The sequence below is a fragment of the Marinobacter shengliensis genome, assembly GCF_003007715.1.
Taxonomy (GTDB): Bacteria; Pseudomonadota; Gammaproteobacteria; order Pseudomonadales; family Oleiphilaceae; genus Marinobacter; species Marinobacter shengliensis.
On sequence record NZ_PXNO01000007.1, the window covers coordinates 56,152 to 286,837 of the forward strand.

206 protein-coding genes and 3 tRNA genes (2 of these 209 running past the window's edge) are annotated in these 230,686 nt (G+C 58.1%); 130 read left to right on the top strand and 79 right to left on the bottom strand.

The genetic code is table 11. From position 1 onward, the window contains the following. On the bottom strand, window positions 1-275 hold the 5' portion of the coding sequence (locus C7H10_RS01485; RefSeq protein WP_061333031.1) for a hypothetical protein. Its footprint begins 76 nt before the window's first position; only the first 275 of its 351 coding nucleotides appear in the window; it begins with the start codon at window positions 273-275; the stop codon falls past the left edge of the window. A gap of 137 nt (window positions 276-412) precedes the next feature. Here C7H10_RS01485 and C7H10_RS01490 point away from each other — a divergent pair, with 137 nt between their 5' ends. Continuing rightward, window positions 413-1,504, top strand: coding sequence for an AI-2E family transporter (locus tag C7H10_RS01490; RefSeq protein WP_061333032.1), 1,092 nt, complete (start codon window positions 413-415; stop codon window positions 1,502-1,504). A gap of 102 nt (window positions 1,505-1,606) precedes the next feature. Next, entirely contained in the window at window positions 1,607-2,005 is a 399-nt protein-coding gene (locus C7H10_RS01495; RefSeq protein WP_061333033.1) for a peptidoglycan-binding domain-containing protein, read from the top strand. Between the two features lie 69 nt (window positions 2,006-2,074). Here C7H10_RS01495 and ilvD read toward each other — a convergent pair whose 3' ends face one another. Next, entirely contained in the window at window positions 2,075-3,910 is a 1,836-nt protein-coding gene (gene ilvD, locus C7H10_RS01500; RefSeq protein WP_106693393.1) for a dihydroxy-acid dehydratase, read from the bottom strand. A 151-nt stretch (window positions 3,911-4,061) separates the two neighbouring features. Between ilvD and C7H10_RS01505 the strand changes: the two genes are divergently transcribed. Both C7H10_RS01505 and C7H10_RS01510 read left to right on the top strand, forming a co-directional pair. Then, complete coding sequence (locus C7H10_RS01505; RefSeq protein WP_106693395.1) at window positions 4,062-5,315, top strand: HDOD domain-containing protein; 1,254 nt, start codon at window positions 4,062-4,064, stop codon at window positions 5,313-5,315. Between the two features lie 45 nt (window positions 5,316-5,360). Further along, window positions 5,361-5,939, top strand: coding sequence for an LON peptidase substrate-binding domain-containing protein (locus C7H10_RS01510; RefSeq protein ID WP_072678278.1), 579 nt, complete (start codon window positions 5,361-5,363; stop codon window positions 5,937-5,939). Here the strand turns inward: C7H10_RS01510 and C7H10_RS01515 are convergent. Genes C7H10_RS01515 through C7H10_RS01525 form a run of 3 tightly spaced genes read right to left on the bottom strand, consistent with a single transcriptional unit; the run spans window position 5,936 to window position 9,401 of the window. Then, a complete protein-coding gene (locus tag C7H10_RS01515) occupies window positions 5,936-7,393 on the bottom strand; it encodes a bifunctional DedA family/phosphatase PAP2 family protein (RefSeq protein WP_106693396.1) in 1,458 nt (485 codons plus the stop codon). The two genes, C7H10_RS01510 and C7H10_RS01515, sit on opposite strands and share 4 nt — an antisense overlap. Next, on the bottom strand, window positions 7,390-8,388 hold the full coding sequence (locus tag C7H10_RS01520) for a GGDEF domain-containing protein (RefSeq protein ID WP_106693397.1): 999 nt from the start codon (window positions 8,386-8,388) through the stop codon (window positions 7,390-7,392). The genes C7H10_RS01515 and C7H10_RS01520 overlap by 4 nt, the downstream gene beginning before the upstream one ends. Next, window positions 8,385-9,401, bottom strand: a complete 1,017-nt coding sequence (locus tag C7H10_RS01525; RefSeq protein WP_106693399.1) for a GGDEF domain-containing protein — start codon at window positions 9,399-9,401, stop codon at window positions 8,385-8,387. Before C7H10_RS01525 ends, C7H10_RS01520 begins: the two co-directional genes overlap by 4 nt. 137 nt (window positions 9,402-9,538) lie before the next feature. Between C7H10_RS01525 and C7H10_RS01530 the strand changes: the two genes are divergently transcribed. The 10 genes from C7H10_RS01530 to lipB all read left to right on the top strand — a co-directional run bounded on the left by C7H10_RS01530 (window position 9,539) and on the right by lipB (window position 18,582). Next, the gene (locus C7H10_RS01530) at window positions 9,539-10,795 is read left to right on the top strand and encodes a glutamate-5-semialdehyde dehydrogenase (RefSeq protein WP_106693400.1); all 1,257 of its coding nucleotides are present in this window, start codon (window positions 9,539-9,541) and stop codon (window positions 10,793-10,795) included. Between the two features lie 4 nt (window positions 10,796-10,799). After that, a complete protein-coding gene (nadD, locus tag C7H10_RS01535; RefSeq protein ID WP_106693401.1) occupies window positions 10,800-11,450 on the top strand; it encodes a nicotinate-nucleotide adenylyltransferase in 651 nt (216 codons plus the stop codon). A 70-nt stretch (window positions 11,451-11,520) separates the two neighbouring features. Then, window positions 11,521-11,871 (top strand): ribosome silencing factor, encoded by a 351-nt coding sequence (gene rsfS / locus C7H10_RS01540; RefSeq protein ID WP_058090972.1) that lies wholly within the window; start codon window positions 11,521-11,523, stop codon window positions 11,869-11,871. 2 nt (window positions 11,872-11,873) lie between these two features. Next, window positions 11,874-12,344: a 23S rRNA (pseudouridine(1915)-N(3))-methyltransferase RlmH gene (rlmH, locus tag C7H10_RS01545; RefSeq protein WP_106693402.1), complete on the top strand. Its 471-nt coding sequence runs from the start codon at window positions 11,874-11,876 to the stop codon at window positions 12,342-12,344. Between the two features lie 8 nt (window positions 12,345-12,352). Then, on the top strand, window positions 12,353-14,248 hold the full coding sequence (mrdA, locus tag C7H10_RS01550) for a penicillin-binding protein 2 (RefSeq protein ID WP_106693404.1): 1,896 nt from the start codon (window positions 12,353-12,355) through the stop codon (window positions 14,246-14,248). After that, window positions 14,248-15,390: a rod shape-determining protein RodA gene (rodA, locus tag C7H10_RS01555; RefSeq protein WP_106693405.1), complete on the top strand. Its 1,143-nt coding sequence runs from the start codon at window positions 14,248-14,250 to the stop codon at window positions 15,388-15,390. The genes mrdA and rodA overlap by 1 nt, the downstream gene beginning before the upstream one ends. Before the next feature lie 115 nt (window positions 15,391-15,505). Further along, window positions 15,506-16,408, top strand: a complete 903-nt coding sequence (locus C7H10_RS01560; protein ID WP_106693406.1) for a septal ring lytic transglycosylase RlpA family protein — start codon at window positions 15,506-15,508, stop codon at window positions 16,406-16,408. 49 nt (window positions 16,409-16,457) lie between these two features. Next, entirely contained in the window at window positions 16,458-17,624 is a 1,167-nt protein-coding gene (locus tag C7H10_RS01565) for a D-alanyl-D-alanine carboxypeptidase family protein (RefSeq protein ID WP_106693408.1), read from the top strand. Between the two features lie 42 nt (window positions 17,625-17,666). Then, window positions 17,667-17,936 carry an HP0495 family protein gene (locus C7H10_RS01570; protein WP_058090966.1) on the top strand — a complete coding sequence of 90 codons (270 nt, stop codon included), beginning with the start codon at window positions 17,667-17,669 and terminating at the stop codon, window positions 17,934-17,936. Window positions 17,937-17,940: 4 nt separating this feature from the next. Beyond that, window positions 17,941-18,582: a lipoyl(octanoyl) transferase LipB gene (gene lipB / locus C7H10_RS01575; protein ID WP_058090965.1), complete on the top strand. Its 642-nt coding sequence runs from the start codon at window positions 17,941-17,943 to the stop codon at window positions 18,580-18,582. 3 nt (window positions 18,583-18,585) lie between these two features. On the opposite strand, the gene C7H10_RS01580 is transcribed toward lipB, so the two are convergent. Further along, window positions 18,586-19,671: a GGDEF domain-containing protein gene (locus C7H10_RS01580; RefSeq protein WP_106693644.1), complete on the bottom strand. Its 1,086-nt coding sequence runs from the start codon at window positions 19,669-19,671 to the stop codon at window positions 18,586-18,588. Window positions 19,672-19,946: 275 nt separating this feature from the next. Here C7H10_RS01580 and C7H10_RS01585 point away from each other — a divergent pair, with 275 nt between their 5' ends. Continuing rightward, on the top strand, window positions 19,947-21,398 hold the full coding sequence (locus C7H10_RS01585) for an ABC1 kinase family protein (RefSeq protein ID WP_106693409.1): 1,452 nt from the start codon (window positions 19,947-19,949) through the stop codon (window positions 21,396-21,398). Here C7H10_RS01585 and C7H10_RS01590 read toward each other — a convergent pair. Beyond that, window positions 21,332-21,781 carry a YqaA family protein gene (locus C7H10_RS01590; protein WP_058090963.1) on the bottom strand — a complete coding sequence of 150 codons (450 nt, stop codon included), beginning with the start codon at window positions 21,779-21,781 and terminating at the stop codon, window positions 21,332-21,334. The two genes, C7H10_RS01585 and C7H10_RS01590, sit on opposite strands and share 67 nt — an antisense overlap. A gap of 59 nt (window positions 21,782-21,840) precedes the next feature. On the opposite strand from C7H10_RS01590, the gene C7H10_RS01595 reads away from it, so the two are divergent. Together C7H10_RS01595 and C7H10_RS01600 are read left to right on the top strand one after the other, a co-directional pair. Continuing rightward, complete coding sequence (locus tag C7H10_RS01595; RefSeq protein WP_106693410.1) at window positions 21,841-23,967, top strand: methyl-accepting chemotaxis protein; 2,127 nt, start codon at window positions 21,841-21,843, stop codon at window positions 23,965-23,967. A gap of 148 nt (window positions 23,968-24,115) precedes the next feature. Further along, window positions 24,116-24,370 carry a GrxA family glutaredoxin gene (locus tag C7H10_RS01600; protein ID WP_072678027.1) on the top strand — a complete coding sequence of 85 codons (255 nt, stop codon included), beginning with the start codon at window positions 24,116-24,118 and terminating at the stop codon, window positions 24,368-24,370. Window positions 24,371-24,442: 72 nt separating this feature from the next. On the opposite strand, the gene C7H10_RS01605 is transcribed toward C7H10_RS01600, so the two are convergent. Further along, complete coding sequence (locus C7H10_RS01605; RefSeq protein WP_061333038.1) at window positions 24,443-25,705, bottom strand: 6-phosphofructokinase; 1,263 nt, start codon at window positions 25,703-25,705, stop codon at window positions 24,443-24,445. A gap of 144 nt (window positions 25,706-25,849) precedes the next feature. Between C7H10_RS01605 and mpl the strand changes: the two genes are divergently transcribed. The 4 genes from mpl to C7H10_RS01625 all read left to right on the top strand — a co-directional run bounded on the left by mpl (window position 25,850) and on the right by C7H10_RS01625 (window position 31,204). Beyond that, a complete protein-coding gene (gene mpl / locus C7H10_RS01610; protein ID WP_106693412.1) occupies window positions 25,850-27,244 on the top strand; it encodes a UDP-N-acetylmuramate:L-alanyl-gamma-D-glutamyl-meso-diaminopimelate ligase in 1,395 nt (464 codons plus the stop codon). Next, complete coding sequence (locus C7H10_RS01615) at window positions 27,237-27,857, top strand: flavin prenyltransferase UbiX (RefSeq protein WP_106693414.1); 621 nt, start codon at window positions 27,237-27,239, stop codon at window positions 27,855-27,857. Before mpl ends, C7H10_RS01615 begins: the two co-directional genes overlap by 8 nt. Before the next feature lie 129 nt (window positions 27,858-27,986). Further along, window positions 27,987-29,126: an acyl-CoA dehydrogenase family protein gene (locus C7H10_RS01620; protein WP_106693416.1), complete on the top strand. Its 1,140-nt coding sequence runs from the start codon at window positions 27,987-27,989 to the stop codon at window positions 29,124-29,126. 140 nt (window positions 29,127-29,266) lie between these two features. Further along, window positions 29,267-31,204 carry a hypothetical protein gene (locus C7H10_RS01625; protein WP_106693417.1) on the top strand — a complete coding sequence of 646 codons (1,938 nt, stop codon included), beginning with the start codon at window positions 29,267-29,269 and terminating at the stop codon, window positions 31,202-31,204. Between the two features lie 50 nt (window positions 31,205-31,254). Here the strand turns inward: C7H10_RS01625 and C7H10_RS01630 are convergent, their stop codons facing one another. Together C7H10_RS01630 and C7H10_RS01635 are read right to left on the bottom strand one after the other, a co-directional pair. Further along, a complete protein-coding gene (locus tag C7H10_RS01630) occupies window positions 31,255-32,019 on the bottom strand; it encodes an ion transporter (RefSeq protein WP_106693419.1) in 765 nt (254 codons plus the stop codon). Window positions 32,020-32,320: 301 nt separating this feature from the next. Next, window positions 32,321-32,407: transfer RNA gene (locus C7H10_RS01635), tRNA-Leu, on the bottom strand. A 251-nt stretch (window positions 32,408-32,658) separates the two neighbouring features. On the opposite strand from C7H10_RS01635, the gene rnr reads away from it, so the two are divergent. The 8 genes from rnr to alr all read left to right on the top strand — a co-directional run bounded on the left by rnr (window position 32,659) and on the right by alr (window position 40,779). Continuing rightward, a complete protein-coding gene (gene rnr, locus C7H10_RS01640; RefSeq protein WP_106693420.1) occupies window positions 32,659-35,118 on the top strand; it encodes a ribonuclease R in 2,460 nt (819 codons plus the stop codon). A 25-nt stretch (window positions 35,119-35,143) separates the two neighbouring features. Further along, complete coding sequence (rlmB, locus tag C7H10_RS01645) at window positions 35,144-35,881, top strand: 23S rRNA (guanosine(2251)-2'-O)-methyltransferase RlmB (RefSeq protein WP_058092239.1); 738 nt, start codon at window positions 35,144-35,146, stop codon at window positions 35,879-35,881. 243 nt (window positions 35,882-36,124) lie between these two features. Next, window positions 36,125-36,538, top strand: coding sequence for a 30S ribosomal protein S6 (gene rpsF / locus C7H10_RS01650; RefSeq protein ID WP_061333280.1), 414 nt, complete (start codon window positions 36,125-36,127; stop codon window positions 36,536-36,538). A 24-nt stretch (window positions 36,539-36,562) separates the two neighbouring features. Beyond that, window positions 36,563-36,793, top strand: coding sequence for a 30S ribosomal protein S18 (gene rpsR, locus C7H10_RS01655; RefSeq protein WP_008937282.1), 231 nt, complete (start codon window positions 36,563-36,565; stop codon window positions 36,791-36,793). Between the two features lie 25 nt (window positions 36,794-36,818). Next, window positions 36,819-37,685, top strand: coding sequence for a hypothetical protein (locus C7H10_RS01660; protein ID WP_106693421.1), 867 nt, complete (start codon window positions 36,819-36,821; stop codon window positions 37,683-37,685). 20 nt (window positions 37,686-37,705) lie between these two features. Beyond that, window positions 37,706-38,152, top strand: coding sequence for a 50S ribosomal protein L9 (gene rplI, locus C7H10_RS01665; RefSeq protein WP_058092236.1), 447 nt, complete (start codon window positions 37,706-37,708; stop codon window positions 38,150-38,152). A gap of 147 nt (window positions 38,153-38,299) precedes the next feature. Next, window positions 38,300-39,706, top strand: a complete 1,407-nt coding sequence (gene dnaB / locus C7H10_RS01670; RefSeq protein WP_058092235.1) for a replicative DNA helicase — start codon at window positions 38,300-38,302, stop codon at window positions 39,704-39,706. Then, window positions 39,706-40,779 (top strand): alanine racemase, encoded by a 1,074-nt coding sequence (gene alr / locus C7H10_RS01675; protein WP_106693423.1) that lies wholly within the window; start codon window positions 39,706-39,708, stop codon window positions 40,777-40,779. The genes dnaB and alr overlap by 1 nt, the downstream gene beginning before the upstream one ends. 29 nt (window positions 40,780-40,808) lie before the next feature. On the opposite strand, the gene C7H10_RS01680 is transcribed toward alr, so the two are convergent. Continuing rightward, complete coding sequence (locus C7H10_RS01680) at window positions 40,809-41,165, bottom strand: hypothetical protein (protein ID WP_106693425.1); 357 nt, start codon at window positions 41,163-41,165, stop codon at window positions 40,809-40,811. A 156-nt stretch (window positions 41,166-41,321) separates the two neighbouring features. On the opposite strand from C7H10_RS01680, the gene C7H10_RS01685 reads away from it, so the two are divergent. Continuing rightward, window positions 41,322-42,203, top strand: coding sequence for a sugar nucleotide-binding protein (locus C7H10_RS01685; RefSeq protein ID WP_106693426.1), 882 nt, complete (start codon window positions 41,322-41,324; stop codon window positions 42,201-42,203). A 27-nt stretch (window positions 42,204-42,230) separates the two neighbouring features. Here C7H10_RS01685 and fnr read toward each other — a convergent pair whose 3' ends face one another. Then, the gene (gene fnr / locus C7H10_RS01690) at window positions 42,231-42,983 is read right to left on the bottom strand and encodes a fumarate/nitrate reduction transcriptional regulator Fnr (protein WP_058092256.1); all 753 of its coding nucleotides are present in this window, start codon (window positions 42,981-42,983) and stop codon (window positions 42,231-42,233) included. Window positions 42,984-43,258: 275 nt separating this feature from the next. Beyond that, window positions 43,259-44,182, bottom strand: a complete 924-nt coding sequence (ylqF, locus tag C7H10_RS01695; RefSeq protein ID WP_106693428.1) for a ribosome biogenesis GTPase YlqF — start codon at window positions 44,180-44,182, stop codon at window positions 43,259-43,261. A 239-nt stretch (window positions 44,183-44,421) separates the two neighbouring features. Here ylqF and C7H10_RS01700 point away from each other — a divergent pair, with 239 nt between their 5' ends. After that, window positions 44,422-44,865: a Spy/CpxP family protein refolding chaperone gene (locus C7H10_RS01700; RefSeq protein ID WP_106693646.1), complete on the top strand. Its 444-nt coding sequence runs from the start codon at window positions 44,422-44,424 to the stop codon at window positions 44,863-44,865. Window positions 44,866-44,915: 50 nt separating this feature from the next. Here C7H10_RS01700 and C7H10_RS01705 read toward each other — a convergent pair whose 3' ends face one another. The 14 genes from C7H10_RS01705 to C7H10_RS01770 all read right to left on the bottom strand — a co-directional run bounded on the left by C7H10_RS01705 (window position 44,916) and on the right by C7H10_RS01770 (window position 59,643). Further along, on the bottom strand, window positions 44,916-47,393 hold the full coding sequence (locus C7H10_RS01705; protein WP_106693429.1) for an efflux RND transporter permease subunit: 2,478 nt from the start codon (window positions 47,391-47,393) through the stop codon (window positions 44,916-44,918). 48 nt (window positions 47,394-47,441) lie between these two features. Beyond that, window positions 47,442-48,662: a methyl-accepting chemotaxis protein gene (locus tag C7H10_RS01710; RefSeq protein ID WP_106693430.1), complete on the bottom strand. Its 1,221-nt coding sequence runs from the start codon at window positions 48,660-48,662 to the stop codon at window positions 47,442-47,444. 7 nt (window positions 48,663-48,669) lie between these two features. After that, complete coding sequence (lipA, locus tag C7H10_RS01715; protein ID WP_106693432.1) at window positions 48,670-49,716, bottom strand: lipoyl synthase; 1,047 nt, start codon at window positions 49,714-49,716, stop codon at window positions 48,670-48,672. A 132-nt stretch (window positions 49,717-49,848) separates the two neighbouring features. Further along, the gene (locus tag C7H10_RS01720) at window positions 49,849-51,126 is read right to left on the bottom strand and encodes an O-acetylhomoserine aminocarboxypropyltransferase/cysteine synthase family protein (protein WP_106693433.1); all 1,278 of its coding nucleotides are present in this window, start codon (window positions 51,124-51,126) and stop codon (window positions 49,849-49,851) included. Window positions 51,127-51,227: 101 nt separating this feature from the next. After that, the gene (locus tag C7H10_RS01725; protein WP_106693434.1) at window positions 51,228-52,439 is read right to left on the bottom strand and encodes a serine hydrolase domain-containing protein; all 1,212 of its coding nucleotides are present in this window, start codon (window positions 52,437-52,439) and stop codon (window positions 51,228-51,230) included. Between the two features lie 100 nt (window positions 52,440-52,539). Further along, a tRNA-Met gene (locus C7H10_RS01730) sits at window positions 52,540-52,616 on the bottom strand. Between the two features lie 90 nt (window positions 52,617-52,706). Then, complete coding sequence (ychF, locus tag C7H10_RS01735) at window positions 52,707-53,798, bottom strand: redox-regulated ATPase YchF (RefSeq protein WP_061333290.1); 1,092 nt, start codon at window positions 53,796-53,798, stop codon at window positions 52,707-52,709. Window positions 53,799-53,881: 83 nt separating this feature from the next. Beyond that, the gene (gene pth / locus C7H10_RS01740) at window positions 53,882-54,472 is read right to left on the bottom strand and encodes an aminoacyl-tRNA hydrolase (protein ID WP_106693435.1); all 591 of its coding nucleotides are present in this window, start codon (window positions 54,470-54,472) and stop codon (window positions 53,882-53,884) included. 21 nt (window positions 54,473-54,493) lie between these two features. Further along, window positions 54,494-55,132, bottom strand: coding sequence for a 50S ribosomal protein L25/general stress protein Ctc (locus tag C7H10_RS01745; RefSeq protein ID WP_061333314.1), 639 nt, complete (start codon window positions 55,130-55,132; stop codon window positions 54,494-54,496). Between the two features lie 165 nt (window positions 55,133-55,297). Further along, the gene (locus C7H10_RS01750) at window positions 55,298-56,248 is read right to left on the bottom strand and encodes a ribose-phosphate diphosphokinase (protein WP_061333292.1); all 951 of its coding nucleotides are present in this window, start codon (window positions 56,246-56,248) and stop codon (window positions 55,298-55,300) included. Between the two features lie 52 nt (window positions 56,249-56,300). Next, window positions 56,301-56,375, bottom strand: a tRNA-Gln gene (locus C7H10_RS01755). 22 nt (window positions 56,376-56,397) lie between these two features. Beyond that, the gene (gene ispE / locus C7H10_RS01760) at window positions 56,398-57,261 is read right to left on the bottom strand and encodes a 4-(cytidine 5'-diphospho)-2-C-methyl-D-erythritol kinase (RefSeq protein ID WP_106693437.1); all 864 of its coding nucleotides are present in this window, start codon (window positions 57,259-57,261) and stop codon (window positions 56,398-56,400) included. Window positions 57,262-57,265: 4 nt separating this feature from the next. Then, window positions 57,266-57,892: a lipoprotein insertase outer membrane protein LolB gene (gene lolB / locus C7H10_RS01765; protein ID WP_106693438.1), complete on the bottom strand. Its 627-nt coding sequence runs from the start codon at window positions 57,890-57,892 to the stop codon at window positions 57,266-57,268. Then, window positions 57,892-59,643, bottom strand: coding sequence for a tetratricopeptide repeat protein (locus tag C7H10_RS01770; RefSeq protein WP_106693440.1), 1,752 nt, complete (start codon window positions 59,641-59,643; stop codon window positions 57,892-57,894). Before C7H10_RS01770 ends, lolB begins: the two co-directional genes overlap by 1 nt. A gap of 234 nt (window positions 59,644-59,877) precedes the next feature. On the opposite strand from C7H10_RS01770, the gene hemA reads away from it, so the two are divergent. Genes hemA through C7H10_RS01790 form a run of 4 tightly spaced genes read left to right on the top strand, consistent with a single transcriptional unit; the run spans window position 59,878 to window position 63,854 of the window. Continuing rightward, window positions 59,878-61,167, top strand: coding sequence for a glutamyl-tRNA reductase (hemA, locus tag C7H10_RS01775; protein WP_061333296.1), 1,290 nt, complete (start codon window positions 59,878-59,880; stop codon window positions 61,165-61,167). Beyond that, window positions 61,164-62,252, top strand: a complete 1,089-nt coding sequence (prfA, locus tag C7H10_RS01780; protein ID WP_106693441.1) for a peptide chain release factor 1 — start codon at window positions 61,164-61,166, stop codon at window positions 62,250-62,252. The genes hemA and prfA overlap by 4 nt, the downstream gene beginning before the upstream one ends. Continuing rightward, window positions 62,242-63,096 carry a peptide chain release factor N(5)-glutamine methyltransferase gene (gene prmC, locus C7H10_RS01785; RefSeq protein WP_106693443.1) on the top strand — a complete coding sequence of 285 codons (855 nt, stop codon included), beginning with the start codon at window positions 62,242-62,244 and terminating at the stop codon, window positions 63,094-63,096. The genes prfA and prmC overlap by 11 nt, the downstream gene beginning before the upstream one ends. 11 nt (window positions 63,097-63,107) lie before the next feature. Then, window positions 63,108-63,854, top strand: a complete 747-nt coding sequence (locus tag C7H10_RS01790) for a HesA/MoeB/ThiF family protein (RefSeq protein WP_106693444.1) — start codon at window positions 63,108-63,110, stop codon at window positions 63,852-63,854. Window positions 63,855-63,990: 136 nt separating this feature from the next. On the opposite strand, the gene phrB is transcribed toward C7H10_RS01790, so the two are convergent. Further along, window positions 63,991-65,382, bottom strand: coding sequence for a deoxyribodipyrimidine photo-lyase (phrB, locus tag C7H10_RS01795; protein ID WP_106693446.1), 1,392 nt, complete (start codon window positions 65,380-65,382; stop codon window positions 63,991-63,993). A gap of 139 nt (window positions 65,383-65,521) precedes the next feature. On the opposite strand from phrB, the gene C7H10_RS01800 reads away from it, so the two are divergent. The 11 genes from C7H10_RS01800 (at window position 65,522) to C7H10_RS01850 (ending at window position 78,749) form a co-directional block, all read left to right on the top strand. Then, on the top strand, window positions 65,522-66,334 hold the full coding sequence (locus C7H10_RS01800) for a hypothetical protein (RefSeq protein ID WP_106693447.1): 813 nt from the start codon (window positions 65,522-65,524) through the stop codon (window positions 66,332-66,334). Between the two features lie 22 nt (window positions 66,335-66,356). Further along, entirely contained in the window at window positions 66,357-67,244 is an 888-nt protein-coding gene (locus tag C7H10_RS01805) for a mechanosensitive ion channel family protein (protein ID WP_106693448.1), read from the top strand. Beyond that, a complete protein-coding gene (locus C7H10_RS01810; protein WP_106693449.1) occupies window positions 67,225-67,716 on the top strand; it encodes an ATP-dependent zinc protease family protein in 492 nt (163 codons plus the stop codon). Before C7H10_RS01805 ends, C7H10_RS01810 begins: the two co-directional genes overlap by 20 nt. Window positions 67,717-67,718: 2 nt before the next feature. After that, window positions 67,719-68,624 carry a 30S ribosomal protein S6--L-glutamate ligase gene (rimK, locus tag C7H10_RS01815; RefSeq protein ID WP_058091875.1) on the top strand — a complete coding sequence of 302 codons (906 nt, stop codon included), beginning with the start codon at window positions 67,719-67,721 and terminating at the stop codon, window positions 68,622-68,624. A gap of 6 nt (window positions 68,625-68,630) precedes the next feature. Further along, window positions 68,631-69,698, top strand: a complete 1,068-nt coding sequence (locus tag C7H10_RS01820) for a succinylglutamate desuccinylase/aspartoacylase family protein (protein ID WP_106693451.1) — start codon at window positions 68,631-68,633, stop codon at window positions 69,696-69,698. A gap of 14 nt (window positions 69,699-69,712) precedes the next feature. After that, window positions 69,713-70,138 carry a secondary thiamine-phosphate synthase enzyme YjbQ gene (locus C7H10_RS01825; RefSeq protein ID WP_058091873.1) on the top strand — a complete coding sequence of 142 codons (426 nt, stop codon included), beginning with the start codon at window positions 69,713-69,715 and terminating at the stop codon, window positions 70,136-70,138. A gap of 240 nt (window positions 70,139-70,378) precedes the next feature. Beyond that, complete coding sequence (locus C7H10_RS01830; RefSeq protein ID WP_106693452.1) at window positions 70,379-71,356, top strand: TAXI family TRAP transporter solute-binding subunit; 978 nt, start codon at window positions 70,379-70,381, stop codon at window positions 71,354-71,356. Window positions 71,357-71,440: 84 nt separating this feature from the next. Next, on the top strand, window positions 71,441-73,636 hold the full coding sequence (locus tag C7H10_RS01835) for a TRAP transporter permease (protein ID WP_106693453.1): 2,196 nt from the start codon (window positions 71,441-71,443) through the stop codon (window positions 73,634-73,636). A 107-nt stretch (window positions 73,637-73,743) separates the two neighbouring features. Then, the gene (locus tag C7H10_RS01840; protein WP_106693455.1) at window positions 73,744-75,558 is read left to right on the top strand and encodes a sensor histidine kinase; all 1,815 of its coding nucleotides are present in this window, start codon (window positions 73,744-73,746) and stop codon (window positions 75,556-75,558) included. Then, a complete protein-coding gene (locus C7H10_RS01845; RefSeq protein ID WP_106693456.1) occupies window positions 75,555-76,907 on the top strand; it encodes a sigma-54-dependent transcriptional regulator in 1,353 nt (450 codons plus the stop codon). Before C7H10_RS01840 ends, C7H10_RS01845 begins: the two co-directional genes overlap by 4 nt. Window positions 76,908-77,054: 147 nt before the next feature. Beyond that, window positions 77,055-78,749, top strand: coding sequence for a methyl-accepting chemotaxis protein (locus tag C7H10_RS01850; protein WP_106693457.1), 1,695 nt, complete (start codon window positions 77,055-77,057; stop codon window positions 78,747-78,749). Window positions 78,750-78,824: 75 nt separating this feature from the next. On the opposite strand, the gene C7H10_RS01855 is transcribed toward C7H10_RS01850, so the two are convergent. Genes C7H10_RS01855 through C7H10_RS01865 form a run of 3 tightly spaced genes read right to left on the bottom strand, consistent with a single transcriptional unit; the run spans window position 78,825 to window position 83,285 of the window. Further along, complete coding sequence (locus C7H10_RS01855; RefSeq protein WP_106693459.1) at window positions 78,825-80,483, bottom strand: acetolactate synthase large subunit; 1,659 nt, start codon at window positions 80,481-80,483, stop codon at window positions 78,825-78,827. Further along, a complete protein-coding gene (locus C7H10_RS01860) occupies window positions 80,480-81,667 on the bottom strand; it encodes an L-lactate dehydrogenase (protein WP_106693460.1) in 1,188 nt (395 codons plus the stop codon). Before C7H10_RS01860 ends, C7H10_RS01855 begins: the two co-directional genes overlap by 4 nt. A gap of 4 nt (window positions 81,668-81,671) precedes the next feature. Next, entirely contained in the window at window positions 81,672-83,285 is a 1,614-nt protein-coding gene (locus C7H10_RS01865; protein WP_106693461.1) for an FAD-binding dehydrogenase, read from the bottom strand. A gap of 90 nt (window positions 83,286-83,375) precedes the next feature. Here C7H10_RS01865 and C7H10_RS01870 point away from each other — a divergent pair, with 90 nt between their 5' ends. After that, window positions 83,376-84,380: an AraC family transcriptional regulator gene (locus tag C7H10_RS01870; protein WP_106693464.1), complete on the top strand. Its 1,005-nt coding sequence runs from the start codon at window positions 83,376-83,378 to the stop codon at window positions 84,378-84,380. A 2-nt stretch (window positions 84,381-84,382) separates the two neighbouring features. On the opposite strand, the gene C7H10_RS01875 is transcribed toward C7H10_RS01870, so the two are convergent. The 4 genes from C7H10_RS01875 to C7H10_RS01890 all read right to left on the bottom strand — a co-directional run bounded on the left by C7H10_RS01875 (window position 84,383) and on the right by C7H10_RS01890 (window position 89,232). Further along, a complete protein-coding gene (locus tag C7H10_RS01875) occupies window positions 84,383-86,317 on the bottom strand; it encodes an alpha/beta hydrolase (RefSeq protein ID WP_106693465.1) in 1,935 nt (644 codons plus the stop codon). Window positions 86,318-86,494: 177 nt separating this feature from the next. Further along, window positions 86,495-87,880, bottom strand: a complete 1,386-nt coding sequence (locus C7H10_RS01880; RefSeq protein WP_058091755.1) for a PhoH family protein — start codon at window positions 87,878-87,880, stop codon at window positions 86,495-86,497. Between the two features lie 24 nt (window positions 87,881-87,904). Further along, on the bottom strand, window positions 87,905-88,396 hold the full coding sequence (locus C7H10_RS01885) for a CBS domain-containing protein (RefSeq protein ID WP_072677927.1): 492 nt from the start codon (window positions 88,394-88,396) through the stop codon (window positions 87,905-87,907). Window positions 88,397-88,500: 104 nt separating this feature from the next. After that, on the bottom strand, window positions 88,501-89,232 hold the full coding sequence (locus tag C7H10_RS01890) for an START domain-containing protein (protein ID WP_106693467.1): 732 nt from the start codon (window positions 89,230-89,232) through the stop codon (window positions 88,501-88,503). Window positions 89,233-89,369: 137 nt separating this feature from the next. Here C7H10_RS01890 and C7H10_RS01895 point away from each other — a divergent pair, with 137 nt between their 5' ends. After that, window positions 89,370-90,377 (top strand): DUF2804 domain-containing protein, encoded by a 1,008-nt coding sequence (locus C7H10_RS01895; protein WP_106693469.1) that lies wholly within the window; start codon window positions 89,370-89,372, stop codon window positions 90,375-90,377. Window positions 90,378-90,391: 14 nt separating this feature from the next. On the opposite strand, the gene minE is transcribed toward C7H10_RS01895, so the two are convergent. The 5 genes from minE to C7H10_RS01920 form a co-directional block, all read right to left on the bottom strand. After that, complete coding sequence (gene minE, locus C7H10_RS01900; protein ID WP_061332319.1) at window positions 90,392-90,643, bottom strand: cell division topological specificity factor MinE; 252 nt, start codon at window positions 90,641-90,643, stop codon at window positions 90,392-90,394. Between the two features lie 3 nt (window positions 90,644-90,646). Beyond that, window positions 90,647-91,459 carry a septum site-determining protein MinD gene (minD, locus tag C7H10_RS01905; RefSeq protein ID WP_061332318.1) on the bottom strand — a complete coding sequence of 271 codons (813 nt, stop codon included), beginning with the start codon at window positions 91,457-91,459 and terminating at the stop codon, window positions 90,647-90,649. Window positions 91,460-91,523: 64 nt separating this feature from the next. Then, window positions 91,524-92,288 carry a septum site-determining protein MinC gene (gene minC / locus C7H10_RS01910; RefSeq protein ID WP_106693471.1) on the bottom strand — a complete coding sequence of 255 codons (765 nt, stop codon included), beginning with the start codon at window positions 92,286-92,288 and terminating at the stop codon, window positions 91,524-91,526. 23 nt (window positions 92,289-92,311) lie between these two features. Further along, window positions 92,312-92,674: a HopJ type III effector protein gene (locus C7H10_RS01915; protein ID WP_072677923.1), complete on the bottom strand. Its 363-nt coding sequence runs from the start codon at window positions 92,672-92,674 to the stop codon at window positions 92,312-92,314. Beyond that, complete coding sequence (locus C7H10_RS01920; protein WP_058091762.1) at window positions 92,674-92,952, bottom strand: DUF1244 domain-containing protein; 279 nt, start codon at window positions 92,950-92,952, stop codon at window positions 92,674-92,676. The genes C7H10_RS01915 and C7H10_RS01920 overlap by 1 nt, the downstream gene beginning before the upstream one ends. A 115-nt stretch (window positions 92,953-93,067) precedes the next feature. Here C7H10_RS01920 and dinB point away from each other — a divergent pair, with 115 nt between their 5' ends. Continuing rightward, a complete protein-coding gene (dinB, locus tag C7H10_RS01925) occupies window positions 93,068-94,132 on the top strand; it encodes a DNA polymerase IV (RefSeq protein WP_106693472.1) in 1,065 nt (354 codons plus the stop codon). Window positions 94,133-94,296: 164 nt separating this feature from the next. Then, a complete protein-coding gene (locus C7H10_RS01930; protein ID WP_061332314.1) occupies window positions 94,297-95,709 on the top strand; it encodes a pectin acetylesterase-family hydrolase in 1,413 nt (470 codons plus the stop codon). Here the strand turns inward: C7H10_RS01930 and C7H10_RS01935 are convergent. The 3 genes from C7H10_RS01935 to C7H10_RS01945 are packed head-to-tail and all read right to left on the bottom strand — an operon-like array spanning window position 95,706 to window position 98,191. Beyond that, complete coding sequence (locus tag C7H10_RS01935) at window positions 95,706-96,359, bottom strand: hypothetical protein (RefSeq protein ID WP_106693475.1); 654 nt, start codon at window positions 96,357-96,359, stop codon at window positions 95,706-95,708. The genes C7H10_RS01930 and C7H10_RS01935 overlap by 4 nt on opposite strands. Window positions 96,360-96,414: 55 nt before the next feature. Then, window positions 96,415-96,978: a phosphatase PAP2 family protein gene (locus C7H10_RS01940; RefSeq protein ID WP_106693477.1), complete on the bottom strand. Its 564-nt coding sequence runs from the start codon at window positions 96,976-96,978 to the stop codon at window positions 96,415-96,417. After that, a complete protein-coding gene (locus C7H10_RS01945; protein ID WP_061332311.1) occupies window positions 96,944-98,191 on the bottom strand; it encodes a glycosyltransferase family 4 protein in 1,248 nt (415 codons plus the stop codon). The genes C7H10_RS01940 and C7H10_RS01945 overlap by 35 nt, the downstream gene beginning before the upstream one ends. Before the next feature lie 86 nt (window positions 98,192-98,277). Here C7H10_RS01945 and C7H10_RS01950 point away from each other — a divergent pair, with 86 nt between their 5' ends. The 4 genes from C7H10_RS01950 (at window position 98,278) to C7H10_RS01965 (ending at window position 102,708) form a co-directional block, all read left to right on the top strand. Continuing rightward, window positions 98,278-99,315, top strand: a complete 1,038-nt coding sequence (locus C7H10_RS01950) for an NADP(H)-dependent aldo-keto reductase (protein WP_106693479.1) — start codon at window positions 98,278-98,280, stop codon at window positions 99,313-99,315. 223 nt (window positions 99,316-99,538) lie between these two features. Further along, window positions 99,539-99,874 carry a hypothetical protein gene (locus tag C7H10_RS01955; RefSeq protein WP_106693480.1) on the top strand — a complete coding sequence of 112 codons (336 nt, stop codon included), beginning with the start codon at window positions 99,539-99,541 and terminating at the stop codon, window positions 99,872-99,874. Window positions 99,875-100,019: 145 nt separating this feature from the next. Next, window positions 100,020-102,245 (top strand): acetyl-CoA hydrolase/transferase C-terminal domain-containing protein, encoded by a 2,226-nt coding sequence (locus C7H10_RS01960; protein ID WP_106693483.1) that lies wholly within the window; start codon window positions 100,020-100,022, stop codon window positions 102,243-102,245. Next, window positions 102,232-102,708, top strand: coding sequence for an FKBP-type peptidyl-prolyl cis-trans isomerase (locus tag C7H10_RS01965; protein ID WP_058091769.1), 477 nt, complete (start codon window positions 102,232-102,234; stop codon window positions 102,706-102,708). Before C7H10_RS01960 ends, C7H10_RS01965 begins: the two co-directional genes overlap by 14 nt. Here C7H10_RS01965 and C7H10_RS01970 read toward each other — a convergent pair. Further along, window positions 102,668-103,483 carry a lysophospholipid acyltransferase family protein gene (locus tag C7H10_RS01970; protein ID WP_061332307.1) on the bottom strand — a complete coding sequence of 272 codons (816 nt, stop codon included), beginning with the start codon at window positions 103,481-103,483 and terminating at the stop codon, window positions 102,668-102,670. The genes C7H10_RS01965 and C7H10_RS01970 overlap by 41 nt on opposite strands. Window positions 103,484-103,500: 17 nt before the next feature. Beyond that, a complete protein-coding gene (locus C7H10_RS01975; protein ID WP_061332336.1) occupies window positions 103,501-104,262 on the bottom strand; it encodes a GNAT family N-acetyltransferase in 762 nt (253 codons plus the stop codon). 241 nt (window positions 104,263-104,503) lie between these two features. On the opposite strand from C7H10_RS01975, the gene C7H10_RS01980 reads away from it, so the two are divergent. The 3 genes from C7H10_RS01980 (at window position 104,504) to glpK (ending at window position 108,611) form a co-directional block, all read left to right on the top strand. Continuing rightward, entirely contained in the window at window positions 104,504-105,238 is a 735-nt protein-coding gene (locus tag C7H10_RS01980) for a response regulator (RefSeq protein WP_106693485.1), read from the top strand. Between the two features lie 58 nt (window positions 105,239-105,296). Next, window positions 105,297-106,871: an ATP-binding protein gene (locus C7H10_RS01985; RefSeq protein ID WP_106693487.1), complete on the top strand. Its 1,575-nt coding sequence runs from the start codon at window positions 105,297-105,299 to the stop codon at window positions 106,869-106,871. A gap of 258 nt (window positions 106,872-107,129) precedes the next feature. Beyond that, window positions 107,130-108,611: a glycerol kinase GlpK gene (gene glpK / locus C7H10_RS01990; RefSeq protein ID WP_061332305.1), complete on the top strand. Its 1,482-nt coding sequence runs from the start codon at window positions 107,130-107,132 to the stop codon at window positions 108,609-108,611. Between the two features lie 9 nt (window positions 108,612-108,620). Here the strand turns inward: glpK and C7H10_RS01995 are convergent, their stop codons facing one another. Then, on the bottom strand, window positions 108,621-109,694 hold the full coding sequence (locus C7H10_RS01995; protein WP_106693489.1) for an ABC transporter ATP-binding protein: 1,074 nt from the start codon (window positions 109,692-109,694) through the stop codon (window positions 108,621-108,623). Between the two features lie 3 nt (window positions 109,695-109,697). Then, the gene (gene argF / locus C7H10_RS02000; protein WP_106693490.1) at window positions 109,698-110,612 is read right to left on the bottom strand and encodes an ornithine carbamoyltransferase; all 915 of its coding nucleotides are present in this window, start codon (window positions 110,610-110,612) and stop codon (window positions 109,698-109,700) included. A gap of 210 nt (window positions 110,613-110,822) precedes the next feature. Between argF and grxD the strand changes: the two genes are divergently transcribed. Then, on the top strand, window positions 110,823-111,149 hold the full coding sequence (gene grxD / locus C7H10_RS02005) for a Grx4 family monothiol glutaredoxin (RefSeq protein ID WP_061332302.1): 327 nt from the start codon (window positions 110,823-110,825) through the stop codon (window positions 111,147-111,149). 5 nt (window positions 111,150-111,154) lie between these two features. Here grxD and C7H10_RS02010 read toward each other — a convergent pair whose 3' ends face one another. The 4 genes from C7H10_RS02010 to C7H10_RS02025 all read right to left on the bottom strand — a co-directional run bounded on the left by C7H10_RS02010 (window position 111,155) and on the right by C7H10_RS02025 (window position 116,477). Beyond that, window positions 111,155-111,847: a TonB family protein gene (locus tag C7H10_RS02010; protein ID WP_167392864.1), complete on the bottom strand. Its 693-nt coding sequence runs from the start codon at window positions 111,845-111,847 to the stop codon at window positions 111,155-111,157. A 71-nt stretch (window positions 111,848-111,918) separates the two neighbouring features. Next, window positions 111,919-114,132, bottom strand: coding sequence for a DUF1631 domain-containing protein (locus C7H10_RS02015; RefSeq protein WP_106693494.1), 2,214 nt, complete (start codon window positions 114,130-114,132; stop codon window positions 111,919-111,921). A 161-nt stretch (window positions 114,133-114,293) separates the two neighbouring features. Continuing rightward, window positions 114,294-115,595, bottom strand: a complete 1,302-nt coding sequence (locus C7H10_RS02020) for an HlyC/CorC family transporter (protein ID WP_106693496.1) — start codon at window positions 115,593-115,595, stop codon at window positions 114,294-114,296. 75 nt (window positions 115,596-115,670) lie between these two features. Beyond that, window positions 115,671-116,477, bottom strand: coding sequence for a cytochrome C assembly family protein (locus C7H10_RS02025; protein WP_072677909.1), 807 nt, complete (start codon window positions 116,475-116,477; stop codon window positions 115,671-115,673). Between the two features lie 159 nt (window positions 116,478-116,636). Between C7H10_RS02025 and ffh the strand changes: the two genes are divergently transcribed. The 13 genes from ffh (at window position 116,637) to ung (ending at window position 130,324) form a co-directional block, all read left to right on the top strand. Continuing rightward, entirely contained in the window at window positions 116,637-118,025 is a 1,389-nt protein-coding gene (gene ffh / locus C7H10_RS02030; RefSeq protein WP_106693498.1) for a signal recognition particle protein, read from the top strand. A gap of 165 nt (window positions 118,026-118,190) precedes the next feature. Next, complete coding sequence (gene rpsP / locus C7H10_RS02035; RefSeq protein ID WP_058091782.1) at window positions 118,191-118,430, top strand: 30S ribosomal protein S16; 240 nt, start codon at window positions 118,191-118,193, stop codon at window positions 118,428-118,430. A gap of 29 nt (window positions 118,431-118,459) precedes the next feature. Then, window positions 118,460-118,987, top strand: coding sequence for a ribosome maturation factor RimM (rimM, locus tag C7H10_RS02040; RefSeq protein WP_106693500.1), 528 nt, complete (start codon window positions 118,460-118,462; stop codon window positions 118,985-118,987). 3 nt (window positions 118,988-118,990) lie between these two features. Then, a complete protein-coding gene (gene trmD, locus C7H10_RS02045; protein WP_061332295.1) occupies window positions 118,991-119,749 on the top strand; it encodes a tRNA (guanosine(37)-N1)-methyltransferase TrmD in 759 nt (252 codons plus the stop codon). Between the two features lie 25 nt (window positions 119,750-119,774). Beyond that, window positions 119,775-120,131, top strand: coding sequence for a 50S ribosomal protein L19 (rplS, locus tag C7H10_RS02050; protein WP_022988899.1), 357 nt, complete (start codon window positions 119,775-119,777; stop codon window positions 120,129-120,131). A 98-nt stretch (window positions 120,132-120,229) separates the two neighbouring features. After that, entirely contained in the window at window positions 120,230-121,135 is a 906-nt protein-coding gene (xerD, locus tag C7H10_RS02055; protein WP_106693502.1) for a site-specific tyrosine recombinase XerD, read from the top strand. A 90-nt stretch (window positions 121,136-121,225) separates the two neighbouring features. Next, entirely contained in the window at window positions 121,226-121,960 is a 735-nt protein-coding gene (locus C7H10_RS02060) for a thioredoxin fold domain-containing protein (RefSeq protein WP_106693504.1), read from the top strand. Window positions 121,961-122,103: 143 nt separating this feature from the next. Beyond that, window positions 122,104-123,405 carry a homoserine dehydrogenase gene (locus C7H10_RS02065; RefSeq protein WP_106693506.1) on the top strand — a complete coding sequence of 434 codons (1,302 nt, stop codon included), beginning with the start codon at window positions 122,104-122,106 and terminating at the stop codon, window positions 123,403-123,405. A gap of 11 nt (window positions 123,406-123,416) precedes the next feature. Then, complete coding sequence (gene thrC, locus C7H10_RS02070) at window positions 123,417-124,817, top strand: threonine synthase (RefSeq protein ID WP_106693507.1); 1,401 nt, start codon at window positions 123,417-123,419, stop codon at window positions 124,815-124,817. Window positions 124,818-124,823: 6 nt separating this feature from the next. Then, window positions 124,824-126,557, top strand: a complete 1,734-nt coding sequence (gene recJ / locus C7H10_RS02075) for a single-stranded-DNA-specific exonuclease RecJ (RefSeq protein WP_106693508.1) — start codon at window positions 124,824-124,826, stop codon at window positions 126,555-126,557. Window positions 126,558-126,902: 345 nt separating this feature from the next. Next, window positions 126,903-127,998, top strand: a protein-coding gene (gene prfB / locus C7H10_RS02080) for a peptide chain release factor 2 (RefSeq protein ID WP_106693510.1) whose coding sequence is annotated in 2 segments (ribosomal slippage) — window positions 126,903-126,974 and window positions 126,976-127,998 — 1,095 coding nt in all. Because the reading frame shifts where the segments join, the coding sequence is not laid out codon by codon here. Between the two features lie 51 nt (window positions 127,999-128,049). Continuing rightward, on the top strand, window positions 128,050-129,585 hold the full coding sequence (gene lysS / locus C7H10_RS02085) for a lysine--tRNA ligase (protein ID WP_106693511.1): 1,536 nt from the start codon (window positions 128,050-128,052) through the stop codon (window positions 129,583-129,585). Window positions 129,586-129,589: 4 nt separating this feature from the next. After that, entirely contained in the window at window positions 129,590-130,324 is a 735-nt protein-coding gene (gene ung / locus C7H10_RS02090; protein WP_106693512.1) for a uracil-DNA glycosylase, read from the top strand. 168 nt (window positions 130,325-130,492) lie between these two features. On the opposite strand, the gene C7H10_RS02095 is transcribed toward ung, so the two are convergent. The 5 genes from C7H10_RS02095 to nadB all read right to left on the bottom strand — a co-directional run bounded on the left by C7H10_RS02095 (window position 130,493) and on the right by nadB (window position 134,809). Next, entirely contained in the window at window positions 130,493-131,326 is an 834-nt protein-coding gene (locus C7H10_RS02095) for an HDOD domain-containing protein (RefSeq protein ID WP_058091731.1), read from the bottom strand. A 102-nt stretch (window positions 131,327-131,428) separates the two neighbouring features. Continuing rightward, on the bottom strand, window positions 131,429-132,412 hold the full coding sequence (gene ygfZ / locus C7H10_RS02100) for a CAF17-like 4Fe-4S cluster assembly/insertion protein YgfZ (RefSeq protein ID WP_208622789.1): 984 nt from the start codon (window positions 132,410-132,412) through the stop codon (window positions 131,429-131,431). Between the two features lie 28 nt (window positions 132,413-132,440). After that, a complete protein-coding gene (locus C7H10_RS02105) occupies window positions 132,441-132,902 on the bottom strand; it encodes a hypothetical protein (protein ID WP_106693515.1) in 462 nt (153 codons plus the stop codon). Next, window positions 132,886-133,158, bottom strand: coding sequence for an FAD assembly factor SdhE (locus tag C7H10_RS02110; RefSeq protein ID WP_061332284.1), 273 nt, complete (start codon window positions 133,156-133,158; stop codon window positions 132,886-132,888). Before C7H10_RS02110 ends, C7H10_RS02105 begins: the two co-directional genes overlap by 17 nt. Before the next feature lie 43 nt (window positions 133,159-133,201). Then, window positions 133,202-134,809 carry an L-aspartate oxidase gene (gene nadB / locus C7H10_RS02115; protein ID WP_178338774.1) on the bottom strand — a complete coding sequence of 536 codons (1,608 nt, stop codon included), beginning with the start codon at window positions 134,807-134,809 and terminating at the stop codon, window positions 133,202-133,204. 139 nt (window positions 134,810-134,948) lie between these two features. On the opposite strand from nadB, the gene rpoE reads away from it, so the two are divergent. The 13 genes from rpoE to pdxJ all read left to right on the top strand — a co-directional run bounded on the left by rpoE (window position 134,949) and on the right by pdxJ (window position 148,339). Further along, complete coding sequence (gene rpoE / locus C7H10_RS02120) at window positions 134,949-135,638, top strand: RNA polymerase sigma factor RpoE (RefSeq protein ID WP_061332282.1); 690 nt, start codon at window positions 134,949-134,951, stop codon at window positions 135,636-135,638. Window positions 135,639-135,653: 15 nt separating this feature from the next. Then, window positions 135,654-136,217, top strand: coding sequence for a sigma-E factor negative regulatory protein (locus tag C7H10_RS02125; RefSeq protein WP_061332281.1), 564 nt, complete (start codon window positions 135,654-135,656; stop codon window positions 136,215-136,217). Between the two features lie 16 nt (window positions 136,218-136,233). Further along, window positions 136,234-137,286: a MucB/RseB C-terminal domain-containing protein gene (locus tag C7H10_RS02130; RefSeq protein WP_106693517.1), complete on the top strand. Its 1,053-nt coding sequence runs from the start codon at window positions 136,234-136,236 to the stop codon at window positions 137,284-137,286. Then, window positions 137,283-137,732, top strand: coding sequence for a SoxR reducing system RseC family protein (locus C7H10_RS02135; protein ID WP_106693519.1), 450 nt, complete (start codon window positions 137,283-137,285; stop codon window positions 137,730-137,732). Before C7H10_RS02130 ends, C7H10_RS02135 begins: the two co-directional genes overlap by 4 nt. An 81-nt stretch (window positions 137,733-137,813) precedes the next feature. Continuing rightward, a complete protein-coding gene (locus tag C7H10_RS02140; RefSeq protein WP_106693520.1) occupies window positions 137,814-139,292 on the top strand; it encodes a DegQ family serine endoprotease in 1,479 nt (492 codons plus the stop codon). A gap of 116 nt (window positions 139,293-139,408) precedes the next feature. After that, the gene (locus C7H10_RS02145; RefSeq protein ID WP_106693521.1) at window positions 139,409-142,135 is read left to right on the top strand and encodes a bifunctional diguanylate cyclase/phosphodiesterase; all 2,727 of its coding nucleotides are present in this window, start codon (window positions 139,409-139,411) and stop codon (window positions 142,133-142,135) included. Between the two features lie 103 nt (window positions 142,136-142,238). Further along, window positions 142,239-144,041 (top strand): translation elongation factor 4, encoded by a 1,803-nt coding sequence (lepA, locus tag C7H10_RS02150; protein WP_061332334.1) that lies wholly within the window; start codon window positions 142,239-142,241, stop codon window positions 144,039-144,041. A gap of 15 nt (window positions 144,042-144,056) precedes the next feature. Beyond that, complete coding sequence (lepB, locus tag C7H10_RS02155) at window positions 144,057-144,845, top strand: signal peptidase I (protein ID WP_061332277.1); 789 nt, start codon at window positions 144,057-144,059, stop codon at window positions 144,843-144,845. 25 nt (window positions 144,846-144,870) lie between these two features. Then, window positions 144,871-145,257 carry a DUF4845 domain-containing protein gene (locus C7H10_RS02160; protein WP_106693647.1) on the top strand — a complete coding sequence of 129 codons (387 nt, stop codon included), beginning with the start codon at window positions 144,871-144,873 and terminating at the stop codon, window positions 145,255-145,257. After that, on the top strand, window positions 145,254-145,943 hold the full coding sequence (rnc, locus tag C7H10_RS02165; protein WP_061332276.1) for a ribonuclease III: 690 nt from the start codon (window positions 145,254-145,256) through the stop codon (window positions 145,941-145,943). Before C7H10_RS02160 ends, rnc begins: the two co-directional genes overlap by 4 nt. Then, entirely contained in the window at window positions 145,943-146,860 is a 918-nt protein-coding gene (era, locus tag C7H10_RS02170; RefSeq protein WP_106693523.1) for a GTPase Era, read from the top strand. The genes rnc and era overlap by 1 nt, the downstream gene beginning before the upstream one ends. A gap of 7 nt (window positions 146,861-146,867) precedes the next feature. Then, on the top strand, window positions 146,868-147,608 hold the full coding sequence (gene recO / locus C7H10_RS02175) for a DNA repair protein RecO (RefSeq protein ID WP_106693524.1): 741 nt from the start codon (window positions 146,868-146,870) through the stop codon (window positions 147,606-147,608). Continuing rightward, on the top strand, window positions 147,605-148,339 hold the full coding sequence (pdxJ, locus tag C7H10_RS02180) for a pyridoxine 5'-phosphate synthase (protein ID WP_106693525.1): 735 nt from the start codon (window positions 147,605-147,607) through the stop codon (window positions 148,337-148,339). Before recO ends, pdxJ begins: the two co-directional genes overlap by 4 nt. A gap of 7 nt (window positions 148,340-148,346) precedes the next feature. On the opposite strand, the gene C7H10_RS02185 is transcribed toward pdxJ, so the two are convergent. Beyond that, window positions 148,347-151,217 (bottom strand): ATP-binding protein, encoded by a 2,871-nt coding sequence (locus C7H10_RS02185; protein WP_106693526.1) that lies wholly within the window; start codon window positions 151,215-151,217, stop codon window positions 148,347-148,349. A 226-nt stretch (window positions 151,218-151,443) separates the two neighbouring features. Here C7H10_RS02185 and cysM point away from each other — a divergent pair, with 226 nt between their 5' ends. The 5 genes from cysM to C7H10_RS02210 all read left to right on the top strand — a co-directional run bounded on the left by cysM (window position 151,444) and on the right by C7H10_RS02210 (window position 157,374). Further along, window positions 151,444-152,337, top strand: a complete 894-nt coding sequence (gene cysM, locus C7H10_RS02190; protein ID WP_058091714.1) for a cysteine synthase CysM — start codon at window positions 151,444-151,446, stop codon at window positions 152,335-152,337. Between the two features lie 41 nt (window positions 152,338-152,378). Beyond that, entirely contained in the window at window positions 152,379-153,722 is a 1,344-nt protein-coding gene (gene rlmD / locus C7H10_RS02195; protein WP_106693528.1) for a 23S rRNA (uracil(1939)-C(5))-methyltransferase RlmD, read from the top strand. Between the two features lie 85 nt (window positions 153,723-153,807). Then, on the top strand, window positions 153,808-156,045 hold the full coding sequence (relA, locus tag C7H10_RS02200; protein ID WP_106693529.1) for a GTP diphosphokinase: 2,238 nt from the start codon (window positions 153,808-153,810) through the stop codon (window positions 156,043-156,045). Continuing rightward, window positions 156,042-156,881: a nucleoside triphosphate pyrophosphohydrolase gene (gene mazG, locus C7H10_RS02205; RefSeq protein ID WP_106693530.1), complete on the top strand. Its 840-nt coding sequence runs from the start codon at window positions 156,042-156,044 to the stop codon at window positions 156,879-156,881. Before relA ends, mazG begins: the two co-directional genes overlap by 4 nt. 148 nt (window positions 156,882-157,029) lie before the next feature. After that, window positions 157,030-157,374 carry a hypothetical protein gene (locus C7H10_RS02210; RefSeq protein WP_061332269.1) on the top strand — a complete coding sequence of 115 codons (345 nt, stop codon included), beginning with the start codon at window positions 157,030-157,032 and terminating at the stop codon, window positions 157,372-157,374. An 80-nt stretch (window positions 157,375-157,454) separates the two neighbouring features. Here C7H10_RS02210 and C7H10_RS02215 read toward each other — a convergent pair whose 3' ends face one another. Then, on the bottom strand, window positions 157,455-157,688 hold the full coding sequence (locus C7H10_RS02215) for a hypothetical protein (protein WP_106693532.1): 234 nt from the start codon (window positions 157,686-157,688) through the stop codon (window positions 157,455-157,457). Window positions 157,689-157,792: 104 nt separating this feature from the next. On the opposite strand from C7H10_RS02215, the gene ppc reads away from it, so the two are divergent. From ppc to C7H10_RS02245, 6 genes are all read left to right on the top strand, one after another. Further along, the gene (ppc, locus tag C7H10_RS02220) at window positions 157,793-160,438 is read left to right on the top strand and encodes a phosphoenolpyruvate carboxylase (RefSeq protein ID WP_106693533.1); all 2,646 of its coding nucleotides are present in this window, start codon (window positions 157,793-157,795) and stop codon (window positions 160,436-160,438) included. 57 nt (window positions 160,439-160,495) lie between these two features. Then, entirely contained in the window at window positions 160,496-161,866 is a 1,371-nt protein-coding gene (locus tag C7H10_RS02225) for an HDOD domain-containing protein (protein ID WP_058091708.1), read from the top strand. Between the two features lie 228 nt (window positions 161,867-162,094). Further along, window positions 162,095-162,748 carry an adenylate kinase gene (gene adk, locus C7H10_RS02230; protein WP_061332267.1) on the top strand — a complete coding sequence of 218 codons (654 nt, stop codon included), beginning with the start codon at window positions 162,095-162,097 and terminating at the stop codon, window positions 162,746-162,748. A gap of 33 nt (window positions 162,749-162,781) precedes the next feature. Beyond that, window positions 162,782-163,486 carry a tRNA (adenosine(37)-N6)-threonylcarbamoyltransferase complex dimerization subunit type 1 TsaB gene (gene tsaB / locus C7H10_RS02235; protein ID WP_106693534.1) on the top strand — a complete coding sequence of 235 codons (705 nt, stop codon included), beginning with the start codon at window positions 162,782-162,784 and terminating at the stop codon, window positions 163,484-163,486. Between the two features lie 103 nt (window positions 163,487-163,589). After that, entirely contained in the window at window positions 163,590-163,964 is a 375-nt protein-coding gene (locus tag C7H10_RS02240) for a hypothetical protein (RefSeq protein WP_061332265.1), read from the top strand. Beyond that, entirely contained in the window at window positions 163,964-164,788 is an 825-nt protein-coding gene (locus tag C7H10_RS02245; RefSeq protein ID WP_106693536.1) for a class I SAM-dependent methyltransferase, read from the top strand. The genes C7H10_RS02240 and C7H10_RS02245 overlap by 1 nt, the downstream gene beginning before the upstream one ends. 29 nt (window positions 164,789-164,817) lie before the next feature. Here C7H10_RS02245 and plsB read toward each other — a convergent pair whose 3' ends face one another. Further along, window positions 164,818-167,289: a glycerol-3-phosphate 1-O-acyltransferase PlsB gene (gene plsB, locus C7H10_RS02250; RefSeq protein ID WP_106693537.1), complete on the bottom strand. Its 2,472-nt coding sequence runs from the start codon at window positions 167,287-167,289 to the stop codon at window positions 164,818-164,820. Window positions 167,290-167,429: 140 nt separating this feature from the next. Between plsB and nudC the strand changes: the two genes are divergently transcribed. Then, window positions 167,430-168,260 carry an NAD(+) diphosphatase gene (gene nudC, locus C7H10_RS02255; RefSeq protein WP_061332262.1) on the top strand — a complete coding sequence of 277 codons (831 nt, stop codon included), beginning with the start codon at window positions 167,430-167,432 and terminating at the stop codon, window positions 168,258-168,260. After that, entirely contained in the window at window positions 168,260-169,105 is an 846-nt protein-coding gene (gene murI / locus C7H10_RS02260) for a glutamate racemase (RefSeq protein ID WP_425269107.1), read from the top strand. The genes nudC and murI overlap by 1 nt, the downstream gene beginning before the upstream one ends. Here murI and C7H10_RS02265 read toward each other — a convergent pair. The 4 genes from C7H10_RS02265 to C7H10_RS02280 all read right to left on the bottom strand — a co-directional run bounded on the left by C7H10_RS02265 (window position 169,083) and on the right by C7H10_RS02280 (window position 175,199). After that, entirely contained in the window at window positions 169,083-170,090 is a 1,008-nt protein-coding gene (locus C7H10_RS02265; RefSeq protein ID WP_061332260.1) for a DUF2156 domain-containing protein, read from the bottom strand. The two genes, murI and C7H10_RS02265, sit on opposite strands and share 23 nt — an antisense overlap. Window positions 170,091-170,135: 45 nt before the next feature. Further along, window positions 170,136-170,789: a class I SAM-dependent methyltransferase gene (locus tag C7H10_RS02270; protein WP_061332259.1), complete on the bottom strand. Its 654-nt coding sequence runs from the start codon at window positions 170,787-170,789 to the stop codon at window positions 170,136-170,138. 234 nt (window positions 170,790-171,023) lie between these two features. Then, on the bottom strand, window positions 171,024-173,201 hold the full coding sequence (locus tag C7H10_RS02275) for an EAL domain-containing protein (protein WP_106693540.1): 2,178 nt from the start codon (window positions 173,199-173,201) through the stop codon (window positions 171,024-171,026). Window positions 173,202-173,222: 21 nt separating this feature from the next. Further along, window positions 173,223-175,199, bottom strand: coding sequence for an HDOD domain-containing protein (locus C7H10_RS02280; RefSeq protein WP_244178158.1), 1,977 nt, complete (start codon window positions 175,197-175,199; stop codon window positions 173,223-173,225). Between the two features lie 227 nt (window positions 175,200-175,426). Here C7H10_RS02280 and C7H10_RS02285 point away from each other — a divergent pair, with 227 nt between their 5' ends. The 9 genes from C7H10_RS02285 (at window position 175,427) to C7H10_RS02325 (ending at window position 192,326) form a co-directional block, all read left to right on the top strand. After that, window positions 175,427-176,743 carry a MinD/ParA family ATP-binding protein gene (locus tag C7H10_RS02285; RefSeq protein ID WP_106693542.1) on the top strand — a complete coding sequence of 439 codons (1,317 nt, stop codon included), beginning with the start codon at window positions 175,427-175,429 and terminating at the stop codon, window positions 176,741-176,743. Between the two features lie 254 nt (window positions 176,744-176,997). Next, window positions 176,998-178,536: a fatty acyl-CoA reductase gene (locus tag C7H10_RS02290; RefSeq protein WP_106693544.1), complete on the top strand. Its 1,539-nt coding sequence runs from the start codon at window positions 176,998-177,000 to the stop codon at window positions 178,534-178,536. Window positions 178,537-178,835: 299 nt separating this feature from the next. Continuing rightward, window positions 178,836-180,785, top strand: coding sequence for an acetate--CoA ligase (gene acs, locus C7H10_RS02295; protein WP_106693545.1), 1,950 nt, complete (start codon window positions 178,836-178,838; stop codon window positions 180,783-180,785). A 41-nt stretch (window positions 180,786-180,826) separates the two neighbouring features. Next, window positions 180,827-181,492 (top strand): LuxR C-terminal-related transcriptional regulator, encoded by a 666-nt coding sequence (locus C7H10_RS02300; RefSeq protein WP_058090659.1) that lies wholly within the window; start codon window positions 180,827-180,829, stop codon window positions 181,490-181,492. Window positions 181,493-181,848: 356 nt separating this feature from the next. Continuing rightward, the gene (locus C7H10_RS02305) at window positions 181,849-182,940 is read left to right on the top strand and encodes a fatty acid desaturase family protein (protein WP_106693546.1); all 1,092 of its coding nucleotides are present in this window, start codon (window positions 181,849-181,851) and stop codon (window positions 182,938-182,940) included. A gap of 141 nt (window positions 182,941-183,081) precedes the next feature. Beyond that, the gene (locus C7H10_RS02310) at window positions 183,082-185,931 is read left to right on the top strand and encodes an SNF2-related protein (RefSeq protein WP_167392865.1); all 2,850 of its coding nucleotides are present in this window, start codon (window positions 183,082-183,084) and stop codon (window positions 185,929-185,931) included. 19 nt (window positions 185,932-185,950) lie between these two features. After that, entirely contained in the window at window positions 185,951-187,201 is a 1,251-nt protein-coding gene (locus C7H10_RS02315; RefSeq protein ID WP_106693549.1) for an ATP-binding protein, read from the top strand. A 62-nt stretch (window positions 187,202-187,263) separates the two neighbouring features. After that, entirely contained in the window at window positions 187,264-189,351 is a 2,088-nt protein-coding gene (locus C7H10_RS02320) for a site-specific DNA-methyltransferase (RefSeq protein ID WP_106693550.1), read from the top strand. 11 nt (window positions 189,352-189,362) lie between these two features. After that, window positions 189,363-192,326 carry a restriction endonuclease gene (locus C7H10_RS02325; RefSeq protein ID WP_106693551.1) on the top strand — a complete coding sequence of 988 codons (2,964 nt, stop codon included), beginning with the start codon at window positions 189,363-189,365 and terminating at the stop codon, window positions 192,324-192,326. Window positions 192,327-192,392: 66 nt separating this feature from the next. Here the strand turns inward: C7H10_RS02325 and C7H10_RS02330 are convergent, their stop codons facing one another. From C7H10_RS02330 to C7H10_RS02340, 3 genes are all read right to left on the bottom strand, one after another. After that, window positions 192,393-192,713, bottom strand: coding sequence for a hypothetical protein (locus C7H10_RS02330; protein ID WP_106693553.1), 321 nt, complete (start codon window positions 192,711-192,713; stop codon window positions 192,393-192,395). A 2-nt stretch (window positions 192,714-192,715) separates the two neighbouring features. After that, on the bottom strand, window positions 192,716-193,216 hold the full coding sequence (locus tag C7H10_RS02335; RefSeq protein WP_106693554.1) for a hypothetical protein: 501 nt from the start codon (window positions 193,214-193,216) through the stop codon (window positions 192,716-192,718). A gap of 141 nt (window positions 193,217-193,357) precedes the next feature. After that, window positions 193,358-194,338 (bottom strand): D-2-hydroxyacid dehydrogenase, encoded by a 981-nt coding sequence (locus tag C7H10_RS02340; protein WP_106693556.1) that lies wholly within the window; start codon window positions 194,336-194,338, stop codon window positions 193,358-193,360. A 204-nt stretch (window positions 194,339-194,542) separates the two neighbouring features. Here C7H10_RS02340 and C7H10_RS02345 point away from each other — a divergent pair, with 204 nt between their 5' ends. The 3 genes from C7H10_RS02345 to C7H10_RS02355 all read left to right on the top strand — a co-directional run bounded on the left by C7H10_RS02345 (window position 194,543) and on the right by C7H10_RS02355 (window position 196,625). Further along, window positions 194,543-195,769, top strand: a complete 1,227-nt coding sequence (locus tag C7H10_RS02345; RefSeq protein WP_058090650.1) for a pyridoxal phosphate-dependent aminotransferase — start codon at window positions 194,543-194,545, stop codon at window positions 195,767-195,769. A 6-nt stretch (window positions 195,770-195,775) separates the two neighbouring features. Continuing rightward, on the top strand, window positions 195,776-195,967 hold the full coding sequence (locus C7H10_RS02350) for a CPXCG motif-containing cysteine-rich protein (RefSeq protein ID WP_058090649.1): 192 nt from the start codon (window positions 195,776-195,778) through the stop codon (window positions 195,965-195,967). A gap of 85 nt (window positions 195,968-196,052) precedes the next feature. Further along, window positions 196,053-196,625 carry a YceB family lipoprotein gene (locus C7H10_RS02355; protein ID WP_058090648.1) on the top strand — a complete coding sequence of 191 codons (573 nt, stop codon included), beginning with the start codon at window positions 196,053-196,055 and terminating at the stop codon, window positions 196,623-196,625. An 83-nt stretch (window positions 196,626-196,708) separates the two neighbouring features. Here C7H10_RS02355 and C7H10_RS02360 read toward each other — a convergent pair whose 3' ends face one another. Together C7H10_RS02360 and C7H10_RS02365 are read right to left on the bottom strand one after the other, a co-directional pair. Continuing rightward, complete coding sequence (locus C7H10_RS02360; protein ID WP_058090647.1) at window positions 196,709-197,968, bottom strand: aspartate aminotransferase family protein; 1,260 nt, start codon at window positions 197,966-197,968, stop codon at window positions 196,709-196,711. Between the two features lie 43 nt (window positions 197,969-198,011). After that, complete coding sequence (locus C7H10_RS02365) at window positions 198,012-199,166, bottom strand: isocitrate/isopropylmalate dehydrogenase family protein (RefSeq protein ID WP_106693557.1); 1,155 nt, start codon at window positions 199,164-199,166, stop codon at window positions 198,012-198,014. Window positions 199,167-199,365: 199 nt separating this feature from the next. Between C7H10_RS02365 and C7H10_RS02370 the strand changes: the two genes are divergently transcribed. Next, window positions 199,366-200,130: an EAL domain-containing protein gene (locus C7H10_RS02370; RefSeq protein WP_208622790.1), complete on the top strand. Its 765-nt coding sequence runs from the start codon at window positions 199,366-199,368 to the stop codon at window positions 200,128-200,130. Between the two features lie 25 nt (window positions 200,131-200,155). After that, the gene (locus tag C7H10_RS02375; RefSeq protein WP_072677863.1) at window positions 200,156-200,512 is read left to right on the top strand and encodes a hypothetical protein; all 357 of its coding nucleotides are present in this window, start codon (window positions 200,156-200,158) and stop codon (window positions 200,510-200,512) included. Here C7H10_RS02375 and C7H10_RS02380 read toward each other — a convergent pair. Next, window positions 200,506-201,408, bottom strand: a complete 903-nt coding sequence (locus C7H10_RS02380; RefSeq protein WP_106693559.1) for a LysR family transcriptional regulator — start codon at window positions 201,406-201,408, stop codon at window positions 200,506-200,508. The genes C7H10_RS02375 and C7H10_RS02380 overlap by 7 nt on opposite strands. A gap of 147 nt (window positions 201,409-201,555) precedes the next feature. Here C7H10_RS02380 and C7H10_RS02385 point away from each other — a divergent pair, with 147 nt between their 5' ends. From C7H10_RS02385 to C7H10_RS02405, 5 genes are all read left to right on the top strand, one after another. Beyond that, window positions 201,556-202,767: an acyl-CoA dehydrogenase family protein gene (locus tag C7H10_RS02385; RefSeq protein WP_106693561.1), complete on the top strand. Its 1,212-nt coding sequence runs from the start codon at window positions 201,556-201,558 to the stop codon at window positions 202,765-202,767. Between the two features lie 261 nt (window positions 202,768-203,028). Further along, window positions 203,029-203,850 (top strand): SDR family oxidoreductase, encoded by an 822-nt coding sequence (locus C7H10_RS02390; protein ID WP_106693563.1) that lies wholly within the window; start codon window positions 203,029-203,031, stop codon window positions 203,848-203,850. 21 nt (window positions 203,851-203,871) lie between these two features. Further along, window positions 203,872-204,936 carry a phosphotransferase family protein gene (locus tag C7H10_RS02395; RefSeq protein ID WP_106693564.1) on the top strand — a complete coding sequence of 355 codons (1,065 nt, stop codon included), beginning with the start codon at window positions 203,872-203,874 and terminating at the stop codon, window positions 204,934-204,936. Next, window positions 204,936-205,625 carry a histidine phosphatase family protein gene (locus C7H10_RS02400; protein WP_106693566.1) on the top strand — a complete coding sequence of 230 codons (690 nt, stop codon included), beginning with the start codon at window positions 204,936-204,938 and terminating at the stop codon, window positions 205,623-205,625. The genes C7H10_RS02395 and C7H10_RS02400 overlap by 1 nt, the downstream gene beginning before the upstream one ends. Window positions 205,626-205,639: 14 nt before the next feature. After that, window positions 205,640-206,410: an SDR family oxidoreductase gene (locus C7H10_RS02405; RefSeq protein ID WP_106693567.1), complete on the top strand. Its 771-nt coding sequence runs from the start codon at window positions 205,640-205,642 to the stop codon at window positions 206,408-206,410. A 77-nt stretch (window positions 206,411-206,487) separates the two neighbouring features. Here C7H10_RS02405 and C7H10_RS02410 read toward each other — a convergent pair whose 3' ends face one another. Next, complete coding sequence (locus tag C7H10_RS02410; RefSeq protein ID WP_106693569.1) at window positions 206,488-207,330, bottom strand: DUF6279 family lipoprotein; 843 nt, start codon at window positions 207,328-207,330, stop codon at window positions 206,488-206,490. Between the two features lie 302 nt (window positions 207,331-207,632). Here C7H10_RS02410 and C7H10_RS02415 point away from each other — a divergent pair, with 302 nt between their 5' ends. The 7 genes from C7H10_RS02415 (at window position 207,633) to C7H10_RS02445 (ending at window position 213,530) form a co-directional block, all read left to right on the top strand. Next, entirely contained in the window at window positions 207,633-208,667 is a 1,035-nt protein-coding gene (locus C7H10_RS02415) for a fasciclin domain-containing protein (RefSeq protein ID WP_106693571.1), read from the top strand. Between the two features lie 296 nt (window positions 208,668-208,963). Beyond that, a complete protein-coding gene (locus C7H10_RS02420; protein WP_072677854.1) occupies window positions 208,964-209,140 on the top strand; it encodes a periplasmic nitrate reductase, NapE protein in 177 nt (58 codons plus the stop codon). Window positions 209,141-209,148: 8 nt separating this feature from the next. Then, a complete protein-coding gene (gene napF / locus C7H10_RS02425) occupies window positions 209,149-209,646 on the top strand; it encodes a ferredoxin-type protein NapF (protein WP_106693572.1) in 498 nt (165 codons plus the stop codon). Beyond that, window positions 209,639-209,962 carry a chaperone NapD gene (locus C7H10_RS02430; protein WP_167392866.1) on the top strand — a complete coding sequence of 108 codons (324 nt, stop codon included), beginning with the start codon at window positions 209,639-209,641 and terminating at the stop codon, window positions 209,960-209,962. Before napF ends, C7H10_RS02430 begins: the two co-directional genes overlap by 8 nt. Next, window positions 209,959-212,463, top strand: a complete 2,505-nt coding sequence (napA, locus tag C7H10_RS02435) for a nitrate reductase catalytic subunit NapA (protein WP_106693576.1) — start codon at window positions 209,959-209,961, stop codon at window positions 212,461-212,463. The genes C7H10_RS02430 and napA overlap by 4 nt, the downstream gene beginning before the upstream one ends. A 12-nt stretch (window positions 212,464-212,475) precedes the next feature. Further along, window positions 212,476-212,946, top strand: a complete 471-nt coding sequence (locus C7H10_RS02440; protein WP_106693578.1) for a nitrate reductase cytochrome c-type subunit — start codon at window positions 212,476-212,478, stop codon at window positions 212,944-212,946. After that, a complete protein-coding gene (locus C7H10_RS02445; RefSeq protein ID WP_106693580.1) occupies window positions 212,946-213,530 on the top strand; it encodes a NapC/NirT family cytochrome c in 585 nt (194 codons plus the stop codon). Before C7H10_RS02440 ends, C7H10_RS02445 begins: the two co-directional genes overlap by 1 nt. A 34-nt stretch (window positions 213,531-213,564) precedes the next feature. On the opposite strand, the gene dacB is transcribed toward C7H10_RS02445, so the two are convergent. Continuing rightward, the gene (gene dacB, locus C7H10_RS02450) at window positions 213,565-215,139 is read right to left on the bottom strand and encodes a D-alanyl-D-alanine carboxypeptidase/D-alanyl-D-alanine endopeptidase (RefSeq protein ID WP_106693582.1); all 1,575 of its coding nucleotides are present in this window, start codon (window positions 215,137-215,139) and stop codon (window positions 213,565-213,567) included. Between the two features lie 267 nt (window positions 215,140-215,406). On the opposite strand from dacB, the gene C7H10_RS02455 reads away from it, so the two are divergent. Continuing rightward, window positions 215,407-216,177 (top strand): glutathione S-transferase N-terminal domain-containing protein, encoded by a 771-nt coding sequence (locus tag C7H10_RS02455; protein ID WP_106693583.1) that lies wholly within the window; start codon window positions 215,407-215,409, stop codon window positions 216,175-216,177. Between the two features lie 92 nt (window positions 216,178-216,269). Next, window positions 216,270-216,683 (top strand): GFA family protein, encoded by a 414-nt coding sequence (locus C7H10_RS02460; RefSeq protein WP_061333361.1) that lies wholly within the window; start codon window positions 216,270-216,272, stop codon window positions 216,681-216,683. On the opposite strand, the gene C7H10_RS02465 is transcribed toward C7H10_RS02460, so the two are convergent. The 8 genes from C7H10_RS02465 to C7H10_RS02500 all read right to left on the bottom strand — a co-directional run bounded on the left by C7H10_RS02465 (window position 216,684) and on the right by C7H10_RS02500 (window position 227,189). Beyond that, a complete protein-coding gene (locus C7H10_RS02465) occupies window positions 216,684-217,805 on the bottom strand; it encodes a PQQ-dependent sugar dehydrogenase (RefSeq protein WP_106693585.1) in 1,122 nt (373 codons plus the stop codon). It lies immediately after the preceding gene. 134 nt (window positions 217,806-217,939) lie between these two features. After that, window positions 217,940-220,078 (bottom strand): TonB-dependent siderophore receptor, encoded by a 2,139-nt coding sequence (locus C7H10_RS02470; RefSeq protein ID WP_106693587.1) that lies wholly within the window; start codon window positions 220,076-220,078, stop codon window positions 217,940-217,942. Window positions 220,079-220,275: 197 nt separating this feature from the next. Beyond that, the gene (locus C7H10_RS02475) at window positions 220,276-221,079 is read right to left on the bottom strand and encodes a (2Fe-2S)-binding protein (RefSeq protein ID WP_106693588.1); all 804 of its coding nucleotides are present in this window, start codon (window positions 221,077-221,079) and stop codon (window positions 220,276-220,278) included. After that, window positions 221,066-223,096, bottom strand: coding sequence for a Fe(3+)-hydroxamate ABC transporter permease FhuB (fhuB, locus tag C7H10_RS02480; RefSeq protein WP_106693590.1), 2,031 nt, complete (start codon window positions 223,094-223,096; stop codon window positions 221,066-221,068). The genes C7H10_RS02475 and fhuB overlap by 14 nt, the downstream gene beginning before the upstream one ends. After that, a complete protein-coding gene (locus C7H10_RS02485; protein WP_106693591.1) occupies window positions 223,086-224,024 on the bottom strand; it encodes an iron-siderophore ABC transporter substrate-binding protein in 939 nt (312 codons plus the stop codon). Before C7H10_RS02485 ends, fhuB begins: the two co-directional genes overlap by 11 nt. After that, complete coding sequence (locus C7H10_RS02490) at window positions 224,014-224,787, bottom strand: ABC transporter ATP-binding protein (protein ID WP_106693593.1); 774 nt, start codon at window positions 224,785-224,787, stop codon at window positions 224,014-224,016. Before C7H10_RS02490 ends, C7H10_RS02485 begins: the two co-directional genes overlap by 11 nt. A gap of 62 nt (window positions 224,788-224,849) precedes the next feature. Further along, on the bottom strand, window positions 224,850-226,652 hold the full coding sequence (locus C7H10_RS02495) for an ABC transporter ATP-binding protein (RefSeq protein ID WP_061333354.1): 1,803 nt from the start codon (window positions 226,650-226,652) through the stop codon (window positions 224,850-224,852). 84 nt (window positions 226,653-226,736) lie between these two features. After that, a complete protein-coding gene (locus C7H10_RS02500; protein ID WP_106693594.1) occupies window positions 226,737-227,189 on the bottom strand; it encodes a YaiI/YqxD family protein in 453 nt (150 codons plus the stop codon). A gap of 300 nt (window positions 227,190-227,489) precedes the next feature. Here C7H10_RS02500 and C7H10_RS02505 point away from each other — a divergent pair, with 300 nt between their 5' ends. The 5 genes from C7H10_RS02505 to C7H10_RS02525 form a co-directional block, all read left to right on the top strand. After that, the gene (locus C7H10_RS02505; protein ID WP_244178163.1) at window positions 227,490-228,029 is read left to right on the top strand and encodes a histidine phosphatase family protein; all 540 of its coding nucleotides are present in this window, start codon (window positions 227,490-227,492) and stop codon (window positions 228,027-228,029) included. Window positions 228,030-228,069: 40 nt separating this feature from the next. Then, window positions 228,070-228,408: a zinc ribbon domain-containing protein YjdM gene (locus tag C7H10_RS02510; protein WP_106693597.1), complete on the top strand. Its 339-nt coding sequence runs from the start codon at window positions 228,070-228,072 to the stop codon at window positions 228,406-228,408. A 34-nt stretch (window positions 228,409-228,442) separates the two neighbouring features. Next, window positions 228,443-228,952, top strand: coding sequence for a phosphate-starvation-inducible PsiE family protein (locus C7H10_RS02515; RefSeq protein WP_106693599.1), 510 nt, complete (start codon window positions 228,443-228,445; stop codon window positions 228,950-228,952). Between the two features lie 213 nt (window positions 228,953-229,165). Further along, on the top strand, window positions 229,166-230,245 hold the full coding sequence (gene pdhA / locus C7H10_RS02520) for a pyruvate dehydrogenase (acetyl-transferring) E1 component subunit alpha (protein ID WP_106693600.1): 1,080 nt from the start codon (window positions 229,166-229,168) through the stop codon (window positions 230,243-230,245). Further along, a protein-coding gene (locus C7H10_RS02525; RefSeq protein ID WP_058090619.1) for an alpha-ketoacid dehydrogenase subunit beta crosses the window boundary here: on the top strand, window positions 230,242-230,686 show its beginning. It continues 560 nt past the right edge of the window; only the first 445 of its 1,005 coding nucleotides appear in the window; its start codon is at window positions 230,242-230,244; its stop codon lies beyond the right edge, outside the window. Before pdhA ends, C7H10_RS02525 begins: the two co-directional genes overlap by 4 nt.

A 230,686-nucleotide genomic window follows, 5' to 3' on the forward strand; every position in this document is an offset into this window, starting at 1 on the left:
CCGAGTTTGTCCATGACCCGGTGCCGGGTATACTCGGACAGGGTTGGCCACAGTTCCTGGAAGTCTTCCAGCCCTCTGTCCCGTTGCCTCTGCTGTTTGCTCTGCAAGCGGTTGATGATGCGCGGAAGATGTAGGGCTTCACCGAGTTGACCAGGCACCAGAACTTCCTGCCCCATCACCTTACGGCGGTGCATACGCGAAGCCAGAACCTTCTGGAGTTCTGTCGCGGCCTCAAGGGCTGTTTCAACGGTAAAAGCGTCTGAATCCAACAACATGACCTGTTAATTGGCTGATCGATAACCTGATACTATATCGTGAAGGTGGCTATAGTGGCCACGCTATCGTGTTAGTCTGTTTTTTCGTGAAACGTTCCATCCGGTATGGGCACCGTTCGCTTCAGGGTATAGGGATTATGTACGCAAAACTTGAGACACGGACTTTTCTGGCGATGCTGGTGGGCGTTTCCATCGCCTTCGCGTTGTTGATGAAACCATTTTTCGGGCCAATATTCTGGGCCATCGCCATTGCCCTGATCTTTTACCCGGTCAACCAGTGGCTGACCCGCCGGCTGGGCCACCGGCCTAACATCAATGCGATAATTACCCTGCTGGTTTGTATTGTTATCGTGGTGATTCCGGTTCTGGGGCTGGGCGCGGCCCTGATTACCGAAGGCATGGGGCTATACCAGAAGATCCAGAGCGGTGAGATCCGTCCTGGTGAATACATTGACCAGGTCAACCGGTCGTTCCCTGCCATTCAGGCGTTTCTGGGCCAGTTTGATATCAGTTTCGGTGAATTGCGGGATCGCGTGGTCAGTGCGTTTGTTGGTGGCAGCCAGTTCCTTGCCAAGCAGGCGCTGGGCATCGGCCAGAACACTTTCCAGTTTTTCCTCGGCCTGGCGCTTATGGTGTATCTGGCGTTTTTCCTGATTCGGGATGGCCAGCAACTGGTAGAGCTGCTGATCAAGGCATTGCCCCTGGGTGATGAGCGGGAGCGCCTGCTGTTTGCCAAGTTTGCCGAAGTTACCCGGGCAACGGTCAAGGGCAATTTGCTGATTGCCATCATTCAGGGTGCCCTGGGTGGCGTGATTTTCTGGATTCTGGGGATCTCCGGTGCGCTCCTGTGGGGGGTGGTGATGGCCATTTTCTCCCTGCTACCGGCCGTTGGCGCTGCCATTGTGTGGATTCCGGCGGCGGTCTACCTGGCTGCCATCGGTGACGTGGTGCCAGCGGTCATTCTGACGGTCTACGGTATGGTGGTAATTGGCCTGGCCGATAACCTGTTACGGCCAATCCTGGTGGGGCGGGATACCAAGATGCCCGACTACCTGGTTTTGTTGTCGACCTTGGGCGGGCTTGTCATGTTCGGCATTAACGGGTTTGTGATGGGCCCGCTGGTGGCGGCTCTGTTCATGGCGTTCTGGGGTATCTTTATCCGGGAATTTGGCAACGAAAGCACCGGGAATATGCCGAAACGTGCGACAGGTTCGGCAGAGGACGACTGATCTGTGTTAGGGTCTGTGGGTCGCCCGGGCTTGTGGAGATGGGCGCCACATAATAATAAATAGACCGATATCCCTGAGGTATCAGGAGCAGATCAGGTGTCAATGACGAATCCTTTCAGCCATCGCATACGAATGGCGGCTATGGCCGCCGGAACTATCGCCTTCCTGGGATTAACATCCCCGGCCTATGCCAACGACGTAGTCGCCCTCAAGCATGCTTTGTACGGTGCCGGTTACGATATAGAAAACGTTAACCCGGAACTGGACAGTAATACCCGAGCCGAACTGGAAAAGTTCCAGCGTGACCAGGGGCTTGAGGTAACCGGTTCGCTGGATGAGGCAACCGAGCGCGCCCTGGGCATGACCGCTGTGCAGCCGGTGGCCAGCGCCGCGGGCCAGGCCGGAGCTGGAGCTGCGCCGGCGGCAGAGGAGAGTGCCGCTGCCGCGACTGAGCCGGAGCCCGAAGAGGAAGAAGAGAAGAGCGGCTGGTCACTGTGGTGACCGGACGATAGCCACAAAAAAGCCCGCCAGGCATCCGTCAGGCGGGCTTTTTTGTTAGTGCGTGGGGGCCTAGTCCAGTTTGGACAGGTCCCGCACAGCACCTTTGTCGGCACTGGTCGCCAGCAGCGCGTAAGCCTTGAGTGCCGCAGAGACTTTGCGGTCGCGGGCGAGTTCGGGCTTCCAGCCTCTAGCGTCACGGTCTTTGCGACGTTTGTCCAGTTCTTCGTTGCTGACCTGCAGATTGATGCTGCGCTCCGGGATGTTGATCAGGATGGTGTCACCATTCTCGATCAGGCCGATGGCACCACCGGCGGCGGCTTCTGGTGACGCGTGCCCGATGGACAATCCGGAAGTGCCACCTGAGAAGCGGCCGTCCGTCAGCAGGGCGCATTCCTTGCCGAGGCCCTTGGATTTCAGGTAACTGGTGGGGTACAGCATTTCCTGCATGCCTGGGCCACCACGGGGGCCTTCGTACCGGATAATGACGACCTCGCCGGGTTTGACTTCGTCGCTCAGAATGCCGGCAACTGCCGCATCCTGACTTTCAAATACCCTGGCTTTACCCTCGAACACGTAGATGCTTTCATCCACCCCGGCTGTTTTTACCACGCAGCCGTCCTGGGCAATATTGCCGAACAGAACCGCCAGGCCACCCTCGGAAGAGTAGGCGTTTTCAACGGACCGGATGCAGCCGTTTTCACGGTCGCCGTCCAGGCTGGGCCAGCGGGTGCTCTGGCTGAAGGCGGTCTGGGTGGGAATGCCAGCGGGGCCGGCCTTGTAGAACTCAACCACTTCCGCGGTGGGAGAACGCATGATGTCCCATACTTCCAGGGCATCTCTCATGGTTTTACTGTGTACTGTTGGCAAATCGACGTTGATCAGCCCGCCACGTTCCAGTTCACCCATGATGCCCATGATGCCGCCGGCCCGGTGTACATCTTCCATATGGTATTTCGGGGAGTTGGGGGCCACCTTGCACAGCTGGGGGACTTTCCGCGACAGCTGGTCAATTTCGGCCAGCGTAAACTCAACACCGCCCTCCTGGGCCGCTGCCAGCAGGTGCAGAATCGTGTTGGTGGAGCCGCCCATGGCAATGTCCATGACCATCGCATTCTCGAATGCGGAGAAAGACGCAATGCTGCGTGGCAGCACGCTGGCATCGTTCTGCTCGTAATAGCGCTTGGCATTCTCCACAATTTGACGACCGGCGTTCAGGAACAGCTGTTCACGGTCGGCGTGGGTGGCCAGCATGGAACCGTTGCCGGGCAGCGCCAGGCCAATGGCTTCGGTAAGGCAGTTCATGGAGTTGGCAGTGAACATGCCGGAGCAGGAACCGCAGGTAGGACAGGCGCTGCGCTCGTATTCTTCGACCATTTCATCGGTGGCCGTCGGGTCCGCTGCGATCACCATGGCATCCACCAGGTCCAGTTTGTGCTCGGACAACTTGGTTTTGCCGGCCTCCATCGGGCCACCGGAGACGAAGATTGTCGGAATGTTCAGGCGCATGGCGGCCATCAGCATGCCAGGGGTGATCTTGTCGCAGTTGGAAATGCAAACCAGCGCGTCGGCACAGTGGGCGTTAACCATGTACTCGACGGAATCGGCAATTATTTCCCGGGAGGGCAGGGAGTAAAGCATGCCGTCGTGGCCCATGGCGATGCCATCATCCACCGCGATGGTGTTGAACTCTTTGGCAACGCCGCCAGCCGCTTCGATCTCACGGCAGACCAGTTGTCCGAGGTCTTTCAAGTGAACGTGGCCAGGCACAAACTGGGTGAAGGAGTTGGCAACGGCGATGATGGGTTTGCCAAAGTCTTCATTTTTCATGCCGGTGGCGCGCCAGAGCGCCCGGGCACCGGCCATGTTGCGGCCAGCGGTTGATGTATGGGAACGGTACTGGGGCATGGTGTGCTGCTGTCTCCCTGATTATCTGGTTGTACTTGAGCACAAAGGATACCAGATTAAACGCTGGTCGCATGGCTGTTTTGCCAGTGCGTGTTTACAATACGTAACAAGTAACGGGATATTTTGACCAGAATTGCGAGGGAGTCTGTCTATGGGTGGCCAGGAAAGCCTGCAGCTGCGTCGTCTCAAGGATTTCCAGCCATTGGGGCGGTTGACGGACGACCAATTGGTGTTGTTAGCCAGCCGGGCTGAACGCCGGACCCATGGGCCCGGCCAACGGGTGATAGAGCGGGGCGTTCGCGACGGCCTGGACTTTTTCCTGATATCCGGGAAGGTAGAGCTCGAGTCTGTGGACGGGCGCAAAACGGTGATTGAGGCTGAAACGGAAAAGGCACTCAACCCCATTGCCCGGTTGCAGCCCAGGATGTACGACGTTACTGCGGTCAAACCCTGCGAGTTTCTGGTCATTGAGCAGGAGATTCTGAACCAGATGCTGAGATCGGCGCCGGTCGCCCAGGTGGAAATGGATTCCGGGGATGGCGGCGCCGATGAAAGTGAAGAACATCATCTGTTGATGGAGTTTTACGCCGAACTCCGCTCCAATCAGCTCAAGTTGCCCAGTGTGCCGGATGTGGCCTGGAAAGTGCGCCGGGTGGTGGACCGCGAAGACTCGACGGCGCTCGATGTATCCAAGGCGGTCTCAGCCGACCCCGCCATGGCGGCAAAGCTGGTGCGGTCCTGCAACAGTCCGTTGTACCGGGGGTTCAGTGATGTCCGGAACGTGCGGGAGGCGGTGGTTCGTTTGGGTATGCGAACCACCCGGCAGTTGGTGACGGTATTTGCCATGCGTGAGGTGTTCAAGACTCGTCGGGCCTCGCTGCAGAAGGAAATGGAACAGCTTTGGCGGCATTCCCGGGAGGTGGCGGCCTTGTGCTGGGTGCTGGCGGATCATGCCACCCGGATTGATCCGGAAGAGGCCTTGCTGGCGGGCTTGCTGCACGATATTGGTATCGTTCCGGTCCTGGTGCAGGCCGAGCACCATGTGAACCTGTTTGCCGATGAAAAGAACCTTCAGCATGCCATGTCGGAGTTGCGGGCCGATGTAGGGTGTGCGGTTCTGGAGAACTGGCAGTTTCCGAAAGCATTTATCGAGTCCGCCCGCCACGCGGAAGACTGGCGCTATGAGTGTCGGGAGTCTGCGCCCCAACTGGTTGATGTTGTGATTGTTGCGCAGTTGCATTCCTTGATCGGATCCAGTCAGAATGCCGGCTTGCCCGCTTTTGACCAGGTGCCAGCCTGGCGCCGCCTGGGGGAACTGGACCTCAATGCCTCCCGGAGCCTGCAACTTTTGAGTGAGGCACGTGAACGGGTAGACGAGGTGCAGAAGCTCCTGTCCATCCGATAACCAATGCCTGATGACGGAGTCTGCCCGGCAGTGAATGACACCATTATGAATGTTCCCCTGTTTCCGTTGAATTCAATTGTTTTGCCCAAGGGGCGCATTCCCCTCCAGCTGTTTGAGCCGCGTTACATCGATATGCTCTCCCGGTGTATGAAAGAAGACCGTGGGTTTGTGGTGGTCTTGCTCCGTGAGGGCGGTGAAACCGCCCGACAGGCGGCATTCTACGACATCGGAACCTACGTGAGGATTATCGATTTCCAGCAATTGGACAGCGGGCTGCTCGGGATTACCGTGGAAGGTGAGTTGAAAGTGTCTGTTGTTCGCAGCTGGCAGCAGGAAGACGGCTTGAACCTGGGGGACGTGGAGTGTCTGATCGCAGAGGCCGAAAGTGAGGTCCCTGAGCGTTACCATGAATTGCCTTCCGTGCTGAGGGCGTTGTTCCGGCACCCGGTTGTCAAGGATCTGGGTATGGACGTGGACTACGAGGATGCCCGGGACGTAGGCTGGCGGCTAACGGAACTGCTGCCCCTGGACAAGCAGGAAAAACAGCGGCTGGCAGAATTGCAGGATCCCCTGGAGCGGCTGCAGCGACTTCAGGAGTTGCTCGAGGCGCTGGAGCAGAATTAGTTCGGTGGCAAGGGCGAATAGGCGAGACTGGCAGCGTCCCACTGGGTGATGAGGTAACCTGCGGCGAACGCCAGCCAGAGCATCACCGCCGCCCAGGTCAGGGCATCCGGCCAGACCGGTACCCGGTCATAGCGGCTGTAGCTGGCGCGAATGGCGCCGGTAATGGCCATTCCCAATAGTACTCCCCCCAGTACGTCGGTAAACCAATGTACCCCCAGGTAGAGTCTGCTCAGGGCAATGGGCACCAGAGGCAAGGACAGCAATACATAGGTTTGCCAGCGCTGGCGCACCCTGTTTTCGCCAGCGATGAAGCTGGCGGCCATGGTGACCAGCACCGTTGCCCCTGCGGCATGGCCGCTGGGAAAGGCGCCTGAGGCCGGTGGTCTGAGCACCTGATCCGGGCGATCTACCATCAGGCCGGTTTTGACCAGCCATACGCAGGCAAAGCAGAGAATGGCCGCCAGGGCAATGTGCAGGGCAGCGGCGTAATATCCCCTGAACGACAGAACGGCCACCGCCAGTATGGCCGCACTGATCAGCACCGGCGGGTCGCCCATGAGCGTGGCGGCGATCACCGGAATATCCAGCAGCGGTTGTCGCAGCACTTCAAACCAGGCAACGACCAGTTGATTCAGCTCGTTAATCCGCCGGCTGTAAGTGACCAGTTGTGTCAGGATCACAAACATTGCCAGCGACCCCGTAGCCAGAACAATCGATGGCAGTGGAAATTCGCCTTTGCGGGCAGGCCGTTCGTTGGTGTAAAGCCGCCAGAACCGATGCGTGGTGTCGTAACGGGCCATGAATGACTCCAGCCAGCGGTAGGGCCTGCTGCCCTCGCCAACTCCAAGCCGGAACTGAAGAACCACAACATACAAAGTCACCAGCACCGCTGCGCTGATGCCAATAACCGGGTAGAAATGAGGGGGTGGCTCTATTTCGCTGGCGAGGGCGCTGCCGACGGCATAGCCCGGCAGCACATAGACCAGGGCCCAGCCGACGGCGGAAATCAGGTTGAGGGTAAGAAACCGGCGCCATGGCATGTGCAGCGCACCGGCAATCAGCGGGATGACCGGGCGGATAGGGCCGATAAAACGCCCGGCAATCACACTTTTGCCGCCGTGGGCATTAAAAAAAGACTCACCCCGGGTAATCAGCCCCGGGTAACGGCTGAAGGGCCAGACCGAATGCAGACGCCCCTTGAAGAAACGGCCCACGGTAAAACTGATGAGGTCACCGATAACCGCTCCCATGCCGGCCCAGGCCAGGGCTTCGGACAGGGGCATGCCGGATTTTCCTGCCAGTGCGGCAAAACCAAACAGCATGGCAACGCCGGGCACGACAATGCCGGCAATCGCCAATGACTCCACCATGGCGGTTGCAAAGAGTGCCAGTATCAGCCAGCCGGGGTTGTCTGCCACCCAGGCCGCCGCTTCAGCCAGCCAGCTGTCAATCATATGTCGACGGACTCTCCCGGGCTGAACCAGGCCGAATCCATACCCCGTTTACGTGCCTGATGCATCGCCTGATTGGCCCGGTTACGCAGTGAGACCGTACTGGTATCGCCGTTGCCTCGAGTGGTGCAGCCCAGGCTGACAGACAACCGACCAATACCGCTCCACTCCCGTTCGCCGATGGTCCTGCGAATCCGCTCGGCAATGACGCGCACGCCTTCCTCCGGAGTAAAGGGAAGGATCAGGAAAAACTCGGAATCGTTCAGGGTGTACAGGCTGTCGCCCGCCCGGATAACGCCAAACAGGTGCTCAGTGACCGATTTAAACAGGTTCTGCAGCCCGGCTTTGCCATGCAGGTCTCTAATTTCGTCGGTGTAATCAAAACTCAGGTTGATCACTGACAGGGGGTGGCCAGTGGCAATCGCTCTGCTGATTTCCTTTTGCAGGGTTTCGTCAAGAAACCGTGAGTTGTGGGCGCCGGTGACCGGGTCGGTAATGGCAAGATCCTCCGCAGATTGGGCGATGTGGTCGTAGTGCCAGATGTACAGCGCACCCACTGCAAGTGTCAGGATCAGGCCCGCGGAGGTCATCAGTGCGTAGGCGGCGGAATTGCCGAACCACACAGCGCCAATCACCGGTACCAGGAGCAATGCCGACAGGCTCAATCCCTGGCGAAGCGGCAGAACCAGAAGATTCAGGATCAGGAGCGGCATCGCCCAGTGAGTTACCCCAGGGCTGTCCAGAACCAGAATGGCGGCCACCAGCCCTGCGTTGAGGCCGGCCAGAATCAGCAGGTGCCCGGGGGCCGATAGCTGCTGGCGGCGACAAACGAAGGTATAGATCAGCCCGGCCAGCAACAGGCAAGTCATCGCCAGGGCGAGATAGAATAACTCGTAAAAGCCGTAGCGCAGGTTTTGCAATGCCAGTGAGAAAATGAACAGGGCTGCCAGTCCGTAGCCGAAGCTGTGAGTCCAGGTTCTGAGTCTTGTTTCTGTCATCGCGCGTCACCTTGGGTGCCGGTGGAGCTCTGGACATCCGGGTGCAGCCAGTTGCTGTAGGCCTGGGTGCGGTTGCCCCCCTGTTGCTGCGCCCGGCGTAGCGCGTTGGCGGCACTGTGTTGCAGACTGTCGGCGTCGTCGCCGATGTTCAGGCCGGCAATGCCGGTGCTGACGGTCAGTTTCATGCCATGGGATGCCAGCAGCTTGCACAGGCCATTGCGGATTTTTTCGGCGCTGGCTGCTGCCCCTGCGGTATTAATGCCGGGCAGGATTACCAGAAACTGCAGGTCGGCTACCCGGTAGTAAGTGTCAAAATCCCGAAGCTGGGAATGCAGGTAGCGGCCAATTCTGGGCAGGATGGCGCGAATGTCTTCGTCCGGATCATTGTCGCTCAGGTGGGTGTCCAGTCCGATCATCATCACAGACATGTCGGTACCCTCACGCTCGCTGCGCTGGATTTCCTTGTGCAGGTCGGCAGACAGGTACTCCCGGCTGGCGGCCTGGGTGAGTTCGTCGGTTCGCCTCAGCGGTGCCAGCTGCCGGGCCTTGTATTCTCGCAAGAAGATCAGCAGCGTGGAGAGCAGCGTTGTCAGCACAAAGGCGCTGATCATCTGGTGGCGGTCGGGAAGAATCACGGCCCATTGGGTGGAAACCAGTATGGCAAAGGTCAGGAGTGCAGTGATCAGGGCTGCAATATAAGTTGGCGTCAGGGCAAAAGTCACCAGCGGTAGTGCATAGAGCCAGTGGCTGAGCGCCCAGGGCCCCTGCCAGAGTGCGACCAGCAACAGGATTGCCAGGATTGAATAGCTGGCTGTTTTGACGTGTTTCCAGAGCCGGGCATGGTGGCTGGTGAAACGTGGGTTGCTGGCCAGGCTGATGCCCGCCGCCGTGGCAGCGCAAGCTGCCAGCAGGAATTCGCCCAGCATTATGCCGGCTGCGCTGGTGAGCGCAAGGGCAACAAAACCGGCTCTTGAGAGCCGGCCTGGCAGGAACTTTTCAGCCGACTGGGGCATGTTATCTATCCTTTGCTGGCGCATCCATTTGAATCTGTGCAGCGCTATAATAGTCGTTTGGGATGCGGACTTGAAACGGGAAAGGTAAAGTAGCGTTCCAGTTCCGGAATCAGTATGCAAAATATAAAGGTAATCCGATGGATGTAGCAGCCTACATGGCAGAACTTGGTCAACAGGCTCGGGCCGCCGCTCGGGAAGTGGCCCGCTCAACCACCGCCGTTCGCAATCAGGCACTGCTGGCAACCGCCAGGGCGTTGAGCGCTGCCCGTGCCGAGCTGGTGCGGGCCAACCAGAAGGATCTTGAAAATGGCCGGGCGAATGGACTGGATGATGCCATGCTCGACCGCCTGGAGCTTACCGAGGCCCGCATTGACACCATGATTGAAGGGCTGCAACAGGTGGCAGGCTTGCCAGATCCTGTGGGTGAAATTACCGACATGACCTACCGGCCATCCGGCATTCAGGTTGGCAAGATGCGGGTGCCTCTGGGGGTGATTGGTATTATCTACGAATCCCGCCCCAACGTGACGGTTGAAGCAGCCAGCCTGTGCCTGAAGTCGGGTAATGCTACCATTCTGCGCGGCGGTTCTGAGGCTATTCATTCCAACCAGGCCATCGCTGCCTGCCTGGCGACCGGGCTGGCTGAAGCCGGTTTGCCTGAAACGGCAGTACAGGTGGTGGCGACGACCGACCGGGCCGCCGTGGGTGAACTCATTACCATGCCCCAGTATGTGGATGTGATTGTGCCGCGGGGCGGCAAGGGCCTGATAGAACGAATCAGCCGCGACGCCCGGGTGCCGGTCATCAAACACCTGGACGGTGTATGCCATGTTTACGTAGACAGCCACGCGGACCCTGAAAAGGCGCTGAAGGTCGCGGTCAATGCAAAGACCCACCGTTACGGGACCTGCAACACCATGGAAACCCTGCTGGTGGATGAGGAAATTGCCGACGACCTCTTGCCTCTGCTGGCTCAGGAGTTTGTCGCCAAAGGGGTTGAGCTGCGTGGCTGTGAACGCACCCGGGCGGTACTGCCCGATGTGATCGCGGCCACGGAAGAAGATTGGCACGCGGAGTACCTTGCGCCGATTCTTGCGGTGCGGGTTGTTGCCGGGCTGGATGCCGCCATAGATCACATCAACCGCTACAGTTCCCAGCACACCGAGAGCATTATTACCGAAAACTACACCCGTGCTCGCCGGTTCCTGACCGAGGTCGATTCCAGTTCGGTGATGGTGAATGCTTCTACCCGGTTCGCTGACGGATTCGAATATGGTCTGGGTGCGGAGATCGGTATCTCGACCGACAAGCTCCATGCCCGTGGACCGGTAGGTCTGGAAGGGTTGACGTCACAGAAATACGTGGTGTTTGGCGACGGCCACATCCGGACATGATGTCATGCACGTGATCTACGGCGGCACCTTTGACCCGATCCATCACGGCCACCTGCGCCTTGCGCTGGAGATAGCCGATGCCCTGGCGGTGACAAAGGTGCATCTGGTGCCCTGCCATATTCCCCCGCATCGTGGCAGCACCGGTGCCAGCTCCGAACAGCGGCTGGAACTTATCCAGCTGGCCATCGAGGGCGAGCCGGGGCTGCGGGTGGATGACCGCGAACTGCGCCGGGCTGGCGCCTCCTATACGGCCGACACCCTGCGTCAGTTGCGACAGGAGCTGGGGCCGGATGAACCTCTGGTGATGGTGGTGGGCACCGACGCCTTTGCCGCTTTTGATCGCTGGCGTGAATGGGCCGACATTCCAGGTCTGGCGCACATTGTGGTTGTTAAGCGCCCTGGTTCGGATTTGCCCGTTGGCAGTGAGGCGGCTCGCCTGGTGCGTGAACGCCGGGCAGACGGCCCCGAGGCTTTAAACTCAGCGCCTTGCGGGGCGTTGCTGGAGCTGGACCCGCCCCTGCTGGATATATCTGCAACGGGAATCCGGCAACGCATCGCAGACGGGCGCTCTCCCCGGTATCTGACCCCGGATTCTGTCTGGCAGAGAATCCAGGCGCTCGGCCTGTACGGTGCGTGCCCCGCAGGGAACTTTTAATGGTACAATTTCGTCTGAATATCATTTATCGGGCGGTCATCCTGGCCGGAGCCCGGAAAACAGGGTAATTATGCAGGCAGAACAACTGAAAGATCTGGTCGTAACCGCACTTGAAGATATCAAGGCACAGGACGTCAGTGTGATTGATGTCCGTGATCGAACCAGTGTTACCGACTTTATGGTTCTTGCATCCGGCACCTCAAGCCGCCACGTAAAATCCCTGGCAGACTCCGTCGTATCTGAAGCCAAAGATCAGGGTGTAAGGGCAAACAACGTTGAAGGCGAAGGTGGCAGCGACTGGATTCTGGTGGATCTGGGAGACGTGGTCGTGCATGTCATGATGCCTGCAACTCGCGAATTCTACGACCTGGAACGCTTCTGGCGTGACGCGCCGGACCTGGGTGCGGCAGGTCACGAGTAACCATGAAACTGCGTCTGATCTGTGTGGGGCAGAAGATGCCCGACTGGGTCAGTGCGGGGTATAACGATTATGCTCGCCGGATGCCGCCGGAGCTGCCCCTGGAACTGACCGAAATTGCCATGGCTCACCGGGGTAAGAACCCGGATATTCCGCGGCTGATGCAGCGTGAAAGCGATGCCATCCTGGCGTCGGTCGCCCCCCGTGACCGGGTCATCGCTCTGGAAGTGGGCGGCAGACCCTGGTCCACGGAAAAACTGGCCAGCCAGCTGGAGAGCTGGCAACAAGACGGTCAGGATGTCTGTTTTCTGGTTGGCGGCCCCGATGGTCTGGCCGATGCCTGCCGGCAGCGAGCTGACCAGCAGTGGTCTCTGTCGCCGCTTACCTTGCCCCACCCCCTGGTGCGTATTGTGCTCGCCGAGCAGCTCTATCGCGCCTGGTCGATCACCCGTAACCACCCATATCACCGGGCCTAGGAGTTTCCATGGCCTGGGGCGAATTCAAGGATACCGCAGCCGAGCGCCGGCTGTTCCAGCGCCGTGCCGTGGTCATGCTGGTGTTGGTCCTGTTAATGATGATCGGCCTGCTGGCGCGGATGTACCAGCTACAGATTGTCGAACATGAGATCTACACCACGCTGTCAGACAAAAATCGGGTTCAGGTCCAGTCTGTGCCACCGCCCCGGGGCCTGGTTTACGACCGGAACAATCTGCTGCTGGCAGAGAATCGCCCGGTGTTCAGCCTTACGCTGGTGCCAGAGCGCGTGGCGGGTATGGAGGCCACCCTGGCCCGGTTGTCCGAGATTCTGGATATCGCCGAGGAGGACATAGAACGGTTTAAGAGGCGGCTCCGTGAACCTCGCCGGCCCTTCCAGGAAATACCTCTGAGCTACGATCTGGGTGAAGAGGAAATTGCCCGAATGGCGGTGCACCGGCATGAGTTCCCCGGCGTGGAAGTTCGCGCTGAACTGGTTCGATATTACCCCCACAGTGAACTGACGGCTCATGCCCTGGGCTTTGTTGGCCGAATCAATCGGGAAGAGTTGCAGCGGATTGACCCGGTGAACTACGCCGGAACCAACTACATCGGAAAATCCGGTATTGAGCGATTCTACGAGCAGGTGTTGCATGGTACCGTGGGTTATCAGCATGTCGAAACCAATGCTCGGGGCCGTATTCTGCGGGTGCTAGAGCGGGTAAACCCGGTGCCCGGTGAGGATCTTCAGTTGCACCTTGACCTGCGCCTGCAACGCAAGGCCTACCAACTGCTCGAAGGGCGTCGTGGCGCTATTGTGGCTATCGAACCGGAGACTGGAGGTATCCTGGCGCTGGCCAGCGTGCCAGGCTTTGATGCCAACAAGTTTGTCACCGGTATCAGTGTTGAGGACTACCGCAATCTCAGTACCGATATTGACAAACCCCTGTTCAACCGGGCCCTGCGTGGCCAGTATCCGCCAGGTTCCACGATCAAGCCGATGATGGCGATTGCCGCCCTGGACAGCGGCGTGACCAATCGGGAAAGGCGAATCTGGGACCCCGGATACTTTCAGTTGCGCGAGGGGGGGCGGCGTTTCCGGAACTGGAACAGATCCGGCGACGGCTGGGTTGATCTCAAGTATTCCATGGCCCGATCCAACGACGTTTACTTCTATGAGGTAGGCGTTGAAATGGGTGTCAGCGTGATGTCCGAATACCTGGCACATTTCGGCTTTGGCGAAGATGCCACCCTGGATGTGTCGGGGGCGCTGAGCGGTCTGTTGCCCACCGCAGACTGGAAACGGGCCGCCCGTAATGAGCCCTGGTATCCGGGGGATTCTGTGAACATGAGTATCGGTCAGGGGTTCATGCTGGCGACGCCCCTGCAGCTGGCAACGGCAACCACGCTGATTGCCAATCGTGGCGTATGGGTTGAGCCCAGGCTGCTTAAGGACATTCGCGGTGACCGTTCGGTGGATGAGTTTCTTCCTTCAGAAACCCATGAGCCGCTGATACTGAAGAACCCGGACGATTGGGAATACGTAGTGGACACAATGGAAGAGGTGATGCATGGCGCCCGAGGCACGGCGCGTTCTTCGGGGCAGGGGGCCAGTTACCGGATGGCTGGAAAAACCGGAACCGCACAGGTGTTCAGTCTCGCAGAAGATGAAGAGTATGATGAAGAGCAGGTGCGCGAGCGCCTGAGGGATCACGCTCTTTTCGTTGGCTTTGCACCCTCTGATAACCCCAAGATCGCTGTTGCTGTCATCGTTGAGAATGGTGGTGGCGGCAGCTCCACGGCCGCACCGGTTGCCCGTGCCCTGTTTGATGCCTGGCTTGAGGAGTTGCCGGCGACGGAACAGTCGTCGGTGATCAGTCAGGTTAACCCGGAGGAGGGGCGCTGATGGCATTGGGGAGCTTGCTCAATAACCCGGCGAATCACCATCTTGGCCGTTCGCGGGGGTTCTGGTCGGCCATCCATCTGGATCCTTTGCTGCTTTTGATGCTGTTGTTGCTCATGGGCGGTGGCCTTTTCGTGCTTTACAGTGGCGCTGACCGTAACATCGAAGTGGTCAAGGCTCAGGGCATCCGGTTTGGTGTGGCGCTGGTGGTGATGTTTGTTTTTGCCCAACTGGACCCGGCGGTATTCCGGCGTTGGGCTCCGTGGTTATATGCGGCTGGCATGGTAGGGCTTGTGGCCGTGCTGTTGGTGGGCGTGGGGGCTAAAGGGGCTCAGCGCTGGCTGGCGATTCCCGGGCTGCCCAGGTTTCAGCCCTCGGAATTCATGAAACTGGTTGTTCCGATGATGGCTGCCTGGTATCTGTCGCGGCATTTTCTGCCGCCGCGCCTGTCCCACGTCGCGGTTGGGTTGATCCTGGTACTGGTGCCCATGGCCCTGATTGTTCAGCAGCCCGACCTTGGTACTTCACTGCTGGTGGGTATGGCCGGGATATTTGTGGTGTTCTTTGCTGGCATGAGCTGGAAGCTGATTTCAGCGTTCTTTGCGCTGGTATCGGTATCTGCGCCGATGATGTGGTTCTTCGTCATGAGGGACTACCAGAAACAGCGAGTGCTGACATTGCTCGACCCCCAGAGTGACCCTCTGGGAGCCGGCTGGAACATCATCCAGTCCAAAACCGCCATTGGTTCCGGTGGCATGGATGGCAAAGGATGGTTGCAGGGTACCCAGTCCCATCTGGAGTTCCTTCCCGAAAGTCACACGGATTTTATCGTGGCAGTGCTGGCCGAGGAATTCGGTTTTATTGGCATGTTGCTGCTGATGACCCTGTATTTCTTGATCATTCTTCGTTGCCTGTATATTGCGGTCACCGCTCAGGATTCATTCAGTCGTCTGCTGGCCGGTGCCTTGACCATGACCTTCTTTATCTACGTTTTTGTGAACGTTGGCATGGTCAGTGGATTGCTGCCCGTGGTGGGTGTGCCCCTGCCACTGGTCAGCTATGGTGGCACGTCCGGGGTAACGTTGATGGCAGCGTTCGGGGTGCTGATGTCGATTCATACCCATCGCCGTATGATCTCTGCGTAGAGGGTGTAAGCGATGATGGCTTGCCGGTAATGGTGAATACTGCCGGGAACCCGTTACAATATTACAGGTCACTAAGGCTGGGTGCCGGATGAAGATGCATGGGTTGCCGAACATAATGATCAGGGAACAAAGAACAATGTGGTTGGGGGTGCTGGTAAGCCTGATCCTTGCGGGTTGCTCCAGTACGCCCAAGTCGACATCTTCAGAGCCGGATCACTCATCACGCTATACGATCAAACAGGATAGAGCGCCTTCCGGGAGTTTCGATGTTTCGGGCCTGCAAGATGCGGTTCCCCGTTACGAGCAGCCCCGGAATGCCGGCAATATGGCACAGTACAAGGTGTGGGGGAAAACCTACCGGGTTATGGACAGTAACGACGGCTACGTCGCCCGGGGAATCGCCAGCTGGTACGGCGAGAAGTTCCATGGTCACAAAACGTCCAATGGCGAGATATTCGACATGTATTCGATGTCTGCCGCCCACAAGTCCCTGCGCATACCGAGTTATGCCCGGGTGACGAACCTTGAAAACGGCCAGTCTGTGATTGTTCGGGTGAACGATCGCGGGCCGTTTCACGATGACCGGCTGATTGATCTGTCGTACGCGGCGGCCAAGAAACTTGGCTACAAATCCAAGGGCACCGCAAGGGTTGAGGTGGCAGCGATCACCGTTCGCGAAGACGGCTCCATGACGCTGGCCGGCAAACCGTTCAAGCCGGGTGTCGGGGCACCTGCTGTCGCCGCTGCTCCGGTGCCTGGCCAATCGGTGGGCGGGAACAGTGGGCTGTTTGTTCAGCTCGGCTCGTTCAGCCAGCGCGACCCCGCGGAGGCCTTGCTGGCAAAGGCGCGGGGCGTCATCGAAACCCCGATGCGAGTGCGCGAAGTGACAACAGGCTCTGGCCGCTTTCACCGGGCCCAGATAGGGCCATTCAGTGATGAGTCCGAGGCCCGTCATGCACAGAATTTACTGGAATCCCGGGGCTTTGGTCAGTCTATTGTGCTGACCGACAGCCACTGATTCCTGAAACCCCAGAAGAAAATACACCTTACGACGAATGAACCTACCCATGGCTTTTAATTCAGTGATTCGCAGCTTTGTTTTTGTCTTGTCCCTGGCCACCCTGCTGGTGGGACAGGCGGTTGCCCAGTCGGCTTTGATTCCGTCTCCGCCCCAGATCGCAGGCAGTTCCTGGGTGCTGAAGGACCCTCTCAGTGGTCGTATCATCATGGAGCATAACAGCCAGGAACGAGTGCCGCCTGCCAGCCTGACCAAGATGATGACGGCCTACATCGTTGAGCGCGAGCTGGATGAAGGCCGAATTGCCATGACGGACATGGTGCCGATCAGCGTTAAGGCCTGGCGAACCGGCGGCTCCCGGACCTTTGTTCGGGAGGGTACACAGGTATCCGTGGAAGACCTTCTTAAGGGCGTGATTATTCAATCCGGCAACGACGCCTCCGTCGCGTTGGCGGAGTTTGTGGCCGGTAGTGAAGATGCCTTCGTGGATATCATGAACCAGCAGGCGCGCCAGCTGGGTATGAACAATACCAATTTTGAGAATGCCACCGGGTTGCCACATCCTAATCAGTATTCCACCGCTTATGACCTGGCCCTGCTGGCCAAGGCCATTATTGAGGACTACCCGGAGAACTACCCGTTGTATGCGGTGAAAAGCTTTACCTACAACAACATTCGTCAACCGAACCGGAACAGTCTGTTGTGGCGGGATGAAAGTGTGGATGGCCTGAAAACCGGCCATACTGAAGAAGCCGGTTACTGCCTGGTGGCCTCTGCCAAGCGGGACAACACGCGGCTAATTGCTGCCGTGATGGGAACCAGCAGTGCCGAGGTGCGGGCCCGCGAAGTTCAGAAGATGCTGAACTATGGCTTCCGTTACTATGAGACGGAGCGCCTGTTCCGGGCCGGTCAGGAGCTGGTGGATGCCAAGGTCTGGGGTGGCAAGAGCGATCAGATTTCTGTAGGCCTGGCGGAGGATGTGTTTGTAACGATTCCCCGTGGTGCCCGGGATAAGCTTGAATCAACCGTAGACCTTGATTCTGTCATCAAGGCACCCATCAAGGTGGGGGATGAGCTGGGCCGGATCCAGGTTATGCTCGACGGTGAGGTGTTGGTGGATGAGCCTGCACTGGCACTGACTGATGTGCAGCAGGGTGGCGTTTTCAAACGGCTTTGGGATGCTATCAAACTGTTTTTCGTACAACTGTTCAATTAAGGTGGTCGGCGATAGCCAGCCGGGCATCGGGGAGTATCTGGCATGAGTGAGCCTAAAGCGCCGAAGATCGAGTTTCCCTGTGACTACGTCATCAAGGTGATCGGCAATTCCGCTCCGGATTTCACCGAGTTTGTCGTGGAAGTTGTGGAGCAGCACGCTCCTGGTATCAGCGAAACGGATATTTCGGTGACGGACAGTAGCAAAGGTCGATTTTCCTCGGTGCAGCTCAAGATTGTGGCCACTGGAGAAGCGCAGCTCAAGGCCCTGTTCGAAGATCTGAAAGCGAGCGGTCGTGTGCACATGGTGCTCTGACGCCATGGCTGATCTGATTGTCCGTTCCTTGGGCCAGCAGCCCTACATGGAAGCCTGGGAAGCGATGAAAACCTTCACCGCCAACCGGGACGAAACCACCGTGGATGAGCTGTGGTGCCTTGAGCACCCGCGGGTGTTTACCCAGGGCCAGGCGGGCAAGGCAGAGCATATTCTGTTGCCGGGCGATATCCCGGTGATTCAGGTGGACCGGGGCGGGCAAGTGACCTATCACGGCCCCGGCCAGCTTGTTATCTACCTACTGATCGATCTGCCCCGTTGCAAACTGGGTGTTCGGGAGCTGGTGGATCATATCGAGCAGGCTATTGTTCGCACGCTTGCGCAATCGGGCATCGAGGCGGCGCCAAGGCAGGATGCGCCGGGTGTCTATGTCAACGGCGCCAAGATTGCCTCGTTGGGGTTGCGGGTACGCCGGGGTTGCTCGTTCCATGGTCTGGCGCTCAACGTCAATATGGATATGGAACCGTTCAGCCGCATTAATCCCTGCGGCTACGCCGGTATGTCCATGTGCCAGGTCAGTGATTTCGAACCGGAAGCCAGCGTGTACAGCCTGGAGCATAGGCTTGTTCACGAGCTGGTCAGCGGTCTCGACCGCCAGCAGGTGGAGCTGCGACAGGGCTGGCAATGATGCTCAGGCGGCGACGCTGGCCTGGCAGGTACGGTTGCGGCCCTCGGACTTGGCCTGGTAAAGCGCTTCGTCTGATCGCTGCAGCAGGCGGTCAATCGACTCCGATCCCTGGATCGTTGCCACGCCAATGCTTATCGTGGCCCGAATAACCTTGCCATCCACAGTAATGGTCTGGCTGGATACCGCCTGCCGTATCCGCTCAGCGGAGGCGTAGGCATCCGCTAACGATGTTTCCGGAAGCAGAATCAGAAACTCCTCGCCGCCCCAACGGGCAATGGTGTCCACCTTTCGGCACTGGCTGGCCAGCGTTCTTGCGACCAGAACAATCATCTCGTCACCGGCCTGGTGGCCGTGAGTGTCGTTCACACTCTTGAACAGATCGATGTCCATCAGCAGGACGGAAAAGCCGCGGCCGCTACGCAGGTAACGTTGATATTCGTTATCCAGTTGTTCCAGGCCTTCGCGCCGATTGGCCAGCCCGGTCAGCGCATCGTGTTTCGCAGCGTATTCAAACTCCTTGGCCAGCTTGATCAACCCGAGTTTGCTGCGCCGGCGGCTCTGGTCAAGGATGTAACAGGTCACCATGACGAACGCCAGGACGATGATCATGACAAGGCGGAAGGTGGCGTTGTAGGGGGATGCAAACAGCGCATCGCCAATCGGACTGAACAACACCAGGACGGCCAGCCAGCCACCCAGGCAGGCGTAAATACCGACCCGGGCCTCACTGATATAGAAAATAATCGGTGGATAGGCAAACAGCCAGATAATCGCTGAGCCATCCTCCACCGCTTGCGTTGCCAGATAGGTAAACAGCGCGGTGATCAGGGTAATAAAGACCCGGCGATGAAAGGTCTTGTGGCCCACGAAAAGAAATACCAGGCTGTTGATCGCCAACAATATAGCGAAGCCAATCAGGAAGGGGGCAGTAACCGAATCCCCCTGCTGCATTGAGCGCCAGGAAAAAAACAACAGTAACGGCACAGCAGCGGCCGTAAGCCCGTTGATAAGGGCCGGTACCGGGATCTCACCCTTCACCCGGAACTGGGAAAGTTCAGAATCTGGTGTTCTGGTTGTTGAAGGCTTCATGTCTTGGCTTTTATTGTAATTGACGAAAGTCACATTGTTCCTGTTAACCAATTCTAGAACGCATTGTGACTTGAGATTGTGTTAAATCGTAACCATCGACCTGAACATATTTACGGTGAACAATATTTGTCCACATTGGCTGCGGAAACGGAGCTTTTGCGGCGTAGAGGTTAGGTTGTCACCGCTTGCGATCCGTATAATGCAGTAACGGCGCCGGGGAAAACTGTTCCGGGCGCGGTCGAAACGCCAAAATTTTCTGAACATACAGGTTATCCATGTCTTCCAGACGCCCCGGAAAATCCGTGTCCCGCATCAAAACCGGCAGCTTCGAGCGCAGGCTTTCCCTGACCAAGGCCGGGCTTTTCGCTGGTACCCGTATGGCATCACACATGGCCACCAACTGGTTCAGCAACAAGGATACTCGGGAGCAGCGCCATCGTGCGATGTTGTCGAGCCAGGCGCGTTTCCTGGTGGATGAGTTAGGCCGGCTGAAAGGCAGTGTGGTCAAGATTGGCCAGGTGATGGCGCTCTATGGCGAGCATTTTTTGCCAGAAGAGGTGACCGAAGCCCTGCACACCCTGGAAGACCAGACCACGTCGCTGGAATGGCCGGCGATCGAGCGGGTGCTGAAGGCTGAGATTGGTGCCGAAAAGCTCGCAGAGCTGGATGTCGATCCGGAACCAATCGGTGCTGCCTCCCTTGGCCAGGTGCACCGTGCGGTGCGACGCAGTGACGGCCTGCAGTTGGTACTCAAGGTGCAATACCCCGGCGTTGCTGATGCCGTGGACAGTGACCTGAATGCCGTGGCGCAGTTATTGAAGGTGGCCCGGCTGGTGAGCTTCGGCCCGGAATTCAATGACTGGCTGGAAGAAGTCCGGCAGATGATGCACCGGGAAGTGGATTACCGCCTGGAGGCCAGGACCACCGAGAAATTCCGCAACATGCTGGGCTCCGACCCAAGGTTTGTTGTGCCCAGGGTATTACAGGAGTATTCGACCGACCATATCATCGCTTCTACCTACGAGCACGGCCATTCCGTTGGCTCCCCGGCGGTACGGGATTTGCCGCTGGAGCGCCGCAGTGCCCTGGGCGAGGCGGCGCTGGAGTTGTTCTTCCGGGAGCTGTTTGACTGGGGCGAAATCCAGACAGACCCGAACTTCGGGAACTACCGCATCCGGATTGCCGGCGAGGAGGGTGGTGACGAAGACTATGACCGCATCGTGCTTCTGGACTTTGGTGCCGTTCAAAGTTATTCACCGGCCTTTCTTGATCCGGTTATCCAGATGATTCGCGCGTCCTACGAGCAGGATCTGGAGCAGGTGATTGAGGGTGGCGTTACCCTCCGGTTCATGAGCCGGGATTGGCCAGAAGAAGTCCTGGAGAAGTTTGGTTCGGTGTGTATGTCGGTGCTGGAGCCCCTGGCCCGGGACCGCAGCCAGTGGCCGGACTACGCCGTGAACGCCAGGGGCCAGTACCGCTGGAAGCAGAGCGACTTGCCTTCGCGGGTAGCCAAACACGCAGCGCGCTCAGCCATCAGTCGGTATTTCCGGGTGCCCCCGAAGGAATTCGTGTTCCTCAACCGAAAGTTGATCGGGGTGTATACCTTCATCGCGGTGATGCACGCAGAGTTCAACGGCGAAGACCTGTTGCGCAAATACCTTTATGGTGATGGCGCCGATGAGGCAAATCCGGTGGCCTCCAGCACTACCCAGATCACGAAGGCATAGCGCAGGCCCTTTCCGATACCCACCAGGATCACAAAGTTGAGCCAGGGCACCCGCATGATGCCGCCTACCAGGGTCAGCGGGTCTCCAACAATCGGCAGCCAGCCCAGCAACAATGACCATTGCCCATAGCGATTGAACCGGTTGCGGGCCTTGTGCAGCTGCAATTCGCTGACCGGAAACCATCGTTTATGCTTAAAGCGATCCACCTGCCGGCCGATAAGACCATTAACGACTGACCCCAGCGTATTGCCCAGTGTGGCCCAGAACCACAGCCAGAATAGCGGCAGGCCCTGACTGGCCAGAGTGCCCAGCAGCAGCTCGGAATAGGCTGGCAGCAAGGTGGCGGCGGCGAATGCGGTGAAAAAGAGGGTCAGGTACGCCAAGGGCGCCTCCATGCTCTAGTATTGTCAGTAAAGGTTCATTAACAAAGGTTTCGCGGTTTATGAAACACCTGTCGCTTCGCTTCAAGCTCTATGGTCTGGTTATCTCACTGCTGCTGGTAATGGGCATCAGTATTGTGGTGACTGCCCAGTTATCACTTGGTTCGATGGAAGAGCGATTGTCCCGGGAAACCCGCGATACCGTGCAGAATATTGTCATGGACCAGCTGAGCGCAACGGCGGGGCAATACGGTGAATTGGTGACCGGCCTGTTCGAAACCGCCTACCAGACGCCGGAAGTGGTGCGCAGCCTGATCACCCGCAACATTGAGTCGGACAGTTCCGGCCGCATCAGCCGCCGGGATCTTCAGGAAACCATCGGAACCATTCTGTCCGAACAGCAGCATTTAAGTTCCATCTACGCCCAGTTTGAACCCGACGCATACGATGGCATGGACATCTATTTCACCGACGGTGTAGAGGAACACAGCAGTGATGAAGGTACCCTGGAGATCTACTATTACCGTGATCCTCAGGGCAATGTGTTGTTCAGCCGCACCGAAGACCCGTCCACCAAGTACCTCGACAACCGGAACGAATTCGGCATTCGTGAAGCAGAGTGGTATCTGTGTTCCCGGGATTCCCTCAAACCCTGCCTGATGGAGCCGTACGAGTACGAAATCGAGGAGGGATACTCTGAGCTGATGACCAGCCTGGTGGTGCCGATTCAGAACAACGGTGAGTTTGCCGGTGTGTCCGGTGTGGATATCAACCTGTCCACACTGCAAGCCACGATTGCTGGTGTCAGCCAGGCGTTGTTTGATGGTGAGTCCCGGGTGTCACTGTTAAGCGAGGGTGGGCTGATTGCCGCATCCAGCCATTATCAGTCCCACCTCGGCCGGCCATTACAGGAAGCCGTACCAGACCTGGCTGATGAATTTGTCCGCCTGCACCAGCGTGGCGGCCGGTTTGATGATGGGCAGACCCTGGCGGTGGCCTATCCGGTGGAAGTGCAGTTACCCGGCGCCGAATGGTTGTTGTTGATTGAATTGCCGCGCTCAGTGGCCCTGGCCAGTGTCGAGGAAATCACCGGTCTGTTGTCTTCCGAAGTGGCTGATACGGCGGCGCGGCAGACCATGGTGGGTGTGGTGGTGGTACTGATTGCCATTGCTGTGTTGATTCTGCTGGTGCGTTCAGTCACCCGGCCACTGGATGAGATTCGAGACCGGATGCGCAACCTGGCCAGCGCTGAAGGGGACCTTACCCGTGAACTTGATATAGACACCCACGCTGAGCTGATTGACCTGGCCGGTGGCTTCAACGCTTTCCTGGCTCGCCTGCGGGAAATGATCAATGACCTGAAAGAGGTCAATGCCCAGGTGCGAGGCCAAGCTGCAGACGTGGGCGCCATCGCCCGTGATACTGACGACCAGACGTCGCGACAGCACCAGGACATCGACAGCGTCGTCACCGCCATGAACGAGATGTCTGCCGCCGCCGGCGAAGTAGCAGGCTTTGCCGGTGAGGCTGCTGATAATGCCCGGGCCGCCCGGGATGGCATCCGGTTTACCCAGGATACTCTGGGCGCGGCGCTCAAGGGCGTCGATGCGCTGGCGGGAGATATGGAGCAGGCTAGCTCCGCCATCGGCCACGTGGCACAGCGCAGCGAGGAGATTAACCGAATCCTGGAAGTGATTCGCGGCATTGCCGAACAGACCAACCTGCTGGCGCTGAATGCGGCCATTGAGGCGGCTAGGGCTGGCGAGCAGGGCCGAGGCTTTGCGGTGGTGGCCGACGAAGTGCGAACCCTGGCGTCGAAAACCCGGGAATCCACCGACGAAATCAGCGATATGATCGAACGCCTCAAAGGCGATGTGGACGGCGCGGTAACCGTCATCCAAAGTGGTGTAGAGCGAGCAACCACTGCGGTAGACGGCACTCGCGAAGCGGACCACTCACTGGCCACGGTGGTGGAGCGGATTGGTACCATTGTTGAGCACGTTACCCAGGTGGCCACGGCCGCCGAAGAACAGAGTTCGGTGAGCGAAGAGATCAACCGCAACCTGACTCAGATTGGCGATGCGGCCCACGATCTGCGGGAGCTCGCACAGCGGGTCCGCCAGAGCGGTGACGCGCTGGACGGCCAGGTGCAAGTGCTTGACCGGGAACTGGGCCGGCTGAAAACCTGATGGCTTAACGCAGAGGATCAGTATCGCCCCTTACTATCACATCCATGAGAAGCATCAATTTTCAATTGTTGCTTCTCATGTCATCATTTAATCCAAGTATTGAACCATTCGTTTCACCCTGGGGCTCACCCGGATTCAGGAGGTTGTTATGGAGCAGGTCACTATTTATGGCCGTACAAGCTGTGGTTTTTGTGTTCGGGCGAGGGACCTGTGTGAATCCAGAAACATCCCGTACATCTGGATCGATATGATCGAGCGGGGAATGAGCAAGCAGGATATTGCCGACCAGATCGGCCGCCCTGTGTATACCGTGCCCCAGATTCTCGTCGGTTCCGAATACGTTGGCGGTTTCGATGATTTTTATGGCTACGTTCGCGACCATGAGGCCGCAACAGCACGCTGATTGCCATCCGTTTTCAGGTACAAAAAAAGCCCGGCTACCGTGAGGTGACCGGGCTTTTTCATGACGACCAGATCAGAGCTTGAACTCAGTCCTCAGCTTCTTCTCGACCAGCTGGTTTTTCAAGTGCGCAACCTTGGGCAGACCATTCTCGAATGGCGGGAAGCTCTCGCCCTCGATCAACGGCTGCAGGTAGTCCCGGCAATCCTGGGTAATGCCAAAGCCGTCATCGGTAATGTAGTGGATCGGCATTTTCTTTTCCTGGTTGGCCACTTCGCTCAGGTTGGCCTCACCAATGCTCCAGCGGTAGGGTTTCGCCTGCTCGCGAACGATGGTGGGCATCAGCGCCTGTTTGCCCGCTATTGCCATTTCCACTGCGGCCTTGCCTACGGTATAGGCCTGCTCTACATCAGTGGCCGAGGCAATGTGCCGGGCGGCCCGCTGCAGGTAGTCAGCAACGGCCCAGTGGTACTTGTGTCCCAGGGCCTGTTTGACCATGTTGGCCAGTGCCGGAGCAACACCGCCCAGTTGGGTATGGCCAAAGGCATCCTTGGCACCGGCGTCGGCCACAAAGCGGCCGTCTTCGTACTGGGCACCCTCAGAGGCGACTACCACGCAGTAGCCGTAATCTTTCACGCACTGGTCGACCCGCTCCAGGAACTTCTCCCGGTTGAACGGAATTTCCGGGAACAGAATGATGTGCGGCGGCTGGCCTTCACCCTGGCCGGCCAAGCCACCAGACGCTGCAATCCAGCCCGCGTGCCGGCCCATTACTTCCAGGATGAACACCTTGGTGGAAGTTTCGCACATGGATTTGATGTCCAGGCTGGCTTCCAGGGTAGAGGTGGCAATGTACTTGGCTACCGAGCCAAAGCCCGGGCAGCAGTCGGTGAACGGCAGATCGTTATCCACTGTCTTGGGCACACCAATGCAGGTGATCGGATAACCCATTTTTTCACCAATCTGTGAGACCTTGTACGCCGTATCCTGAGAGTCGCCGCCACCGTTGTAAAAGAAGTAGCCGATGTCGTGGGCGCGGAAGACTTCGATCAGCCGCTCGTACTCGCGCTGGTTCTCGGAGATGTTTTTCAGTTTGTAGCGGCAGGAGCCAAAGGCGCCGCCCGGGGTGTGAAGCAGCGCGGCAATGGCGTCGTCTGATTCCAGGCTGGTGTCGATCAGCTCTTCTTTCAGGGCGCCGATAATGCCGTTACGACCGGCAAACACCTTGCCTATTTTATCCGTGTGCTTGCGTGCGGTCTGGATAACGCCACAGGCGCTGGCATTGATAACGGCGGTAACCCCGCCAGACTGGGCATAAAATGCGTTCTTGATAGCCATCTCGGGCTAAGGCCTCCTGCTGGTTCAACGATGGCGCAGATGATACGCCAAACACGGCGGTTTTTCATGAGCACATACCGGCTCTTGACCCCGCAGAAAGTATGGTAGAGGCTTGGCAGGTTTCAAACCGGAGGCAACACGTCAATGCACATACACATTCTGGGCATCTGCGGCACCTTTATGGGTAGCCTGGCGGTTATCGCCAGAGAGCTTGGCCATACCGTGACCGGCTCCGATCAGGGTGTTTACCCGCCCATGAGTACCCAGCTTGAGGCTCAGGGCATCGAGTTGATGCAAGGCTATCGGGTCGAGAATCTCGAGCCCAGACCAGATTTGGTGCTGATCGGCAATGCCATGTCCCGGGGCAATCCGGAAGTGGAAGCAGTGCTCAATCGCGGCATTGACTACATGTCTGGCCCCGAGTGGCTGGCCCGGGAAGTGCTCCGCCATCGTTGGGTGATGGCGGTTGCCGGCACCCATGGCAAAACCACCACCACCGCTATGCTGTTGTGGATTCTGGACCAGGCCGGGTTTGATGCCGGCTACCTGGTGGGTGGCGTGCCCCAGGATTTCCCGGTTTCGGCGCGCCTCGGTACCAGTGACTTTTTCGTGATTGAGGCGGATGAATATGACAGTGCGTTTTTCGACAAGCGTTCCAAGTTCATCCATTACCGCCCGAACACCCTGATTCTGAACAATCTGGAATACGACCACGCCGATATTTTCGACAGCGTGGAAGCTATCGAGCGCCAGTTCCACCACCTGGTGCGTACCGTGCCTTCCCAGGGGCTGATCATTCGCCCGGCGGTTGACAAGCACCTGGACAACGCCCTCGACATGGGCTGCTGGAGCCCGGTGCAGGATACCGCCATCGGCAGCGAGATCAGCCGCACCGCAGACTGGCGCGCTGAACTGCTGGCGGAGGATGGCAGCCGGTTCATGGTGATTCACCACGAGCAACCGGTGGCCACCCTGAAGTGGAATCTCACTGGCATGCACAATGTGCGCAACGCGCTCTCGGCCATCGCCGCTGCCCGCCATGTGGGTGTCACCCCGGACCATGCAGTGGCAGCCCTGTGCCGGTTCTCCGGCGTGAAACGACGCATGGAACTGGTGGGCGAAGTAGGCGGTGTGCGTGTGTATGACGATTTCGCTCATCATCCCACGGCCATCGCCCTGACGCTGGAAGGCTTGCGTAACCGGGTGGGGGATGAGGCGATATTGGCGATCATCGAACCCCGGTCCAACACCATGAAGCAGGGGGTGCATCAGCAAACCCTGATTCCCAGCGCCGCTGCCGCTGACCGGGTACTCTGGGGTAACCTTAGCGAGATGAACTGGCTGCCAGAACTGGTCGAGGGCTGGCGGGCTGAACACGGTGAGCTGGATCACCATGCCGTGGAAGATTCGGTCGAGGCACTGATTGCCCGGGCCCTGGAACAGCTGCCTGAAACCTGCCACATTGTGGTTATGAGCAATGGCGGCTTTGGTGGTATTCATCGCAAACTGGTTGCCGAACTGGAGAAACGTCGTGGCTGATAACTCGCCGGTCATCAATCTGGCCTTTACCGGTGCCTCTGGTGCCCAGTATGGGCTGCGACTGCTGCAATGCCTGGCAGCCAATGGCTGCCGGGTGAATGTGATGGTGAGCAAGGCTGCCCAGGTGGTAATCGCCACCGAGACAGAGTTCCGGCTGCCGGGTTCCAAGCCGGCCATGGTTGAGGCGTTCACGGACTATGCCAAGGCAAAGCCGGGGCAGGTGCAGGTGTTTGGCCGGGAAGAGTGGTTCTCGCCACCAGCTTCCGGCTCTGGAGAAAAGGCCCCGTTGGTGATCTGCCCCTGCAGCACAGGCACCCTGTCGGCGCTGGCGACCGGCGCCAGCAACAACCTGATCGAGCGGGCCGGCGATGTGGCGCTGAAAGAACGCCGCAAGCTGATCCTGGTGTTGCGGGAGACACCATATTCCGAGGTTCACCTGGAGAATATGCTTAAACTGACCCGCATGGGGGCGGTAATCATGCCCGCCAGCCCTGGCTTCTACCATAACCCGCAATCCCTGGACGACCTGGTGGATTTCATGGTGGCGCGGATTCTGGATCACCTGGACCTGCCGCAAACTCTGGTACCCCGTTGGGGCGAGAGCGCGGACTGATGATCTGCGCCCGTCCGGGGCGATGGTTTTGGCCAAAGCGATTGATGGTTTTCACCATTGAGCGAAAACCCGCCCCGCCACAGACTTGCTGAACACAACGATAAACCAACCCGTTCACCGAGGTTCAGCATGATTCCACGTACTCTTTTCGACGCCGATCTTGAAGGCTTCCGGGACTCCGTCCGCAAATTCCTGGAGCAGGAAGCCGCGCCTTATCACGAGCAATGGGAAAAAGACGGCCAGGTCAGCCGCGAGCTCTGGCTGAAGGCGGGCGAGCTGGGCTTCCTGTGCCCGATGCTGCCGGAAGAGTATGGCGGTGTTGGCGCCGATTTCCGCTACTCGGCGGTCATCATGGAAGAAATCTCCCGGGCCGGTTTGTCTGGCATCGGCTGGGGGCTGCATTCCGATATCGTTGCGCCCTACATCCTGAACTACGGCTCAGAAGAGCAGAAGCAGAAATATCTGCCCAAAATGGCTTCCGGTGAAATGATCACCGCCATCGCCATGACCGAACCGGGCGCGGGTTCTGACCTTCAGGGCGTGAAAACCACCGCGATTCGCCAGGGCGACCACTACATTCTGAACGGCTCCAAAACCTTTATCACCAACGGCCAGTTGGCAGACCTGGTAATCGTTGTTGCCAAGACCGACCCCAAGGAAGGCGCCAAGGGCACCAGCCTTCTGCTGGTGGAAACCGCCTGGGAAGGCTTCGAGAAAGGCCAGAACCTGAACAAAGTAGGCATGAAGGCCCAGGACACCTCCGAGCTGTTCTTCCAGGATGTAAAAGTACCCGCAGACAACCTGCTGGGCGCCATGGAGGGGCAGGGCTTCTTCCAGCTGATGCAAGAACTGCCGGCGGAGCGCTTGCAGGTGGCGCTGACCGCTGTGGCGGCCGCCGAGGCTGCCTGGCAGTGGACTCTGGACTACGTGAAAGAGCGTAAAGCCTTCGGTAAACCGGTTATCGCGTTCCAGAACACCCGCTTCAAGCTGGCGGAACTGAAAGCCGAGATCACCGCCGCCCGCGTGTTTACCGACCGCTGCCTGGAGCTGCACCTGACCAAGAAGCTGGACATTCCCACCGCCGCCATGCTCAAGCAGCACACCACCGACCTGCAGTGCAAGGTGATGGACGAATGCGTGCAGCTGCACGGCGGCTACGGTTACATGTGGGAATACCCGATCGCCCGGGCCTGGGCAGACTCGCGGGTTCAGCGCATCTATGCCGGCACCAACGAAATCATGAAGGAAATCGTGGCCCGGTCGTTCTGATCGGAGCCCTGTAAGTGCAAGCCCCGGCACATTCCGGGGCTTGCCTGTTACCAAACTTTACAATTTGCCAAGCCTGTCAAGGTCTGCACCGATTACATCTCCTAAAGTAGCGGCACTAATAAAGATAAATGGTTGCCGCGATGAAACGCCTGATCACCCTTACTGTTCCTTTGCTGTCTCTTGTTATCGCCGGTTGCGGTGAAGAATCCGATCGCTTGCCGGTTGACGGGCGAGATTTCGATGGGGTTGATTACAGCGAGCCTGGGCCATATCAGGGGCGCGTGATTGACGGTTACCTCAACAATGCTCGAGTCTGGCTGGATATTGATGGTGATGGCCAATTCACCCCGGGCCCGCTGGAGGTGGAGTTGGCCAACGGCGCAGTGGTGACCCTCGACGAAGGCGAGCCCACGGCCATGAGTGGAGCGGGCGGCAGGTTCTCTATCGATATCTCGGCACTCAGCGTGGACCCATCGGTTGGGCCCAATCTGGACCCCAGGGATTACCCGCTATACGCTCTGGCCATTCCCGGCAAAACCCTGGAGGAAACCTCCCGCGGCGACGTAGTTGTTGAGCAGGCTTACCTGATGTCGGCCAGCCCCGGCATCCGTAACGTGACACCTCTGAGCACCCTGGCCCGGTTCCGCGCCGACGCCGCCCGCCGCAACAGCCTGAGCCCGGTCAATGAAAGCCAGTTGGCGGACCTGGATGGTCTGAATCTCTGGCAGGACTATATCGTTGCCGGTAATCATCGCGCCCACGCTTACGCCAGAGCGTTGGCTCGCTTCATGGCCAGCCAGATTCCGGAGAGCTACAATGAAGTGCTCTCTCGCCCCGGCAGTGACGGTACCGAGCGGCAACTGAGTAAGGATGCCGTTTTCCTGTTGGGGTATTCCCTGGTGCAGAATGCAGGCGATGTCATCGCCATCGTTGATGCGGCTGCGGCAGGCAATTACGAGAATCTGGACACCGATTCACTGGCATTGCCCAACGTGCCAGTGGAGTTGGCCAATCCGGTGCTCTTGACCCGCCTGCAGGTATCGGCGGATTCCAGGCGGGGGCAGGATCTGCCCACGGGTACCTCCGATCTCGATGTCTCCGCGGAACTGTTTTTTGATTACACCGAAGACGGGCAACTGCTTTCCGTGTCCAGTCGTGGGTGCCTGGCGCCTTCCATACCGGAGTTCGCCCGCCTGATTCAGGTGAGCGGTTATATGGCGCAGTTGAAAACCCAGTGGCTGCCGTCAGCCTCTCTCTCCCGCCAAAGTCGACAGCGCTATGAGGAAGAGGGCGAGGTCATCCACGAGCGAATTGTCTTCGATTGGGACAATCAGCAAGCGTACTTCGATACCGTAACCAGCTGCCACGAGCAAACCCTGGCGGTTTCTCCGGAAAGCTCAGAGCTGGACGGAACACCGGAACTGTCCTGGAGTTGGAGTCAGGGCGACGCCGGGGTGGAGTTGGTTGAGCGCCAAGGGAGTGCGGGAGCTGAGCGGCGAACCTTTACAACACTGGCGGCCAACTCGCCATCCGAAGAACTGGATGCAGATGCGCCGGATTGGGTGACCGGTTACCGGGTACTGGCGGAGGAGGCGACCGAAGCAGAACTCGGTTTCACCACGCCCGATGACGCCTGCGAACCCGAAGGTACCGACCGAACACCGGTTGATGAGGCGGCAGCCTATGTCACCCGACTGTTCCCGTTTGATTACGCCGGCAATACAGAGGCCGCTAACAACTTCGGGCCCCGCGCCTATGAGTACGACGCCCGTGACGTGGACGGACTGGCCATAGAGCGATTGCTGAAGCTGCCGTTCCTGGACACGGCAACGGCTAATCTCGATGGGGTCAGCCCAGGTGATGGCGCCTTCCAGTGGTCTCTCTATTATCCCCGGCTGGATGCCGACAGCCTGAACCCCGACCTGCCAAACCTGATCCAGGCGGCGTACCTGCTGGATGTGACAACCGTGGCCGGTTGCGGTGCCCGGTTCCAGGATGCGCCAAGAAACGCCTATGCCAGGTTAGATTATCAGTATCAGACCCTGTCGGATTACCTGGTGGGTTTGCTGGCGGAGTGATTTGAGCGTTGGTGGTTTGGGCAACTTCGCTCTTGGCGCTACAGAATGCATTACTCCTTGTTTGTGCCTGCTTCTTGACGTGCCTGGAACGCGTCACTGAATGCAGCGGCCAGTATTCCGGTCGGCATGGCAACAAGGCCAATGCCTGAAATGGCCGTCAGGCTGGCGAAGAACCTACCTGCAGCAGTGATTGGCGTGACGTCTCCATACCCTACGGTTGTCAGTGTGGCTACGCTCCACCATAGAGCTCTGGGTATGCTTCCAAATTCTTCTGGCTGTAATTCAGCCTCGAACAGATAAAGAAAGGCGCTGGATACTAGTAAAAGAATAAACGCGATAGTTGCGCTCATGAGCAGCTCAAACTTGCGTCTGGCTGTAGCTTCCCAGAGCAGATCCCAGGCTTGAGTGAAGCGTCCGAGCCTGGATACCCGAAGTATTCTGAATATGCGGGTCAGCCTGATGTAGAAAGCGAGAGAATTGGAGACGAAAGGTGCCATGAATGATAGAAGTGCCAGTAAATCGAAAACGGCCCATCCGGATTTCATGTAGCGGAGTCGTCCAAATCTGCCAGAGTACTTTGGATTTTCCGGAGCGACATACACCCGAAGACCATACTCAATGACAAACAAGGCAAACAAAATCCGCTCTGATACCAGAAAAAGATACGGGTAGGCTTCTCTGATGGGGCGTTCGGTCTCAATGACCGCCAGGAAGACCGAGACAATAATTAGAATGCATATCGCAAAGTTGAAGGGGGAAAGTCCTTTACGATTCCACGCAGTGGCGTCTACATACCTGTAGAGAAGTTGGCGCATTGTCTTTTCCGGAAGTGCCTTTTGCTTTCGTGCTGAAGGTCTTGGGCAAAGGCAGTGGCCTGAGCTCTTTTTAAATGGAGATTACCGGAGCAGCTTCTATGGGGCAAATAGCCTGAGCTGGGAGTGAATCGATAAGGGTTGGCGGGGCTTAGTGCTGATTGAAATATGCTTTGGCTTAGTTGAGATATTCAGGAGGACCAATAGGGCGGCGTTTCAGAAACGGAAAAACCACCAATAACCTGAAGGTCGGTGTGATCGCTTGATTCTGGGGAGTTCGTTCTTGCCATTCCTAGGGAAGGAATGGTGCCGAGGAGAGGACTTGAACCTCCACGGGGTTGCCCCCACTAGCACCTGAAGCTAGCGTGTCTACCAATTTCACCACCTCGGCAGGTGATTTGCAAAATCGCTGTTAGTTTGTTGAAAACCTAGCGTTTTGCCGGTGTTGAGGCGTTGCCCCTCAACCGATGGCGCGTACTTTAATAATTCCCCCGAACGCTGTCAAATATTTTTTCAAAAATCTTTTTGCCGTATTTATGCCTATAAATCAGCCCGCGGTTAGGCAGGTACCGCCTACCGACGTTATACTGCTGGAATAATGAATTCCGCCGCAGTGTTTGCGGCCTGATAACAAGGATCCGAATGGTTTCCAGGAAGAAAGAAGGACGGGATCCTCACGCTGAACGTGAGGCCCAGAAGTATGAAAACCCCATCCAGAGCCGGGAGTTTATTCTCAAGCACCTGAAAGAGCGCGGTGCGCCGGCCACTCATGAAACGTTGTGCCAGGAACTGGGGCAAACGTCCGAGGAAGGTATCGAGGCGTTGCGGCGACGGCTGATTGCCATGTGCCGTGATGGCCAGTTGATCTGTAACCGCCGGGATGCGTTCCTGCCCATTGAAGAGGCGGATCTGGTCACGGGTAAGGTGACTGGGCACAAAGATGGCTTCGGGTTCCTGATTCCCGATGACGGCGGCTCAGACCTGTTCCTCACCGCGCGCCAGATGCGCCAGGTGTTTCATGGTGACCGGGTGGCTGCCCGGGTGGACCGCGTGGATGATCGTGGTCGCCGTGAAGGGGTAATTGTCGAGGTTCTGGAGCATCGCACCAGTCAGACGGTTGGTCGCTTCTTCAAGGAGAGTGGCATTGCATTTGTGGTGCCCGAGAATGCCCGCATCAATCACGAGATTCTGGTGCCGGATGAGCACGCCGGTAAGGCTGTGCACGGCCAGTACGTGGTGGTGGAAATTCTGCGCCAGCCCACCGTGCGCACCCAGCCAACAGGGCGTATTGTTGAAGTTCTCGGGGAGCATATGGCTCCGGGGATGGAAATCGACGTAGCAATCCGCTCTTACGAGATTCCACACAGCTGGCCAACCGCCGTGGGCGAGCAGGCGGCGGGCATTCCCGAAGAGGTTGCCGAGAAAGACAAGGCGAACCGGGTGGATATCCGCAACATGCGACTGGTCACCATTGATGATGAAACCGCCCGTGATTTTGATGACGCCATCTACTGTGAGCCCCGGCCCCGTGGCGGTTACCGGCTGGTCGTGGCCATTGCGGATGTGTCGCACTATGTACGCCCTGGCTCGCCGCTGGATGAGGAGGCGATTCGTCGGGGTAACTCGGTGTACTTCCCGGACCACGTGGTGCCCATGCTGCCGGAGAAGCTCTCCAATGGCTTGTGTTCACTGAACCCGGGTGTCGATCGGTTGTGTATGGTGGCGGATATGACCATCAGCGCAGCCGGTAATATCAGTGGCTACACCTTCTACCAGGCGGTTATGCGCAGCCATGCCCGGCTGACCTATAACAAGGTCAGTGCCATGCTGGAGCACCCGGACTCGGAGCAGGGCTACAAGCTGTCGGCCCATTACGCCGATTTGCTGCCGCATCTGCATAACCTCTATGAGCTTTATAAGCTGCTACGCCGTGCCCGGACTGAGCGTGGGGCGATTGATTTCGAGACCACCGAGACCAAAATCGTTTTTGATGCCGAGCGCAAGATTGAGGAAATCGTGCCGGTGCACCGCAACGATGCCCACAAAATCGTAGAGGAGTGCATGCTCTGCGCCAACGTGGCCACGGCCCGGCTGTTGAAAAAACATCAGGTGCCGGCGCTTTATCGGGTGCACGATGGGCCCTCTGAGGAACGCCTGAATAACCTGCGCTTGTTCCTGGGTGAGCTCGGTTTGCAGTTAGGGGGTGGTGACAAACCAACCTCCGGGGATTACCAGCAGCTGTTGGCCCAGGTTGCCGACCGTCCGGATGCCAATGTGATCCAGATGGTGATGCTGCGCTCCCTCAGCCAGGCGGTATACAGTCCGGAAGAAGCCGGCCATTTTGGTCTGGGCTTTCCCAGCTATACCCACTTTACCTCGCCCATTCGCCGGTATCCGGACCTGATCGTTCATCGGGCCATCAAGTCCCGGATTCACAATCCGGACGTTCAGAAAGACGTGGTGTCGCCGAAAATCCACGATCCTGAGCTGGCCGTGTATCCCTACGACTATGCTCGTATGGAGCAGCTGGGTGAGCATTGTTCGATGACTGAGCGCCGTGCCGACGATGCCACCCGTGACGTGATGGCCTGGCTCAAGTGCGAGTTCCTGCGGGATCACGTGGGCGAGGAGCACGATGGTGTGATTGCGGCCGTCACACCCTTCGGTTTCTTCGTTGAGCTGTCGGATATCTATATTGAGGGGCTGGTGCACGTGTCCACCCTCAGTGGCGATTACTTTCACCACGATTCCGCCAAGCACCGCCTGATCGGTGAGCGCACCGCGGTGAGCTTCCGGTTAGGGGATGAGGTTCGCGTTCGGGTTGTTCGGGTGGGCCTGGAAGATCGCAAGATCGATCTGGAGCTGGTCAGTACGCCCAGAAAGCGGACAGCAGATCGTGACGCCCTGGACATGTCCAAACGCGAGACCCGCGGTAAAGGTGATCGTGCCGGTAAGGGCGGAAAGGGTGGAAAGCGCGGTAAATCTGGCAAGCCCGAGAGTGCCAAGGAGAAGCTGGCAGCCGAGGCGGCCAGGGCGGCGTCCCGAAAAGGTGGAAGGGGTAAGCCCTCTGCCGGCGGTAAAGCCCGTAAGCCCCGAAAGTAAACCGTTGCACAGGAAATAAGCGTCAGTGTCACAGGAATATGTATTTGGCTGGCATGCCGTCGATGCCGTTCTCAAACGGGAACCGGAGCGCCTGCAGCAAGTCTGGATTCAGACCGGGCGGCAGGATAAGCGGGTTAAATCGGTTACCGACACCCTGGATAGCCTGGGTGTGCGTTGGAAAGTGGTGCATCGTCGTGAGCTGGATGAGCGGGTCGCCGGTGTTCACCAGGGTATTGTTGCCGCCGTGGCGGAAAGCCGTGAGTGGACCGAAGCGGACTTGCTGGCCCAGCTGGCCGCCAGTGGCAAACCACCATTCCTGCTGGTGCTGGACGGGGTGACCGACCCGCACAACCTCGGTGCCTGTATGCGTACGGCAGATGCCGTGGGAGTGCAGGCGGTGATTGTGCCCAAGGACAAATCCGCTTCGCTGACCCCGGTGGCCCGAAAGGTTGCCTGTGGTGCAGCGGAGACCGTGCCGTTTGTTCGGGTGACCAACCTGGCTCGCTTCCTGCGCGAGCTCAAGGAACTCGGCGTTTGGCTGATTGGTACGGCCGGAGAGGCGAGTGCAAACCTGTATCAGGCAGACTTCAAGGGGCCGGTGGCCCTGGTGATGGGCGCCGAGGGTAAGGGTATGCGCCGTTTAACCCGGGAACACTGCGACCAGTTGATCAACATTCCCATGCTGGGGCATGTCGATAGCCTGAACGTGTCGGTGGCGACCGGAGTTTGCCTGTATGAAGCCCTGCGCCAGCGGCTCGGTTAAGTCTTGCACAACACCGCCCATACGCCTAGAATACGTGACCCCTTTTCCAAGGGGTGGTTTTGTATTGCCTGAATGCAGGCAGGCAGAACCTGGCTTTTGATCGGGTCTTTATATTTAAGGCCTTGTTGATAAAAGCAAAAAGAAGCCGGCAGCTTTGCTGTCACCTCCTTGCTTTCGTGCTCGGGAACGGGGCTTAACCGCGCCCGCCGCAGAAGAAAGCTGTTTAAACCGTAGGGAGAACTCATGCGTCACTACGAAATCGTTTTTATGGTACATCCGGATCAGAGCGAGCAGGTGCCCGCAATGATCGAGCGTTATACCAGCGTCATCACTGAAGATGGCGGCAAGGTACATCGCCTGGAAGATTGGGGCCGTCGTCATCTGGCTTACCCGATCAACAAGATTCACAAGGCTCACTACGTGCTGATGAACGCTGAGTGTTCACAAGCCGCTATGGACGAGCTGACTCATAACTTCCGGTTCAACGATGCCATCATCCGTGACCTGATTCTGCGTCGCGATGAGGCTGTTACCGACATGTCTCCGATGAAAGCTGCCGAGTCCCGTGAGGACCGTCGTTCCGGCGGAGACGATCGTCCGCGTCGTTCAGCTGACTCTGAAGATCGTCAGAGCGCATCCCAGGACGAAGAAGAGTAATCAACCGGAGTTAGGAGTTACGTTATGGCTCGTTTTTTCAGACGTCGTAAGTTCTGCCGCTTCACGGCAGAAGGTGTGAAAGAGATCGATTACAAAGATCTGGACACCCTGAAAGGCTACATCACTGAAACCGGCAAAATCGTGCCCAGCCGTATTACCGGCACCAAAGCACGTTATCAGCGTCAGCTGGCTACCGCTATCAAGCGTGCCCGCTACCTGGCACTGCTGCCGTATACGGACAGCCACGACCACTAAGCACAGATAGACAGGACCCGGGACCATGCGTGCACTGGCACAATATGTAATGCGCGGTCCCCTGCAGGCTGGCGGGGTTGCAGCAGTTACCACTGCAGTGCCCCTGTTGTTCTGGATTGGCGCAGCGGTTATTGGCCTGGTCATTCTCAGACTGGGCATCCGGCAGGGGTTGAATATCGGCCTCTGGGCATTAATGCCGGCGTTGGGCTGGGCCGTTTACGGCCAGGATCCAACGTCACTGGTGGTACTGCTGCAGGTGATGCTGATGGCATCCATCCTGCGAACAACCCTGGCCTGGGAGAAAGCACTGTTGTCGGGTGCTTTTCTGGCGATATTGAGCGGGTTGATGTTGCCCGTCATGTATCCGGCACTGCTGAACGATCTGGTTCAGACCGGTGTCAGCTTTTACGAGCAGTACAACGCCGAAGTGGCCCGGTCATTGGGCAGCGATCTTGAGCTGATCATCCGGGACACCATGAACGCCAGTATGGCAGGCACCTACTTCGCGACAGCGATTGGTATGACCATGCTGGCGAGGGCTTGGCAGGCGGGGCTCTATAACCCCGGCGGATTCCGCAAGGAATTCCATGCCCTGAGGTTGTCGCCGGCCATTGCGGTGGTTTGTGCACTCACCATGGTGATTGGCCCGGTGTTGGGGCTCAATTCCATGCTGTTGGCCTGGGCAGCGGGTACGCCGCTGTTCATCGCTGCGCTGGGGTTGGTTCACGGTGTTGTTGGTCGTAAGCAGTTGAGCGGTAACTGGCTGGCCATGTTTTATCTGGCGCTGGTATTGCTGGGTCCGAGTCTGATGTTGCTGTTATTGGTTCTGGCTTTTGTGGATAGCTGGCTGGATATCCGGGGGCGTATACAACCCGCCGGGCCAGCTGAATAAAGCACGAAGAGGTTAACGAGATGGAAGTTATTCTGCTCGAGAAAGTAGCAAACCTTGGCTCCCTGGGTGACAAGGTAAAGGTTAAGGCCGGTTACGGTCGTAATTTCCTGCTGCCGTACGGCAAAGCTGTTCCTGCCACGGCCGCAAACGTACAGGCGTTCGAAGAGCGTCGCGCTGAGCTGGAAAAAGCGGCTGCTGAGAAGCTGGCTGCTGCCCAGGCCCGTGCCGAAGCTCTGGAAGGTGCATCCTTCACCATTACCTCCAAGGCTGGTGACGAAGGCAAGCTGTTTGGTTCTATCGGTGTTCGTGACATCGCAGACGTGGTTTCTGCCGGTGGCACGGAAGTCGAGAAGAGCGAAGTTCGTCTGCCGGAAGGTCCTATCCGGACCACTGGCGAGTTCGAGATCGAACTGCAGCTGCACTCAGACGTAGAAGTAACCATCAAGCTGGCGGTTGTTGCCGAGTAATCGGTCATCGTTGATTGATGTAAGCATGGAGTGTTGAAGCCAACGGCTTGAGCATTCTGAGACGGGCCCGAGCCGGAAACGGTTTCGGGCCCGTTGCTTTCTGGTATTCTTGTTTCCTGTTATTCAATTCAACGTTGTCTGGTGTTTATGGCCAATCCCACTTTGAAACCTGCATCCATTGATCCGGAAACCAGCCGTATCAAGGTTCCGCCCCATTCTGTTGAAGCGGAGCAGGCGGTGCTCGGTGGTTTGATGCTGGATAACCGGCGTTTTGATGAAGTCTCCGAGATCATTTCTGCTGCTGACTTTTACCGCCAGGACCACCGGTTGATTTTTGGTGCCGTGGAGCGCCTCGCCAGTGAAAGTGAACCCCTGGATGTGGTTACCCTGGCCGAGTTTCTGGAGCGTGCCGGTGACATTGAAGATGCCGGTGGCTTGTCGTATCTGGCCGAGCTGGCAGAGAAAACGCCGGGTGCGGCGAACATCCGTGCCTATGCCGAGATTGTCCGTGAGCGTTCGGTGCTTCGAAAACTGGTGGAGGTCTCTGGCCAGATTTCCGACTCTGCGTTCAATCCCCAGGGGCGAAAGAGTAGCGAGATTCTGGACGAGGCCGAGCGCAGCGTATTCCAGATCGCCGAATCCCGGTCGAAGGAAGGCTCTGGCCCCAAGGCAATCAATCCCATTCTGGCGACAACGCTGAGCCGTATTGAAGAGCTGTTTGAATCCGGTGAACAGACCACGGGTTTGACCACAGGCTTCCGGGATCTGGATGACCAGACCTCCGGTATGCAGCCAGCGGACCTGATTATCGTTGCAGGCCGGCCCTCCATGGGTAAGACCACCTTCGCCATGAACATTGTCGAGAACGCTCTGATCAGTACCGGCACGCCGATACTGGTGTTCAGTATGGAAATGCCGGCAGACGCTCTGGCCATGCGTATGCTGTCTTCCCTGGGGCGGATAGACCAGACCAAAGTCCGGAGCGGTAAGCTGGAGGAAGATGACTGGCCTCGGCTGACCTCTGCGGTGAGCCTGCTCAAGGACAAACCCCTCTATATTGACGATACGCCGGGCCTGAGCCCGACGGAGATGCGGTCACGGGCACGGCGGATTGCCAGGGAAAATGGCGGCAAAATCGGCCTGATCATGGTCGACTACCTGCAGTTGATGCGGGTGCCTGGCAATACCGAGGGCAGGACGGCAGAGATTTCGGAAATATCGCGATCCCTGAAGGGTATCGCCAAGGAGCTGAGCTGCCCGGTGGTGGCGCTGTCACAGCTTAACCGTAGCCTGGAGCAGCGGCCCAACAAGCGGCCGGTGAACTCGGATCTGCGGGAATCCGGTGCGATCGAGCAGGATGCCGACGTTATCATGTTCGTATACCGGGATGAGGTCTACAACGAAGACACCCAGGATAAGGGCATCGCGGAAATTATTATTGGTAAGCAGCGGAATGGTCCTATCGGCACCATTCGCCTGGCGTTCATCGGTAAATACACCAAGTTTGAAGATCTGGCCCACGGCGATTACAGCGATTACGGTGGTGATTATTAATGCCACGCAGTACCGTTGCCCGCGTTGACCTGGATGCTCTAAGGCATAATTATCGGTTGGCTCAGGCCAGGGCCGGTGGCGCGCGTGCCATGGCAGTGGTCAAGGCGGATGGTTATGGCCACGGGATTGTTAACGTTGCCCGGGCCCTGGCCGGCGAGGTCGAAAAATTTGCCGTAGCCTGTATTGAGGAAGCGCTGGCAATCCGGAGCGCCGGCCTCGGGCAGCCCGTCGTGTTGCTGCAGGGCGTGCATACCCCTGACGACTTGCGTGATTGCGTACAGCATGGTTTTGAGCCCGTGATGCATTGCCACGGGCAACTTGACTGGCTGGCTGCGGGCCCAAACCCCCGATTCTGGCTGAAAGTGAACTCTGGCATGAACCGTTTGGGGTTTCGCCCGGAAGAACTGGATTCCGTGGTTGCCGCCTTGGGGCCGTCAGCGACGACGGGGCCATTGCTGGGGTTTGTTACCCATTTCGCCTGTGCTGATGACCTCACCAGCGATATGACCGATCATCAAACCCGTTTGTTTGAGAACGCCACGGCTGCCTGGCCAGCGTTAATGCGCAGTGTGGGCAATTCTGCGGCCCATTTTCGCCCGGACCAGCCCCTCTACGATTGGAGCCGGCCCGGTATCATGTTGTACGGGGCCTCACCCATGATCGGCAAAACCGGCCCGGAGCTGGGGTTGCAGCCTGTGATGACTCTTGAGGCGCCATTGATTAGCACGCGGGTTGTCCGCGCCGGAGAATCCGTGGGTTACGGTGCAAGCTGGGTGGCTCAGGAGGATACCCGAATGGGTATGGTGGCCATCGGGTATGGTGATGGTTATCCTCGCCATGCCGGTACCGGAACGCCGGCAGCCATTCGTGGCAAGCGCGTTCGCCTGTTGGGCCGGGTATCCATGGATATGCTGGCAGTCGACCTGACAGGTGCACCAGAGGCCCGTGAAGGCGATCCGGTGGAACTGTGGGGTACGACGGTCAGCGTTGACGAAGTGGCAAGCTGTGCCGGTACCATAGGTTACGAACTGCTGACCGGCGTTACTGCAAGGGTGCCCAGGGTCTGCGTGTGAACGCGGGACCCGATGGGCATTTGGCGGGTTCAGTGCGCTTCAGGTTCGTGAATGATTTCTTCGATAAAGTCGAGAATCGCCGCCAGGCTCCGGTCATCGAGCTTTTTCAGCACTTTGTGAACAACCATCTTGCTGCCTTTAAGCATACTGCTGATGCCCATTTTGGCCATGCCCATCATCATGCTGCTGGCATTCAGGCGCCTCAGGGGCTCCAGGAAAAAGAAATCCAGGCCCTGTTCAGTCAGCTCGACAATCAGGTTGTACAGCTTTTCGATGGCTTCCTTATCGGCTTTACCGCGCCCCTTGAGCTCGCTTACGGTATACAGGGCCCGGGAGCGCAGTTCGTCCGGGATGGGGGCCACGATATGGCTTTGTTGTTTCAGCATAGAGGTTCCTGTTGTTGTATGCTCGTCAGTGAGAATTGGTTTTACACCGGCGCCTGAAGTTGCATGATAGTGCAGCAAATGGATTGCCCGGGCCATTGGCCTGAGTGATTGCCAGCGCCCGTCATATCAGTGATATTCCGGAGGCAGTGATTCAACGTGCATGTACTTGTGGTTCACGACTATGGCCCTCTTGGCAGGGTGTTGCTGGAGCGGCTGCGAAGAACCCATCTCCACGTCAGCCCGTTACTGGTCAGCGACCCGGCCAATGCCGACTTGCATGCTCTGGAGAATTGGATTCCTGAAGACACTGACCTGATTGTGAATGCCCTGTGGCTGGTAGACCCCGAAAAGGCCGAGGATAATCGCGAGGCAACGCACCAGGCGGCGTTTTCCCTGCCCCTGGCGCTGGCGGAGTTTGCCCGTGACCGGAACATGGCCCTGTTACAGCTGTCGTCTTGTTACGTCTTTGATGGCCGCAAACAGGCGGCTTACATTGCCTCCAATCCCGGGCAACCAGTCAATGAACTGGGCCGCTGGCAATGGGAGTGTGAGCAGGCGCTTCGCACCGTATTGCCCAGGCACATCCTGCTCAGAACCGGCTGGAGCCTCGCCCGGTTTATCGAGAAGGTCCAGAAAAGCACCGCCGGAAATGAAGGGCTTTATTTGCCAGGGCGCTGCAAGGGTCAGCCGGTGGCCGTGCAGGATCTGGCAAGGGTGATTACCGCCGTAGTACTGCAGGTCGACTGTGGTGCCGAGGTATGGGGCACCTATCAGTACGCCGGGGCTGAAGAGATCAACCTTTATGAGCTGGGGCTGGCAATTGCCGGGATGCCCGGTATTCCCGAAGACATAAGGATCGTGGACGAAGTGCCCGAGTGGGGGCATCTGGAGCCGGTGAATACCACCATGGTGTGCAGCAAGATTCGCAATACCTTTGGCATCAAGCAGCTGCCTTGGCGAACGTGGTTGTCGGAAGAGGTGGCGATGCTGAAAACGACGCCTGAAGCAGAACCAGACAAGGCGCCGGCGAGCTCCTGAAGCCGCCGGCGCTGTTGGTCCCCGGGCTTACTGCTGGCAGCCCTGGCGAGCGAAATCCCGGGTGACCATCTGCAGGGCTTCAACATCAAGAAGTTCCACTTCCCGGCCCTTGGCCCGGATGATGCCCTGATTCTGGAAGCGGGTGAACACCCGGCTCACGGTTTCCACGGCCAGCCCCAGGAAATTGGCGATATCGTTTCTCGCCATGGGCAAGCTGAAGTTGGTGGGCGACATTCTGCGACGGCGGAACCGGCTGGACAGCGACAGCAAAAGGGCAGCGATGCGCTCTTCGGCGGTATTCTTGCTCAGCAGCATGGCCAGTTGATGGCTGTTCTGGATTTCCTGGCTCATCAGGTGGTACATGTGGTGCTGCAGTTCCGGCAGCTTGCCGGTGAGTTCTTCCAGTTTGTCTACCGGGAACTCGCACACACTGGTGCGTTCCAGGGCTTTCGCGGTACAGGCATAGTGTTCGCTGCTCATGCTGTCGAGGCCCACCAGTTCGCCGGGCATAAAGAAGCCCGTCACTTGCTCGTCCCCACCTTCGGTAATGATGGATGTTTTGATGGAACCGCTCTTGACCGCAAAGCACGAGCGGAATGGCGTGCTCTGATCAAAGATGTGCTCGCCGCGATTGAAAATCCGCCCCTGCTGGACAATGTCTTCCAATCGCTCCAGATCGTTTTCTTCCACCGCCAGGGGAAGACACAGGTTGCTCAGGCTGCACTGCTGGCAGGACGCCTTGAGGGGAGACACTTGGTGAAGTCGAATTGCCTGGGCCATATTGACGAACCATCCGGGTAGATCCATATCAGGCTGCGGTCATGCGCAGCCGTCCTCATTCCTGGTTGGCAAGGATTGCCCCTGCTCAGGAAGCAAGACCATGGCCAATCCGGATACGCTCAAAGTTTAGCGGACCGCCATGGGCGACAATGCTGAAACATCTGGATTCTCACACATTGATTAAAATCAAGTATAGCAAAAGAGTCTAGTCTTATGCGTGGATTTTAAGAAGGCTTTAGTCTAACCGGGCCGGTGGCCAAACGGTGGGTATTCGCTCAGGACGACCTCTTCTTGCGTTGCTCGGTACGGGCCTGCTTCTCGGCTTCCCTGGCCTCTTCATCGGCCCGGGCCTGCTGAAGTTCTCTCTCTACCATCTCAGGTGTTTCCAGGGAAATCCGGCCGATGGTTCCGGCCCTGAATTCATTGAGCAGGATCTCCGACACTTTGTGGAGGTCTGGCACACCGCCCCGGCGGAAGAACTTTCGTTTCGCGGCAATGGCATCCATCAGCGCCAGGCCATCGGCCGGTTGCTGTTCCAGACCGTAGCGGGCCATCACCAGTTCCGGGTAGGACTTGACCAGGTAGTCCGCCTCAAACATCGCCACATCCTCGAAGTCCAGCACGGCGCTGCGGATGGCGCCGGAAATGGCCAGCCGGTAACCGCACTGTTCCGGGGACAGCTTGGGCCAGAGGAAGCCTGGCGTGTCATAGAGCAGTATGTTGTCTGGCAATTTGATGGCTTGCTGGGCCCGGGTAACCGCCGGCTCGTTGCCGGTCTTGGCGGCGGGCCGGCCGGCAAGGGTGTTGATCAGGGTGGACTTGCCAACGTTCGGAATGCCCAGGATCATCACCCGAAGCGCGCTTTTCTGCCGATCATGGCCGGGGGTAAGTTCCTCGGCCAGCTTGAGGATACCCAACGCTTCCTTACGTTCGTTATGGGTCAGGGTGATGGCACGAACGCCCCGTTCCTGCTCCAGCCACTGAAGCCATTGATCGGTGATCGCCGGATCAGCCAGATCACGCTTGTTCAGGATTTTGATCAGCGGGGTGTCACCACGAAGCGAGGGCACCAGCGGGTTCTCACTGCTGAAAGGAATGCGCGCGTCGACTACCTCGATGATCAGATCCATCTGAGGCATGACTTTTTTGATCTCCTTTCGGGCCTTGTGCATGTGCCCGGGAAACCAGTTAATCGCCATGGTGTGTGCTCCGCTCGCTGTTTAAAGGCGCCATTATGCAGGGGAATGACCAAATTTTCATAGTCGCTGCGACCCCCGTGTGCCGGGAGCCGACGGAGTTTTTTTCGGAAGTGTGTACAAAAAGAAGGGTGATCGGGGTGAAAAGTGGGGCCGGAATGTTTTAGTGTGTACAGCCTTGAACAGTGAAAGCAACGAAATCCGGTGGTTAGAGCGTGGCCACCGGCCATTTGGAGACATTTATGAAGATTGCAAAAATTATTGGTTCTGCTTTGGTGGCCATCAGCCTGTCAATGCCTGCCTTTGCCCAGCAAGCCGCCCCTGGCCAGCCTGACCAGGTAGACCAGTTGGCCGAGATGGTGGGTTTGTCTGATGACCAGCAAACTGAAATTCGCGGCATCATCGACGAAATGCAGGGCGAAATTGGTGCGCTGCGTCAGAATGCCCAGTCACTGCAGCAGGCACTGCAGGCTGAAATCAAGGCGGACTACAGCGAATCTGCCATTCGGGATAATGCCGAGAAGCTGGGTGATGTAACGGGCGAGATCGCTGCGCTGTCTGCACTGATGCAGGCCCGCGTAGATGCGGTATTCACTGAAGAACAGCGTGATGAGCTGGATCGTCGCATGCGTGAAATGCAGCAGCAGATGCAGCAGCAACAGCAGATGATGCAGCCTGGCCAGTAAAACCGGCTGAATCAGACCCCGCCCGAGCGATGCTCCGGCGGGGTTTTTTATTATGGGGCAGGGAAAGGCTTGAACAGGATGATCAGCCTTGGCAGCAGGGTCAGGGCGCCGACCAGGGCCATGAACATGGCAAAGCCGGTGAACAGGCCGAAGTAGATGGTGGGGATGAAGTTAGACAGCACCAGAATCGAGAACCCGGAGATGATGGTCAACGAGGTGAAGAACATGGCCTGGCCGATGCTGCGGTGACATCGGTGCATGGTGGCCAGGTAATCACCGTCTTTGGCTAACTCGGTCTTGAACCGGTGGATGTAATGGATGGTGTCATCCACCGCAATGCCCACGGTGATGGCCGCCACGGTGATGGTCATCATATCCAGTGGAATCCCCAGCCAGCCCATCAACCCAAGCACCGAGCCAGCCGCTATCAGGTTCGGGGCCATGCCGATCAGAGCCAGTTTGAGTGACCGGAACAGGATCAAAAACATCACCATAATGGCTGCGAAAACCACCCCGATGGTTTTTATCTGGGAGTCGAACAGGCTTTGCAGCATGTTGTTGTACATGACGGTCATACCCGAGAGCTGGACTCGTTCCGGGGCGTAGCCAAGTTCCGTTGTCAGGTGGTTGTGTATGCGGTTCAGGAGGTCCTGCCGGCGCAAATCCGGCATGGTTTCCAGAATTCGGATGCTGAACCTGGCCTGGCTCTGCTCTTCCGATATATAGGGTGTCAGAAGGATGTCCTGTAAATCGTCGGGTACCGCGGCGGGCACAAACGCCAACTCAACGGCGTTGAGCGGCGTACCGCCGTTGATCTGAGCGAGCAGGTCCAGGGTGGTGCTGATCGACAGCACTTTGCCGGTCTCTGGCAGGCTGTTCAGGTAATCGTGCACGTCACCAAGCTGGCGCATTTTCTGGTAGGTATACCAGGTGTCCCGGTAGTCTTCTTCGTCACAGTCTTCCACAAACGGGTCGCAATCGCTGGCGAAGGGGTCGTCGCTGTAGTTCTCAGGTGGCGGCTCATCGGTAATCACCACGTCCAGCGGGGTGGTGCCGCCAAGCCGGTCGTCTATGGTGATCATGCCCTGGTGGATTTCGGTGGAGGATTTGAAGTAATCAATAAAGCTGTTCTCAACGGTCAGCCGGTTCAGGCCAATCACGCACAGCACGGCAATCACCCCGGAGCCCACTAGCACGGTGCCGCCAAACCGCTCGGTGAATCGGGCAAAGGCATCGGTGAACGGAATCCTGTCCGAGGTTACCCGGCTGTCCAAAGGGGGCGGCAGCAGGCTGAGCAGGGCAGGGAACACCAGGAAGGTGATGATGAAGGCTACGGATAGCCCCAGGGTCATCATCCAGCCGAAATCAATCACTGGTCGAATGCCGCTGAAGGTCAGGGAGCCGAAGGCGACAATGGTGGTGATGGCCATATAGAAGCAGGGTTTGATCATGGCCATGACGGTGCGGCGCAGGACATCCCGGGGCGCAGCATCTGGCTCGTCGTGCTGGAACTCCCGGTAGCGCACAATCAGGTGAATGGTGAGCGACAGAGTCATGATCAGCAGCAGGGAGATAAAGTTGGATGAGATGACGGTAACGGGCCATTGCGCCCAGCCAAGGAAGCCAATCATCAGCCACACGGTAAAGCCACAGCACAACAGGGGCACCAGAACCCAGCGCCACTGCCGGAAGATAATCGCCAGAGTCAGCAGCAGGAACGCCAGTACACCCAGGCCAAAGGTAGACAGGTCGTTCTGGATGAAGCGAATCATATCGGCCACAATCATCGGTACGCCACCCAGGTGAATGCTGGCGTGCTCCCGGTGGTTATCGAGGATCACCCGGACCTTCTTGATGGTGGCATCCCTCTCCTTGCCCAGGAATTCGGTGTAACGAATGAATTCCTGGCTGACCTGTTCCAGTTGCCGTTGGTCATCGGCGCTGGCGTTGCCGGAGTTCACCCTGTCCCGCAGGTTGTCACGCTGGTTCAGCAACTCGAAATAGCGCTCGGGTGTGGGCAGGTTAACCTGAATGGCCGTGGTGCCGGCATCTTCGCTGAGCAACAGGTTCGGGTACATGGGGTTGTCCAGCAACGCCTGGCGCGCGGTATCCGGGGCAACCTCGTGTTCGTCCAGGGTCTTGATTTCAGTGTCGACGGTATCCAGCGTCAGGTCCGGACTGTGCAGCAGCGGTACGTTCAGGATGCTGTTGGTCGAGCTCACGGCTTCCAGCGCCTGCAGTTCGTCCCGTAGGGCTTTGAGGCGGCCCAGGCCTTCCGGGGTGAAGAGTGGCTCGTGGGGCGTATAAGTCACCACCAGGAAGTCGTCCGAGGTAGTGAAGGTGCGGTTTACCTGCCGGTACTCTTCCAGTGAGCGATCATTCTCAAGCACCAGCGATTCGGCGGAGGCGTCGAGCCGGAACTGGTCAAAGCGCAAGGCTGCCAGGGCCAGGATGGCTCCGAACAGGACCAGGACAATCCAGGGGTGGGGAAGGATAAAGCGATCGTAAAAAGCACCGATGCGGTTCATGTATCAGGACTCTGCAGCGAAAAACGACTGCAGAGTGTGCCACAAACCTCAGTGAACTTTGACCTTTGATGCGGCGTCTTCGAGCGATTCGATCAGGTGTTTCAGTCGACGGGTCATCTCGGCGCTGTCGGAAAGCTGGGTGACCATGCTCTGGGTGGTGTCCCGGATACCCTGGACATTGGCCAGCACGTCATCGGTACCGGCCGTCTGTTCGGCGGACATATCCGCGATTTCCTGGTTGGTCCGGTCAATGCGGGTAACCACTTCATTGATGGCTTCCAGTGCCTGGCGCCCCTGTTCCGACTCCTCCACGCAGCGGGCAGCGCTCTCTGAACTGCCGGTCATCTGCTGTACCGAGGTGTTCATGGCGGCCAACAGCTTGTCCAGTCTGGTCTGGATCTGGTCGGTGGAGTCCTGCACCCGTTGGGCCAGCTTGCGCACTTCGTCCGCGACCACAGCAAAGCCCCGGCCCTGCTCTCCGGCCCGGGCGGCTTCAATGGCAGCATTCAGTGCCAGTAGGTTGGTCTGCTCGGCAATACCCTTGATTTCGGTGATGGTCTGGCCAATGGCCTGGCTGTTCTCGGCCAGGGATTCGACGCTGCTGGCGGAGTTGCGGATAACCTGTTCCAGCTGGCGAATGCTGTCGGCGCTCCTGCCCACGCGTTCCTGGCCGGCAAGGGCGGTGTCGCGGGCTTCGTGGGACAGGGTTTTGGCAATGCCAGACTGCTCGGCAATGCCGACGAAACTCTGCAGCATGGTTTCGATCACTTCGGCAGAGCGATCAGCGCCAGCTTGTTGGCGGGCCAGATCATCTCGCCGGGATTCGGCCGCGAGCGTCAGTTCCTGAACCTCCCGGTTCAGCCGTTCGATAGCCTCCTTCATGCTGCGAACAACCTCGACGGTACGATCCTGCATGGCATTGAACGCGGTAGCCATCTCGCCGATCTCATCGGTGGAATCCACCGGGGCCCGCTCGCTGAGATTGCCGCTGGCCTGAACCGACACCATGGTGTCTTTGAGGCGGTGTATGTGCCGCTCTATAAAGGAAATCAGCAATTGGGAGCCGGCCATCTCAAGTGCCATAAGCACGGCAACCACCAGGGCAAACCCCGGTGCGGTGTCGGCAAACACCTGTGAGAAGGTCGCACCAGACTGGTCAGCGATCAGCTGCATGGCGTAAAGCACCAGCAGGCAGAGCACAGCAAACACTACAATATTCAGCAACCAGAACTTGTACTTCAGCCGGGCATTGCGCAGCAGTGTCAGCATGGGCGCCTCAGTCGATGGCTTTAACGGGAATCTGCATGGCGTTGCTCGCCTGCGGAACGTCGGGCACGGCCAGCCCCAGGTTGTTCTTGTCGAACACCCGGTCAGCCCGATAGCTGGAGCGCACCATGGGGCCTGATGGCACTTCCATGAAGCCCTTCTCCAGGCCGATGTCGCGGTAACGGTTGAACTCTTCCGGGGTCACGTAGCGTTCCACCGGCAGATGGTTGGGAGTGGGGCGAAGGTACTGGCCAAGGGTAAGAATGTCGACGCCAATGGCCCGCAGGTCATCCATGGTTGCCAGGATTTCTTCTTCGGTTTCACCCAGGCCGAGCATCAGGCTGGTCTTGGTAAGTACGTCTGGTCGGTGCTTCTTGGCGTGGGCGAGCACGCTCAGGGTTTTCTCGTAACCGGCCCGGGGGTCGCGCACGCGGTGAGTCAGGCGTTTGACGGTTTCCACGTTCTGGGCGAACACGTCCAGGCCGGAATCCACCACTTTTTCCACGTCGCTCATCACCGCGTCAAAATCCGGGGTCAGGGCTTCAACGGCCACTTCCGGAGTACGCTGTTTGATGGCAGAGACGCAGGCGGCGTAGTGCGCGGCACCACCGTCGTCCAGATCGTCCCGGTCTACCGAGGTCAGAACGATGTAGCGCAGGCCCATCAGCTCCACAGACTTGGCGGTGTTCTCAGGCTCTTCCGGGTCCAGCCAGCCTTTGGGGTTGCCGGTGTCGACCGCGCAAAACTTACAGGCCCGGGTGCACACCGAGCCCATCACCATGATGGTGGCGGTGCCGTTGGTCCAGCATTCGCCGATGTTGGGGCAGTGGGATTCCTGGCATACGGTGCTCAGGCGGTGTTCCGATACATTCCGGCGCACGGCATCGTAACGTTCGCCACCGGGCATACGCGCTCTCAGCCATTTTGGCTTGCGCTCCAGGGGCTTGTCTTCCGTGCTGGCGGCCGTTCGTTTCACGCCGTCCTTGATGGCGGAAAAGCCGTGTTCGTTACGGAATTTGGAACCACTGGTAATGCGGGGCTTTGCGCTTTCGCTCATTGGGCCGGAGACTCTCGCAGAAAAGGTATGGAGAACCTTAAAGGTTAATCGGCGGGGCGAGCAGTTACAAGGCAGATACGGGCAATCACGGGGTAACCGGGCACGACTTTGGTCGTACCCGGTTGATGGTTATCAAGCCTGGGATTTGTCCAGGGCCTGGGTGATGTCGGCAATGATGTCGTCTACGTGTTCAATGCCGATAGACAGGCGCACCAGGTCTTCACTGACACCGGCACTCTTGAGCTCGTCTGCGTTGAGCTGGCGGTGGGTGGTGGTGGCCGGGTGGCAAGCCAGGGATTTGGCGTCGCCAATGTTTACCAGGCGCAGGATCATGTCCAGCGCATCGATAAACCTGGCGCCGGCCTCGCGGCCGCCCTTGATGCCAAAGCTCAAAATACCGGAGGCCTTGCCGCCGCAGATTTTGTCACAGGTGGCCTTGTAGGGGCTGTTGGCCAGGCCGGCGTAGTTCACCCACTCCACGGCGGGGTGATCCTGCAGGAACTGGGCAACCTTCTGGGCGTTGTCGCAATGGCGCTCCATGCGCAGGGCCAGGGTTTCCAGGCCCTGCATGATCAGGAAGGCGTTGAATGGCGACAGGGCAGACCCGGTGTTACGCAATGGCACCACCCGGCAGCGGCCGATAAAGGCGGCTTCGCCCAGGGCTTCGGTGTAAACCACACCATGGTAGGACGGGTCCGGCTGGTTCATCATCGGGAACTTGTCGGCACTGGCTTTCCAGTCAAACTTGCCGGAATCCACCACAATACCCGCTACAGTGGTGCCGTGGCCGCCGATGTATTTGGTCAGGGAGTGAATGACGATATCGGCGCCATGCTCAAACGGTCGGCACAGGAACGGGGTGGCGACGGTGTTATCGACAATCAGCGGAATGCCGTGCTTGTGGGCAATCTCCGCCCACTTCTGGATATCCACCACGTTGCCGGCCGGGTTACCGATAGACTCACAGAACAGGGCGCGGGTCTGGTCGTCGATGGCGTTTTCCACCGCCGCAAAATCATCGTGGGGCACCATCTTGCACTCGATGCCCTGGTTGGGCAGGGAGTGGGCGAACAGGTTGTAGGTGCCGCCATAGAGTTGGCTGGTGCTGACGATGTTATTGCCCACTTTACAGATGGTCTGCAGGGCATAGGTGATCGCAGCCATGCCGGAGGCCACGGCCAGGGCCCCGATACCGCCTTCCAGCGCCGCCATGCGCTCTTCCAGAACCGCGTTGGTGGGGTTCATGATGCGGGTATAGATGTTGCCTTGCACCTTAAGATCAAACAGATCGGCACCGTGCTGGGTGTCGTCGAAGGTGTAGGATGTGGTCTGGTAAATGGGTGTGGTGGCGGCCTTGGTGGTCGGGTCGCTCTTGAAGCCGGCGTGCAGTGCGAGGGTTTCCGCTTTCATCACAACATTCCTTGCTGGTAGTTTGTTCGTTATTGGTTTGAGGCCCTGAAGTATGGCACAGAGGTTTCCAGAAGAGGATGATGCCTGTCAATCGCCACAGATCAGTCCAGGGCTCCGTATACCAGAGCTCTGAGTTCCTGACGTATCGCATAAGAGGAAGAGGGCATTAGCTGAGTCATGAAAATCACCACCATGTCCTCCACCGGATCGACAAAGAAACTGGTGCTGGCCAGCCCACCCCAGCCGAACTCGCCTTCTGAGCCGATGGTGGCGGATTTGGCGACATCGGTTTTGACCGAAAAGCCCAGCCCGAAGCCGCTGCCCGCGTAGGGCGTTTCGCTGAAGCCACCAATGGAGAGCGCCGGCAGATCCTTGCCCCCGGGCAAATGGTTCAGGCGCATGAACTCAAGGGTCTTTCGCCCGATAATCCGCTGGCCCTGATACTCGCCACCCTGGCACAAGGCCTGGGCAAACCGGTAATAGTCATCAATGGTGGAGACCAACCCGCCACCGCCAGAGAGAAAACGGGGCTGCTTCAGATACTTCGAGCGCTGCGGGTCATCCTGCAGTTTCATGGTGTCGCCGGGTTGATGCAGGTAGCAGGCGGCAAACCTGTCTTGCTGGTCCGGGCGCACCTGAAAGCCCGTCTCGGTCATACCCAGTGGTTTAAATATATGCTCCTGGAAATAGTCATCCAGGGGTTGGCCGGAGAGCAGCTGGACCAGATAGCCGATCACATCTGTAGACACCGAGTAGTTCCAGGCGGTCCCTGGCGAAAACTCCAGTGGCAGGTCGGCCAGCCGATCCACCAGCTTGTCCAGGGTCAGGATGGAGCTGCCATCCAGCTTCAGCTGGCGGTAGGCGGCATCCACTTCCGTTCTTTCTGTGAAACCGTAAGTCAACCCCGAAGTGTGGGTCATCAGGTCCCGGATGGTCATGGTGGTGGTTGCCGGCTCGGTTTTGAAATCCGGGTAGCGGCCACCCTTGTACACCCGGAGGTTGCGCCAGGAGGGAATGTATTTGTGCACTGGGTCGTTCAGCAGGAATTTACCCTGTTCGTACAGCTGCATCATCGCGATGCTGGTGATGGGTTTGGTCATGGAGTAGATGCGGAACACCGTATCCCGTTCCATGGGCAGGTTGCGCTCTACATCTCTCAGCCCTTGGGCCTCACTCCAGACAATCTTGCCGTGTCGCGCAACCAGTGCCGCAAAACCGGGTAGCTTGCCGGGCTGGATGTAGTTCTGTTCAAAGTGCCGGCTGATGCGCTCGAGGCGATCCAGCGACAGTCCTGACACGAGGGATTCCGGCATGGCTGCTATCCTGTGCTGTAAAACACGCAATCGGGCTCTCAACGGGGTTGGGCCAGAACGAAAAAAGCCCGGATCTTTCGAACCGGGCTTTTAAGAATACTGGTAGCAAGGGGCGGAGTCGAACCGCCGACCCCAGCATTATGAGTGCTGTGCTCTAACCAACTGAGCTACCTTGCCATTTCGATCGGGGCGTGCCCCAAACGAGGCGCGTATTTTCGGTATTTGGGCCCAAGGTGTCAAGGCTTTGGGGCCAAAAATCCGGAAAAATTACACGTTAAACCGGAAGTGAATTACGTCGCCATCCTTAACGATGTATTCCTTGCCTTCCAGGCGCCATTTGCCGGCATCCTTGGCGCCGGCTTCGCCGTTGTACTGCACGAAATCGTCGTAGCTGATGACTTCGGCGCGGATGAAGCCGCGCTCGAAGTCGGTGTGGATAACACCGGCAGCCTGCGGTGCGGTGGCACCGATTTTAACCGTCCAGGCACGAACTTCTTTTACGCCGGCGGTGAAGTAGGTTTGCAGGCCAAGCAGGCCGTAACCGGCGCGGATCACGCGGTCCAGGCCGGGCTCTTCCATGCCCATTTCGTCCAGGAACATGGCTTTCTCTTCGTCTTCCAGCTCGGAGATTTCGGCTTCCATCTTGTTGCAGATGGGCACCACCACGGCATTCTCTGAGGCGGCAATTTCGCGAACCTTGTCCAGGTGTGGGTTGTTCTCGAAGCCGTCTTCATTCACGTTGGCGATGTACATGGTGGGCTTGACGGTGAGCAGGCACAGCTCGCGTACCAGGGCCATCTGGTCTTTGTCCAGGCCCATGCTGCGCACCGGTTTGCCTTCATTCAGCACCGGCAGCAGCTTCTCGAACATTTCCAGCTGGGCCTTGGCCTCTTTGTCGCCGCTCTTGGCTACCCGCTGCACGCGCTTGATAGCTTTCTCGACGGTGTCCAGGTCGGCCAGCGCCAGCTCGGTGTTGATCACTTCAATGTCAGATGCCGGGTCAACTTTGTTGGCCACGTGGATGACGTTGCCGTCTTCGAAGCAGCGCACTACATGGGCAATGGCGTCGGTCTGGCGGATGTTGGCCAGGAACTGGTTGCCCAGGCCTTCGCCTTTGGAGGCGCCGGCGACCAGGCCGGCGATGTCGACAAATTCCATGGTGGTGGGCACGACTCGCTCGGGCTTTACGATTTCGGCCAGTTTGGTCAGGCGTGGGTCGGGCATGGCCACCACGCCGGCGTTGGGTTCGATGGTGCAGAACGGGAAGTTCTCTGCGCCGATGCCGGCTTTGGTCAGTGCGTTGAACAGGGTAGATTTGCCGACGTTGGGAAGGCCGACGATGCCGCAGTTAAATCCCATGGAATGCCTCTGCTGGAACTGAAAAATTTGGGCGGATTATACCGGGGTATCGGTACGGGTGCGAGTAAGGGGATGTGCCTTGCTCAGGGGGTCGGTTTGAAACTGTGTAACCGGTTCATAGCAGCAGCCAGTTTGCCGTTGGCGGCTTCTGGTAATACTCGCATGACTTCGTCGAACACGGCGCCCAGTTGCTCGGCTTCCTGTTTGCCGAGCCGGCCCAGTACAAAGCCGGTGACCTTACGGCTGTCGCCGGGATGGCCGATGCCAAGGCGTAGTCGCTGGAAGTCGTTGGTGCCGAGGTGGGCAATGGTGTCCCGCAGGCCATTATGACCACCGTGACCGCCGCCTTTCTTGAGTTTGGCCGTGCCGGGAGGCAGGTCGAGCTCGTCGTGGGCAACCAGAATCTGTTCAGGAGAGATCTTGAAGAAGTCCGCCAGGGCCTTGATGGCAATGCCGCTGCGGTTCATGAACGTGCTGGGGTTCAGGAGGTGCAGGTCGAGACCCTGCCACTGAATGCGGGCGTAAAGCCCGTGGTACTTCCGTTCGGGGCGTAGCGTCTGGCCCGCATGGCGGGCCAGCGCTTCGACGAACAGGGCGCCGGCGTTGTGGCGGGTATTCTCGTAGTCGGCGCCGGGATTTCCCAGGCCAACCACCATGACAATATCCTGTGCCATTCGCCTTTGCCCCCGGAGTGATTACTCCTCGCCGCCTTCCTCGCCTTCGGCGTCCGCGGCGTCGTCCGCCTTGGCACCTTTCGGCTTGTGGATAGAGGCAACCGGCTGGTCGTGGTCTTCACCCTGCAGCAGGGCAGCAACACGAACGCCTTTCGGCAGTTTCAGGTCGCTCAGGTGGACAACCTGGTCCATGGCGACGTCAGTCAGGTCAACTTCGATGAACTCAGGCAGGTTCTGCGGCAGGCAGATAACTTCCACTTCGGTCATGGTGTGGGAAACAATACCACCCTGAAGCTTAACCGCCGGCGCTGTGTCTTCGTTCAGGAAGTGCAGCGGTACGTTAACGTGGATCTCGTGATCCTTGTCTACGCGCAGGAAGTCGGCGTGGGTCAGCAGCAGCTTGTACGGGTGGCGCTGCAGATCCTTCAGGATCACGCTTTCTTTTTTGCCCTGAATGTCGATGGTCAGAATGTGAGAGAAGAAGGCTTCGTTTTCGAGGGCCTTTTTCAGCTCGTTGTGCCAGATGGAGACCGGCGTTGCGTCTTTTCCGCCACCGTAGATGATGGCCGGGATTTTACGCTCTTCGCGACGCAGGCGGCGGCTCGCACCTTTCCCCTGATCGTCACGAGGAAATGCTTCAATAAGGAATTCCTGAGACATGGTATGTACCTCGTTGTTCATCTGAACGGCCCGCGACCAGGCTCGGGACAGATGAGTTCTTTGAATGACCGGATTTTTCCGATCGACTAAAAGATTCGGGAGCCCTGTTGGACTCCCGACCCGAAAACTGCCTTTAAAGTCTGAGTGTTACGGAGCTTGGCCCGTTCAGACGTTCTCAAACATGGCGCTGATGGACTCTTCGTTGCTCACGCGACGAATCGATTCCGCAAGCAGTCCAGCCATGCTGAGGGGGCGGATTCTAGCACAATTTTTGGCTTTGTCACCCAGTGGAATGGTGTCGCACACCACCAGTTCGTCCAGCTCCGAGTTGTTGATGTTCTCGACAGCCGGGCCGGACAGCACCGGGTGGGTAATATAGGCGACTACGCGGGAGGCGCCGTGCTCTTTCAGGGCGTTGGCTGCCTTGCACAGGGTGCCGGCGGTATCGACGATGTCGTCAACCAGAATGCAGGTTTTGTCTTTGACGTCACCGATGATGTGCATAACCTGGGAAACGTTGGCCTTCGGGCGGCGTTTGTCGATGATGGCCAGGTCGGCATCATCCAGACGCTTGGCAACGGCGCGGGCACGTACAACACCGCCTACATCCGGAGATACCACGACAAAGTTTTCGAACCGCTGCTTTTCGATGTCTTCAAGCAACACCGGGGTGGCGTAGATGTTGTCCACCGGGATGTCGAAGAAGCCCTGAATCTGGTCAGCGTGGAGGTCGACGGTCAGCACACGGTCGACGCCGATGCTGGAAATCATGTCAGCAACCACTTTGGCGCTGATGGCTACCCGGGTAGAGCGAACGCGACGATCCTGGCGGGCGTATCCGTAGTAAGGGATAACGGCGGTGATCCGTGTGGCGGAAGCGCGGCGCAGGGCGTCGGCCATCACGATCAGTTCCATCAGGTTGTCGTTGGTGGGGTAGCAGGTGGGCTGGATAATGAAAACGTCGTGACCACGAACATTTTCATTGATCTCAACGGTGGTCTCACCATCGCTGAAACGGCCAACGGTGGCCTGGCCCATGGGAATATGCAGTTTCCTGGCAATATCGCGCGCCAGTTCAGGGTTGGCATTGCCAGCGAAGATCATCAATTTGGACACGACAGCATCCTTCTCAGTATCGGCGTTTGATTCAGAAGAAGCGGGAGAAAGGTGGCTGGGGTGGCAGGATTCGAACCTGCGCATGACGGGATCAAAACCCGTTGCCTTACCACTTGGCGACACCCCAATATCATCGTGCTTTCTTGGCATCATTTCAGCTCTGTCAGCTTTTTGTGCAGAGGTGAATGGTTCACCCCTTTAGCTACGAACCCCGTGATGCCGGAGGGTTTGCTTTCCCAGATAATCCGGGCTGCGGATTCTGTCGGGAAACGTCCAAAAATGCAAGCCCCGGTTCCGGTTAATCTTGCAGGTCCGAATTGTGAAAGCCATTCCAGGCTCTTGTTAACCTCAGGATACAGTTTTCGAACTACATCCTCACAGTCGTTTCGGTACCTCGAGGCGTCTCCCTCAAAAGCGGGCGCTATTTTCATTTTTGGGGTGTCCCTTGTCAACCCTTCTTCCGAAAAAATCTTCCCGGTGTTTATTTCGCAGTCAGGCTTGAGGACCACAAACCAGTCTTCCGGCGGATTGGCGGGCGTGAGCTTTTCGCCCACCCCTTCGCCAATGGCGGAGCGGCCGCGAACGAACACCGGCACATCGGCGCCCAGATCCAGGCCCAGCTCGGCAAGCTCGTCTTCATCAAGATGCAGTTCCCAGAGGTGGTTAAGTGCCACCAGGGTGGTCGCGGCGTTAGAGCTGCCGCCACCGAGGCCGCCGCCCATGGGAAGTCGTTTTTGAATGCGGATCGTCACGCCGGGCAATGCATGGCTGGCGCGTTCGGCCAGGGCATGGGCTGCGCGAATAATGAGGTTGTCGTTGTCAGGTACCCCGGGAACCGGTTCCTCAAGGCGTATGCGGGCATCCCCCGGGGTCAGGGTGAAGGTGATCTCGTCGCCGTAATCGAGAAACTGAAACAGGGTTTGCAGTTCGTGATAGCCATCGGGTCGTCTGCCCACGATGTGCAGGAACAGGTTGAGCTTGGCCGGCGAGGGCAGGGTAATGCTGTTGCTCATGTGCTCAGTCCTTTCTCTGCCAGTCACTGATCACCACTCGAACGCGCTTGTCGTCCTTCAGGGCGGTGATTCGGGCGGGGAGCTGAGGCAGGTCATCAATGAACGCCTGCCAGCGATCGTAGCGGATTTCCCAGCCGTCCTGGCGAATGATGGCTAGCCGTTGCTGGTCATCGAACAATAACCGGAAATTGCCGTCTGGTGCCGGCAGGCCACGAATCCACCAGGCCAGGTTGTCGATGGGCAGCTGCCAGCCAGTTGCGGCCTGTACGAGCTGTTCCGGGTTCGTTGACTGGTAGGTGTCGCCGTTAGCCAGTTGCAGTTCGAGAAATCCCGGTGTTCCGCGCAGGCTGGTGCTACCCATTCCGAGAAAGGACGACGATAGCGCCAGGTCGTATTGCTCGCCTTGCTGTTCCCAGTAATTAATGACTGCGGTGCCGCTGTCCGATGGTTGGCGCACCGCAAGTTTCCCGGAAAGCTGCCAGTGATTGAATTGACCCAGTGTGCGGGACTGTTCAGCCCAGTTGGCTGGGGGTTGGTCGGTCATGCCTTCCGGGAGTGGTTCCAGCTGAATGGTGGTACAGCCGCCCAGCAGGCTCAGTACCAGCAGGGCGGCGAATAAATTCTTCAACATCAGGAGTTTCCGTTGCCGGTCAGGCGTTGGATGGTTTCAATCAGAATGTCGTGGTCCGGATCCTGTTCCAGGCCTTCCTCCCAGATAACGCGGGCCTGTTCTTCATTTCCGCTGACCCAGAGGGCTTCGCCGTAATGGGCGGCTACTTCCGGGTCCGGGTAGGCGGCCCAGGCGTCAGCCAGGTATTCGAGGGCGGCTTCGGTGTCGCCCTGGCGGAACAGTACCCAGCCCATGCTGTCGAGAATGGCGGGATTGTCCGGATCCAGGGCCAGGGCCTGTTCGATGTAACTGCGGGCTTCATCCAGGCGCTCGGTGCGAATGGTCAGGATGTACCCGAGCGCATTCAGCGCCACCGCGTTGTCTGGTTGACTCGATAAGATGGCCCTGAGGTCATCTTCCGCCTGTTCGGTGTTGCCCAGAGAGTCGTGCAGCATGGCCCGGGCGTAGCGGATCTGAATGTTTTCAGGAAAGGCCTCAAGGGCATGGTTGGCGGCTGCCATGGCGTCTTGTTCGCGCTGCTGGTCGAGCAGCAGGTTGACTTCAAGGAGCCAGAAATTTTCAGCCTGTCCAGGGTTTGAATCCCTCAATGTATCAATCTTGGCAAGTGCGCTATCCAGATCCCCGGTCTCGGCTTGCAGTTCACTTGCCCGGGCGAGGGCCGGAAAGAAGTAATTGCCGCCTTCCACGCTCATGTAGTAGCCGATGGCATGGGTGATGTTGCCGGCATCCTCCTCTATGCGGCCAAGGTAGTAGCTGGCTTCATCGGTGTGGTGGCCCTGTTCGATCAGTTCCGTAAGCTCCTCTTTTGCCAGCTCCGGCTGACGATTTTCCAGGGCAACCAGAGCGAACGACAGCCGCAGTCCCGGGGTCTGGGGGTAGCGTTTGACCAGTCGCTCGAACTCGTCCTGGGCAGCCTGAAGTTCTCCCTCGTTAATCAGGATACGGCCGTAAAGCGTGCCCAGTTGCCGGTTGGCCGGGAATCGCCGGGTGTTTGTGGTCAGGTAAGTCAGGGCTTCTCGTGTTTGACCGGTCTGGTGCAGCAGGTCGCCTTTGAGTGCGATGGCGGGCTGGAAGTTGGGTTGCTGATTGGTGAGCCGCTCAATGCGCTCCAGGGCCTGCTCCGGGGCGCCGGTGATTTTCAGGAGCAGGGCAATGCTGTACTCAAGCTCGGGATTGTCCGGATGCCGTTCAGCCAGTCGCTCGTAGAGCTGCAGCAACTCCCGTTGCTGGGCCGGTGGCAGGTTGGCAGACATCGCCGCCAGGCTGTCAAAGTCCGCGTCCTCTCCCTGCTCCATAATGCGTTCCATATGGACCAGCGCGGTTTCAAGATCCTGGCGTTTGACCGCCTGAATCGCGGAAACCCGGTGTGCCAGCAGGTTGTCGGGCTCCAGTTGTAGCCATAGGTCTGCCAGTTGCTGCTGCGCGTTATCGGCATTCAGGGACTGGGCAATGCGCATGGCACGGGTGATGACGCCGCGGTCCTTTGAGGTTTTGGCTGCCTGCAGGTAGTTGACCAGGGTTACGTCATAGCGCCCACGCTGGGCGGCAATCTCCGCCGCCAGAAGTTGGTAAAGCACCTCCGGCTCGAAATCCGCATAACGAATCTCTTCCTGTGGCGTCGGGGTGACCGCTATGGGAGTAGGTTCATCAGCCTTTGGTTCTGTTGTTTCGGAAAAGCTGGCGCAGCCGGGCAGGGCGGCAATGGTGAAGGCCAGCAGGCTGGTAACCAGATACGGTGCGGATTTTTGCATGCAACTTCCCGTGTGCTGTCGGCAGTACGTCAGAGTATGTTCTGTTCTGCCGTAGAATTGAGGCAGATCGGGTTTAGGCCGTGGCCGAGCCTCTATAATGGCATAAGCATTATAACTTGCCCAACCTGTCCGCAGTTCCCGAAGGCGGCGTGTTTTCGGGTGGCAGGCGGTGGCCCTCACCGGTAGAATGGCACAATATGATCCACGACTGGCATAAGGTTTTTTAACCTCGAAATGGCATTGCTGACACTGGGAATCAATCACCGAACCGCACCCGTGGAGATCCGCGAACGTGTGGCTTTTACCCCGGAGCGGATGGCGGAAGCCTTCTCGGAACTCCGGGCGGCGTCCGGTGCCAGCGAAGCGGCTATTCTGTCTACCTGCAACCGCACGGAGCTTTATCTGGCCGGGGACGACGACTGCGCGCCCACGGTGCTGCGCTGGTTGGCCGGTTTTCACGAGCTGGATGTGGCCGACCTGGAAGAAGTGCTCTACGTTCACCGGGATTCCGAGGCCGTTCGCCATATGATGCGCGTAGCGGCGGGGCTGGATTCCATGGTGCTGGGCGAACCGCAGATCTTCGGGCAGTTAAAGGATGCCTACTCCCTGGCCCGCGAGCACGGTGCCACCGGCTCTTTCCTGTCCCGCCTGTTTGAGCAGACGTTCTCGGTAGCCAAGCGGGTTCGAACCCAGACAGCCATCGGGGAAAACCCTGTGTCAGTGGCCTATGCCTCTGTCAGCATGGCGCATCATATCTTTGCCGACATGTCCCGCAACAAGGCGTTGCTGATTGGCGCGGGCAAAACCATTGAACTGGTCTCCCGCCACCTGGCCGATGCCGGCGTGAGAGACTTCCTGGTCGCCAATCGCACCCTGGAACGAGCCCAGGCGCTGGCCGAACTGCACGGTGGCAAGGGCATTGTGCTGTCGGAAATTCCCGATCACCTGGCGGACGTCGACATCATCATTTCCTCCACGGCCAGCCCGTTGCCAATACTTGGCAAGGGTGCGGTGGAGCGCGCGTTGAAGAAGCGCAAGCATCGCCCGTTCTTTATGGTCGACATTGCGGTACCCCGGGATATTGAACCGGAGGTTGGGTCGCTGGCCGATGTGTATCTTTATACCGTCGACGATCTGCGGCAGGTAATCGAAGAAAACATCCGCTCCCGTGAAGGTGCTGCCCGCGAAGCCGAGAACCTGATCAGCAGTGGCGTGCAGGAATTCCTGGATCAGCTCCGGGCCCTGGATGCGGTCTCTACCCTGAAGGTGTTCCGCCAGCGTGCCGAACTGCTGCGGGATGTCGAATCTGAAAAGGCCCTGCGTGCTCTACGCAACGGCGTTGATCCCGAGACCGTCTTGCGCAGCCTGGCGCGGGGCCTCACCAACAAACTGCTTCACCAGCCCTCTGTGCAAGTGCGTAAAGCCATGGCCGAGGGCCGCACCGAAGTTACCGAATGCCTGCGGGAGCTGTATCAGCTTGATGCCCTGGAAGCTGACGAGCCCACCACCACGGAAAAATTATGAAGCCATCGATCCAGTCCCGCCTCGAACAGCTTGTTGAACGGTTCGAGGAGGTCAACGCGTTGTTGAGCGATGCCTCGGTGATTGCTAACCAGGACAAATTCCGGGAACTGTCCCGGGAATTTGCTGAGATTGAACCGGTGGTGAAGTGCTTCCAGGCCTGGTGCCAATCCCATGAAGATATCGCGGAGGCGAAAGAGCTGGCCAAAGACGGCGATGCCGACATGCGTGCCATGGCGGAAGAAGAGCTGGCCGCCGCCGAAGCGCGTAGTGAAGAGCTTGATGAAGAACTTCAGCGATTGATGCTGCCGAAAGACCCGAACGACACCAAGAATGTGTTCCTGGAAGTGCGCGCCGGTACCGGCGGTGACGAAGCCGCGATTTTTGCCGGCGACCTGTTCCGCATGTATTCCCGTTATGCGGAAAAACACCGTTGGCAGGTGGAAGTGCTGAGCGAGAACGAGGGTGAGCACGGCGGCTACAAAGAAGTCATCGCCCGGGTGTCAGGAGATGGCGTCTACGGAACGCTCAAGTTTGAGTCTGGAGCCCACCGGGTGCAGCGGGTACCGGAAACCGAATCCCAGGGCCGCATTCACACCTCCGCCTGTACCGTGGCGGTGATTCCAGAGGCTGATGAATCCGAAGCCATCGAAATCAACAAAGCTGATTTGCGGGTAGACACCTTCCGCTCCTCCGGCGCTGGTGGCCAGCACGTCAACAAAACCGACTCTGCCATCCGCATTACCCACCTGCCCACCGGCATAGTGGTGGAGTGCCAGGAAGAACGTTCGCAGCACAAGAACCGCGCCAAGGCCCTGAGCCTGCTGGCGTCCCGGCTGCAGAATGCCGAGCTGGAGAAACAGCAGAAGAGCATGGCGGAAACCCGCAAAAGTTTGGTGGGCAGTGGCGACCGCTCGGAACGTATTCGCACCTACAATTTCCCCCAGGGCCGGGTGACTGACCACCGCATCAACCTCACCCTGTACAAGCTGGACGAGGTGATTGCCGGCGATCTCGACGCCGTGGTGGTCCCCCTGCAACAGGAACACCAGGCTGAATTGCTGGCAGAACTGGCCAATGAGCAGTGAGTCCTCGCTGACCTGTGAAACCCTTCTGAATAACGCCATCGAACAGATTGGTGGCGATTCACCCCGCCTGGACGCTGAATTACTGTTGAGCCACGTAACCGGCCTGGGCCGTACCAGCTTCCGCGCCTGGCCCGAGCGGGAAGTTGCCCCTGATCAGGCGCAAGCGTTTCGCGAATTGGTGGCTGAACGGGTCAAGGGCTTACCCATCGCCTACCTGCTGGGGCAGCAGGAATTCTGGTCCTTGCCCCTGAAAGTCAGCCCTTCCACCCTGATTCCCCGGCCAGACACCGAATGCCTGGTGGAAACCGCGCTGGAATTGCCTTTGCCTGACAACGCCCGCGTGCTGGATCTTGGTACCGGTACCGGTGCCATTGCCCTGGCGCTGGCCAGCGAGAAAGCTAAGTGGCAGATTATGGCCAGCGATCGCGTTGAAGAAGCTGTCGAGCTGGCCCGTGAAAATAGTCGTTCTTTGCAGTTGCCGATCACCGTGGTGCAGAGCCACTGGTTCGGCCAGATTTCGGAGAGTGGCTTTGACCTGCTGATCTCCAACCCGCCCTATATACCCGCCAGTGACGGTCACCTGCATGAAGGCGACGTACGCTTTGAACCGCCATCCGCGTTGGTGGCGGGTGACGATGGCCTGGACGACATCCGGTTACTGGTCACCGAAGGCTTCAAACGCCTGAATCCCGGTGGCTGGATGCTGCTGGAACACGGCTATGATCAAGGCGATGCCGTGCGGGATTTGTTTGCGAAAGCCGGATGGCTCAACATAGAAACCCGCAAAGACTACGGTGGGAATGACCGAATGACCCTTGCCCGAAAACCGGCCAGCGACCAGTAGCGAGACCCCTCATGCTCAGCGACGAAGAACTACTCCGATACAGCCGCCAGATCCTGATGCCCCGGTTCGACATCGCCGGCCAGGAAAAACTCAAGGCCGCCCATGTGCTGGTCATCGGCGCCGGTGGTTTGGGTTGCCCTGTTGCGTTGTATCTGGGCTCAGCCGGCGTTGGCCATCTGACCCTGGTAGACGACGACCAGATCGAACTGGCCAACCTGCAACGGCAGGTAGCTTTTGAACAGAGCTGGCTTGGCGATTCAAAAGCGGAGCGCCTGGCGGAGCGGGTAAGGGCGATTAACCCGGAGATCACCGTTAATGCGGTGAATCGGCGGGTGGATGGCGACGACCTCAAACAGCTGGTTGCCGAATCCACTCTGGTCCTCGATTGCACCGACAACTTCAATACCCGCTTTGCCCTGAATCGGGCTTCGGTCGCCAACAAGGTCCCGCTGGTATCCGGTGCTGCCATCCGTGGTGAAGGGCAGTTGTCTGTTTACGATCCCCGAGCGTCGGATAGCCCCTGCTACCACTGTTTATACCCTGAACAGGGTAACGAGGACCTGACCTGCTCCGAGGCTGGTGTTATTGCTCCCCTGGTGGGAATGATCGGCTCAGCTCAGGCGATGGAAGCAATAAAAGTGATCTCAGAGGTAGGCAAGCCCCTGGTCGGTCGGTTGCTCATACTCGATGCCTGGCAGATGGAGTGGCGGGAGATGAAGCTGGCTAAAGATCCTGATTGTCCGGTGTGTTCCTCGTGATTTCGGAGTAAGGCAGGGTTGGGGGAGGCCTTTCCAAAACACGCCGTGAATACATCCCTGTAGGCTCCGCTCCGCCATCCCTGGCTCCGCAGGGTTTTGGAAAGGCCTCCCCCAACCCCGCCTGCCAACTTCTGAGTTAGTCCTTTAGCGCCTGAAACTTTGCGATGGCTTCCTTGCGACTTTCTTTCAGATCGACAATCGGTCTGGGATAGCCTTTTGGAATAATGCCCCCCTTTGCCGGCTCATGAATCCGTTTGTTATCCAGCTTGGCCAGCTCAGGCACCCACTGCCGAATAAACTCCCCCTTCGGGTCAAAGCGCTCGCTTTGTGTTACCGGATTGAACACCCGAAAATAAGGTGCTGCATCGGTACCGGTTGAGGCACTCCACTGCCAGCCGCCATTATTGGACGCCAGAAAACCATCCACCAGATTCTGCATGAACCAGGCTTCGCCCAGCCGCCAGTCGATAAACAGGTTCTTGGTCAGGAACATGGCGGTGATCATTCTCAGGCGGTTATGCATCCAGCCGGTTGTCTTTAGCTGACGCATAGCCGCGTCCACAATCGGGATACCTGTTTGGCCTTCCTTCCATGCTTCAAAATGTTCGCCCGGCTCGTTCCATACCAGCGCTTCTGTTTCCGGTTTGAATGCACGGTGCATGCTGACGCGCGGATAGTGGTAAAGAATGTGAACGTAAAAATCGCGCCAGGCGATTTCATTGATCCACGTCTCGATGCCGTCGCCGGAGATGCCGGACTGCCGTGCGGCAATCAGGCACTGGCGGCCGGACAAAACGCCATTGGCCAGATAAGGCGAGAGTTGGCTGTTGCCGTCCACGGCCGGGAAATCCCGGTTGTCTTTGTAGCCTTTTGCCCGTTCTTCCAGGAAATTATCCAGTTGCTGATGGGCGGCATCTTCGCCCGTGGCCACCAAGGGTTTCGGTGCATCTTTGAACGGTGCCGGTGGGGTGTCGGTTTGCTCGGCTTCTACCTCTGGCCCCATGGACGAAGGCGCCGGGTACAGGGTGGGCTGGGTTTCCTCTATCCAGCTGCGCCAGCGCCGGGAGAATGGAGTGAAAACCGAATAGGGTTCGTTCTGCTGGGTCAGAATCTGGCCCACCGGGGCCACGGTCTGGTCCCGGTACTTGGCAACCCGAATACCCAGGTTCGTCAGCCGGTCGTGGGCCTGTTTGTCTCGGCGGCGCTCGTTGACGCCGTACTCTTCATTGAAGTGCAGGCCTGCAATCTGGTGTTGTTTGCAGAATGCCTCCAGCTTGTCGAGGCTTTCAGCAAAGGTATCCGCGTAAAGAAATGACATGGTAATGCCCAGCTTGGCCAGCTGGCGGGCCAGAACATTGGCGTGCTCAAGCACGAACTGCACCCGCGCGGCGGACCAGTCGTGCTCCTGCCATTGCCCCAGCGTCACCAGGAAACAGGCCTTCACGGGTTTGCTGCGGGCGCAGGCGGCAGTCAGGGCGGCGTTGTCGGCCAGGCGGAGGTCGTTGCGGAACCAGACCAGTTCTGTCATTGGGAAGCGTACCCCTGAATGTGAAGCATAGGTGAAATTACAGGCGATAAATCATTGGCTTGTATATTCGCTGCAACTACCGGATTGGATTATAGTTAAGCAGACTAGCCGTATACGAAACAGGAGCCTTTTTCTCGGCATGATTGAAGCTACCGAAAGCCAGCGCGACGGTGTCTGGGCACACCCATACCAACTGGCTTCGGGCCAGACACAGCAGCACCAGCTTGGCCATAAACGATTATGGGTGACCCTGTTGGATCTGGAGTGGCAGATTCGGGAAGAGAAAATTGACGTCGAGTCTGATCCCCAGCACTGGCTGGAAACCACCGGCTACACTCTGCCTTCGGCCGAGATTGCTGCTCAGCGTTTCGTTCGCTCCAGCGACAACGGCGTGGTGAGTTTTTATCCGGCCATGGCCAGCCTGCCAACGGTGATTCGTCCTTTTCAGCCCCTGACAATTCCGCCTGGCGCCCGTTGCGTTCTCTACGTGGGAACCGCACTCTGGATGAAAGTCTGCGTGGGTGAAGAGCGGCTGGAATTGGCGGAAATCCCGCTGGCGCCACCTTCCCTGACCTGGCTTGGCCGGAATACCCGTGAGGGTGAGTTGTGTTACGCCTCGTCGACATATGGGCGATTAGCGCTGGAAGCGGTACCCAAAAGGCCCTGGCGGGCGGTTACCCCAGTCACCATCATCAACAGTCGGGAGAAGCCGCTCCTGCTGGAGCGTTTCAGTATGCCTACGCCATTGCTGTCTCTGTATCGCAACGAGAAAGGGCAGCTGTGGACACCCGGTATCACTGTAGAATGCGAAACGGACATGAGTTCTGCCAGCCTGCAGATAGCGTCGTCTGTGGTTGCTGAGGCTGGCCCTTGCGAAGCCATCGCCCCGGCCCGGGAAAAGCTTGCCCGGGGCCGAAGGCTGGTTCGCGCCTTCGACCATATGTTTGGCTAACAGCCGCTACAGGAGCAGTTACGTGTTGGAAGCAATTCAGGCAACCATAACACAGGTGATCAATGGGATTGCCTGGGGGCAGTGGTTGTCCGCCGGATTCTTGCTGGCTCTGGGTATCGTTCTGGGTTCACTGGTGGCCCGCAGTGTTGGCCGCATGGTTGAGAGCCGGGTGTCTCGCCATCACATGGTGATGATTCGCCGGTTGTTCTTCTATGCAATCTTCATGTTGTTCGCCATGGCAGCGCTGCGCGAGGCTGGTTTTTCTCTCGAGGTTGTACTGGGTGCCGCCGGTATCCTGACCGTCGCCATTGGTTTTGCCTCGCAAACCTCAGCCTCCAACATCATCAGCGGGTTGTTCCTGGTCATGGAGAAACCCTTCGAGATTGGTGACTTTATCGAGGTGGATGCCACTATCGGGGAAATCGTTTCTATTGACCTGCTGAGTGTGAAACTGCGCACGCCGGACAACCTGTATGTGCGAATCCCCAATGAGACACTGATCAAGACCCGGTTGGTAAACCGCTCCCGCTTTCCCATTCGCCGGATTGATCTGACTGTGGGTATTGCCTACGCGGAAGATGTGGAGCGTGTCAGTGATCTGCTACTGGAGCTTGCTGAGAAGAATTCGGTTTGCCTGGAAGAGCCAAAACCCTTTGTATTGGTCACCGGTTTTGGTGCGTCATCGGTGGATCTTCAGTTTTCTTTCTGGGTTCCTAAAGACAAATTCTTCGAGGGCCGTGGTGGCATGATGGTGGCCATCAAGAAAACACTGGACCAACAGGGTATCGAGATTCCGTTCCCCCATACCAGCATATACGCCGGTAGCCATTCCGCGCCCTTCCGTGTGCAGTTAATGGGCCCGGAACAACTGAAAGATAAGGACTCCCCGGATGTCGAGCGAGACAACTGAAGCAATCAAGAGCACTCAACCAATCCAGGCGGATAACAAGATCGCTCTGGGATGGCGGGAATGGGTGGCCCTGCCGGATCTGGATATTGGCCGCATCAAGGCGAAAGTGGATACCGGTGCGCGCACGTCGTGCCTGCACACCTTTCGCACCGAACCCTACACGGAGAACGGAGAGCGCAGAGTGAAGTTTTGGGTTCATCCCGTTCAGAATGATCTGCACCACGTGGTGGAATGCGATGCCAAAGTGCTGGATGAGCGCACGGTGTCGGATTCCGGTGGCCACAAAGAAATGCGGCTGGTGATAGAAACCACCCTGGTGGTGGGTGATCAGAGCTGGCCGATTGAAATGACACTGACAAACCGGGATTCCATGCGGTTCCGGATGTTGCTGGGCCGCACCGCCATGGCGGGCCGCTCCCTGGTTTACCCTGAAGCTTCCTACCTGGCCGGTAAGCCGGCATTAAGGACCTGAATATGAAAATTGCGGTACTGTCGCGAAACCGTCACCTGTACTCAACCCGGCGTCTGGTGGAGGAAGGCATTAACCGTGGCCACGAAGTGAAGGTGATCGATGCCCTGCATTGCTCCATGAACATCACCTCTGCGAACCCGTTGATCCATTATCACGAAGAGGTGCTGGAAGACTTCGACGTGGTGATTCCCCGGATTGGTGCCTCGGTCACCTTCTACGGCACCGCCGTGCTGCGCCAGTTCGAGATGATGGGGGTGTTTCCGCTGAACGAATCCGTGGCCATTACCCGTTCCCGGGATAAATTGCGTTCCCTGCAACTGCTGGCCCGAAAGGGCGTGGGCATGCCGGTCACCGGTTTCGCCAACAAACCGGACAACGTGCCGGAGCTGCTGAAGATGGTGGGCGGCGCGCCGGTGGTGATCAAGCTGCTACAAGGCACTCAGGGCATCGGCGTGGTGCTGGCGGAAACCCGCAAGGCGGCAGAGAGTGTGATTGAGGCCTTTATGGGCCTGAAGGCAGACATCCTGGTGCAGGAGTTCATCAAGGAAGCCGGCGGCGCTGACATTCGCTGTTTTGTGATCGGTGACAAGGTGATTGCCGCCATGAAACGCCAGGGCGCCGAGGGTGAGTTCCGCTCCAACCTGCACCGGGGTGGCACGGCCTCGCTGGTGCGGATTACTCCGGAAGAGCGCCGCACCGCCATTACCGCCGCCAAGGCCATGGGCCTGAACGTGGCGGGTGTGGACTTGTTGCGCTCCAGCCGTGGCCCGCTGGTGATGGAAGTAAACTCCTCGCCGGGCCTGGAAGGCATCGAGAATGCCACCGGCAAGAACGTGGCAGGCATGATCATCAACTGGACTGAAAAGAACTACAAACCCTGGAAAACCAAAACCCGGGGCAGGGGATAAGCGCGCATGGCAAGAGCACCGTTTGAAATCGCTGGCGTACAGGTAAAAGCCGGTACCCGGGAGACTGTGGAAGTCCCGGTGGCCAAACTCTACACCCACACACCGCTGCACATTCCCGTCGAGGTGGTGCACGGCCGCCGTGACGGCCCGGTACTGATGGTGTGTGGCGCGATTCATGGCGATGAAATCAACGGTGTGGAAATCATCCGCCGGGTGCTGAAAAACTCGGCCCTGCGGTATCTGCGCGGTACCCTGGTGGCAGTGCCCATTGTCAATATCTTCGGATTTGTGCAGCGCACCCGTTACCTGCCGGACCGCCGGGATCTGAATCGTTGCTTCCCGGGCTCGGAAACCGGTTCCCTGGGCGGCCGCATTGCTTACCTTTTGCGCACCCAGATTATGGAAAAGGTCACCCACATTATTGACCTGCACACCGGCGCCATTCACCGCTTCAACCTGCCGCAGATTCGCGCGGAACTGAAGAACCCGGAAACCTCCCGCATGGCGGATGCCTTTGGTGCGCCCATCATCATCAATGCCGGATTGCGGGAAGGCAGCCTGCGGGCCTACGCCGATTCCCTGGATATTCCGGTTATCACCTTTGAGGGGGGGGAAGCCCTGCGCTTTGATGATGTGGTGATTGCCAGTGGTGTGAAGGGAATTATCCGGGTGATGCGGGAACTGGAAATGGTGCCTGCCAAGAAAGGCCCGAGGGCGCCCAGAAAGCGCTCTGAAACAGCGGCTAATTCACAGTGGGTGCGGGCGGATATGGACGGCATCATGCGCCCGGTGGCCAGTCTCGGACAGAAGGTGCGTAAAGGCCAGAAACTGGCCATGGTGGCGGATCCCTTTGGTGAATCGGAGGTGGCGATCACGTCCCCCTGTTCCGGCATCGTGATCTGTGTGAACAACCTGCCACTGGTGAACGAAGGCGAGGCCATCTATCACATCGCCCGCTTCGACGAGCTGGGCGAAGCTGAAAAAGCCATGGACTACTTCCGCAGCTCCTTCGAGAGCGAAGTGTCGGAAGACGCGGTAGTGCCCGTACACCCCTGGGACGAACTGCAAAAATAACCGGAGGCGGCATCATGATCTGGCATCAGAACACCATCGAACTGGCCCCGCTGCCACGGGGCTTTCACCTGGTCACCAATGAAATTCTGGCCCAGGCGCCAGAGCTGACCAATTGCGAAGTGGGGCTGCTGCACCTGTTTATCCAGCACACTTCAGCCTCCCTGGCGGTCAACGAGAATGCCGATCCCGATGTCCGGGGCGACCTGGAGCGCCATTTCAACGTCATGGTGCCCCAGAATGCTCCGCATTATGAACACACCATGGAAGGCCCGGACGACATGCCGGCCCACATCAAGAGTGTGATGATCGGCCCGTCACTGACGCTGCCCATCAGTCATGGCCACCTGGCCCTGGGTACCTGGCAGGGTATCTATGTGTGTGAACACCGGGATAACGCCGGTAGCCGGAAGATTGTGGCGACGTTGCAGGGGCGTTGGTAAGCCACATTAACGTCACGGATATTATCGGGCCCGGATGGGTGGTGGCCTACCCAAACTCATTCCATTGATGGGTGGGAACCCGCCCATTATCACCGTCCGATAACAGCAACTCAGACTTAACCTTCTGTTCTTCGGCCGTTTTCCCGATCTGGCCTGGTGCTTGCTGATTGCTTCCCCCAGCGGGGCTCTTCTCTGGCCTCATCAGCACCCAACCAACAAGACCAATCGGGAGCACTCATTATGAGATTCCAATCCATTGCGGCGACTGCGCTCGCCTACGCTGTTTTTGCAACCCCTGTTCTGGCTCAGGATCGTTCCGGCTGGCCGGCCAGTTTTACCGTCGGTACGGCGAGCCAGGGCGGAACTTACTTCGCTTACGGATCTGGCTGGGCAAACTTTGTGGCGAAGAATCTGGGGGTTTCTGGTGGGGCTGAAATCACCGGTGGCCCGGTTCAGAACATGGCGCTGGTCCATACGGGTGATCTAAAGCTTGGCTTAACCACCATGGGCCCCGCCCGGGAAGCGGTTGATGGCCAAAGCCCCCTGGCTCCGGGAATGAAGATGGATAATGTCTGCGCCATGTTCCCGATGTACGAGACTCCTTTTTCTATTGCCGCGTTATCCAGTTCCGGTATTGCTTCGATCTCGGATATTCCACCTGGTGCAACGATCGGGTTTGGTCCCGCTGGCTCCACGTCTGATACCTATTTTCCACGCATGATGGAAGCCCTGGGTGTTGATTTTAAACGTCGCAATGGAAGTTGGTCCGATCTTGGGGGGCAGCTTCAGGACGGGTTGATTGATGTGGTGGCTTTCGCCGCAGGTATTCCCATTCCGGCGGTCAGTCAGTTAGAGGTGCAGACTGATGTGAACGTCATTGGCATGAATGATGACGAAGCAAAAACGATCACAGACAGTTTTCCGGTGTCGGAATTCATTATTCCGGCCAGCACCTATCAGTCACTGGACGAGCCTTCCCGTGTGGTGTCGATGTGGAACTTCGCCATGGTGAACTGCGATATGCCTGAAAGTTTCGTATACGAAGTCACCAAACTGACCATGGAAAACAATGCCGAGATGGTGTCAATCCATCGGGCTGCCCTTCATTCTGTCCCCGAAAACTACACCCAGAACCAGGCGCTGCCATGGCACCCGGGTGCGGCCCGCTGGTTTAACGAGAACGGCTACCCCATCGACGACGCGGCTATCAAACACTGATGGTTGTTGCCGGTGGGCCACTTTGCAGCTCACTGGCAACCGCTCGTTACCGATTTACCGCCTCCCGGACAGGCAGGACTTATCATGAACAAAAAACCATTCCAGAGTGGTGGAGACACACCGCTTGCAGAAAACCTGACGGTCAATGACGACCACATCCTGGCCCACAACGTGGATGACGAACCCGTAGAGGCCAACCGCCGACTGTTCACCGGTGTTCTGATGAAGTTCGTGGTGATGCTGGCCATTGCCTATTCTGCTTTTCACCTCTACATACTGAACGTGGCGCCCATGGAAACCTGGTCGTTCCGAATTGTGCACGTGGCCGGAGCACTGGTACTGGGCTTTGTCCTGTTTGCCGGTGCGCGGTTCGTGTCCGGTGATGAAGGCGGTGTTAGGCATCGCTGGACCACCTGGTTTGCGGCTGTTGCCCTGATTCCCGCTATCTACGCGTTGTATCAGATCTATGTATTCCATCAGATGATTCTGGACGGCGCCATGCGGATTCCCGCCGAGCTGGAAACCTGGCACTTTGGTTGGCCTCTGCTGGCCGCCTCTGGCGTGGGCATTGTGATGAGCTGGTTCCATCAACGTAATCGTGCTCGGTTCAGTGTGCCAGACCTGGTCTTGATCATCTGCTCGGTGGCCGTTGCAGCGTATCTGTTGGTGGTTTTCAACACGTCCATGCGTATGACCACCGGCACCGCCTTCGCCCCCGTGGGAATTTCCTTTGCGGCAGTGGCAGGCACAGCGCTGATTATGGAACTTACCCGCCGGGTAGCCGGCATGGCCCTGGTGGTCATTGCCCTGGTGTTTCTGGCTTATGTGTTTGCGGGCCCGTACCTGCCGGGATTCCTTGGCTATCCGGGCCTTTCGGTTCAACGGTTCTTCAGCCAGGTATACACCGATGCAGGTATTCTGGGGCCCACCACGGCGGTGTCCTCAACCTACATCATTCTGTTCATCATCTTCGCCGCGTTTCTGCAGGCTTCGAAAGTGGGTGACTATTTCGTCAATTTCGCGTTCGCGGCGGCCGGCCGTTCCCGGGGTGGCCCTGCCAAGGTGTCCATCTTCGCTTCCGGTCTGATGGGTATGATCAACGGCACCAGTGCCGGCAACGTGGTGTCTACCGGTTCCCTGACCATCCCGTTAATGAAGCGAGTTGGCTACAGCAAAAAATCGGCTGGCGCAGTCGAGGCGGCGGCATCCACGGGCGGGCAGATCATGCCACCGATTATGGGCGCCGGCGCGTTCATCATGGCCGAGATCACTGGCATCCCCTATACGGAGATTGCCATTGCCGCGGTGATTCCCGCGATTCTCTATTTCGCCTCGGTGTACTTCATGGTTGATTTCGAGGCCAAGAAACTGGGGATGCGGGGTATGCGTGCGGACGAACTGCCGGACCTTCGGCTGATGCTGCGCCAGGTCTATCTGTTTGTACCCATCATCATCCTTATCGTGGCGCTGTTTCAGGGCTACTCGGTGATTCGTGCCGGCACACTGGCCACTATTTCGGCGGCGGTGGTGAGCTGGATTTCGCCCAACAAGATGGGGTTGCGCCAGATTCTGCACGCGTTCGAGATAGCGGCCTACATGTCGATCCAGATCATTGTGGTCTGTGCAGCGGCCGGTGTGATTGTGGGAGTGATCTCACTGACCGGTGTTGGCGCCCGTTTCTCGGTGTTACTTCTGGATGTGGCGGCACACAGCAACCTGCTGGCGCTTGTGTTTGCCATGTTCATTTCCATCCTGCTGGGCATGGGCATGCCAACCACCGCGGCTTACGCGGTTGCAGCTTCGGTTGTCGCGCCCGGGTTGGTGCAGTTGGGCATTGAACCGCTTACGGCACACTTCTTTGTGTTCTACTTTGCCGTTGTCTCGGCGATTACACCGCCGGTGGCCCTGGCATCCTATGCGGCAGCGGGTATCTCCGGCGCTAATGCTATGTCTACTTCCGTAGCCTCCTTCCGTATCGGGATTGCCGCGTTTATTGTGCCGTTTATGTTCTTCTACAACAGTGCCTTATTGATGGACGGCGGCTGGTTCGAGATTGCTCGAGCGTTAATGACGGCAACCTTTGGCGTGTATCTGTTGTCGGCAGGTGTGCTGGGCTGGTTCGCCCGCTCCACAGCGCCGGTTCCGGTGCGGATTTTGCTGGTGGTTGCGGCCTTGCTCACCATCGAGGGCGGTTTATGGACTGATCTCGCGGGTATCGGGCTTGCACTCCTGGCGATCTTTATCCAGCGCAGAGTGGCACCGGCTCTGGCCGCCGCCTGACCTGGCCCGTGCCTGGCCGGGCAGCCTGCTGCAAAGCGGGTTGTCCTGCCAGACCGGGGGCGCTAGGCTTGACCTGAGCCCCCCTAAGCTTCTCGGAACAAAGTCTCATGCCCCAGCGGTTCAGCGTCGTTGCCCTTCTGGTTATCACTCTGCTTTCTTCGTGGATGCTCGGTGGCTGGTATGGCTACCGGCAACTGGAGAGTGAGGCCTTGCAGGAGGCCTTTCGATACCGGCAACTGGTGGCCAATGAGCTGAACCGGTACCTTCCGGTTCCGGCATTGATTGCTGAGCACCCTCTGCTGGCGGATGCGCTTAAGCAACCAGATGATTCGATTACGGTGCTCAGGGCGAATGAACAAATGCAGCGGATGGCAACCATTGTTGGAGGCTCCGACATCTACCTGATGGACCTGTCCGGTTTGACCATTGCAGCCAACAACTTTGGCCAGCCTGACACCTTCGTCGGCAACAATTACGCCTTCAGGCCCTATTTTTCAGAAGCGGTACGAACCGGGCAAGCCGTCGCTTATTTTGCCCTGGGCTCCCGGTCCCTGGAGCGTGGCCTCTACTTTACCCATTCCGTGCGTGATCAGAGGGGTAACATGTTGGGCGTTGTGGCCATCAAGGTTCTGGTACATGAACTGGAATCACAGTGGCATCGCCCAGAGTCACCTCAGCAGGCCGAGATGGTCGTGCTGGACGGGGATGGTATCAGTTTTCTGTCCAGCCGCAGCCAGTGGCTTTACAGGGACTTCGGCACCGTGAACGATGGCGAAAGAGCTGACAGGGTCCATCAGCGTTACCCCGAGCGAGCATTGCCGCCAATCGATTTTTCGGTCATCGGACAGCCCTGGGGGCTCGCAGAGCATTCGTTGCGTGTCCGGCTGGGTGAGAGTGGCAAGGCTGAAAACTACCTGGCGGTGCAGGCCGACTTACCGCGGCTGGACTGGAGCCTGATGGTACTGACCGCAACCCGGCCCGTACTCTGGGCCCGGGCCGGGTTCGTGGCCGGCGGACTGGCACTGTTCCTGGCGGGCTTCCTTACCTGGCTGTACCTGAGAGAGCGATATCGGCGTGAGCGGGAACTGGCCTTGCGGGGAGAGCAGCTTGAGCGTCGGGTTGCCCAGCGCACAGCCGACCTGAAGCGCTCCAACGATCAACTCCTGGGTGAAATCCAGGAACGGGAGAGAGCCCAGACGGAGTTGCGCGAAACCCAACACGAGCTGATTCAGGCGGCAAAACTGGCGGTACTTGGGCAGATGTCCGCCGGACTGAACCATGAAATCAATCAACCACTGACGGCCATCCAGGGATACGCTCGCAACAGCCGGATGTTCCTCAAGCGGGGTTCAACCGATATGGTTGATGCCAACCTTGGGGAAATTGTCTCCCTGTGCGACAAAATGGCGGAGTTGATCCGGCAATTCAAGGTTTTTGCCCGCAAGTCTGAGGGACCGCCATCGGTGGTTGATCTGCGGTTGGCTGTGGATGGCGCTCTGAAGATCATTCGTGCCCAGCACAGCAGCTCTGGCATCGAAATACACTGGTGCCGGCCCGAATATCCTGTGATGTGTCATGGTGACCTCATCCGCATTGAGCAAGTGATGGTTAACCTGATTGCGAACGCAGTCCAGGCACTGGAAGATAGAGACCAGCCGTGGATCGATATTAAGATTGTAGACGATGGTGAATACTGGCATTGCCGGGTACGCGACAACGGTCACGGCCTTCCCGGCAACACGGAACAAGTGTTCGAGCCTTTCTTTACGACTCGCTCGGTCAAGCAGGGCCTGGGATTGGGGTTGTCTATCTCGCGCCAGATTGTCGAGGCGCTTGGGGGAAGTCTCATTGGCCTTAACCGTGACGATGGCCCCGGTGCTGAATTTGTACTGAAACTGAAACAGCGTAGGGCAGACGAATGACAACAGCTTCCGTCCTTTTCGTGGATGACGACCCGGATATCCGGCCGCTGATGGAGCAGACCCTGGCGCTGGAAGATATCCCGGTGGTCTGTTTCGCCGATGGTGCTTCAGCCCTGAAACACATCCATCCCAGCTTTGAAGGTATTGTCCTGTGTGATTACAACATGCCCGGCATGGATGGTTTGGAGCTGTTGGAGCGTGTCCGGGCCACGGACGAGGATATTCCGGTGATCCTTCTGACCGGTCAAGGTGATATCAGTACCGCTGTATCGGCGATGCAGCGAGGGGCTTACGACTTTATTGAGAAGCCCTTCGACCACGAGGAGTTAATTGAGCTGCTGCGACATGCTCTGGAAAAACGCCATCTTGCGTTGGAAAACCGTCGACTCAAAGCCCAGTTGCGACACCTGGCCCGGCCGGGCCCCAGGATACTGGGCGATTCGCCCGCCATGCAGCGGGTGATGGCCACCATAGACCCGGTGCTGGATATCTCGGCAAACGTCTTGCTGCATGGTGAGACGGGTTCGGGCAAAGATGCCCTGGCGCGCTACATTCACGAAAACAGTCCTCGCAGCGGCCATAATTTCGTGGCAATCAACTGCGGTGCTGTGCCAGAGCACCTCATTGAAAGCGAACTCTTTGGTCACGAGGCGGGGGCCTTTACCGGGGCTGACAAACGCCGCATCGGTAAAATTGAACATGCTCATCGGGGAACATTGTTCCTGGATGAACTTGAAAGCATGCCGATGCCCTTACAGGTAAAGCTTTTGCGGGTGTTGGAGGAACAGCGGGTAGAGCGCCTGGGCAGTAATCAGGTTGTGGACGTGGATATTAGGATTATTGCTGCCACCAAGGCTGACCTGAAAGAACTCAGTGACAAAAGCGATTTCCGCTCAGATCTTTATTACCGTCTGAACGTGGTCAAGGTGGATATTCCTGCGTTGCGGGAACGCAAGGAAGACATCCCCAAGCTGTTCCACCATTTTGCGTTGATCGCCGCCGCCCGTTATGACCGCGAAAGCGTGCCCCTGGAGGCCCGACAAGCCGCCCAGCTAATGGAGCATTCCTGGCCCGGAAACGTTCGTGAACTGCGAAACCTGGCGGAACGTTACGTACTGCTTGGCCCGGCGGCACTGGAAGAAGGCGATTCCGCGAGCGGGCCCAGCATTGCTGGCCGGCAGACCTTGTCGGAGATGATGGATAGCTTCGAACGCTCTGCCATTGTCAGTGCCCTTAACGCCTGCCATGGCAGTATCAAGGACACCATGGTCCAGCTCGGTATTGCCCGGAAAACGCTGTATGACAAGATGAAGAAGCATGGTTTGGACAAGGCGGAGTTCAAGGATTGACGGTTACAAAAGATAACGCTTCGGTTGCGCCTGTTTTACAAACTACGAGGTTTCCTCAATAAATCTGTCGTGTGTTTCTCTGTAGGATTGCTAATCTTTTTTAGTGGACCTCTCCCACAGCCATCCTAACTACGGAAGACACATCTCATGAATAACCTCACCATCCAGGTGCGGGTGCTGTTGCTGGCACTGGTGCCGGTTATAGTTCTGACCGCACTGCTGACCACCTATAACCTGAATCAGGCCCGCTCGATCGGTGAGCAAGCAGTTGCCAGCTTCTCGGAAGACATGGAGGCCAGCAAACGCCAGGAACTCAGGAACTATCTCGAGTTAGCAAAGACCTCCATAAAGCATCTCTATGAACAACCCGGCTCGGCAAATGATCCCGAGGTTCAGCGACAAGCCTGGGATATTCTGCGGCAGCTGCGTTTCGATGACTCCGGCAGCGAGGGCTACCTGTTCGCGTATAACACCAACGGTGTGAACGTGATGCATGGCGTCAATGCGTCATTGGAAGGCCGGAATCTATGGGGGTTTCAGGACCCTAACGGTACCTACCTGATTCGTGAGCTGGTGCGTGTTGCCCAGCGGGGCGGAGGCTATGTTCCTTATGGTTGGCAACACCCGGAAACCGGAGCGGTGGCTCCCAAACTGGGATACGCAGAGATGCTGCCGGAATGGGGGATTATGATCGGTACCGGTTTCTGGATTGATGGTCTTGAGAGCCAGGTGGCCAGCATGGAAGGGCGGGTTGGCGAATCGCTGGCAGCGGCCATAATCGGCTCTGTGACTACCTCACTTGTGGCGCTCGCCATCATCGTATTCCTGGCCCTGATTGTGGTGCGCGGCATTATACGACCGCTCAAATCCGCTGTCGGTGCCATGACCGGTATTGCCAGTGGCGACGGTGACCTGACCCGGCGCCTGGAGGTGAGTGGAAAAGATGAGCTGAGTCAGTTGGCGACAGCGTTCAACAGTTTTGCCGATCAGGTGCACGGCCTGGTAAAGCAGGTGCGGCAATCGTCTGAGACACTTAACGGCGCCACCGAAGAACTTAACGACGTGATGGTGGAGGCCGAGCAGGGCGTAGACCGGCAGAAGTCTGAGAGCGATCAGGTGGCCACGGCCATGAATGAAATGACCGCAGCTGCCCAGGAGGTAGCCAGTAACGCCAGTGAAGCCTCGGATTCCGCCGGACATGCCATGGTGCAGGTGACAGACGCGCAGGGGCTGGTGCACCAGGCGATCGAGGTGATCGGTGGGTTGTCACAACAAGTCGAAGAAGGTGTGCAGGTGATTGAAAAGCTGGGTTCGGATTCCCGGCAGATTGACAGTGTGCTGGAGGTGATCCGTGAGATTGCTGACCAGACCAACCTGCTGGCGCTTAACGCCGCCATTGAGGCCGCCCGGGCCGGCGAAGCAGGACGTGGCTTTGCCGTGGTGGCTGACGAAGTGCGCACCTTGGCCAGCCGCACGCAGCAAAGCACCCAGGAAATCCAGAAAACCATCGAGCAACTCCAGCGAGGTGCACAGGAGGCGGTGAAGCTGATTGCGGCCATCAGTGATCGCAGTGAAGCTACCGTTGAGGAGACCCGGCAGGTGAACGAAGCCCTGCAGCGTATCTCTCAGGCAGTGAACACCATCACCGATATGAATACCCAGATCGCCAGTGCTGCGGAAGAGCAGACCAGTGTGTCGGAAACCATCAACCAGAATGTTCATGAGATCGTGGCGATCTCCGAGCAAACGGCCCAGGGGACTCGACGGGCGGGGGATGCCACCCAGCGCCTGAAATCGTTGGCGGGTGAATTGACGGCCGAGGTCAGCCGCTACCGGGTGTAGTACAGATCAGGGTATTGCGTGAGGTTTTAGCCGGGCGCAGCCATTCTCGGTGGCTGCGCCCTTTCATATAGCCCTTCAGGGCGCAATCTTTTTCTTAAGCGCCTTGGTCAGAGGCCTTGGCAGGCTCGGCAGCGATTTCAGCAGCCAGGGCAGAACCTTTCTTTTCACGCCATTCAGGGATTCCGGCACTACCGCTTCGATCAGGTGCGGGCCGGGGTTGTGTTTGGCGTATTCCATGGCTTTGATCAGTTCTTCGGCGGTGGTCACCCGGGTGCCGTGAACGCCCATGCTCTGGGCCAGCAGCGCGTAGTTGGTCACCGGGCCACTGATGTCGAGTTGAGACTTGGCCTTGGCCCCGGCTTCTTCTGCGCCAACCCGTTCCAGCTCCACGTTCAGGATGGAGTAGGAGGCGTTGTTGAAGATAATGGTGGTCACGTTCAGGTTTTCCCGGGCCATGGTCCACAGGGCCTGGTTGGTGTACATGGCGGTGCCGTCACCGATCAGCGCGTAAACCTGGCGGTCGGGGCAGGCGATGGCCGCACCGACCGCGTTCGGCATGCCTTGTCCGATGGCGCCACCTGTCAGCGTGATCATGTCGTGCCTTGGCGAGCCGGCGGTCATGGCATTGAGCATCAGGCCGGAGGTGATGGATTCGTCCACAATGATGCTGTTCTCGGGCATCAGTTCGCCCACCGCCCGGCAAACTTTTTCGGCGGTGAGTTTGCCTTTGGGCAGGCCGGGGCGTCCAGGCGCCTGCAGCTTTGGTTGGGCGCTGCTGGCACCCAGGGTATCGGCCAGCTTCTTGAGGCTGGCGGTGGCATCCTGTTCCGGCGTGCTCAGGGTATGCGCGGTGCAGTTGTCCGGCACCAGGTAACTCTGTTTGCCGGGGTAGGCGAAGAAAGATACCGGCGCCTTGGCGTCCACCAGAATCAGATGGTCGAACTCGGAAAGCTGCAGGGTAGCGAGTTCTGCCAGGTAGGCGATCCGCTCCACCGGCGGCAGGCCGGCGCCCCGTTCAATGCGGGTCGGGAAGGTTTCAGCAAACAGGGTGACGCCATTATGGGCGGCAATGCGGGCGGCTTCCAGCAAGGCGGACTCGCGCAGGGCGCGGCCACCCAGCAGCAGGGCGGTTTTCTTGCCGCTGCCAATGGCCTCGGCGGCCGCCTTAACAGCGTTATCTTCAGCGGCAGGCGCTTGCGGTTGAGTGGGTGCGGCACAAGGTTTGCCGCCTTCGCCCCAGGACACGTCTGCCGGCAGAATCAGCGTGGCGACCTGGCCCGGCAAACCCCGGGCCGCAGTAATGGCTTCGGCGGCGTCCTGGCAAAGGGCTTCTGTACTTTGTGACGTGCGCACAAAATTGGGGGAGATGTTGCGGGCCACGGTTTCGATGTCAGACTGCAACTGGGCGTCGTATTTCACATGGTAGGTGGCATGGTCGCCAACAATGTTGACCACTGGCACCTTGCCTTTGCGGGCGTTGTGCAGGTTGGCCAGGCCATTGCCCAGGCCGCAGCCCAGGTGCAGCAGGGTGGCGGCGGGTTTGTCGGCCATCCGGGCGTAGCCGTCGGCGGCACCGGTGGCCACGCCTTCAAACAGCGCCAGTACCGCTCGCATTTTGGGTTCGCTGTCCAGAGCGGCGACAAAATGCATTTCGCTGGTGCCGGGGTTGGTAAAGCAGACTTCAATACCCGAATCCACCAGGGTTTTCATGAGTGCCTGAGCGCCGTTAGTCATTGTTGTTCTCCAGCTTGGGTCAATGTGTGTGTGTTTGGCAGGTCCAGGTGGGCTGCGCTGATGTCGGCAATTCGGGTGACGCCGGTCAGGGTCATGGCCAGTTTCAGTTCCTGCTGCCAGGTGTTCAGGAGTCGGGTTAATCCGGCCTGGCCTTCCGCCGCCAGGGCCCAGGCCCAGGGCCGGCCAACCATCACGCCGTTGGCCCCCAGGGCGAGGGCGCGGAAAACGTCCACGCCGTTGCGGATGCCGCCATCCACCAGGATCTCGGTGTCTTTACCAACGGCGGCAACAATATCAGGGAGTTTGCTGGCGGTGGCGGCTACACCGTCGAGCTGGCGACCGCCGTGGTTGGAGACCACGATGCCATCGGCACCCACGTTGACGGCTGCCTTGGCATCGTCCACTTCCAGGATGCCTTTGAGGATCAGCTTGCCGGGCCAGCGTTCCCGCAGCCATTCGATGGCCTGCCAGGTAACGGAGGCGTCGAACTGGGTATCCACCCACTGTTTGAAGGAATCCAGATTGCTGGCCTCTGGCACCGCGTCGCTCAGGTTGCCGAAGGTCAGCGGTTTGCCTTTTATGGCCACTTGCCAAAGCCATCCCGGCCGCGACAGCAGTTGCTGTGCCTTGAGGGCGACGGAACGGGCACCGCTGCTGTCCAGACCGTTGCGGGTGTCCCGGTGTCTGGGGCCGGGCAGGGGCAGGTCGATGGTGAAAACCAGTGTCTGGCAGCCGGCATTCCAGGCTTTTTTCAGCAGGGTGTCTACGTACTCCCGGTCACGAATCATGTACAACTGGAACCAGAAGGGTGCACTGGCGGCGGCTTTCACTTCTTCCAGTGGGCAGATGCCAACGGTAGAGAGGGTGAACGGCACGTCGGCGGCATTGGCGGCTTTTACCGCCTGGGCTTCGCCGCGCTGTGCCATCATGCCGGCCAGCCCCAGGGGCGCCAGGGCAACTGGCATGCTGCAGGATTGGCCGGCCAGCTGGGCGCGGGTGTCTACGTTGTCGACATCAATCAGCACACGCTGGCGTAGGGCGATGTCCTGCCAGCCGCTGACATTGGCCCGCAGGGTTTGCTCTTCGGTGGCACCGCCGTCCAGATAGTCTGCGAGGAAACGGGGCAGTTTACGGCGGGCGAGGATCTGGTAGTCGGCGGCAGTGGCCGGATATCTCAGGGGCATGGTGTCAGCCTCCGTGGGTGATGGAACGGGCGGCCGCCCGGGCAGTCAGAATGCAACCGGGCAGGAAGGTGCCTTCCAGTGATCGCTTGCCGTTGCTGCCTCCGCCACCAAAACCGGCCGCTTCACCCACGCAGTAAAGGCCTCGGATGGGCTGGCCGCCGGCATCCAGCACCCGGCTTTGCAGGTCGGTGCGCAGGCCGCCCAGGCTCTTGCGGGTGGTCAGTTGCATGTGAATGGCGATGAAGGGGCCGGCCCCTGACTTCTGCAGTGGCGCCGGTTTGCAGGTACGCAGCCGGTCCGGGCCCCATTGGCGGGCGTGGCGTATCATGCGGATTTGCGGGTCGTTGTTCAGCTGGCTGCCTTTGCTGAAATTGGCATCGAAGGCATCGGCGGTGGCTTTCAGAGTGGCAGCGTCAATGTCCAGAGAGCAGGTCAGGGCGTTCATTTTCTTCGCCAGCCCTTCCAGGGTGTCATCCACCAGGAAGTGCCGGCTTTCGTTCTGCATCTGATTCACCAGTGGTTTGTTGCCCAGCAGCAGTTCTTTCAGGAACAGGGGGAATTGCTTGTCCCGGATGCGGGCGTTGTGTTCGGCACCGGAGATGGCAAATTCTTTCAGGGCGATACGCCGGTTCAGCAGGTGCCAGGTCCAGGGTTTTTCCTGTTCCGCCACGCGCTGGCACAGCCAGTGGGTATCGAAGCCGGTCACCAGGGGCTCCGGCCCAATGCGCTCGCCCCGATGGTTCAGCCAGAGCGCGGATTTACACGGAATGGTCGACAGGCCATGGCCCGGGAAATGCGGATAGGGGTGGGGAAAGCCCGCCGCATAGTTCCACATTTCGCCGGCGTGGGTAATGCGTGCGCCCAGGTGGTCTTTGGCCCAGTGGTGCAGTTTGCCATCGGCAAACGGGTGGGCACCGTTAAGCATGGTGGCCGGTTGCGGGCGATGTTTGGGCCAGTTGGCCCGGCATTCGGCATGGCCGCCATTGATGCCGCCCATGGCGAGAACTACATTGGAGGCGGCAAAACGGACCTCTTCGCCGGTTTCCTCGTTGATGGCAACGGCGCCGCAGACCTCGCCGGCCTGATGGTCGAGCGCGGTGATTCGGTGGCGGTGGTGAATGGCCAGTCGGCCGCTGGCGTTGGCCTCATGCAGGGCGCTGACCATGCAGCGCACCAACTCCCGGGAGGTGCCCCAGGTGACGTGGTAGCGGGGCACACTATTGCCATCGCCAAACCGGCCACGTTCTACCCAGTTCACCGCCGGCATGAATTTAATGCCCTCGTTGGCGAGCCAGTCGTGCACCTCGGAGCGGGAATGTTCAACGTAGTAGCGGGCCCACTGCATGGGCCATTCATCATTGGGGTCCAGTTCACCAAAGCGCAGCCAGTCCTGAAGGGCCAGTTCCGGGGAGTCGGCAATTCCCATACGCCGCTGTAGCGGGGTGTCGATCAGCGCCATGCCGCCAAAGGCCCACAACGCGAGGCCGCCAAAGCGTTCGGGGGTATCCCGGTCAACGATGGTAACAGTCTTGCCCGCCCGCAGGGCTTCGAGGGCGGTAACCATGCCCGCCAGGCCGCCGCCGGCAATCAGGATGTCTGAGCAATCAGGTTTTGCCATGGTGCATGTCCAAAATGTGTTTTTGGTTTTGTTGTTACAGACCATATAACGCTATGATCGGATCTGAATTGACTTCAGAGGCCAGAATAATTGACTTTAGAAGCCACCGTTTCCATGGGGTGGGTCAACACCGTGATCGATGCCGCTCGCCGTCTGGGGGTTGGCGACACCGTGTTGCTCGAAACTGCAGGCTTGCCAGCACAGGCACTGGCCTGGGAGCGCTGGCCCATCGATTTCATTACCCGGCTCTGGCACGCCGCCGAACGCTGTACCCACGATCCAGGCTTTGGCCTGAAAGTGGGCACGGGCGTGCGCCCGGCCAGTATTGATGCTGTCAGTTTCGCCATGCAGAGTGCGGCGACGCTGCGTGAAGCCATTACCCTGGTGCAGAAGTATCAGCGTCTTATCTCCGACGGTGGGCGCTTCCAGATGTTGCCCGGTAGCCGGGGTACCTGGATTGTCTACCATCCAAGGCAGGGCCGGCTGGCGTTCAGTCCCCACCAGATTGAGGCCGTATTGTCGGCGGTGGTCAGCCTGACAGACTGGATAGCGGGATCGGCGGTGCGGCCGGTGCGGGTGCAGTTCAGCCAGGCCCGGCTGGGGCCGGTTCGCGGTTATCGGGAGGTGTTTGGCTGCCCGGTGGATTTTGAGCAGGCATTCAGCGGGCTGCTGGTGAGTCATGAGGTGCTGGACAAGCCCCTGCCACAGGCAGACCCGGCCCTGGCTCAGGTACACGAGCAATACAATGCCGGGCGATTGGCGGCTTTGGAAAAGGGCGCAGTGTCGGCAGAGGATCTGCGGCAATGGCTGGTGGCCCGTGTCGGACCCACGTTACCCCGTCGGGCAGAGGCAGCGGGAGCGCTGGGTATCAGTGAGCGGACGCTGGCGCGCAGGCTGGAGACTCAGGGTTACACGTTTAACAGCTTGCTGGATGAGGTGCGCCAGGAACTTGCCCTGGCGGCCGTGCGAGAATCCCGCCAGTCCCTGGCGGATATTGCACTATCCCTCGGCTTCGCCGAGCCGAGCACGTTCTACCGGGCCTTTCACCGTTGGACCGGAATGCCCCCGGCGCGCTGGCGCCGGGAGCTACCTTAGTTCTATCGGATCGATGCGAGCCGCTCTTGACCGTCGGAGGTCAGGATCGGCAGTGCCACTTCGCCGGAAACCTGGACCGTCGAAACCACCAGGTCGCGGGAGAAGGCACCCACAAACGTCGGGTGCTGGCCGTAAATCATCAGTACCAGGCGGTCACCCTCGCTCAGCCGCTCTGCAATGCCCGTGAGCTGAACCTGGTGGCTGCCCAGGCCGCGAATTGGCTGGACCTGCTCGTCAATCAGTTCCGGTGCACCGAATCCGTTCTTGATCACGCCAACCCCGACAAACAGGATGGCGTCGCAGGTGCCCAGGCTCAGAATCGGATCAGAACTTTCAAGGCAGGCATTATCCAGAGTATCCAGGCCAAGACTGACATTGAGATCGACGGTGGGGATGCCGGCAACCACGCCATCCTCTGGCATGGTGGTCAGGGGAACGATGGTGGGCAACACGCCGGCCGGGCCGATCAGCGCGGAAACCGGTAATGACGCTCCGAGAATGTCACGGGCAATCGGGAAGACCTGACCGCCTACGGTCACCTCCGGTGCTGATACCGCATCTCCGGGTGACAGGGTGTAGCAGATCTGCTGGCCGGTGGTGATGACATTGTCAGCGTTGCCTTTACCCAGCAGCTTTTCGTTGAACCAGGCCACGGTCGCCCGGTTGATCTCGATATCACCACAGCTTGCCAGGGCGTTCAGGCCGGCGGCAGGCAGTTCGGGCACTGCGTCCAAATAGAAATCAAAGCTGGCCAGGGTTTCCTGAATCAGCCCCACGTTGGGGGCCAGGTAATGATGGCTGAACGGATAGGTCAGCAGCCTCACGTCGCCACCGGCTTTCTTCATCGACAGGTAGTTTTCATAGGCTTCGTTGAACGGGAACAGGCTGTCGCGCATGCCCTGGAACATCAGCACATCCACCGGGTAGGGTGTGCTCTGGGGTGTCTTGATGATATAGCGGCCATCGCTGGTGATGGGCAGCCGGCCGGTGATGGGGTCGAGCAGGTACTCCTGGCTGTTACCGCTGTCGAACAACTCCAGCCCGCGCTCGTTATCCGAGAAATAGCTGGGGCTGTGATAGTGGAAGAAGTCCAGAGCGGCCTCGGGGAACCGGTTGCCGACAAGGCCATCAATCAGCGTGCTCCGGATAAACGGGTCCATGGCGCCGCCGGTGCCGGCATCACCGGCCAGGGACAGGAACGCTGCCCAGTAGTTCTTGGTGACACCACCCTGGTTCAGGCTGTAGGTGAGATCATGCCAGGTGATCTGGGGCACCATGGCGTCCATGCGTTGATCCGGGTCCACGTTATACAGCAGGTACTGGAAGCCACCGCCGTAACTGCCACCCACGCCACCAAGTAGCAGGTTGTTGTCACGATATTTCAGGTAATCCAGATGGGTTTCGGCCCAGTCGACAATCTGCATCAGATCTTCACCTTCAAAGTCCGGGTCCATCACCCGAACCGTTCCGCCGCTTTCTCCATGGCCTCGCTGATCAATACTGATCACGGCGTAGCCCGCGTCAATCAGTGGCTTGATCGGTGCCAGCGGATCATCACCTGCGGTTGTGGTGCGTGAACCACTGAAACCATGGCCCTGCAGTATCAGGGGGTGCTTGGTATCGCAGTCGAACAGCGAGGGCTCGAATACCTCGAACACGATGGCGGCACCGTCCACGCGGGACGGCATTTCTACCCGGTAGCTCCGGCCGCCAACAAGGTCAGTGCTCTGGTTACACGAGGCAGGCTCGAGCGCGCTGATGCTGGCTGGTATGGGGCGGCTGATGGCTCTGGTGGTCGGTTGCGGTTGGCTGGCTTGTGGCGCACTGGCCTGTACACCGGGGGTGTTGGTTTCCGGTGCTGCGTCGTTGCCGCCGCCGCAGGCAGTCAGAAGGGCTGCGCTCAAGCTGGTGATTGCGAACTTGGTCAGATGGTTCATCGGTTTGCCTTATTGTGAGTTGTTGTAACGACAGGTGTCGGAATGTGACAGAGTTCACAATAAGGCGGAAAGAGGGGCGGCACGATGGCCAGTCTGCCGGCTAAAAATGGCGAGAGGGCCAAAAGGCCCTCTGCGACAAGTGTCAGATTTGGCCGGCAGACGGAGCCGGCGATGGGGCTAGAGGTTAGCTTCGGCGAACTCCGCCAGCACCGACCTCGGTACACCCTGCAGGTGGATGTGGCCGCCGTGGCGGAAGCCCTTGAAGCGCTCGGTCATGTAGGTCAGGCCGGAGCTTAGCGGGCTCAGGTAAGGCGTATCAATCTGCGCCAGGTTGCCCAGGCAAATCACCTTGGAGCCGTTACCAGCGCGGGTGATGATGGTCTTGATCTGGTGCGGCGTCAGGTTCTGTGACTCGTCAATAATGATCAGGCTGTGCTGGAAACTGCGGCCGCGGATGTAGTTCATGGATTTGAAGTGCAGCGGTACCTTGCTGAGGATGTAGTCGACGCTGGCAGTCATGTTCTCATCGTCTTCGTGCAGGGCTTCCAGGTTGTCCACGATGGCGCCCAGCCAGGGCTCCATTTTCTCTGCCTCGGTGCCCGGCAGAAAGCCGATGTCTTCGTCCAGCCCCTGGGTGGACCGGGTGGCGATGATCCGCTTGTAAAGCTTGCTGGCCACGGTCATTTCAATACAGGCGGCCAGGGCCAGGATGGTTTTGCCAGAGCCGGCGGAGCCGGTCAGGTTGACCAGGTGGATGTCCGGGTCCAGCAGCAGGTGCAGAGCCATGGCCTGGTAGATATCCCGTGGCACCAGCCCCCAGACTTCCTCGTTCATCAGGTCGTGTTGGTGCAGATCTTTGATCACCAGCTGGTCGTCGGAGATGTCCACCACCTGGCCGACAAAACCGTGCTCATCAATCACGAACTCGTTGATGTTCAGTCTGGCCAGTTCGCCCTCGCGTTTGAGCAGGTGTTCGGTGACCCCTTCACGCTGTACCGTTTCTACCTTGGCGATGTTATCCCAGAAGGAGTTCTGGAACTCCTTGTAGCCTTTGGGTAACAGATCGATGTCGTCCAGCAACTGGTCGTTGTGGTAGTCCTGAGCCTCTACGCCAAAACCCCGGGCTTTCAGGCGCATGTTGATGTCTTTGCTGACCAGGATGATGTCGCGGGATTTATGCCGGGCCTGAAGGGCGGCCAGGGTATTGATGATCTTGTTGTCGTTCAGGTGCTCCGGCAGGGAATGAGTGCCGATGCCCTCGGTGCTCATGATGATCGACAGGGTGCCCAAAGGCTCTGCCTTTTTACCGCGAACAATCGGTACCCCTTTTTCAATCACTTTCGGGCTGGCATCGCCCAATAATTTGTCGATGTTGCGAATGGCCTGGCGGCAATCGGCGGCGACGGTCTGCTTGCCGGATTTGAGGCTGTCGAGTTCTTCGAGGACCGTCATCGGGATGATGACGTCGTGTTCTTCAAAGTTCAGGAGGGCGTTCGGGTCGTGTATCAGGACGTTGGTGTCGAGGACGTACATTTTTCGGCGAGCTTGCGGTGCTCTTGGCATAGGTAGGGCTACCTCTCTGGTGGCTCAGTCGTTCTCGGCGCAGCGTTGCGTCAGTTCCTTCTGGGAAATCAGCTTCAGCATATCGTAAGTGGTTATGATACCGGTAATTTTTGAATCCCTGGTGACAAAAATACGGTGCAGGTGTTCGCGCATCATGATATTGGCAATGTCTCGCACCGGGGTATCTTCGTCAACCGAAAGTACGATGGGTGTCATGATGTCGCGAACTTCAACCGGCACCTTGCCCATTTCCTCGAAGATGACCATGCGCAGTCGACGGGCTTCCTCCTGCTCTTCCGGGGTCAGGCTGGGCTGGCCCTCGGAGCGAGTCGCATTCCAACGGAATTCGGTGATGTCCTTGAGCGTCGCGATGCCAATAATATCGCCGTTGTCGTCTGTTACCGGGCTGCCGGTGATTTCGTTGTCCGTCAGAAAACGCGCCAGCCGGTCCATGGTCCAGTGGTGCGGTACGGCTTTAACGGTCGGGGTCATTATCTCATGGGCGAGAACGCTCATTGGTGGGCTTCTTCCATTTGCAGTCCTTTTTATGAAGCTTAGCCGTTCCTTGGCTGTCCGTCACCCCTGTCTCTGTGTCTTGATCAACCCTTGGTCTCGGTTGGTCAGCGGTCAGCGGGGACGACCGCCCGGAGATTGCCGTTTTCGCCCCATTCAAGTTGGTAGCCCTGATACTTGTCTTCTTTGGCCACGGCCTCCAGCGCTTGCAGGGACTTCACTGGAATGTCGACCAGCAGATTATTCACCAGCCAACCGGGGAGGGCTCCGTTGGGTTCCGTGTGCTGAACCCAGACCATACGGGTTTTGTCGCCGTTCGGGGTGAAACGGTAAAGGGTGTCTGAGCGATCAACCCGAACCCGGCTGTTGAATTCCGCCCGCATACCCGGCACGGCATTCAGGTCCATCACCACTTCACCGGTGTCGCCGTTGCCCCGGGTGCGTATGCGCAACACGTAATCCCGATCGGTCACCGGCCAGGGCATATCGTTAACGGAGTAAGCGTAGCGATCGTGGAAGTCGCCCTGGCCAAAGGCATAGGATTCGGTGCAGTTATGGACCCATTCCTTGCAGGATTCGGGATTGATCATCACTGCCATCAGGTTTTCCAGGGGAACGTCCAGATCGGCCACGGCCTTGAAGGCCTGAAAGCCGGAATTGCTCTGGTCCATGGTGTAAATACGAATGTTGTCGACTTCCTTGCGCAGGGTCCACTCCCGGGCATCCTCTGGCGGGAGAGGCGGGTGGTCACTGGCCAGGCTCGGCAGGGTCAGAAACATGAGTGTACTCAGTATGCCCGCCACCATGCCTTTGAAGCCATGGGCTCTGGTTATTGTCATAAGCTACACTTCCGTGATGAAGGTATGCTGAGTCTAACATGGAGCCGGTTTCTGCTTTTCGGCAGGAATAAGGGATTGTGAACCAGGTAGCGTACTGTTGCGCTACAACTTATGAATGGCCTGATCTGACGGTAATTATGAACAAGAAGAACCTGATTGATGCCAAGGGCAGAATTGCACCAGGGGTGCTGGAACAGCCGGTTGAGACCATTAACTACATGGATTTTGACCTGCGGACGGTCATGGACCGGCCGCGGTCCCGATTGGCTCGCCGTTGGCGGTTCAACCAGTTCCAGTTTGTCAGTGCCATGGCGCCGGGCTGGGTGTTCGGCATGGCGATTGTTGACCTGAAACTGGTGGGCAACGGTTTTTTCTATCTGTTTGATTTTGAAAGCGGTCAAATGTTTGAGCAGTCGTTCATGCAGCCGCTGGCCCGGCACACCGATATTGAACCCTATCCTGAACATGGTCATGCACGGTTCCGCAAAGGTGACGTGTCGCTGGCCATAGAGCCGGCCACCGGAGGCCGCAACATCCGGGTGACGGCGCCGGGTAACATTCAGGTGGACCTGGAGTTGCAAGACACCGATCAACCCCTGAGGCTGGTCTGCCCGGCGGGCTACAATGGCTGGGTTTTTACCCGCAAATCGGCCGGGGTTCCGGTTGAGGGGGAGGTGCGTTGGGGCCAGCAGGTATGGCGCTGTGATGAGCAAACCCGCGGCTCTATCGATTGGAGTTGTGGCTTCATGCGCCGGGAAACTGCCTGGAATTGGGCCTGTCTGGCCGGGGTAACGGAGCGGGGGGTGTCTGTGGGGCTTAATCTGGCGGCCGGTGTGAATGAAACCGGGATGACCGAGAACGCCCTGTGGCTGGATGGCCGGTGTGTGAAGCTGGGCGCCGCCCGCTTCGAATTTGACCGGTATCGGCCGGGTGCCGATTGGCGGGTTACCACCGAGGATGGCCTGGTGGACCTGAGCTTTGAGCCTGCAGGCACGCGCAAGGAACGCCTGAACGCTGGCGTGCTTGCCTCCAATTTCCGGCAGTTTGTGGGCACGTTCCGGGGAACGGTCAGAGATGAGGCGGGCCAGTCAGTCCCCGTAGGCGGGCTGCGGGGACTGATGGAAGACCACTATGCCCGCTGGTAAGGCGGGCGCAGTGATTATTTTTCCGGCAGGGTGACGTTCAGTTCCAGTACCGAGCAACTTTCGTTACGGTCCACGTCCACCTGAACCATATCGTCACTGATCTGCACATATTTGCGAATCACGTCCAGCAGCTCCTTTTGGAGCTGCGGCAGGTAATCCGGCATGTCACGCTGGCCCCGTTCGTGGGCCACGATAATCTGCAACCGTTCTTTGGCAACGCTCGCAGTATTGGTCTTCTTGCTTCGGAAATAATCCAGAAAACTCATCCCTTAGCCCCCTTTGAACATCCGTGAGAAGAAACCTTTTTTCTGGGAGGTCATGAAGCGGTGTTCCCGCTCCTCTCCCAGAAGCCGGGCAACGGCGTCGTCGTAGGCCTGGCCGGCATCGCTCTGGTCTTCCAGAATCACTGGCAGGCCCTGGTTGGAGGCGTTTAGTACCACCTGGCTCTCCGGGATCACGCCCAACAGCGGTATCGCCAGAATTTCCTCGACATCGGTCACCGACAGCATCTCGCCGCGTTCTACCCGGTCAGGGTTGTAGCGGGTCAGCAGCAGGTGTTCCTTGACCGGGTCCTGTCCCATCTCGGCGCGCCGCGACTTGCTCTGGAGGATGCCCAGAATGCGATCGGAATCCCGTACGGAGGAAACTTCAGGGTTGGTGACCACAATGGCCTCATCGGCATAGTACAGGGCCATCAGAGCGCCATGTTCAATGCCTGCCGGGGAATCGCAGACGATGTAATCGAAGGTTTCCGACAGTTCGTTGATGACCTTTTCCACACCGTCTTTGGTCAGTGCTTCTTTCTCACGGGTCTGGGAGGCGGGCAGAATAAACAGCGTGTCTACCCGTTTGTCTTTGATCAGCGCCTGGTTGAGTGTGGCTTCGCCCTGGATCACGTTGACGAAGTCATAGACCACGCGGCGCTCACAATTCATGATCAGGTCCAGGTTGCGCAGGCCCACATCGAAGTCGATTACGACGGTCTTGTGGCCGCGCTTGGCAAGGCCGGTGCTGATTGAGGCGCTGGTGGTGGTCTTGCCAACGCCGCCCTTTCCTGAGGTAACGACAATGATTCTAGCCAAGGTTCAGTTCCTGTTTCGCAGTGGATTCGTCATGTCTTCAACGTTGTTATTGGCTGTCACAACATCAGGCCTTGTCCAGTGGCGTCACCACCAGCAGGTCGTCCCTGAGCTGGATCTGCACAGCGCTTTTCCAGCCATTGTCCTGAAGATCTTCGGAGATTTTATAGTGTCCGGCGATGGACACAAGCTCTGCTTCAAGTGACTGGCAGAATACCCGGGCGGTTTCAGCTCCGTGGATGCCTGCCAGCGCGCGCCCCCTGAGTGGTCCGTACACGTGGATATTGCCCGCGGCGAGCACTTCGGCACCGGCCTGAACCGGGGCCAGAATGATCAGGTCCCCTTCCGGCGCATAGACCTGTTGGCCAGAGCGAACGGTCTGGCTGATGATCTTGGCCGGCGCCGGTTCGCTGGTGGGAACGTCAGCGGGGCTAGAGGTCTCGGCTTCCGACTTGGTGGCCTCATCAGGTTGCGCCCGGGCCGGCGCCTGTTCGCGCAGGCTACTGCCGGGAAACAGCGCCAGTGAGGCTCCGCGTGCCAGGCGGCGCTGGTCGTCGTTGCCGGCACGAACGCCGATCACATGGATGTTATGGCGGCGGCAGGTACCAATCATCTTGAAGAAGTCCAGCTCACTGTCCAGCCCTTCGTATTTCTCCAGGCTGATCACCAGGGGTATATCTTTGAAAAATCCCGGAGCCTGGCTGATCTTGTCCCGGAGATTGGCTTCGAACTCGTCGTTGTCGAAGTAATAAAGTTCCAGGGCTGTCAGCGAAACAGAGGCACTTTTCAGCTGGAAACTCTGTTTTAGCCCGGAGGCGGCGGTATCGCTCATGAATCAGTGTCTTCCCTGGTGGCTTACTGGTTGGGTTCGTTGCGGGCTCGCAGTGGCTGCTGATCAAACCGGATGCCAGACCAGCCTGTGCTGATGAACTGGCGGATGTTGCCATGGCTGTCGCCGGTTGGGTCGCCCAGCACCTGCTGATAGTGTTGGGCAAACAGGTTCAGGGTATCCGCCTCGCTCAGGTTGCAGTACTGGCCCAGTGCGAACACCCGGCAGGAACCGGCATTTTCACCGGCATCGTTTCTCAGCGGGCCATTGTTGAAGCCCGTGGGCTGAAACTCGAAATGCTGGTCGATCAGCGCCAGGGTGTCATCAAAATTGGCGTGGCCCGCGTCGAGGGAAGCCAGGTGGATGCGCACTGTCTCATTGATGTTCATTATTTGTGATCCTGCTTCGGACCAATCTGATATTTTTCTTTCCACTGCTCATAGGGCATGCCGTAGATTTCTTCCCGGGCGTCCGGATCGGACAGCTCAAAGCCCCTTTCCTGTGCTTCTGCCCGGTACCATTTGGACAGGCAGTTGCGGCAGAACCCCGCCAAGTTCATCAGGTCAATGTTCTGCACGTCGGTATTCTGGCGTAAATGCTCCACCAGGCGCCTGAAAGCAGCGGCTTCGATCTCAGTGCGGTCAGACTCGGGTATGGGGTTGGTCATGGGGCCTCGCAGATGACGTTCCGGTTTGATGTTAGGGTTCCTGACATTCTCTGCATGTTAGCTTAAGATACAAGGCTGTATAAATGTACAGATTGTTTACGCGAGCCCACGGACCATGCCCCAGCGCAAGATCATTCATGTGGATTGCGACTGCTTCTATGCGGCGGTCGAGATGCGCGACGACCCAACGCTGAGGGACGTGCCTCTGGCGGTTGGCGGCGCCGAGGGCCGGGGCGTGGTGACGACTTGCAACTACCGGGCAAGGGCCTTTGGTGTGCGCTCGGCCATGCCCGGCAGTGAAGCCCGCAGGCTGTGCCCGGGGCTGGTGACCGTGCCACCGGATATGGCGCGATACCGGGCGGCGTCTCAGCAAGTCATGGCCATTCTCCGGGAAATGACCGATCTGGTTGAGCCTCTCTCACTGGATGAAGCTTTTCTGGATGTGTCTGACATAACCGAACACCGGGGCAGCGCCACCCTGATGGCCCGGCATTTGCGAGAGCGGGTCCGGCAGGAAGTGGGGATTACCATCTCCGCCGGCGTGGCCCCGAACAAGTTTCTGGCCAAGATTGCCAGTGACTGGCGCAAGCCCGACGGCCTGTTTGTGATCACGCCGGAGCAGGTGCCGGAATTTGTCGAATCCCTGCCGGTGGAAAAACTGTTTGGTGTGGGCCAGGTGACGGCCGCAAAGCTGCATTCCATGGGCGTGAAAACCTGCGGTGACATGCAGTTGCTGGGGGTGGACACCCTGATTGAGAAATTCGGCAAGCAGGGCTACCGGTTGTTTGAAATGGCCGCAGGCCGGGATGAGCGGCCGGTAATCGTTTCGCGGGTGGCGAAATCGGTCAGCGTGGAGCGGACGTTTTCCCAGGATCTGCCGGACAAGACCGCCTGTGAAACCGTGATGCCCGCCCTGGTGGCGGATCTCAATCTGAGACTCGCCAGGAAGGGGCGGCAGAAACCCATCCACAAGCTGTTTGTGAAAATCCGCTACAGTGATTTTTCAACCCATACCCTGGAGCGGGTACGGGAGTCGGTGGCCGAACCCGAGGTTGCCGATTACCAGCCCCTGCTGGATGAACTGGTTACCCGGGCCGATCGCCCGGTCCGTTTGTTGGGGGTGGGTGTGCGTTTTCGCAACGAGGAGGCACCGGTTACCCAGCTGAGGCTGTTCGACTGATCTTTTCCCAAGTGGCTATATCCCCGCCTTTTTTAGTGTAAATCGGTCTTGCGCTCTCTTTGACGTGACATTGTGTCATATCTAGTTTTAGGTTGACGATTTCCTGCTGTAATCGTTGCGGGCCAAGCCCGCCCATTAAAATAACAAGTGCAGGAGAGCAAAATATGAACAAGCCTGACAGGTGGTCCCGGTGTCGCCATAGCGCGCTGGCCGGGTTGTTATTATTAGCCTTTGCCGCCCCCGCCGCTGCGGAACTTGGCGACTACGGGTTCTGGCGAACCCTCGGCAATCTGGTTGCGCCTCCCGGAGCGGATAATCCGGTTACCTCTGACCAACGCCAGGGAGAATACCCCCTGCTGGCAAATCCGCCCGGGTACAACGACGGCTTTTCGCCCGGTGCCTACTACCAGTGGCAGACGGTTCCACTGGCTCCGGAAACCGGGGCGGTATGTGGCAACGGTTCCGAATACAAGTTCTTTGTAAACCGGGTGCCCAACACCTCCAATACGGTGGTTTATTTTGAAGGCGGCGGTGCCTGCTGGGACTATGAAAGTTGCAGCGGTCAGACTGGCATTCGTGGTGCCCGGAACCCCGATGGCATACCGGACGACTACCTGTCGTTGTTGAACCCCGGCGCAAGCCTGGTCAGCCCGTTTGTAGTGCGCCTGCACCCCTGGAGCCGGGTGAAAACCCAGAACTGGAATATGGTCTACGTGCCTTACTGCACTGGCGACATCTACTCCGGTGACCGGGTAGCGGTGTACCAGGACCCGGAGGGTGAGGCTGAACCATTGGTCTGGCACCACAACGGGCTGCGTAATAGCCGGGCGGTGATTTCCTGGTTGAAAGACAATCTCCAGCGGCCCGGGCAGATGCTGACAACTGGCTGCAGCGCAGGTGGCATCGGTGGCTTGACAAACTATTATCCGGCCCGCCGGGACATGGCGCCCACCCGCAGTTTTCTGATCAACGACTCCGGGCCGGCATTCAGTGCACCGGTAGGGGCAGATCCACAACAGTACCCCTCGGTCTTGCTGCAGGGTTTGATCCGGCAGGTGTGGGGGCTGGATCAGGACAATGGGCCTCTGGCCTATCTGAAGTCTGGTTTGCCCGGATTAAACCTGAATGACCTGGGGTCGCTGTATCCCGCCCTGGCCAGTGCATTACCTCAGGATCGCATGGGGCATACTCATTTCTGGCGCGATCTGAACTACTCATCCTATTCCTACGAACGTTTCTTCGATGACATCGAACAGGCGCCGGATCAGGCTACCAAGGAGGCCCTGCTTCACCAGAAATGGGCGCAGGATACCGAACGCCTGAAAAATACCCTGGCCGGGCTGGATAACTTCGGTTACTACCTGCCCATGTTCCGGGATGTGAATGAAAGCCACTGCACCTCAATCATCGAGTTCGCCAATTCGGATATTCAGGAACTGGGCCTGGAACTGGACCACTTCGTGAACAACGTGATGAACGGCAGCGGTTCGGTTATGCAGGCTTCAGAGACCGACACGGTGGCGGATTACAACAAACCGTTCAATCTGCTCTACTGGTCGCTGGACCAGTTGCTCTAAGGGTCTGGTTCGGGCTGGCCCATGGTCTCGATCCGCGCTTCTAACAGGCGTTGACGCAGATACTGGTCTCGGGTCAGCCCTCCGGGTATTCGGTCCAGGGCCATGACCTCTTCAACAATCGCTTTCTCCCGGACCTTGTAGCGATCAAACTCGGGTTTGGGGGCCAATCGCCAGGCCTCAAGGCGCGCCTCAGACCGGGCCTGATAGCGTTCGATCAGTTCTGTGGCCGCCGCCTTGGCGGCCGCTTCGTCCTGCTCCAGCAGCTGTAGCAGGGCGAGCCTCACCATGAGCGCTTCTGGCGCGCTGACCTGGGTTTCCTGCTCGTAGCGGGCCAGCTGCTGTTCCAGTTGGTCGGCCCGGTCCTGTCGTTGCTGGGCGTCCAGTTCGGCTGCTTCCTGGAAAAAGCGTTGCAGCTCTTCCTCGAAATCGAGTCGTTGGGCGAACTGAATGACTCTGGGGTCTTCCAGCAATGCCTGTTGCTCGGGGGTCAGATCGATCGGTACTGGCGTGTCGGCAGGGGCGTGTGAAAGGGGATCATTGGGGGCACCGTCGTCGACCTGCCCTGGCGGTGTGTCGGCCGGTTCAGGCCAGAGTAACACCAGTGCTGCTGCGGTGGCCACGGCAATGATGAAGGGTTTTCCGTGCTTCATGACGGGCTCCGGCAATAAGGCTTCGGAACCAGTTTAGACCAGATTCTCAGGGACACTAAAGCGTGGCGAAGGTCGCTCCGAACATCAGTACTGACACCCAGCCCATGCCTGCGCCGATGACAGCCCCCGCGGCAACATCGCTCGGGTAGTGCAGGCCCAGAACCACCCGGGAGGCGGCTACCGATAGGGTGAAGGGCAGAACATACCAGGCGGCCACTGGCATGGCGACGAACAGCATGGCCTGGAAACAAGCTGCATGCAGGGTGTGCCCGGAAGGGAAGCTGTATCGATCCAGCGGTGGTGTGCCGCAATTGATGGCCGGAAACGAGATAAACGGGCGCTCCCGGATAAGTTTGTGTTTCAGGCCTTTGTAGGTGAGGGTGCAGTTGAGTCCGGTAAAGGCCATCAGCACCGCCAGCCCCAACCCCTGTTCCGGAGCCAGCAGCGGCAGGGCGAGGATCAGTGCATACCAGAACCAGCCGTCGCCAAGTCGGCTGACGACCCGGAAATAGCTCAGTACAGGCCGGAACCTGACTGCACGGTTGATGGCCTGGCACAGCGCATACTCGCGCTGGTCTGCCAGGTCAAAGAAGCGAGATGCCTTGTTTGTTGATGCCATGGTATCGGGCCTGTGCCGGTTGGTTGAGTACCAGGTGTTCAAATTGTTCAATCTGGCTGTTCCAGCTCAGATCCAGCGCATCCAGGCGGGCCTGGGCGCGAACCCGGCTCAGAAGGGTGGGTTGGTCAGCCAGTCGCAGTGCGTGGTTGATAAAGGCTTCGTCCTCCGACAGCTCTGCTTTCAGACCATTTTCTTCGTGGCGAAGGTGTTCAGCGGCCGCCGCGTCGTCAAAGGCGACCACTCCGAGCCCGCTGGCCATGGCTTCAAGGACCACGTTGCCAAAGGTGTCGGTTTTGCTGGGAAACAGGAACAGGTCGCCCGAAGCATAGTGCCTGGCCAGATCCTCTCCGCGCTGGGTGCCGCAGAAAATGTATTCCGGGTGGCGTTCCGCCAGTTGTTTGCGCATTGGGCCGTCTCCCACAAGAATGAAGCGGGCATTGGGATGGAGGCCCCGGATCCGTTCAAAACAGGCGACCGCCATGCGCAGGTTCTTCTCGGCGGCCAGTCGGCCCACGTAGAGTACTGCCCGGTCACTGTTGGTCAGCCCCCAGCGGGCGCGCAGGTCGTGGTCACGCTTGTGGGGAGTGAAGCGATGGCAGTCCACGCCGCGGCTCCACAGGCCAGTCGGGTGGATGCCCATGGCTTGCGTAACCGCTTGCATTTTTCGGGTTGGTACCAGAGTGATGGCGGTCCGGTTGTGGAACCAGCGGCCATAGGCGCAGAGTAATCGTTCCAGACCGCCGGCACCGTAGTAACGGGAGTAGCTATGGAAATTGGTGTGAAAGCCGGACGACACCGGGATGCCAAGATTTCGGGCGGCGGATACCGCCGCTACGCCCAGCGGTCCCTGGGTGGCAACGTAGATGGCGTCTGGTCGTTGGCTTTGCCAGAGTTTTTTCAGGGTGGCCGGGCGCGACACGCCAAACTGCAGATCGCTGTATCCGGGCAGGGGCAGGCCGGTGACCACCAGCTCACGGGTAAAGAGGCCGTCACCGGTGCTTTCAAACAACCCTTTCTGCTCATGGGCCTGCTTTGGCCTCACCACCGTGATCTTGTGCCCCCGTTGCATCAACCCCTGGCACAGGTGCTTCAAGGTGTTGGCCACGCCGTTGATTTCCGGCGGAAACGTCTCCGAAACAATGGTAATGTGTTGCGGGCGCCGGTCAGTCAGCTTGGGGTTGGTCACGGTGCGTCCTGAATATGTCGCTGTCATGCTTCTACTATGGAAATCCGGCATGACAGCCATGCGACAACTTTGTGACATTCCCTTTACGTCTTCTATGTGCACGAGGAGATCTCATGCAAACGCGAAAACTTGGACAAACCGACATCGATGTCAGTCTGATCTGCCTGGGAACCATGACCTGGGGGGAGCAGAACACCGAGCAGGAAGCGTTTGAACAACTGGAATACGCCATCGGGGCGGGTATCAACTTCATCGACGTGGCCGAGATGTACCCGGTGCCGCCACGGGCGGAAACTCAGGGCCTGACCGAGACCTATCTGGGCAACTGGCTTGCCCGAAGAGGGCGCCGGGAGGATCTGGTGATTGCCACCAAGGTGGCCGGACCGGGCAATGGTTTGAGTTATCTGCGCGGCGGCCCGAGACTGACCCGGGAGCATATTCGCGAAGCCTGTGAGAGCAGTCTGGCGCGCCTGCAAACCGATTACATCGACCTTTACCAGGTGCACTGGCCAGACCGCAGTGCAAATTTCTTCGGCAAGCTGGGGTATCAGCGTAACCCGGACGAAACCTCAACCCCCATCGAGGAAACTCTGGGCGCCCTCGATGAGCTGGTCAAAGAGGGCAAGGTGCGCCACGTTGGCCTGTCCAATGAAACGCCGTGGGGGACCATGGAATATCTGCGCCTCGCTCGCGAGAAACAGTGGCCCAGGGTGGCTTCCATCCAGAACCCCTACAGCCTCCTGAATCGGTCTTTCGAGCTGGGCCTGGCGGAGTTTGCCCACCGGGAAAGCACCGGCTTGTTGGCCTATTCACCCCTTGCGTTCGGTATGCTGACAGGTAAGTATCTGGGCGGAAAATGGCCAGAAAAGGCCCGCTTGACGCTTTACGAACGCTTCAGCCGATACACCGGGGAGCGGGCTGCTGATGCAACCCGTGCCTACGTGGAGCTGGCCCATCACCATGGGCTTACCCCGGCGCAGTTGGCGCTGGCCTGGGTGAATAGCCGCGAGTTTGTGACCAGTAACATTATCGGTGCAACCACCATGGACCAGTTGAAGGAAAATGTCGGGTCTGCAGATATCCGGCTAAGCCCCGACCTGGTGGCGGCGGTGGAGGCTATTCATGATGAGTTTACCTACCCCTGTCCCTGAGTGGGGTAGCCTACGGTGAGGTTGCCCTGTTTCCGGTTTCTAGGGGCAGGGCGGTTACAGATTGCAATATAAGTGATCATTTGTTGACAAAAAAGTGACCAGTTTGCGTCGAGCTACTGGCGCATTTGTGTGCAAAGTCACACCATTTTCAGGGACAATCATTAGACTTTGGTACTGAAGCGTTAATGTTCCGAAATCATTTTTCCGGGTGCTTGTTGTCATCATGATCATTCGTCTTTTTATCGCCCTGCTGGCCCTCAACTTCGTCGCGTTCGTAGTGCGCGCCGAAGCCGCTGAGCCTATTCTGGCCGATCGTATGATGGCTGAGCGTGATGACATGGTATCGGCCGAGGAAATCTACGAGCTTCAGGAATGGATGTCTGGAGACTATGAAGACGACCACATGGATGCCTTTGCGGCTATTGGTTCGCGTTTGTTGAGTATCGGATTGAGCCGCCGCGCGCAGCAGAAGGTATACGCATCTGACCCCGCGCAGCCTGATCATGGCATTGGTCTGTTGAACGAGGGTGCGGCCCTTAACCTGCGCTGGCGCTTCTGAACCACCTTCAAGGCCCCTGTTTTACCCGTATCTTGCCACGTTACTCCCACCAATCAGCCAATCTCATGACCTGACGCATTGTCAGCTTCATTCTGTCGTGTGATCATCGACCCCGTTGCGATTCTCAAACAGTGGAGAGCTGGTGATGGCAGAACAGAACGGAGTCTATTACGACGACGCGAATGCGTGCGTGGACCGGGTAATCGAACGGGTAGGCAAGCGCATTACGCTGGGGTTGCCTCTCGGTCTTGGTAAGCCAGTTCGCTTTGCGAATGCCCTTTACCAGCGCGCCAAGGATGATCCGGAAATCCAGCTGCATATAGTCACTGCGTTGTCGTTGCTGGCTCCCGAGGGCGCATCGTCGCTGGAAAAGCGTTTTCTGGGGCCTTTTACCAAGCGCCTTTATGGCAACATTCCTGAGTTGGACTACGCGCGAGACGTCAATCGGAACCGGTTGCCAGACAACGTGACTGTCTCGGAATTCTTCTTCAAGGCCGGCAGTTATCTCAACAATCAGAGCCAACAGCGCCACTACGTTTGCACCAACTATACCCACGCCGTCCGGGACCTGATGGCGCAGGGGGTCAATGTGTTGGGCCAGTTGATGTCGCCTGGTGAAGATCATGGTCAGCCAGGACACCTAAGCTTCAGTTGTAATCCGGATTTGACCCTGGACATCCTGCCGCTGCTTCGGGAACGGGAAGCCGCTGGCACTCCGGTGGCCATGGTGGCAGAGCTCAATCACCACCTGCCGTGGTTCGGGCATCACGCCGAGGTTGAAGCCAGCCAGTTTGACGTGATCCTGTCTCACCGGGCCTCCGACTATCCGTTATTCTCCGCGCCCCAGATGGCGGTGAGCCCTGCGGACCACCTGATCGGGTTTTACGCTAGCAGCTTGCTGAAGGATGGCGGCACCCTGCAGGTGGGGATCGGGTCTCTTGGCGCCGCCCTGGTGCACAGCGCCATCATCAGACACAAACATAATGACGCCTGGAAAGCCGTGTTCGACCACCTGCAGGTGCAGGATCAGTTTCCGGTGGTGCAGGAGTATGGTGGTACAGAACCTTTTGAACAGGGACTGTATGGGTGCAGCGAAATGATGGTGGACGGTTTTGTCTACCTGCTTCAGGAAGGTATTCTCAAGCGCGAAGTCTACAATCATCCGGAATTGCAGAACCTGATCAACCGGGGTGAACTGACCGAGACCCCGAGCCTGGAGGCCCTGGACGTTTTGCACAACGCAGGCCTGATTGCCTCACCATTGCGGGCGCGGGATGTGAACTGGCTGGTCCGGCACGGGGTGCTGCGCGACCATGTTGAGTTCAAGGGCGGAAGGATACGACTCAATGAGGAGGTGTCGGTTGAGGCAGATCTATCCAATGCCGACACCCGCAAGGCGCTCGAGGCATTGGCGCTGGGTGACAGGCTGGCTGGTGGGATTGCCATGCACGGTGGTTTCTACGTTGGCCCGGAGAAGTTCTATCAGGCCCTGAGAGAGCTTTCAGACGACCAGCGCGACAAGATCTGCATGACCAGCGTTAATTTTATCAACCACCTGTATGACCATCGCTTTGGTGATCAGAAGCTCAAGGTGGCACAGCGGGTCCATGGACGGTTTATCAATTCGGCGATGATGTACACCCTCAACGGTTCGGCGGTGTCGGACGGGCTGGCGGATGGCCGTGTGGTGAGTGGTGTTGGCGGCCAGTACAACTTTGTGGCCATGGCCCATGAGTTGCCGGGGGCTCGCTCCATCCTGGCCCTGAGGGCCACGCGGGTCTCCGGTGGTAAGGCCGTCTCGAACATTGTATTCAACTATGCCCACTGCACCATCCCAAGACACCTGAGGGACATCGTGATTACCGAATACGGCATCGCGGACCTTCGTGGGCAGTCCGATGAACAAGTGTTCCTCAGGCTGATCCGGATTGCCGACTCCCGATTCCAGGAGTCATTGCTGGCGCAGGCCAAGAAAGCGGGCAAGGTAAAAGCGGACTTCAAACTTCCAGCACACTGGCGCCAGAATACCCCTGAGAAAGTCGCCCGGGCCCTGAAGGCCGGGGGGGAAGGCGACTGGTTCCCGGCCTTCCCGTTTGGCAAGGATTTCACCGACGAGGAATTGAAGTTAGGGAAAGCCCTTAAGGGGCTGAAAGCCGCAACGGCTACTCCCCGTGGTAAACTGGCGACCATCTGGCAGGCCCTTAAGGCGGACGACGAAGAAGGGCGCTATGACGCCCTGCTTGATCGAATGGGTTTGAAAAAGCCGTCAGGATTCCGGGAAAAGCTGGACCGGAAGCTGGTAATCCATGGCCTGCAAAAACTCGAACCCGTAAAGAAACAGGAAACAAAACAAGCTGATGCAAGCCGATAAGCCGCAACTAAAGCCCGAAGTATTCACTGTCCATTACGTGCTCAAGAACCGTATAGGTGAGCTGGTGGATACCTCGGAAGGCAGTGAGCCACTGCATTTCCTGTACGGCACCCCGGAAATCATAGCGGGCATCCAGGAAGCGGTGAAAGACCGCCGGGTGGGCGATTGTCTCGAAGTCACTATCCCCCCTGAAATGGCCTACGGAGACTACCGCGAAGACCTGGTCCGCAAGGTGCCCCGCTCGCTTTTTGAAGGTGTGGAGAACCTGCAGGTTGGTATGAAGTTCCAGACCAACTCCGGCGACCAGGCCCAGGTGGTGCAGGTGGTGTCCATCGATGGCAACCTGGTGAAGGTAGATGCCAACCATCCGCTGGCTGGCTTTACCCTGTATTTTGACCTGGAGATCGTCGGTCGCAGAGAGGCTACGGAAGACGAGGTAGCCCAGGGGCGCCCGCTGTTCTGAGGCCGGTGGGCGTGGCCTCGAATTCGCCTGCGTGAATATGCTTCAAACCGGCACTGATCTGCTGATGGATTAAAGCGGTCAGGGCGTTACTCGATTCCGAGCGGGCCGGGTCTATGGCCGGGTGAATCACCACATCCACCTGGGTCGGCGGTTGCCTGAGCAGCCGGATCAGGTGGGTATGGAAACTGTCGTCACCGATGAACGGGGCGATCGGATCCGGACGATGTGCTCTGCGGTAACCGATGGTTATTGGCTGGATAGGTGTGTTGGCGTCGCGGGCGGCGGCCAGCAAAAAACCGTGGATCGGCAGCACTGCCAGTCCCGAGCTGGTGGTGCCTTCCGGAAACACCAGGACAGACTCGCCGGTATTCAGGCATCGGCTGATCTCCGATTTTATTCGCCTGGCCTGGCCGCTTCCGCGCTGGATGAACAAGGTGCCGGCTTGCCTTGCGAGCCAGCCGATAATTGGCCAGTTGCCCACCTCAGCCTTGGACAGGAACCTCAACGGCGTTATGCACCCCAATATGGGAATGTCAGACCAGCTGATGTGGTTGGCAACGTAGAGTGCGTGGGCTTCCGTGGGCTGGCCGTGCACCCGGATACGGAACCCGAGGCACTGGCAGGCCCGACGGAAGCAGAAAGCGGCCCAGGGTGAACGGTCGACAGGTTGTCGCCGGAACAGGTCGACCAGTTTCAGGGTGATGGCCAGGGCGCAGGTGCCTGCCAGAAACACCAGGAACCCGGTAAGCCGGATTAGTAATCGTATCCACCCCATCTGCTGCTCCTTTGCCTTCAGGCAGTGCGCCCCATGAAATGCCGGCTATACCTGGCGGTCAGTTTGCTGACTTCCAGAACCACCAGCAGGTCCGCGCAGCGGAAGTCCGGGTCCCAGCAGGGTTCTCCACAGACCCTTGCGCCAAGGCGCATGTAGGCGCGAATCAGGGCTGGCACGTCATCGCTGTGTTCGTGTTCGGCGCGGGTCAGGTGTGGCAGGGCCCGGAGTGGGGTTACCCGGAATGCAGGCGCGGCAAGGTATTCATTCTGCAGGTGCCGTGCTATCCGCCAGGCTTTCATGCCGCCATCGGCCATGCTGATACTGGCGCAGCCAATCAGATAGTCCACGTTCCGGCTATCCAGATATTCTGCCAGGGCTGCCCACAAAAGGGTGATGGTGCCGCCATTGCGGTAATCGGGATGAACGCAGGTCCTGCCCAGTTCCGCAAGGGTGCCCGGCAATTTACCCAGGTTGCTCAGATCGAACTCGCCTGATGAATAGAAGCCGCCAACCGAAGGCACGTCGCTCTGGTGCAGGATGCGAGTGGTTGCAACCACTTCACCGGTGCCGGCATCGGTAACGATCAGGTGGTCGCAAAGGGCGTCGTAGGCATCGGCATCTATACCCGGCGTGGTGGCGCCCAGATCACTGCCATACTCCTCGGAGAAAACCCTGTAACGCAGTCGCTGGGCGGTTTCGATGAGTTGTGGGCACCGTGTCAGGGTGGTTTTCAGCTGGCGCCCACGGCGCGGCTGGGAACGGGCGATTTGTGCTGTCATGGCCTTGGCCTCTTGTTTCAATCACAAGCCAAGGCTATGAAGCTCCTGTGACAGTGAGGTGAACTGCCGGTGACGTCTGTATGACAATGGCCGGGATCTGCCACCAGCCGGATTTGTGTCACAGGCTGTAACCCTATGACCGTTCCATGTATATTTCTGAATAGCATGTATAATTGCTGTAACGGTACGTTGCCTGTATTGTCGGGTGGACGACCCCAAAAACCGGAATAAAAAAACAGAGATGGATGGCGTGGAACAGACAAACGAGAGTTGGCGAATCCTGATCGTAGAGGACGATGAACGGCTTGCGGACCTTACGCGCGAGTACCTCGAAAACAACGGGCTGACAGTCTCCCTGGAAACTCACGGTGGAGCCGCAGTTGAACGAATCCGTAATGAGCAGCCAGATCTTGTTGTGCTGGATCTCATGTTGCCGGGCGAAGACGGCCTGTCGATCTGCCGTCGAGTCAGGCCCTTCTATTCTGGCCCCATCATCATGCTCACTGCCAGAACCGACGACCTGGATCAGGTGCTTGGTCTGGAAATGGGGGCTGATGATTACATCGGCAAGCCGGTGCAGCCAAGGGTTCTGTTGGCCCGAATTCGGGCCATGCTCCGGCGGATGGAAACCGCCCCTGCCGGTAATCCGGAAGACGGTGGTGAGGAGCCTGTGCGCTTGCAGTTCAACGACCTGGTGGTTGATCGCTCCATGCGGGAGGCCTGGCTCAGTGAAGAAAGCATTGACCTGACCAGCGCAGAATTTGACCTGCTTTGGTTGCTGGCCAGTAATGCCGGTCGGGTGCTCAGCCGTGAAGAGATCTTTACCGCCTTGCGTGGTATCGAATACGACGGCCAGGACCGCTCCATTGATGTTCGGGTGTCCCGTATCAGGCCGAAAATCGGAGATGATCCCATTCACCCTCGTCGAATAAAAACGGTGCGCAGTAAAGGCTACCTGTTCGTAAAGGAAGCCTGACCGTTATTCCGCGGCCTGCCCTCCCTGGTGGGCAGGCCGTGTTACCAGGGTAGGCCCAATGTCCCTGAAATTTTTCCTGACAGTCTATGCTCGCCTGGCCGGTGTCACCGCGCTGGTGATTCTGCTGTGTGTTCTTCTGTTCAACGGTATCAACTCCGTTCGTCATCAATTCTGGCATGAACGTTTCGCGGACCCCTTGATGCGCTGGCTGGCGGCGACGCCCGCGCCCACAAGGCAGTATCACTGGATGCCGTCCCTGTTCGATCTGCGCTCTGGCCCGCCGGAGCAGTTCGACCTGGACAAAGTGGCCATCGAGCGGCTGGGGTATGGGCAGGTGGTGGCGCAACGTACCGATGTTGGGTTTCGTTATCTGGTTCGCTCTTTCGAGGGTGGCCTCGTCAGCCTGCGCCTTGAGCAACCATACCGGGAAATGGCCCAGGCAGTTGCCCTGGTGGTTCGATGGCATCTGGAAACGGTGAGCCCTGAGCAGCGGGCCGATGTTGCCGCGCAACTGGCGGAGGCCCTGGGCGTGCGTGTTGAACCGGTACAGGACCTGCAGGCGCTGCCCAATCAGGACGTTATTGAAGACATCGCCAACACGGGGCTGGTGGTTTTCAATGAGCAGGGCACCCGAAACACCCAGGTGCTGCTGCGCCTTGAGGAAGGTGATCTGGTTGTTGTTCGCATGCCGTCACCGTTCAATCCCTGGGCCTGGCCAATGATTGTCCTGCTTGGCATCGTGGTGGGCTCGGTGCTGGCGGCCGCACTGTTCCTGGCCATGAGGTTTGTCGATGGCCATCTCAGGAAGGTGGAATCTGTGGCGGTGCGTATTGGCCGTGGCGAAATGGGCGCCCGGGTGGAGTCTGAGGATGGCACACTGGTGTCGCGGCTTGCCTGTTCGTTTAACAGTATGGCGGAGCACATACAGCGGCTGGTTCAGGTTCAGCGGGAAATGATCCACGCCGTTTCCCACGAATTGCGCACCCCGGTAGCCCGAATTCGCTTTGGTGTCCAGATGATCGAATCCGGAAGCAGCCCGGAAGTTCTCGAGAAGCAACTGGACGGTATCGATGGTGATATCCAGGAACTCGATGAGCTGATTGATGAAATACTGACCTACGCCCGCCTGGAGCAGGGTGGGCCGGTGTTCAGCTTGCGTGAGGACTCGGTAACCGACCTTGTTCGGCAAGTGGTTTCTGAACAACAGATGATCCGCCCGGAGATCCGGATTGAGTGTCGTATAGATGAGGAATCCGAGCGTTGGGCCCTGTCGGATGTGGAGCCCAGGTACATCCACCGGGCTATCCAGAATCTGGTGGGTAATGCAGGCCGGTATGCTGCTGGCCGGGTGCTGGTGAACTGCCATCTTGACGAGGACAACTGCCGGGTTGACGTGGAAGACGACGGCCCGGGGATCCCCGAGCAGGACTGGGAGAAGGTGTTCACCGCCTTTGCCCGGCTGGATGACAGCCGCACCAGGACCTCGGGTGGCTATGGCCTGGGGTTGTCTATCGTACGGCGCATTCTTTACTGGCATGGCGGCCAGGCATTTGTCGGGCGCAGTGACGAGCTTGGAGGCGCGCGATTCAGCCTGGTCTGGCCAAGGCGTAAGCCGGATGATGCCATTTTGTGAGCCAGTGCTCACGACCTCACCTGATGTAACAAAGCTCTACAGAATAACTACTGAATACGGCGGCTCCCGGAGTAAGAATAGACAGCGTAAGGGATGACTTTTGAGGTTGTAGTTCTTACGAACTTTCCTTGTTTCATTCGTCATTTGAGGGCCGGATTTATCCGGCCCTTTTTTTATGCAAAATTTCCCGCCAATGGTGGTTATTCACACTCGGAATGTTCTCGGGCTGGTAGACTCTCCTGAAAAAAGGAGATCTGAATGTCCCGCTATTTGCTTGCCATTGATCAGGGTACCACCAGCTCCCGGGCCATCGTTTTCGATGCCAGGGGTACGCAGGTGGCGGTCGCCCAACAGGAGTTTCACCAGTATTTTCCCCGAGACGGCTGGGTTGAACATGACGCCGTGGAGATATGGGACAGCACCCTGGCGGTGTGTCGCGAGGCTTTGGAAAAAGCCGGTGTCCAGGCGTCTGACCTGGCCGGCATCGGGATTACCAATCAACGGGAAACGACGGTTGTATGGGACCGTGAGACCGGCGAGCCGATCCACCATGCCATTGTCTGGCAGGATCGCCGTACCGCTTCGTTGTGCACCAAGCTCAAGTCGGATGGCCATGAGGCCCTGGTGGTTGAACGCACGGGCCTGCTGATTGATCCCTATTTTTCTGCCACCAAGGTTGCCTGGCTGCTGGACAATGTGGAGGGTGCCCGCAAGCGAGCTGAAGCCGGTGAGCTGGCGTTTGGTACCGTCGATACCTGGTTGTTGTGGAACCTGACCAATGGTCAGTCCCATTACACCGATGCCACCAACGCATCACGAACGGCCCTGTTCAATATCCATAACCAGGACTGGGACGATGACCTGCTGGCGCTTTTTCGGGTGCCCAAAGCGTTGTTGCCAGAAGTGCTCGACTGTGCCGATGAATATGGCGATACCCACGCGGATTGGCTTGGGGCACCGGTCAAGGTGGCGGGCATTGCCGGTGATCAGCATGCCGCGCTGATCGGCCAGGCCTGTTTTGAGCCTGGTATGGCCAAGAGTACCTACGGAACGGGCTGTTTTTTAATGCTTAATACCGGTGACCAAGCCCTGCGTTCGGAAAACCGGTTACTGACCACCATGGCTTACCGGCTAAACGGTAAACCATGCTATGCCATCGAAGGCAGTATTTTTGTTGCTGGCGCCGCCATGCAATGGCTCAGGGACGGTTTGCGCCTGATTACCCATGCCAGCGAGTCGGCAGGCCATGCCGAAACGGTGGGTGTGGATAACCCGGTTTATCTGGTGCCGGCGTTCACCGGGTTGGGGGCTCCCCACTGGGACCCGAATGCCAGGGGCGCTATCTTGGGACTTACTCGTGATACCGGTATTGCTGAGATTGTCACCGCTGGACTGCAGTCGGTGTGTTACCAGACCAAGGACCTGGTGAGGGCCATTCGCAACGATGGCGCGCGCCTGGAGTCGATCCGGGTAGATGGCGGCATGGCGGTAAACGACTGGGTAATGCAGTTTCTCTGTGACATTCTGAACGTGACCGTTGATCGGCCAAAGGTAACAGAAACAACCGCCCTGGGCGCGGCGTATCTGGCAGGACTACAGACCGGGGTGTTCGAAAGCCTGGAGCAGATTTCCGATATGTGGGAGTGCGAGCGGCAATTCCGGCCGGATATGAAGCCGGCGCTTCGGGAATCGCTGTATGCAGGCTGGCTGGATGCAGTCGAGCGGGTCTGCAACAACTGACCCGCACTCTCAACTGGTGCGTTCGAAGGCAATCAGGTGATCGGCTTCGACACGCACCGGCACGTGTTCGCCCATGTGGAAGTCCAGGTGGCTTCGGAACAGGGCCTCGAATTCGGTATCTTCTGAGCACCGGAACCGATACAGGGTTGAAGTGCCTGCGAAGGTTTTCTCCACCACTTTGGGTTTCAGGTCGGAGTGCTCATCGTAGACGATGTCGTCCGGGCGAATCAGAACGTCCAGTAACGTGCCCGGCTTCCATTTATAGGCCCGGTTGCCGTGGATAACGCCCAGTTCGGATTCAATGGTGTCCGGCCCCAGGGCGGTACCGGGAATGAAGCCGCCCTGGCCAACAAAGCTGGCTACGAAGCGGTTGGCGGGTTCGTGATACAGGTTGTAGGGTACGTCCCATTGCTGCAGGGTGCCGTCTTTGAGTACCGCCACCTGATCGCACATGGCAAACGCTTCCTGTTGGTCATGGGTGACCAGGATAGCGCTGATGCCGAGTGTTTTCAGGATATCCCGTACATCCAGGCTCAGCCGGCGACGAAGGTCGGTATCCAGGTTCGAGAACGGCTCATCGAGCAGAATAAGCGTTGGCTCTGGCGCCAATGCCCTGGCCAGGGCAACCCGCTGTTGCTGGCCGCCGGATAGCTCATGGGGGTAGTTGTTTGCCAGGTCCTGTAGGTGAACCAGGTTGAGCAGTTCGATAACTTTCTGGCGGCGTTCGGCCTTGTTCATGTTCCTCAGGCCAAACCCGACGTTATCGGCGATGGTCAGGTGCGGGAACAACGCGTAATCCTGAAACACCATGCCGATACGCCGCTTTTCGGGAGCCAGGGTGCGCCCGGGAAGGCTGATGGCCTGGGACTGGAGCTGGATTTCCCCGCTGTTTAAAGGCAAGAAACCGGCCAGGGCTCTGAGAATGGTGCTTTTGCCACAGCCACTGGGGCCGAGCAGGCACCCGATGTCGCCGTGGCTCAGGGCGAAGCTGACGTCTTTAACGACAGAGTCGCCGCCATAGCCGCAGGACAGGTTGTTGACTTCCAGCAGCCAGTCGGCCGGTGGCAGCAAAGATTCAGGCATGGATCAGTCCAGGCGATTGAGAATGAGGAACTCGAGTAGGGCCTTCTGGGCGTGCAGGCGGTTTTCCGCTTCATGCCACACCACTGAACCCGGGTGTTCCATCATGTCGGCGGAAATCTCCTCGCCACGGTGGGCAGGCAGGCAGTGCATGAACAGGGCATCCTTGGCGGCCACAGACATCAGTGCCGGGTTGATCTGGTAGTCCTGAAAGGCTCTCTCTCGGGCCTTTTGCTCGTCTTCCTGGCCCATGGAGGCCCAGACATCGGTGACCAACAGGTTGGCACCCTTTGCAGCGTCTTCCGGTGTGCGCACCACGGTTACGCGATCACTGTGGGCTTTCAGCAGGTTGCTGTCTGGTTCATACCCTTCCGGGCAAGCCACGTTCAGATGAAAATCGAACTGGGCCGCCGCGTTGATGTAGGAGTGGCACATATTGTTGCCATCACCAATCCAGGCAACGGTAGCTCCGCGGATGCTGCCGCGATGTTCACGATAGGTTTGCATATCCGCCAGCAGTTGGCACGGGTGGAATTCGTCGGTCAAGGCGTTGATCACCGGCTTGCTGGAAGCCGAGGCAAAGCGCTCAACGGTTTCGTGGGCAAAGGTCCGGATCATCACCGCATCCACCATGCTGGATATCACGATGGCAGAGTCCTCGATGGGCTCGCCCCGGCCAAGCTGGGTGTCCCGGGGTGACAGGAACATGGCGGTGCCACCGAGCTGGGTCATGCCCGCTTCAAAGGAAACCCGTGTGCGGGTGGACGACTTTTCAAAGATCATCGCCAATACCCGGTTTTTCAGGGAATCCCGGGTTTTACCCGCATGCCACTCTTTACGAAGCCTGGACGCATGATCAAGGAGCTGTTCCAGCTCACTAGTTGTCATGTCGTTCAGGGTCAGAAAATGTCTTGCCGCCATGAAAGGCCCCTGTTTCAAGGAAACTGCTGTACGGTTTGCATCTGAAAAGGGCATCAAGTCTAGCCCTTCACAACCCGTAAAACAACGCCGGGGGTGGGGTGGTTGCTCTGGGTCAAACACATCGGTTTGGTGGCTAATCGACCCGCCGTGTACAATAGCGGTTAAGTGCCGTGTAACGGTAAACCTGATTTCAACCAGAGGTATGAGTTCATGGATATCAATGAAACCATCAAGAGCCAGCTCGAAGAGAACCCGGTCATTCTTTACATGAAGGGCACTCCGCAGGCACCACAGTGCGGTTTCTCCGCCCGTACCGTTCAGGCTCTGATGGCGTGCGGTGAGCGGTTTGCGTTCGTGAACATTCTGGACAATCAGGAGCTGCGCGAAGCCCTCAAAGTTTATTCAAGCTGGCCGACTTACCCGCAGCTCTACATTGGTGGTGAGCTGGTGGGCGGTTGTGACATCGTTCTGGAAATGTCCGAGAGCGGTGAGCTGGCCAAGGCGGTTAAAGACGCGGTCAAGCAAGCCGAAGCCTGAGTTTTTTAGCGGCGCTTCGGGGTGAACACCAGCTTTACCTCGAAGCGGTCCCGCTCTTCTCCTTTTGGCTCCGGATAGGGGCTGGCAGCGAGCGCTGCACGATACGCTGCATCATCAATCCCCTGAACGCCTGTCGACGCCACAACCCGTGCCCGGGTGAGGGCGCCATTGTCGAGAAGCCTGAGCTCCAGTTCCATGGTGAGTGTCTCCTGCAGGCCCGCAATCGCAGGCACCCGCTGCCGCTCCAATTGTTCTGCCAGATGGGTGGCCAGCAGAATCAGGTATGGGTCCTGCTCTGACGGCGACAGGGCTATCCGCTGAATTTCTTCCGGCTCATCTGTGGTGGTTGAGGTTGACGGTGTGGAGGCCGCCGATTCAGGGCTGGCAGGTTGCTGTTGTGAGCGGGGTCGGCTGGATTCGGTTCTGGCTGCTGGCTCTGGGCTGGGCTGTGCGGTTTGGGTCGAGCCAGGCTCGGCAACGGGTCGGTTTGCTGAGTCGGTCGTTATTTGCTCAGGGGCCTCAACGGTAAAATCCGGATGCCTCGGGAGTTGTGGTTCAGCGGCGTTGGGGCTGGATGCGGTGCTGGTTTCGGAGGCCGGGGACTGGAGGGTAAACACCAGGCGATGACTGAACTCCCGGGCTTCCCTCAGGGGTGAGGGAAGTCCGGCCAGTAGCAAGGTGTGCACTGTCAGGGCCAAGGATATGGCCAGAACCAGCCGATAGGACGCCGGGATCGACGGAGGTCGAAGGCCTGGCTCTGACATCGCAATCAGGCGGTTTTGGTGCGCAGGTTACCCACGACGGCATTCAAGGCACGGTCAATCAGGGCGCCCTGTTCCAGAAGCGTCAGGCGGCCCCGGCGCATTTCGTGGGCCAGTTCCACCCTGGTTTTCTCGATCACCTTCAGGCCCATGCGATTGACGAACACGAAACAATCGGCCTCTTCGATAACCGCAGACAGTTTACATCGGAAGCTGGTACCGTTGACCAGCTTGAACTCGACCCAGTTGCCGATCTCGATGTCATCCAGCTTCGCTACATACTCCGCAATGGCAGCATCTTCCAGTTCCTGCTGGCGCTCAACGGCGGTCTGATGCACGGTGGGCGCTTCTTCTTCGATCTCTTCAGGGCTGTCCTGGCGTGCCTCGATGGCCGCATTGGTGCGGAAGGCTTCCGCCAGTTCGTGCTTAAGCTGCCCCATCATCTGGTCCAGACGAGAAGCGTTGTAAGACACTTCCTCCAGCCCGGCCCGGAGTGTCTTGAGTAAGGCAGGAACAACCCGGACCCATTGATCTCGTTCTTCGTCTTCCTCGTGGGGATGCAGGCACCAGATCAGGTCGTCTACCACCCGGGCCGTCTCGTGCCAGCGGTGCTCGGTGTCGTCACGCAGGTAGGCGAGAAACATGACCCGGCTCCAGCCATTAATCAGAATATCGTGAACCGGCTCGGGCAGGCGGTATCGGGAGACTTTTTCTTTGATCAGCCGGTCGACCGCTTCCTGGGCCTTCTGGGACTTGATGCGGCCCCGTTCAGACTCCCGGGTACGTTGTTCCACCAGAGACGCCTTGCGGTTTTCGCGCTCCAGGAACTGTTCGAACTCCTGGTTCAGGGTTTCAAACAGGGCGACATCGCCGTCAAACTCGTTGAGAATTCGCTGCACGACGTTATGAATCTGGCCATAGAGCTTGTCTCTGGCTTTTTCATCACTGGAGCTCCAGCCAATACCGGCGCGGGCAAGGGAGTTGAGCAGTTTGCGGGCCGGGTGGGTAGCCTTGCTGAAAAAGCTTTTGTCCTTGATGACCACTTTCAATATCGGAATCTGCAGCCGGCTGATCAGTACCTGTACCGGAGCAGACAGGTTGTAGTCATCCAGTATGAACTCGAACAGCATGGAGACCAGGTTGATCAGGTCTTCGTCTACTTCATTCAGTGCTGGCTTGCGTCCATCCTGGCCTTCGGCTCTTGCCAGCAATTGCTGCACGATCTGCCGGAGATCCAGTTCCACCGGTTTGCCGGTGCTTAGATCTTCGCTGTCCTGAAGGTTGTCGTAGCTAGGCAGGGAATTGAGCATATCTGCCAGTTCAGGTCCTCCGACTACCCGCAGGGCCGGGTCCGCGCTACGTGGAGGCAGGCCTGAATTGGCCCTCTGCAGCGCCAGCATCTGGCGAATCTGATCAAACAGGGCGGTGTCTTCAGGTCTCTGCTCGTAAGCGGCGGCTTCACCGCCTACGGTCTTGGGCGCTTCGCCCTGGGCTGGCTTGCCTGAGGCTTTTTGCTGTTGGCCAGCCTTGCCGTGGAATCGGAAGTTGGGGATGACGCCGGCCTGAATCAGTATTCGGTTGGCTTCATCCAGCAGCATGCCCAGGTTGGACACCACGTAGCGATCAAACTGCTTGAGAACGATCAGCCGCTCCCGAATCTGGATCTCCAGCGCCTGGATGGCCTCGGTGAACGCGCTGCACAGGTGTTCCGGTGCCATTGGGTTAACCGGCACCTCTTCAGTGGCGTCCGGGTACACTTCGGTGAATCTTGCCTGCAGCTGAATCAGGGGCCCCTGGAAGTGCGCCTTGGCCTTGGTGATCATGGCATTCAGGGCAACCTGTTCTTCCAGGTCATCATTGCCGACCAGCGACAGGGTGTCTGCACTTGCCTGCTGGGTGGCGTCCGGCGTTTGCAGTTGTCCGGCGTGGGGTGGGTTGGCAAAGAACTGGGCAACGGCGTTCTGGAAATGCCGCTCAACCCCTTTGCGCTTTATGCGGATTTCCCGCATCGCTTCAAAGTACCGGTTCTGCTCGTTGTTACTACGGGCATTATTCGCCAGTTCGAAGAGTGAATCATCGACAGCGTCAAAAGCCCCTTGCAGCAAATCTCCCAGTCCCGCGACAACCGTGTCACGGATACGGGTTACCTCCGCAGGAACCGGCCGGGAGCTGGCTGCTTCCCGGTGTTCGCGGAGGTAATGTATGCCGGACTGCTTGTTCATGGCCGACTCCTGTTTACGCCTCAACCGGATACATGACCGAGCTTGCTCTTCTTCTATTCTGAATTATTGGTTAAATTTAGCGCATTTTTGGTTGGATTAACATGAATAAACGCTAACCTGGGACGTCATTCAAAAAGCCGGCCTCATCGGCCGTGTCCGGTTCACCGAGCCGGGCGGGGTTCCAGGGCCGGCCGAGACCGTTTGCCGAGGCGTTTGGGGTGCACAATCGCCGCTTTCACCACGTTGTCCTTGATCTGTAGCACCTCCACCCGATGGCCACCCACTTTGAGGCAGACGTTGGTTTCCGGAATGTTTTCCAGGGTTTCGGTGATCAGGCCGTTCAGGGTTTTCGGACCGTCGGTGGGCAGTTTCCAACCCAGGGTCTTGTTGATGGATCTGACCGCTGTACCGCCGTCGATGATGTAGGTGCCGTTATCCTGTGGAATGATGTCTTGTGAGGTGGCGGAGTAATCGGTGGTGAACTCGCCCACAATCTCTTCAAGGATGTCTTCCAGTGTGGCCAGGCCCAGAACCTCTCCGTATTCATCCACCACGATGCCAAAGCGGCGCCGGCCCTTCTGGAAATTGAGAAGCTGGGTGTTCAGGGGGGTGCTCTCCGGAATGAAATAGGGTTCCTGGCTCAGTTGCATCAGCATGGCCTTGTTGATTTCCGGCTCCTGGAGCAGTTTGGCAGCGCTGCGCAGGTGCAGAATGCCCTGAATGTTGTTGATGTCTCCCTTGTACACCGGCAGGCGGGTGTGCTGGCTGCTTCTGAGCTGGCGCAGGATGGTGTCGGTGTCGTCTTCCAGGTCGATGCCCGCCACTTCGTTGCGGGGCACCATAATGTCGTTTACGGTCACTTTTTCCAGGTCCAGTATGCCTACCAGCATGTCTTTATGCTTGGCGGGTATCAGTGCGCCGGCCTCATTAACAACTGTTCTGAGTTCTTCCCGGCTCAGGTGGTCCTCTGTGGCCTGGGCTGAAGATACGCCGAGCAGACGCAAAATGCCGGTGGTGAACAGGTTAACCGCCCACACCAGCGGGTAGAGGGTCTTCAGTAGCGGCCTGAGCACATAGCTGGCAGGAAAAGCAATTTTCTCCGGGAACAGGGCCGCCAGTGTTTTCGGGGTAACTTCGGCAAAGATCAGGATAACGATGGTGAGCAGTATGGTGGCGATAGCGATGCCGGCATCGCCCCAGATCCGGATGGCGATCACCGTGGCGATGGCCGAGGCAAAGATATTGACGAAGTTGTTGCCGATCAGAATAACGCCAATCAACTGGTCGGTCCGGTTCAGGAGTTTCTGGGCGCGGCGTGCGCCTTTATGGCCGGTTTTCGCCATGTGTTTCAGGCGGTACCGGTTGAGGGACATCATTCCCGTCTCTGAGCTTGAGAAGAAGCCCGACAGGATAATCAGGCCGACAAGAAGAATGAACAGCGCCGTCAGCGATGTTTCGTTCAAAAGAAAAGCCCTTATATTGACGACAAGAGTGGAAAATAGGGTGTGTTGGTTTGTGGTGTCAAGCGATTCGGGCGATCAGCCGCCTCTCTGGAACAGCAGTTCCAGCACGAATTTGCTGCCGTAGAATGCCAGCATGAGCAAGGCGCACCCGGCCAGAGTCCAGCGGCTGGCGGTCATTCCCCGCCATCCTTTGGTGTAGCGGCCTACCAGCAGGCCAATAAACACCATCAGCGAGAGCATGGAGAACAGCGTTTTGTGGGCCAGGTCCTGGGCAAACAGGTCTTCGATGAAGACTGCGCCAGTGACAATGGCCAGTACCAGTAGGACAACGCCCGCCCAGACCATTTCAAATAGCAGAGACTCCATGGTTTGCAGTGGCGGGAGGTTGCGGACCAGCAAGCTGTTGTAGTTGTGTTTGAGCTGCCGGTTCTGGAAGTACAGCAGTACCGCCTGAATGGCCGCCAGGGTGAACAGGCTGTAGGCTGTCACTGACAACGCGATGTGCGACAGCATGCCATAGCTCTGGTCTGGCACAAGGCGGGAGGGGGTGTGGGTGATCAGCGTCATCACAATCGTCAGTGCCGCGATTGGGTAGGCCCCGAGGAACAGGCTTGCGACGGGCTTGGTCAGGTTCAGCCCCAATAACAGAAACACGATCAGCCAGGAAATGAGCACGGAACTTTTGAAGAAGCTCAAATCGAAGCCGCCATCCATGTGCACGGTCTGGGCAATCAGCAGGCCATGGCCAATCAGTGCCAGGATGCCAATCAGGGTGGTGATGGCCAGATTACTCTGTACCCGTCCCCTGAAATGCAGAGCTTGCAGGGCGGTTCCAACGCTGTAAAGAAAGAGTGCGGTAACCGCGAGAATCAGCGTTCCCATGACATCCTTAGTGTGTTGCCTTGTAATGAAAGCGGGCACGGAGTTGTTCAGAGGCTCCGTAGTCTGGGTATAATGTCGCGATTATGCAACAGGAATCAAGCAGCCCGGGCTGGCTTCTTGATTTGTGTGAACAATTTCTCCGGGGTACGGAAGAGCAACATGTTTGAGAACCTCCAGGACCGGCTATCCGGTAGCTTGCGCAAGATCTCCGGCCAGGCACGCCTGACCGACGACAACATCAAAGACACGCTTCGCGAAGTTCGTATGGCGCTGCTGGAAGCAGACGTCGCGCTGCCGGTGGTCAAGGATTTCATCGAAGGTGTCCGGCAGCGGGCTATTGGTCAGGAAGTCCAGCGCAGCCTCACGCCGGGTCAGGTGTTTGTAAAGGTTGTCCAGCAGGAGCTGGAGCGTGTGATGGGCGAGGGCAATGAATCCCTCAACCTGTCTACCCGGCCGCCGGCGGTGATCATGATGGCTGGCTTGCAGGGGGCTGGTAAAACCACGACGGTCGCCAAGCTCTCCCGCTTCCTTAAAGAGCGTCAGAAAAAATCCGTGCTGGTGGTCAGTGCCGATATCTATCGGCCGGCGGCCATCCGGCAGCTGGAAACCCTGGCCGGTGAAGTGGGTGTCGAGTTTTTCCCCAGCACCACCGAACAGGACCCCGTGGACATTGCGAACGGGGCGATTGAGGCGGCGCGCCGCAAGCATATCGATGTGGTGATTCTCGATACCGCCGGGCGTCTGCACGTAGACGAGCAGATGATGGGTGAGATCGGTCGGCTGCATAAGGCCGTGAACCCGGTGGAAACCCTGTTCGTGGTTGACGCCATGACCGGTCAGGATGCCGCCAATACCGCCAAGGCGTTCAACGATGCCCTGCCGCTGACCGGTGTGGTACTGACCAAGACCGATGGCGATGCCCGGGGTGGTGCGGCGCTGTCCGTGCGCCATATAACTGGCAAGCCGATCAAGTTCCTGGGTGTTGGCGAGAAATCTGATGCTCTGGAGCCGTTTTATCCGGACCGTGTTGCTTCCCGCATTCTGGGTATGGGGGATGTGCTTTCCCTTATTGAGGAGGCCGAGCGCAAGCTGGATAAACAGAAGGCCGAGAAACTTACCAAAAAGATCAAGAAGGGTAAGGGGTTTGATCTGGAGGATTTTCGCGACCAGCTCCAGCAGATGAAGAACATGGGTGGCATTGGCGGCCTGCTGGACAAGTTGCCGGGCATGGGGCAGATGGCCCAGATGGCGCAGCAGCAGGTCAATGACAAGTCGGTTGGCCAGATGGAAGCCATCATCTGCTCCATGACGCCCAAGGAGCGCCGTTACCCGGATGTGATCAACAACTCCCGCAAACGCCGCATTGCCGCCGGCTCCGGTACCCAGATACAGGATGTGAATCGACTGCTGAAGCAGCACAAGCAGATGCAGAAGATGATGAAGAAATTTGGCAAGAAAGGCGGAATGGCCAACATGATGCGTGGTCTTGGTGGTATGATGCCGCCCGGCGGCGGTGGTGGTGGCATGCCCCCGTTCGGCCGTATGTAAAAAGCCTTACATATAAAATGGGGAAACCGAGCGTTTCCCTGTTTTCATTGGCGCTTTTTTGGCATAGAATAGCGCCCCTTTCGAGTATGGGTCTTCTCGTCAGCCGCCAGTCGGCATGGTGAGAATCGTACAAAGTTCGTACAACAGAACAGGATATTGGTCGAAATGGTAACAATCCGTTTGGCTCGTGGCGGCTCCAAGAAGCGCCCGTTCTACCATCTGACAGTCACTGACAGCCGTAACTCCCGTGACGGCCGTTTCATTGAGCGTGTTGGTTTCTTTAACCCGGTTGCCCGCGGCCAGGAAGAGCGTCTGCGTGTAAATCGTGAGCGCGTTGATTTCTGGCTGGGCCAGGGCGCCCAGGCAAGCGATCGCGTTGCCCAGCTGCTTAAAACTGCTGGTTAATTGCACGTAAAGACCGGGGTTTGACAGGCATGACACAGCATCCACAGGAAACTGTGATCGGCCAGATCACCTCGGTGTTCGGGGTCAAGGGTTGGCTTAAAGTCTTCTCTTATACTGATCCCCGGGAAGGGATATTGGCTTATCGTGACTGGACCCTGGTCCTGGACGGTAAGCGTATCCCGGTAAAGCTTGAGGAGGGTCGCCGCCAAGGGCAGGGGATCGTCGTCAGGCTTAAAGGTGTTGATGATCGTGAGCTGGCCCGTACCTATGGCGGTGCCGAGATCCGGGTTCCAACCGAGCAGTTGCCGGAATTGCCTGAAGGGGAATTCTATTGGCACCAGCTGGAGGGGCTTGAAGTGTTCACGGTTGAGGGTGAGTGCCTGGGTAAGGTGCATCACCTGCTGGAAACGGGCTCCAACGATGTCCTGGTGGTGCGCGCAACGGCGAGCTCCATTGACCAGCGCGAACGGCTTATCCCCTATCTGCCTGATCAGGTGGTTCACGGGGTAGATCTGGACAACTCGCGCATGGTGGTCGACTGGGATCCGGAGTTCTGACGGGTGTGGATTGGCGCGGTCAGTCTGTTCCCGGAAATGTTTTCTGCGGTGACGGATTACGGTATTACCGGCAGGGCAGTTCGTGAAGGGTTACTGACCTTCAACTGCTGGAATCCCCGGGATTATACCCACGACCGACATCGCACGGTGGATGACCGGCCCTATGGCGGCGGCCCCGGAATGCTGATGAAAATTCAGCCTCTCAGGGATGCCATCCATGAGGCCAGGGCATCGGCACCCGGCAAGGCCTGTGTGGTCTACCTTTCGCCGCAAGGCGAAAGGCTGGATCAGTCGGTGGTGGAGTCTCTGGCCGCCGAACAGCAGCTGATTCTCGTTGCCGGTCGTTATGAAGGCGTAGATGAGCGCCTGATATCGGCGGAAGTCGACCGGGAAGTGTCTCTGGGGGATTTTGTCCTCTCAGGTGGCGAACTGGCGGCGATGGCTGTGATTGATGCGGTAACACGCCTCATCCCCGGAGCGCTGGGTCATGCGCAGTCAGCGGAGCAGGATTCCTTCGCTGACGGTTTGCTGGATTGTCCGCACTATACCCGGCCCGAGGTTTACGAAGGTCAGGCGGTGCCGGAAGTTCTTTTGGGCGGTCACCATGAACAGATCCGGCGTTGGCGATTGAAAGAATCGTTGAGGCGAACCCGGGAGCGACGCCCCGACCTGCTGGAAAAGCGGGTGCTTACGGAAGAAGAGCGTCAGCTTCTGGAAGAAATTTTTAACGAACCGGGTGTCTCTGAGTCATCAGGGCATTGAAAGATTGGGTATCAGGAGCATTACGATGAGCGGCAAGAACAACATCATCAGTCAACTTGAAGCAGAACAGATGACCAAGGAAATCCCTGCGTTCGCGCCGGGTGACACCGTGGTTGTTCAGGTTCGCGTAACTGAAGGTAACCGTGAGCGTCTGCAGGCGTTTGAAGGCGTGGTTATCGGCAAGCGCAACCGTGGTATGAACTCTTCCTTCACTGTTCGTAAGATCTCTTACGGCGTGGGCGTTGAGCGTACTTTCCAGACCTTCTCCAAGCTGATTGACAGCGTGAGCGTGAAGCGTCGCGGTGACGTGCGTCAGGCCAAGCTTTACTACCTGCGCGATCTGTCTGGTAAGGCGGCTCGTATCAAGGAAAAGCTTAACTGATTCAAGCTTCTGGCTGATCAGTAACAAAAAAAGCAGCCTCGAGGGGCTGCTTTTTTTATGCTGTAATGCCGACAGGCAGCCAGTGAAGAGGTGTCATCTTGCCCCGGCCAGACGATGAGCAGTTGATAACCCGGTTTTCTGATGCCATCTGGCTGGAAGATGGCCTGGGTGAGAAAACCCGTCAAGCCTATGCCAGTGATTTGTTCAGGCTGGCCGATTGGTTGCAGGCTCAGCCAGGGAGCCCAGCACTCCGTGATGCCCGGCGCACCGATCTTCTGGCCTGGATGTCGAGGGGGCTTGCGGATGGCCTCAAAACCAGTACCGCAGCCCGGCGGTTGTCTGGCATTCGTCGTTTTTATCGCTTCCTGCTGCGTGAGGGCCTGATTGCCGAAGATCCCACCCTCAGAATCGACAGCCCGCGGTTGCCCCGGCGGCTGCCGGATACCCTGACTGAAGATGATGTGGATGCCTTGCTCACAGAGCCGGACCCGCAGGAGCCAATAGAGCTGCGCGACCGGGCCATGTTGGAAATTCTGTACGGTTGCGGACTGCGGGTATCTGAGCTGACCGGGTTGACGGTTGATCAGGTTAATCTGCGTCAAGGGGTTGTCCGCATCAGTGGTAAAGGCGGCAAAGAACGGCTAGTGCCCTTGGGCGAAGAAGCCGTGGACTGGTTGGTTCGCTACATGAAAGAGGCCCGCAACGAGTTGTTGAAGGGCAAAAGCAGTAACGCCCTGTTTCCCGGTAATCGGGCCACGGCCATGACTCGCCAGACCTTCTGGCACCGAATCAAGCATTATTCAATTCGTGCAGGCATCCATAAGCCTATTTCTCCGCATACCCTGCGCCATGCCTTTGCCACGCACCTGCTCAATCACGGTGCGGATTTGCGGGTGGTGCAGATGTTGCTGGGGCATTCCGATCTTTCGACGACTCAGATCTACACCCATGTGGCGCGCCAGCGGCTTCAGGATTTGCACCAGGCACACCATCCCCGGGGCTAGTCTGGTATGTTAGCCGGATGAACTTTTGCTGAGTGGCGGTGTCGCATCACAAGGTTTCGAAATTACAAACACAGAAGGTAAGTTAGCCCTATGAATCTGAATATTGTGGCCGTTGTGGCGGGTCTGGTGATGTCGCTGACCTGGGTTTCCGGGGCGAGTGCTGCCGACGCCGAGGATCGAATTGCCAAGCGCCTGATGGATGCGGTGCCTGGTCTGAAAGTGACCTCGGTGCGGGAATCGGAGGCGGCTGGTCTTTACGAAGTGCAAAGCAACAATGGCGACACCATTTACACCACGGCCGACGGTGTATACCTGCTGACCGGAGATCTGTTGAAGATTACCGACAACGGTATAGCTAACGTGTCAGAGGCGTCGCGGGCCGGGCAACGGAAAGAGCAGATGGCCGCGTTTGCCGGCAAGGGTGTGATTACCTACCCGGCGAAGGGGGAGCAGAAGGCGGTCATTGATGTGTTTACCGACATTGATTGCCCCTACTGCCGGAAAATGCATGACGAAGTACCGCAGTTAAACGACTATGGCATCACCGTGAACTACTATGGTTTCCCTCGTTCCGGCCCTGGAACTCCCTCGTTCACAAAGTACGTGTCGGTCTGGTGCGCTGAGGATCAGCAGGAAGCGATGGACGCAGCCAAGGGTGGGAAGTCCGTGCCCCAGAAAAGCTGTGATAACCCGGTCGAGGAACAGTACCGCCTGGGTGGCCAGGTAGGGGTCACCGGTACACCGGCCATTCTTCTCGAAGACGGTAACATGGTCCGGGGCTACGTACCTGCACGAAACCTGGCCGAGGGTCTAGGGATTCTGTGATTTACCCCGGAGCTGTCGCACAGCTCCGACGTTTATCGTGTTAACTGCAACGGATTCAGGGCTTATTCAGAGGGCCCCGAATCGGTATACTATTGCCCTTTGTTGCAATCCATCAGCACCCCATCGGGATCAGAGGTGAGAGCTTGAAAGACGTTAATGTCGGAATTTGCGGACTGGGAACCGTTGGCGGCGGTACATTCAATGTCCTGACTCGCAATGCCGCGATTATTGCGGGGCGTGCGGGCTGCAATATCCGGATTACCCGGGTGGCCAGTCGCCATAGCCGGGATGACCTGGAGCTTGGCAGCGTTCCTTTTAGTACCGACATCTTCGATGTGGTGAATGATCCTGATATTGATATCGTGGTTGAACTGATTGGTGGTTATGATGCCGCCAAAGAGCTGGTGCTGGCTGCTATTGCCCAGGGCAAGCATGTGGTGACCGCCAACAAGGCGCTGATTGCTGTGCACGGCAACGAGATTTTTGAGGCGGCGGAGAAGGCCGGCGTTGTTGTCGCTTACGAAGCCGGCGTTGCCGGTGGCATTCCGGTGATCAAGGCGGTACGTGAAGGCCTGGCGGCCAACCGCATCGACACCATTGCCGGCATCATCAACGGCACAGGTAACTACATCCTGACCGAGATGCGCGCAGGTCGTGAATTCGGTGAAGTGTTGAAAGAGGCCCAGGCCCTGGGTTACGCAGAGGCAGACCCGACCTTCGATGTGGAAGGCATTGATGCAGCCCACAAGCTGACCATCCTCGCAGCGTCAGGTTTTGGCGTTCCGCTGCAGTTCGAGAAAGCCTACACCGAAGGCATTTCCGGCATTACGCCTTACGACATTTCCCATGCCGAGCTCCTCGGCTACCGGGTAAAGCACCTGGGTATTGCTCGTCGCCGTGATGACGGTATTGAATTGCGTGTCCACCCAACGCTGGTGCCGCAAAGTCACCTGATTGCCCAGGTGGATGGCGTGCTCAATGCGGTGCTGGTAGATGGCGATGCGGTAGGGCAGACCATGTACTACGGCCCTGGTGCCGGTGACGAGGCCACAGCATCTGCGGTGATCGCAGACATCGTTGACGTAGCCCGCGCGGTTGCCAGCAGCAGTCAGCAGCGTGTTCCCTATCTGGGCTTCAGCCCGGAGGCTCTGGAAGACCTGTCGGTTCTGCCTATGGAAGATGTGCAGTCGGCTTACTACCTGCGTATTCAGGCCTTCGACCATCCGGGTGTGCTGGCCAAGATTGCCGCGATCCTGAGTGAGCATGGCATCAACATCGAATCGATCATGCAGAAAGAATCCGAATTCAAGGATGGCCGCATCCCGGTCATCATCCTGACCCACACCGTTCAGGAACGCCAGATGAACCTGGCCATCGAGGAAATGGAAGCCCTGGCCGACATCGATGGCAAGGTTGTCCGCATCCGCGCTGAAAACTTTAACTGACAGGTACGCACGTGAGATACATCAGTACACGGGGTGAAGCGCCCGCTCTGGGCTTTGAAGACGTTCTTCTGACAGGCCTGGCCACAGACGGCGGCCTGTATGTGCCGGAATCACTGCCGCACTTCAGTGTGGAAGAAATCCGCAGCTGGCGTGGGCTCCCTTATGCAGAGCTGGCTTACAAAGTGATGTACCCGTTTGTGGAAGACGCCATTCCAGCGGATGATTTCCGCGAGATGCTGGGCGAAACCTACAGCGTATTCAGTCATCAGGCGGTCGCGCCCCTGGTTCAGCTGGACACCAATGAATGGGTGATGGAGCTGTTCCGCGGCCCCACGCTGGCGTTCAAGGACTTTGCCCTGCAGCTGCTGGGTCGCCTGCTCGATTATGTGCTCGAAAAGCGCAAGCAGCACGTGGTGATCATGGGTGCCACCTCCGGTGATACCGGCTCTGCCGCCATCGAAGGGTGCCGCCGTTGCGAGCATGTGGATATTTTTATCCTGCATCCGTACCAGCGAGTATCGGAAGTACAGCGCCGGCAGATGACTACGGTGCAGGGTGACAACATCCATAACATCGCGGTCAAGGGTAACTTCGATGACTGCCAGCGCATGGTGAAAGAAAGCTTCGGCAACCAGTCATTCCTGGGCGGCAAAACCCAGTTGGCGGCGGTGAACTCCATCAACTGGGCGCGGATCATGGCCCAGATTGTTTACTACTTCCAGGCGTCCCTGGCTCTGGGCGGCCCGGATCGCAGCATGGCGTTCTCGGTACCTACCGGTAACTTCGGTGATATTTTTGCCGGTTACCTGGCGAAAAAAATGGGCCTGCCCATCAGTCAGCTGGTAATTGCCACCAACCGCAACGACATCCTGCATCGCTTCATGAGCGGCAACAAGTATGAGCAGCACCAGCTGGAGCATACCCTGTCGCCGAGCATGGACATTATGGTGTCCAGCAACTTCGAGCGTTTGTTGTTCGACCTGCACGGTCGTGACGGTGCGGCGGTGAAAGATCTGCTGGAGCGCGCAGCCAAGGGCCCGGTCAGCATCGAAGATTACCGCTGGAAGCACGCCCGCAAGCTGTTCGACAGCGATGCGGTGGACGACAAAGCCACCTGCGATACCATCCGGGACATCTACGAGCAGAACGAATACCTGCTGGACCCGCATACCGCCATCGGTGTGCGCGCCGCCCGCAACTGCCGCCGTGACAGCGCCGTGCCCATGATTACCCTGGGTACCGCCCATCCGGCCAAGTTCCCGGACGCCATCTCCGAGTCTGGCCTGGTTGTGAAGCCGCAACTGCCTGCCCACATGGCGGATCTGTTTGAGCGGGAAGAGCGCTACACCGTGCTGGATAACAGCGTGTCCGAGGTGCAGGGCTTTATCGCCAAGCATTGGAAGAACGCCTGATCCGGCATGACTCCTAAAAAGATCCTGCGTCGCCCCCAGCCGTCCGATGTGACGGGCTGGGGACAAAACCTGCCGCCCATCCTTCGCCGCCTGTACGCCGCTCGCGGTGTACAGTCCGACGATCAGCTCCAATACACCCTGAAACACCTGGCGTCGCCGATGCAGCTTCGCGGTATTGATCGCGCGGTTGAACTGCTGGCCGAGGCCGTTGCCCAGAAGCAACGGGTGATGGTGCTGGGGGATTTCGATGCCGATGGCGCTACCAGCACTGCCGTCGCCATGCTCGGCTTATCCATGTTGGGCGTGGCTGCGATCGACTTCCGGGTACCCAGCCGCTTCTCCGACGGCTACGGCCTGACGCCGGGCATCATTCACCGGTTGCAGGACGAAGGCGATTTACCCGACTTGCTCGTTACGGTCGATAACGGTATTTCCGCCATCGAAGGCGTGCGCGCCGCCCGGGAGTTGGGCATCAAGGTGGTCATCACCGATCACCACCTGGCCGGTGACGAACTGCCAGACGCCGATGCCATCGTTAACCCCAACCAGCCTGGCTGCCCGTTCCTGAGCAAGAACGCTGCCGGTGTTGGCGTGATGTTCTACGTGCTCACCGCCCTGCGCAAACACCTGCGGGACAACAACCTGCTGCCAGACCCGGAGCCCAACCTGGGTAACCTGCTGGACCTGGTGGCCCTGGGTACCGTGGCAGACGTAGTACCGCTGGACCACAACAACCGGATTTTTGTAGAGCAGGGCATCCGCCGCATCCGCAAAGGCGAAGCCCGACCGGGCATCCTGGCCCTGCTGGAAGTGGCTGGCCGCGACTACACCGAAATCAGCGCTACGGACCTCGGCTTCGTGGTTGGCCCGCGCCTGAACGCCGCCGGCCGGCTGGACGACATGAGCATCGGCATCGCCTGCCTGCTCGCCGACAGCCGCGACGAAGCCCTGCGCCTGGCCCGGGAACTGGACAACTTCAACCGCGAACGCCGCAGCATCGAAAAAGACATGAAAACCCAGGCCCAGGACCTGCTTGCCTCCATGTCCCTCGACATCGAAGGCCTGCCCTGGGGCCTGGCCCTGTTCGACCGGGACTGGCACCAGGGCGTGATCGGCATCCTGGCCGCCAGAATCCGCGAGCAGACCCACCGCCCCACCATCGCCTTCGCCCCCGATGACGACGGCGAACACCTAAAAGGCTCCGCCCGCTCTATCCCCGGCCTGCACATCCGCGACGCTCTGGCCGTGGTAGACGCGAAAAATCCAGGCCTGATGAAAAAATACGGCGGCCACGCCATGGCCGCCGGCATGACGATCGTCCGGGACGACCTGGAACGATTCAGCAACGCCTTCGACCAGGCCGTGCGCGATACCTTAAAGGCGGAAGACCTGGAAGCCGCCATCACCACCGACGGACCCCTGGCCCCGGAAGAGTTGAACCTGGACACCGCCTACCTGCTCAAACGCGCCGGCCCCTGGGGGCAGCACTTCCCCGAGCCGGTGTTTGACGGCGAATTCCGGGTAGTGAGCCAGCGCATTGTGGGCGAGAACCATCTGAAGCTGGTGCTGCAGCCGGTGGATGGCGGTGGCATCGTTGATGGGATTGCCTTCAATACCGGCCCGGAAGTGCCGGACTTTACCCGGAGTGGCGCGCGGGTGGTTTATAAGCCGGATGCGAATACGTTCCGGGGTCGAACAAATTTGCAGCTTCTGGTGGATTATCTCGAGCCGTTAGGCTGAACTCTTGTTGGAGATTGGCGCTAGAGAAGGGTGGGGTCTGACCCCGAGGGTCAGACCCCTTTGAATCCGTCGAGTGTGGGCGCCCCGAACGCATTATGGGCGCAGGGTGGCTGGTAGCCTTTCCGGGAGTATCGAAAACAGGGATGTTTTCGCTAAGCGTACATGGAAGTATTCACAGCGTCTCCCGGAAAGGCTACCAGCCACCCTGTGCTTGCACTGATCTCGGAAAGCCCTACCTCGCACAGTGCTTACTCCAAGCCATGAATAGCTGATTTAACCCACAAATTCCGGTAGAATCCGCCCTCTGTTTTTATCGCACCATTTTCCAAAGCGAGACAAGGTTTCATGGAAATTAATCCCATAGTGACGAAGATCAAAGAGCTTCGCGAGCGCACCGAAGCGCTGAGGGGGTATCTTTGACTACGATCAGCGCAGTGAACGACTGGTCGAAGTAGAACGGGAACTCGAACTCCCCACCGTATGGGACGATCCCGAGCGGGCCCAGAACCTGGGTAAAGAACGCTCCGATCTTGAGCTGATCGTCAAAACCATCGACAACCTCACCAACGGCCTGGCAGACGCAGAAAGCCTGCTCGATATGGCCGTGGAAGAGGACGACGAAGGCACCGTTGAGGAAATTCAGGCCGACCTGGAAAGCCTGGATGGTGAGCTGGAAAAACTCGAATTCCGCCGCATGTTCTCCGGTGAAATGGACGCCAACAACGCCTACCTGGACATCCAGGCCGGCTCCGGCGGCACCGAAGCCCAGGACTGGGCCAACATGCTACTGCGCATGTACCTGCGCTGGGCCGAGCGCCGAGGTTTCAAAGCCGAAATCGTCGAACTGCAGGAAGGTGAAGTGGCCGGCATCAAGAGTGCCACCATTCACATCCAGGGCGACTACGCCTACGGCTGGCTACGTACCGAAACCGGCGTACACCGCCTGGTGCGCAAATCCCCGTTCGATTCCGGCAACCGTCGCCACACCTCCTTCTCTTCCGTGTTTGTGTCACCGGAAGTGGACGACAGCTTCGAAATCGAAATCAACCCGGCGGATCTGCGGGTCGACGTGTACCGCGCCTCCGGTGCCGGTGGTCAGCACGTTAACCGGACCGAATCCGCGGTGCGACTGACCCACAACCCCACAGGCATCGTTGTTGCCTGCCAGGCCGGCCGAAGCCAGCACCAGAACAAAGACCAGGCCATGAAGCAGCTCAAGGCCAAGCTCTTTGAGCTGGAAATGCAGAAGCGCAACGAAGAGAAACAGAAAGCCGAAGACTCCAAGTCTGACATCGGCTGGGGTAGCCAGATCCGTTCCTACGTGCTGGACGACAGCCGTATCAAGGACCTGCGCACCAAGGTGGAAACCAGCAACACCCAGTCGGTGTTGGATGGCGACATCGACAAGTTTATTGAAGCCAGTCTGAAGATGGCGCTGTAATCAGCGTCATTCACCCACACCCGGACAATCCCGACTTCTTAGTGAGCCAACATGACTGAACACACCCAGAACGCTGCACAGCCCGAGGACAACAAGCTGATTGCCGAGCGCCGCGCCAAACTGGCAAACATGCGCGAGCAGGGCAACCCGTTCCCGAACGACTTCCGTCGCGATGCCACCGCTGCCGAGCTGCAGGAAAAATACGGTGACAAATCCAAGGAAGAGCTGGAGTCCCTGGGTATCAAAGTGGCCATTGCCGGCCGCATGATGCTCGACCGCAAGGCGTTCAAGGTGGTTCAGGACATGACTGGCCGCATCCAGATCTACGCGTCCAAGGATGTCCAGAAAGACACCAAGCACTGGGATATGGGCGACATCGTGGGTGTGCGCGGTACCCTGTCGAAATCCGGCAAGGGCGACCTGTACGTCACCATGGACGAATACGTGCTGCTGACCAAGTCCCTTCGCCCGTTGCCGGAGAAGCACAAGGGCCTGACCGACACCGAAGCCCGCTACCGTCACCGGTACGTGGACCTGATGGTGAACGAAGACAGCCGCCGCGTGTTCCATGCCCGGTCGAAGATCATCAACGCCATGCGCCAGTACTTCACCGAGCGTGACTTCATGGAGGTGGAAACCCCCATGCTGCAGGTGATCCCCGGCGGCGCCACCGCCCGTCCGTTCGTGACCCATCACAACGCCCTGGGCATCGACATGTACCTGCGCATTGCCCCGGAGCTGTTCCTCAAGCGCCTGGTGGTTGGCGGCTTTGAGCGGGTGTTCGAGATAAACCGCAACTTCCGCAACGAAGGGCTGTCGACCCGGCACAACCCCGAGTTCACCATGGTCGAGTTCTACCAGGCCTACGCCGACTACAACGACCTGATGGACCTGACCGAAGACATGCTGCGCACCATCGCTCAGAAAGTGCTGGGCACCACCACGGTGATCAACACCCGTACACTGAAAGACGGCAGCGAAGAAACCATCGAATACGATTTCGGCAAACCGTTCGAGCGCCTGACCGTGGTAGACGCCATCCTGCGCTACAACCCCGACATCACCCGTGAGCAGCTGGCAGACGACGCACAGGCCCGTGCCGTGGCGAAGAACCTGGGTATCCACGTGAAGGACATCTGGGGTCTGGGCAAGGTGCAGATCGAGATCTTCGAGGCCACGGCTGAGCATCGCCTGATGCAGCCCACCTTTATCACCGAGTACCCGAAAGAGATCTCTCCGCTGGCCCGTTGCAAAGACAGCGACCCGTTCGTCACCGAACGCTTCGAGTTCTTCGTCGGTGGCCGCGAAATCGCCAACGGCTTCTCCGAGCTCAACGACGCCGAAGACCAGGCCGAACGCTTCCAGGCCCAGGTGGCCGAGAAAGACGCCGGCGACGACGAAGCCATGTTTTACGACGACGACTACGTGATGGCGCTGGAATACGGCCTGCCGCCGACCGCCGGTGAGGGCATCGGTATCGACCGCCTGGCCATGCTGCTGACCAACTCGCCGTCCATCCGCGACGTGATCCTGTTCCCGGCCATGCGCCCGGAGCACAAAGCCGAACAGAAACCGGAAAGCGAGTAAGCCGATGCACCCTGCCGAGGCACTGGCTCAACAACTGAAGCCCGGCCGCGGCTGGGATGAGTGGCTGGCGGACGAGTTCCGCCAGCCCTACATGCTGCAACTGGCCGAATTCCTGGCTGCCCAGGAACAGGCGGGCAAAGTACTGTTCCCGGAGCAGAGACACTGCTTCAACGCCCTGAACAGCACACCGCTGAACCAGGTCAAAGTCGTCATCCTCGGCCAGGACCCCTACCACGGCCCCGGCCAGGCCCACGGCCTCTGCTTCTCCGTCCGACCGGGCGTGCCTACACCGCCGTCGCTGGTGAACATCTTCAAAGAAATCGAAACCGACCTGGCCATCACCCCGCCAGACCACGGCTGCCTCCAACCCTGGGCAGAACAGGGCGTTTTACTCCTGAACGCGGTGCTTACCGTCGAACAGGGCAACGCCGGTGCGCACCAGAACAAGGGATGGGAAACCTTCACCGACAAAGTAATCGAAACCGTCAACCGGGAGCGGGAGGGCGTGGTGTTTCTGCTCTGGGGCAGCTACGCCAGGAAGAAAGGCCGGCACATTGACCGCAATCGTCATCTGGTTCTGGAAGGACCGCACCCGTCACCGCTGAGTGCTTATCGAGGGTTTTTCGGTTGTCAGCACTTCTCGCAAGCTAATGACTGGCTGCAGAAACAGGGAATAGCTCAAGTTGATTGGGCTCTGCCAGATAAAGTGCAGCTTATCCAGAGATATGCGAAGAGCTGAAGGCTCTCTTGGAAGTAGTCTTTGCGGCGGGGTTGAGCTCACAAAACCTTGCGGAGCCAGGGATGGCGGAGCAGAGCGTACAGGGAAGTATTCACAGCGTGTTTTGGGAGCTCAACCCCGCCGTAAAGACGGGCGTCAAGCTCCTTGATTCTATGGGTGATGTGAAGCTTACTGAAGCAACGCCATCGCCGCTTCCATCTGAGCGTTGAGATCCTCCTCCTCGCTCATGTCGATATTTGGATCCAACCCCAAACGCCCAAAGGCAGGAATGGTATTCCAGTCCATCTCCGTCCACGGGTGATCCGTACCCGCCACCAGTTGCAAATTCGCCACCATCACCAAATCGGCATAATCCGCCGCCGGCACCTCACGCTGGAAATTGGCATACTCCAGCGGCACATTCTGAAGATCACTCGGGAAATCCCACTTCTTCAGAATCAGCGCACCAATGCGCGGGTGCAGCTGATCAATCACATTATCCAGCATGATACTGCTGATCTGAATGTCCCGGTCCTCCACATAGCGCAGAATCGGCAGCACCCCAATCAGGTGAACAAGCCCTGCCAGCGTGGCCTGATCCGGTTTGAGCTTGGTGTAATGCTGGGCCAGAACATGGCATACGCCGGCCACTTCAGTGCTGGTTTGCCAGGTGGCGCGCAGGCGCTTGTCGACCATGTCTGAGGTGGCCTGGAACATCTGCTCCATGGCCAGACCCATCGCCAGGTTACTGGTGTAGGCCATGCCAAGGCGGCTGACCGCCATGTTAAGGTTTTCAATCGCGCGGCTACCCCGGAACAGCGGGCTGTTGCACACGCGGATAATCCGGGCAGAGAGGGCTGTGTCGTTACTGATGACCTTGACCAGGTCAGCGATTGCGGAGTCTTCGGACTCGGCGATGTCCCGAACCTGAAGCGCCACCTCCGGCAGGGTTGGCAGCACCAGTTTGTCATTCTCAATGGCGTCGGTCAGGTCAGCCTTGATGGTATCTACAATGTTGGCCATGGTCAGTAACGTTCCGCTTGTCTGGGTGCGCTGCTCGCGCGCACGGGGTAAACCGGTATGTGGTTTAATTTATAGCAAATTTTTCCGGTTTTTCCTGTCAACTTATGTATCTGCCTGCGTTGCGGGCTGTTGCTCGGGCACCGGGTAAGGCAGCGGTTGCATGGTCACGGTCACCGTGTTCATGCCTTCCAGGGCCAGGGTGCCTTGCTGAGCGTCGTGCCGGATAACCGCCAGCATCTCACCCGCCTGTTCAGACGTGAGCTCTGCGTTAACTACCTCGCCAACGCTCTTGCCCTCGCACAGCAGCCTGGTGCCGGGTTCCGGCGCAGTGTCGGAACCCTCAAAACGCAAGCGGAACAGGCTCTTCTTGAGCTGCCCCAGAAAGTGCATTCTGGCGATTACTTCCTGGCCGGTGTAGCAGCCCTTCTTGAAATGAACGCCTTGCAGGTGTTGCAGGTTGAGCATCTGCGGAACATAGGCCTCCCGGGTCTGGGCCGTTAGCCAGGGCACGCCGGCGGAAATGCTGGCAGCGTTCCAGTGTGCCATGGTCAACTCGGGCAGTTCCTCCGGTAGCGGTTGATCTCCCTCAAGCTGCCACCATTCGTAGCGGGCCGTCTGGTCACTGGTATCCTCGATTCGAATCAGGATTCCGGAACCGGTGGCCAGCGTCTGCCCCGGCCGGGAAAGCGATTCGGCTGCGTCGCCGCAGGCAGTGATGGCGGCTGGTTTACCGATCAGGCCAAGGATTCGGGCGGAAGGCAGCACGTCCATGCTGGTCCCACGAAACAGCATCAGGTACTTGCGGAGGTGGCTCAGGGTGTCATCCGCCAGCTCTGCATCCAGATCCATCAACAGGTCCTGGCCATGCCGTACCATGCGGGTCACGCAGTAAGCTCGTCCCTTGGGTGTGCAGGCGGTTGCCCGCAAAGACTGGGCCTGTGTCACCTCTTCCACATGCTGGGAAAACTGGCCCTGGACAAACTTGTCGGCACCGGGGCCGCTGATGCGTACCACCCGTCTGTTGGTGAGCTGGGTGTACCCGGCGTCAGACGAATAGTGTGGCCGAGGGTTTTCCGTGGGGTTCATCGTGATCTCCATGTTGGGTCAGCGGAGTTCAGTGTGCGTTACGAGTATGGCCGATTCTCAGCCATACCCGCAGGCGTCGGAACTCAGGCTCGGGAGCATTGGCTTGGAATGGCCCCATCTTGCCGGTAATCATTACCATGATGCTACCTGATCTGGAGTCTTGGGGGTGGAGTTTCAAGATCAGACAGGACGCACCCAGGGTACTTGAGGCGCAGACCCGAACGGGTGTCTCGTGGCCATCGCCGAACTGGCAGGTTATGCCGCCGCTGTCGGTGCGCAGGGCCTTAACGGCCCTGGGGCTGCGTAACAGGCCATAGCGCCGGAAGTTTCGCCAGGCGAAAGCGATAGTGACCGGCCCTACCATCAGTAACCAGAGGCTGGTTTCCAGTGCCGCACCAATGGCAAAAGCGCTGAGCAGTATCCAGGGTGCACTGGCCAGCAGGCCCGTGATGCCGGAGGGGGATAGAGTCAGATCAATCTGGCTGGACACGGTTCAGGATGATGTCAACGATGCGCTGAAGATCCGGGTCTTCCGGCCGGCTGCGTTGCATGAACCATTCGAACATATCGGTGTCTTCGCAGCTCAGCAGTTTCTTGTATCGGGCCTGGTCGTCCGGCTCGAGATCCCGGTACGCTTCCTCCAGGAAGGGCAGCAGCAGAACATCCAGTTCCAGCATGCCCCGGCGGCTGTGCCACCACAGGCGGTGAAATTCGGTATGGTCGTTGGACGCATTGGTGTCTGACATAGTCGGTTGCCTTGAAAAAGAGTGGAGTCTCCCTGTCAGCCCGTCAGGGAGACAGCGTGCGATAAGTGGTGGGTACCAGAACCGTGTCTTGCGGATCGTTCAGCAGGCCCGGGTAGTCCAGTGTGTAATGCAGGCCGCGGCTTTCCTTTCGCTGCAGGGCCGAGCAGATGATCAGATCGGAAACCGTCACCAGGTTACGCAGCTCGATCAGGTCATTGGTAACCCGGTAATTGCTGTAGAACTCGCCGATTTCCCTGGACAGCAGATCCACCCGGTGCTTGGCCCGCTGCAGACGTTTGGTGGTGCGCACAATGCCCACGTAGTCCCACATGAAATGACGTAATTCGTCCCAGTTGTGGGAAATCACAACGTCTTCATCGGAGTCCCGTACCTGGCTTTCATCCCAGTCTGGTGCGACGGGCGGCTCCGGTATGTCGGATTCCCGCCGGGCAATGTCGGCGGCAGCGGCGCGTCCGTACACCAGGCATTCCAGCAGGGAGTTGCTGGCCATGCGGTTGGCACCATGCAGGCCGGTGAAGGCAGCTTCGCCCACCACATACAGCTGGTTGATGTCGGTGCGAGCCCGTTCGTCGCTGACAATACCGCCGCAGGTGTAATGGGCGGCCGGCACCACCGGAATGGGCTCCCTGGTGATGTCGATGCCAAACTCCCGACACTTTTCGTAAATGGTGGGGAAGTGGTGCTTGATGAAATCCGCCGGTTTGTGGCTGATGTCCAGGTACAGATGGTCCGCACCCAGGCGTTTCATTTCATGGTCGATGGCCCGGGCGACGATATCCCGGGGCGCCAGTTCGGCACGTTTGTCGAACCGGTCCATGAATCGGCTACCGTCTGGCAGTTTCAGCACGCCGCCTTCGCCACGAACCGCTTCGGTAATCAGAAACGATTTGGCATGTGGATGGTACAGGCAGGTGGGGTGAAACTGGTTGAATTCCATGTTGGCCACCCGGCACCCGGCCCGCCAGGCCATGGCGATGCCGTCGCCGGATGCACCGTCCGGATTGGTGGTGTATCGGTAGGCCTTGGAGGCGCCGCCGGTGGCAATCACGGTAAACCGGGCGCGGAACAGTTCTACGTGGTTATCTTCCAGGTTCAGTATGTAAGCGCCTACGCATCGGTTGCCTGGCAGGGCGAGTTTGCGGTTGGTGATCAGGTCTACTGCTACCCGGCCCGCTTTAAGATCAATATTGGGGCGAGCCTGGGCCTGGCTGGCGAGTGTGGTCGACACCGCATGGCCGGTGGCGTCGGCGGCATGGATGATGCGCCGGTGGCTGTGGCCACCTTCCCGGGTCAGGTGGTAGTCTTCGCTGTCGTCCTGGCGGGTAAACTTTACGCCCGAATCAATCAGCCACTGGATGCTCTCTTTGCTGTGCTCCACGGTAAAGCGCACGGCATCTTCATGGCACAGGCCGCCGCCGGCGTTGAGGGTATCCAGGATATGGTTTTCAACGGAGTCGGCATCATCAATCACCGCAGCAATGCCGCCCTGGGCCCAGAGTGTGGCGCCGGAACTGATGTCTGCCTTGCTGACCACGCACACGCTGAGGTGCTCCGGCAGATTGAGCGCTACGGTCAGGCCGGCAGCGCCGCTACCGATAATGAGAACGTCGTATTCGAAGGACTGTGGCATTGAGTCGTTATCGCGGGCCATAATGTGGACGTGTATTGAACTAAACTTTACGCTTGCTGTCTATTTGGCCTGATGGATAAGCCGCCCGCCGGTTGCTGTCCAGGACCATGGGTTCATGATCGAACGCCGGAAGAGCCGAATGACACAAGCAGCAAATCTTATCAAGGCCACTCCGTTGGCCACCAAGACAGGACATTCTGTTACGTCGTCCATGACTCCTGATAACGACTGGAAACCGGGTGAGCAGACCGACAGTCAGACGGATCTGCAGTTGGTGCGCAAGGTTCGCAATGGCGATCGTGCGGCCTTTGATCTGCTTGTGGTCAAGTATCAGTCGCGGGTGGCCTCCATCATCAGTCGATACGTCTACGACAGCCAGGAAGTAATGGACCTGACCCAGGAAACCTTTGTCAAAGCGTTCCGGGCGGTCGAGCGGTTTCGTGGCGACAGCGCGTTCTACACCTGGCTGTACCGGATTGCCGTTAACACCGCCAAGAACTACCTGGAAGCCCGTGGTCGCCGGCCGCAGGGCTCGGCGGACTCAGCGGATGCAGAGAACTTTGACGATGGTGGTCGGCTGCGGGATGTCGCTTCTCCAGAGCGGCTGTTGCAGCGGGAGCAGCTGCAAAAAGCACTGTCGGAAGCAATAGCAGGCCTGCCTGAGGAACTTCGTTCCGCTTTTCTGCTCAGGGAATATGATGGCCTGAGTTATGAGGATATCGCCCGGATTCTGGAATGCCCGATCGGAACCGTTCGGTCGCGGATATTCAGGGCCCGGGATGCAGTGGACCGGCACTTGGGTCCCTTGCTCAATCATTCAGTGACGTAAATGAGGTTGCATCCGATGGATGAGCGTCTCAGAGAAACCCTGTCCGCGATGATGGACGACGAAGCAGATGAACTATCGGTTCGTCGCCTGTTGTCTCATGGTAACCAGGATGAGGTCAGAAACCAGTGGCAACGCTGGCAACAGGTTCGTGACCTCATGCATGAAAGTCATGGCCCTGAAGAGAGCGTCGATGTAGCGGTGGCTGTACGTGAGGCCCTCGATGGTCATGTACGCCCTGAACCTTCAAGGCTCAAGACTCAGGTTGCCGCAGGCTCCTACTGGCGATGGCCGGTGGCGGCGATGGTCGTTATGGCTCTGGTCATCGGATTTGGCGCCGGCGCCGGATGGGATGGGCAAACCCAGGAGCCGGTGGCTGCGGTGGCAGTGACTGAGCTGTCTGATGAGGATGCACTGGCTTTGTCTGCCAGGGTAGAGGAAGTTGCCTTGCAGCGCCTGGACGAAGAACAGCTTAAACAGATGCGCCAGTTTATGCTCGAACACGCGCAGCATAACAGCGTTGGCGCAGGCCGGGGTTCTGTTGGTTATGCCCGGCTGGTGAGTGCCAGCAGTGGCTACTGACGTTGGGGAACGGCCGATGACGTGGGTGGTGAGCAGCCTGGTGTCCCTGGGCCGAAGCGTGTTCGCCGGTGTGCTTGCCGGAATGTTGATCATGCTGCCTGTTCACGGAGCCAATGCTGAGACGAGCAACGAACCTGCTTCTGCAGATCCCGCTGATGCGATGTCGTGGCTGGAGCGCCTGGGACCGGCTTTGAACATGACCTCTTACCGGGGTGTCTTCGTCTATGCCCGTGGGGATCAGGTCCATTCCATGAAGATTGCCCATCGTTTTCGGGATGGCCAGGTGGAAGAGCGACTGGTCATGCAGGATGGCGGCAGTGGCGAGATTGTCCGTAAAGGCATGAATGTGGTTTGTGTGCTCCCTGACCGTGGTCGGGTGAGCCTTAACGAAGTGATTCCTTCTGGCCCGTTTGCCGAGGCGTTCACCAGTCAGCTGATGCCGTTTGGGCAATGGTATCGCTCAGAGCTTGCGGGTGAAGATCGCATCGCCGGTTATGACGTGGTGACCATTGCGTTAACCGCCCGTGATGACGAGCGATACAGCCATCGGCTGTGGATGGAAAAAGACACCGGCTTGCTGGTCAAAAGCCAGGTGCGCGACGGTGACGGGGAAGTGCTGGAGCATTTTCAATTTACCAGTCTCGAAATTACCGATGAGATCGCCGACGAGGAGCTGGAAATACAGACCCAAGGGCGCGAAATAACCCGCACGCTGGCGTCCAGGGATCCTCAACAGTCGGTGGTCGGCCGCATGAGCGGCTGGACTCTCAACTGGCGGCCGGAGGGCTTCGCGCCAGCGGCCGCGCCGCGGTCTGGCAAGGGCAAAGCGGTCGCGTTCTCTGACGGGCTGGCGGCCTTTTCGGTGTTTGTCGAACCGGTTGACCAGTTGAAAATGCCGACAGGGGCCTCGCGGGTGGGGGCAACCACCATATACATGCGCGAGATCCTGGTCGCCGACAGACCGTTCCTGGTTGCCGTTGTGGGCGAGATTCCCCCGCGTACTGCCCGGAAAGTGGCAGATGCCGTTGAAATAGATGACGCCCTGGCCCTGGAGTTATCAGGCCTGTGATCACCGAGATTGGCAAAGTGGTGGCCCTGAGTGGCGACAGCGTCTGGGTGCAAACCATCCGTGTCAGTGCCTGTCAGAGCTGTTCCGCCAGGGCCGGTTGCGGCCAGAGGGCGTTGGCCAAGGTATCCGGAGGGCGAGCAAATCAGGTTCTGGTGGCGAATACCGTGGGTGCCAGGGTTGGGGATGAGGTGGTGATCGGTATCGATGAACAGTCACTCCTCGCGGCATCCCTGGCTGTGTACGGTGCTCCGCTGCTGATGATGGTGCTGGCCAGTATCGCCGGTTATCGATGGTTGGGTGGTACTGACGCTGCGGCCATCTTGGGCGCTCTTGCAGGGCTGGGGGCAGGATTCTGGTGGGTACGTCGATGGCAGCGTCGGAGTGGTGATAAATACCAGCCGCGGCTGATCAGGGTGAACAGCACTCATTCCGTGACATGTCTGTGAACCCTACCGTTTTGTAAGTTGAAAAACGGGTTTCCGGCCCCAGAATTACGACGTGATTACAAGCAGAACACGGGGGTCCACATGCCGAGATCAAACACAGAGGTTGCCCGTCTTGCTCCAGTCCGGAGCGCAGGACACTACTGGGCGACCCTACTGATGCTTTCCGTCATGGTTTCAGTTTTCTGGAGCCAGTCCCTCGCCGCGCGCGGCTTGCCGGACTTTACCGAACTGGTTGAAGAGAACTCCAGCGCGGTAGTGAATATCAGCACCACAAGTGAGCCGCGTAATCAGGGCTCCCGTTTCCAGGGATCGCCGTTCGATGAAAGGCAGCTTGAGCAGTTGCCGCCGTTCCTTCAGGAATTTTTTCGTGGCCCGCAATCACCGTTCGGCGGCTCGCCCCGTTCGCAGCAGCCCCAGCGTTCCATGGGCTCTGGCTTCATTGTGTCAACAGACGGTTATGTACTCACCAACAACCATGTAGTGGAAGGTGCTGACGAGGTCATAGTGCGGTTGAACGACCGCCGTGAGTTTCAGGCCACGATTGTTGGCACCGACCCCCGTTCAGACATGGCCGTGCTGAAGATCGAGAACGGTGAGGATCTGCCCGTGGTCAAGGTGGGGCGTTCACGTGACCTCAAGGTTGGCGAATGGGTGTTTGCTATCGGCTCTCCGTTCGGTTTTGACTACACGGTTACGGCAGGCATTGTCAGTGCCCTTGGCCGTTCATTGCCCTCCGAAAACTACGTGCCATTCATTCAGACAGACGTGGCAATCAACCCCGGCAACTCCGGTGGGCCACTGTTCAATCTTGATGGTGAGGTAGTGGGTATCAACTCCCAGATCTATACCCGCTCTGGCGGTTTCATGGGGGTTTCTTTCGCCATTCCCATTGACGATGCGATGAACGTATTCAACCAGATCCGGGACAAGGGCAGCGTTGCGCGGGGCTGGCTTGGTGTGTTGATTCAGGAAGTAAACCGGGACCTGGCGGAATCTTTTGGCCTGAAACGCCCGAGGGGCGCGCTGATTGCGGAAGTCATGCAGGGGTCGCCGGCTGAGAAGGGAGGCCTGGAATCCGGAGATATCGTGCTGGAATACAACAGCGAGCCGGTTCAGTTGTCATCAGACCTGCCGCCGCTGGTGGGCCGGACGCCGGTGGGCGAATCGGCCCGGCTGACGGTACTGCGGGGTGGCCGGGAAATTGAGTTGGATGTGACCATTGGCCGCTTGCCGGAAGATGGCGATGACAGCTCAGACCCCGTGGTTGGTGAAAACAATGCGCCGTCACAGGACCCGCTGGGCCTGGCGGTTGAATCCCTGACGCCGGAGCAGGCCAGTGCTGCCGGTGTTCAGGGCGGCGTGCTGGTGACCCGGGTAGGCCAGGGGCCGGCAGCGGAAGCCGGGATTCGTTCCCGGGACATCATCACCGAGATTAATCGCGAACAGGTGCGCTCAGTGGAGGATTTCCGGAACGCCACCCGCAAGCTGCCGTCTAACCGGGCGGTTTCGGTCAGAATCGTCCGCCAGGGTCGTGCCATCTATCTGGTGATGAAGCCCTGACACCATAGAAGGCAGGCGTTTCGCAAGCCCCCGGTGTCTTTGACGACAGGCCCGGGGGCTTTTGCTATAATCGCCCGAACTGATAATAAATGGGGTCATGGAACGGACCGTAAACAATGATGACCAGCAAGGAACTTCCCCTCAGACAGCTTCTGCAATTACGCCATGCCTGGATTGCCTGGCTTGTGTTCTTTGTTGCCGTAGCCGCCACCGTGCTTCTATGGCAGGTATCAATCCGCCTTGTGGAAGACCGCACCGAGGCCCACTTTCGAACCCAGTCCCTGCAGCTGAAAAGCGCCATTGAAGAGCGGTTGCTCAATTATGAGCAGGTGCTGGCAGGCAGTTCCGGTTTGTTCTCGGTAGCCGGGGAAGTCACCAGGGAGCAGTGGCGGGAGTATGTCGAGAAAGTCGATATCGACCGTTACTACCCGGGTATTCAGGGTATCGGGTATGTGCAACGGATTGGTGTTCGGGATATGGCCGATCACATCGCTTCGGTGCGGGCCGAAGGTGTCTTTAACTATCTGGTCAAGCCACTCGGCACAGGCCCGTTCTATTACCCCATGGTGTACCTGGAACCGGGCACAGATCGCAACCGCAGGGCGCTGGGTTACGATGCCTTCAGTGATCCGATACACCGGGTAGCAATGGAAAAGGCTCGGGACGATGCTGTACCAACCGTGACCGGTAAGGTGGTTCTGGTTCAGGAATCGCTGGCGGAAGACCAGGCCGGCTTCCTGATGTACTACCCGGTATATCAGGGCGGAGAAATCCCGGACATTCGCGCAGAACGGCGAATGATGCTGTCTGGGTATGTGTTCAGTGCCTTCCGGATGAATAACCTGATTGATGGCATTGTCGGCCTTATCTCTCCCTTTCTTGACGTGCGGATCTACGACAGCGGTGTGGTGGCCCGGGACACCCTGATGTATGGCTCCAACCTGGGGTCGCTGGATAATGAATTCAGCTTTGAGATGAGCCAGACCATCTCCCACGGGGGGCGGGACTGGCTGTTGCAAACACGTTCAACACCTGCCTTCGACTTTCTGGCGGCAGACCCTCGCCCACCGATTGTGCTGGGGTCCGGGTTGGCCATCAGTGCTTTGTTGTGCCTGTTTGTGCTGGCGCTGATTCGTTCCCGGCTGATCGCCCAGATCAGCGCTGGCCGTTACCGGGCCATTACCGAAGGAGCTGCCAATGTCACGCTGGTGATGGATCGTCGTGGTGAGCCGCTTTATGCCAGCCCGTCCAGTCGGGACATCCTGGGCTTCGACCCCGACAAGGTTCATTCCATGCAGCTGGAAGCCCAGGTGCATCCGGACGACCTGCCCCTGCTGCAGCGCGGCTTTGAGGAATCCATGCGTGCGCCGGGCAAGCAGATGCCGGTCGTGCGGGCTCGTATCCGGGATGCTGAGGGCCAGTGGCGTGACATGGAAGGCACCTATACCGCCATGTTGTCTGTGCCTGGTGTTAATGGTGTGGTTCTGAGCCTGCGGGACCTGACCCAGCTCAAGGCTGCCCAATCCGAGTTGCATCGACTGGCGTTCTACGACCCGCTCACCGGGCTGGCAAACCGTCAGTTGTTCCGGGACCGCCTCAACCACGTGGTACGCCGGAGTCGCCGCAGTGGTGAACCCGCGGCCCTGATGTTTCTGGATCTCGATGGTTTCAAGCGCATTAACGACACCCTGGGGCACGACGCCGGGGATGAGCTGCTGAAACAGGTGGCGCTGTGGCTGGAAGGCTGTGTGCGTGAGGAAGACTCGGTGGCCCGCCTGGGGGGCGACGAATTTGTGGTGCTGTTGTCCCAGATCAGCGGGCCGGATGCCGCCGGCAAGGTGGCAGAGTCCATACTCCGCCGCCTGTGTCAGCGAATACGCCTGAACGACCACGAAGTGGGCATTACCGTGAGTATCGGCATCACCATGATTCCCCATGATAGCGAGGATGCCGGCACCCTGATGAAATACGCCGATCTGGCCATGTACCGGGCCAAGGAGCTGGGTCGCAATACCTATCAGTTCTTCACTCCTGCCATGAATATCAAGGCCGCCCGGCGCCTGTTGCAGCAGGAAGAGTTGGCCACGGCCCTGGATGGCGACCGGTTTGTTCTGCATTACCAGCCAAAGATCGACCTCGTCAGCCAGCGGGTGATTGGCGTGGAAGCGTTCCTGCGTTGGCACCACCCGGAAAAGGGACTGGTTTCGGCGCAGCAGTTCATCAACCTGGCGGAAGAGACCGGCCTGATTGTCCGGCTGGGCGAGCTGGCCCTGCGGCAAGCCTGTATTCAGGTGCAGGCCCTGGAACGGGCCGGCTTCGAATCCCTGAAAATGGCGGTGAACCTGTCGGTGCGACAGCTGACCGATTCCGGTTTCCTGGACATGATTCGTCAGGTCATTACGGAAACCGGCGTGTCCCCGGAGCGCCTGGAACTGGAAATGCCGGCAGAGTTGTTGAACGAAGACCCTCGCATGCTGCGTGAACTGCTGGTGTCGCTGAATGATCTCGGGGTTTGCCTGATCCTGGATGACTTCGGGACCGGTTCATGCTCGCTGGTCGCGTTACAGCAGCTCCCGCTGGACGTTATCAAGATTGATCATCGGTTCATCCGGGACATTCCCTATAACGTCAGTGCTACCGATGTGGCGTCTGCGGTGATCGCGCTGGCGAAGAAACTGCACCTGACCGTGGTAGCCGAGGGCGTGGAAACCCTGCAGCAGCTGAGTTTCCTGAAATCGGCCGGTTGCGCCCAGTGTCAGGGTAATCTGTTCAGCTACCCGCTGGACGAAGACGCGTTGATCGGGTTCCTGATCCGGCAGTACGAGAAGCCGCTTATTTCCTGATCATGGCAATAGCGGCCGGTAACCGGTAAAATCACGCCGTTCCCGGACCCGGTAGCGGCCATTCCGGGCTCAACCCTACGTCTTATATGAGTAATCATTGTCTGTGACTGAACTGAGCCGAATCCGTAACTTTTCCATTATTGCCCACATTGACCACGGTAAATCCACACTGGCGGATCGTTTTATCCAGATATGCGGTGGCCTGACCGACCGCGAAATGGCCGAACAGGTGCTTGACTCCATGGATCTGGAGCGGGAACGGGGCATTACCATCAAGGCCCAGAGCGTAACGCTCAACTACACCGCCAAAGATGGTGAAACCTACAAGCTGAATTTCATCGACACCCCTGGTCACGTGGATTTTTCCTATGAGGTATCCCGTTCCCTCTACGCCTGTGAGGGTGCGCTTCTGGTGGTAGATGCAGGTCAGGGTGTGGAAGCCCAGTCGGTGGCCAATTGCTATACCGCCATTGAGCAGGGGCTTGAAGTGGTGCCGGTACTGAACAAGATGGACCTGCCCCAGGCGGAGCCGGAGCGGGTGGCGGCGGAAATTGAGGATATCATCGGCATCGAAGCCGCCGATGCAGTGCGCTGCAGTGCCAAAAGCGGTCTGGGCGTGGAAGATGTACTTGAGGATCTGATCAGGAAGATTCCGCCGCCGAAGGGTGACCGCAGTGCACCACTGCAGGCGCTGATCATCGATTCCTGGTTCGATAACTATCTGGGCGTGGTATCCCTGGTTCGGGTGACCGAGGGCGTTCTGCGCAAAGGCGACAAGATTGTCATTAAATCCACCAAGAAAGCGTGGAATGCCGACAAGGTAGGTATCTTTAATCCGAAGCCCACCGACACTGATGTTCTGGAAGCCGGTGACGTAGGCTTTGTGGTGGCGGGTATCAAGGATATTCACGGTGCACCGGTGGGCGACACCATCGTGCATCAGAAGTTCGCCGACGAAACTCCGATGCTGCCGGGCTTCAAGAAGGTTCAGCCGCAGGTTTACGCAGGCCTGTTCCCGGTCAGCGCTGACGATTATGACGACTTCCGGGATGCCCTCGAAAAGCTGACGCTGAACGACGCCTCCCTGTTTTTTGAGCCTGAGAATTCTGACGCCCTCGGTTTCGGGTTCCGCTGTGGTTTCCTGGGCATGCTGCACATGGAAATTATCCAGGAGCGGCTGGAGCGTGAGTACGATATCGATCTGATTACCACGGCACCCACGGTAATCTATGAAGTCATTACCAAACAGGGTGAGACCCTGTCGGTGGACAACCCCTCGCGGCTTCCGGATATTGGCTCTATCGAGGAAATGCGTGAGCCCATCGTGGAGGCGAATATCCTGGTGCCCCAAGAACACCTGGGTAACGTTATTGCCCTGTGTGAAGAGAAGCGGGGTGTTCAGAAGAACATGCACTTCATGTCGACCCAGGTTCAGCTCACCTACGAGTTGCCGATGGCGGAAGTGGTGATGGATTTCTTCGATCGGATCAAGTCTGCCAGCCGAGGTTTTGCCTCGCTGGATTACCACTTCGTGCGGTTCCAGCAGGCCAATCTGGTTCGCCTGGACGTGTTGATTAACGGTGAACGGGTCGACGCCCTGGCATTGATCGTTCATCGGGATCTGGCGCACCGGAAGGGGCGCCAGCTGATCGAGAAGATGAAAGAGCTGATTCCCAGGCAGATGTTTGATATCGCCATCCAGGCGGCAATCGGAACCCAGGTGGTGTCACGGGTTACGGTCAAGGCATTGCGCAAGAACGTTACCGCCAAGTGTTACGGTGGTGATGTCAGCCGGAAGAAGAAACTGCTTCAGAAGCAGAAAGAAGGTAAAAAACGTATGAAGCAGCTGGGCAATGTCGAGGTGCCTCAGGAAGCGTTTCTTGCTGTATTGAAAGTGGATAACTAAAACTAAGGCTCCCGGATGGATATTGATTTTCCGCTGGTACTGGTGGTTCTGACCTTCGCGACTGGATTGATCTGGCTGGCGGATAAAGTGTTTTTCAGCAAACGGCGGCAGGCAGCTGGCCCGGACGTTGGCGGTGCCGCGTCCGATGAAACTGCCGAGACCAGTGAACCCTGGTTGGTCGACCTGAGCCGATCGTTCTTCCCGGTACTGGCCATCGTTCTGGTGCTTCGTTCGTTTCTGGTGGAACCCTTTCAGATTCCCTCCGGTTCGATGCTGCCGACCCTCGAAGTTGGTGATTTTATCCTGGTAAACAAGTACGCCTACGGGCTTCGGTTGCCAGTGGCCGGCACCAAGGTGGTGTCGATGGGTGATCCCGAGCGTGGTGATGTCATGGTGTTCCGTTATCCGGAGGATGGCGCCACCAATTACATCAAACGAGTGATTGGTTTGCCGGGTGACCGGGTGCGCTATCGCGATAAACAGCTGTTTATCAATGATGAACCAGTGGCCAGGGAGTTTGTGGCCCGTCTTCCGCCAATGGAGCGCTGGCGTGAGGAAGTGGGCGGCGTTGAGCACGATGTGTATCTGACCCTGGGCCGGGTTGCAGGCAACGGGGAAGGTGAATGGCTGGTGCCTGATGGCCATTACTTTGTCATGGGGGACAACCGGGACAACAGTAACGACAGCCGGTTCTGGGGCACTGTGCCCGATGAGCTTGTGGTCGGGAAGGCCTTCGCCATCTGGATGCACTGGAAATCGCTGACAAGTCTGCCATCTTTTGATCGAGTGGGTAGCATTGACTAACCCCGTTGTGCCGGAGACAAACATGATGAAAAAGAATAATCCCGTCGGATTGCAGCAGCAGGGCGGCAGCGCTCTAACCATGCTGATTGTGGCGATGTTTTTTGGCAGCCTGCTGGCCCTGGGGCTGAAAATCGGCCCTGCCTACCTGGACGATTTCACCATTCAGGAGGCACTGGAAGGTCTTGATGGCACCGAGGGTTTGTCGCGCATGGGGCCGGCTGAGGTGCGTAGCCTGATTAACCGGCGCCTGAGCGTCAATAACGTCAGGGGCTTCGACGCCAAGCAGATCAGCGTTGAGAAAAGTGGCGAGTTCGTGGTCATCAAGGTGGACTACGAGGTTCGCAATCATCTATTCGGAAACGTGGACACCATCGTTCATTTCCAGCACGAGTATGAGTTAAAGGGACAGTGAGTTCACAACCAGATCTGGATCAGTTGCAGCGTCGTATCGGATACACCTTCAAGGAGCCCGAGCGGTTGCTGCTGGCCCTGACCCACAGAAGTTACGGGAACCAGAATAATGAACGCCTGGAGTTCCTTGGGGATTCCATCGTTAATATGGTGATTGCAGAGCACTTGTACCTGCACTTCGAGAAAGCCCGGGAAGGCCAGTTGAGCCGGCTCCGGGCGCGGATGGTCAAAGGCGTGACCCTCGCCGAGATTGGTCGCGAATTCCAGTTGGGCCAGTATCTGAGGCTGGGCTCCGGTGAGCTCAAGAGTGGTGGCTACCGGCGCGAGTCGATTCTGGCGGATGCGGTGGAGTCCATCATCGGTGCTATATACTTGGACAGCGATTTTCATACCTGCCGTGAGCAGGTACTGCGCTGGTTCGAGCATCGCCTGGCCAATCTGGACATTCAGGACACCCAGAAAGATCCCAAAACCCGGTTGCAGGAATACCTGCAATCCCGGCAGTTCCCGCTGCCTCGTTACGAAGTGATATCCGTCGACGGTGAAGCCCATGAGCAGACGTTCCATGTCTCCTGTGCCTTACCGTCACTGGATCGAAAGACCAGCGGCACCGGTAGCAGTCGGCGAATTGCTGAACAGCAGGCTGCCCGCAATGCCCTCAAGCAACTGGGCGTGGAGAACTCCTGATGAATGATATTACCCGCCCGGAAGATCCGGACAGCCGTTGTGGTTTTGTCGCCATTGTTGGCCGGCCGAACGTGGGAAAATCCACGCTTCTGAACCATATCCTGGGCCAGAAACTGAGTATTACCTCCCGCAAACCCCAGACCACCCGACATCAGGTGCTGGGTATCAAGACAGACGGACCTGTGCAGGCCATCTATGTGGATACCCCAGGCATGCACGAAGACGAGCCCCGTGCGCTGAACCGTTATATGAACAAAGCGGCGTCGTCTGCCCTGATTGACGTGGACGTGGTGGTGTTCGTGGTGGACCAGCTGGCGTGGACCACTGCCGATGACATGGTGCTGGAGAAATTGTCGCGGTTGAAATGCCCGGTTATCCTTGCAGTTAACAAGGTGGATAAGGTTGAGAACCGTGACAAACTGCTGCCACACCTTGAGGCACTGTCCAAAAAACGGGAATTTGCCGAAATTATCCCTTTGTCTGCGTTGAAAGAAACCAACCTCCAGCCACTGGAGGAAGCTGTGGGACGTTTCCTGCCCCAGAGTGTGCACTTCTACCCGGACGATCAGATTACGGATCGCAGCGAGCGCTTTATGGCGTCAGAGATGGTGCGGGAGAAAATTACCCGCCAACTCGGTGCTGAATTGCCTTATTCCGTGGCAGTAGAGATCGAAGAGTTCAAGCACGAGGGGAAAACCCTGCATATCTCGGCCCTGATTCTGGTGGAACGGGAAGGCCAGAAGAAAATCATTATCGGTGACAAGGGCGAGCGCCTGCGCCGCATTGGCCAGGAAGCCCGGGTGGATATGGAGCGCATGTTCGGCTCCAAGGTCATGTTACGTTTGTGGGTCAAGGTAAAACGCGGCTGGGCAGACAGCGACCGGGCATTGAAAAGCCTTGGTATGAGCGATTTCTGAGGTCGCTATGAAGGTAGCGGTGCAGCAGGAGCCCGCTTATGTGATTCACCGGCGCCCCTGGCGGGAAACCGCCTTGCTGGTGGATCTGTTTACACTGAATCATGGCCGAATGAGTCTGGTGGCGCGCGGCGCCAACAGTGCGAAAAGCCCCCTCAAGGCTCAGTTGCAGCCGTTTCAGCCGTTAATGGTGGACTGGACCGGAAAAAGCGATCTGAAGACACTGGTGCAGCTTGAGGTTCGGTCGGCGCCGCTGCTTTCGCAAACCCGTGCCTTGTACAGCGGCCTCTACATCAATGAACTGCTTCAGCGCGTTCTGCCAGCGGCAGACCCTCATCCCACCCTGTTTGCCAGTTACATAGAAAGCCTGCAGGCTCTCGCGGCACTGGAGCCCAAAACCGATGTAGAGCCAATATTGCGGCACTTTGAACGGGCGTTTGCCGGGGCCCTCGGGTATGACTTTGCCTGGGATGAAGCCACTGATACCGGCTTGCCAGTGGTGGCCGGTGGTTACTACGGTTATGATCCGGTGCAGGGCATTGTGTCTGCCGCCGCCACCGAGGTTCGCTTGCAGCAGATTCCGGGCGAGGCTCTGCTGGCCCTGGCCGAAGGCGACTTTACCGGTGAGTTACCGCGCAGGACGGCCAAGCGGATCATGCGTGTTCTGGTGGACTACCTGTTGCAGGGTAAGCCGTTACACAGCCGCAATCTGTTCAGCCATTCCGTTTCATCATCAGGGAGAACCCCATGAATTCCAGAGTGTTGCTCGGTGTGAATATTGACCATGTGGCCACATTACGCCAGGCCCGCGGCACCCGCTATCCAGACCCGGTTCAGGCGGCATTGGTGGCCGAGGAAGCGGGCGCCGATGGCATTACCATTCACCCCCGGGAAGACCGCCGGCACATTCAGGATCGTGACGTACTGTTGCTGCGCGAAGTCCTGCAAACCAAGATGAACCTGGAAATGGCGGTAACCGATGCCATGCTGGCCTTTGCCGAACAGGTGCGTCCGGAGTGTGTCTGCCTGGTGCCGGAGAAGCGCGAAGAATTAACCACCGAGGGTGGGCTGGATGTAGACGGTCAGGAGGAGCGTGTGGCCAAGGCCTACGACCGGCTGGCAAAGATCGGGGCCGAAGTGTCACTGTTCATTGACCCGGACCCGGTGCAGATAGACGCCGCTGTGCGCTGTGGTGCGCCGGTTGTCGAGCTGCACACTGGCGAATACGCCGAAGCGCAGGACCCGGCTGTTCGGGAAAAAGCGTTCAAACAGCTGGCCGATGCCGTCGCCTATGCCCGAAAGAAAGGGTTGATTGTGAACGCTGGCCACGGCCTGCATTATCACAACACCGAGCGGGTGGCGGCGATTCCGGGTATTAACGAGTTGAACATCGGCCACGCCATTGTTGCCAGGGCAGTGTTCACCGGACTGAAAGAGGCGGTCAGGGAGATGCGCGCCATTCTTGAGCGCGCCCGGCCCTGATCCGACCTCAGGTGGTCTCCGGCTGGCGTTGCTGTTCCCTGAACAGTTGCTGCCAGTCGGTTTGTTCACTCCAGATCTGCAGTCGGTCCATGGCTGCCAATAGCTGGTCTTTCTGTAGTTCCATATCCGGCGCCTGGCACTTCAGTGCGGTTTCAAAACGGTTGGCGGCGGTTCTCAGCTCCGGTACGCCGCAGTAGCGGGTTGCGCCGTGGAGCTTGTGTACGCATTCAAGCAGCTCGTCGGTGTCATTGTTGTTCCAGAGTTCGGTTACACGCCCGATGTCGGTGTGCAGTTGTTCCAGCAACATGCTGAACAGCTCTTCCGCCAGGTCGGCCTTGCCAGCGGCCAGTTGAATGCTTTCATCAACACTGACGCAATCCTGCTGCATGCGACGGTTTGATGGCCGCAGGGTGCGGCGGGTGTCCCGGACTTCCGAGATTTTGAAACTGTCGTTGCTGCTCTTGCAGTCGTAACCCGTGTATTCACGAATCAACTGGACCAGTTGGGTGCTGCTGATCGGTTTTGGCATGTAACCGTCGAAGCCCTGCTGGGTCAGCCTTTCCTGTTCATCGGCCAGGGCATGGGCGGTCAGGGCGATGATCGGGGTATGATGAGAGCCGGTATCCAGATCCCGGATTCGGGCCGTGGTTTCCACACCATCCATGCCCGGCATTTGCAGGTCCATGAACACCAGGTCAAAGGGTTTCTGCCGGGCCTTGGTCAGCGCCTCGAAGCCGCTTGAGGCCCCCTCTGCTTCAAGCCGGCAGTCCTGCAGCAGGGTCATCACCAGTTTCAGGTTGGCGTCATTGTCGTCCACGGCCAGTACACGAGGGACTCTCGAAGGGCCGCTGCTTCTCAGTGGCAGGGACACTTCTCCTGCTCCCCGGTTGCTGGCCTGGATGCCGTGGATCAACAGCAATAGCTCGTCGTAGAAGGCGTCCCGGCACACCGGTTTGGTAAGGTGTCCGCTGGACAGTCCGGACAGCGGCGTGTCGTGGGTTTCCAGGGTGGGGGTCAGCAGCAGTGTTCGGCAGTCCCGCTCCACTTCCAGCGAACGCACCATGTTGCAGTACTGGCTGGAGTTCAGCAGGTGGCGGGTAATGCCGATAATGGCGGCGGCGTAGCCTTCCTGCTTCCGTTGGGCTTCCTCCACGTGTTCCACCAGGGCGGCTGGCGAGGACACCCGTTGTACCGCCACGCCCCAGTCCCGTAACAGGTGTTCGACCGCGAGCCCGGTGGTTTTCTGCTGTTCGAGGTAGATTATCCGCTCGCCGCGCAGGGCGTCTTTTGGCGCGCTGGTATCGGCAGCGGCAGACAGTTCCGGCGTGAGGGTAAACCAGAAGGTAGAGCCTTTGCCGAGTTCGCTTTCCAGGCCAATCTTGCCGCCCATCTCTTCCACCAGCCGCTTGGAAATGGCCAACCCCAGACCGGTGCCGCCATACTGCCTGGCGGTTGAGGCGTCAGCCTGGCTGAAAGCGTTAAACAACGATTGTTGCTGGGCCCGGGACAGGCCCACGCCGGAGTCCGTGATGCTCAGACGCAGGGTTACCCGATTGCTGTCGGGTGTTTCGTCTTCCAGGCTGGCCCGCAGCACCACTTCACCGGTCTGGGTGAATTTGATGGCGTTATTGACCAGATTGGTGATGACCTGCTTCACCCGCAGCGGGTCACCCATGACGTTGTCCGGTACATCGTTATAGACCAGCGGCACCAGGTCCAGGTTCTTGGCGTGGGCTGCCGGTGCCAGCATCACCATCACCTCTTCCACGATATCCCTTAGCTGGAACGGTACCCGGTCAAGAATCAGCTTGCCGGCCTCGATCTTGGAAAAATCCAGGATGTCGTTAATGATCGTCAGCAGAATCTCGGACGATTTCCGGATGGTGTTCAGGTGGTCCCGTTGCTGGCGGGGCAGGGGGCTTTTCAGCAGCAATTCGGTAAAGCCGATGATGCCATTCAGGGGCGTGCGGATTTCGTGGGACATATTGGCCAGGAATTCGGACTTGATCCGGCTGGCTTCCAGGGCTTCCTTGCGGGCGAAATCCAGTTCGATATTCTGGATTTCAATGGTTTCCAGCGTTTCCCGGAGGTCTTCCGTGGCCTGGTCGATGTTCTGCTGCATTTCAGCCTGGGCTTTGCTGAGCTCTGAGGCCATGTCATTCAGGCCCGACTCCAGTTGTTCGAACTCCGGGCCAGCACTGGTGTACACGCGGGTGTCCAGCTTGCCTTCCTTGAGCCTGGCTACGGCTTCATTGAGCTGGAACACAGGATCGGTGAAGGCCCGGCTCAGGCGCAGGGCTATGGCCATGCTGAGCAGTACCCCGCCAATCACCAGGAGCAGGGAAATCAGTAGCGCCTTGTAGGTTTCCTTTTCGGTGCGGACATGGGACATCTCCACCGCAACCCAGCCCAGGGGTTCCTGTAGCCGGGTGGCCGACTGCCGGACATCCGGGTCGAGCATGGTTTCGATCATCAGGTCCTGCAGGTAAACCGGGGTGACAAACCGGGTGCTGCTGTCCCGGGTAATCTTTACCGCCAGGTCCGGCTTCAGGGAGGATTCGTCGATGGCATCGGCGCCACCGGGACCGGTGTGGAGCAAGCGGCGGCCATCTGGCGAGAAGAAGGTGATCGAGCGAACGTCCTGCTCTTCCAGCAGGGCATTGGACAGGCTGCTCAGCAGGCTGCGGTTGGCGGTGAACAGGCCATACTCGGAGCCGGCAGCAAGCTGGCGGGACAGGGATTCGCCCCGATCCCTCAGCAGGTTCTCGATGTTGTTAACCCAGCTGTAGGTGAAAAACAGCCCCAGCAACAAAGTGGTCAACAAGGTGGGAACCAGCGTTACCACCAGTACTTTTTTGCGAATGCCCCAGCGCCGCATAGATATGTTCCTGCAAGTTTCCTGAGCCTGACCGGGCCGATCTTTCCCGGAACCGGCACTTCCCTGTGTTATGAGCATAGTTGATCTGATTCCCGAAAACTGTGGTAAAGGTTCCGGGAACAAACAGTTATAGCCGCGGGTCATGGATATAGCGACAAGCTGTATTGGGACAATGCGGCCATAAAGCGTATGATTCGAACCCAAAAGTGTATCACAGGGTTTCGCTATGATTTTCCCGACCATTGAAGATTATGTAGGGCATACCCCTCTGGTTCGTTTGCAGCGTCTGCCGGGGGAAACCTCCAATGTCATTCTGGCCAAGCTGGAAGGCAATAACCCGGCCGGGTCGGTGAAGGACCGGCCTGCCATCAGCATGATTCAGGAGGCCGAACGCCGTGGTGAAATCAAGCCAGGCGATACCCTGATTGAAGCGACGTCCGGTAACACTGGCATCGCCCTGGCAATGGCTGCGGCAATCAAAGGTTACCGGATGGTTCTGATCATGCCGGCTCACATGAGTGAGGAGCGCCGCGCTTCCATGCGGGCATACGGAGCGGAGATCGTTACCGTCAGCAAGGAGGAAGGCATGGAAGGGGCGCGGGACCTCGCTGCGCGGATGGAATCTGAAGGCAAGGGCAAGGTGCTGGACCAGTTCAGCAATCCGGATAACCCACTGGCCCATTACCGCACCACCGGCCCGGAAATCTGGGAGCAGACCCAGGGCAAGGTGACTCACTTTGTCAGCTCCATGGGGACCACCGGGACCATTATGGGCGTGTCCCGTTATCTGAAAGAGCGAAATCCTGATATTCAGATTATTGGGTTGCAGCCGGAAGATGGTGCATCCATCCCCGGTATCCGCCGCTGGCCCGAGGCCTATTTGCCGTCGATCTACGACGCTGCCCGGGTAGACCAGGTTCTGGACATTGGCCAGAAAGAAGCAGAAGACACCATGAGGGCGCTGGCCGCCAAAGAAGGAATTTTCTGTGGCGTGTCGTCCGGTGGCTCCATTGCCGCTGCCCTCAAATTGTCCCGTGAGGTTGAAAACGCGGTGATCGTGGCCATTATCTGTGACCGCGGCGACCGATACCTGTCTACCGGTGTTTTTCCCGGCGCCTGAACCGGTCATCCAAGCCGGCTACACAAGAGAGATTAACCCCTATGAGTAAGCGTCGCCGCAAGGTTCTGCCTCAGGAACCGGTGCGTTGTGAAATTGAAACCCTTGGCCACGACGGCCGGGGCATTGCCCGGGCCGAAGGTAAAGTCCAGTTTGTGGACGGTGCTCTGCCGGGTGAAACGGTGATGGCAAAGATGGTCAGCACCCGAAGCAAGTTTGATGAGCTGCGTACCCTGGAGGTTCTGGAAGCGGCTCCAGACCGCCAGCAACCGCCCTGTGACTTTGCCGACCTTTGTGGTGGCTGCAGCCTTCAGCACATGAGTGCCGATGCGCAGATCCGGTTCAAGGAAGACACGCTGAGGGAGCATTTTGCCCATTTTGGGGGCATCGAACCCCAGGAGTGGGTTGAACCCATGCGCTCACCCGCTACCCTTGGCTATCGTCGCAAAGCCCGCCTGGGCGTGCGCTATGTGAAAGCCCGGGAGTCGGTGCTGGTAGGATTCCGGGAAAAGCGTAACAGCTTTCTAACGGATATTGACCGTTGTGTGGTGCTGGACCCGCGTATTGGTGATCGCATCAAGCCCCTGCGGGAACTGCTGCATGGTATGGTGGCCTTCGACCGGATTGCCCAGGTAGAAGTGGCCTGTGGTGATGATGTGGCGGCCATGGTGTTCCGTAACATGGATGAACTGGTTCCCGAAGACCGGGAAAAACTGATTGCCTTTGGCCAGGCCCATGACTTGCATATCTATCTGCAGCCCAAGGGCCCGGATACGGTGCACCGCATCTGGCCGGAATCGTCTGGTCGTGATGGTGAGCGCCTGAGCTACAGCCTGGATGAGTTTGATCTGACCATGAAGTACCATCCGATGGACTTCACTCAGGTCAATGCCGGTATCAATCAGAATATGGTTCATCGTGCAGTGGAGTGGCTGGATGTTCAGCCCGGTGAGCGGGTGCTGGATCTGTTCTGTGGCCTGGGTAACTTTACCCTGCCATTGGCTCGCAAAGGTGGCCGGGTGGTTGGCGTCGAAGGCGATGATGCCATGGTGGTGCGTGGCCGCGAGAACGCACAGCTCAATGGTCTGGATAATGTGGAATTCTTTGGGGCCGATCTGCACGGTGACTTTACCGGGCAAAGCTGGGCCAAAGAGGGTTTCGACAAGATTCTGATCGACCCGCCCCGGTCTGGCGCGGAAGACATCTGCAAGTACCTCACGGCGTTCGGGGCCAGCAGGATTGTCTATGTTTCGTGTAATCCGGCCACTCTGGCAAGAGATGCCGGCGTTATGGTGCGCAACGGTTATCGCCTGGTGCGCGCAGGTGTGATGGATATGTTCCCCCACACCACCCATGTCGAATCCATTGCTCTTTTTGAGCGTGAATGACTCTGACTGATCAGTCGACAGTCAGATGCCGGGGCGCCAGGATCGCGACCCGGGTAACCGGAAAATCAGCGGGTATGCCTCTGCTATGGTAAAAGTTCGGGAAGATTATTCGGTCACTGGTGATGGCGAGATCGACATTGATCGTTGTGTTCGCCACATCGCTGAACAGACGCACCTGGATAATCCGGAGCAGCTCCGGCAGGCCTGTGAAAAAGCGGCCAGGATTGCCGTGCAGGCATTCAGAGAGGATCGCCTCTGGGCGCCCGGCTCCAGTAGTTTCCGTACGGGTCTGGAAATGGCACAGGTGCTGGCCGAACTGCATCTGGACCAGGCCAGTCTGGTGGCTGCGGTGTTGTACCGGGCAGTGCGTGAAGAGCGGGTACCCCTGGAAGAGATCCGCAAAGAATTCGGTGACGAAGTCGCCGGGCTGATCAATGGTGTGCAGCAGATGGCGGCCATTTCGTCGGTGCACCACCCGCTCAAGGGCAATGTGCTGGGCCAGAGTGAAGGGCAACTCGACAATGTCCGGAAAATGCTGGTTACCATGATTGACGACGTCCGGGTGGCGTTGATCAAACTGGCCGAGCGGACCTGTGCGATTCGGGCCGTCAAGGACGCGCCGGAAGAGAAGCGCATGCGGGTGGCCAGGGAAGTCTTCGATATCTACGCGCCCCTGGCACACCGGTTAGGTATTGGTCACATCAAGTGGGAACTCGAAGACCTGTCTTTCCGGTACCTGCACAGCTCAGCGTACAAGAAGATCGCCAAGCTGCTGGATGAGAAGCGGCTGGACCGTGAAGGCTATATACGGCGAGTCATCGAGACCCTGCAAACCGAACTTCAGGCCTCCGGTATCAAGGGTGAACTCTCTGGCCGGGCCAAGCATATCTACAGTATCTGGCGCAAAATGCGCCGTAAGGGTATCGACTTTTCCCAGGTCTATGATGTCCGTGCAGTGCGTATCCTGGTGCCGGAAGTCCGGGACTGCTATGCCGCTCTGGGCATTGTTCATACCTTGTGGCGGCATATTCCCAACGAGTTTGACGACTACATCGCCAACCCCAAGGAGAACGGCTACCAGTCGCTCCATACCGCGGTGATCGGCCCCGAAGGCAAGGTGATGGAAGTGCAGATCCGCACCCATGCCATGCACGAGGAAGCTGAGTTAGGTGTTTGTGCCCATTGGCTGTACAAGGGCACCGACAAGAACAACAAGTCCACCGGTTACGACGCCAAGATCAACTGGCTGCGGCAGGTGCTGGAGTGGCAGGAAGAGTTGGGCGACTTGTCTGGTTTGGCTGATCACCTGAAGTCAGACGTCGCCTCGGACCGGGTTTATGTCTTCACCCCCGAAGGCCACGTGGTTGACCTGCCCCAGGGTGCCACACCGGTGGATTTCGCTTATCGGGTACACACCGAAATCGGTCACGCCTGCCGGGGTGCCCGGGTGAACAGCCGAATAGTTCCTCTGACCTATCCGCTGAAAACCGGCGACCAAGTATTTATCTTAACCTCCAACAACCCGGCGCCCAGCCGGGACTGGCTGAACCCAAGCCTGGGCTATATCCAGACATCCCGGGCCAGGGCCAAGGTTACCCACTGGTTCAAGCAACAGAATCGTGACCGTAACATCACTGACGGCCACGCTATCCTGGAAGACGAATTCAAGCGTTTGTCGCTGTATGATGTTGATCTGGGGGATTTGGCCAAAAAGGTGAATTACCACTCGCCAGACGATATGTTCGCCGCCATTGGGGCCGGCGATTTGCGGCCTGCGCACGTGGCGAACGTGGCGCAGCAGATGCTGGAGCCGAAGTCTGAACAGCTCGACCTGAAGCTGACCACGGCCCGCAAGAAGGATTATGACACCGAGTCAGACATCCAGATTCTGGGTGTGGGCAAACTCAAGACCCAGGTGGCCAAGTGCTGCAAACCGTTACCGGGTGATGCGATTGGCGGATACATCACGGTTGGGCGTGGCGTCACCGTGCACCGTCAGGACTGCCTGACCTTCCTCAGCCTGAGGGAATTCGAGCCCAACCGGATCATCGAGGTGAACTGGGGTGGCAAGCCGGCCTCTGTTTACCCTGTCGATATCGAAATCGAAGCTTACGATCGCTCGGGGCTGTTGCGGGACATAACCCATGTGTTGTCGTCGTCCCGCAGTGACGTGCTGGCCCTGAATACCTTGACCAACAAGGATGAGAACATCGCTACCATGAGGGTGACGGTGGAAATCTCCAGCCTGGAACAGTTGGCGCGGTTGCTGGCCCAGATTCGCAACCTGCCGAACATCATCGACGTAAGGCGAAAGCGCGGATGAGCTATTCCATTGATAACCTGAAAACCCTGATGGCCCGGCTCCGGGAGCCGGACACGGGCTGCCCCTGGGACACCCGGCAGACGTTCGCCAGCATCGTGCCCCACACGATAGAAGAAGCCTACGAAGTGGCCGACGCCATTGAACAGGCGGATTACCCGCATCTGAAGGATGAGCTGGGAGACCTGCTGTTCCAGGTGATCTTCTACGCTCAGATGGGGCGTGAGGAAGGGCATTTCGATTTCGATAGCATCGTTGATCACCTGGTCCGCAAACTGATTCGCCGGCATCCCCATGTCTTCCCGGAAGGCACTCTGGAAAGCCGCATTGACCCGAGCAACCGTCCCAGCGAAGCCTGGATCAAAGAGAGCTGGGAGCGTATCAAGGCGGAGGAGCGGGCCGAGAAACCTGTTGTTGAGTCGTCGGTCAGCCGGCTGGATGGCATTGCACGAACCCTGCCGGCCATGGCCCGTGCCGAGAAATTGCAGCGCCGGGCTTCGCGCCATGGCTTTGACTGGCCTGAGATTGGCCCGGTCTTCGACAAGCTTCACGAGGAGATCGATGAGCTGAAAGACGCATGGCAGGCCGCCCAGAATGGTAGTGGCGACCAGGATGCGGTCGAGGATGAACTGGGTGATCTGCTGTTCGTGTGCGTGAATTTGGCACGATTCATGAAAGTGGATCCTGAGCAGGCCCTGAACCGAACGAACCGCAAATTCGACGCACGTTTTCGGGCGATCGAAGCGGTGCTGGAAAGTGAGGGGCGTGATCTGGATGAGGAGTCCCTTGAAGCGCTGGATGCCATATGGCAGAAGGTCAAGGGGGTTGAAAACCGTTAACGGTCAGTGCCTCGGAACCGTCGCCGATAAGTACAATCCGTTACCAATTTTCAGTCACTGAAATGTCATTCTTCGTCTACACTTCTAGTACGGCTTGCACCATATCGGTGCGCTGTACCGTCAGATAAGATGCAGGGGTGAAGGCACCATGAAAATCAAAGATCTGGTCAAGCATTGGGACAAGCACGGTCGTGGTCGGCTCACTCGTGATGCCGCGTACCTATCGTTGTCTGACCAGCATCACGAGCTGTTGCAGAAAGTGGCAGCGATGTATCCGATGAAATCCTCTCAAGACCTGATGCGTGATCTGATCTCCGCTGCGCTTGATGAGCTGGAAACCAGCTTTCCCTACGTTCAGGGCGACAAAGTGGTTGCTTATGATGAGGATGGTTTTGAGATCTACGAAGACCAGGGGTTGACTCCGCGGTTTGTAGCCCTTAGCCAGAAGCATATCAAGCGGATCAAAGCCCGCCAGCTTGAATCCGTGGCCTGACGCCAGCACCGATTCGGCTCACCACCGGGTTTCCATCAACCCAGGCGCCGTGCGCTTGGGTTGATGTCTGCTCATTTATATTACTTTCCCTTGTCTGGCAGGCGATCCTTCAGTGGCCCCTGAGTAATCAGGTCGTCCAGGGCAGCGGCAATCATGTCATTGAGAATCTCGCTTTCACTGCGATCTGGATAGAGTTCCGCCAGCGCGGCTACCCGGGCGGCGTCTTCAAGGGGCAGACGCAGATTGTATTCGTGTGTACGTTCCATCGCCTGTTTTTCCTGTTCCCAGTGCTGGGGCAAATCGGTCACTTTCATGGTGGCTCCTTGGGGCGAGGGGATTGAATCGCCAATAGACTTTTCGAACGGATCCTTAGTATCGTAAGTTTACTTCGTCTCCGTCAATTCAGAAGGAACTCAACGTGACCGAACTGCACCCCGATCTGCGAGAAAATGTGCGTCTGCTGGGCGAATTGCTGGGCCAGAGCATCCAGCGTTTTCCCGGGCAGGACTGCTACGAGCGGATTGAGGAGATTCGGGCTGCGGCCAAAGCCGACCGTCGGCAGGAGAGTGGCTCCGGGCAGCGCCTGGTAACACTCCTGGGGCAACTGAGCGACGATGAACTGTTGCCGGTCACCCGCGCCTTCAACCAGTTTCTCAACCTGGCGAACCTGGCCGAGCAGTACCATGGCATTCGCCGTAAGCAGGGCCACCCTTCCGACCTGATGGTGGAGTCCCTGGGCGAGGTCTTCGAGCGATTGAAATCCGGGGGCGTTGATCCTGAGGAATTGCACCAGCGGGTGGCTGACCTGCGGATCGAGTTTGTGCTGACTGCCCACCCGACAGAAGTTGCCCGCCGTACCCTGATTCTGAAATACGACGAAATGTCCGACTGCCTGGCCCGGCTCGACCACGACGATCTGATGCCGGCGGAGCGTGATGAGATTGTGGCCCGCCTGTCACAGCTGATTACTGAGGCCTGGCACACCGACGAAATCCGCCATGAGCGGCCGACGGCTGTGGACGAGGCCAAGTGGGGCTTTGCGGTCATCGAGAACAGCCTCTGGCAGGCATTGCCCAGATTCCTTCGAAGCCTGGACCAGTCACTTTCTGATGCAACGGGCAAAGGCCTGCCCCTGCAGAATTCCCCGATTCGCATTGCCTCCTGGATGGGAGGGGACCGAGACGGTAACCCGAACGTGACTCACGATGTGACTCGTCAGGTCTTCCTGCTGGGCCGCTGGATGGCTGCCGATCTTTACCTGCGGGATATTCAGGCTCTGAGGGCCGAGTTATCCATGTGGCAGGCCAGTGATGAACTGAGGGCGCGGGTTGGTGATTGCCGGGAACCCTATCGTCAGGTACTGGCCGAGTTGAGGGAGCGCCTGGTCCGTACCCGGGACTGGGCCGAGGCCGGCGTTAAAGGCCGGGTGGCGGACGAGACCGGTATCCTGTTTGAGAACGAAGACCTGACGGCCCCCCTGGAGCTGTGTTATCGATCGCTGATGGATTGCGGCCTGGCGCAAATTGCCAACGGCCCGCTGTTGGACACCATTCGCCGTGCTCACACATTCGGACTGCCGCTGATTCGCCTGGATATCCGGCAGGAGGCTTCCCGGCATGCGGAGGCAGTGGCAGAGATGGTGGATTATCTGGGGCTGGGAGACTATCTGTCCTGGTCGGAAGACGACCGGCAGGCATTCCTGCTGCGCGAGCTGCAAGGCCGCCGGCCACTGGTGCCCCGCAACTGGGAACCCTCAGAGTCCGTCAAGGAAGTGCTGGCTACCTGCGAGGTGGTGGCGGGCCAGACCCCGGAAGCGCTGGGCTCCTACGTTATCTCCATGGCCAGCAAGCCTTCGGATGTATTGAGCGTGATCCTGCTGTTGCGGGAAGCGGGAATGAAGTTCCCGATGCGTGTGGTGCCGCTGTTTGAAACCCTCAGCGATCTTCAGGGCGCGCCAGACAGCATGGCTGCCCTGTATCAGGTTGATTGGTACCGCGAATACTGTCAGGGCCGCCAGGAGGTGATGATCGGCTATTCGGACTCGTCCAAGGACGCCGGCCAGCTGATGGCAGCCTGGGCCCAGTACCAGGCCCAGGAAAAACTCACCCAGGTGGCCCGCCAGTATGGCGTGCACCTGACCCTGTTCCACGGTCGCGGCGGCACGGTGGGCCGTGGTGGCGGCCCGGCGAACCGGGCGATTCTGTCGCAACCGCCGGGATCGGTGAACGGCAGTTTCCGGATTACCGAGCAGGGGGAAATGATCCGATTCAAGTTCGGTTTGCCCCGGCTGGCGGTTCAAAGCCTTACCCTGTACACCACTGCCGTCATTGAGGCGACCCTGGCACCACCGCCACAACCCGAGGACAGCTGGCGTGAGATGATGGACTGGCTGACGGAGCGTTCCCTCAAATCTTACCGGGAAGTGGTGCGGGAGAACCCGGATTTCGTGCCTTATTTCCGCCAGGTTACACCCGAAACGGCCCTGGGTAAGCTGGCCCTGGGCAGTCGACCGGCGCGCCGGAAAGCCACCGGTGGCGTGGAGAGTTTGCGAGCCATTCCCTGGATTTTTGCCTGGACCCAAATGCGCCTGATGCTGCCCAGCTGGCTGGGCAGCGATGTGGCCCTGGAGGAAGCCGCCCGGCACCAGCGCCTGCCAGAGCTGCGTGAGATGATGCGGGGCTGGCCGTTTTTCCGCACCTATGTCGACATGCTGGAAATGGTGCTGGCCAAAGCCGACCTGCGCATTGCCAGTTATTACGAGCAGACCCTGGTGGAGGATGAAAGCCTCAGGGCCCTGGGGAGTAGCCTCAGGGAACGGCTGAACGGCTGTATCGAGCATGTGCTGGAGCTCAAGGATCAGCAAGCCCTGTTGGAGAGCGAACCGGTGTTTGCCCATTCCATGAGAGTGCGCAACCCCTACACCGACCCCTTGCATTACCTTCAGGCGGAATTGCTCAAACGCGACCGCGAAAGTGAGGGCAAAGGTGAGGTGCCGGATATGGTGGAGCGGGCGCTGAAAGTCACCATGGCAGGCATCGCCGCTGGTATGCGTAATACGGGCTAACGTGCATAATAACGCCGGGGCCGGAAAGCCCTGAACCGGATAAAGGAGTCTTCCCCGTTGGCACTGTCAGAGCGACTGTCGCATTACCTCGCCCGTAAGGGTATCAGCTATCAGCAGATCGAAATTGCACCGGTAAGCAATCTCGATGCGGCGGTTCTTGCCTCTGGCAAGCCCCAGCATGATTTTATCCAGCCCACGCTGCTGATCGACATCAATGGTGTGGTCATGGCGGTGCATCGCTTCGACAGTACGTTGGATATGGACACCCTGCATCAGTTTACCGGGCGTCGCCTGCAGCCGCTGACCGCGCGCCAGACCGCGCGGCTGTTCGGTGACTGCGAGCCGGGCTTCGTGCCACCGGTCGGGAATGCCTGGGATCTGCCGGTGCTGATTGACGAAGATCTCACCACCGCCGACCAAGTGGTGTTCTCAGCTGGCACCAACGATACCCTGGTTGTGATGGATGGCCGCTCGTTCCGGTTGGCACTGGCGGGTGCCCGCGAAGGACACCTGGTTATCCGGGGGCAGGGTAATGGCTCCCGTGGCGCGCTGAGCCTCGACGAAGTGGCTGACAAACTGCAGAAACTCTATCGTCTTCCGCCCATGCCGGCGCTGGCGTTGCGGATTCTGCGCCTGACTGCCAATACGGAAGCCACCGCCAGAGAGCTGGCGGAACTGATTGAGTTTGACCCGAGCATGACGGCCCAGATCATGCGCTACGCACGGTCGGCACTGTTCAATTACCCTGGCCAGATCAACTCGGTTCAGGAGGCCGTTACCCGGGTGCTGGGGTTTGATCGGGTCGCCCATATTGCCATGGGTATTGCATCGGTGAGGGCTTTTGATGTGCCCAGGGGTGGAATGCTGGGCATGGATAATTTCTGGCGTCACTCACTTTACTGTGCCTTCCTGTGCCAAAGCCTGGCGGCGCGTTCGGGCCGGGATAAGGGGCTGGCGTATCTGTGCGGGCTGTTGCACAACTTTGGCCTGTTGCTGGTGGGGCACCTGTTTCCCTCTGAATTTCAGGAACTGAACGCTCTTCGGGAGATCAACCCTGAAGCAAGCATGCATTCACTGGAACAGGAAGTGTTTGGCCATAGCGAGCGCCAGGATATCCTGGCGGTTGGCCATGGCGCCATTGGCGGTATTCTGCATCGGCTCTGGCAACTGCCGGAACCTGTCATCAAGGCTGCAGGCATGCACCAGCACCCGGGTTACCATGGTGAGCATGAAGAGTATGTTTTGATGGTCCAACTGGCGAATGCCCTGCTGAAAGAGCAGGGTATTGGCGACGAGTTCAACCCGGATGATATCCCCGCACTGACAGAAGCGCTTGGCCTGGAGCCAGCAACACTGGCGCTGGTTCAGGAGGAAATCCAGGCCGTTGCAACCGACCTGGATGTGCTGGCGTCGTCGCTTGCATCCTGAGCAAAACGGCGTCAGGCTTCTGTGCCTGAAGCCCCCTGTGTTCCGGTAATTCCAACCATGATACGGAGGTCGACTTTCTCTGTCGGGGCGGACTTCGTATAATGCTGCCTCAATTTTGGGCAGGCGCGCCAGCAAGTGGGCCTGGAGGCCCTGAGAGGTTGTCGCAAAGGCGACGGTTTTTGCCGCAACTTTTCAAACGATAATATAAGACAACGGGAGCACAACGTTATGAGAATCATCATGTTAGGCGCGCCAGGCGCTGGAAAGGGTACTCAGGCTCAGTTCATTACCGAGCGTTTCGAGATCCCCCAGATCTCTACAGGCGACATGCTCCGTGCCGCCGTCAAGGCCGAGTCCGAGCTGGGCAAACAGGTCAAGGAAGTGATGGCCTCCGGTGGTCTGGTGTCTGACGATATCATCATCGCCCTGATCGATGAGCGTATTCAGCAGCCGGATTGCAAGAACGGTTTCCTGCTGGACGGCTTCCCACGCACCATTCCCCAGGCTGAAGCGCTGAAGAACCAGGGTATCGCCATCGATTACGTGGTGGAAATCGCCGTTGAAGACGAAGAAATTGTCAGCCGTCTGTCTGGCCGTCGCGTGCACGAGGGCAGTGGCCGTATCTATCACGTGAAATACGATCCACCCAAAGTAGAGGGCAAGGACGACGAGACCGGCGAGCCGTTGGTACAGCGTGAAGACGACAAGGAAGAAACCGTACGCAAACGCCTGAACATCTACCACGAGCAAACGGCGCCGCTGATTGGCTTCTACCAGGACTGGGCCAGCAAGGCACCTGCCGACGCGCCCAAGTACGTGCGCGTGGAAGGCATTGGTAGCCTGGACAGCATCCGCGACCAGATCCTGTCCCAGCTTAAGTAATCGAAACCGGAGTAGCCCGGGAGGCTTGATTCTGTGAAGCTTTTAGCACTGGATACGTCTTCTGAGGGCTGCTCCGCCGCTCTATGGCTGGATGGCCAGATCAGCGAGCGGTTTGAACTGGCCCCACGGGGCCACACCCGCCTTCTAATGCCCATGGTTCGCGAACTGCTCGCCGAACAGGGGCTTTCCCCGAACGATCTTGACGCCCTGGCTTTTGCCCGCGGCCCGGGCTCTTTCACCGGTTTGCGTATTGCGACCGGGGTTATCCAGGGGCTGGCCTGGGGGCTTAACTTACCGGTTGTGCCGGTGTCGTCGCTGTCGGCTGTCGCCCTGGACGCCATTGAACAGCACCAGTTGGCCGATGGTGAACACATTGCGGTGGCCTTTGATGCCCGTATGGGCGAAGTGTACTGGGGTACCTTCCTGTGTCAGCAGGGGTTGCCGGTGTTGATCGGCGAGGAGCGGGTCTGCCCGCCCGGGGCGGTGAGCCTGCCGGACTCAGACGTATCAGCGAACTGGACTGGTGCCGGCCAGGGCTGGACATTAAAGGGCGATATGCCCGAAGTGGTGGTCTGCCGGATCAGAGCGGTGGATGACACCCTGGTGCCCCGGGCCGCCATGGTGGCACGATTGGCAGAACAGGATTTTCGCCATGGCATCGCGGTGCCGGCGGAGCTGGCGCAGCCGGTCTATATCCGGGATGAAGTGGCCTGGAAGAAACTGCCCGGTCGTGCGTGAAAGGTCGTTTTCTGATCAGAAATGTTGCCGCCTGCCTTTCCAAGAGGCCCTGGTTCTTCCATAATGCAGCAACACACTTGAACCGTTTCTGTGGTTGCGCATTATGATCGGTGGTATTAATCCGGCCAATTCCTCCCTGATTCAAACGGGTAACAACAACCCGGCACGAGAGCGTACCGATGTCGCCAGGTCCCCGGCCGCTTCTCCCCAGGCCCCCGGCGCCGAGTCGGTTCGCCGTGACCTGAATGCGCCCCAGCAAAGCCGGGATACTGCTCCCGGTAACCAGACGGCTAGTGAAGCGACCGATCGTCGCGTTGAAGCCCGCAGGGCCGCTGAGGATGCCCGGCTTGAACGATTCCGCGCCGACGAGCTGCCTTTGCCAGCCTCAAGAGCGCTTTCGACCTTTGCCGGTGTGGCCGCCGCCGGGCAGGAATTCGAGGGTGGCTCGGTTATTTCCGGTATCGACATTCTCGTCTGATGCCAAACCCTTCCCATGATACTTGCCACTCCCTGACGGCGACCGTTGCCGTTGGTTGCAGCCCGCTGGGTGACCAGATGGCTGCACGACAGTTGGCGGAAGAGCTGGAGTTGCGTTGGCTGGGTATCGTCAAACCCAAACAGGTCCGGGAATTTCCGGTGCTGCTGTACATGGACGACGAAGGGCTTGCCCTCCAGTTGACCGGCAAAGGGGCGCCAGGACCGGTGCGGGCGGAGTTTGTGACCGGCAAAATGGGCTACCGTCGAGAGCATGGCGGCGGTACCGGCCAGTTGGTGGCCCGGGCGGTTGGTTTGCAGAAAACCAGGGCCCAGCTGCACGTACTGGATGCCACTGCCGGCCTCGGCCAGGATGCTTTCGTGCTTGCCAGCCTGGGTTGCCGGTTAACCCTGCTGGAGCGAAACCCGGTGATCCATGCCTTGCTGGCAGATGGCCTGGCAAGGGCCGCACTGAATATCGATTGCGCGCCCCTGGTGGCGCACATGCAGCTTGAAGCCGGCAGTTCCATTGACTGGCTTGAGAGCGCCGGCAAGGATGCGGCGGATGTGGTGTATCTGGACCCGATGTTCCCCCACCGGGACAAAGCCGCCCTGGTCAAAAAGGAAATGCAGGTGTTCCGGCAGGTTGTGGGAGACGATGACGATTCTGAACAGCTGCTTGCCGCAGCCCTGGCCTGTGCCCGTTACCGGGTGGTTGTGAAACGCCCCCGGAAGGCGCCCGCGGTGGCGGGGCCGGAGCCCACTACGCGGCTGGAAGGTAAAAGCAGCCGATACGATATCTATTCCATCAAGGCGCTGCCGGCCTGAGATAACCCGGGCCGGCCCGCCTCAAAGACTTACGCATCCAGCATGGTGACCTGCTGAATGGCTTGTCTTTTCTCAACGCTCAATACCAGCCGGGCATCTTCGGCCACCTCATCCAGACCTTCTCCGTAACAAAGCAGGCCGTTGTCATCGGTGGTCAGCACGCCGGTTTTTTGCATATTGGCGATGAAGTTCCGGAACAGGGTTTTGTCGAAGAACTCCGGCGCATTAAGGCCAAACAGGATAGACATCCGCTCGGCCAGCAGCGTGCTTTGCTCTTCCAGTTCCGCCGCGGTCAGTTTGCCCGAACCATACTTGCGGAGAATGCCCAGGGTAATGTGGTAGCGCTCCAGGGTCTGGATGATAAACCGGGACAGGATGCGGGCCCGCAGCATGGCTTCGGTGCCTTCTTCGGGGCGGCCCAGGCGCTCGTCATCCAGTTGGATAACCAAGCCCTGATCAATCAGCACGTCGATCCACTTGTTAATAACCGATTCCACTTCATCCTGACCGAATTTCAGGAACAGTTCGGACTGCAGGTAAGGGTAGGCAACACTGGTAAGGAACAGAACCTTGTCTCTGCGCAGGCTGGTTTTGTTCTCGAACAGGCTGACAATCAGCGCCGGCAGTGCAAACAGGTGCTGGATGTTGTTGCGGTAGTAAGTCATCAGAATGGCGTTGGCGCCTTCCAGGGCAATGATATCGCCCAGTTTCTGGGGTTGGCGGGTGATCAGCCCCATGTTCTCACAGTAAGCAACCCATTCCCGCGCAGAACCCTCTGGCAAGGTGACGGTGTTGGCGTACGGGTAGGCCCTGAGCAAGTGGGCATACTGGTCCATCAGCCTGATCAGCTGCCCCTCATCCATGGCCAGGCGCTCGGTGCCCAGTAAAACCGTGGCGGTCATGCCAATCGGGTTGACCGCCACCGAAGCGTTGATGTTGCTGGCTACCCGCTTGGACAGTTCATCCACGGCCTCGGTGAGCCACGTAGGCCGGTACTCGGCGTCGTAAGCCTCGCTGCGCCAGCTTTCATGGACTTCGTCCAGAACATCGGCCAGTGGTATGGCGTCACCAAAGTTCACCGCTACCCGGCCGAACGAGTTGGTCAGTTTCCGGGCCGTCTTGGCCAGGCCGAAGACGCTCTCCTTTTGTTTCTTCTTGCCGCGCAGCTCGCCCAGGTAGGAGCGGCCCTCCATCACTTTCTCATAACCGATGTAAACCGGCACGAAGACGATGGGTTTGCGGTGATCCCGCAGGAAACTGCGCACCGTCATCGACAGCATGCCCGGACGTGGTGGCAGCATGCGCCCGGTGCGGGAGCGGCCGCCCTCGACAAAGTATTCCACCGAGTAGCCGCGGGTGAACATCACGTGCATGTATTCGTTGAAAACCGTGGCGTACAGCGGGTTATCCCGAAAGCTGCGGCGCATGAAGAAAGCTCCGCCCCTGCGCAGGATAGGGCCAACAACAGGCATGTTCAGGTTGATGCCGGCGGCAATGTGGGGCGGCATCAGGCCGTTCTTGTACAGCACGTAGGACAGCAACAGGTAATCGATGTGCGAACGATGGCAGGGAACATAGACCACGGCATGGTCCTGGGCGACTTCCTTGGCCACCTTGATGTTGTTGACGGCGATGCCGTTGTAGATGCGGTTCCAGAGCCAGGCCAGCGCCAGTTCCAGGAACCGGATGGTCACGATGGACATGCTGGCGGCAATTTCGTCCGCGTACTTGTAGGCTTTGGCGCGAACCTTTTCAGGCGGGATGTCGTCTTTGGCGGCGGTTTCCCTTATCGCTTCCTTGACAGCCTGGGTGCGCACCAGGCCTTCCACCAGGGTACGGCGGTGAGACAGGTCAGGCCCCAGCACCGCCTGGCGAACCCGGCGGAAATGGGTGCGCAGAATACGTGCGAGTTTCCGCTTGGCTTTTTCTTCGTTGTTCCGGTATTCGTCGACCACCTGCTTGAGTGACAGGGGCTGGTTAAACTGCACATAGGTGTTGCGACCATGCACCAGAATGATCAGGAACTTCTGCAGCCGCCCGGCAACCGACCAGGTGTCTGACAACAACAGCTTGACCAGGGATTTCTCTTTATCCGGAGAACGGCCCCAAAACAATGAGACAGGAACAATCTGTACGTCCTGTTCGGGATGCTCCAGGCCAAACTGCACGAGGCCGGTGAACTCTTTGGTGGGAACCGGGGTTTGCCGACCTCCGCTGAACGGCCCGCCAATGCGTTTGTACAGATAGAAAAAGGAGTGGGCCGGCCCGTTTTTTACGGGCAGGCTGTCGGTTGCGCCGGGCAGTCGGGCATGGATGACCTCTTGCTCCAGCACCAGGCGGCTGGACAACGAGCTGTATTGGAGCACATAGCACACCGGTTTGTCCGGATCGAGCCCCAGGGCCTCCAGGGTATTGCCGCTGACATCGGTCCTGACCCATAAAAACAGGATCTTGCGGAAAAGAGACAGGATCAGGCTGCGAATGCCCTGATAAAGTCGCATAAGATGTTACTCCGGTACTGGAAACAGGCGCCAAGTTTAACGGGTTGAGGCGGGTGCGGAAAGCGGTATACAGATTCTTGGTAGTGATTGTGATGTGTTACATTGCCGCTCAGACAAACGGTTGCTGATAAGGCAAAAGCATGGTGAGCAAAAGCGAGCAGTGGTTGCCGGGCTGGCATGAGGACGCCCCAGTGCAGGGGGACCTGCTTCTGGCGTTTTCCGGAAACAATGTCCTTAAGCCGGATAACGGCTGGTTGTTGGCCTGGGGCGGTCCGGAAATGGGCGACAGTCGCCCGGAGGCCCTTGCGCTGGGTACCTGGAATGGCCGGCGTCTGTTTGTTTGTACCTTGCCAGACTCCGGGCTACCTGGCGCCCAGTTGGTTACCTTGAGGGACGCCCTGCTGGTGTCACCCGACGCGCCTGCAGATTTGCTCAGTACCGGCTTCCAGGTATTGCAGTGGTGGCAGGATCACCGCTTTTGCGGTCGCTGTGGAGAGCGAACCGAGTCACATCCCCGGGAGCGGGCTCGCTGGTGCAGCCGTTGCAATATTCCCTGGTATCCCCGAATCGCACCCTGTGTGATTGTGGTTATCCGGCGCGGCAGCCAGTTCCTGCTGGCGAGGTCTTCCAGGGTGACCCGGAATTTCTACAGCCTGATTGCCGGTTTTGTCGAGCCAGGGGAAAGCCTTGAGCAGGCCGTGGCCCGGGAAGTAAAAGAAGAGACCGGATTGGACGTTGGCAACATCCGCTACCGGAGTTCCCAACCCTGGCCTTTTCCCCATCAGATGATGGTGGGCTTTTTTGCCGATTTTCAGGGTGGTGAACTCAGCCTGCAGGAAGATGAGCTGGCGGATGCCGGCTGGTTCAGTGCCGACGATCATCCACCCATTCCGCCCGATACCACCATTGCCGGCCGCCTGATCAGTGCCATGAAACAGGAAATTGCCGAGAACGGGAGCGATGCCGGATGATGGCCGGGGCGTCTCCTCGGGTGCTGGTATTCGATTCCGGGGTTGGCGGGCTCAGCGTGGCTGCCCGAATTCACCAGTCGCTTCCCGGTGCGGACCTGGTGTATCTGGCGGACAACGCTGGTTTTCCCTACGGCGGTCAGAGCGAACAGGTGGTGATTGAGCGCTGCTGCTCTCTGATCCGGCAAAGTCTGCAACAGTCGCCTTGTGACATCATCGTGGTGGCCTGCAACACCGCCAGCACGGTGGTGCTTCCGCACCTGCGGGCCATGACGGAGCTGCCGGTTGTGGGTGTGGTGCCAGCTATCAAGCCCGCCGCCGCCTGCACCGTAAATGGTCGGGTTGGGCTACTGGCAACGCCGGCAACGGTACAGCGACCCTATCTGGACAAGCTCATTGCCGAGTTTGCCAGTGACTGCGACGTGGTGCGGCTTGGCCACCCTGGGCTCGTGTGCTGGGCAGAGCAGCTGGTGCAAGGCGCAGAACCGCCCCAGGCAGAACTGGATGCGGCTATGGCGCCACTGCGTGAGGCGGGTGTCGATACCGTAGTGCTCGGCTGTACTCACTATCCGCTGTTGTTACCCTGGCTCCGGAAAAGCCTGCCGGAGGTCACTGCATGGGTGGATTCCGGTGACGCCATCGCTCGCCGGGTCGCCTTTTTGCTGGGTGAATCCGGGCGTTTGGCGGCAGCGGAAACCCCCAGAGCGGATACCGGTGGCGTGGTGTCAGAGGCCCGCTTCACCGGGGACGCCCCGCCGGATGTTGCCCTGTTCATGGCCGAAATGGGGATTTCAGTGGCGCGGGTCTGTGAGCATTGGCCCGGCGCTACAACAGCCGGGTCAGCTTGAACATGGCGAGGAATTCCAGAGCCGGAATAGCGCGTTTATGGCAGCAGTAGGTTTTGAAGTTGTCACCCCGGAAGCGGGATTTGGTGAACTCCAGGCCTTTGAAGTTGTATAGGAAATTGCCTTTCTCGTAGATGCCGTGCATCAAACGTTTCAGTAATCGGCTTTCCTGGTGTTCGGTGGCCTGGTCCAGCGATAGCGGAATCAGGCCCAGGTCCAGGAAGGGCACACCTTCGGCCTTGAAGGTGTCCATGGCGTGGGCCATCAGGGTGTAGAAAATGCCCTGTCGAAAATCGGCGTTGGCGCGGGAGATATTCGGTACGTAACTGATGATCTCGTTGTTGCGGTAGATCGGATCAAAATAGATGAAGCCCACCGCCTTGCCGTCCTGGTAGGCGTAAAAGTGTCGCTCGTTTTCCCGGTAGTCCATTTCCATGGGGCGAATCAGGAAGCGGATCTCGTTGCTCTTGCATTTGCGGGTGCGTATCCAGGCCTCGGAGATTTCTCGGGTGTGGTCGTCACTGAACCGCTCCATGACCGTAATGCCACTCTTCTCAGCCTGATTCAGTGCAGTGCGCAGAATCTGCTTTTTCTTGCCGGTCAGAGACCAGGACTTGAGATCAATCCGGGATTCGCAGCCAAACTGGGTGCCATACAGGCCGAAGCGAAGGTGTAGAAAATCCACCACCGATTTCGAAACCTGGATGTAGCAGGCGTTGGGAAAGGTCTGCTGGAACTTCTCCAGCATGGCGGGGAAATGCTCGGGTGCGCTCACTGGATCTGACAGGACAAAGGTACCGCCCCATTTGCGCATATAGGCAATGTAGCCCATACCCGGCACATCAAAATACTGCATGCCCGGCTGCAGGGTTGAGAACGACTGAGAGTGCTGACCGTATTTCTTGAGGTAGTTGACGCGCTCGGCGAAGCTGAACTGGCCGTCTGCCAGTTCCCTGATGTTGTCGAGGGCAAGAATCTGATCTGACATGATGAAGCTCCCGGTAACCTGTTGTTATTTTGAGTCGGAAGAGATTCAGGCTTGCTTGCGGCCAAGAATCGACCAGTAGCAATCCATGTTCAGAAGTTTGAAATGCTTTTTCTCGGTAACCTGAAGGCCCAGGCGCTGCATGTGTTCCGGGTAGTTGTAGATCTTGTGGAAGGCGTTGTTGGCAAACAGCCAGAAGATGAACACCGCCATGTACCAGTAAAGCTTCTTGAACATGCGGGAGAGGATGTTGCCGGTCGGGTAGCAGAAGTCACCAACCACCACGCTGGCGTCAGCCTTGCCCAGGCGAATCAGGTGTTCCAGCACTTTCACCATCATGTCTTCGTCAAACACGTTGAGGAAAAAGTTCGCCACTACCATGTCGTACTGCTCGAACTCGTTCACCTTCATAATGTCGCTGTGAATGCGGCGGATGGTCAGGTTCGGCGCTTCTTTCTGCTGGGCATCGGCAAACTTGCGGAGCATGGTTTCAGACAAGTCGACCACGGTCACATCGGCGCCCAGTTCGGCGGCGCGGATGGCGTCCCGGCCGTGCCCAACGCCGGCAAACAGGATGCGGTCACCGGGTTTGACGGTTTCCACGTCGAGCATGGCGGTTTTACAGCGGTGAATGTTCTTGCCGCTGTACAGGTTGCTCAGAAAGTCATAGACGGGGCCGATGTACTTGTACTTGTCGCGCATGATGACTGCTGCCTTCTTCTTGTTCGCTGGTTGAACGTCACCGTTATTGTGATTGTGATTCCGACAGCCTGTCGGACAGTCCGGTGATCGGTTACTGATAACCTGAGCTTAGAGAAGGGGTGGGTTCAAAGATGTGCAGTACTGCGCAATTCCAGATACACAAAGTAACGTATCGAAACACTTTGCAAACCGGGTCAATGTTTTAGTTAGGAGTGTCCTACAATCGAAAACCGGTTATCCGGTGTGGGCGAAGGCCAGGCCATCGCGGGTCAGCAGCCGGTCAATATCGGCCGCTGGTCGGGCGGGGCCGTAGAAGAATCCCTGCACCTGATGGCAGCCCAGGCTTGTCAGGTAGTTGAGCTGGTCGTCTGTTTCCACGCCCTCTGCGACGATCTCCAGTTTCAGGCCGTGGGCCATGGCAACGATGGCGTTCACTATGCAGGCGCCGTCCTCTCCGCTGCGAATGGCCCTGACAAAGGATTGATCCACTTTCAGGGTGTGGATGGGCAACCGGTGCAAATAGTTGAGGGAGGAGTAGCCGGTGCCGAAGTCGTCAATGGCGATGCGTACACCGCAATCCGCCAGTTCTTTCAGTTTCCGTCTGATCTGTTCCAGATCGTTCATGATCACGTTCTCGGTGATCTCGATTTCCAGATTGCCGGCAGGAAAACGATGGGACTGGACCTGCTCCAGCAATGTCTCGACAAAGCGCGGATGCTCTACCTGGCTGGGTGACAGGTTGACCGCCAGGCGCAGGTTCGGATGCCCGCTGTTGATCCAGTGTCCTACGTCTCTGCAGGCCTGGTCCAGCACCCGCTCACTGAGCTTGCCGATTAGCCGGGTTTCTTCCGCCAGTGGCAGGAAGTCGCCCGGATAGATCAGCCCCCGTTCCGGATGTTGCCAGCGCACCAGAGCCTCCAGCCCCACCACCTGGTTGGACTTGGAGCAGACTTGAGGCTGGTAGAACACCCTGAGTTCGTCCCGCTCCAGGGCCAGCCGTAAATCCCGTTCAAGGCTGAGCCGGTTGGCGGTATTGATGCTCATGCTGTCGGAATAGAAACGATAGCCATCTTTACCGCGGGCTTTGACGTGATACATGGCAATATCCGCGTTCTGGATCAGCTGGTCCATGGAGTTTCCAGCATCCGGGAACACTGCGATGCCAATACTGACCCCCACAAAGACTTCATGGTTACCCAGCTGGAAAGGATCTTTCAGGGTCTGTATCAGTTTTCTGGCAATGCCCCGGGCGTCTTCCGGGCTGTTTACCGAGGGCAGCAGCAGGGTGAATTCGTCACCGCCGAAGCGCGACAGGGTGTCGCCACGCCGCAGGCACTTCTCCAGCCTGTGGGTGACGGCCTGCAGCAGGCGGTCACCCATGGCGTGGCCCAGGGTGTCGTTGACCACTTTGAACCGATCCAGATCCAGGAACATAACCGCCAGTTTTTGCTTGGCCCGCCGAGCCTGGGTGATGGCCAGCTCCAGGCGATCTTTGAACAGGGCCCGGTTGGGCAGTCGGGTGAGCAGGTCGTGGTAGGCCTGGAAGTTGATGAACGCTTCCGCCTCCTTGCGTTCAGTGACATCCCGGGCGATGCCGTAATAACGGGCCGGCTGGGCTGTCGAGCCGCCACGGGTGTCGCCGGTCTGGGGCCAGGTTTGCGGGTCTACCGGGAAGGCAGTGATTTCGAAATGCCGGGTTGCCTTGCTGCTGCCGCGGGTTTTAAGCCGCACTTCCAGCGTTCTGGGGTTATCCACCGAGATGTCCGGCCCCTGAAGGGCGTAGGTGCCCCTGGCCACGTCCCGGTCGTCCAGAATGTGCCCGAAATGACGACCGCAGAGCTCCGAAGGCTGATAGCCCAGCAGGCTTTCCACCTTGTTGTTGATGAAACAGATATGACCGGTTTTATCGAGCATGAATACGATATCCGGTGAGCTGTTGACGATGTAGCGGTGCAGGGCTTCGGATTTTTCCAGCCGGGTCTGGATCATTTCGTGGGCTTTGATCAGAGACTGTTTGCCCAGTACGCCCTCAACCGTGGTCAGCAGTTCCTCGGGATCAAACGGCTTGCGTATGTAGTCCAGGGCTCCCCGGCGCAATGCCCGGCTGACGGTACCGAAAGATCCTTCGCCGCTGACCACAACCACACCGCAATCCGGCTGGTGGCTGGCTATGCGCTCCATCACCGCAAAACCATCGGTGTCGGGCATGTTGAGGTCGAGCAGTGCCAGGTCAAAGGCCTTGCTGGCCAGTTGTTCACAAGCCTGTTTTCCGCCATTGGCTTCGGTTACCTCGAAACCTCGGCCTCTCAGTAATTTGGCCAGGCTGGCCAGGAGGCGTGGTTCGTCATCGGCTATCAGAATCCTGGCCGGTTCGGACCCATGGAAGGGCTGCTTGCTCTGCTCTAATGCCATTGGTCTGCTTCCGCTAATTCGTCAGTCGGTACCATGCTTGTAGTGGCCTGCCGCCGGGAGCAGAATCCGGAAGGTAGTGCCTTCCTGCCCCGTGTGACAAGCGATGATGCCCTCCATGTCATCAATCAGCTGCTTGACAATGCTCAGGCCAAGGCCGCTGTGGCCCTGGCCCTTCAAACTGTTTACCGGTGCAAACAGGTTGCGCCTGACGGCCTCGGGAATGCCGGGGCCATTATCGGTAATTTGCAATTCAACCCAGCGGCGCTGGTTCTGGAATATTGGTGCTGCTGTACTCAAGGAAATCTCGCCACTGCCGGGCTCCAGGCTCTCAACGGCGTTGCGGATCAGATTGATGATGATCTGCCGGACGGCAGAGGCGCTGCCCTGCACCTGGGTGTCCTCACGGCACGGCCTCAGTTTGAGGGTGCGGTCGTTGCCGTTGAACAGGCTGTCCTGAAGGATGCGGGCAAGGCTTTCAAGCTCCCGGTTCAGGTCTGTACCGCTGGTAGTGCCGGGCGCATCGCCGGTGCTGATTTGCAGCAACAGATAGCCTGCCCGATCCAGTTCCTCCTGAATTATGTCGAGTTCTTCCTGGACGGTCTCATCATGCATCCGGGCACGAAGCTGGAAAATGTACTGTTTGATGATGGTCAGGGGGTTACTGACTTCATGTACCTGGCGACGTATCCGGTCGTGGGCGATCTGGCTGTCGACGCCTGGCCCTTCGGTTGTCTGACCTTCAATCAGCTGCGTAAGCTCGTGGATGAACAGCCGAACCAGCTGGGTAGTGACCTCCATTGATTCGGAGTCGGTGCCCAGGGCAAAGATCCCGTGTTTTTGCCCACCCTGCTGAACAGGAATCGCCAGGAGAGACGGCGTTCTCAGAATGGCCAGCAGTTGCCGGTCAAGTACGCTGGGCTCACGTTCGTTCAGGCTGACCAGAGTGCCGCCGTTCCACGCATCGGTCAGGACGCTGCCGCCAGGCTGGGGCGACAGGCGCAGGTCCGGAAGGTTGGTGCCGGTACCGGAAAGCAGCCTGAGCTCCTCTGCCTCGGGGCCAAAGCACAGGGCCGGCAGTCCGGTCAGGACGCCCAGACTGCTGACGGTACTGGCGATCAGATCGCACGGGGTCGTGCTGTCTGTGGCTCGCAGCTCAAGGGTTTTGCTGGCGATCGCCTGGTGTATCAGGGTTTGCCTGAGCTGCCGGGCGCCTTCCTCACTCTGGTAGGCGGTGTCCAGAGGAATTCCGAAGGAGGCCGCCATGGTGGCTACTTCTTCGTTGATTCTGTCGCAGATTTCCCGTGTCAGGTCTTCCTGCAACCCAAAGATCGTTCCTGCAGCAGCAATGCCCGCTGAGTCTGAGAGGGCAAGCCGGGTCGACAGGCTGATCAGTTTCACCAGGTGGCTGGCGTCCCGGAGCTGGGTTGGTAGCGACTGCTGATATCGCATGGCGTCTGCCGCCAACGGTCCTAACCCCCATACGGTTACAAAATGGGCGGCAATCTCATTCTGGTGGTTGAGGATGTCCTGTTTGCGTTCCTGGGGCTGGGTCTTGATGGCGATCAGTTCACCAATGTTGTGAACCATGCCAAGCAGGAACGCTTCTTCAGGGCTTGGGTAGCGTGTCAGTGTGGCCAGGGCCCGGGCGGTCAGGGCTGTGGTCAGAGAGTGGCGCCAGAAATCCCTCAGTTGCTGCCACTCGTCGCCGCCGAGTTCAAATAGCAATTGTCGCAATGCCGATGTCAGCAGCAGGGTCTGGAAGCGGCGGGTGCCCAGGCGAAGCAGTGCCTGCTCAACGGAGCGGATGGGAGGATTACTTCTGTACAGCGCGGAGTTGGCCAATGACAGAAGTCGGGCGACGAGTGCGGTGTCCGTGGCGACAATCTGACTGATCTCGCGGTAACTGTCTCCGGCATGACATGCTTTCAGCGCCCGCAGGGTTACCTCCGGCAGGCTCGGTAGTTGAAGATCAGCTGCAATATCCATCGCATTAGTCATCGCGCGCCCTTTGTCCTTGCTCCGCGTCATTATGTTTGCGGGGCAAGGTTCCCTGTTCTGTATCAGAGTTTTATGACAGGGTGTTCATTCTTCTTATAAGTCAGTGAGCTTAGACAATAATCCACCCGTGTTAAACCTTTATTGCTGATTTTTTAAGCAGGGTATTTCAAGTCTGTGATATGTGTACCCTTTTTACAGGTTAAAATGTCGCTTATAGTGACAAGCCTATGGATTCGTCTGTTTTCGGTTGCTCAAGCTACGAGGGAAGGCAAAAGTTGCGCCAACCAAGAACCATCGCGGTAACAGGCGGTAAAGGTGGAGTGGGAAAGACCACCGTTGCCGTCAATCTGGCGCTTGCCCTGGCCAAAGCCGGGCAGAAAGTGCTGTTGCTGGACGCGGACACAGACCTTGCCAACGTGAGTCTTTTGGTGGGGCTTTATCCGGAACGCACGCTTGCCGATGTGATCGCCGGCCAGTGTGGTCTGGCTGATGCCATTCTGCAAACCCACTATGGGCTGGACATTGTTCCAGGTGCCTCCGGGGTTCAGTCGTGTATGGAGATGACCCGCGAAGACAGCCTGAAGCTCCTGAAGTCGCTGCATGAGCTGGAGCATTGTTACGATTATGTGATTATTGACACGGCATCAGGGCTGCAGACTGTAGGTCTTCATATGATCGCAGCGGCAGAGTTGGCCTGTGTGGTTGTAACCCCGGACCCAGCCTCACTCACCGATGCTTTCTCCCTAATGAAAGTTCTCAAGCGCCGAGGTTACAGGCGCAAGCCGTCCGTGATCGTCAACATGGCACAAGGCGCCAGCCAGGCACGATCGGTGTTCCAGCGTCTGAACGGTGCCTGCCAGCGGCATCTGCAGTGGACATTGCATTACCTGGGGGCACTTTGGCGGGATGAAACGCTTCGGCAGTCCGTGCTCATTCAACACCCGGTGACCCTGCTGCCCACCTCTGACCCCTCCTGCCGGCAGTTTCACACCCTGGCGGAAATGCTCAATGTTCACCTGGCGGCACTGCCTCGGCGCAAAGCCGGTATAGCGGCTTACTGGCATCAGGCCGCGCGCCGGCAAGCCGGGCAGGCTGAAGCCGCCATTCCCGGCGGTGAATCCGTTGGCGAGCAATGTCGGGCCCTGGTCCGGCAGTTGGAAAAATTGCTGGCAGCAAAGCCGGACGATGCCATGCTCCGGTATGACGCATTTACCCGCCTTTTTGCACTGTTGGGGCGCAACCCTGATGCCGATACCGTGGAGATCGTACAAACCGGGTTGGCATCAATGAAATGGGAGCATCTGCGCCAGGTAGACCGGGATAGGCTGGCGGCCCACCTGCGGCACCTGGCCGATGATCTGGCGTCACCCTCGGCTAAGCCGGAGCCTGCTGTATTGCCTCAAGGGGTGGAGGGACCACTGTACGATCGAGTCAGTTTTGGCGAGCAGGATCAATTACTTCGGGTGCTGCGAGAGAAACCATCGGATGTTTCCCTGGATGACATCTTGCGCTCACTGGCAGGCAGAGATCCCACCCGGTCATGAACGAGCCAAGAGTATGTGCCCAGTTGCTGGTCATTTTTTTAGGGATTTATGTGTCGTAATTTTGCAGTCTGTCACCGCCCTGTAACGGTCACTGTGCAAGAATTGACCGAAATCGTGGCCCGCATTATGCAGGCAGCTCTGACAGGCGGATGCAAAACGGATGCATACATGTCGGGGCAAAGGAAACCGGCCCCCCGCGACTTTTGACCGGCGTTGATCGCTGGTGACATCGATCTCAGAGAAGGAGTTCTACCATGGCAAACCAGCAAGTGAATCAAAAAGAGTCTTCGTCGAAGGTGCTCGGGCAGCTCCGCGGCAAGCGGGTGCTGATTACCGGAACCACCGGCTTCCTGGGAAAGGTGGTTCTGGAGAAGCTGATCAGGTCCGTCCCGGACATTGGTGGCATTTACTTGCTGATTCGGGGCAATAAACGTCATCCTGATGCCCGCAGTCGCTTTGATAATGAGATTGCCACGTCATCGGTATTTGATCGCTTGAGAAGTGTCGATGCGGACTGGTTTGAAACCTTCCTCGAAGAGCGGGTTCATTGCATCACCGGTGAAGTGACGGAACCTTGTTTCGGTATGGGTGAGGTCGCCTGGCAGAAACTGGCCGGAGAACTGGATGCCGTGATCAACTCTGCTGCCAGCGTGAACTTCCGGGAGGAGCTGGACAAAGCCCTGACCATCAACACCCTGTGTCTTGAGAATATCGCCGGGCTGGCCCGGCAGAATGCGGAGCTGGCAGTTCTTCAGGTGTCTACCTGCTATGTTAACGGCATGAATTCCGGGCCGGTTACCGAATCGGTGATCAAGCCCGCAGGTGAGTCAGTTCCCCGCTCAAGCGAGGGGTATTACGAGATTGAAGAGCTGGTGCAATTACTGCAAGACAAGATTGCCGATGTTCGCGCCCGTTACTCCGGTAAAACCCTTGAAAAGAAATTGGTGGACCTGGGTATTCGGGAAGCAAACCGCTACGGCTGGAGCGACACCTATACCTTTACCAAGTGGTTGGGCGAACAACTGTTGATGAAGGCGCTGAACGGCCGCAGCCTGACCATTGTTCGGCCCTCCATCATTGAAAGTGCCCTGGAAGAGCCTGCCCCTGGCTGGATTGAAGGCGTCAAGGTGGCGGATGCCATTATCCTGGCCTATGCCCGGGAGAAGGTGACCCTGTTCCCGGGTAAGCGCTCGGGTGTGATTGATGTCATTCCGGTGGATCTGGTGGCCAATGCGATTGTTTTGTCGCTTTCCGAGGCCCTGGCAGAACCTGGTCGGCGCAGGATCTACCAGTGCTGCAGTGGCAGCTCCAATCCGGTCTCACTGGGGCAGTTCATCGACCACCTGATGGCGGAATCCAAAGCCAATTACGCCGCCTACGATCATCTGTTCTACCGGCAGCCCAGCAAGCCGTTCATTGCGGTTAACCGAACCCTGTTTGACCTGGTGGTCAGCGGTGTGCGCCTGCCCCTGAGTGTGACGGACAAGGTATTGAAGTTGTTGGGTAATTCCCGTGACCTGAAAATGCTCAAGAATCTGGATACCACCCAGTCACTGGCCACTATTTTTGGTTTTTACACAGCCCCGGATTACATCTTCCACAACGATGAACTGCAGGCGTTGTCTGCCAGAATGGGTGAGGTCGACAAGGGGCTTTTCCCGGTGGATGCACGCCAAATTGATTGGGAAGTCTATCTGCGCAAGATTCACCTGGCGGGTTTGAACCGCTATGCCCTGAAAGAAAGAAAGGTCTACAGTCTCCGGGCTTCCAAGCAGCGCAAAAAAGCTGCCTGATCATCCTTCCTGGGTCCGGCCAGCGGCCGGGCCTGTTCTCCCCACGTCATGTTTTGCCATTCCCCGATCTGCAACTATTCTTGATAAAGCCGCTGTTAAAGCTGCTAAACCCTGCCTTGATCGACGCATTGCTGAACAGGTTAGCCCGAAAATGGCGGTAGGTTAGGACGTTAGTCTAATTCATTGTGCGGTGGCACACATGTTGAACTACATGCATCTGTCTTAAGGGCAAAAATCGCCCGACCACCCTGAATTTAAAAACCGACAATGACAACAGACTCTGATTAAGGGGGAGCACAATGACTGATAAACAGGTATATCCGGTGAGTCCGGAAGTTGCCGAGCGTGCACTGGTCAGCAAAGAGCAATATGAACAAATGTATCGCCAGTCCGTAGAAGACCCGGATACGTTCTGGGGTGAGCACGGCAAGCGCCTTGACTGGATCAAGCCCTACAGCAAGGTCAAGAATAGCACCTACGATTACAACAACCTGTCCATCAAATGGTTTGAAGACGGTGTGCTGAACGCCTCCGCCAACTGTCTGGACCGCCACCTGGAGAAACGCGGCGATCAGACGGCCATCATTTTTGAAGGCGACGATCCTTCGGTATCCCGTAACGTTACCTACCGGGAGCTTTACGAAGAGACCTGCAAGTTTGCCAATGCGCTCAAAGCCCAGGGCGTAAAGAAAGGTGATGTGGTCACCATCTACATGCCAATGATTGTGCAGACCGCGGTCGCCATGCTGGCCTGTGCCCGGATCGGTGCGATTCACTCGGTGGTGTTCGGTGGCTTCTCCCCGGAAGCGCTCGCTGCCCGGGTTGTGAACGGCAAATCCCGTTTTGTGATTACCGCTGATGAAGGTTTGCGCGGTGGCCGTGCCATCCCGCTGAAGAAGAATGTTGACCACGCGCTCAAGCACGAGGAAGACGCCAAGGTCGACAAGGTGATCGTGGTTACCCACACTGGCAACAAAGAGGTCCCCTGGACCGAAGGCCGTGACGTTCGTTACGAAGATCTGATCAAGGATGCGCCGGCAGAATGTAAGCCGGAGCCGATGAACGCGGAAGACCCGCTGTTCATGCTCTACACCTCCGGTTCCACCGGTGCGCCGAAGGGCGTTCTGCACACCACTGGCGGTTACATGGTCTATGCCTCCATGACCCACGAGTATGTGTTCGACTACCACGACGGTGACGTTTACTGGTGTACCGCCGACTTCGGTTGGGTAACAGGTCACAGCTACATTCTGTATGGCCCGCTGGCCAATGGCGCCATCACCCTGCTGTTTGAAGGTGTGCCCAACTACCCGGACAGCTCCCGCATGGGCCAGGTTGTCGACAAGCACAAGGTCAACATCCTGTACACCGCGCCCACCGCCATCCGTGCGCTGATGGCCCAGGGTGAGTCCTGTATGGACGGCACTAACCGCGAAAGCCTCAAACTCTTGGGTTCGGTGGGTGAGCCGATCAACCCGGAGGCGTGGGAGTGGTACCACCGGGTCATTGGTAACAGCAAGTGCCCGATTGTGGACACCTGGTGGCAGACCGAGACCGGCGGCATTCTGATTTCTCCGCTGCCTGGTGCGGTCGACCTGAAGCCGGGTTCCGCCACCAAGCCGTTCTTCGGCGTTCAGCCGGCATTGGTGGATAACGAAGGCAACATCCTGGAAGGTAAGACCGAGGGTAACCTGGTCATCCTGGACAGCTGGCCGGGTCAGATGCGCACCATTTACGGTGATCACGAGCGGTTCATCCAGACCTACTTCAGCACCTACAAAGGCATGTACTTCACCGGCGACGGTGCCCGTCGCGATGAAGACGGCTACTACTGGATCACTGGCCGTGTGGATGACGTTCTGAATGTGTCCGGCCACCGCCTGGGTACTGCCGAGGTTGAGAGTGCTCTGGTGGCTCATGACAAGGTGGCCGAGGCTGCGGTGGTTGGCTACCCCCATGAAATCAAGGGGCAGGGCATCTACGTGTACGTGACCCTGGTACAGGGTGAGGAGCCATCGGACGAGCTGAAGAAGGAGCTGGTTCAGTGGGTTCGTAAAGAAATTGGCCCGATTGCGTCTCCGGATGTGATTCAATGGGCGCCTGGACTGCCGAAGACTCGTTCTGGCAAGATTATGCGCAGGATTTTGCGTAAGATTGCTGCTAACGAGCACGATCAGTTGGGTGATACGTCTACCCTGGCTGATCCGGGCGTAGTGGATGATCTGATCAGCAGCCGGGCGTTCCAGTAACGCCGGCGGTTGACAGCCCTAACCTGTGAGGAATCTGTTGAATGACACAAACAATTATCGTCGCTGATGATCACCCGTTGTTTCGGGCTGCATTGAAACAAGCGGTCAATCAGGCGGTGCCGGATGTCGAGACTGTAGAGGTCGACAGCATCAAGTCACTGCAGGCGGCGGTAGAGTCGCACCCGGATGCAGACCTGATCCTGCTGGATCTGAATATGCCGGGTGCCCATGGTTTCTCGGGGCTGGTGTTCATGCGAGGCCAGTATCCGGGGTTGCCGGTGGTGGTTGTGTCTGGCTCCGAAGACTTGCAGGCCATGCGTCGCTCGATTGACTACGGTGCCTCCGGGTTTATTCCCAAGAGTGCACCGCTGCCAACCATTACCCTGGCCATTCAGGCGGTGCTGGAGGGCGATGTCTGGCTGCCTGAGGGCATAGCCGACAAGATTGAGCGGATGCAGTCTGAATCCACCGATTTCTCGGAGCGCCTGGCGTCTTTGACGCCGCAGCAGTTCCGGGTGTTGGGGATGCTGGCTGAGGGGCTTCTGAACAAGCAGATTGCTTATGATCTGGATGTGTCTGAGGCTACCATCAAGGCGCACATCACGGCGGTGTTCCGCAAGCTGGGTGTTCGTAACCGGACTCAGGCGGTGATTGCCATTCAGCAGATGGAGCTTGATCCTTCGGAGCAGTCGCTCTCGGGGGGCTGAGATTCAGCTTTTAGCAGATGTATTGAGAACGGGCGCCTTCGGGCGCCCGTTTTTTTGTTCTCGAGTTTTGGTGGAGGGGAGAAGGTTGGAGGGCTTTTCTGAAACACGCTGTGAATACGTCCGTGTACGCTCCGCTCCGCCATCCATGGCTCCGCAGGGTTTCAGAAAAGCCCTCCAACCTTCTCCCCCGTAGTCCGGCAGTGAATTTAGAGTACATATGTAACCCCCTATGTCTGGAATGATTAACAAAAATCCGCTGTAGCCATTGTTTAGTTGATTTTCTTGTTATAAATTCGGCGCACACATGTACGCTGTAAATTTATTATTGTCGAAATTCAACTAAGCAAAGGTGCAAAATGAACGCAGCAGTGAAACCGGGAGCGGCGGAGGCCGTGGTGTATGGTAAGCCGGACGAGCGGGAGCTTCGGGACCGGATGAAGAAGGAGCTGCCCGCTGATACGTTCAAGGCCCAGACCTGGCGGGTTATCTGGTTCTTGCCTCTGCAGGCCGTTATCTGGGGTGGGCTGGCGGCGATTCTGATGGCGGGGTTGCCGTGGTATGCCAATCTTGGCCTGGCGTTGCTGGTGGGGCATACCATTGGTTGCCAGGCTTTGTTGGCTCATGAGGTGTTGCACGGGGCATTGGGCATGAGCCGGCGTTGGCAGAATTTTTTTGGCTGGCTGGGGTTTGGTCCGTTGATGGTGCCACCGGAGTTCTGGCGTAAGTGGCACAACGTGGTGCATCACGGTAATACCAACACCGGCGACACAGATCCGGACAGCTTCGGCACGCTGCGCCGCTATAAAACCAATCCCGGGCAGAAGAAGTTTCACAAGCTGGCGCCGGGTTCAGGCACCTGGTACAGCTATCTGTTCCTGACCTATTCGTTCACTTTTCACGCCCAACTGGTGCTGTGGATTCAGGCGAAACACCGAAAGCAGTTCAAGGGCTTTAACCGCAATCTGGCCATTGCTCAGGTGTTTCTGTGTCTGGCGTTGTGGGTTGCTTTGGCGGTTGTCTCGGGCCCGCTGGCGGTGTTCACGGTGCTGATTCCGTTCATGACGGCCAATGCCTTGGGGCAGGGCTATATCCTGACCAATCACTTCCTGCGGCCGCAAACGCCCACGAACAATCCGTTGGATAACTCCATGAGCCTGCGCAGCAACCCGGTTCTGGACCGTTTGCATTTCCGGTTCAGTCATCACATCGAACACCATTTCTTCCCGAAGATGGCCCACAACATGGCGCCGCGGGTTCGGAAGTGGTTGGAGGAGAATGAGCCTGAGCGTTACATGGCGATGCCTCATGGTAAGGCTCTGAAAATGCTCTACACCACGCCTCGGGTTTACAAGTCCGCCACGGAGCTTGTGGACCCCAATAATGAGAGTCGAGTGTTTGATTTGCTGCCTTTGCAATCAAAATACTCGGCAGCGAACCGATCCCGTTAACGAACAAAGCAACCAATAAAGGTGTATCTCCGACAGATTCCGGTAGATGGCGAGATCAAGGTATTGATCGCAGAGCAATAATCCTTGAGAGTCCGCATGGCGGGAACTATATTGGCGGTCTGTTCTAAAGGAAAGTCGGAGATGTTCACCCCTCACCAAAGCACCTATTTTGCCCACTGGCTAACCCAATCCGGCAAAATCGAAAACCAGGTCTCCAGGGCCATGGCCTCCGCCCGTGTGGATATGAACCCGCACCAGATTGACGCCGCCTGCTTTGCTCTTAAATCGCCATTGGAGCAAGGGGTGCTGCTGGCTGACGAAGTAGGTCTGGGTAAGACAATAGAGGCCAGCCTGGTGATGGCACAGAAATGGGCGGAGAACAAGCGCAACATCCTATTGATTGTGCCCGCCTCATTGCGGAAGCAGTGGAGCCAGGAGCTCGGCGATAAGTTTGAGCTGCCATCCGTGATCATTGATGGCAAAGTCGCTGCAAACCTCAAAAAAGAAGGAAAAATCAATCCGTTCGATCAGAATGAGCGGATAGTTATCTGCTCGTATGAATACGCGGCTCGACAGCGTGACTATGTGCGATTGGTTAGCTGGAACCTTGTTGTCTTCGATGAAGCCCACAAACTACGGAACCTCTATCAGACTAATGGCAGCAAGAGGGCAAAAGCGCTGGTGGAGGCCACCGAATTCGCAGAAAGCCGGGTCCTGCTATCGGCGACACCGATCCAGAATAACCTCCTGGAACTCTATGGCCTGAGTCAGGTCATAGACCCTCATTTTTTTGGTGATGAAAAGTCGTTTCGGGCGCTCTACGTAAACCGGCAGCGCGATGAGAAGGCTCTGGAAGATCTCAAACGTCGCATTCGTCCATTATGCCACCGAACTCTCCGGCGCCAGGTTCAGGAGGAGGGCGGTATCAACTTCACCAACCGCTATTCCATCACTCAAGATTTCACACCATTGCCGGAAGAATGGGTGTTGTATCAAAAACTGTCCCAGTATTTGCAGCGGCCAGATAACGAGGCGATTAACCCCCGTGCTCGCCATTTGGTGAGTATGGGTTTGCGCAAAATTTTGGCCTCGTCGTCTTTTGCCGTAGCCGACACGCTCAAGGGCATGATTGAACGCCTTGAACAGCAGCAACGGCTTGATGAGGAGGCGCTCTCTGATATCGAAGAAATCGACGATTGGGCAGAGTCTCAAAACCAAGAGGGCGAGGGGAGCAATGAGGAGGCCAGCAACGACGAGTCAGCTGGGGCTTCAAGCAAACTGAGCCAGGAAATCGCCCAACTTAGTGAGTTTCGCGACCTTGCCAAGAGTATTACCAGCAACGCCAAGGGGCAGGCCCTGCTCGCAGTGCTGGAAAAAGCCCTTACCATGACAGAGCGCCTTGGTGGGCAACGTAAAGCGGTGGTGTTTACCGAGTCTTGCAGAACTCAGCAATACCTTCAGGAGCTTCTGGAAACTGGAGGATACGCTGGGAGAACGGTGTTGCTGAATGGCTCCAATAACGACCCTCGCTCCAAGGCAGTCTATCAGGCATGGATGGAGGAGCATAAAGGGTCAGCTCGTATCAGCGGCTCGAAAGCCGCCGATATGAAAGCTGCGCTGGTGGATCAATTTCGCAGCAACAAAGCCGACATTCTTATTTCTACCGAAGCCGGCGGTGAAGGTATCAACCTTCAGTTCTGTTCCGTACTGATCAACTATGATCTCCCATGGAATCCCCAGAAAGTAGAGCAGCGCATCGGTAGAGTTCATCGGTATGGCCAGAAGAACGACGTGGTGGTGGTTAACTTCGTAAACCGCAAAAATCCGGCCGATCGTCGCGTATTTCAGCTTCTTGATGAAAAACTCAAATTGTTTGAGGGTGTTTTTGGTGCTTCCGATGAAGTGCTCGGAGCCATTGAAGGCAGCATCGACATTGAGCGCCGTATTTACGAGATCTATCAGAAATGCCGCACGGATCAAGAAATTGAGTACCAGTTCGATCAGTTGCAACAGTCTCTGGAGGAGACGCTGGCTGCGAGAGAGACGGCTGCCCGTGAGGCCTTACTGAATAACTTTGATCGCGATGTGGTATCAGCTCTGAAAACCCGCCGTGACCAAAGCAAGGATTTCTTGCAGGAGTACGAGCAGGTGCTTATGGACCTGGCGCGAGCTGAGTTGCCGGAGGCCAGGTTTAACACCAACCACTTCTACCTAAATAAACAGCGCTACGACCTGAGCTGGCCGTTGGCGGAGCAAAACGACTCCGAGTTTTTCCGGTTACAGGCTACCGAGCATTATCTGGCCTGGGACCTGGTGCACAGGGCCAAGGCCCGTAACCCGGAGCCAGCGCATCTGGTGTTTCATTATGATCAGCTTCATGGCCAGTATGCGGCGCTTAAGGACTATATCGGCCAGTCGGGTACGCTCACTTCTTTTGAAGTACGGTTCACCTACAACAAGGGGCGAACCCAGAACACCCGACTGGTGGTTCTTGCACAAACGAGTGACGGCCGCAGACTGACACTTGAGAATGCAGACCACTTGATGTCAATACCGGCCCGTGAAGAGCCTCTCAGTGACGCCATTCCGGAGCGGCACTTCGCCGAGTGGCAGGCGCAGGTTGTGGAAGAAGCCGAAGCCGAAACAGAAGCGGAGTTGGATCAGTATCTGGAGCAGGAATCCGAGAAGCTTGAACGCTGGGCGCAGGACCGCAGGAAAGCGCTCATGGCCACTGTGGATGAGCTAGACGAGCAAATACGGGGCTATAAAAAAGAGGCGAGACAACTGGCGTCGACAGCGGAAAAAATCCAGGCCAAGAAAGAACTTCGCAAACTGGAGCGCAAGCGCGACGATGCTCTGGCAGAATACCACCAATCCAAAAAAGCCATCGAGCAAGAGGAAGACCGCCTGTTGGACGAAGTGAGCGAAAAACTGGAATTGACCTGCGAGATCAAAGAGCTGTTTACCGCCCGCTGGACGCTCACCCACTGAATAGAGGCCAGAGACCAACATGGACAGAGAAAAGCTGGTTAAAGACCTGCTGTACCAGATTCGACTGGGCGAGGACTCCGGATATGAGTTCAAGCGAGTTGAAATCCGTGGCAACAAGATCAAAGGCCCAGACCAAAAAGACCTGGCCGACGAAATGGCTGCCTTCGCCAACCAGAAAGGCGGCTACTTGATTCTGGGCGTAGACGACAAAACCCGGCAAATCACCGGCATTCCGGCCGACATGCTTGAGGCGGTGCAGAAGCGGGTGAAAGACGCTGCCACCGACAACGTAGAGCCGCCCCTGCCAATAGCCACCCGCTTGCTGGAACTGCCTGATGAACACGGCGACATGAAGAACGTGCTGCATGTGGACATTGAGAAGAGCCTGTTCGTGCACAGCAGCAATGGCCGCTATTTCCACCGTGTGGCTGAATCCAAACAACCCATGAAGCAGGAGTACCTGGCCCGGCTGATGATGCAGCGCAGCCAGTCCCGGTTGATCTGGTTGGACGAGCGCCCGGTGCCTGGCACCCGCTATGAAGATCTGGACCCGAGCCTGTACCGCAAGTTCCTGCGTGAGGAAGGCCAGCCCGAACGCACCCAGCTCCGCAAACTTCGCATGCTGGTGGACGACGATGAAGGCAATGAAAAGCTGAGCGTTTCCGGGGTGTTGCTTGGCACCCCAAGCCCGGTCAACTGGCTGCCAAACGCCTACATTCAGGCCGTCTGTTACGCGGGCGACAACCGCGATGCAGACCAGCAAACCGATGCCATGGATTTCACCGGCCCCCTGGACCAGCAAATCAGCGGCGCCCTGGCGTTCGTTGAAAAAAATCAGCGCGTGGCCGCCCGTAAGCTGCTTGGCCGTGAAGACATCCCCCAATACAGCCTGACCGCCATCTTCGAGGCGTTGGTTAATGCCGTCGCCCACCGGGATTACGATATTTACGGTGCTCATATACGCCTGCACATGTTTGCAGACCGCCTGGTACTCTGTTCACCGGGCGCTTTGGTTAACACCATGGAAGTGGACGAACTCATGGCCCGGCAAGCCTCCCGCAACCAGCTGATCACCAGCCTGTTGGCCCGCTGCCCCTATGAACACCCCACCATCAACCGCTCCCGGATGATGGATAAGCGGGGTGAGGGCGTTCCGGTGATTTTCAACGAATCTGAAAAGCTCTCTGGCAAACGCCCGGAATACAAAATGGTCGGAGAAGAGTTGCAGCTGACCGTCTATGCGGCGAAGAAAGAGTCTTACCGAGACTGACGCCCATCACTTCAGCACAGCGCTATCCGACAGTCTCCCGAATTAAAGGAATTTCCAGCAGTATGAGCACACCAAACACCCAGATGAACGGCCAGTCCCTGGACATTGCCGAGCAGCGCCGCAGAGAGTTGGAGCAATTGTTCCCGGGCATTTTCACCGAAACTCGAAACGACCAGGGCGAGCTAAAGATAACCATTGATCTGGAACGCCTGAAAGCGGAGCTGGGTGAGTTCACGGACATCTACGACAGCCGCCGCGAACGCTACGGCATGGACTGGCCGGGTAAGCGGGACTGCTTGCGTCTGATCCAACAGCCTTCCACTGCCACCCTTAAGCCCTGCCGGGAGGAATCGGTGGATTTCGACGCCACCGAAAACCTGTTCATCGAAGGCGACAACCTCGAAGTGCTCAAACTGCTGCAGAAGAGCTACTACGGCAAGGTGAAGATGATCTACATCGACCCGCCCTACAACACCGGCAAGGAATTCATCTATCCGGACAACTTCAGTGAAAGCCTGGACACCTACCTGCAATACGCCGGCCTGAAAGACAGCGAAGGCCGCACCTTCTCCACCAACACCGCCAACGAGGGCCGCTTTCACACCAAGTGGCTGAACATGATGTACCCCCGCCTGTATCTTGCTCGGAACCTGCTGCGGGAAGACGGGGTGATCTTTATTTCCATCGACGACAACGAGGTGGAAAACCTGCGGCGGATGTGTGATGAGATTTTTGGGGAAGAGAATCAGATAGCGTGTCTTGTCTGGGAGAAGGGCAGAAAGAATGATGCGAAGTTGTTCTCTGTAGGACATGAGTACATGCTCGTCTACGCGAGGAGCAGCAGTGTTCTCAAGGAGAAAAATATTGTCTGGAGGGAGGAAAAACCTGGCGCAAAGGAAATTTGGGAGCAATATTTGTTGTTGCGAGAGCGGCATGGGAAACAAGATGCGGCTATCGAAAGCGACTTGCAGGCATGGTTCGCGGAGCTGCCAAAGTCTCATCCTTCAAAAAAATGGAGTCGGTATAAGCGAATAGACAAAAACGGGCCTTGGCGCGACAGAGATATATCCTGGCCAGGTGGTGGAGGGCCTGAGTACGATGTAATTCATCCAGTGACGCAAAAGCCTTGTGTAGTCCCAGAATCTGGTTGGCGGTTCGCTAATCCCGATGAAATGAAACGGCAAATTAAAGCTGGGCTCGTTGAGTTTAGAGAGGATCACACGAAACCCCCGTTTCGTAAAACCCACTTAAAGCCGATTGCGGAAGAGCTGGAAGATGACGCTGAAGACTCTGTTGATGATGAGGGTTTAGCAACACAGGTACGCGGCAGCTATATCTATAAACAGAGTCAAGTGGCTGTCAAATACTTAAAAGGGTTAATGGGTGCAAAGCTATTCAATAACCCCAAAGACCATGTTGAAATTAAGCGTCTCATTAAGTACGTGTGCGGCGAAGAAGGTGTCATTCTAGACTTTTTCTCTGGATCTGGTACCACTGGTGAATCAGTTGCTGAGCTCGCAATAGAAGACTGCTCAGAGCTCAAATATATCCTAGTGCAGTTGCCTGAACCGAACTCGGAAAAAGAGAAAACAGGAAAAGCTGCGCTCAAGGCTGGATACTCTACGATCGCGGATATATCCAAGGATAGGCTACGCAAAGTTTATTCCGGACTTGAAGCCGAGCATGGGCGCCGAGCTCAACACGAAAACAAATGGGGGTTTAAGGTCCTGAAGCTAGGGAAAAGCAACTTCAAACTCTGGCAAGCCCCCGCCAAAGATGTCTCCGATGAAGAGCTCCTTAAACAAATGGAGCTAAATGTCGATCACATAGACCCCAACGCCAGCCAGGAAGACCTGCTCTACGAACTGCTGATCAAGGCCGGCGTGATGCCCACGGAAAAAGTGGAGCAGGTCGAGCTGGCCGGTCACACAATGTTTTCCGTCGCCGAAGGCTCCCTGCTGGTGCACCTGGAAGACGACATCGACCAGGCCCTGATTGACGTGGTGCTGGCCAAAGCCCCCGGCCAGTTTATCTGCCTGGACAAAGCATTCCACGGCAACGACCAGCTCAAGACCAACGCCGTGAAAACCTTCGAGGCCTTTAATCAGGGCAAGGAAAAAATTGACCAGATCGATTTCAAAACGGTGTAAGGGGCTTTGGCATGAAACTGAAGTTCAACCCCAATCTCGCTTACCAGCAAGACGCCATCGAATCCACGCTGTCGGTGTTCGAGGGCTTATCTACTGCCGGCGAGCCCTACCGTAAGCTGGGCATCGCCAACACCTTGGCGTTGGACCCGGACAAACTGCTGGATAACCTGCACCGGGTGCAGGAACAGAACTTTATCGAGAAATCGCCGCACCTGTTTGAAGCTGGGGATGAGTACCCGTTCCCCAATTTCTCGGTGGAGATGGAAACCGGCACGGGTAAAACCTACGTCTATCTGCGCAGTATCTTCGAGCTGCATAAGCGCCTGGGGCTGCGCAAGTTCATTATTGTGGTGCCGTCGGTGGCTATCCGGGAAGGCGTGCTGTCGTCCCTAGCCATGATGAAGGAACATTTCCGTAGCCTCTACAACAACGCGCCTTTCGATCACTACGTCTACAGCGCCAAAGACCTTTCCAAGGTGCGCCAGTTCGCCACCGCGAACACGCTGCAGATTATGGTCATCAACATCCAGGCGTTTCAGCGGGACGCAGGGGATGTTGACAGTTACGACAGCCTGACCCCGGACGAGATCAAAAAGCTCTCAGTGATTCACCGGGAGCAGGATCGGATGTCCGGCGTTAAACCGATTGAATTCATTCAGGATGTGCGGCCGGTGCTGATCATCGACGAACCCCAGTCGGTGGACAATACCCCCAAGGCTCGCCGGGCCGTGAATCACCTGAAGCCATTGTTTGCCCTGCGCTATTCCGCCACTCACCGTAACCCCTACAACGTGGTGTATCAGTTGGGCCCGGTGAAGGCCTACGACATGAAGCTGGTGAAGCAGATCTCGGTGGCGTCTATCCAGTCCCAGAACAATGTAAACCAGACGTACCTCAGGCTGAGCTCGATTGGCTTCAGCGGCAAAGCCAAGACCCCCTCGGCTTCGGTGGTGATTTTTGAAGACACGCCCAACGGCACCCGGGAAAAGACTGTCAAACTCAAGCAGGGAACGGATCTGTCTGACCACACCAAGCGCTTTGGGTATCAGGGCTATGTGGTGGATGAAATCTACGCAGAGCCGGGTGCGGAATACGTGCGCTTCGCCAACAACGTGATTCTGGAGCCCGAGCAGGAAAAGGGCGGCGTCCACGACGATGTGTTGAAAGCGCAGATCCGCCAGACGGTGGAGGAGCACTTCAAGAAAGAGCGCAATCTGCAGAAGCAGGGCCTGAATGTGAAGGTGCTGTCGCTGTTCTTTATCGACAAGGTGGCCAATTACCGTTACTACGATGAGCACGGCCATGTTCAGAAAGGTAAGCTGGCTCGCTGGTTTGAGGAGGCTTACAGCGAGCTGGCCGCAAGCTCGCTGTTCAGAGACCTGCCGAAGCGGAATGTAGAACAGGTGCACAACGGCTATTTTGCCGAGGTGAAAAAGCGCGGCAAAGTGGTGGAGCTGAAGGACACGAGTGGCACTACTGCCAGTGACGCAGAAGTCTACAAGTTGATCATGGAAGACAAGGAGCGGTTGCTAGATGACGCAGAGCCCTTGCGCTTTATATTCAGCCATTCGGCGCTTAAAGAGGGTTGGGACAACCCGAATGTGTTCCAGATCTGCACCCTGCGGGAATTCGGCAGCGAAAAGGAGCGCCGACAGACCTTGGGCCGTGGTTTGCGCTTGCCTGTGGACGCCAATGGTGACCGGGTTTTTGATCCGCAGGTGAACCGCCTGACGGTAGTGGCCAGCGAGTCTTTTGAGGAGTACGCCAAAAACTTGCAGACGGAGATGGAGAAAGACATCGGCGGCGGCTTCAAGTTTGGCCGGGTGCCGGTTATCGCCTTTGCGCCGCTGGCGATCAATGATGCCCAAACCTTGGGCCAGGAAAAATCCCGCCACCTGTGGCAAGCGCTCAAAGCGGAGGGCTATCTGGATGCCAAGGGCGACCTTACCGCCCGTTTCCAGCCGGACGACCTGTACTTCCAACTGCAAGTGCCGCTGGAATACCAGCCGTTGGAAAACGAAATCATCGACCGCCTGCGCAGTTTCATGTTTGCGGGTCGTGTTCAGGACGCCCGCAAGCGCACAGCCGTTACCTACAACAAGCGGGTGGAGCTGAACCCGGATTTCAAGGCGTTGTGGGACAAAATCAGCCAGAAAACCCGGTACTCTATTCGCTTTGATACCCAACAACTGATTGATCTGGCCAGCCATAAACTCCAGAACATGCCTGTGGTCAAGCCGGTTACGCTCACCATTGACCACACCCAGGCCAAACTGACCGATGCCGGGTTTGGCAGTGAAAGGCAGATTTCCACCACCAAGGAGCGCTATGTCAGCTCCCATGAAGTATTGCCGGACCTGATTGGCGCCTTGCAGGAACGCACACACCTGACCCGAGGAACCTTGCTGACCATTATTCGGGGCTGCCGCCGCTTGGGGGAGTTCAAAGCAAACCCGCAGGGTTTCATCACTGAAGCAGCGCGGCAAATACAGAAAGCGCTAGATGAACTGTTGGTGGATGGCATTCGCTACGAAAAACTGGCCGGCGAGCATTACAAAATGGAGCTGTTCAATGAGCCGGAGCTGGAGGCCTATCTGGACCGCTCTTATCAGGTTCAACACGGCAACCAGGGCGATCAGGTTCAGACACCCTACGATTACATTGAGTGCGATTCCCACATTGAGCGGATGACCGCACAAGCGCTCGACGGCGCGGAGAACGTGAAGTTTTTCTGCAAGTTACCCCGCTGGTTCACGATTCCGACGCCGGTTGGCGATTACAACCCGGACTGGGCGGTGGTGCTTGAGGAAGATCGCAAGGTGTATCTGGTTCGTGAGACCAAGACCACCCACGATAGCGACAAGCGCCGGCTGGAGGAGAACCTGAAGATTCTGTGTGGCGAGGCGCATTTCGAGGCACTGGGGGGGGTGGACTACAAAGTGGCGGCTTCGGTTGCGGAGGTGACGGCTGTGTAACGCTGGAGCCTCATGCGGAACGCTTAATACATTTGCACGGGCTCCATTCTTCAGTTTGGCTGTTGCTCAAACACCCTGCGCAGCCAAGTGGAATCGGTGCGCCATTCGGTAGGCTGCCGTACCAATACACATTGCGTAATGGTCCTTATTTTCGGCGATTGTTTTTAGAAACTTTTTCCTTACCTCTTTGGCCATCCACCTAAAAGCGTTCCTGGCTGGGCCCAGGGGTTCGGGTACGTAGCGCATGGCCTCAGTACAGCCTCCGGATTCCTGAATTAACTCGTAGGTTAGATTGAATAGAGGCTCATTCGGAAACCAGCTTGCAGCTTGTTGGCCAAATATCGTAACCAGGAATTGTTGCAGATGGTCCCTTTCATAAATATCCATACTCATCTCTCCCTGATGTTTCTGATCAGTTCCTTATACTGTTTTTCAGTTCCCGCGATAGTCATCTGATGGATGGCACCGCGATCAAAGATAAAGAGGTAACCTTCCTCATTTTGTTGGTTGTAAGTTCCCAAAATCTTGGCATTGCCAACGGTCTCTTCGACTACTTGACCCTCCGGTAGACCGAACTGGCGAGCCTGCTCTTCCGCAAGCACTTGAAGCCATTTAGGCAGAGAGTCGCGCCGGGCAGGAAGGAAGAGTGAATGGAGATACACTTCCTCTATGCCCGAGAGGTTGATCTTGGGATAGATCGCGGTTGAGTCTACGACTCGGTGTGACAGAGACCAGTCATCGTATTTGAGGATGAGCGTGGTGCTGCTGTGGGAAATGAGCTTCGGCTCGGCGTAGCCCAGGGCCAAATCTTGAGACAAGACCAGCTCCCCGGATTGGGCCTGAAAAGCAGTTAATAGTATGCCTAGCAACAGTAACCGTGTTGCTTCCATAAAACCTCCTTGTTTAAATTCAGTGGCGATTCGCCGTCCGGAATTTTTGCTGGCCGGTTGGCACATGTCAATCCGAATGTCGTTAGCGAGCGCCCAATGCGAAGTGGGTCTCACGGTACGCGGAGTGGGAAACTTGAAAATCTAACTGCCGGCGTACCCAAGCTCCTTGTTAACAAGGTTGAACAGCTCGCCACCCTTGTGCCAGCGGTCAAAGTTCTCCAGGAACTGGTCCGTCAGCGCCCGCTTCCAGCCGATGAAATCGCCCGCCATATGCGCCGTCATGATCACATTATCCCGCTCCCAGAGCGGATGATCCTCCGGTAACGGCTCCTCCTCGAACACATCCAGGGCCGCGCCGGCAATTTCGCCGTCGTCCAGCGCCTGGATCAGATCATCCGTCTTCACAATGGGCCCGCGGCCAATATTGATCAGCCTGGCCGACTTCTTCATCGCCGCAAACGCCTTGCTGTCGAACAGTCCCTCGGTTTGCGGTGTCAGTGGTGCGGCAATCACCACAAAGTCCGCATGGCTCAGCTGGTCATACAATTCATCGTTGCCGTGCACCGCTACAAAGTCCGGGTCTTTCTGTCGGGGTGTGCGGGCAATGCCATGGGCATGCATGCCTGCGGCGTTAACCAGTCGGCCGATTTGGCGGCCGATGGAGCCGGCGCCCACCACCAGCACCTGCTTGCCTTCGGCCCGCTCCGTGTCTCGATGCTTCCACTCGTGCTTCAGTTGTAAGCGGATGGACCGGGGGAAATCCTTGGCGAACATCAGAATGCTGCACAGCACATATTCCGCAATGGTCCGGTCGAAGATGCCCCGGGCATTGGTCACGGTAACGTTGCCTTTGATCAGCGCCGGGAACATGAGTGCATCGACACCGGCACTGGTGGCGTGAATCCATTTCAACCGGTCTGCGGTTGGCCAGGCGGCTTCCAGAGCTTCAGTCCGGAAATCGGTCACCATCATGACATCGGTGCCCGGCAGGGTGTCCCGGAGTGTCTGTTCATCGCAGGCGAAGCGAACTTCCGCCCTGGCCTGAACGGCTTCGATGCCGGGAGGCGGTGCCTCGCCAGGCGCTGTCAGAACAGTGACAACCGGTTTGTTGGACGCTGTCATTTCACCTCCGCAGGAATCGCAATGATTGGTTTTAGTCCATCGTTGTAGTCTGGTAGGCGAGTGGGTGTGGGTCAACCTGGCTTGACGGATCCATTGCCTCGGCGGGTTTGTTCAGTCTTTAGTCCCACGGGCCTTGTACCGCTGATTTTTACTGACTAACCTGCAGGGGTAGGTCTTTATTTACCCTGTTATCGGGAGGTGCGTATGGCGGAATCCGCGAACAAGGATACCGGCGAGACCAAGCCGCGGAAAGTGAAGTACCGCAAGACCAAGGCCAGCTGGAACCCGGCCATGCAGGCCATTCCTGTTTCGGGGATTCGCCGGCTGGTGAATATGGCATCCACCATGAAGGATGTGATTCACCTGTCGATAGGGCAGCCAGACCTGCCAACACCAAAGCATATTATTGATGCCTACATTGACGCGCTGAACGCCGGCCAAACCGGCTACACCATGGATGCCGGCCTGCCGGAACTGCTGGTGGCCCTGCGGGATTACTATGGCAAGCGCTACAATCGCAAGCTCACCCGCGACAATATTCTGGTGACAAGCGGTGCCACCGAGGCCATGTACCTGGCCATTTCGGCGACTTCGGCGCCCGGTCGGCAGTTTATCGTGACGGACCCGTCGTTCCTGCTCTATGCACCCCTTATCCGGATGACCGGCGGTGAGGTGAAGTTTGTGCCCACCCGGGCTGAGAACAACCACCAGCTGGACCCGGATGATGTGATCCGGGCCATGGGGGCACGGACATTCGCCCTTATCCTGAATAACCCCAACAATCCGACCGGAGCGGTGTATCCCCGCAGTACGGTCGAGACGATTCTCGAGGAGTGCGCCTATCGCGGGATTCAGGTTTACGCAGATGAGGTCTATGACCACCTGATCTTTGATGATGATGATTTTGCCAGCGTCCTGAACTGTTCTATGGATCTGGATAACATCATGTGCATCAGCAGCTTCTCCAAGACCTACAGCATGGCGGGTTTGCGGGTTGGTTGGGTCATCTCCAGCCAGGCGGCAATCAAGTCGCTAAGGCGCTACCATATGTTTACCACCTCGGTGGCCAATACACCGTCGCAGTTTGCCGGTGTCGCTGCCCTGACGGCAGACCAGCAGTGCGTGCGCGACATGGTGGATATTTATCGCGAGCGTCGGGACAAGATTGTGGAGCTGATCGACCAGACTCCCTATCTGACCGGCTACAAGCCCGGCGGCGCGTTCTTCGCTTTTCCAGATTTGCCGCCCCATGTGGATGGTTCTGATCTGGCGCTCCGGATGCTGAAGGAAACCGGGGTATGTGTGGTGCCGGGTGACGCCTTCGGTGAGCACTGCACCAATGCCCTGCGCTTCAGTTTCTCGACGACCTGTGAGCGGATGGAAGAGGCGTTCGACCGGATCATCCCCTGGATGGCCAAGCAGCAGTTCTGAGCTCGCATGTCTGCGCTTGATTCAGTTCTCGTTCAATGCCCTTACTGCTGGGAGACGCTGGAAATCAGCGTCGACCCCTCGGTGGCTGAACAGGAGTATGTCGAGGATTGCCAGGTGTGCTGTCAGCCCATCGTGCTGACCGTAACGTTTGATGAACGGCTGACCCCAACCGTGCAGGCCCGTGCTGAGAACGACTGACTCCCTCACCAATCGTTAATCAACACGGCTTGCGTGGAAGGCATGCCTGCCGCAGGATAGGGGGCTCGGTTTCAGAGGAAGAAAAATGAAAACATTCATGCAGGTTCGGGCCTGGTTCCCGGTTCTGGTGCTGGCGGTACTGGCCAGTGGTTGTGCGAGCATTTCACCTTATGCCATCTCCGAGGGCGAGATTGAGCGGCATCTCAAGCGGGCCGTGGCCGACTATGATCGGCAGCATTTGCAGAGTGGATCGCCGCTCAGCCTGAGTCTTAGTGATGCAGATATTACCCTGGGGCCGGATGGTCGCGATGTGGCGGTGATTGATCTTCGGGGGCAGGTGGCTTTGAACGCACTGATGGCCAAGCTGCCGGTGGACTTGGCGCTCAAGGTTGAAGGTGCACCAGTGTATGACAGTCAGGAAAAAGCGGTGTACATCCGCCGGCTCCAGCTTCTGGAGAGCTCCATTGATTCACCCTTTTTCAAGGGCGACCTGGCGCCGGTCACGGACAACGTGATGCGGGTGGTGGCCCAGATGCTGGAAACCATGCCGGTGTATCGCCTCAATGAAGAAGACTTTGCCCAGCGGATGCTGGGCATTGTACCCGTGGATATCCGGGTTGCTCCCGGGCGCCTGGAGTTTGTCACCGCCGACAGATGATACCGCCGCGGTTCCAGGATAGGTTCTGTGAGAAAGGCCGAATGATGGATGTCATCCGGTCTTTTCGTTTCTCGAAATGGGTCTCAGGCGGTGGCTTTCAGAGCCTCCTCGAAGATGCCGGTCGCTTCATCAATCTGGTTCTGGGTGACGATCAGTGGCGGCAGCCATCGGACGATTTCCTGGTAAGGCCCGCAGCGCAGCATCAGTAACCCCCGGTTTTCGCATTCCTTGAGGATCTTGCCGGCGCGTTCGCCATCGGGGCAGTCGCCCCGGCGCATTTCAACTCCTACCATCAGGCCTTTGCCCCGGACATCGGCCATCTCCGGATAATCCTTTTTCAGGGCGTGCAGGTTGTCCCACAGGCGTTTGCCCATGCGGTCTGCATTCTCCACCAGGCCTTCTTCGCGAATGACATCAATGGTAGCAATAGCCGCCGCCGCAGCCACGGCATTGCCTCCGTAGGTGCCACCCTGTGAACCGGGCCAGCCTTTGGACATGGTTTCCTCGGAAGCCGCCAGGGCAGAGATCGGGAAGCCGCTGGCCAGGCCCTTGGCGATCATGATGGCGTCCGGGGTGACACCAAAATGCTCATGTGCCCAGAACTTGCCGCTGCGGCCGAAGCCGGCCTGAACTTCATCGAACACCAGCATGATACCGTGTTTGTCGCACCGTTCCCGAAGGCCCTTCAGGAAGCGGGCGTTGGCGGGTACGTAGCCGCCTTCACCCTGAACCGGCTCAATCAGCATGGCTGCGGTTTCCTTAGGGGCGGAATAGGTCACGAAGATTCTGTCCAGCTCCCGCAGGCAGAAGTCGGTGGCTTCATCCAGGCTCCAGCCATAGTGAAAAGCGTGTGGAAAGGGGGCAACCACAACGCCACCCATCATCGGGCTGACACCGGCCCGAAGGGCAACGCTGGAGGTGGTCATGGACAATGACCCCATGGTGCGGCCATGGAAACCGCCATGGAATACAATCACGTTGGGTCGTCCGGTGGCCTGGCGAACCAGTCGAACCGCACCCTCGGCCACCTCGGTGCCAGAGTTGGAGAAGAAAAAGGCATTCAGAGGGTCTGGTGTCAGCTCTCCGAGTTTTTCCGCCAGTTCCGGCAGCCTGGGGTTCATCACCGTGGTTGCCTGGGCGTGAATCATGGTAGCCACCTGTTTTTGGGCAGCGGCCACCACTTTCGGGTGGCAATGGCCAGTGCTGGTGACACCGATGCCGGAGGTGAAATCCAGATACCGACGGCCCTCGGGGTCAATAATATAGGCGCCTTCGCCCTTGGCGGCAGTAATGCCGGTAGCCTGCTTGAGCAGGGGAGACAATTTGCCTTTGTGGTCGGTCATGGGCACCTCCCGAAGTGAATGAAATACCTCTTTAGCAGACTAGTCAGGCCTGCAGGCGTTTACAAATGGCATCGCCAATCTGGCTGGTAGCCCGTTGCTGGTTACCCTGTTCGGCAAGGTCAGCGGCTACTGCGTCGAACAGCTCCTTCCCGGCCTGTGCCAGTTTGGGGTCTTTACGGCCAAGCCAGTCGAGCATGCGCGCCGTGGTAAACAGCATGGCGGTGGGGTCTGCAATACCCTGGCCGGCAATATCCGGTGCGCTGCCATGGGTGGGCTCAAACATGGATGGCATGTGCGGGTCGGTCGGGTTGAGGTTGCAGGAAGGCGCAACGCCCATGCCGCCAGAAAGCACGGCTGCCAGGTCGGTCAGGATATCGCCCTGCAGGTTGCTGGCCACCACCACATCAAAGGCCCAGGGGCACTGAACAAACTTCATGCAGGCGGCGTCTACCAGCTCGTGATGGGTGGCCACGTCGGGAAAGTCGTGGCTGACTTCCTCAAAGACTTCGGTGTACATGTCACCCCAGTAACGTAAGGCATTACGCTTGGTCACCAGGCACACCTGGCTTTCACAGCTTCGGCCATCCAGTGTGCGGAAGGCGCGGGTACGGCCTTCCTGCACCCGCTCACCAGCCCGCTTGCGGGCCTGCTCAAAGCCGTAACGGATGATCCGTTCGGTGGCCCGGCGGGTGAAGACCTCCATCTGGGTGGCCACTTCGTCTGGCTTGCCCTGACGCAGTCGCCCGCCCTGACTGACGTACTCGCCTTCACTGTTCTCGCGAATCACCAGCATATCGATGTCCTTGGCGCGATCATCTTTCAGGTACTGCCTGGCGCCGGGCAACAGTCGCGCAGGGCGTTCACACACCCACTGGTCGAAACCTTTACGCATGTCCAGCAGGGGAGCCAGGGAAATGCTGTCTGGCAGGAGGTACCGGTTGGTGTCGTCCATAGGGCCGGGATCGCCCAGGGCGCCCAGCAGGATGGCATCATAGGCCTTTAGCTGGGTAAGCGCGTCTTCCGGCCAGGATTCTCCGTACTCTTCGTGCCAGGCATGGGATGGCCAGGGAAATCGGGTCCATTCCAGTGCCAGGTTGTGCTTCGCGCGCAGGGTCTCCAGACAGCGGACTGCCTCGGCGACAACTTCCGGGCCGATGCCGTCTCCGGGGGTAACTGCGATGCGAGTGGTCTGGGCCATTCCGGAGCCTCCTAACGTGCGGTGTTTGCGGGTTTTGAACAACAACCCCAGTGTAGTCCTCGGGCTGGCAGATGCCAGTGGTGGTGGCTTTAATTAATTGACGAAGTTTTACGACCCGTTGGTTGATAGCTATAGTGGAAACTAATTGATTCTTTTAAGCTTCAAGTGACATGTATCTGTTTTTTGTTCCGGAGCCCGTGTGAATAAACCCGAAGTACTATTTGATGAGTCACATTGTGAGCAGTGTGCCTGTGGGAACGGTCTGGATTTTGCGTTCAGTTTTGCTTTCCAGCCCATCGTGGACGCGGACAACAAAACGGTGTTTGCCTACGAGGCGCTGGTGCGCGGCCCCGAAGGAGAGGGCGCCATGTCGGTGCTGTCCAGGGTCAATGAAAACAACCGTTATGCGTTTGACCAGATTTGCCGGGTCAAAGCGGTCAAGCTGGCAGCCAAGCTCGACATGCAGCCGCTTCTCAGCATCAACTTCATGCCGAACGCGGTGTACAAGGCTGAATATTGCATCCGGACCACTCTGGCGGCGGCGAAAACCTACAACTTTGATACCCGGAAAATCATCTTCGAGATGATTGAAAACGAGGATCTCAGTTCCGTAGAGCATCTGTCCTCCATCATCGAGGCGTACCAATCGATGGGGTTCAGCACTGCGATTGACGATTTCGGGGCCGGTTACTCCCGCTACAACATCATGATGCTGAGCCCGCCGGATCTCCTGAAGCTGGATATGGCGCTGGTGCGGAATATTCATGACGATTCCAATAAACAGGCGGTTGTGCTTGGAATCATCACCATGATGCGCCATCTTGGTGGTCGGATTATCGCGGAAGGCGTAGAAACCAAAGAGGAATACTTCTGGCTGCGCTCCCAGGGAATTGCGCTCTATCAGGGCTACCTGTTCGCCAAGCCGGGGTTTGAGTGCCTGCCGGAGCCCGTGTTCCCGGACTGACCACCTAAATGTAAAGGATAACTCTGTGCTGTACCGGATTATTACGCTTGTTGGCGGCCTGGTCTTTGTGGTTGCCCTGTTTGCCCTGCTGTGGTTCTTCTGCAAAAAGTTTCTGGAACACCACGGTGTAAAAGAGCAGAGTTCGGATCGGGCCATGGTGCTGGCTACTTGGACCTTTGCCGGCATTGCAGTTGGCCTGGTGTTTGCTGTCGTGGGCTCGTTTGTGCTCGGCCCCTGGGCTTTCTATCGCACCTTGCGGGGCCACGACGTGCCAGTGTCAGACGCCGCCGCAATCTGGTGGGGTTTTGGAATTGTAGTGCTTTCCCTGGGCATTACCGCTGCCGGTTTCTTCGGCTTCCTTGCCCTGGTAGGCGCCTACTGATGTTGTGGCAGGCTGCGTAGCAGGTCCCGGAACCACACCAGCGCAGGCTCCCGCTCATAAGCCTTGTGCCAGTACAGATGCACATCAATGGAGGGCATCTGTGCCGGCGGGCTCATCACTTCTATCTCCCCCCGCTCGGCAATGATCCGTGCGTAGGTTTCCGGCATGGTCAACAGCAAGTCGGAATTCTCCACCACCCGGCAGGCAGCATAATAGTGCTGGCAACGCAGCCTTATGCTGCGCTGCACGCCGTGCCGGGACAGCTCAAAGTCCTCAATACCCGGGCCCTCGGTACGGGACGAAACCAGTACATGTTTTGCCTTCAGGTACGCCGGCATATCCAGCCCGTCTTTAATGGCCGGGTGCCCCTTGCGCGCCAACACCACCAGGCGGTCCTGCCGAAGCAGTTCATGGCTGGTCTGATTGCTGACCGGCAGCAATACATCAATGGCGAAATCCAGTTTGCCGGCGGCTAACTGGGTTTCCATATCCCGCCTTGGTATCCGCTGGGAGACAATCTCCATGTCCGGGTAGGGTGCCAGTTTGCCCATCAACTGGGGCAGAAAGGTAGACTCCAGCACATCCCGCAACCCCAGTGTGTAAGTCTTGCGCTGACTGGCTGGGTCAAAGGCATGGAACTGGTTTACCGCGCTTTGCACCTGATTCAGCCCCGGCCGCATCGACTCCAGAAACCGGCGTGCTAACGGAGTGGGCACCATCTGGTTACCCTGGCGGGTAAACAATGGGTCATCAAAGTGATCCCGCAGCCGCGCCAGGGAATGGCTCACCGCGGGCTGCGTCAGGTGCAGCGCCCTGGCGGCGCGGGTCAGGCTGCCCTCCCGATAAATGGTATCGAAAACATGCAGCAGGTTAAGGTCCAGTCGATTCAGGGCCATAAGGCGCGTCCGGTTTCGGAATAAGTAAGGGTAATGATAAACGATAAGAACAATTCAGTCGCGTAATAGCGCGTTGGCTCCTAGACTGTTTTCCATCTGAACAAAAGTGCGCCCCGGTTGGGGCAGGCAAGCGCGAGGAGCTGCACCATGGATTTCAATATTTCCGAAAAAGGCCAGGATTACCTCAAACGCGTGAAGCAGTTCATGCGTGACGAGATCTTTCCCATTGAAGAGCAGTACCACAAGGAGCTTGCCTCCCTGGAAAACCGCTGGGTGGTGTTGCCGATCATCAAAGAACTGAAAGAAAAAGCCAAGGCCCAGGGCCTGTGGAACATGTTCTTTCCGGACGACAAATACGGCTGTGGCCTGCTCAACTCCGACTACGCCCTGATTGCCGAGGAAACCGGCCGCAGCTTCATCGCCCCGGAAATCTTCAACTGCAACGCGCCAGACACCGGCAACATGGAAGTGCTGATCCACTACGGATCGGAAGAGCAGAAAGCCGAGTGGCTGCCAAAATTGATGAGCGGCGAAATCCGCTCCGCCTTCTGCATGACCGAACCGGCGGTTGCCTCCTCCGACGCCACCAACATGGAAGCCACCGCGATGGTTGAAGGTGACGAAGTGGTGCTCAACGGCCGTAAATGGTGGAGCACTGGCATCGGCCATCCGGACTGCAAAGTGGGTATCTTCATGGGCGTGACAGACCCGGACGCCCAGAAACACCGCCGCCACTCCATGGTGCTGGTGCCACTGGACACCCCGGGCATCACCATCGAGCGCATGCTGCCGGTCTTCGGCGCCTACGATGAGCCATACGGCCACGGCCAGGTACTGTTCGACAACGTACGCCTGCCCAAAAGCGCCATCATCGCCGGCCCCGGCCGAGGCTTCGAAATCGCTCAAGGACGTTTGGGGCCGGGCCGCGTGCACCACTGCATGCGCGCCATCGGCGCCGCTGAGCGCACCCTGGAGCTCATGATCAAGCGCGCCATGACCCGCGAAGCCTTCGGCCGTCCCATCGCCAAGTTGGGTGGCAACCCGGATGTCATCGCCAATGCCCGCATGAACATTGAGCAGGCGCGTTTGTTGACGTTGAAGTGTGCCTGGGCGTTGGATACCAAGGGCATTATGGGTGCGCTGCAGGAGGTGTCGATGATCAAGGCGGTGGTGCCGGCGATGCTGCAGCAGATTGTGGATGACGCGATTCAGGTTCACGGTGGGGCTGGTGTCAGTGACGATGATTTCCCGCTGACGGCATTGTTCGGTTACGCTCGGGTACTAAGGTTGGCCGATGGCCCGGACGAAGTTCATCGGGCGATGGTGGCTCGGTTGGAGCTCCGGAAGTATAAGTCCTGAGCCGTTAATCCAAACATTGGGTGCCGGGAGCAGGTGGGAGAAGCTTTCTGAAACACGCTCCTTCGGCACATCCATGTGGCGCTTGGGCTCCGCCATCCCTGGCTCCGCACAGTTTCATAAAGCTTCTCCCACCTGCTCCTGCAGGCATGGTCGGGGGATTCTGAACGGCTAACGCAACCATTTGGGAGCTGATGTCGGGTAGCAGCTCTTACTCTAATGAAAAAGAAAGTGAACTCCCAAACATAACGGAGAGAAACACAGATGACACAGCGAGTATTTATAACCGGCGGGGCCAGTGGCCTGGGTCGGGCGATTGCATTGCGGTATGCCAAAGAAGGCGCGAAAGTCTGCATTGGGGACATTAACCCGGAGCAGGGCGTGGCCGTTGAGGCGGAACTGAACAACGCGGGCGGCGAGGGCTATTTCGTTGAGTGCGACGTTCGCCGCCTGAGTGACTTCGAGAAAGTCCGTGATGACCTGGTTCAGAAATGGGGCGGCGTGGACGTTGTCGTCAACAACGCTGGCGTTGCCTCCGCAGGCTCCATCGAAGACACCACCATAGGCGACTGGGAGTGGATCCTCGATATCAACGTACTGGGCGTGGTGCGTGGTTGCAAAGCCTTTACGCCGCTGTTCAAGGAGCAGGGCTCCGGCGCGTTTGTGAATGTGGCCTCCATGGCCGGGCTCATGCTGGCGCCGTTGATGGACAGCTACAATGTTTCCAAGGCGGGGGTGATTGCCCTGTCTGAAACCCTCAGCCAGGAGCTGCGGGATTCCGGTATTCACGTCAGCTGTGTGTGCCCGGCGTTTTTCCAGACCAACCTGGCCAGCACCATGCGTTCCGACATTCCCGGCATCCAGCAGAACGTCAACAAGCTGATGAAGCGGTCCAACATCACTGCCGAAGACGTGGCCGAGGATATTTTCCGCAGCGTGAAAGACAAAGATTTCTGGGTACTGCCCCACGCCAAAGAGCGCCGTATGTGGATGCTCAAGCGCCATGCGCCCTGGGCGTTTGACTGGTTGATGCACCAGGAAACCAAGCGCTGGATGAGCAAGATGGGTGGCAAGGCGAAAGCCTGAACAGATCACAGGAGAGATTGAATGACTCAGATCGACCAGGCCGTAGACATCCGGGAAGGCGAAGAGCTGGATATCAGCGCCGTCGACCAGTTCATGAAACAGGCCATTCCCGGCCTGGAAGGGCAGCCGAGTATCAAGCAGTACCCCGGTGGCGCTTCCAACCTGACGTATCAGGTGGACTACGGCGAGCAGTCTTACGTACTACGCCGGCCACCGTTCGGCAAGATTGCCAAGTCGGCCCACGACATGCTTCGGGAAGCGCGGGTGATGGACGCGTTGAAGCCCGTTTACCCCTATGTGCCCAACATTGTTGCCATCTGTGACGATCACAGCGTGCTGGGGTGTGACTTCTACGTGATGGAAAGGCTCAAGGGCATCATCCTGCGCCAGGATTTCCCCAAGGATTTCGAGCTGAGTGCGGAAGATACCCGCAAGCTGTGCCTGAATGTGATCGACAAGCTGGTGGACCTGCACACCGTGGATGCCACGGCCGCCGGCCTGGACAAACTGGGTAAGGGAGCCGGCTACGTGCAGCGCCAGATTGGAGGCTGGAGCGACCGCTTCCGCAAGGCCCGCACCGAGGATGTCGGTGACTTTGAAATCGTGATGGCGTGGCTGAACGAAAAGATGCCGGACGACATCGCCCAGGTGGTCATCCACAACGATTTCCGTTTTGACAACGTTGTGCTGAACCCGGATAACCCGTTTGAAGTGATTGGCGTGCTGGACTGGGAAATGGCCACCATCGGTGACCCGCTGATGGACCTGGGCAACAGCCTGGCGTACTGGATTGAAGCCGACGATGAAGGTCCGTTCCAGATGCTACGGCGCCAGCCCACCCATCGCCCGGGCATGCTGAGCCGTAAGGAAGTTGTGGACTACTACATGGAGAAGTCCGGCTTCCGCGCGGATAACTTCGATTTCTACGAGATCTACGGCCTGTTCCGGCTGGCGGTGATCGTCCAGCAAATCTACTACCGCTTCTATAATGGCCAGACCAAAGACAAGCGCTTTGCCGCCTTCGGCCACGCTGCTAACTATCTGGAAAAGCGGTGCCAGCGACTGATTAGTGAGAGTTCGCTGTAATGGCCACGATCTATCTGGTGCGCCATGGCCAGGCCAGCTTCGGTAAGGAAAACTATGACCAGCTCTCTACGCGAGGCTGGGAACAGGGCAAAATCCTGGGCCGCTGGCTGGCGGACAAGGTGGAGCCGGGTGCCATTTTTGGCGGTAACCTGCAGCGCCATCGGGAAACCGTGGAAGCGATTACCACCGGTTACGGTGCAAGCCTGCCGGATATGCAGGTGATGGAAGGCCTGAACGAGTTTGATCATGTTGAAGTGGTGGAGCGCCTGCGCCCGGAATGGGCGGACAAACAGATGATGGCTCGGGACCTGGCGAGTTTCCCGAAACCGGCGAGGGCGTTTCAGCAGGCTTTTGAAAAAGCGGTCACCCGCTGGGTGAGTGGTGAACACGACCACGAATACGCGGAATCCTGGCAGGGTTTCCGGCAGCGGGTGAGCAGTGCGCTGGATCAACTGATTGAGCTGGCGGACGGTGCCGATGTCATTGTCTCAACCTCCGGCGGGCCTATTGCGGTGATTGCCCAGCACCTGCTGGAGTTGTCCGACCACAAGGCGCTGGAGATGAACAACGTGATTGCCAACACCAGCGTGTCCCGCATTCTGTATTCCGGCCCCCGGCGCAGCCTGGCCGTATTCAACAACTATAGCCACCTGGAAGCGGAAGACCCCGCCCTGGTGACATTCCGATAATCTGAGGGAAATCCATGAGCAACGTAAACCTGTTCGACCTGACTGGCAAAGTCGCCCTGGTAACTGGTGCCAGCCGTGGCATCGGCGAGAGCATCGCCCGCACCCTGGCCCATTACGGCGCCCACGTGATTGTTAGCAGCCGCAAGATTGATGGTTGTGAAGCCGTGGCCAGCAGCATCCGAGCCGATGGTGGCAGCGCCGAAGCCTTCGTCTGCCACATTGGCGAGATGGACCAGATTGAAGCCGTGTGGGAGCACATTGCAAAAGAGCACGGCAAACTCGACATTCTGGTGAACAACGCCGCCGCCAACCCGTATTTTGGCCCGGTGGAAGATACCGACCTGGGTGCTTTCCACAAAACCGTGGATGTAAACATCCGCGGCTACTTCTTCATGTGCGCCCGTGGCGCCCAGCTGATGAAGAAAAACGGCGGCGGCTCCATCGTGAACGTGGCGTCTGTAAACGGCGTAAATCCGGGCCACTTCCAGGGCATCTACTCGGTGACCAAGGCAGCGGTGATTTCCATGACCAAGTCCTTCGCCATGGAACTTGGTCAGCAGAACGTTCGGGTGAACGCCCTGCTGCCGGGCCTGACCGACACCAAGTTTGCCAGTGCCCTGACCACCAATGAGGCCATCAAGAAGCAGGCCATGGCCCACATTCCGATGAAGCGGGTGGCAGACCCGGACGAAATGGCCGGTACCGTGCTGTATCTGGTGTCCAACGCTTCCAGCTACACCACCGGCGCCTGCATTAATGCGGATGGTGGTTACCTGACGGTTTAATATCCGCCGAAACGAAAAAGGGCCGGAGAGTTCGTTAGCTTCGGCCCTTTTTTGTGTCTGGTGGTTAGCTGGCCAGATCAGGAGCAGGTCAGGGCGGTGAAGTCCTGGTTCAATTTGCTTGCCCGGGCCTGTAGGTGCTCCCGGTGCTGTTGGTCGCCAGCCTTGATCAACGCATACATCAGGTTCGCCATGGCCTGCTGGCTTTCCCTCATCATGGCCTGGTATTCGGGACCTCGGGCGTTTTCGGAGTTAATCACCAGTTCGCGGATGGCCTCATCAAAACCGGGCTGGTCCCGGCCTTCCATGGTCTCCAGCAGGGTCTGTTGCCAGTTCTTGCGGCCCTGGAGCCAGATTTCTGTTTGTTGACCGCGATCGGCAGACCACTCTTCAACCAGAGCCTGCTGCTGCCCATTCAGGCTGCCCAGCCACCGTTCAACCCGTTTGGCGGTTCGCTCTGCCCGCGCCTTGGCAGTTTGTTGCGGGTCGCCTGCCAGCATTTCCTGTTCAAGCTCAGCCTGATCTTCTGCCATGTTCCTGGCCAGCTCGGTCACCTGGTCATCAGACAGGCTGGCCAGCAGATTCACAGCCACAGGTACGGCTCTATCCAACAAGTCCGGTACAAAGACCAGTAGTTGTTGTTGGTGATACTCAATGGTGTCGATATCCGGTGCGCCATCGGCAATATCAGCTTCGAGCTCGCCCAGCCAGGCACGGTAGCGGGGAAGCTCTGTTGAACAATGCCACTGGCGCAGGCTGTCCAGGTCCTGGTTCAGCTGCTGTTTCTGCGCCCGATTTAAAGTCACGTAGTCCTCAACCCACCAAACCACGCCCCAGTCGGCATAGCGGTAAGCCATGCGGGTGGAGCTGCAGCCTGCCAGGACTATCAGGGCAGCTAGATAAAGGGCCGTGAGCTTCATCATGGTTCAGGTCTCTTGGTGTTAAAGCGTTGTTTGCAGATGAACAGGCGTTCCTGGCAGCTGCACTTTGTTATCGCGAAATTTCACTTTTAAGTCCAGTTACGGATAGGAAGGCACATCGGATGTGAACGTCTATTCAAAACTGCTATTCAGCTCACACATGTATGCTCGAATGTAAATAAATGTGAATCCGTTTTTTTGCCCTTCCCGTAGATTGCTTTGACGCATTAATCAGGGAATGAATTAGTGCTGGTTCGAACCAACACACATTATCGTCAAGCGATTCTTCAGCGAGGAAAGAAAGAATGAAAAATGTGATAGCTTTACCGATGATTTTAGCGGCGAGTGCCATGCTGTCTGGGTGCTGGCTAGACAGCAGCAGTAGCAGTAGCCGTATTACAGATCAACCAACGCAAAGCATTTTGGAAATTGCTGTTGAAAATGAGAATACGACGATTCTTGAGGCCGCGGTTCTTGCGGCAAATCCGACTATCGCGGAACTGCTCGATGGAGATGTCCCGTTAACAGTGTTTGCACCGACCGATGCTGCCTTTGAGGCCCTGCTGGAAGACTTGGGTCTTACGGCAGAAGAGTTGTTGGATGATACAGCGTTGCTGAACGCGGTTCTCACTTACCATGTTCTCGCAAGGTCAGTGGGTGAAGTAAAGGCCGATGCGGCAATCAGCGTTGCGCAGAATCCTGTCCCACAAAACCTGGTTGAGACGGAGAACGGCAAAGATGTCGCGCTTTCAATCTCACAGGAGAATGGTGAGGCGGTACTCTACGTCAACACTTCCCGGGTAACGGTTACGGATGTAGGTGCGACTAATGGCGTGGTCCATCTTATTGATAAGGTGCTTGTTCCCCCGCCAAGTGCCCTGAGCAACACAGACTTAACGATTGCAGAAATTGTCACTGCGCTGGCAGAAGCTGAAGAAGGTGCCGAGTTCACCATTTTGCTGGCTGCACTCGGTACTCCTGGTGCTTCGGACTTGCTTGATACGGCTTTGAATACCGATGCGAATTTGACGGTGTTCGCGCCAACAGATACTGCCTTCGTAACTTTGCTGGGTGAGCTGGGGCTGACACCAGAGCAATTGCTTGACAGTCCAGATTTGCCGGGCATTTTACAGCAACATATCCTTAATACTCGGGTGGATTCTCTGACGGCCTATGGCTCGAATGGCGGCACAGTACCGAACCTGGCTGGCACCACTCTGAGCGTTGACATACAAAACAACGCTCTGGTTATTGAGGGAAGCAACGTTATAGAAGCAGACGTTGAAGCCGCTAATGGCGTGATTCATGTGATCGATAAGGTGATTTTCTCGGTCAACTAATTACCGCAGCAGTATATTTTTGCTCGAAATCTGCACATTGGGCCGGCTGCTAAAGCCGGCCTTTCACGCCCGGCCCGGGCGCACGCCTGAAGGTGAAACTTCTTTTGCAAGCTGGCCATATTGAGCCAAGTGAAACGCAACTGAGGAAGGGTGCCCCTTGGCCTGGGGTGAGTGAGGGGGCTGCCGGTTCCCACTATCCTGCTGTCTATACCTCCAAAGAAATACCCAAATTGATTTTTGCCAAGTTTGCTCGTCTTGACTAAAGTGGTGAATACACACATTAAAAAGGCGGGTTTATGGACGACCTCCAACAACTGACTCCGGAGCAGCGCAAGAGCAGCGAGTTCCGGTTGTTTGTCTTCATCATCGTCTTTCTTTTTCCCATCCTGGCCGTTGCCGTGGTGGGCGGTTACGGGTTTCTGGTCTGGATGTCGCAGGTGTTCATGGGCCCGCCGGGACCGCCTGGGGGGTAGGGGCAAACATGGCTGTGAACGAGTCCCGCCGGCTGCTCATTCGTGGCGGCAGGGCGACGGCGTCAGAATGGCGGCCGCCCTGGACAACCGAGGCCATCACCGACCAGTGCACCCGGTGTGATCGCTGCATTGAGGCCTGCCCGGAAGGCGTGCTGTTTCGGGGTGATGGTGGCTTCCCGCAAATTCGCTTTACCGGTGAAGGCTGCTCTTTATGCGGTGAATGCGCCCGAGCTTGCCCGGAACCCGTGTTCGATCTTACCCGCGAGGCCTTCTCATGGCGGGCGGAAGTGCGGGATAACTGCCTCGCCAAAGCCAACATTCATTGTCAGACCTGCCGCGATGCCTGTGAGCCAACGGCCATCCGGTTTCCGCCCATGCTTGGTCATGTTGCCGTCCCGGAAATTGCCGAAGACGAATGTACCGGCTGCGGTGCCTGTGTCGCGGTGTGCCCTGAAGATGCCATCAGCCTGGTTACCCAGGAACAGAGAGAGCAAGCCCATGCCTGAATCAACGAACGCGGAAATCCACATTGCCAGCTTTCTGGTGCACGTTCGCCCGGAGTCGCTCGATGCGGTGCTCGAACTTCTGGAGGCAACCCCGGGGCTGGAAGAGGGTACCCGAGACCCGATGGGAAAACTGGTGGTGCTGGCGGAAGGCGCCAGCCACCAGGACCTCCTGAATGCCATGGAATTGATAGAGAATGCGCCAGGTGTTCTGGAATGCATTCTGGTTTACCACGAAGTGATGTCTCCGGAAGAAGCGAGACAGCAGTTGATTGCTACAGGACAGTCAGAAACAGAACAACAGGAAGCAATGTCATGAACCTGACACGACGAGAATTCGCAAAAGCCAATGCGTTGGCCATGGCAGCATCTGCTGCCGGCCTGTCGATTCCGGCTGCGGCCAGTAACCTGATAACCAACGCTGATCTCACCGAGCTGAAATGGAGCAAGGCGCCCTGCCGTTTCTGTGGCACCGGTTGTAGTGTGATGGTGGCTACCAAAGACAACAAGATTGTTGCCACCCATGGCGACACCCAGTCGGAAGTGAACCGCGGCCTCAACTGTGTAAAGGGCTACTTTCTGTCGAAGATCCTGTACGGGCGGGACCGGCTCACCAAGCCATTGCTGCGCAAACGCGATGGCAAGTTCCACAAAGAAGGTGATTTCCAGGAAGTCAGCTGGGACGAAGCCCTGGATGTGATGGCAGAAAAATTTACCAGTGCCATCAAGGAACACGGTCCGGAAAGTGTCGGTATGTTTGGTTCTGGCCAGTGGACCATCTGGGAAGGCTATGCTGCCAGCAAGTTGTTCAAGGCCGGGTTCCGTTCCAATAATATCGACCCCAATGCCCGCCACTGTATGGCGTCTGCGGTGGCCGGCTTCATGCGCACGTTCGGTTCTGATGAGCCTATGGGCGTTTACGATGACATTGAAAGCGCCGATGCCTTCGTGCTATGGGGCGCCAATATGGCGGAAATGCACCCGATTCTATGGACTCGGGTCACCGACCGCCGGTTGTCGCATCCGGGCACTGAGGTCGCTGTGCTTTCCACCTACGAGCACCGCTGTTTTGACCTGGCTGACCTGCCAATGGTGATGGAACCCCATGCAGATGTGGCGATTCTTAATTACATTGCCAATTACATCATCCAGAACAACGCGGTAAACGAGGATTTTGTTAACAAGCACACCCGGTTTGTGCGCGGTGCAGATGACATTGGCTATGGCCTGCGGCCGGAAGATCCCCGCGAACAGAGCGCAAAGAACGCCAACAACGCCAACAGTTGGGAAGACATGTCGTTTGAGGACTTTGCCAGGCATGTCCGTGAGTACGATGTGAAGAAGGCCGCCGAGATCTCCGGCGTATCCGAAGCTCGGCTTGAACGGCTGGCAAAGCTATACGCTGATCCGGACAAGCGTGTCACCACCTTCTGGACCATGGGCGTTAACCAGCATACCCGTGGCGTTTGGGTGAACAACCTGATCTATAACGTTCACCTGCTGACGGGCAAAATTGCGACGCCGGGCAACAGCCCGTTCTCGCTTACCGGTCAGCCCTCGGCCTGTGGCACCGCGCGGGAGGTGGGCACCTTCGCCCATCGCCTGCCAGCCGATATGGTGGTGGCCAATCCGGAACACCGGGCCAAGGCCGAGAAGATCTGGAAACTGCCGGAGGGCACCATCCCGGCCAAGCCCGGCTACCACGCCGTGCTGCAAAGCCGCATGCTGAAAGACAGCAAGCTGCGGGTGTACTGGACCCAGGTCACCAACAATATCCAGGCCGGCCCGAATACCATGCAGGAAACCCTGCCGGGCTGGCGCAATCCCGATACCTTTATCATCGTCTCTGATATTTACCCCACAGTGTCTGCCCAGGCGGCCGATCTGATTTTGCCGGCGGCGGGCTGGGTTGAGAAAGAAGGGGCCTATGGTAATGCTGAACGTCGCACCCAGTTCTGGCGCCAGCTGGTAAACGCACCTGGTGAAGCTCGCTCGGATTTGTGGCAAACGGTGGCCCTGTCCCAGCGCATCAAAGTAGCGGACGTCTGGCCCGAGGAGCTGATTGCCAAGGCACCGGAGATGCGTGATAAAACCCTGTTCGATGTGTTGTTCCGTAACGGCAATGTTGACCGTTATTCACTGGAAGACCTGCACCCGGATTACGAAAACCAGGAGTCCAAGGACTTTGGTTTCTATATCCACAAGGGCATATTTGAGGAATATCGCCAGTTCGGTGCCGGCAAAGGCAAAGACCTGGCCGATTTCGAGACCTACCACGCCACCCGCGGCCTGAGATGGCCAGTCGTTGACGGCAAGGAAACCCTGTGGCGCTACCGTGAAGGTTCAGACCCTTACGTGGCGGAGGGCAGCGGATTCCAGTTCTACGGAAATTCAGACAACCGGGCCCGAATCTTCGCGGTACCCCATGAGCCGCCTGCGGAATCTCCGGACGACGAATACCCGTTCTGGCTGTGCACGGGCCGGGTACTGGAGCACTGGCACACCGGTTCGATGACTCGCCGGGTGTCCGAGCTGCACAAGGCGGTACCGGATGCGTTGTTGTACATGAATGCGGACGACGCCCGCGACAAGGGCTGGAGGCGCGGCAGTGAGGTGAAGGTGATCAGCCGCCGGGGTGAAGTCCGGGTGCGGGTGGAAACCCGTGGTCGTGTTCGTATGCCTAAGGGCATGGTGTATGTGCCTTTCTTCGACGCTGGCAAGCTGATCAACAAGGTCACGCTGGACGCAACCGACCCCATTTCCAAGCAGACCGACTTCAAGAAGTGCGCTGTCCGTCTGGAACTGGTTAACCTGGCTTAAGGAGACGTCACCATGAGAATGCTTGTATTGTTGCTGACCGCCTCCCTGGCCTTTCTGGCCTATGCCGATAGCGATCATTTGTCGCCCTCGTCACCAGACGGGCTGCGCAAAGGCGGAACTCTCGGGCAAGACCTGCCCGCACCCCCTATCGCCGGTGATCCCAGGGATGTAAAGCGGGAAGTGCGCAACTACCCGGAACAACCGCCGGTGATTCCCCACACCATCCGTGATTACCAGGTAGACAAGAACTTCAACCGGTGCCTTGACTGCCATAGCCGGGAATCTGCCGTGCAGGCGGGTGCTCCGATGGTGAGCGTGACTCACTTTATGGATCGTCACTTTCAGGTGCGGGCCGAGGTAACGCCGGGCCGCTATTTCTGTACCCAGTGCCATGTGCCGCAAACCGATGCCCAGCCGCTGGTGGAGTCAGATTTCAAAGCCGTGGATGAAGTGATCCGTGCCTCCAGCAGAGGAGATCGCTGATGATGAAATGGCTGAAGCTCTACTGGAACCTGTTGCGCAAGCCCAGTGTGCACTACAGCCTCGGTTTCCTGACGCTCAGTGGCTTTATTGCCGGGATCATCTTCTGGGGTGGTTTCAACACGGCGCTGGAAGTGACCAACACCGAGCAGTTCTGCATAGGCTGTCACGAGATGCACAGCAACCCGTATCAGGAGCTGAAGAACACCATCCATTACACCAACCGCTCCGGTGTGCGTGCCGAGTGTTCAGATTGCCACGTGCCCCACGGCTGGACTCACAAGATTGGCCGCAAAATGGAGGCGTCGAAAGAAGTCTGGGGGTGGATCTTCGGCTCCATCAACACCCCGGAGAAATTCGAAGCCAAGCGACGTGAGCTGGCGGAGCGGGAGTGGCAGCGGCTGAAAGCCAACGATTCCCTTGAGTGTCGTAATTGCCACGAGTTCGATTCGATGGACTTCACCCTGCAAGACCCCAGGGCGTCCCAGGCGCACTCAACGGCGCTGGCAGAAGGCGAGCAAACCTGTATCGACTGCCACAAGGGCATCGCACACAAGCTGCCGGACATGGCGGGGGTGCCCCGATAGGTCCGGGGCTCAGGTTCAGGGTTGGGTGCGGGGCTTACTGGATGGAAGGCCCCGAGCCATCGGCCGGTGACTGGGACAGGGACGTTCCGACCGGTGGCCGGAAATGCAGGGAGTAAAGCACTCGATCGAGCACCGCCTGGCCATTCCAGGCCGGGTTGTTATTGACCATGCCGACGATGGCCCAGGTGGTGTTCCTGTCATCACGAGTAAAGCCGGCGATGGAGCGCACATGCTCAAGGTAGCCGGTTTTGATCCGGCCCTGGCCGTCCATGCCGGTATTTCTCAGGCGGCGGGACATGGTGCCATCCATCGCAATGATCGGCATGGAGGCCATCAAATCTGAAGAATAGGGACTGTTCCAGGCGTGCTGCAAAATCTGGGCGCCCTGGCGTGCGGTAATCCGGCCGTGGCGTGTCAGTCCTGCGCCATTATCAATCACCATGCCCGCGGTATTGACGCCAAGCCCTTCCAGCCAGTCATAGATGGCGCGGATGCCCGCCACCCGGTCGTCCTGTTCGTCTTCCTGACGGAACTCGGCGCCAATGGTCAGCAGCATTTGCCGCGCCATGACATTGCTGCTCCACTTGTTGATGTCCCGCACCATGGTCACCAGGTCTGGTGAGGTGGTGCGCATGACCAGGCGTGCTTCTTCCGGTGTGCTCTCGAAGCGATCGCCGCCACTGACAATCACGCCCATTTCAGACAGCACGGAACGGATCACGGCGGCGGAATAGCGGTCATGGGGCAGCAAAGACAGATAGGTTGTGGTTCTACAGCCCTGCGGCAGTTCGCCGGTAACTTGAACGGTTACCCTGTGATCGTTATGGAATACCGGTTTCCAGTCAAAGCGGCTGCGGGCAGGACAGGGGCCTTCCGGCAGGGCGGTTACCCGGTTATCAATGGTGACTTCACCAAGATCGGGCGTAGTCCAAGCCTGGGTACCCCGTTCATCTGCGCGCACCTGAAAATGCAACAGGTTAAGGTTGGTCAGGTAAGCGGAGGGCTCCACCAGAAACGGCGCGTGGGGATTGTTGCCGTTGTCTTCAAAGGCAGGGAAACCACCATCCACCCGAAAATAACTGCCATCCAGAACCAGATCGCCTTCAATCCGGTTAATACCCATGCTGCGCAGTTCCCGAAGGGTACCCCAAAGTCGCTCAAAGGTGAGTTTGGGGTCGCCACCGAAACGCACATACAGGTTGCCCTGCAGGGTATCGCCAACCATGGTACCGTCGGTCAGGAAGTCGGTATTCCAGTGATGAGTCGGGCCCAACAATTCCAGAGCGGCGTAGGTGGTGACCAGTTTCATGATGGAGCCAGGGCTCATCAGTTCGTCAGCGTTCACATACTGCTCAATGCCCGGCCCGTTAAGGGGAATGGCTGCAACACTGAGGGCCTGCTCGCTATTCAGGGACTTGTTTGCGTAGTCTTTGATCTGACTGGCCCAGAGACGGGATTCCGCAAAGGCTGCGGCAGCGGTATTGCTTTCCTGGGCCAGGGCCGGCGTGCTTGCCATGGTGCAGGCAGCCGCAATGGCCAATACCAGCCGCTTGGGTGAGGTTACACACCTTGAAGCGCAGGTCCTCGCCTGCAAACCCTGAATCAGCATCACACCAGCCCGTTGTTATGTTCTCTTTGTACAATAGCTCATCCCGTGGTTTTGTACTATGCAGAAAAGCTATACATGACGTTAAAAAATGGCAGTAGAGTCGTTGTTTATATTGAGTTTTTGTGACAGCACGTAAGTGCCTTTCAGAATCATGGGGTTAGCTTTGACCGGACCTTGCTGACACCCAGGCCAATGGGGCAGACAGCGATTGTGAGACAATGCCGCCCCAGAGCCCGTGAACCGAATACAACGAACAAAGGGAACAATATGCTCAAAGCGATCAGACATCAGGTGAACGTACTGGAATCCGTGGCAACCTCTTCCTTTGCTGCCTGGCGTGGATGCCTGGTGATCAAGGCTATTCCGCAGCCGGAGAAACCTATCATTCTGTATGATATGGAAGCCTGCCCCTACTGTCGCCGTGTGCGGGAAGTGCTGACCGCGCTGCACCTGGATGTGGAAATACGACCCTGCCCCAAAGGCGGCCGTTTCTTCCGCCCGGAAGCCGAGGCCCTGGGCGGCAAACAGCAGTTTCCGTTGTTGGTGGATCAGAACACCAACAAGGTGATCTACGAATCTGAGGATATTGTTGCGTACCTGTTCAGTCAGTATGCCGGTCGGTCTGTGCCCGGCTACTATCAGTCCAAAGCCTGGCAGCCAGCTTTAAATTCAATCGGATCGGCCGCCAGTGAACTGCGCGGCTTGCGTGCCACCTCTGGTAGCCGCCCGGAGCAGGGGCTGCACCTTTGGAGTTTTGAGGGTAGCCCGTATTCGCGTCTGGTGCGGGAAAGATTGTGCGAGTTGGAGATTCCCTACACACTGCATAACTTGGGCAAGGAGCACTGGACCGAAATCGGCCCGGCCAAACAACGTTTAAAGCCAGGCGAGTACAGGCCCATACCGGGCGGCAAGCGGGATGCGTTTTTTCAGCAACACGGCCGTGTTCAGGTGCCTTACCTGGAAGACCCCAATACTGGCCAGCAGCTGTTTGAATCAGGCCGGATCATGGCTTACCTGAACAGTCAGTACGGCGGCTGAGAGTCACGCAATGGCTGGCCCGGGGTGGCATTCCGGGCCCGACACGGTATGATCAGCGCCCATAGTTTGTGAGCCAGAATCGGGAGCGCGTGATGTACACCGGCCAATGCCTTTGTGGTGATATCCAGTTTGAATACGATGGCCCACTTGGCCCGGTTGCCCTGTGCCATTGCAGCCAGTGCCGTCGGGCGCACGGCAGTGCTTTCTCAGCCAGTGTGCCGGTTCAGACGGTGCGCTTCCGGTATGTTGCCGGACAGGATCAAGTGCGTGAATTCGAATCCCGGCCCGGCAAATACCGGGCTTTCTGCCCCCGTTGTGGCAGTCAGCTATACAGCCGTGTTGACGCCATCCCCGGTATCCTGAGACTGCGTGTGGGCGTGATCAACGAGCCCCTGGGAAAAAAGGCGGCCCAGCACGTCTACGTGGGGTCAAAGTCTGACTGGTTTGATATCACCGACAACCTGCCCCAGTTCGAGAAAACCGAACGCACCAACGATCCGCACTGATCACTCGGCCGGCACCACCCGGTACACCTTGCCCTGGCGTGAATCGGTCAGCAGCCACAGGGCGCCATCCGGCCCCATGCGCACATCCCGGATTCGCTCACCGAGATTGGTGAGCAGATCTTCTTCCTCAATCACTTGTTCGTTGTTAATGGTCAGACGCACCAGTTTTTGACTCCTCAGGGCACCGACAAACACATCGCCCCGCCATTGCGGGAACAGGTCCCCGGTATAAAATGCCATGCCAGAGGGGGCAATGGACGGATCCCAGTAGTGCAGTGGATCGGTTACACCGTCCATAGTGGTCTTGTCTGAGATGGGGATGCCGGAGTAGTCGATGCCGTAGGTGACCTTCGGCCAGCCGTAGTCATTCCCCGCCCTGATAATGTTAATCTCGTCACCACCCCGGGGGCCATGTTCATGGCTCCAGACTTCACCGGTGTCCGGGTGCAGGGTCATGCCCTGGATGTTGCGGTTGCCGTAGGTGTAGAAGGTGTTGTTGGTGCGGGAATCATCTATAAAAGGGTTGTCTGGAGTTGCGTCACCGTTGGTGGAAATGCGATGAACACCACCGGCATCGTCCCGATTGTCCTGGGCTCTGTCCATTTCACCCCGGTCACCGATGGCCACGTAGAGATGGCCGCTCCGGTCAAAAACCATCCTGCCCGCAAAGTGCCTGCCATTGCTGGAGCGGGGTAAAGCTTCAAAAATCACTTCAACCTTCTCAAGCGCTTCGCCGTTGTAGGTGGCACGGGCAACCCGGGTAGTCATGCCGTCACTGTTGCGGTGTGCGTAACTCAGAAACAGGGTCTGATTGTCGGTGAACTGCGGGTGCAGCACCACATCCAGAAGGCCGCCCTGGCCGGAGGCAACCAGCTCCGGCAATCCCTTCACCGGCTCTCGCACAAGATTGCCGTTTTCAATCTGGCGAAGCCGACCCTCACGTTCGGTGACCAGCATGGTGCCGTCGGGCAGGAAAGCCAGGCTCCAGGGGTGCTCAAGGCCCTGGGCGACGGTTTCTATCCGGAAATCGGTTTTGTTGGATGAGAACGTCTGGTCAGACCATACTGGGGACGCTGCCAGTACTGATAAGCCCGCGGCGATGAAGATAGTCGAGCGGTTCATGAGGTCTCCTCCAAGCTAAGGTAGTGTCAGCGGTGCCACGCCGACGACTAGTGAGTAATCTAGACGATACCAGAGTGTACGACACAAAAAAGCCACCGGTTTGCGGTGGCTTTTTTGTGTTCGTCAGGAAGGACTCAGAAACGGTAACTCAAGGTGCCCGTTACTGTGCGTTTGGTGCCTATGAAACAATCGCCCCGAGCCAAGCAGGTCGTGAAGTAGGTCTCATTGGTCAGGTTGTTGACGTTCAAAGCCAGTTCCCAGTTGTCACGACCGTAGGCAATCATGGCGTCCAGCAGGGTTTCTGCGGGGGTCTTGAGTTGGTCTGTGCCATCCCAGCTTGACCCGACATAGCGCACACCGGCACCGGCCCGAAGCCCCGGAATACCAACTGAACGCAGGTCATGTTGGCTCCAGATCGATGCTGTGTGGGCGGGAATGCTTGGCAGTCGGGCACCTTTGTTGTTGCCCTCCTCAACCTCGGTATCGGTGTAGGCGTAGTTGGCGATCAGGTCCCAGTGGGCATTCACGTCCACTTTTGCTTCCAATTCGATGCCACGGGCGCTGGTCTCGCCATTCTGAATCTGATTGTTCGGATTCACGGGGTCAGGAGCCTGGCGGTTCTTTTCGCGCAGATCGTATACCGTAGCGGTATACAGGCTCGCGGAGTCAGCCGGCTGATACTTTACGCCGACTTCAACCTGCTCACCTTTTAACGGCTCGAACGGATTGTTGAAAGCATCAAGACCGGTGACCGGTTTGAAGGATTCCGAGTAGCTGATGAAAGGCGTGATACCGTTGCTGAACTTGTACATCAGGCCAGCCCTTCCGGTGACCTCCTCGTCGGTGAAGGCCGAGCCGCCCTCGGTCTTGTTGCGGGCGCTGTCGTGGCGAAGGCCCAGCACGGCAATCCAGCGATCATTAATGGTCATCTGATTCTGGGCGTAGAACCCACTCTGGATGATGGTATTTTCCGGCGTGTCACTGAAATCACTTTCGGTCAAACGGTCATAGTTTCCGTAGACCGGATTAAACACGTTCAAGTCGCCGATGTCTGCCTTGTAGGCTCGGCGGCTGCTGCTGACCGCATGCTGGTAATCCCAGCCAAGCAGTACCGTGTGATCCACATTGCCCGTTGAGAACAAAGCCTCTGCCTGATGATCTGCGGTCAGGGTGTCCAGGTTTGGCTTGTTGGCGTAGGCGACCCGAGCGATATCCCCGTTCTCCTTGAGGGCAGGAGTAAATTGAGGGTAGATGCTCTGGTAGTCTACCTCGGTCTCCGAGTAACGGAGGCTTTGCCGCACTGTCCAAACGTTGTTGAGCTGGTGGCTTAACAACGATGTCACCGCGTTTTCCTTAGTGTTGTAGCGGTCGAAATCTGGTTCGCTGATGAACAGATCGATGGGGATCTGTGGCAGGCCAAATGGTGACGGTTTCAGGGTCCCTTCGATAGGCAGGAACTGTGTGGTGGTGCCTGAACGGTCCTCCTGGTGCAGCGCCATAACAGTCCACTCGGTCTGATCAGTCGGGCGCCAGGTGATCGAAGGTGCGATGACTACTCGATTGTCCTCAACCTTGTTGACCTGTGTGTCGCTATCACGGCCTAGGGCAATAAAACGATAAAGCAGCGTGCCGTCCTCATTAAGCGCCCCTGTTGAATCGACTGCTGCCTGCTTTCGGGAGTGGTTCCCTACTTGCAGTTTCAGTTCGGTAGACTGTTCTGCCTGTGGGCGTTTGGTGGCGAGATTGACCAGCCCCCCCACGTTGCCCTGGCCGTAAAGCACGGAAGAGGGCCCACGAATGACTTCAATGCGTTCCAGCAGGTAAGGCTCTGTGCGAGGGCTCTGATAGAAACCGAAAGTCTTTTGCATGCCATCGAGGAAGATCACTGGATCGCCGCCGCGCACGGACTGCCAGTCGCCCCGGCTATCAAGACCAAACTGCTCGGCTCCTACGCCCACGGTGTAGCGTAAGGCTTCCTGAACACTGGCAACGCCCTGGTCTTGCATCTGATCGGCGGTAACCACAGAGATAGACTGTGGAATTTCGGTAATCGGGGTGTTGGTTTTCGTTCCTGCCCGGCTAGAGGTCGCAATATACCCATCTACTGGGGCAGATGGGTCTTCAATACGCTCGCCACTGACATCGATTGGAGTAAGCGTTTCCTGGGCCAGAACCGGTGTGGTTGTCACTGCTAGCGTCAGGAGCCCTGCGGTCCACGAACCGCGCGGCGGATGCTTGTATTCCTTGTTGTTGGTGGAATTGGGCAACTGCATTCCTGGATATTCCTCTGATGGGTTGGGGGTCAGGTGTAAAAATTGTAACGCGGATTGTAATGATAAAGGTTATCGTTTACAAATGGTGTTTGTGGCTGATCAGGTGATCCATTGTTTGTCCATTGGAATGGGAGCAAGTATGGCTATGGAGCATGAAGTACGGGAAGGGCTGAAAATTGCGGTGTCTGCCATCAGTGTTATGTCGGTGGCCCTGGCTTGTCTGATGCTGATTCCCTGACGTTGCCCATGCGGTCGCGACGGTAGATCCCGCAAGTCCCGCAGTATCCGCCGTCGGGTAAAAGGTACTTCAGGCAGCAGCCTCGCCGTTGAGGCAGTGCACAGCGCTGTTGGCTGAATTCAGCCGGTATCCAGTCGATGTATCTGTTTGCCTCACACTCAAACCGGGCCAGCCAGCTGGTGGCCAGGGCGCAGAGCGCTTCCGGGTCCACCTGATTCCAGACCGCGGAAAATGGTGCACCCAGTGCCAAGCCAACACTGCTCCAGTAGGCGCCGGGACTGACCCCGAAAGACTGCCGGAAGACCGGATACCACGCCTGCATCTGATCAGCGGTTATCTCAATAAATGCCTCGGGCGCCAGGGGTGTCTGGCCGTCATTCAAGTTAACCCAGCGAGACGGCGCGTCAGCGAGTTCCAGCGGGCACAGGAAAATTCGATCGGGGTTCAGGGGGGCGCAGACTCCATCCCGGAACAGCTGTAGCACCCGGGGGGCGATGACCTGCAAAGCCAGGCTCTGGTGTAGCACCGACACGCGGGCCTTGTGCATCCTGGGGCGGCACGCGTCCGGATAATCCTCCAGCAGCTGATTTTCCAGCAGCTCCGGCTTAGCCAGAACCTGTGCCAGGGAAAACAGCGCAGGGCGCTGCCCGGCGTCTTGAGCCAGTGCGCTGTTCAGGGTGTTCTGTGGGCTCAGGCCATGTCCGGTTAACAGATGGCGATAACTGGCCAGCCAGGGATCACCACAAACCTCAGTGACGGCCATGGCGGCTCAATCCCCAGAGAAAGTACAGGCCGCCCACCAGGGCCGCTAATAGCCCGGATGGCAACTGGTTGGGAAACACGACGACCCGCGCCAGATAATCGGCGATGGCCAGCAGCAATCCGCCTGCCAGCGCCGCAACCACAAGCTGACGCCCCACCGTTTGCTGGCCCAGCACCCTGGCAAGATGGGGTGCGATCAGCCCAACAAAGCTCAGCGGGCCGATCACCACGGTGGCGGCTGCAGTGAGTACCGAAGTCATCAGCAGGAGCAGAAGCCGGGCCCGCGCAACCGGCAGCCCCAGTGATGATGCGGCCGAATCCCCCAGAGGCAAAAGGGTAAGCGGTCGTATAACCAGCGAAAGCAGTGCTCCAAGCCCCAGCACAAGTGCCAGCAAACCAATGGCTTCCGGTTCAGACACCAACCAGGTGGAGCCGTACATCCAGTTCAGCAGTCGCGACGCAACGGTTCCCCCGGAAGCCATTACCAGTCTCAACCCGGCATCCATAAAGACGTAAAGCGCCAGCCCGCCCAACAACAGTTGGTTGCCGGCAAAGCGATGACGGCGGGCCAGCAGAATCAACAGGCCCAATGCAGCAGCGGCCCCCGCAGTGGCTCCGACCAGTTGGCCGCCACGGCCGATGTCGAGGCCGGTGAGCACCAGGACCACCATCACCAAAGCCGCACCACCGCTAATACCCAGTAATTCCGGGCTGCCCATGGGGTTGCCGGTCATGCGCTGTATCAGGGTGCCGGCCATGCCCAGAGCCATGCCGGCAAGAATGGCCGCCATCAGCCGGGGGCCACGCCACACCCAGGCATCGCTCCAGTTCGAAACCGGTGTCCAGTTCCAGGAACTCAGGCCGGGCGACCAAGCCATAGACACAGCGATGGTCAGCACCAGCAGCGCCATTAGAATGCCGGCGATCAGAAGTGTTGGCTTGCGGGTGGGCATGAACCCGGCCGGGCTCGAATCTGCGCCGGGCATATGGTGTGTGTTTCGAATGCCCTGCAACGCCATCAGGATAATGGGGCCGCCGATCAGGGCGGTGGTGGTGCCGGTGGGTACAATGGAGCCGTTACCCAGAGTTGTTGCCCAGTGCGCCAGGGTGTCTGCCAGCAGCAAGAGCCCGCCGCCGGTGACCGTGCTCCAAAGCAGTCTCTCACCCAGCGTGCGGGCGCCCAGTAGCCTGGCCAGCACCGGGGCGGCCAGCCCCACGAATGCCACCACACCTACCCGGCTGACCACTACGGAACTCATCAGGACTACCAGAATCAGGGCGCCGCCCCGAACCAGCGCAACCTTGGCCCCGAGTGCCGAAGCCGAAGCCTGCCCCAATTGCAGCAGTGCCAGTGGCCGCATCAACATCAGCATGGCAACCGCAAGAATCAGTACCCGCGGCAGCAACTCCAGGAAGGGCTCCCAGTTATTCTGGACCAGTGAGCCTGCACCCCAGATAAACAGGTTGCCCAGCCATTCGCCTTTGAGCAGAAGAAAGGCCATGTTCATGGCGCCGAGGAAGAAGGTAATCACCAGCCCCGCCAGAATGACGGTGACCGGTGAAAAGCCCAGGCGCCATGTCAGCGCGATCACCAGGCCAATGGCCAGAAGGCCACCCGCCACGGCGGCAAGGTCGGGGCTGAAGGCCAGCAAACCCGGTACAAAAAGGGTGGCAATGGTCACCCCGAACTGCCCGCCGGCTTCCACGCCCAGCGTGGTGGGCGAGGCCAGGGGGTTGCCAAGGATTTGCTGAGTAACAGCGCCTGCCAGGCCCAGTCCGCAGCCGATCAGAACGGCTATTGAGACCCTGGGGGCCCAGCTGTAGTGAGCGAGCACAGATGGGTAATGATCTTCGGTATAGCTCCAGAACGCCGCGAACAGCTCGCCTGGTGTCATCTGGCCCAGCCAGGGAAGGGAGCTGGCCGCCAGGGCGACAAGCCAGAGCAGGGCAATGGCAACCGGAAGTCTTCTGGGGAGAGACGGGGCGGTTGCAGGTACGCGTGCCGAGTCAGCGAACATTGTTGCGGCCTCCCTCCAACAGGGCATCAGCCAGCAAGATCGCCAGGCGTTTTACCGGGTACACCCCGCCAAATGGCCACACCGGCTCAATTTGATAAACCTGGTTTCGCTTGACGGGCGGCAGATAGGTCCAGAAGGGACTGCCTGCCAGGTGATCCGAGAGCCCGGGCAGGGTGGGTGAAATGACAACGATACGACTGTCGTGGTAGGGCGCAATGGCCTCCAGGCCAACCACAGAGAACCCCCAATAGTTACCCTCGTGTGGCCATGCATTGCGCAGCCCCAAGGCTTTGAGGGTGGTCTGATATAGGCCGTTGTGCGCGTAGATACGAACATGTCGGTCATCCAGAAAGTTGACCAGGGCCACCGGCTGCTGATTCATGCCGGCCTCGGCCAGGCGGGTGCGTTGCTCCTCGAGAGTTTGGTCAATATCCGTAAGGATAGCCTCGGCCTGGTGTTCGAGGTTCAGCATCTCGCCAAGCGTGGTCAGCATTTCCCGGGCTTTGGCGAAGGGGGCGGAGCCCTCTTTGTAGACGCTGATGACGTAGGTGGGGGCAATGCGTTCCAGTAATTCGGCCGCAGGCGCCATTTCGGCACTGGTGACAATCAGGTCTGGCTTCAGCTCGGCAATCGCTTCCAGGCTGGGAGCGACCCGGGTACCAACATTGGCAATGCCGCCGGGTAATTCCGGGGCCTGGACCCAGGCGCTATAGCCGTCCCGGTCTGCCACGCCCACCGGGGTCACCCCCAATAGCAAAAGCGCCTCGGTTGCGGCCCAGTTGAGGGCAACGATGCGCTCAGGCGGCCGGGGCAGGGTGATTGAGCCATTTTCGTGGCTCCAGGTTCCGGGGTGCGCGGGTTGGCTGATCATCAATGCAAGTAAGCAGAGATACGCCAGTGGGCGGTAAGCCCGTTGTTCAGTGCACATAAGACACCCACTGGCCGGGCGCCCGTTCCATTACACCCATGGCGACGCCGTAGATGGATTCCAATATGCCGCTGTCCATAATCTCATTGGGCGTTCCATCCGCCACAACCTGTCCGGCCTTCAGGGCCACGAGGCGGTCGCAGAATCTGGCCGCGAGATCCACATCGTGTAATACCACAATGACGGTCAGTTCCCGCTCCTCGGCAAGGCGGTGGACAAGGCGCAGGGTCTCCACCTGGTGCTTCACATCCAGGGCGGAAATGGGTTCATCCAACAGCAGGCAGCGGGTTTGCTGGGCCAGCAACATGGCTATCCAGGCCCGTTGCCGCTCGCCACCCGACAGGGTGTCGACCGCGCGGCCAGCGAATCGTGCCAGGCCGGTGTCATGGATGGCCTGATCAATCAGTGTCTGGTCGCCGGCAGTGTAACGGCCGAGGGGGCCGCGCCAGGGATAGCGTCCGAGTGCGACCAGCTCTCTCACTGTGAGTCCGTCGGTTGCCGGGGGATGTTGTGGCAGGTAGCCCACGGTTCTTGCGAATGCTCGGGCACCTGTAGCCCGGAAAGACTGGCCATGGAGCAGGACTTCGCCGTGGGAGGGCGATATCTGCCGGGCCAGGGTCTTCAACAAGGTGGATTTGCCCGAGCCGTTATGACCGAGCAGCGCCGTTACCTCGCCTTCCTGAAACGCCAGGCTGACATTGTGCAATATGGCGGTGTCACCCAGGCGAACCGCCAGTTGGTCGACTTCAAAAAACGCTGGCATTCAGACTCTCCCTTGGCTTTGGCGGGCAGGATAATCTAAATGCGAATTACTATCAATGTATGTCAGGTGTCAGCATTGTTCACCTGGCCGGTTTGAACGCGCCATTGCGCAGCGTAGGCGCCGTTTAGCGCCAGCAGTGTCTTGTGGTCGCCTTGTTCGACCACCTGGCCTCCGTCGATCACCGCGATGTTGTCCGCGTCAACAATGGTCGACAATCGGTGGGCGATCATGATCACGGTTCGGTTGTGGCCAATGCGCCGGAGCGAACGCTGAATTGCCGCTTCGGTTTCGTTGTCCACGGCGCTGGTGGCTTCATCGAGTACCAGAACCGGAGGATCTTTCAGCAGCGCACGGGCCAGAGACAGTCTTTGGCGCTGGCCGCCGGAGAGGCGTACCCCGCGTTCGCCAACCGGAGTATCCAGGCCCTGGGGTAACTGGCTGATGAACGACCAGGCCTCTGCTGTTCGGGCCGCTTCGATAATCTCTTCATCGGTGGCGTCGGGCTTACCGTAGGCCAGATTGTCGCGAATGCTGCCTTCAAACAGGTAGACATCCTGGCTGACCAGACCGATGGCGTCCCGCAGGGATTTCAGGCTCACGTTCCGAATAGCCTGACCATCCAGGCGGATCTCGCCGTGGGTGGGGTCATAGAATCGCAACAGCAGTTTGATCAGGGTTGATTTGCCAGAGCCGGTTGCGCCCACCAAGGCCAGGGTATTGCCGGCGGGTACCTCCAGGCTGATGTCGTTAACACCAGCACCGCTACTGGCATAGTGAAAGCCCACCTGGTCAAACGCCACGCTGCCCTGAACCGGTTGTTCAAGGTCTTTGCCAGCCTGGTCCCGAACGTTGACCGGTTCTGCCAGCAGATCGAGAATTCGTCGGGTGCTGGCCATGGCGCGCTCGAACAGGTCAATAACCTCAGCGAGGCCCGTCAGGGGCCAGAGCAGGCGTTGGGTCAGGAATACCAGCACGCCGTAGGCACCGACGTTGAGGTCGCCGTTCAATGCCATCATGCCACCGACTGTAAAGGTCGCCAGAAATCCGGCGAGAATGGCCATGCGAATCACGGGTATGAACGCTGAACTGATACGGATGGCTTGTCGGTTGGCCTCCACATAGGCCTCGCTGGCCTGTTTCAGTCGGCGAGCTTCACGCAGTTCCGCGGTAAAGCTTTTGATGGTGGCAATACCGCCGAGGTTATTGGCAAGACGGCTGGACAAATCACCAACTTTCTCGCGCACATCGGCGTACAGCGGCCCGGCTTTACGCTGGAAATAGAAGGCGCCCCAGATAATCAGGGGGATCGGTGTAAACGCCAGCAGGGCAATCAGCGGGGACAACACAAAGAACACGGCACCCACCGCGACCACAGTGACCACCACCTGAATCATGGCGTTGGCACCCCCATCGAGAAAACGCTCAAGCTGGTTAACGTCGTCATTCATGGTGGCAACCAGCTGCCCGGAGCTTCGAGCTTCAAAGAAGCTCATATCCAGACGCTGGGCGTGCTCATAGGCGTCTTGCCGAAGATCCGACTGCAGGCGTTGGGCCAGATTGCGCCAGAGGATCTGGTACAGGTATTCGAACAGGGATTCGCCCGCCCAGATGAAAAAGGTCAGTACCGCCAGGATGGTGATCTGTTGCTGGGCGGTCTCAAACCCAAGCCGGGCGACAAAGCTCTGTTCCTGGTTCACAACCACATCGATGGCCACGCCAATCAGGATTTCGGGGGCAATATCAAACAGTTTGTTGATCACGGAGCAGGTGGTGGCGGCGATGATCCGCCGACGATAACCCCGGGCATAACGCAACAGGCGGCCGAGTGCCGCAAAGCTGCTGGTGTGTTGGCTGCTTGTGGCCATGTTCCGCTTCCTTCTCGCCGTGGCTGATCTCACTGAAGGCGGGAAGGTTAGCGGATTTTTGACTGAGTTAAAATAGAATCATTATCACCTTCGGCCGTTGCGTTGCAGCCAGCGGTCCAGTTGATCGGCGAATTCTTTGCGGTCTGCCTGGCCGAAGGGGGCGGGCCCGCCGGTGACTTGCCCGGCGTTGCGCATCTCTTCCATGAAGTTTCTCATGGCCAGGCGCTGGCGGATGTTTTCCTTGGTGAAGGCCTGGCCTCTGGGGTTAAAAACGTCGGCGCCTTTTTCGATGGCTTCAGCAGCCAGGGGGATATCCTGGGTGATGACCAGGTCGCCTTTGGTCATCTGGTCCATGATTTCGTTGTCGGCGACGTCAAAGCCTTGGGGTACCTGGCGGCGGCTGATGTAGGGGCTCGGCGGCAGGGTGATGGCGTGGTTGGCGATGAAGGTGGTCTGGATTTGCCAGCGGGTGGCGGCGCGGCAGAGAATTTCCCGGATGGGGACGGGGCAGGCGTCGGCGTCGACCCAGATTGGCATTTTGGTGTTCCTTTGGTGGCTTGTCGTTGGTGCATTTTAACTGTTCATCGGGTGGGCTTGTTAGGTTTGCGCCGCGTATTTACGTTTGTGCCGTCGCGGTTTGGTGTTGGGCATGTTTAGGGATGGCTTCCAAAAAACCGCTACGAGCACATCCATGTGCGCTTCTCTCAGGCCATCCTTGGCCTTCGAAATTTTTTGGAAGCCATCCCTAAACACGCTTGTTAACAATATCAGTACCTCCGCGATTATTTTGCTGATTTCGAGGGAAGGGGTATGAAAACTAGGTTGGTCTTTTTTCTTATGATTCTTGGATTAGTGCCGGTCAAAGGTGTCGCCTCGGAGGAGCAGGCCTGGACAGCCCTGCGCGAAGGGCGGGCGGTGCTGATGATGCGTCACGCTCTTGCGCCGGGTACCGGCGATCCCGGCGGGTTTGATCTGGAGGATTGCAGTACCCAGCGCAATCTCAACTCGGTTGGGCGGGAGCAAGCGCGTTCGTGGAAGCCGTTTCTGGAGTCTCGGGGTATTGCCGAGGCCAGGGTGTTTTCCAGTCAGTGGTGTCGGTGTCTGGATACGGCTCGGGAAATGGAGATGGGTGAGGTGACGGGGTGGCCGGCGTTGAATTCGTTTTTTCGGAATCGAGGTGATGGCGATACCCAAACGCGGCAAACGATTGCGTTGGTGAATGAGCTTGAGCCGGGGGCGGCGGTGATTTTGGTGTCGCATCAGGTGAATGTGACGGCGCTGACCGGGGTTTTTCCGGCTTCCAATGAGGGGGTGATTCTGGCGTTGCCGCTGTCGGAGAATCCGACCGTTCTTGCGAGGGTGTCTCCCGGGCGGTAGTGGTATAATCCTGTGCTCATTTAATTAACAGGAAATGATAATGTCTCAATTGCCCCCATGCCCCCAGTGCAATTCTGAATACACCTATGAAGACGGCGTTCAGCTGGTTTGCCCCGAGTGCGGGCATGAGTGGAGCGCGGCGGAACAGGCTGAGGCCGAGGCCGGTAAGGTGGTTCGGGATTCCAACGGTAATGAACTTCAGGGTGGTGATACGGTCACTGTGATCAAGGACTTGAAGGTTAAAGGGTCCAGTCTGGTGGTTAAGGTAGGCACCAAGGTCAAGAACATTCGCCTGGTGGATGGGGATCACGATATTGATTGCAAGATTGACGGTGTTGGTGCTATGAAACTCAAGTCGGAGTTTGTGAAGAAAGCCTGATTCCCGTCGTCATCGGCAGCACAGGAGCGGTGCCATGGTGGATAAAGAAAAGGACGTTTTGCCGGAGCAATCTGCCCGGAAGCATGAACTTCATCAGGAGCTGCCGATTGATTTCCCCGACCCTTTCTTTCGGGGGTTGCACCGGATTATCCGCTTTGCCATACGCGTGCTGGCGGTGTTGATGGTGGCGGTAATCCTGTGGGGTGTGGGTGATGTGGTGTATATCATCTACGCACGCCTGCTGACGCCACCTTTTCTGCTGTTGGATATCAACGATATCTTCTTCACCTTCGGTGCCTTCATGGCGGTGCTGATTGCGGTGGAGATTTTCATCAACATCCGGCTTTATTTGGGCACCAATGTGTTTCCGGTTCAGCTGGTTGTTGCTACGGCACTGATGGCGATTTCACGGAAGGTCATCGTTCTGGATTTCGATACGCTTACTCCCATGTACCTGCTGGGTATTGCCGCAACCACGCTGGCTCTGGGTATCACATACTGGTTGCTCAGCCGAAAGAATTCTGGTGAACACTGGCACGATTGAGCCAGTCAGCGGCTTTCCTTTCGCAGTTTGCCCTTCGTGTTTTTATTGTCTAATACTTAATCAGGACATCGGTAGAGATGTCCTGATTCAGATCCCAGGTGTGTAACCCACACCAACAACAAGACGACCACCCCAAGGCTGCCGCTGCCCGCCAAAAGCAGGCTTTCTGTGCAGCCAGGCTTTTACCGCGAGGCCGGGGGACAGGAGGATGGGATGAGACAAATCCACGAATTCCATGTGGATAGCACCCGCTATCTGGATGACCACGGCAAACCGCTGGGCGCATTGCCGCCCCAGGCCGGGAACACCGACAGGGTTCTGGCCGCCTACCGCAACATGGTGTTGGCGCGCACCTTCGATTCCAAAGCTATTGCCCTGCAACGCACCGGCAAGTGCGGCACCTACCCGTCTGTTCTCGGGCATGAGGTGGTGGGTACAGCTATTGGCCAGGGCATGGCGAAGTCCGATGTGTTTGTGCCCTATTATCGGGATCAGGCCGCTCATCTGCTTCGCGGCGTCAGTCTCACGGAGTTGCTGCTGTACTGGGGCGGTGATGAGCGGGGCAGCGCCTGGCGAAAATGCCCGGAGGACCTGCCAATCTCAGTGCCCATTGCTACCCAGTGTTGCCATGCCGTGGGCGTGGCGGCGGCGATGAAGATTCGCGACGAGAACCGGGCCGTGGTGTGCTGTATTGGCGATGGCGGCACCTCCAAGGGTGACTTTCTGGAGAGTATCAATCTGGCTGGCGCCTGGCATTTGCCCGTTGTATTTGTGGTGATCAATAACCAATGGGCCATTTCCACACCTCGCAGCCTGCAAAGCGGCGCGGAGACCATCGCGCAGAAGGCCATCAGCGCTGGATTGCCGGGCCACATTGTCGATGGTAACGACTACTTTGCTACGGTCGAGGCTCTGGATGCGGCGCTGGGCCGGGCCCATGGTGGTAAAGGCGCGACGGTAATTGAAGCCGTTACCTATCGCCTGGGGGATCACACCACCGCCGATGATGCCACCCGCTACCGAACTGCCGAAGATCTCAAACGCGCCTGGGAGAAAGACGGCATCAAACGCCTGCAGAACTGGTTGCATGACAACGGCCATTGGAGCCCGGATAAAGAAAAATCCCTTCAGGCCGAATGCAAGCAAACTGTTGAGCGGGCCGTTGAAGAGTACCTGGCCATGGAGGCTGAGCCACCCACCGCGATGCTGGATTATCTGTTTGAAACCCTCCCCGCCGCGCTGCACCCCCAGCGTGAGCAGATCGCCAGCAAATACCGGGGAGGTGACGTATGAGCCAGGCAAAGCGATCCATTGAAACCCGAGACGTGACCCTGGTGGAAGCCGTCAATATGGCCTTGCACCGGGCGATGGCAGACGATGCTAACGTGGTGGTACTGGGCGAAGATATCGCTACCAATGGTGGCGTGTTCCGGGCCACCGTTGGCCTGAAAGAAGCCTTTGGCTTCAAGCGGGTGATGGATACACCCCTGGCGGAAAACCTGATTGCCGGTACGGCTATCGGTATGGCCACCCAGGGTTTGAGGCCGGTGGCGGAGTTTCAGTTTATGGGCTTTATCTACGCTGGCATGGAGCAGATTGTCAGCCACGCCGCCCGCATGCGTAATCGCACCCGCGGCCGCCTGCATTGCCCATTGGTGTTTCGGGCACCGTTCGGTGGCGGTATCCATGCCCCCGAGCATCATTCGGAAAGCACCGAAGCCCTGTTTGCCCACA

Excerpts from the sequence above, each read along its gene's own strand:
- C7H10_RS01920 (WP_058091762.1), bottom strand. The coding sequence starts at position 92,952 with ATGACCAACCCCATACCCGAGTCTGACCGCACTGAGATCGAAGCCGCT.
- rsfS (WP_058090972.1), top strand. The coding sequence starts at position 11,521 with ATGCAGGCAGAACAACTGAAAGATCTGGTCGTAACCGCACTTGAAGAT.
- C7H10_RS01995 (WP_106693489.1), bottom strand. The coding sequence starts at position 109,694 with ATGCCTGAATCTTTGCTGCCACCGGCCGACTGGCTGCTGGAAGTCAAC.
- C7H10_RS02475 (WP_106693588.1), bottom strand. The coding sequence starts at position 221,079 with ATGGCCGTCACTGAGGTTTGTGGTGATCCCTGGCTGGCCAGTTATCGC.
- C7H10_RS01565 (WP_106693408.1), top strand. The coding sequence starts at position 16,458 with ATGGCTTTTAATTCAGTGATTCGCAGCTTTGTTTTTGTCTTGTCCCTG.
- C7H10_RS01625 (WP_106693417.1), top strand. The coding sequence starts at position 29,267 with ATGAAACGCCTGATCACCCTTACTGTTCCTTTGCTGTCTCTTGTTATC.
- rplS (WP_022988899.1), top strand. The coding sequence starts at position 119,775 with ATGAGCGGCAAGAACAACATCATCAGTCAACTTGAAGCAGAACAGATG.
- recO (WP_106693524.1), top strand. The coding sequence starts at position 146,868 with ATGAAGGTAGCGGTGCAGCAGGAGCCCGCTTATGTGATTCACCGGCGC.
- C7H10_RS01725 (WP_106693434.1), bottom strand. The coding sequence starts at position 52,439 with ATGCCGGAATCCCTCGTGTCAGGACTGTCGCTGGATCGCCTCGAGCGC.
- C7H10_RS02285 (WP_106693542.1), top strand. The coding sequence starts at position 175,427 with ATGGATTCGTCTGTTTTCGGTTGCTCAAGCTACGAGGGAAGGCAAAAG.
- C7H10_RS02240 (WP_061332265.1), top strand. The coding sequence starts at position 163,590 with ATGATCGGTGGTATTAATCCGGCCAATTCCTCCCTGATTCAAACGGGT.
- rpsR (WP_008937282.1), top strand. The coding sequence starts at position 36,563 with ATGGCTCGTTTTTTCAGACGTCGTAAGTTCTGCCGCTTCACGGCAGAA.
- C7H10_RS02095 (WP_058091731.1), bottom strand. The coding sequence starts at position 131,326 with ATGGCCAACATTGTAGATACCATCAAGGCTGACCTGACCGACGCCATT.
- C7H10_RS01580 (WP_106693644.1), bottom strand. The coding sequence starts at position 19,671 with ATGAAGCCTTCAACAACCAGAACACCAGATTCTGAACTTTCCCAGTTC.
- C7H10_RS01620 (WP_106693416.1), top strand. The coding sequence starts at position 27,987 with ATGATTCCACGTACTCTTTTCGACGCCGATCTTGAAGGCTTCCGGGAC.
- C7H10_RS02305 (WP_106693546.1), top strand. The coding sequence starts at position 181,849 with ATGAACGCAGCAGTGAAACCGGGAGCGGCGGAGGCCGTGGTGTATGGT.
- C7H10_RS01680 (WP_106693425.1), bottom strand. The coding sequence starts at position 41,165 with ATGCTGAAACAACAAAGCCATATCGTGGCCCCCATCCCGGACGAACTG.
- hemA (WP_061333296.1), top strand. The coding sequence starts at position 59,878 with ATGGCATTGCTGACACTGGGAATCAATCACCGAACCGCACCCGTGGAG.
- C7H10_RS02320 (WP_106693550.1), top strand. The coding sequence starts at position 187,264 with ATGAGCACACCAAACACCCAGATGAACGGCCAGTCCCTGGACATTGCC.
- lipA (WP_106693432.1), bottom strand. The coding sequence starts at position 49,716 with ATGAGCGAAAGCGCAAAGCCCCGCATTACCAGTGGTTCCAAATTCCGT.
- C7H10_RS01860 (WP_106693460.1), bottom strand. The coding sequence starts at position 81,667 with ATGCCCCTGAGATATCCGGCCACTGCCGCCGACTACCAGATCCTCGCC.
- rnr (WP_106693420.1), top strand. The coding sequence starts at position 32,659 with ATGGTTTCCAGGAAGAAAGAAGGACGGGATCCTCACGCTGAACGTGAG.
- C7H10_RS02185 (WP_106693526.1), bottom strand. The coding sequence starts at position 151,217 with ATGCGGCGCTGGGGCATTCGCAAAAAAGTACTGGTGGTAACGCTGGTT.
- lepB (WP_061332277.1), top strand. The coding sequence starts at position 144,057 with ATGGATATTGATTTTCCGCTGGTACTGGTGGTTCTGACCTTCGCGACT.
- C7H10_RS02515 (WP_106693599.1), top strand. The coding sequence starts at position 228,443 with ATGGTGGATAAAGAAAAGGACGTTTTGCCGGAGCAATCTGCCCGGAAG.
- rlmD (WP_106693528.1), top strand. The coding sequence starts at position 152,379 with ATGAGTAAGCGTCGCCGCAAGGTTCTGCCTCAGGAACCGGTGCGTTGT.
- C7H10_RS01885 (WP_072677927.1), bottom strand. The coding sequence starts at position 88,396 with ATGAGCGTTCTCGCCCATGAGATAATGACCCCGACCGTTAAAGCCGTA.
- C7H10_RS02015 (WP_106693494.1), bottom strand. The coding sequence starts at position 114,132 with ATGAACAAGCAGTCCGGCATACATTACCTCCGCGAACACCGGGAAGCA.
- adk (WP_061332267.1), top strand. The coding sequence starts at position 162,095 with ATGAGAATCATCATGTTAGGCGCGCCAGGCGCTGGAAAGGGTACTCAG.
- C7H10_RS02325 (WP_106693551.1), top strand. The coding sequence starts at position 189,363 with ATGAAACTGAAGTTCAACCCCAATCTCGCTTACCAGCAAGACGCCATC.
- C7H10_RS01790 (WP_106693444.1), top strand. The coding sequence starts at position 63,108 with ATGCTCAGCGACGAAGAACTACTCCGATACAGCCGCCAGATCCTGATG.
- C7H10_RS01845 (WP_106693456.1), top strand. The coding sequence starts at position 75,555 with ATGACAACAGCTTCCGTCCTTTTCGTGGATGACGACCCGGATATCCGG.
- C7H10_RS01970 (WP_061332307.1), bottom strand. The coding sequence starts at position 103,483 with ATGGGGTGGATACGATTACTAATCCGGCTTACCGGGTTCCTGGTGTTT.
- C7H10_RS01875 (WP_106693465.1), bottom strand. The coding sequence starts at position 86,317 with ATGAACCATCTGACCAAGTTCGCAATCACCAGCTTGAGCGCAGCCCTT.
- C7H10_RS01770 (WP_106693440.1), bottom strand. The coding sequence starts at position 59,643 with ATGCAAAAATCCGCACCGTATCTGGTTACCAGCCTGCTGGCCTTCACC.
- C7H10_RS02275 (WP_106693540.1), bottom strand. The coding sequence starts at position 173,201 with ATGGCATTAGAGCAGAGCAAGCAGCCCTTCCATGGGTCCGAACCGGCC.
- C7H10_RS01985 (WP_106693487.1), top strand. The coding sequence starts at position 105,297 with ATGTCCCTGAAATTTTTCCTGACAGTCTATGCTCGCCTGGCCGGTGTC.
- C7H10_RS01950 (WP_106693479.1), top strand. The coding sequence starts at position 98,278 with ATGCAAACGCGAAAACTTGGACAAACCGACATCGATGTCAGTCTGATC.
- lolB (WP_106693438.1), bottom strand. The coding sequence starts at position 57,892 with ATGTTGAAGAATTTATTCGCCGCCCTGCTGGTACTGAGCCTGCTGGGC.
- alr (WP_106693423.1), top strand. The coding sequence starts at position 39,706 with ATGCCACGCAGTACCGTTGCCCGCGTTGACCTGGATGCTCTAAGGCAT.
- lysS (WP_106693511.1), top strand. The coding sequence starts at position 128,050 with ATGACTGAACACACCCAGAACGCTGCACAGCCCGAGGACAACAAGCTG.
- prfA (WP_106693441.1), top strand. The coding sequence starts at position 61,164 with ATGAAGCCATCGATCCAGTCCCGCCTCGAACAGCTTGTTGAACGGTTC.
- rpoE (WP_061332282.1), top strand. The coding sequence starts at position 134,949 with ATGACACAAGCAGCAAATCTTATCAAGGCCACTCCGTTGGCCACCAAG.
- C7H10_RS01975 (WP_061332336.1), bottom strand. The coding sequence starts at position 104,262 with ATGACAGCACAAATCGCCCGTTCCCAGCCGCGCCGTGGGCGCCAGCTG.
- C7H10_RS02430 (WP_167392866.1), top strand. The coding sequence starts at position 209,639 with ATGCCTGAATCAACGAACGCGGAAATCCACATTGCCAGCTTTCTGGTG.
- rpsP (WP_058091782.1), top strand. The coding sequence starts at position 118,191 with ATGGTAACAATCCGTTTGGCTCGTGGCGGCTCCAAGAAGCGCCCGTTC.
- C7H10_RS01880 (WP_058091755.1), bottom strand. The coding sequence starts at position 87,880 with ATGCCAAGAGCACCGCAAGCTCGCCGAAAAATGTACGTCCTCGACACC.
- C7H10_RS01630 (WP_106693419.1), bottom strand. The coding sequence starts at position 32,019 with ATGCGCCAACTTCTCTACAGGTATGTAGACGCCACTGCGTGGAATCGT.
- nudC (WP_061332262.1), top strand. The coding sequence starts at position 167,430 with ATGGTGAGCAAAAGCGAGCAGTGGTTGCCGGGCTGGCATGAGGACGCC.
- rimK (WP_058091875.1), top strand. The coding sequence starts at position 67,719 with ATGAAAATTGCGGTACTGTCGCGAAACCGTCACCTGTACTCAACCCGG.
- C7H10_RS02335 (WP_106693554.1), bottom strand. The coding sequence starts at position 193,216 with ATGGAAGCAACACGGTTACTGTTGCTAGGCATACTATTAACTGCTTTT.
- prmC (WP_106693443.1), top strand. The coding sequence starts at position 62,242 with ATGAGCAGTGAGTCCTCGCTGACCTGTGAAACCCTTCTGAATAACGCC.
- ylqF (WP_106693428.1), bottom strand. The coding sequence starts at position 44,182 with ATGGCGATTAACTGGTTTCCCGGGCACATGCACAAGGCCCGAAAGGAG.
- C7H10_RS01710 (WP_106693430.1), bottom strand. The coding sequence starts at position 48,662 with ATGCTGACACTGCTGCGCAATGCCCGGCTGAAGTACAAGTTCTGGTTG.
- glpK (WP_061332305.1), top strand. The coding sequence starts at position 107,130 with ATGTCCCGCTATTTGCTTGCCATTGATCAGGGTACCACCAGCTCCCGG.
- C7H10_RS02145 (WP_106693521.1), top strand. The coding sequence starts at position 139,409 with ATGATGACCAGCAAGGAACTTCCCCTCAGACAGCTTCTGCAATTACGC.
- C7H10_RS02395 (WP_106693564.1), top strand. The coding sequence starts at position 203,872 with ATGACTCAGATCGACCAGGCCGTAGACATCCGGGAAGGCGAAGAGCTG.
- napA (WP_106693576.1), top strand. The coding sequence starts at position 209,959 with ATGAACCTGACACGACGAGAATTCGCAAAAGCCAATGCGTTGGCCATG.
- rlmH (WP_106693402.1), top strand. The coding sequence starts at position 11,874 with ATGAAACTGCGTCTGATCTGTGTGGGGCAGAAGATGCCCGACTGGGTC.
- mrdA (WP_106693404.1), top strand. The coding sequence starts at position 12,353 with ATGGCCTGGGGCGAATTCAAGGATACCGCAGCCGAGCGCCGGCTGTTC.
- nadD (WP_106693401.1), top strand. The coding sequence starts at position 10,800 with ATGCACGTGATCTACGGCGGCACCTTTGACCCGATCCATCACGGCCAC.
- C7H10_RS01960 (WP_106693483.1), top strand. The coding sequence starts at position 100,020 with ATGGCAGAACAGAACGGAGTCTATTACGACGACGCGAATGCGTGCGTG.
- C7H10_RS02440 (WP_106693578.1), top strand. The coding sequence starts at position 212,476 with ATGAGAATGCTTGTATTGTTGCTGACCGCCTCCCTGGCCTTTCTGGCC.
- C7H10_RS01980 (WP_106693485.1), top strand. The coding sequence starts at position 104,504 with ATGGATGGCGTGGAACAGACAAACGAGAGTTGGCGAATCCTGATCGTA.
- C7H10_RS02300 (WP_058090659.1), top strand. The coding sequence starts at position 180,827 with ATGACACAAACAATTATCGTCGCTGATGATCACCCGTTGTTTCGGGCT.
- C7H10_RS02025 (WP_072677909.1), bottom strand. The coding sequence starts at position 116,477 with ATGGGAACGCTGATTCTCGCGGTTACCGCACTCTTTCTTTACAGCGTT.
- dnaB (WP_058092235.1), top strand. The coding sequence starts at position 38,300 with ATGGCCAATCCCACTTTGAAACCTGCATCCATTGATCCGGAAACCAGC.
- C7H10_RS02340 (WP_106693556.1), bottom strand. The coding sequence starts at position 194,338 with ATGACAGCGTCCAACAAACCGGTTGTCACTGTTCTGACAGCGCCTGGC.
- mpl (WP_106693412.1), top strand. The coding sequence starts at position 25,850 with ATGCACATACACATTCTGGGCATCTGCGGCACCTTTATGGGTAGCCTG.
- C7H10_RS02360 (WP_058090647.1), bottom strand. The coding sequence starts at position 197,968 with ATGACCGACCACAAAGGCAAATTGTCTCCCCTGCTCAAGCAGGCTACC.
- C7H10_RS02485 (WP_106693591.1), bottom strand. The coding sequence starts at position 224,024 with ATGTGCACTGAACAACGGGCTTACCGCCCACTGGCGTATCTCTGCTTA.
- pth (WP_106693435.1), bottom strand. The coding sequence starts at position 54,472 with ATGGCACAGGATATTGTCATGGTGGTTGGCCTGGGAAATCCCGGCGCC.
- C7H10_RS01855 (WP_106693459.1), bottom strand. The coding sequence starts at position 80,483 with ATGACTAACGGCGCTCAGGCACTCATGAAAACCCTGGTGGATTCGGGT.
- C7H10_RS01890 (WP_106693467.1), bottom strand. The coding sequence starts at position 89,232 with ATGACAATAACCAGAGCCCATGGCTTCAAAGGCATGGTGGCGGGCATA.
- argF (WP_106693490.1), bottom strand. The coding sequence starts at position 110,612 with ATGGCGGCAAGACATTTTCTGACCCTGAACGACATGACAACTAGTGAG.
- C7H10_RS01930 (WP_061332314.1), top strand. The coding sequence starts at position 94,297 with ATGAACAAGCCTGACAGGTGGTCCCGGTGTCGCCATAGCGCGCTGGCC.
- C7H10_RS02465 (WP_106693585.1), bottom strand. The coding sequence starts at position 217,805 with ATGAACCGCTCGACTATCTTCATCGCCGCGGGCTTATCAGTACTGGCA.
- C7H10_RS02365 (WP_106693557.1), bottom strand. The coding sequence starts at position 199,166 with ATGGCCCAGACCACTCGCATCGCAGTTACCCCCGGAGACGGCATCGGC.
- pdxJ (WP_106693525.1), top strand. The coding sequence starts at position 147,605 with ATGAATTCCAGAGTGTTGCTCGGTGTGAATATTGACCATGTGGCCACA.
- C7H10_RS02290 (WP_106693544.1), top strand. The coding sequence starts at position 176,998 with ATGGCAAACCAGCAAGTGAATCAAAAAGAGTCTTCGTCGAAGGTGCTC.
- C7H10_RS02160 (WP_106693647.1), top strand. The coding sequence starts at position 144,871 with ATGAAAAAGAATAATCCCGTCGGATTGCAGCAGCAGGGCGGCAGCGCT.
- C7H10_RS01945 (WP_061332311.1), bottom strand. The coding sequence starts at position 98,191 with ATGACAGCGACATATTCAGGACGCACCGTGACCAACCCCAAGCTGACT.
- relA (WP_106693529.1), top strand. The coding sequence starts at position 153,808 with ATGGTAAAAGTTCGGGAAGATTATTCGGTCACTGGTGATGGCGAGATC.
- C7H10_RS01940 (WP_106693477.1), bottom strand. The coding sequence starts at position 96,978 with ATGGCATCAACAAACAAGGCATCTCGCTTCTTTGACCTGGCAGACCAG.
- C7H10_RS02125 (WP_061332281.1), top strand. The coding sequence starts at position 135,654 with ATGGATGAGCGTCTCAGAGAAACCCTGTCCGCGATGATGGACGACGAA.
- C7H10_RS01820 (WP_106693451.1), top strand. The coding sequence starts at position 68,631 with ATGGCAAGAGCACCGTTTGAAATCGCTGGCGTACAGGTAAAAGCCGGT.
- C7H10_RS02420 (WP_072677854.1), top strand. The coding sequence starts at position 208,964 with ATGGACGACCTCCAACAACTGACTCCGGAGCAGCGCAAGAGCAGCGAG.
- C7H10_RS01585 (WP_106693409.1), top strand. The coding sequence starts at position 19,947 with ATGTCTTCCAGACGCCCCGGAAAATCCGTGTCCCGCATCAAAACCGGC.
- C7H10_RS01965 (WP_058091769.1), top strand. The coding sequence starts at position 102,232 with ATGCAAGCCGATAAGCCGCAACTAAAGCCCGAAGTATTCACTGTCCAT.
- C7H10_RS02445 (WP_106693580.1), top strand. The coding sequence starts at position 212,946 with ATGATGAAATGGCTGAAGCTCTACTGGAACCTGTTGCGCAAGCCCAGT.
- C7H10_RS02060 (WP_106693504.1), top strand. The coding sequence starts at position 121,226 with ATGAATCTGAATATTGTGGCCGTTGTGGCGGGTCTGGTGATGTCGCTG.
- C7H10_RS01745 (WP_061333314.1), bottom strand. The coding sequence starts at position 55,132 with ATGTCTCAGGAATTCCTTATTGAAGCATTTCCTCGTGACGATCAGGGG.
- C7H10_RS02280 (WP_244178158.1), bottom strand. The coding sequence starts at position 175,199 with ATGACTAATGCGATGGATATTGCAGCTGATCTTCAACTACCGAGCCTG.
- C7H10_RS01895 (WP_106693469.1), top strand. The coding sequence starts at position 89,370 with ATGAACAAGAAGAACCTGATTGATGCCAAGGGCAGAATTGCACCAGGG.
- era (WP_106693523.1), top strand. The coding sequence starts at position 145,943 with ATGAATGATATTACCCGCCCGGAAGATCCGGACAGCCGTTGTGGTTTT.
- C7H10_RS01525 (WP_106693399.1), bottom strand. The coding sequence starts at position 9,401 with ATGCCCCAGTCGGCTGAAAAGTTCCTGCCAGGCCGGCTCTCAAGAGCC.
- C7H10_RS02245 (WP_106693536.1), top strand. The coding sequence starts at position 163,964 with ATGCCAAACCCTTCCCATGATACTTGCCACTCCCTGACGGCGACCGTT.
- rplI (WP_058092236.1), top strand. The coding sequence starts at position 37,706 with ATGGAAGTTATTCTGCTCGAGAAAGTAGCAAACCTTGGCTCCCTGGGT.
- C7H10_RS01495 (WP_061333033.1), top strand. The coding sequence starts at position 1,607 with ATGACGAATCCTTTCAGCCATCGCATACGAATGGCGGCTATGGCCGCC.
- mazG (WP_106693530.1), top strand. The coding sequence starts at position 156,042 with ATGAGCTATTCCATTGATAACCTGAAAACCCTGATGGCCCGGCTCCGG.
- dinB (WP_106693472.1), top strand. The coding sequence starts at position 93,068 with ATGCCCCAGCGCAAGATCATTCATGTGGATTGCGACTGCTTCTATGCG.
- C7H10_RS01705 (WP_106693429.1), bottom strand. The coding sequence starts at position 47,393 with ATGAACCGCATCGGTGCTTTTTACGATCGCTTTATCCTTCCCCACCCC.
- C7H10_RS01825 (WP_058091873.1), top strand. The coding sequence starts at position 69,713 with ATGATCTGGCATCAGAACACCATCGAACTGGCCCCGCTGCCACGGGGC.
- C7H10_RS02415 (WP_106693571.1), top strand. The coding sequence starts at position 207,633 with ATGAAAAATGTGATAGCTTTACCGATGATTTTAGCGGCGAGTGCCATG.
- C7H10_RS01520 (WP_106693397.1), bottom strand. The coding sequence starts at position 8,388 with ATGACAGAAACAAGACTCAGAACCTGGACTCACAGCTTCGGCTACGGA.
- C7H10_RS02345 (WP_058090650.1), top strand. The coding sequence starts at position 194,543 with ATGGCGGAATCCGCGAACAAGGATACCGGCGAGACCAAGCCGCGGAAA.
- C7H10_RS02455 (WP_106693583.1), top strand. The coding sequence starts at position 215,407 with ATGCTCAAAGCGATCAGACATCAGGTGAACGTACTGGAATCCGTGGCA.
- fnr (WP_058092256.1), bottom strand. The coding sequence starts at position 42,983 with ATGGCCCAGGCAATTCGACTTCACCAAGTGTCTCCCCTCAAGGCGTCC.
- ychF (WP_061333290.1), bottom strand. The coding sequence starts at position 53,798 with ATGGGATTTAACTGCGGCATCGTCGGCCTTCCCAACGTCGGCAAATCT.
- murI (WP_425269107.1), top strand. The coding sequence starts at position 168,260 with ATGGCCGGGGCGTCTCCTCGGGTGCTGGTATTCGATTCCGGGGTTGGC.
- C7H10_RS02390 (WP_106693563.1), top strand. The coding sequence starts at position 203,029 with ATGACACAGCGAGTATTTATAACCGGCGGGGCCAGTGGCCTGGGTCGG.
- C7H10_RS01490 (WP_061333032.1), top strand. The coding sequence starts at position 413 with ATGTACGCAAAACTTGAGACACGGACTTTTCTGGCGATGCTGGTGGGC.
- C7H10_RS02130 (WP_106693517.1), top strand. The coding sequence starts at position 136,234 with ATGACGTGGGTGGTGAGCAGCCTGGTGTCCCTGGGCCGAAGCGTGTTC.
- plsB (WP_106693537.1), bottom strand. The coding sequence starts at position 167,289 with ATGCGACTTTATCAGGGCATTCGCAGCCTGATCCTGTCTCTTTTCCGC.
- C7H10_RS02490 (WP_106693593.1), bottom strand. The coding sequence starts at position 224,787 with ATGCCAGCGTTTTTTGAAGTCGACCAACTGGCGGTTCGCCTGGGTGAC.
- C7H10_RS02140 (WP_106693520.1), top strand. The coding sequence starts at position 137,814 with ATGCCGAGATCAAACACAGAGGTTGCCCGTCTTGCTCCAGTCCGGAGC.
- C7H10_RS02495 (WP_061333354.1), bottom strand. The coding sequence starts at position 226,652 with ATGGCCACAAGCAGCCAACACACCAGCAGCTTTGCGGCACTCGGCCGC.
- ung (WP_106693512.1), top strand. The coding sequence starts at position 129,590 with ATGCACCCTGCCGAGGCACTGGCTCAACAACTGAAGCCCGGCCGCGGC.
- grxD (WP_061332302.1), top strand. The coding sequence starts at position 110,823 with ATGGATATCAATGAAACCATCAAGAGCCAGCTCGAAGAGAACCCGGTC.
- C7H10_RS01515 (WP_106693396.1), bottom strand. The coding sequence starts at position 7,393 with ATGATTGACAGCTGGCTGGCTGAAGCGGCGGCCTGGGTGGCAGACAAC.
- C7H10_RS01850 (WP_106693457.1), top strand. The coding sequence starts at position 77,055 with ATGAATAACCTCACCATCCAGGTGCGGGTGCTGTTGCTGGCACTGGTG.
- recJ (WP_106693508.1), top strand. The coding sequence starts at position 124,824 with ATGACTCCTAAAAAGATCCTGCGTCGCCCCCAGCCGTCCGATGTGACG.
- phrB (WP_106693446.1), bottom strand. The coding sequence starts at position 65,382 with ATGACAGAACTGGTCTGGTTCCGCAACGACCTCCGCCTGGCCGACAAC.
- ygfZ (WP_208622789.1), bottom strand. The coding sequence starts at position 132,412 with ATGAACCCCACGGAAAACCCTCGGCCACACTATTCGTCTGACGCCGGG.
- nadB (WP_178338774.1), bottom strand. The coding sequence starts at position 134,809 with ATGCCACAGTCCTTCGAATACGACGTTCTCATTATCGGTAGCGGCGCT.
- C7H10_RS02265 (WP_061332260.1), bottom strand. The coding sequence starts at position 170,090 with ATGTCAGATCAGATTCTTGCCCTCGACAACATCAGGGAACTGGCAGAC.
- rimM (WP_106693500.1), top strand. The coding sequence starts at position 118,460 with ATGACACAGCATCCACAGGAAACTGTGATCGGCCAGATCACCTCGGTG.
- C7H10_RS01595 (WP_106693410.1), top strand. The coding sequence starts at position 21,841 with ATGAAACACCTGTCGCTTCGCTTCAAGCTCTATGGTCTGGTTATCTCA.
- dacB (WP_106693582.1), bottom strand. The coding sequence starts at position 215,139 with ATGCTGATTCAGGGTTTGCAGGCGAGGACCTGCGCTTCAAGGTGTGTA.
- C7H10_RS02505 (WP_244178163.1), top strand. The coding sequence starts at position 227,490 with ATGATTCTTGGATTAGTGCCGGTCAAAGGTGTCGCCTCGGAGGAGCAG.
- C7H10_RS01605 (WP_061333038.1), bottom strand. The coding sequence starts at position 25,705 with ATGGCTATCAAGAACGCATTTTATGCCCAGTCTGGCGGGGTTACCGCC.
- C7H10_RS01935 (WP_106693475.1), bottom strand. The coding sequence starts at position 96,359 with ATGAAGCACGGAAAACCCTTCATCATTGCCGTGGCCACCGCAGCAGCA.
- C7H10_RS02385 (WP_106693561.1), top strand. The coding sequence starts at position 201,556 with ATGGATTTCAATATTTCCGAAAAAGGCCAGGATTACCTCAAACGCGTG.
- C7H10_RS01510 (WP_072678278.1), top strand. The coding sequence starts at position 5,361 with ATGAATGTTCCCCTGTTTCCGTTGAATTCAATTGTTTTGCCCAAGGGG.
- C7H10_RS02460 (WP_061333361.1), top strand. The coding sequence starts at position 216,270 with ATGTACACCGGCCAATGCCTTTGTGGTGATATCCAGTTTGAATACGAT.
- C7H10_RS01830 (WP_106693452.1), top strand. The coding sequence starts at position 70,379 with ATGAGATTCCAATCCATTGCGGCGACTGCGCTCGCCTACGCTGTTTTT.
- C7H10_RS02215 (WP_106693532.1), bottom strand. The coding sequence starts at position 157,688 with ATGAAAGTGACCGATTTGCCCCAGCACTGGGAACAGGAAAAACAGGCG.
- C7H10_RS02380 (WP_106693559.1), bottom strand. The coding sequence starts at position 201,408 with ATGGCCCTGAATCGACTGGACCTTAACCTGCTGCATGTTTTCGATACC.
- C7H10_RS02210 (WP_061332269.1), top strand. The coding sequence starts at position 157,030 with ATGAAAATCAAAGATCTGGTCAAGCATTGGGACAAGCACGGTCGTGGT.
- ilvD (WP_106693393.1), bottom strand. The coding sequence starts at position 3,910 with ATGCCCCAGTACCGTTCCCATACATCAACCGCTGGCCGCAACATGGCC.
- C7H10_RS01840 (WP_106693455.1), top strand. The coding sequence starts at position 73,744 with ATGCCCCAGCGGTTCAGCGTCGTTGCCCTTCTGGTTATCACTCTGCTT.
- C7H10_RS01810 (WP_106693449.1), top strand. The coding sequence starts at position 67,225 with ATGTCGAGCGAGACAACTGAAGCAATCAAGAGCACTCAACCAATCCAG.
- C7H10_RS01530 (WP_106693400.1), top strand. The coding sequence starts at position 9,539 with ATGGATGTAGCAGCCTACATGGCAGAACTTGGTCAACAGGCTCGGGCC.
- C7H10_RS02470 (WP_106693587.1), bottom strand. The coding sequence starts at position 220,078 with ATGCAGTTGCCCAATTCCACCAACAACAAGGAATACAAGCATCCGCCG.
- C7H10_RS02330 (WP_106693553.1), bottom strand. The coding sequence starts at position 192,713 with ATGGATATTTATGAAAGGGACCATCTGCAACAATTCCTGGTTACGATA.
- cysM (WP_058091714.1), top strand. The coding sequence starts at position 151,444 with ATGATTTTCCCGACCATTGAAGATTATGTAGGGCATACCCCTCTGGTT.
- C7H10_RS01720 (WP_106693433.1), bottom strand. The coding sequence starts at position 51,126 with ATGAAAGCGGAAACCCTCGCACTGCACGCCGGCTTCAAGAGCGACCCG.
- C7H10_RS02110 (WP_061332284.1), bottom strand. The coding sequence starts at position 133,158 with ATGTCAGACACCAATGCGTCCAACGACCATACCGAATTTCACCGCCTG.
- C7H10_RS01955 (WP_106693480.1), top strand. The coding sequence starts at position 99,539 with ATGATCATTCGTCTTTTTATCGCCCTGCTGGCCCTCAACTTCGTCGCG.
- C7H10_RS01700 (WP_106693646.1), top strand. The coding sequence starts at position 44,422 with ATGAAGATTGCAAAAATTATTGGTTCTGCTTTGGTGGCCATCAGCCTG.
- C7H10_RS01915 (WP_072677923.1), bottom strand. The coding sequence starts at position 92,674 with ATGAACATCAATGAGACAGTGCGCATCCACCTGGCTTCCCTCGACGCG.
- C7H10_RS01835 (WP_106693453.1), top strand. The coding sequence starts at position 71,441 with ATGAACAAAAAACCATTCCAGAGTGGTGGAGACACACCGCTTGCAGAA.
- C7H10_RS01600 (WP_072678027.1), top strand. The coding sequence starts at position 24,116 with ATGGAGCAGGTCACTATTTATGGCCGTACAAGCTGTGGTTTTTGTGTT.
- C7H10_RS01570 (WP_058090966.1), top strand. The coding sequence starts at position 17,667 with ATGAGTGAGCCTAAAGCGCCGAAGATCGAGTTTCCCTGTGACTACGTC.
- C7H10_RS02410 (WP_106693569.1), bottom strand. The coding sequence starts at position 207,330 with ATGATGAAGCTCACGGCCCTTTATCTAGCTGCCCTGATAGTCCTGGCA.
- C7H10_RS01560 (WP_106693406.1), top strand. The coding sequence starts at position 15,506 with ATGATCAGGGAACAAAGAACAATGTGGTTGGGGGTGCTGGTAAGCCTG.
- rodA (WP_106693405.1), top strand. The coding sequence starts at position 14,248 with ATGGCATTGGGGAGCTTGCTCAATAACCCGGCGAATCACCATCTTGGC.
- C7H10_RS02500 (WP_106693594.1), bottom strand. The coding sequence starts at position 227,189 with ATGCCAATCTGGGTCGACGCCGACGCCTGCCCCGTCCCCATCCGGGAA.
- C7H10_RS01800 (WP_106693447.1), top strand. The coding sequence starts at position 65,522 with ATGATTGAAGCTACCGAAAGCCAGCGCGACGGTGTCTGGGCACACCCA.
- acs (WP_106693545.1), top strand. The coding sequence starts at position 178,836 with ATGACTGATAAACAGGTATATCCGGTGAGTCCGGAAGTTGCCGAGCGT.
- C7H10_RS02270 (WP_061332259.1), bottom strand. The coding sequence starts at position 170,789 with ATGCGCGACAAGTACAAGTACATCGGCCCCGTCTATGACTTTCTGAGC.
- lipB (WP_058090965.1), top strand. The coding sequence starts at position 17,941 with ATGGCTGATCTGATTGTCCGTTCCTTGGGCCAGCAGCCCTACATGGAA.
- C7H10_RS01505 (WP_106693395.1), top strand. The coding sequence starts at position 4,062 with ATGGGTGGCCAGGAAAGCCTGCAGCTGCGTCGTCTCAAGGATTTCCAG.
- C7H10_RS01865 (WP_106693461.1), bottom strand. The coding sequence starts at position 83,285 with ATGGCAAAACCTGATTGCTCAGACATCCTGATTGCCGGCGGCGGCCTG.
- minC (WP_106693471.1), bottom strand. The coding sequence starts at position 92,288 with ATGAGCGATACCGCCGCCTCCGGGCTAAAACAGAGTTTCCAGCTGAAA.
- C7H10_RS02400 (WP_106693566.1), top strand. The coding sequence starts at position 204,936 with ATGGCCACGATCTATCTGGTGCGCCATGGCCAGGCCAGCTTCGGTAAG.
- rpsF (WP_061333280.1), top strand. The coding sequence starts at position 36,125 with ATGCGTCACTACGAAATCGTTTTTATGGTACATCCGGATCAGAGCGAG.
- minE (WP_061332319.1), bottom strand. The coding sequence starts at position 90,643 with ATGAGTTTTCTGGATTATTTCCGAAGCAAGAAGACCAATACTGCGAGC.
- C7H10_RS02350 (WP_058090649.1), top strand. The coding sequence starts at position 195,776 with ATGTCTGCGCTTGATTCAGTTCTCGTTCAATGCCCTTACTGCTGGGAG.
- C7H10_RS02510 (WP_106693597.1), top strand. The coding sequence starts at position 228,070 with ATGTCTCAATTGCCCCCATGCCCCCAGTGCAATTCTGAATACACCTAT.
- pdhA (WP_106693600.1), top strand. The coding sequence starts at position 229,166 with ATGAGACAAATCCACGAATTCCATGTGGATAGCACCCGCTATCTGGAT.
- fhuB (WP_106693590.1), bottom strand. The coding sequence starts at position 223,096 with ATGTTCGCTGACTCGGCACGCGTACCTGCAACCGCCCCGTCTCTCCCC.
- C7H10_RS02315 (WP_106693549.1), top strand. The coding sequence starts at position 185,951 with ATGGACAGAGAAAAGCTGGTTAAAGACCTGCTGTACCAGATTCGACTG.
- C7H10_RS02355 (WP_058090648.1), top strand. The coding sequence starts at position 196,053 with ATGAAAACATTCATGCAGGTTCGGGCCTGGTTCCCGGTTCTGGTGCTG.
- C7H10_RS02310 (WP_167392865.1), top strand. The coding sequence starts at position 183,082 with ATGTTCACCCCTCACCAAAGCACCTATTTTGCCCACTGGCTAACCCAA.
- napF (WP_106693572.1), top strand. The coding sequence starts at position 209,149 with ATGGCTGTGAACGAGTCCCGCCGGCTGCTCATTCGTGGCGGCAGGGCG.
- C7H10_RS02405 (WP_106693567.1), top strand. The coding sequence starts at position 205,640 with ATGAGCAACGTAAACCTGTTCGACCTGACTGGCAAAGTCGCCCTGGTA.
- ispE (WP_106693437.1), bottom strand. The coding sequence starts at position 57,261 with ATGAGCAACAGCATTACCCTGCCCTCGCCGGCCAAGCTCAACCTGTTC.
- ffh (WP_106693498.1), top strand. The coding sequence starts at position 116,637 with ATGTTTGAGAACCTCCAGGACCGGCTATCCGGTAGCTTGCGCAAGATC.
- C7H10_RS01660 (WP_106693421.1), top strand. The coding sequence starts at position 36,819 with ATGCGTGCACTGGCACAATATGTAATGCGCGGTCCCCTGCAGGCTGGC.